The organism is Kluyvera fluvialis (assembly GCF_059725275.1).
Genome location: NZ_AP046142.1, coordinates 628,177 through 858,862 on the forward strand (window position 1 = coordinate 628,177; position 230,686 = coordinate 858,862).

217 protein-coding genes, 2 tRNA genes, 1 pseudogene and 1 riboswitch (2 of these 221 running past the window's edge) are annotated in these 230,686 nt (G+C 51.4%); of the genes and pseudogenes, 114 read left to right on the top strand and 106 right to left on the bottom strand.

The window, feature by feature from the left end; all coding sequences use genetic code 11:
- The 9 genes from tdcA to AC6I4B_RS03115 all read left to right on the top strand — a co-directional run.
- Positions 1-620, top strand: the 3' portion of a protein-coding gene (gene tdcA, locus AC6I4B_RS03075) for a transcriptional regulator TdcA (RefSeq protein ID WP_497769516.1). 304 nt of this gene lie to the left of the window's left edge; 620 of the gene's 924 nt are visible here — the last part of the coding sequence; the start codon falls outside the window, past its left edge; it ends in the stop codon at positions 618-620.
- A 112-nt stretch (positions 621-732) separates the two neighbouring features.
- Positions 733-1,722, top strand: coding sequence for a bifunctional threonine ammonia-lyase/L-serine ammonia-lyase TdcB (tdcB, locus tag AC6I4B_RS03080; RefSeq protein ID WP_497771911.1), 990 nt, complete (start codon positions 733-735; stop codon positions 1,720-1,722).
- Between the two features lie 93 nt (positions 1,723-1,815).
- On the top strand, positions 1,816-3,147 hold the full coding sequence (gene tdcC, locus AC6I4B_RS03085) for a threonine/serine transporter TdcC (RefSeq protein ID WP_497769517.1): 1,332 nt from the start codon (positions 1,816-1,818) through the stop codon (positions 3,145-3,147).
- 32 nt (positions 3,148-3,179) lie between these two features.
- Positions 3,180-4,388, top strand: a complete 1,209-nt coding sequence (tdcD, locus tag AC6I4B_RS03090; RefSeq protein WP_497769519.1) for a propionate kinase — start codon at positions 3,180-3,182, stop codon at positions 4,386-4,388.
- Between the two features lie 159 nt (positions 4,389-4,547).
- The gene (pflB, locus tag AC6I4B_RS03095; protein WP_497769520.1) at positions 4,548-6,845 is read left to right on the top strand and encodes a formate C-acetyltransferase; all 2,298 of its coding nucleotides are present in this window, start codon (positions 4,548-4,550) and stop codon (positions 6,843-6,845) included.
- 14 nt (positions 6,846-6,859) lie between these two features.
- Positions 6,860-7,255, top strand: coding sequence for an enamine/imine deaminase (locus tag AC6I4B_RS03100; protein ID WP_497769522.1), 396 nt, complete (start codon positions 6,860-6,862; stop codon positions 7,253-7,255).
- Between the two features lie 65 nt (positions 7,256-7,320).
- On the top strand, positions 7,321-8,685 hold the full coding sequence (gene tdcG / locus AC6I4B_RS03105; protein WP_497769524.1) for an L-serine ammonia-lyase: 1,365 nt from the start codon (positions 7,321-7,323) through the stop codon (positions 8,683-8,685).
- 587 nt (positions 8,686-9,272) lie between these two features.
- Positions 9,273-10,598, top strand: a complete 1,326-nt coding sequence (locus AC6I4B_RS03110) for an SLC5/6 family protein (protein ID WP_497769525.1) — start codon at positions 9,273-9,275, stop codon at positions 10,596-10,598.
- Between the two features lie 16 nt (positions 10,599-10,614).
- Positions 10,615-11,919 carry an L-cysteine desulfidase family protein gene (locus AC6I4B_RS03115; protein ID WP_497769526.1) on the top strand — a complete coding sequence of 435 codons (1,305 nt, stop codon included), beginning with the start codon at positions 10,615-10,617 and terminating at the stop codon, positions 11,917-11,919.
- A 35-nt stretch (positions 11,920-11,954) separates the two neighbouring features.
- Here the strand turns inward: AC6I4B_RS03115 and AC6I4B_RS03120 are convergent, their stop codons facing one another.
- Both AC6I4B_RS03120 and AC6I4B_RS03125 read right to left on the bottom strand, forming a co-directional pair.
- Positions 11,955-12,110: a protein YhaL gene (locus tag AC6I4B_RS03120; RefSeq protein ID WP_497769528.1), complete on the bottom strand. Its 156-nt coding sequence runs from the start codon at positions 12,108-12,110 to the stop codon at positions 11,955-11,957.
- Positions 12,111-12,134: 24 nt separating this feature from the next.
- Positions 12,135-12,836, bottom strand: a complete 702-nt coding sequence (locus tag AC6I4B_RS03125; protein WP_497769530.1) for a pirin family protein — start codon at positions 12,834-12,836, stop codon at positions 12,135-12,137.
- A gap of 104 nt (positions 12,837-12,940) precedes the next feature.
- On the opposite strand from AC6I4B_RS03125, the gene AC6I4B_RS03130 reads away from it, so the two are divergent.
- Complete coding sequence (locus AC6I4B_RS03130; protein WP_497769531.1) at positions 12,941-13,837, top strand: LysR family transcriptional regulator; 897 nt, start codon at positions 12,941-12,943, stop codon at positions 13,835-13,837.
- Positions 13,838-13,881: 44 nt separating this feature from the next.
- Here AC6I4B_RS03130 and AC6I4B_RS03135 read toward each other — a convergent pair whose 3' ends face one another.
- The 3 genes from AC6I4B_RS03135 to AC6I4B_RS03145 all read right to left on the bottom strand — a co-directional run bounded on the left by AC6I4B_RS03135 (position 13,882) and on the right by AC6I4B_RS03145 (position 15,821).
- A complete protein-coding gene (locus AC6I4B_RS03135; RefSeq protein ID WP_497769533.1) occupies positions 13,882-14,250 on the bottom strand; it encodes a DUF805 domain-containing protein in 369 nt (122 codons plus the stop codon).
- Between the two features lie 113 nt (positions 14,251-14,363).
- Complete coding sequence (locus AC6I4B_RS03140; protein ID WP_497771913.1) at positions 14,364-15,350, bottom strand: glutathione S-transferase family protein; 987 nt, start codon at positions 15,348-15,350, stop codon at positions 14,364-14,366.
- 78 nt (positions 15,351-15,428) lie between these two features.
- Complete coding sequence (locus AC6I4B_RS03145; protein ID WP_062774307.1) at positions 15,429-15,821, bottom strand: DoxX family protein; 393 nt, start codon at positions 15,819-15,821, stop codon at positions 15,429-15,431.
- Positions 15,822-16,094: 273 nt separating this feature from the next.
- Here AC6I4B_RS03145 and AC6I4B_RS03150 point away from each other — a divergent pair, with 273 nt between their 5' ends.
- Positions 16,095-17,012 carry an Rpn family recombination-promoting nuclease/putative transposase gene (locus tag AC6I4B_RS03150; RefSeq protein WP_497771915.1) on the top strand — a complete coding sequence of 306 codons (918 nt, stop codon included), beginning with the start codon at positions 16,095-16,097 and terminating at the stop codon, positions 17,010-17,012.
- A gap of 8 nt (positions 17,013-17,020) precedes the next feature.
- On the opposite strand, the gene AC6I4B_RS03155 is transcribed toward AC6I4B_RS03150, so the two are convergent.
- The 8 genes from AC6I4B_RS03155 to exuT form a co-directional block, all read right to left on the bottom strand.
- Positions 17,021-17,311: a YqjK-like family protein gene (locus AC6I4B_RS03155; RefSeq protein ID WP_497769535.1), complete on the bottom strand. Its 291-nt coding sequence runs from the start codon at positions 17,309-17,311 to the stop codon at positions 17,021-17,023.
- Positions 17,308-17,706, bottom strand: coding sequence for a phage holin family protein (locus AC6I4B_RS03160; RefSeq protein ID WP_497769537.1), 399 nt, complete (start codon positions 17,704-17,706; stop codon positions 17,308-17,310). The genes AC6I4B_RS03155 and AC6I4B_RS03160 overlap by 4 nt, the downstream gene beginning before the upstream one ends.
- A gap of 2 nt (positions 17,707-17,708) precedes the next feature.
- The gene (locus AC6I4B_RS03165) at positions 17,709-18,014 is read right to left on the bottom strand and encodes an ElaB/YgaM/YqjD family protein (protein WP_497769538.1); all 306 of its coding nucleotides are present in this window, start codon (positions 18,012-18,014) and stop codon (positions 17,709-17,711) included.
- Positions 18,015-18,040: 26 nt separating this feature from the next.
- Positions 18,041-18,409: a DUF1090 domain-containing protein gene (locus AC6I4B_RS03170; RefSeq protein WP_497769540.1), complete on the bottom strand. Its 369-nt coding sequence runs from the start codon at positions 18,407-18,409 to the stop codon at positions 18,041-18,043.
- A gap of 146 nt (positions 18,410-18,555) precedes the next feature.
- On the bottom strand, positions 18,556-18,936 hold the full coding sequence (gene mzrA, locus AC6I4B_RS03175) for an EnvZ/OmpR regulon moderator MzrA (protein ID WP_497769542.1): 381 nt from the start codon (positions 18,934-18,936) through the stop codon (positions 18,556-18,558).
- Positions 18,937-18,938: 2 nt separating this feature from the next.
- Complete coding sequence (gene yqjA / locus AC6I4B_RS03180; protein ID WP_497769543.1) at positions 18,939-19,601, bottom strand: DedA family general envelope maintenance protein YqjA; 663 nt, start codon at positions 19,599-19,601, stop codon at positions 18,939-18,941.
- Positions 19,602-19,911: 310 nt separating this feature from the next.
- Positions 19,912-20,688 (bottom strand): transcriptional regulator ExuR, encoded by a 777-nt coding sequence (gene exuR, locus AC6I4B_RS03185; RefSeq protein WP_497769545.1) that lies wholly within the window; start codon positions 20,686-20,688, stop codon positions 19,912-19,914.
- Positions 20,689-20,817: 129 nt separating this feature from the next.
- The gene (exuT, locus tag AC6I4B_RS03190; RefSeq protein WP_497769547.1) at positions 20,818-22,122 is read right to left on the bottom strand and encodes a hexuronate transporter ExuT; all 1,305 of its coding nucleotides are present in this window, start codon (positions 22,120-22,122) and stop codon (positions 20,818-20,820) included.
- A gap of 474 nt (positions 22,123-22,596) precedes the next feature.
- On the opposite strand from exuT, the gene uxaC reads away from it, so the two are divergent.
- From uxaC to AC6I4B_RS03205, 3 genes are all read left to right on the top strand, one after another.
- On the top strand, positions 22,597-24,009 hold the full coding sequence (uxaC, locus tag AC6I4B_RS03195) for a glucuronate isomerase (protein WP_497769549.1): 1,413 nt from the start codon (positions 22,597-22,599) through the stop codon (positions 24,007-24,009).
- Positions 24,010-24,023: 14 nt separating this feature from the next.
- Positions 24,024-25,511, top strand: coding sequence for a UxaA family hydrolase (locus AC6I4B_RS03200; RefSeq protein ID WP_497769550.1), 1,488 nt, complete (start codon positions 24,024-24,026; stop codon positions 25,509-25,511).
- An 82-nt stretch (positions 25,512-25,593) separates the two neighbouring features.
- Positions 25,594-26,145, top strand: a complete 552-nt coding sequence (locus tag AC6I4B_RS03205; RefSeq protein WP_497769552.1) for a YgjV family protein — start codon at positions 25,594-25,596, stop codon at positions 26,143-26,145.
- A 19-nt stretch (positions 26,146-26,164) separates the two neighbouring features.
- Here AC6I4B_RS03205 and sstT read toward each other — a convergent pair whose 3' ends face one another.
- From sstT to AC6I4B_RS03225, 4 genes are all read right to left on the bottom strand, one after another.
- Positions 26,165-27,409 (bottom strand): serine/threonine transporter SstT, encoded by a 1,245-nt coding sequence (sstT, locus tag AC6I4B_RS03210; RefSeq protein ID WP_497769553.1) that lies wholly within the window; start codon positions 27,407-27,409, stop codon positions 26,165-26,167.
- A gap of 214 nt (positions 27,410-27,623) precedes the next feature.
- On the bottom strand, positions 27,624-28,592 hold the full coding sequence (locus AC6I4B_RS03215; RefSeq protein ID WP_497769554.1) for a TerC family protein: 969 nt from the start codon (positions 28,590-28,592) through the stop codon (positions 27,624-27,626).
- Positions 28,593-28,866: 274 nt separating this feature from the next.
- Positions 28,867-29,853 (bottom strand): Gfo/Idh/MocA family protein, encoded by a 987-nt coding sequence (locus AC6I4B_RS03220; protein ID WP_497769556.1) that lies wholly within the window; start codon positions 29,851-29,853, stop codon positions 28,867-28,869.
- Between the two features lie 69 nt (positions 29,854-29,922).
- Positions 29,923-30,426, bottom strand: coding sequence for a M48 metallopeptidase family protein (locus AC6I4B_RS03225; RefSeq protein WP_497769558.1), 504 nt, complete (start codon positions 30,424-30,426; stop codon positions 29,923-29,925).
- Between the two features lie 84 nt (positions 30,427-30,510).
- Between AC6I4B_RS03225 and rlmG the strand changes: the two genes are divergently transcribed.
- From rlmG to AC6I4B_RS03240, 3 genes are all read left to right on the top strand, one after another.
- Positions 30,511-31,647 (top strand): 23S rRNA (guanine(1835)-N(2))-methyltransferase RlmG, encoded by a 1,137-nt coding sequence (gene rlmG / locus AC6I4B_RS03230; RefSeq protein ID WP_497769560.1) that lies wholly within the window; start codon positions 30,511-30,513, stop codon positions 31,645-31,647.
- Between the two features lie 236 nt (positions 31,648-31,883).
- Positions 31,884-32,201: a type II toxin-antitoxin system HigB family toxin gene (locus tag AC6I4B_RS03235; RefSeq protein WP_497769561.1), complete on the top strand. Its 318-nt coding sequence runs from the start codon at positions 31,884-31,886 to the stop codon at positions 32,199-32,201.
- The gene (locus AC6I4B_RS03240) at positions 32,198-32,611 is read left to right on the top strand and encodes a helix-turn-helix domain-containing protein (protein WP_497769563.1); all 414 of its coding nucleotides are present in this window, start codon (positions 32,198-32,200) and stop codon (positions 32,609-32,611) included. The genes AC6I4B_RS03235 and AC6I4B_RS03240 overlap by 4 nt, the downstream gene beginning before the upstream one ends.
- A 12-nt stretch (positions 32,612-32,623) precedes the next feature.
- Here AC6I4B_RS03240 and AC6I4B_RS03245 read toward each other — a convergent pair whose 3' ends face one another.
- The 4 genes from AC6I4B_RS03245 to AC6I4B_RS03260 form a co-directional block, all read right to left on the bottom strand.
- Entirely contained in the window at positions 32,624-34,642 is a 2,019-nt protein-coding gene (locus tag AC6I4B_RS03245; protein WP_497769564.1) for an oxidoreductase, read from the bottom strand.
- Positions 34,643-34,779: 137 nt separating this feature from the next.
- Positions 34,780-35,862, bottom strand: a complete 1,083-nt coding sequence (locus AC6I4B_RS03250) for an ABC transporter ATP-binding protein (RefSeq protein WP_497769566.1) — start codon at positions 35,860-35,862, stop codon at positions 34,780-34,782.
- Positions 35,859-37,247, bottom strand: coding sequence for a phosphohexomutase domain-containing protein (locus AC6I4B_RS03255; protein WP_497769568.1), 1,389 nt, complete (start codon positions 37,245-37,247; stop codon positions 35,859-35,861). Before AC6I4B_RS03255 ends, AC6I4B_RS03250 begins: the two co-directional genes overlap by 4 nt.
- A 29-nt stretch (positions 37,248-37,276) precedes the next feature.
- Positions 37,277-38,266 carry a LacI family DNA-binding transcriptional regulator gene (locus AC6I4B_RS03260; RefSeq protein WP_497769569.1) on the bottom strand — a complete coding sequence of 330 codons (990 nt, stop codon included), beginning with the start codon at positions 38,264-38,266 and terminating at the stop codon, positions 37,277-37,279.
- 266 nt (positions 38,267-38,532) lie between these two features.
- Here AC6I4B_RS03260 and AC6I4B_RS03265 point away from each other — a divergent pair, with 266 nt between their 5' ends.
- The 6 genes from AC6I4B_RS03265 to AC6I4B_RS03290 are packed head-to-tail and all read left to right on the top strand — an operon-like array spanning position 38,533 to position 45,083.
- Complete coding sequence (locus AC6I4B_RS03265) at positions 38,533-39,822, top strand: ABC transporter substrate-binding protein (protein WP_497769571.1); 1,290 nt, start codon at positions 38,533-38,535, stop codon at positions 39,820-39,822.
- 9 nt (positions 39,823-39,831) lie between these two features.
- Positions 39,832-40,698 (top strand): carbohydrate ABC transporter permease, encoded by an 867-nt coding sequence (locus AC6I4B_RS03270; RefSeq protein WP_497769573.1) that lies wholly within the window; start codon positions 39,832-39,834, stop codon positions 40,696-40,698.
- Positions 40,699-41,526, top strand: a complete 828-nt coding sequence (locus AC6I4B_RS03275; protein WP_497769574.1) for a carbohydrate ABC transporter permease — start codon at positions 40,699-40,701, stop codon at positions 41,524-41,526.
- 11 nt (positions 41,527-41,537) lie between these two features.
- Complete coding sequence (locus AC6I4B_RS03280; RefSeq protein WP_497769576.1) at positions 41,538-43,121, top strand: alpha-glucosidase; 1,584 nt, start codon at positions 41,538-41,540, stop codon at positions 43,119-43,121.
- The gene (locus AC6I4B_RS03285) at positions 43,105-44,163 is read left to right on the top strand and encodes a glycoside hydrolase family 130 protein (protein ID WP_497769578.1); all 1,059 of its coding nucleotides are present in this window, start codon (positions 43,105-43,107) and stop codon (positions 44,161-44,163) included. Before AC6I4B_RS03280 ends, AC6I4B_RS03285 begins: the two co-directional genes overlap by 17 nt.
- Positions 44,163-45,083: a DUF1861 family protein gene (locus AC6I4B_RS03290; protein ID WP_497769579.1), complete on the top strand. Its 921-nt coding sequence runs from the start codon at positions 44,163-44,165 to the stop codon at positions 45,081-45,083. Before AC6I4B_RS03285 ends, AC6I4B_RS03290 begins: the two co-directional genes overlap by 1 nt.
- Positions 45,084-45,117: 34 nt before the next feature.
- On the opposite strand, the gene ygjG is transcribed toward AC6I4B_RS03290, so the two are convergent.
- Complete coding sequence (gene ygjG, locus AC6I4B_RS03295) at positions 45,118-46,509, bottom strand: putrescine aminotransferase (RefSeq protein WP_497769581.1); 1,392 nt, start codon at positions 46,507-46,509, stop codon at positions 45,118-45,120.
- A 342-nt stretch (positions 46,510-46,851) separates the two neighbouring features.
- Here ygjG and AC6I4B_RS03300 point away from each other — a divergent pair, with 342 nt between their 5' ends.
- Positions 46,852-48,372 carry a methyl-accepting chemotaxis protein gene (locus AC6I4B_RS03300; RefSeq protein WP_497769583.1) on the top strand — a complete coding sequence of 507 codons (1,521 nt, stop codon included), beginning with the start codon at positions 46,852-46,854 and terminating at the stop codon, positions 48,370-48,372.
- Here the strand turns inward: AC6I4B_RS03300 and AC6I4B_RS03305 are convergent.
- Positions 48,369-48,929 (bottom strand): PadR family transcriptional regulator, encoded by a 561-nt coding sequence (locus tag AC6I4B_RS03305; protein ID WP_497769585.1) that lies wholly within the window; start codon positions 48,927-48,929, stop codon positions 48,369-48,371. The genes AC6I4B_RS03300 and AC6I4B_RS03305 overlap by 4 nt on opposite strands.
- A 233-nt stretch (positions 48,930-49,162) precedes the next feature.
- On the opposite strand from AC6I4B_RS03305, the gene AC6I4B_RS03310 reads away from it, so the two are divergent.
- The 3 genes from AC6I4B_RS03310 (at position 49,163) to AC6I4B_RS03320 (ending at position 52,495) form a co-directional block, all read left to right on the top strand.
- Positions 49,163-49,927: a siderophore-interacting protein gene (locus AC6I4B_RS03310; RefSeq protein WP_497769586.1), complete on the top strand. Its 765-nt coding sequence runs from the start codon at positions 49,163-49,165 to the stop codon at positions 49,925-49,927.
- A 419-nt stretch (positions 49,928-50,346) separates the two neighbouring features.
- A complete protein-coding gene (locus AC6I4B_RS03315) occupies positions 50,347-51,900 on the top strand; it encodes a peptide MFS transporter (protein ID WP_497769588.1) in 1,554 nt (517 codons plus the stop codon).
- A 295-nt stretch (positions 51,901-52,195) separates the two neighbouring features.
- Positions 52,196-52,495: a DUF1889 family protein gene (locus AC6I4B_RS03320; protein WP_497769590.1), complete on the top strand. Its 300-nt coding sequence runs from the start codon at positions 52,196-52,198 to the stop codon at positions 52,493-52,495.
- A gap of 83 nt (positions 52,496-52,578) precedes the next feature.
- On the opposite strand, the gene AC6I4B_RS03325 is transcribed toward AC6I4B_RS03320, so the two are convergent.
- Both AC6I4B_RS03325 and AC6I4B_RS03330 read right to left on the bottom strand, forming a co-directional pair.
- The gene (locus AC6I4B_RS03325) at positions 52,579-53,046 is read right to left on the bottom strand and encodes a hypothetical protein (RefSeq protein WP_497769591.1); all 468 of its coding nucleotides are present in this window, start codon (positions 53,044-53,046) and stop codon (positions 52,579-52,581) included.
- Between the two features lie 94 nt (positions 53,047-53,140).
- Positions 53,141-53,216 (bottom strand) — tRNA-Ile (locus AC6I4B_RS03330).
- Positions 53,217-53,342: 126 nt separating this feature from the next.
- On the opposite strand from AC6I4B_RS03330, the gene mug reads away from it, so the two are divergent.
- Positions 53,343-53,849, top strand: coding sequence for a G/U mismatch-specific DNA glycosylase (gene mug, locus AC6I4B_RS03335; protein ID WP_497769592.1), 507 nt, complete (start codon positions 53,343-53,345; stop codon positions 53,847-53,849).
- Between the two features lie 82 nt (positions 53,850-53,931).
- Here the strand turns inward: mug and rpoD are convergent, their stop codons facing one another.
- The 3 genes from rpoD to rpsU form a co-directional block, all read right to left on the bottom strand.
- Positions 53,932-55,776, bottom strand: a complete 1,845-nt coding sequence (rpoD, locus tag AC6I4B_RS03340; protein ID WP_497769593.1) for an RNA polymerase sigma factor RpoD — start codon at positions 55,774-55,776, stop codon at positions 53,932-53,934.
- A 154-nt stretch (positions 55,777-55,930) separates the two neighbouring features.
- The gene (gene dnaG, locus AC6I4B_RS03345; protein ID WP_497769595.1) at positions 55,931-57,676 is read right to left on the bottom strand and encodes a DNA primase; all 1,746 of its coding nucleotides are present in this window, start codon (positions 57,674-57,676) and stop codon (positions 55,931-55,933) included.
- Positions 57,677-57,828: 152 nt separating this feature from the next.
- On the bottom strand, positions 57,829-58,044 hold the full coding sequence (gene rpsU / locus AC6I4B_RS03350) for a 30S ribosomal protein S21 (RefSeq protein WP_001144069.1): 216 nt from the start codon (positions 58,042-58,044) through the stop codon (positions 57,829-57,831).
- A 236-nt stretch (positions 58,045-58,280) separates the two neighbouring features.
- Between rpsU and tsaD the strand changes: the two genes are divergently transcribed.
- Positions 58,281-59,294 (top strand): tRNA (adenosine(37)-N6)-threonylcarbamoyltransferase complex transferase subunit TsaD, encoded by a 1,014-nt coding sequence (gene tsaD, locus AC6I4B_RS03355; protein WP_497769596.1) that lies wholly within the window; start codon positions 58,281-58,283, stop codon positions 59,292-59,294.
- A gap of 92 nt (positions 59,295-59,386) precedes the next feature.
- Here tsaD and plsY read toward each other — a convergent pair whose 3' ends face one another.
- Positions 59,387-59,998, bottom strand: coding sequence for a glycerol-3-phosphate 1-O-acyltransferase PlsY (gene plsY / locus AC6I4B_RS03360; RefSeq protein ID WP_497769598.1), 612 nt, complete (start codon positions 59,996-59,998; stop codon positions 59,387-59,389).
- 107 nt (positions 59,999-60,105) lie between these two features.
- On the opposite strand from plsY, the gene folB reads away from it, so the two are divergent.
- Together folB and bacA are read left to right on the top strand one after the other, a co-directional pair.
- Positions 60,106-60,465 (top strand): bifunctional dihydroneopterin aldolase/7,8-dihydroneopterin epimerase, encoded by a 360-nt coding sequence (gene folB, locus AC6I4B_RS03365; RefSeq protein ID WP_497769599.1) that lies wholly within the window; start codon positions 60,106-60,108, stop codon positions 60,463-60,465.
- A 92-nt stretch (positions 60,466-60,557) separates the two neighbouring features.
- Positions 60,558-61,379: an undecaprenyl-diphosphate phosphatase gene (gene bacA / locus AC6I4B_RS03370; protein ID WP_497769601.1), complete on the top strand. Its 822-nt coding sequence runs from the start codon at positions 60,558-60,560 to the stop codon at positions 61,377-61,379.
- Positions 61,380-61,389: 10 nt separating this feature from the next.
- Here the strand turns inward: bacA and AC6I4B_RS03375 are convergent, their stop codons facing one another.
- Both AC6I4B_RS03375 and AC6I4B_RS03380 read right to left on the bottom strand, forming a co-directional pair.
- Positions 61,390-62,631, bottom strand: coding sequence for a multifunctional CCA addition/repair protein (locus tag AC6I4B_RS03375; protein WP_497769602.1), 1,242 nt, complete (start codon positions 62,629-62,631; stop codon positions 61,390-61,392).
- 66 nt (positions 62,632-62,697) lie between these two features.
- Entirely contained in the window at positions 62,698-63,318 is a 621-nt protein-coding gene (locus AC6I4B_RS03380) for a TIGR04211 family SH3 domain-containing protein (protein WP_497769604.1), read from the bottom strand.
- 234 nt (positions 63,319-63,552) lie between these two features.
- Here AC6I4B_RS03380 and AC6I4B_RS03385 point away from each other — a divergent pair, with 234 nt between their 5' ends.
- From AC6I4B_RS03385 to hldE, 3 genes are read left to right on the top strand one after another with little or no spacing between them, the layout of a single operon-like run.
- A complete protein-coding gene (locus AC6I4B_RS03385; protein ID WP_497769606.1) occupies positions 63,553-64,854 on the top strand; it encodes a CYTH domain-containing protein in 1,302 nt (433 codons plus the stop codon).
- A 21-nt stretch (positions 64,855-64,875) separates the two neighbouring features.
- Positions 64,876-67,716: a bifunctional [glutamate--ammonia ligase]-adenylyl-L-tyrosine phosphorylase/[glutamate--ammonia-ligase] adenylyltransferase gene (gene glnE / locus AC6I4B_RS03390; protein WP_497769607.1), complete on the top strand. Its 2,841-nt coding sequence runs from the start codon at positions 64,876-64,878 to the stop codon at positions 67,714-67,716.
- 47 nt (positions 67,717-67,763) lie between these two features.
- On the top strand, positions 67,764-69,197 hold the full coding sequence (hldE, locus tag AC6I4B_RS03395; RefSeq protein ID WP_497769608.1) for a bifunctional D-glycero-beta-D-manno-heptose-7-phosphate kinase/D-glycero-beta-D-manno-heptose 1-phosphate adenylyltransferase HldE: 1,434 nt from the start codon (positions 67,764-67,766) through the stop codon (positions 69,195-69,197).
- Positions 69,198-69,239: 42 nt separating this feature from the next.
- On the opposite strand, the gene ubiK is transcribed toward hldE, so the two are convergent.
- Positions 69,240-69,509: a ubiquinone biosynthesis accessory factor UbiK gene (ubiK, locus tag AC6I4B_RS03400; protein WP_497769610.1), complete on the bottom strand. Its 270-nt coding sequence runs from the start codon at positions 69,507-69,509 to the stop codon at positions 69,240-69,242.
- 121 nt (positions 69,510-69,630) lie between these two features.
- A riboswitch (FMN riboswitch) is annotated at positions 69,631-69,780 on the top strand.
- A gap of 105 nt (positions 69,781-69,885) precedes the next feature.
- Here ubiK and ribB point away from each other — a divergent pair.
- A complete protein-coding gene (gene ribB / locus AC6I4B_RS03405; protein ID WP_497769611.1) occupies positions 69,886-70,539 on the top strand; it encodes a 3,4-dihydroxy-2-butanone-4-phosphate synthase in 654 nt (217 codons plus the stop codon).
- 56 nt (positions 70,540-70,595) lie between these two features.
- Here ribB and zupT read toward each other — a convergent pair whose 3' ends face one another.
- On the bottom strand, positions 70,596-71,369 hold the full coding sequence (gene zupT / locus AC6I4B_RS03410; RefSeq protein WP_497769613.1) for a zinc transporter ZupT: 774 nt from the start codon (positions 71,367-71,369) through the stop codon (positions 70,596-70,598).
- 195 nt (positions 71,370-71,564) lie between these two features.
- On the opposite strand from zupT, the gene ygiD reads away from it, so the two are divergent.
- Positions 71,565-72,353 (top strand): 4,5-DOPA-extradiol-dioxygenase, encoded by a 789-nt coding sequence (ygiD, locus tag AC6I4B_RS03415; RefSeq protein WP_497769614.1) that lies wholly within the window; start codon positions 71,565-71,567, stop codon positions 72,351-72,353.
- Between the two features lie 3 nt (positions 72,354-72,356).
- On the opposite strand, the gene AC6I4B_RS03420 is transcribed toward ygiD, so the two are convergent.
- The 3 genes from AC6I4B_RS03420 to tolC form a co-directional block, all read right to left on the bottom strand.
- Positions 72,357-73,517, bottom strand: coding sequence for a glutathionylspermidine synthase family protein (locus tag AC6I4B_RS03420; RefSeq protein ID WP_497771916.1), 1,161 nt, complete (start codon positions 73,515-73,517; stop codon positions 72,357-72,359).
- 5 nt (positions 73,518-73,522) lie between these two features.
- A complete protein-coding gene (locus tag AC6I4B_RS03425; RefSeq protein WP_497769616.1) occupies positions 73,523-74,203 on the bottom strand; it encodes a DUF1190 family protein in 681 nt (226 codons plus the stop codon).
- Between the two features lie 177 nt (positions 74,204-74,380).
- The gene (gene tolC, locus AC6I4B_RS03430) at positions 74,381-75,805 is read right to left on the bottom strand and encodes an outer membrane channel protein TolC (protein WP_497771918.1); all 1,425 of its coding nucleotides are present in this window, start codon (positions 75,803-75,805) and stop codon (positions 74,381-74,383) included.
- A 210-nt stretch (positions 75,806-76,015) separates the two neighbouring features.
- On the opposite strand from tolC, the gene nudF reads away from it, so the two are divergent.
- The 5 genes from nudF to parE all read left to right on the top strand — a co-directional run bounded on the left by nudF (position 76,016) and on the right by parE (position 80,474).
- Positions 76,016-76,648, top strand: coding sequence for an ADP-ribose diphosphatase (gene nudF, locus AC6I4B_RS03435; RefSeq protein WP_497769618.1), 633 nt, complete (start codon positions 76,016-76,018; stop codon positions 76,646-76,648).
- On the top strand, positions 76,645-77,070 hold the full coding sequence (locus AC6I4B_RS03440; RefSeq protein WP_497769620.1) for a DUF1249 family protein: 426 nt from the start codon (positions 76,645-76,647) through the stop codon (positions 77,068-77,070). Before nudF ends, AC6I4B_RS03440 begins: the two co-directional genes overlap by 4 nt.
- Positions 77,071-77,148: 78 nt before the next feature.
- Entirely contained in the window at positions 77,149-77,976 is an 828-nt protein-coding gene (gene cpdA, locus AC6I4B_RS03445) for a 3',5'-cyclic-AMP phosphodiesterase (protein ID WP_497769621.1), read from the top strand.
- Entirely contained in the window at positions 77,976-78,551 is a 576-nt protein-coding gene (gene yqiA, locus AC6I4B_RS03450) for an esterase YqiA (protein ID WP_497769623.1), read from the top strand. The genes cpdA and yqiA overlap by 1 nt, the downstream gene beginning before the upstream one ends.
- Before the next feature lie 27 nt (positions 78,552-78,578).
- Positions 78,579-80,474, top strand: coding sequence for a DNA topoisomerase IV subunit B (parE, locus tag AC6I4B_RS03455; protein ID WP_497769624.1), 1,896 nt, complete (start codon positions 78,579-78,581; stop codon positions 80,472-80,474).
- A 30-nt stretch (positions 80,475-80,504) separates the two neighbouring features.
- On the opposite strand, the gene AC6I4B_RS03460 is transcribed toward parE, so the two are convergent.
- Complete coding sequence (locus AC6I4B_RS03460) at positions 80,505-81,380, bottom strand: helix-turn-helix transcriptional regulator (RefSeq protein ID WP_497769626.1); 876 nt, start codon at positions 81,378-81,380, stop codon at positions 80,505-80,507.
- 235 nt (positions 81,381-81,615) lie between these two features.
- On the opposite strand from AC6I4B_RS03460, the gene AC6I4B_RS03465 reads away from it, so the two are divergent.
- From AC6I4B_RS03465 to AC6I4B_RS03495, 7 genes are all read left to right on the top strand, one after another.
- The gene (locus AC6I4B_RS03465) at positions 81,616-83,370 is read left to right on the top strand and encodes a DUF2264 domain-containing protein (RefSeq protein ID WP_497771920.1); all 1,755 of its coding nucleotides are present in this window, start codon (positions 81,616-81,618) and stop codon (positions 83,368-83,370) included.
- 96 nt (positions 83,371-83,466) lie between these two features.
- The gene (locus AC6I4B_RS03470) at positions 83,467-84,735 is read left to right on the top strand and encodes an oligosaccharide MFS transporter (protein WP_497769628.1); all 1,269 of its coding nucleotides are present in this window, start codon (positions 83,467-83,469) and stop codon (positions 84,733-84,735) included.
- A 25-nt stretch (positions 84,736-84,760) separates the two neighbouring features.
- Positions 84,761-85,951, top strand: coding sequence for a glycoside hydrolase family 88 protein (locus AC6I4B_RS03475; protein WP_497769629.1), 1,191 nt, complete (start codon positions 84,761-84,763; stop codon positions 85,949-85,951).
- Positions 85,952-86,237: 286 nt separating this feature from the next.
- Positions 86,238-89,183 (top strand): Tc toxin subunit A, encoded by a 2,946-nt coding sequence (locus AC6I4B_RS03480; protein ID WP_497769631.1) that lies wholly within the window; start codon positions 86,238-86,240, stop codon positions 89,181-89,183.
- A 178-nt stretch (positions 89,184-89,361) separates the two neighbouring features.
- Positions 89,362-93,801: a Tc toxin subunit A-related protein gene (locus AC6I4B_RS03485; protein ID WP_497769632.1), complete on the top strand. Its 4,440-nt coding sequence runs from the start codon at positions 89,362-89,364 to the stop codon at positions 93,799-93,801.
- Positions 93,802-93,846: 45 nt separating this feature from the next.
- Complete coding sequence (locus AC6I4B_RS03490; protein ID WP_497769634.1) at positions 93,847-98,169, top strand: SpvB/TcaC N-terminal domain-containing protein; 4,323 nt, start codon at positions 93,847-93,849, stop codon at positions 98,167-98,169.
- A 75-nt stretch (positions 98,170-98,244) separates the two neighbouring features.
- Entirely contained in the window at positions 98,245-101,139 is a 2,895-nt protein-coding gene (locus AC6I4B_RS03495; RefSeq protein ID WP_497769635.1) for an RHS repeat-associated core domain-containing protein, read from the top strand.
- Between the two features lie 57 nt (positions 101,140-101,196).
- On the opposite strand, the gene AC6I4B_RS03500 is transcribed toward AC6I4B_RS03495, so the two are convergent.
- From AC6I4B_RS03500 to AC6I4B_RS03530, 7 genes are all read right to left on the bottom strand, one after another.
- Complete coding sequence (locus AC6I4B_RS03500; RefSeq protein ID WP_497769637.1) at positions 101,197-102,066, bottom strand: DUF2608 domain-containing protein; 870 nt, start codon at positions 102,064-102,066, stop codon at positions 101,197-101,199.
- A 15-nt stretch (positions 102,067-102,081) separates the two neighbouring features.
- Complete coding sequence (locus AC6I4B_RS03505; RefSeq protein WP_497769638.1) at positions 102,082-102,822, bottom strand: oligogalacturonate-specific porin KdgM family protein; 741 nt, start codon at positions 102,820-102,822, stop codon at positions 102,082-102,084.
- Positions 102,823-102,913: 91 nt separating this feature from the next.
- On the bottom strand, positions 102,914-104,032 hold the full coding sequence (locus tag AC6I4B_RS03510) for an esterase-like activity of phytase family protein (RefSeq protein ID WP_497769640.1): 1,119 nt from the start codon (positions 104,030-104,032) through the stop codon (positions 102,914-102,916).
- Between the two features lie 117 nt (positions 104,033-104,149).
- Positions 104,150-105,061 (bottom strand): carbohydrate kinase family protein, encoded by a 912-nt coding sequence (locus tag AC6I4B_RS03515; RefSeq protein WP_497769641.1) that lies wholly within the window; start codon positions 105,059-105,061, stop codon positions 104,150-104,152.
- Between the two features lie 11 nt (positions 105,062-105,072).
- On the bottom strand, positions 105,073-106,077 hold the full coding sequence (locus AC6I4B_RS03520; RefSeq protein WP_497769643.1) for an SIS domain-containing protein: 1,005 nt from the start codon (positions 106,075-106,077) through the stop codon (positions 105,073-105,075).
- A complete protein-coding gene (locus AC6I4B_RS03525) occupies positions 106,077-107,144 on the bottom strand; it encodes an ADP-ribosylglycohydrolase family protein (protein ID WP_497771921.1) in 1,068 nt (355 codons plus the stop codon). The genes AC6I4B_RS03520 and AC6I4B_RS03525 overlap by 1 nt, the downstream gene beginning before the upstream one ends.
- A gap of 24 nt (positions 107,145-107,168) precedes the next feature.
- On the bottom strand, positions 107,169-107,873 hold the full coding sequence (locus AC6I4B_RS03530) for a GntR family transcriptional regulator (protein WP_497771923.1): 705 nt from the start codon (positions 107,871-107,873) through the stop codon (positions 107,169-107,171).
- Between the two features lie 339 nt (positions 107,874-108,212).
- Between AC6I4B_RS03530 and AC6I4B_RS03535 the strand changes: the two genes are divergently transcribed.
- Entirely contained in the window at positions 108,213-109,538 is a 1,326-nt protein-coding gene (locus AC6I4B_RS03535; protein WP_497769644.1) for an MFS transporter, read from the top strand.
- A gap of 315 nt (positions 109,539-109,853) precedes the next feature.
- Here AC6I4B_RS03535 and AC6I4B_RS03540 read toward each other — a convergent pair whose 3' ends face one another.
- Positions 109,854-110,711 (bottom strand): LysR family transcriptional regulator, encoded by an 858-nt coding sequence (locus AC6I4B_RS03540; RefSeq protein WP_497769646.1) that lies wholly within the window; start codon positions 110,709-110,711, stop codon positions 109,854-109,856.
- Between the two features lie 244 nt (positions 110,712-110,955).
- Between AC6I4B_RS03540 and AC6I4B_RS03545 the strand changes: the two genes are divergently transcribed.
- Positions 110,956-111,351, top strand: coding sequence for a putative holin (locus AC6I4B_RS03545; RefSeq protein ID WP_497769648.1), 396 nt, complete (start codon positions 110,956-110,958; stop codon positions 111,349-111,351).
- Positions 111,352-111,578: 227 nt separating this feature from the next.
- The gene (locus tag AC6I4B_RS03550) at positions 111,579-111,965 is read left to right on the top strand and encodes a M15 family metallopeptidase (protein ID WP_497769649.1); all 387 of its coding nucleotides are present in this window, start codon (positions 111,579-111,581) and stop codon (positions 111,963-111,965) included.
- Positions 111,966-112,246: 281 nt separating this feature from the next.
- Here the strand turns inward: AC6I4B_RS03550 and AC6I4B_RS03555 are convergent, their stop codons facing one another.
- The 4 genes from AC6I4B_RS03555 to qseB all read right to left on the bottom strand — a co-directional run bounded on the left by AC6I4B_RS03555 (position 112,247) and on the right by qseB (position 115,285).
- Positions 112,247-112,561: a putative quinol monooxygenase gene (locus tag AC6I4B_RS03555; protein WP_497769651.1), complete on the bottom strand. Its 315-nt coding sequence runs from the start codon at positions 112,559-112,561 to the stop codon at positions 112,247-112,249.
- Positions 112,562-112,591: 30 nt separating this feature from the next.
- Complete coding sequence (locus tag AC6I4B_RS03560) at positions 112,592-113,173, bottom strand: NAD(P)H-dependent oxidoreductase (protein WP_497769652.1); 582 nt, start codon at positions 113,171-113,173, stop codon at positions 112,592-112,594.
- Positions 113,174-113,279: 106 nt separating this feature from the next.
- Positions 113,280-114,629 carry a quorum sensing histidine kinase QseC gene (gene qseC, locus AC6I4B_RS03565; protein ID WP_497769654.1) on the bottom strand — a complete coding sequence of 450 codons (1,350 nt, stop codon included), beginning with the start codon at positions 114,627-114,629 and terminating at the stop codon, positions 113,280-113,282.
- A complete protein-coding gene (gene qseB, locus AC6I4B_RS03570; protein WP_497769655.1) occupies positions 114,626-115,285 on the bottom strand; it encodes a quorum sensing response regulator transcription factor QseB in 660 nt (219 codons plus the stop codon). Before qseB ends, qseC begins: the two co-directional genes overlap by 4 nt.
- 149 nt (positions 115,286-115,434) lie before the next feature.
- Between qseB and AC6I4B_RS03575 the strand changes: the two genes are divergently transcribed.
- The 5 genes from AC6I4B_RS03575 (at position 115,435) to AC6I4B_RS03595 (ending at position 123,302) form a co-directional block, all read left to right on the top strand.
- A complete protein-coding gene (locus tag AC6I4B_RS03575) occupies positions 115,435-115,827 on the top strand; it encodes a YgiW/YdeI family stress tolerance OB fold protein (RefSeq protein ID WP_497769657.1) in 393 nt (130 codons plus the stop codon).
- A 233-nt stretch (positions 115,828-116,060) separates the two neighbouring features.
- A complete protein-coding gene (gene parC, locus AC6I4B_RS03580) occupies positions 116,061-118,319 on the top strand; it encodes a DNA topoisomerase IV subunit A (protein ID WP_497769658.1) in 2,259 nt (752 codons plus the stop codon).
- 302 nt (positions 118,320-118,621) lie between these two features.
- Positions 118,622-119,356 (top strand): 1-acylglycerol-3-phosphate O-acyltransferase, encoded by a 735-nt coding sequence (gene plsC, locus AC6I4B_RS03585; RefSeq protein WP_497769660.1) that lies wholly within the window; start codon positions 118,622-118,624, stop codon positions 119,354-119,356.
- A 103-nt stretch (positions 119,357-119,459) separates the two neighbouring features.
- Positions 119,460-120,872 carry a cell division protein FtsP gene (ftsP, locus tag AC6I4B_RS03590; RefSeq protein WP_497769661.1) on the top strand — a complete coding sequence of 471 codons (1,413 nt, stop codon included), beginning with the start codon at positions 119,460-119,462 and terminating at the stop codon, positions 120,870-120,872.
- Positions 120,873-121,037: 165 nt separating this feature from the next.
- Positions 121,038-123,302, top strand: coding sequence for a YgiQ family radical SAM protein (locus AC6I4B_RS03595; protein WP_497769663.1), 2,265 nt, complete (start codon positions 121,038-121,040; stop codon positions 123,300-123,302).
- Between the two features lie 136 nt (positions 123,303-123,438).
- Here AC6I4B_RS03595 and dkgA read toward each other — a convergent pair whose 3' ends face one another.
- Together dkgA and yqhD are read right to left on the bottom strand one after the other, a co-directional pair.
- Positions 123,439-124,266: a 2,5-didehydrogluconate reductase DkgA gene (gene dkgA, locus AC6I4B_RS03600; RefSeq protein WP_497769664.1), complete on the bottom strand. Its 828-nt coding sequence runs from the start codon at positions 124,264-124,266 to the stop codon at positions 123,439-123,441.
- A gap of 102 nt (positions 124,267-124,368) precedes the next feature.
- Positions 124,369-125,532: an alcohol dehydrogenase gene (gene yqhD / locus AC6I4B_RS03605; RefSeq protein ID WP_497769666.1), complete on the bottom strand. Its 1,164-nt coding sequence runs from the start codon at positions 125,530-125,532 to the stop codon at positions 124,369-124,371.
- Positions 125,533-125,729: 197 nt separating this feature from the next.
- On the opposite strand from yqhD, the gene AC6I4B_RS03610 reads away from it, so the two are divergent.
- Complete coding sequence (locus tag AC6I4B_RS03610) at positions 125,730-126,620, top strand: AraC family transcriptional regulator (RefSeq protein WP_497769668.1); 891 nt, start codon at positions 125,730-125,732, stop codon at positions 126,618-126,620.
- A 690-nt stretch (positions 126,621-127,310) separates the two neighbouring features.
- On the opposite strand, the gene yghB is transcribed toward AC6I4B_RS03610, so the two are convergent.
- Complete coding sequence (yghB, locus tag AC6I4B_RS03615) at positions 127,311-127,970, bottom strand: DedA family general envelope maintenance protein YghB (RefSeq protein WP_497769669.1); 660 nt, start codon at positions 127,968-127,970, stop codon at positions 127,311-127,313.
- A gap of 161 nt (positions 127,971-128,131) precedes the next feature.
- A complete protein-coding gene (gene metC / locus AC6I4B_RS03620; protein WP_497769671.1) occupies positions 128,132-129,319 on the bottom strand; it encodes a cystathionine beta-lyase in 1,188 nt (395 codons plus the stop codon).
- Positions 129,320-129,570: 251 nt separating this feature from the next.
- On the opposite strand from metC, the gene exbB reads away from it, so the two are divergent.
- Positions 129,571-130,302, top strand: a complete 732-nt coding sequence (exbB, locus tag AC6I4B_RS03625; RefSeq protein WP_497769673.1) for a tol-pal system-associated acyl-CoA thioesterase — start codon at positions 129,571-129,573, stop codon at positions 130,300-130,302.
- 6 nt (positions 130,303-130,308) lie between these two features.
- Complete coding sequence (exbD, locus tag AC6I4B_RS03630; RefSeq protein WP_497769674.1) at positions 130,309-130,734, top strand: TonB system transport protein ExbD; 426 nt, start codon at positions 130,309-130,311, stop codon at positions 130,732-130,734.
- Between the two features lie 101 nt (positions 130,735-130,835).
- Here exbD and AC6I4B_RS03635 read toward each other — a convergent pair whose 3' ends face one another.
- Together AC6I4B_RS03635 and AC6I4B_RS03640 are read right to left on the bottom strand one after the other, a co-directional pair.
- Complete coding sequence (locus AC6I4B_RS03635; RefSeq protein WP_497769676.1) at positions 130,836-131,285, bottom strand: cytoplasmic protein; 450 nt, start codon at positions 131,283-131,285, stop codon at positions 130,836-130,838.
- A 2-nt stretch (positions 131,286-131,287) separates the two neighbouring features.
- Positions 131,288-131,683, bottom strand: coding sequence for a hypothetical protein (locus tag AC6I4B_RS03640; protein WP_497769678.1), 396 nt, complete (start codon positions 131,681-131,683; stop codon positions 131,288-131,290).
- 103 nt (positions 131,684-131,786) lie between these two features.
- Between AC6I4B_RS03640 and AC6I4B_RS03645 the strand changes: the two genes are divergently transcribed.
- Positions 131,787-132,296: an ESA_00282 family adhesion-associated protein gene (locus AC6I4B_RS03645; RefSeq protein WP_497769679.1), complete on the top strand. Its 510-nt coding sequence runs from the start codon at positions 131,787-131,789 to the stop codon at positions 132,294-132,296.
- A 55-nt stretch (positions 132,297-132,351) separates the two neighbouring features.
- Here AC6I4B_RS03645 and AC6I4B_RS03650 read toward each other — a convergent pair whose 3' ends face one another.
- The 6 genes and pseudogenes from AC6I4B_RS03650 to AC6I4B_RS03675 all read right to left on the bottom strand — a co-directional run bounded on the left by AC6I4B_RS03650 (position 132,352) and on the right by AC6I4B_RS03675 (position 138,637).
- The gene (locus tag AC6I4B_RS03650; protein ID WP_497771925.1) at positions 132,352-132,891 is read right to left on the bottom strand and encodes a 4Fe-4S binding protein; all 540 of its coding nucleotides are present in this window, start codon (positions 132,889-132,891) and stop codon (positions 132,352-132,354) included.
- 129 nt (positions 132,892-133,020) lie between these two features.
- A pseudogene (locus tag AC6I4B_RS03655) lies at positions 133,021-133,230 on the bottom strand (4Fe-4S binding protein); the annotation flags it as partial.
- A complete protein-coding gene (locus tag AC6I4B_RS03660; protein WP_497769681.1) occupies positions 133,230-134,063 on the bottom strand; it encodes a dimethyl sulfoxide reductase anchor subunit family protein in 834 nt (277 codons plus the stop codon). The gene AC6I4B_RS03660 and the pseudogene AC6I4B_RS03655, both read right to left, overlap by 1 nt.
- Positions 134,056-134,688 (bottom strand): DMSO/selenate family reductase complex B subunit, encoded by a 633-nt coding sequence (locus AC6I4B_RS03665; RefSeq protein ID WP_497769683.1) that lies wholly within the window; start codon positions 134,686-134,688, stop codon positions 134,056-134,058. The genes AC6I4B_RS03660 and AC6I4B_RS03665 overlap by 8 nt, the downstream gene beginning before the upstream one ends.
- Positions 134,672-137,071, bottom strand: coding sequence for a DMSO/selenate family reductase complex A subunit (locus AC6I4B_RS03670; RefSeq protein WP_497769684.1), 2,400 nt, complete (start codon positions 137,069-137,071; stop codon positions 134,672-134,674). Before AC6I4B_RS03670 ends, AC6I4B_RS03665 begins: the two co-directional genes overlap by 17 nt.
- A gap of 525 nt (positions 137,072-137,596) precedes the next feature.
- Positions 137,597-138,637: an aldo/keto reductase gene (locus AC6I4B_RS03675; protein ID WP_497769686.1), complete on the bottom strand. Its 1,041-nt coding sequence runs from the start codon at positions 138,635-138,637 to the stop codon at positions 137,597-137,599.
- A gap of 214 nt (positions 138,638-138,851) precedes the next feature.
- On the opposite strand from AC6I4B_RS03675, the gene AC6I4B_RS03680 reads away from it, so the two are divergent.
- Positions 138,852-139,142, top strand: a complete 291-nt coding sequence (locus AC6I4B_RS03680; RefSeq protein ID WP_497769687.1) for a DUF2623 family protein — start codon at positions 138,852-138,854, stop codon at positions 139,140-139,142.
- A 237-nt stretch (positions 139,143-139,379) separates the two neighbouring features.
- Here AC6I4B_RS03680 and yghU read toward each other — a convergent pair whose 3' ends face one another.
- A complete protein-coding gene (gene yghU / locus AC6I4B_RS03685) occupies positions 139,380-140,246 on the bottom strand; it encodes a glutathione-dependent disulfide-bond oxidoreductase (protein WP_497769689.1) in 867 nt (288 codons plus the stop codon).
- 324 nt (positions 140,247-140,570) lie between these two features.
- Here yghU and gss point away from each other — a divergent pair, with 324 nt between their 5' ends.
- From gss to AC6I4B_RS03700, 3 genes are all read left to right on the top strand, one after another.
- On the top strand, positions 140,571-142,436 hold the full coding sequence (gss, locus tag AC6I4B_RS03690; protein WP_497769690.1) for a bifunctional glutathionylspermidine amidase/synthase: 1,866 nt from the start codon (positions 140,571-140,573) through the stop codon (positions 142,434-142,436).
- Between the two features lie 63 nt (positions 142,437-142,499).
- Positions 142,500-143,681 carry an aminotransferase-like domain-containing protein gene (locus tag AC6I4B_RS03695; RefSeq protein ID WP_497769692.1) on the top strand — a complete coding sequence of 394 codons (1,182 nt, stop codon included), beginning with the start codon at positions 142,500-142,502 and terminating at the stop codon, positions 143,679-143,681.
- 189 nt (positions 143,682-143,870) lie between these two features.
- Complete coding sequence (locus AC6I4B_RS03700) at positions 143,871-146,159, top strand: FdhF/YdeP family oxidoreductase (RefSeq protein WP_497769693.1); 2,289 nt, start codon at positions 143,871-143,873, stop codon at positions 146,157-146,159.
- On the opposite strand, the gene AC6I4B_RS03705 is transcribed toward AC6I4B_RS03700, so the two are convergent.
- From AC6I4B_RS03705 to murQ, 3 genes are read right to left on the bottom strand one after another with little or no spacing between them, the layout of a single operon-like run.
- The gene (locus AC6I4B_RS03705; RefSeq protein ID WP_497769695.1) at positions 146,156-147,019 is read right to left on the bottom strand and encodes a MurR/RpiR family transcriptional regulator; all 864 of its coding nucleotides are present in this window, start codon (positions 147,017-147,019) and stop codon (positions 146,156-146,158) included. The two genes, AC6I4B_RS03700 and AC6I4B_RS03705, sit on opposite strands and share 4 nt — an antisense overlap.
- Positions 147,020-147,074: 55 nt before the next feature.
- Entirely contained in the window at positions 147,075-148,436 is a 1,362-nt protein-coding gene (locus AC6I4B_RS03710; protein ID WP_497769697.1) for a PTS transporter subunit EIIC, read from the bottom strand.
- Positions 148,426-149,340 (bottom strand): N-acetylmuramic acid 6-phosphate etherase, encoded by a 915-nt coding sequence (gene murQ / locus AC6I4B_RS03715; protein ID WP_497769698.1) that lies wholly within the window; start codon positions 149,338-149,340, stop codon positions 148,426-148,428. Before murQ ends, AC6I4B_RS03710 begins: the two co-directional genes overlap by 11 nt.
- A gap of 192 nt (positions 149,341-149,532) precedes the next feature.
- Here murQ and AC6I4B_RS03720 point away from each other — a divergent pair, with 192 nt between their 5' ends.
- From AC6I4B_RS03720 to AC6I4B_RS03730, 3 genes are all read left to right on the top strand, one after another.
- Positions 149,533-149,874, top strand: coding sequence for a TehB family protein (locus tag AC6I4B_RS03720; RefSeq protein WP_497769700.1), 342 nt, complete (start codon positions 149,533-149,535; stop codon positions 149,872-149,874).
- Between the two features lie 62 nt (positions 149,875-149,936).
- On the top strand, positions 149,937-150,107 hold the full coding sequence (locus AC6I4B_RS03725; RefSeq protein WP_497769702.1) for a hypothetical protein: 171 nt from the start codon (positions 149,937-149,939) through the stop codon (positions 150,105-150,107).
- A gap of 12 nt (positions 150,108-150,119) precedes the next feature.
- A complete protein-coding gene (locus AC6I4B_RS03730) occupies positions 150,120-150,749 on the top strand; it encodes a deoxynucleoside kinase (protein ID WP_497769704.1) in 630 nt (209 codons plus the stop codon).
- A 464-nt stretch (positions 150,750-151,213) separates the two neighbouring features.
- On the opposite strand, the gene AC6I4B_RS03735 is transcribed toward AC6I4B_RS03730, so the two are convergent.
- The 4 genes from AC6I4B_RS03735 to AC6I4B_RS03750 form a co-directional block, all read right to left on the bottom strand.
- Positions 151,214-151,480, bottom strand: a complete 267-nt coding sequence (locus AC6I4B_RS03735) for a hypothetical protein (protein ID WP_497769705.1) — start codon at positions 151,478-151,480, stop codon at positions 151,214-151,216.
- A gap of 99 nt (positions 151,481-151,579) precedes the next feature.
- Entirely contained in the window at positions 151,580-151,708 is a 129-nt protein-coding gene (locus AC6I4B_RS03740; RefSeq protein ID WP_497769707.1) for a hypothetical protein, read from the bottom strand.
- 38 nt (positions 151,709-151,746) lie between these two features.
- The gene (locus AC6I4B_RS03745; protein WP_497769708.1) at positions 151,747-152,283 is read right to left on the bottom strand and encodes a redoxin domain-containing protein; all 537 of its coding nucleotides are present in this window, start codon (positions 152,281-152,283) and stop codon (positions 151,747-151,749) included.
- Between the two features lie 179 nt (positions 152,284-152,462).
- Positions 152,463-152,702 carry a thioredoxin domain-containing protein gene (locus AC6I4B_RS03750; RefSeq protein WP_497769710.1) on the bottom strand — a complete coding sequence of 80 codons (240 nt, stop codon included), beginning with the start codon at positions 152,700-152,702 and terminating at the stop codon, positions 152,463-152,465.
- 172 nt (positions 152,703-152,874) lie between these two features.
- Here AC6I4B_RS03750 and AC6I4B_RS03755 point away from each other — a divergent pair, with 172 nt between their 5' ends.
- Positions 152,875-153,435, top strand: coding sequence for a MarR family winged helix-turn-helix transcriptional regulator (locus AC6I4B_RS03755; protein WP_497769712.1), 561 nt, complete (start codon positions 152,875-152,877; stop codon positions 153,433-153,435).
- Between the two features lie 159 nt (positions 153,436-153,594).
- Here the strand turns inward: AC6I4B_RS03755 and AC6I4B_RS03760 are convergent, their stop codons facing one another.
- The 3 genes from AC6I4B_RS03760 to flgA form a co-directional block, all read right to left on the bottom strand.
- Positions 153,595-154,038 carry a flagella synthesis protein FlgN gene (locus AC6I4B_RS03760; protein ID WP_497769713.1) on the bottom strand — a complete coding sequence of 148 codons (444 nt, stop codon included), beginning with the start codon at positions 154,036-154,038 and terminating at the stop codon, positions 153,595-153,597.
- Positions 154,039-154,050: 12 nt separating this feature from the next.
- Positions 154,051-154,356: a flagellar biosynthesis anti-sigma factor FlgM gene (gene flgM, locus AC6I4B_RS03765; RefSeq protein ID WP_497769715.1), complete on the bottom strand. Its 306-nt coding sequence runs from the start codon at positions 154,354-154,356 to the stop codon at positions 154,051-154,053.
- Between the two features lie 72 nt (positions 154,357-154,428).
- The gene (gene flgA / locus AC6I4B_RS03770) at positions 154,429-155,076 is read right to left on the bottom strand and encodes a flagellar basal body P-ring formation chaperone FlgA (RefSeq protein WP_497769717.1); all 648 of its coding nucleotides are present in this window, start codon (positions 155,074-155,076) and stop codon (positions 154,429-154,431) included.
- Between the two features lie 313 nt (positions 155,077-155,389).
- Here flgA and flgB point away from each other — a divergent pair, with 313 nt between their 5' ends.
- From flgB to cheW, 18 genes are all read left to right on the top strand, one after another.
- Complete coding sequence (flgB, locus tag AC6I4B_RS03775) at positions 155,390-155,803, top strand: flagellar basal body rod protein FlgB (RefSeq protein WP_497769719.1); 414 nt, start codon at positions 155,390-155,392, stop codon at positions 155,801-155,803.
- A gap of 8 nt (positions 155,804-155,811) precedes the next feature.
- Positions 155,812-156,216 carry a flagellar basal body rod protein FlgC gene (gene flgC, locus AC6I4B_RS03780; protein WP_497769721.1) on the top strand — a complete coding sequence of 135 codons (405 nt, stop codon included), beginning with the start codon at positions 155,812-155,814 and terminating at the stop codon, positions 156,214-156,216.
- A gap of 10 nt (positions 156,217-156,226) precedes the next feature.
- Complete coding sequence (locus AC6I4B_RS03785; protein ID WP_497769722.1) at positions 156,227-156,907, top strand: flagellar hook assembly protein FlgD; 681 nt, start codon at positions 156,227-156,229, stop codon at positions 156,905-156,907.
- A gap of 41 nt (positions 156,908-156,948) precedes the next feature.
- Positions 156,949-158,175 (top strand): flagellar hook protein FlgE, encoded by a 1,227-nt coding sequence (gene flgE, locus AC6I4B_RS03790; protein ID WP_497769724.1) that lies wholly within the window; start codon positions 156,949-156,951, stop codon positions 158,173-158,175.
- 12 nt (positions 158,176-158,187) lie between these two features.
- A complete protein-coding gene (locus tag AC6I4B_RS03795) occupies positions 158,188-158,943 on the top strand; it encodes a flagellar basal body rod protein FlgF (RefSeq protein ID WP_497769725.1) in 756 nt (251 codons plus the stop codon).
- Positions 158,944-158,966: 23 nt separating this feature from the next.
- A complete protein-coding gene (gene flgG / locus AC6I4B_RS03800) occupies positions 158,967-159,749 on the top strand; it encodes a flagellar basal-body rod protein FlgG (RefSeq protein ID WP_497769727.1) in 783 nt (260 codons plus the stop codon).
- Between the two features lie 45 nt (positions 159,750-159,794).
- Positions 159,795-160,562, top strand: a complete 768-nt coding sequence (locus tag AC6I4B_RS03805) for a flagellar basal body L-ring protein FlgH (protein ID WP_497769728.1) — start codon at positions 159,795-159,797, stop codon at positions 160,560-160,562.
- A 64-nt stretch (positions 160,563-160,626) separates the two neighbouring features.
- Complete coding sequence (locus AC6I4B_RS03810) at positions 160,627-161,694, top strand: flagellar basal body P-ring protein FlgI (protein WP_497769730.1); 1,068 nt, start codon at positions 160,627-160,629, stop codon at positions 161,692-161,694.
- Positions 161,694-162,644: a flagellar assembly peptidoglycan hydrolase FlgJ gene (gene flgJ, locus AC6I4B_RS03815; protein WP_497769732.1), complete on the top strand. Its 951-nt coding sequence runs from the start codon at positions 161,694-161,696 to the stop codon at positions 162,642-162,644. The genes AC6I4B_RS03810 and flgJ overlap by 1 nt, the downstream gene beginning before the upstream one ends.
- A gap of 114 nt (positions 162,645-162,758) precedes the next feature.
- Complete coding sequence (gene flgK / locus AC6I4B_RS03820; protein ID WP_497769733.1) at positions 162,759-164,402, top strand: flagellar hook-associated protein FlgK; 1,644 nt, start codon at positions 162,759-162,761, stop codon at positions 164,400-164,402.
- Between the two features lie 61 nt (positions 164,403-164,463).
- Positions 164,464-165,399, top strand: a complete 936-nt coding sequence (flgL, locus tag AC6I4B_RS03825; protein WP_497771926.1) for a flagellar hook-associated protein FlgL — start codon at positions 164,464-164,466, stop codon at positions 165,397-165,399.
- Between the two features lie 246 nt (positions 165,400-165,645).
- Complete coding sequence (locus tag AC6I4B_RS03830; RefSeq protein WP_497769735.1) at positions 165,646-166,377, top strand: RNA polymerase sigma factor FliA; 732 nt, start codon at positions 165,646-165,648, stop codon at positions 166,375-166,377.
- A 328-nt stretch (positions 166,378-166,705) separates the two neighbouring features.
- Positions 166,706-167,032, top strand: a complete 327-nt coding sequence (flhD, locus tag AC6I4B_RS03835; protein ID WP_497769736.1) for a flagellar transcriptional regulator FlhD — start codon at positions 166,706-166,708, stop codon at positions 167,030-167,032.
- Between the two features lie 33 nt (positions 167,033-167,065).
- Positions 167,066-167,620 (top strand): flagellar transcriptional regulator FlhC, encoded by a 555-nt coding sequence (gene flhC / locus AC6I4B_RS03840; protein WP_497769738.1) that lies wholly within the window; start codon positions 167,066-167,068, stop codon positions 167,618-167,620.
- Between the two features lie 126 nt (positions 167,621-167,746).
- Entirely contained in the window at positions 167,747-168,634 is an 888-nt protein-coding gene (gene motA, locus AC6I4B_RS03845) for a flagellar motor stator protein MotA (protein ID WP_497769739.1), read from the top strand.
- Positions 168,634-169,611, top strand: coding sequence for a flagellar motor protein MotB (motB, locus tag AC6I4B_RS03850; RefSeq protein WP_497769741.1), 978 nt, complete (start codon positions 168,634-168,636; stop codon positions 169,609-169,611). The genes motA and motB overlap by 1 nt, the downstream gene beginning before the upstream one ends.
- Complete coding sequence (cheA, locus tag AC6I4B_RS03855) at positions 169,598-171,607, top strand: chemotaxis protein CheA (protein WP_497769743.1); 2,010 nt, start codon at positions 169,598-169,600, stop codon at positions 171,605-171,607. Before motB ends, cheA begins: the two co-directional genes overlap by 14 nt.
- A 21-nt stretch (positions 171,608-171,628) precedes the next feature.
- Positions 171,629-172,135 (top strand): chemotaxis protein CheW, encoded by a 507-nt coding sequence (cheW, locus tag AC6I4B_RS03860; protein ID WP_497769745.1) that lies wholly within the window; start codon positions 171,629-171,631, stop codon positions 172,133-172,135.
- Between the two features lie 472 nt (positions 172,136-172,607).
- Here cheW and AC6I4B_RS03865 read toward each other — a convergent pair whose 3' ends face one another.
- Positions 172,608-173,309: an EAL domain-containing protein gene (locus AC6I4B_RS03865; RefSeq protein ID WP_497769746.1), complete on the bottom strand. Its 702-nt coding sequence runs from the start codon at positions 173,307-173,309 to the stop codon at positions 172,608-172,610.
- Positions 173,310-173,619: 310 nt separating this feature from the next.
- On the bottom strand, positions 173,620-174,873 hold the full coding sequence (locus tag AC6I4B_RS03870) for a FliC/FljB family flagellin (protein ID WP_497769748.1): 1,254 nt from the start codon (positions 174,871-174,873) through the stop codon (positions 173,620-173,622).
- Between the two features lie 689 nt (positions 174,874-175,562).
- Here AC6I4B_RS03870 and fliD point away from each other — a divergent pair.
- The 3 genes from fliD (at position 175,563) to AC6I4B_RS03885 (ending at position 177,841) form a co-directional block, all read left to right on the top strand.
- Positions 175,563-177,035: a flagellar filament capping protein FliD gene (gene fliD, locus AC6I4B_RS03875; RefSeq protein ID WP_497769749.1), complete on the top strand. Its 1,473-nt coding sequence runs from the start codon at positions 175,563-175,565 to the stop codon at positions 177,033-177,035.
- Positions 177,036-177,101: 66 nt separating this feature from the next.
- Positions 177,102-177,488 carry a flagellar export chaperone FliS gene (fliS, locus tag AC6I4B_RS03880; protein WP_497769751.1) on the top strand — a complete coding sequence of 129 codons (387 nt, stop codon included), beginning with the start codon at positions 177,102-177,104 and terminating at the stop codon, positions 177,486-177,488.
- Between the two features lie 14 nt (positions 177,489-177,502).
- Positions 177,503-177,841: a flagellar protein FliT gene (locus AC6I4B_RS03885; RefSeq protein WP_497769752.1), complete on the top strand. Its 339-nt coding sequence runs from the start codon at positions 177,503-177,505 to the stop codon at positions 177,839-177,841.
- A gap of 66 nt (positions 177,842-177,907) precedes the next feature.
- Here AC6I4B_RS03885 and AC6I4B_RS03890 read toward each other — a convergent pair whose 3' ends face one another.
- From AC6I4B_RS03890 to fliE, 8 genes are all read right to left on the bottom strand, one after another.
- Positions 177,908-178,315 (bottom strand): flagellar protein FlhE, encoded by a 408-nt coding sequence (locus AC6I4B_RS03890; RefSeq protein ID WP_497769754.1) that lies wholly within the window; start codon positions 178,313-178,315, stop codon positions 177,908-177,910.
- Positions 178,315-180,420: a flagellar biosynthesis protein FlhA gene (gene flhA / locus AC6I4B_RS03895; protein WP_497769756.1), complete on the bottom strand. Its 2,106-nt coding sequence runs from the start codon at positions 180,418-180,420 to the stop codon at positions 178,315-178,317. The genes AC6I4B_RS03890 and flhA overlap by 1 nt, the downstream gene beginning before the upstream one ends.
- Complete coding sequence (gene flhB, locus AC6I4B_RS03900; RefSeq protein WP_497769757.1) at positions 180,420-181,565, bottom strand: flagellar biosynthesis protein FlhB; 1,146 nt, start codon at positions 181,563-181,565, stop codon at positions 180,420-180,422. Before flhB ends, flhA begins: the two co-directional genes overlap by 1 nt.
- 88 nt (positions 181,566-181,653) lie before the next feature.
- Complete coding sequence (cheZ, locus tag AC6I4B_RS03905; RefSeq protein WP_497769759.1) at positions 181,654-182,307, bottom strand: protein phosphatase CheZ; 654 nt, start codon at positions 182,305-182,307, stop codon at positions 181,654-181,656.
- Positions 182,308-182,697, bottom strand: coding sequence for a chemotaxis response regulator CheY (cheY, locus tag AC6I4B_RS03910; protein WP_497769760.1), 390 nt, complete (start codon positions 182,695-182,697; stop codon positions 182,308-182,310). It abuts the gene before it with no gap.
- A 62-nt stretch (positions 182,698-182,759) separates the two neighbouring features.
- Complete coding sequence (locus AC6I4B_RS03915) at positions 182,760-183,803, bottom strand: protein-glutamate methylesterase/protein-glutamine glutaminase (protein ID WP_497769762.1); 1,044 nt, start codon at positions 183,801-183,803, stop codon at positions 182,760-182,762.
- The gene (locus AC6I4B_RS03920) at positions 183,800-184,657 is read right to left on the bottom strand and encodes a CheR family methyltransferase (RefSeq protein WP_497771928.1); all 858 of its coding nucleotides are present in this window, start codon (positions 184,655-184,657) and stop codon (positions 183,800-183,802) included. Before AC6I4B_RS03920 ends, AC6I4B_RS03915 begins: the two co-directional genes overlap by 4 nt.
- 223 nt (positions 184,658-184,880) lie before the next feature.
- On the bottom strand, positions 184,881-185,207 hold the full coding sequence (gene fliE, locus AC6I4B_RS03925) for a flagellar hook-basal body complex protein FliE (protein WP_497769763.1): 327 nt from the start codon (positions 185,205-185,207) through the stop codon (positions 184,881-184,883).
- Positions 185,208-185,488: 281 nt separating this feature from the next.
- Here fliE and fliF point away from each other — a divergent pair, with 281 nt between their 5' ends.
- From fliF to AC6I4B_RS03995, 14 genes are all read left to right on the top strand, one after another.
- Complete coding sequence (gene fliF, locus AC6I4B_RS03930; protein ID WP_497769765.1) at positions 185,489-187,171, top strand: flagellar basal-body MS-ring/collar protein FliF; 1,683 nt, start codon at positions 185,489-185,491, stop codon at positions 187,169-187,171.
- Entirely contained in the window at positions 187,171-188,160 is a 990-nt protein-coding gene (fliG, locus tag AC6I4B_RS03935) for a flagellar motor switch protein FliG (RefSeq protein ID WP_497769766.1), read from the top strand. Before fliF ends, fliG begins: the two co-directional genes overlap by 1 nt.
- Positions 188,147-188,857: a flagellar assembly protein FliH gene (locus AC6I4B_RS03940; RefSeq protein ID WP_497769768.1), complete on the top strand. Its 711-nt coding sequence runs from the start codon at positions 188,147-188,149 to the stop codon at positions 188,855-188,857. Before fliG ends, AC6I4B_RS03940 begins: the two co-directional genes overlap by 14 nt.
- On the top strand, positions 188,854-190,239 hold the full coding sequence (fliI, locus tag AC6I4B_RS03945) for a flagellar protein export ATPase FliI (protein WP_497769769.1): 1,386 nt from the start codon (positions 188,854-188,856) through the stop codon (positions 190,237-190,239). Before AC6I4B_RS03940 ends, fliI begins: the two co-directional genes overlap by 4 nt.
- A 6-nt stretch (positions 190,240-190,245) precedes the next feature.
- On the top strand, positions 190,246-190,695 hold the full coding sequence (fliJ, locus tag AC6I4B_RS03950; protein WP_497769771.1) for a flagellar export protein FliJ: 450 nt from the start codon (positions 190,246-190,248) through the stop codon (positions 190,693-190,695).
- On the top strand, positions 190,692-191,981 hold the full coding sequence (locus AC6I4B_RS03955) for a flagellar hook-length control protein FliK (RefSeq protein ID WP_497769773.1): 1,290 nt from the start codon (positions 190,692-190,694) through the stop codon (positions 191,979-191,981). The genes fliJ and AC6I4B_RS03955 overlap by 4 nt, the downstream gene beginning before the upstream one ends.
- A 147-nt stretch (positions 191,982-192,128) precedes the next feature.
- Positions 192,129-192,623: a flagellar basal body-associated protein FliL gene (fliL, locus tag AC6I4B_RS03960; RefSeq protein WP_497769774.1), complete on the top strand. Its 495-nt coding sequence runs from the start codon at positions 192,129-192,131 to the stop codon at positions 192,621-192,623.
- Positions 192,624-192,628: 5 nt separating this feature from the next.
- Complete coding sequence (fliM, locus tag AC6I4B_RS03965) at positions 192,629-193,627, top strand: flagellar motor switch protein FliM (RefSeq protein ID WP_497769776.1); 999 nt, start codon at positions 192,629-192,631, stop codon at positions 193,625-193,627.
- A gap of 7 nt (positions 193,628-193,634) precedes the next feature.
- Positions 193,635-194,039, top strand: a complete 405-nt coding sequence (gene fliN, locus AC6I4B_RS03970) for a flagellar motor switch protein FliN (RefSeq protein WP_497769777.1) — start codon at positions 193,635-193,637, stop codon at positions 194,037-194,039.
- The gene (gene fliO / locus AC6I4B_RS03975) at positions 194,039-194,443 is read left to right on the top strand and encodes a flagellar biosynthetic protein FliO (RefSeq protein ID WP_497769779.1); all 405 of its coding nucleotides are present in this window, start codon (positions 194,039-194,041) and stop codon (positions 194,441-194,443) included. The genes fliN and fliO overlap by 1 nt, the downstream gene beginning before the upstream one ends.
- A gap of 113 nt (positions 194,444-194,556) precedes the next feature.
- Positions 194,557-195,213 (top strand): flagellar type III secretion system pore protein FliP, encoded by a 657-nt coding sequence (fliP, locus tag AC6I4B_RS03980; protein WP_497771929.1) that lies wholly within the window; start codon positions 194,557-194,559, stop codon positions 195,211-195,213.
- Positions 195,214-195,225: 12 nt separating this feature from the next.
- Positions 195,226-195,495, top strand: a complete 270-nt coding sequence (gene fliQ, locus AC6I4B_RS03985) for a flagellar biosynthesis protein FliQ (RefSeq protein WP_497769780.1) — start codon at positions 195,226-195,228, stop codon at positions 195,493-195,495.
- A 2-nt stretch (positions 195,496-195,497) separates the two neighbouring features.
- Complete coding sequence (gene fliR, locus AC6I4B_RS03990; RefSeq protein ID WP_497769782.1) at positions 195,498-196,274, top strand: flagellar biosynthetic protein FliR; 777 nt, start codon at positions 195,498-195,500, stop codon at positions 196,272-196,274.
- A gap of 213 nt (positions 196,275-196,487) precedes the next feature.
- Positions 196,488-198,149, top strand: a complete 1,662-nt coding sequence (locus AC6I4B_RS03995) for a methyl-accepting chemotaxis protein (protein WP_497769783.1) — start codon at positions 196,488-196,490, stop codon at positions 198,147-198,149.
- A 150-nt stretch (positions 198,150-198,299) separates the two neighbouring features.
- Here the strand turns inward: AC6I4B_RS03995 and AC6I4B_RS04000 are convergent, their stop codons facing one another.
- The 4 genes from AC6I4B_RS04000 to AC6I4B_RS04015 all read right to left on the bottom strand — a co-directional run bounded on the left by AC6I4B_RS04000 (position 198,300) and on the right by AC6I4B_RS04015 (position 203,784).
- Positions 198,300-199,025, bottom strand: a complete 726-nt coding sequence (locus tag AC6I4B_RS04000; RefSeq protein WP_497769785.1) for a virulence factor SrfC family protein — start codon at positions 199,023-199,025, stop codon at positions 198,300-198,302.
- On the bottom strand, positions 199,022-201,976 hold the full coding sequence (locus AC6I4B_RS04005) for a virulence factor SrfB (RefSeq protein ID WP_497769787.1): 2,955 nt from the start codon (positions 201,974-201,976) through the stop codon (positions 199,022-199,024). Before AC6I4B_RS04005 ends, AC6I4B_RS04000 begins: the two co-directional genes overlap by 4 nt.
- A gap of 4 nt (positions 201,977-201,980) precedes the next feature.
- Positions 201,981-203,303 (bottom strand): SrfA family protein, encoded by a 1,323-nt coding sequence (locus tag AC6I4B_RS04010; RefSeq protein WP_497769788.1) that lies wholly within the window; start codon positions 203,301-203,303, stop codon positions 201,981-201,983.
- Positions 203,304-203,708: 405 nt separating this feature from the next.
- Positions 203,709-203,784: transfer RNA gene (locus AC6I4B_RS04015), tRNA-Phe, on the bottom strand.
- 597 nt (positions 203,785-204,381) lie between these two features.
- Between AC6I4B_RS04015 and AC6I4B_RS04020 the strand changes: the two genes are divergently transcribed.
- Entirely contained in the window at positions 204,382-206,517 is a 2,136-nt protein-coding gene (locus tag AC6I4B_RS04020) for an ornithine decarboxylase (RefSeq protein ID WP_497769790.1), read from the top strand.
- 94 nt (positions 206,518-206,611) lie between these two features.
- Here AC6I4B_RS04020 and AC6I4B_RS04025 read toward each other — a convergent pair whose 3' ends face one another.
- From AC6I4B_RS04025 to mutY, 4 genes are all read right to left on the bottom strand, one after another.
- Positions 206,612-207,868, bottom strand: coding sequence for a nucleoside permease (locus tag AC6I4B_RS04025; RefSeq protein ID WP_497769791.1), 1,257 nt, complete (start codon positions 207,866-207,868; stop codon positions 206,612-206,614).
- Positions 207,869-208,084: 216 nt separating this feature from the next.
- On the bottom strand, positions 208,085-209,167 hold the full coding sequence (mltC, locus tag AC6I4B_RS04030) for a membrane-bound lytic murein transglycosylase MltC (protein WP_497771931.1): 1,083 nt from the start codon (positions 209,165-209,167) through the stop codon (positions 208,085-208,087).
- A gap of 49 nt (positions 209,168-209,216) precedes the next feature.
- A complete protein-coding gene (locus tag AC6I4B_RS04035) occupies positions 209,217-209,492 on the bottom strand; it encodes an oxidative damage protection protein (RefSeq protein WP_497769793.1) in 276 nt (91 codons plus the stop codon).
- A 26-nt stretch (positions 209,493-209,518) separates the two neighbouring features.
- Positions 209,519-210,571 (bottom strand): A/G-specific adenine glycosylase, encoded by a 1,053-nt coding sequence (gene mutY, locus AC6I4B_RS04040; protein WP_497769794.1) that lies wholly within the window; start codon positions 210,569-210,571, stop codon positions 209,519-209,521.
- Positions 210,572-210,727: 156 nt separating this feature from the next.
- Here mutY and trmB point away from each other — a divergent pair, with 156 nt between their 5' ends.
- The 4 genes from trmB (at position 210,728) to AC6I4B_RS04060 (ending at position 213,664) form a co-directional block, all read left to right on the top strand.
- Positions 210,728-211,447 (top strand): tRNA (guanosine(46)-N7)-methyltransferase TrmB, encoded by a 720-nt coding sequence (gene trmB, locus AC6I4B_RS04045; RefSeq protein ID WP_497769796.1) that lies wholly within the window; start codon positions 210,728-210,730, stop codon positions 211,445-211,447.
- Positions 211,448-211,774 carry a YggL family protein gene (locus AC6I4B_RS04050; RefSeq protein WP_497769797.1) on the top strand — a complete coding sequence of 109 codons (327 nt, stop codon included), beginning with the start codon at positions 211,448-211,450 and terminating at the stop codon, positions 211,772-211,774. It abuts the gene before it with no gap.
- 52 nt (positions 211,775-211,826) lie between these two features.
- Positions 211,827-212,546 carry a YggN family protein gene (locus AC6I4B_RS04055; protein WP_497769799.1) on the top strand — a complete coding sequence of 240 codons (720 nt, stop codon included), beginning with the start codon at positions 211,827-211,829 and terminating at the stop codon, positions 212,544-212,546.
- A gap of 125 nt (positions 212,547-212,671) precedes the next feature.
- Entirely contained in the window at positions 212,672-213,664 is a 993-nt protein-coding gene (locus AC6I4B_RS04060; RefSeq protein ID WP_497769801.1) for a DUF1202 family protein, read from the top strand.
- A 40-nt stretch (positions 213,665-213,704) separates the two neighbouring features.
- Here the strand turns inward: AC6I4B_RS04060 and AC6I4B_RS04065 are convergent, their stop codons facing one another.
- The 8 genes from AC6I4B_RS04065 to AC6I4B_RS04100 all read right to left on the bottom strand — a co-directional run bounded on the left by AC6I4B_RS04065 (position 213,705) and on the right by AC6I4B_RS04100 (position 220,138).
- Positions 213,705-215,006, bottom strand: a complete 1,302-nt coding sequence (locus AC6I4B_RS04065; RefSeq protein ID WP_497769802.1) for a TRAP transporter large permease — start codon at positions 215,004-215,006, stop codon at positions 213,705-213,707.
- Complete coding sequence (locus AC6I4B_RS04070; protein WP_497771932.1) at positions 215,006-215,506, bottom strand: TRAP transporter small permease; 501 nt, start codon at positions 215,504-215,506, stop codon at positions 215,006-215,008. The genes AC6I4B_RS04065 and AC6I4B_RS04070 overlap by 1 nt, the downstream gene beginning before the upstream one ends.
- Positions 215,507-215,557: 51 nt before the next feature.
- Complete coding sequence (locus tag AC6I4B_RS04075) at positions 215,558-216,544, bottom strand: TRAP transporter substrate-binding protein (protein ID WP_497769804.1); 987 nt, start codon at positions 216,542-216,544, stop codon at positions 215,558-215,560.
- A gap of 286 nt (positions 216,545-216,830) precedes the next feature.
- The gene (gene hemW, locus AC6I4B_RS04080) at positions 216,831-217,967 is read right to left on the bottom strand and encodes a radical SAM family heme chaperone HemW (RefSeq protein WP_497769805.1); all 1,137 of its coding nucleotides are present in this window, start codon (positions 217,965-217,967) and stop codon (positions 216,831-216,833) included.
- A complete protein-coding gene (locus tag AC6I4B_RS04085; protein WP_497769807.1) occupies positions 217,960-218,553 on the bottom strand; it encodes an XTP/dITP diphosphatase in 594 nt (197 codons plus the stop codon). The genes hemW and AC6I4B_RS04085 overlap by 8 nt, the downstream gene beginning before the upstream one ends.
- Before the next feature lie 8 nt (positions 218,554-218,561).
- Positions 218,562-218,852 (bottom strand): DUF167 family protein YggU, encoded by a 291-nt coding sequence (gene yggU, locus AC6I4B_RS04090; protein WP_497769808.1) that lies wholly within the window; start codon positions 218,850-218,852, stop codon positions 218,562-218,564.
- Positions 218,849-219,415, bottom strand: a complete 567-nt coding sequence (locus AC6I4B_RS04095; protein WP_497769810.1) for a YggT family protein — start codon at positions 219,413-219,415, stop codon at positions 218,849-218,851. Before AC6I4B_RS04095 ends, yggU begins: the two co-directional genes overlap by 4 nt.
- A gap of 18 nt (positions 219,416-219,433) precedes the next feature.
- A complete protein-coding gene (locus tag AC6I4B_RS04100) occupies positions 219,434-220,138 on the bottom strand; it encodes a YggS family pyridoxal phosphate-dependent enzyme (RefSeq protein ID WP_497769811.1) in 705 nt (234 codons plus the stop codon).
- Between the two features lie 16 nt (positions 220,139-220,154).
- Here AC6I4B_RS04100 and AC6I4B_RS04105 point away from each other — a divergent pair, with 16 nt between their 5' ends.
- Both AC6I4B_RS04105 and AC6I4B_RS04110 read left to right on the top strand, forming a co-directional pair.
- Positions 220,155-221,135, top strand: a complete 981-nt coding sequence (locus AC6I4B_RS04105; protein ID WP_497769813.1) for a type IV pilus twitching motility protein PilT — start codon at positions 220,155-220,157, stop codon at positions 221,133-221,135.
- 539 nt (positions 221,136-221,674) lie between these two features.
- Entirely contained in the window at positions 221,675-222,331 is a 657-nt protein-coding gene (locus AC6I4B_RS04110; RefSeq protein ID WP_497769814.1) for a LuxR C-terminal-related transcriptional regulator, read from the top strand.
- 90 nt (positions 222,332-222,421) lie between these two features.
- Here AC6I4B_RS04110 and ruvX read toward each other — a convergent pair whose 3' ends face one another.
- The 8 genes from ruvX to metK form a co-directional block, all read right to left on the bottom strand.
- Positions 222,422-222,838 carry a Holliday junction resolvase RuvX gene (gene ruvX, locus AC6I4B_RS04115; protein WP_497769816.1) on the bottom strand — a complete coding sequence of 139 codons (417 nt, stop codon included), beginning with the start codon at positions 222,836-222,838 and terminating at the stop codon, positions 222,422-222,424.
- Positions 222,838-223,401 carry a YqgE/AlgH family protein gene (locus AC6I4B_RS04120; RefSeq protein ID WP_497769817.1) on the bottom strand — a complete coding sequence of 188 codons (564 nt, stop codon included), beginning with the start codon at positions 223,399-223,401 and terminating at the stop codon, positions 222,838-222,840. The genes ruvX and AC6I4B_RS04120 overlap by 1 nt, the downstream gene beginning before the upstream one ends.
- 144 nt (positions 223,402-223,545) lie before the next feature.
- On the bottom strand, positions 223,546-224,493 hold the full coding sequence (gene gshB / locus AC6I4B_RS04125; RefSeq protein WP_497769818.1) for a glutathione synthase: 948 nt from the start codon (positions 224,491-224,493) through the stop codon (positions 223,546-223,548).
- 12 nt (positions 224,494-224,505) lie between these two features.
- A complete protein-coding gene (gene rsmE / locus AC6I4B_RS04130) occupies positions 224,506-225,237 on the bottom strand; it encodes a 16S rRNA (uracil(1498)-N(3))-methyltransferase (RefSeq protein ID WP_497769820.1) in 732 nt (243 codons plus the stop codon).
- An 87-nt stretch (positions 225,238-225,324) separates the two neighbouring features.
- Positions 225,325-226,032: a deoxyribonuclease I gene (endA, locus tag AC6I4B_RS04135; RefSeq protein WP_497769821.1), complete on the bottom strand. Its 708-nt coding sequence runs from the start codon at positions 226,030-226,032 to the stop codon at positions 225,325-225,327.
- Positions 226,033-226,126: 94 nt separating this feature from the next.
- Positions 226,127-226,627 carry a SprT family zinc-dependent metalloprotease gene (locus tag AC6I4B_RS04140; protein ID WP_497769823.1) on the bottom strand — a complete coding sequence of 167 codons (501 nt, stop codon included), beginning with the start codon at positions 226,625-226,627 and terminating at the stop codon, positions 226,127-226,129.
- Between the two features lie 76 nt (positions 226,628-226,703).
- Positions 226,704-228,098 carry a sugar porter family MFS transporter gene (locus AC6I4B_RS04145; protein WP_497769825.1) on the bottom strand — a complete coding sequence of 465 codons (1,395 nt, stop codon included), beginning with the start codon at positions 228,096-228,098 and terminating at the stop codon, positions 226,704-226,706.
- Between the two features lie 391 nt (positions 228,099-228,489).
- Positions 228,490-229,644, bottom strand: coding sequence for a methionine adenosyltransferase (gene metK / locus AC6I4B_RS04150; protein ID WP_497769826.1), 1,155 nt, complete (start codon positions 229,642-229,644; stop codon positions 228,490-228,492).
- Positions 229,645-229,783: 139 nt separating this feature from the next.
- Here metK and AC6I4B_RS04155 point away from each other — a divergent pair, with 139 nt between their 5' ends.
- The 4 genes from AC6I4B_RS04155 to speA form a co-directional block, all read left to right on the top strand.
- Positions 229,784-230,050, top strand: coding sequence for a hypothetical protein (locus AC6I4B_RS04155; protein ID WP_497769828.1), 267 nt, complete (start codon positions 229,784-229,786; stop codon positions 230,048-230,050).
- A 9-nt stretch (positions 230,051-230,059) separates the two neighbouring features.
- Entirely contained in the window at positions 230,060-230,197 is a 138-nt protein-coding gene (gene yqgG / locus AC6I4B_RS04160) for a small protein YqgG (protein ID WP_497769829.1), read from the top strand.
- A 96-nt stretch (positions 230,198-230,293) separates the two neighbouring features.
- Positions 230,294-230,425 (top strand): acid stress response protein YqgB, encoded by a 132-nt coding sequence (gene yqgB, locus AC6I4B_RS04165; protein WP_497769831.1) that lies wholly within the window; start codon positions 230,294-230,296, stop codon positions 230,423-230,425.
- 8 nt (positions 230,426-230,433) lie between these two features.
- A protein-coding gene (gene speA, locus AC6I4B_RS04170; protein WP_497769832.1) for a biosynthetic arginine decarboxylase crosses the window boundary here: on the top strand, positions 230,434-230,686 show its beginning. It continues 1,724 nt past the right edge of the window; only the first 253 of its 1,977 coding nucleotides appear in the window; the start codon lies at positions 230,434-230,436; its stop codon lies beyond the right edge, outside the window.

The following is a 230,686-nucleotide window of genomic DNA, read 5'->3' on the forward strand; positions in this document are numbered from 1 at the left end:
GCTACCCGTCGCTTATCGGCTTCACCTTCCTGCCTGAGATGATTAAAACCTTTAAAGAGGTATTTCCGGTTGCTGAAGTCACGATGTTCGAAGCCCAGCTCTCCTCGTTTTTACCCGCGCTGCGCGATGGGCGGTTAGATTTTGCGATCGGTACGTTAAGTGATGAAATGCAGCTTCAGGATTTGCAGGTAGAACCGCTCTTCGAGTCTGAATTTGTGGTGGTGGCATCCAGGTCACGAACGTGCAGCTCAACGGTCACGCTTGAGTCGCTCTCCAACGAGCAATGGGTCTTCCCGCAAACCGATATGGGCTACTACAAAGAACTCCTCTCCACCTTCCAGCTTCATCACATCAGCACTGAAAATATCGTCAAAACCGATTCCGTTGTCACTATCTACAACCTGGTATTAAATGCCGGTTTCCTGACCGTTATTCCCAGAGATATGATTGCTCCCTTCGGTTCTAACCAATTTATTACGTTACAGGTTGAGGATGTATTACCTGTTGCGCGCTATGCAGCTATTTGGTCAAAAAACTATCGAATTAAAAAATCGGCTTCTGTATTAGTCGAGTTGGCGAAGAAATATTCTTCCCGGCCCGAGAAAGCTGCGATGAATTAAACATGTGTTGATAACGGCACTGTCAATAAATTAAAAAGAACCCCAGAGCCATAAATGGCCCTGAACCCTAATATTGTCTACCGTCAGAGCGTTATTCTGATAAGAGGTTATGATGCACATTACTTACGATCTTCCGGTTACCCTTGATGACATTCAGACCGCGAAAAAAAGACTGGCCGGTAAAATTTATAAAACCGGGATGCCGCGTTCAAATTATCTGAGCGAACGTTGTAAAGGTGAAATTTTCCTCAAATTTGAAAACATGCAGCGTACGGGGTCATTTAAAATTCGCGGCGCGTTCAACAAGCTGAGTGCGTTAACCGAAGCAGAACGACGTAAAGGTGTGGTGGCTTGCTCGGCGGGCAACCATGCGCAAGGCGTGTCGCTCTCCTGCGCCATGCTGGGTATTGATGGTAAAGTCGTGATGCCAAAAGGGGCGCCAAAATCGAAAGTGGCGGCGACGCAAGATTACTCGGCAGAGGTGATCCTGCACGGCGATAACTTCAACGACACTATCGCCAAAGTGAGTGAAATTGTTGAAATGGAAGGGCGCATTTTCATTCCGCCGTACGATGACGCACTGGTTATCGCTGGGCAAGGCACTATCGGGCTGGAGATTCTGGAAGACTTATACGACGTCGATAACGTTATCGTGCCAATCGGTGGCGGCGGCCTGATTGCCGGGATTGCGACGGCGATTAAATCCATTAACCCAACGATTAAAATTATCGGCGTGCAGTCAGAAAACGTACACGGGATGGCGGCATCGTTCTATGCCCATGAGATTACCAGCCACCGTACCTGCACCACGCTGGCAGACGGCTGTGATGTGGCTCGCCCTGGCACGCTGACCTTCCAAATTGTTCGTGAATTGGTTGATGATATTGTCCTGGTGACCGAAGACGAAATTCGTGACAGCATGATTGCATTAATTCAACGTAATAAAGTGGTCACCGAAGGGGCGGGCGCGTTAGCCTCTGCTGCATTATTGAGCGGTAAACTAGACCATTATATTCAAGGCCGTAAAACGGTCAGCATTATTTCCGGTGGGAATATTGACCTTTCACGCGTTTCCCAAATTACTGGGTTTGTTGGCGCTTAATTCCTTTTCTTGATGATTTATATACAGACGGTGTTTATAAAAGTGGCCGCCTGTTATTAAAAAATGACGAAAACATTAATCCAAGGATAAATTATGAGTACGACAGAAAGTATTAATGTTAGCCAAAGTAAAGAGTCATCCTGGCGTAAATCGGATACCACATGGACGTTAGGTTTATTCGGTACAGCCATTGGTGCTGGGGTGCTATTTTTCCCGATTCGTGCCGGTTACGGTGGTCTGATTCCTATCTTATTGATGCTGGTGCTGGCGTATCCCATCGCCTTTTATTGCCACCGTGCGCTGGCGCGTTTATGCCTTTCTGGCTCTAATCCGTCGGGAAATATCACCGAAACAGTCGAAGAACATTTTGGTAAAACCGGCGGGGTGGTGATTACTTTCTTGTACTTCTTTGCGATTTGTCCGCTGCTGTGGATTTATGGCGTCACCATTACCAACACCTTTATGACTTTTTGGGAAAACCAGCTCCAAATGCCAGCGCTTAACCGTGGCCTGGTGGCGCTGCTTCTGCTGCTGTTGATGGCTTTCGTCATCTGGTTTGGTAAAGACCTGATGGTTAAAGTGATGAGCTTCCTGGTGTTCCCGTTCATCGCAAGCCTGGTGCTGATTTCCCTGTCGCTGATTCCCTACTGGAACTCTGCGGTTATCGATCAGGTAAACCTGAGTGATATCGCGCTGACCGGTCACGACGGCATTCTGGTCACCGTATGGCTGGGTATTTCCATCATGGTGTTCTCCTTTAACTTCTCGCCGATTGTCTCCTCTTTCGTGGTTTCTAAGCGTGAAGAGTATGAAGGTGAGTTTGGCCGTGATTTCACCGAGCGTAAATGTTCCAAAATTATCTCTCGCGCCAGCATGTTGATGGTGGCGGTGGTGATGTTCTTCGCCTTTAGCTGCCTGTTCACGCTCTCTCCGCAAAACATGGCGGAAGCGAAAGCGCAAAACATTCCGGTGCTTTCTTACCTCGCGAACCACTTCTCCTCAATGACGGGCGAGAAATCCACCTTCGCCACGACTCTGGAATACGGTGCATCTATTATCGCGCTGGTCGCTATCTTCAAATCCTTCTTCGGCCACTATCTGGGCACGCTGGAAGGCTTGAACGGCCTGGTGCTGAAGTTCGGCTACAAAGGCGATAAAACAAAAGTATCTACCGGCAAACTGAACACTATCAGTATGATCTTCATCATGGGTTCGACTTGGGTTGTGGCCTACGCCAACCCGAACATTCTGGACCTGATTGAAGCAATGGGCGCGCCGATTATCGCATCCCTGCTGTGTCTGCTGCCGATGTATGCCATCCGTAAAGCGCCATCACTGGCGAAATACCGTGGCAAACTGGATAACGTCTTCGTTACCGCTATCGGCCTGCTGACCATTCTAAATATCGTCTATAAGTTATTTTAACTAGCCATGCTCAGGATGAGCGGAGTCGTAATATGAATGAGTTCCCGGTTGTATTGGTTATTAATAGTGGTTCGTCGTCTATTAAATTCTCAGTACTGGATGTTGATACCTGTGATGTCTTACTGGCAGGTATTGCGGAGGGTATTAATACAGAGCAGGCGGGTTTATCCGTCAACGGCGGCGATGTTTCGCCGCTGTCCCAACCCACTTATGAAGCCGCTTTACAGGCCATTTCGAGTGAGCTGGAAAACCGTAATTTAATCGACAGTGTGGCCTTAATTGGCCACCGCATTGCCCACGGCGGCGATATTTTTACTCAGTCGGTACTGATTACCGATGCGGTCATTGAGAGCATCCGCAAGGTTTCGCCGCTGGCTCCGTTGCACAACTATGCCAACCTCAGCGGGATTGAGTCGGCTCGCCATCTTTTCCCAGGCGTGAAGCAGGTGGCGGTGTTTGATACCAGCTTCCACCAGACGTTACCGCCAGAGGCTTATCTCTACGGGCTGCCGTGGAAATACACCGAAGAACTCGGTGTGCGCCGCTACGGCTTCCACGGGACATCGCACCGTTACGTTGCGCAGCAGGCCTATGACTTACTGGGCTTGCAGGAGCAGGACTCTGGGTTAGTGATTGCTCACCTCGGTAATGGCGCATCTATCTGTGCTGTACGCGACGGACAGAGCGTTGATACGTCCATGGGGATGACGCCGCTGGAAGGGCTGATGATGGGCACTCGCAGCGGCGACGTTGATTTTGGCGCAATGGCGTGGATTGCCAGCCAGACTAACCAGACGGTGAGCGACCTTGAGCGCATCGTGAATAAAGAGTCTGGCCTGCTGGGTATTTCCGGCCTGTCTTCGGATCTCCGCACGCTGGAAAAAGCCTGGCATGAAGGGCATGAACGCGCGCAATTGGCGATTAAAACCTTTGTCCACCGCATTGCCCGCCATATTGCCGGACATGCGGCGTCGCTTGACCGGTTGGACGGTATTATTTTCACCGGCGGCATTGGTGAAAATTCGGTACTGATTCGCCGATTAGTGATGGAACATTTACGCGTATTCGGCGTCGTGCTGAATAGCGAAATGAATAGCCAGCCTAATTCCAACGGCGAGCGTATTATTTCTGACGTAAGTTCTAACGTCGTTTGCGCCGTTATTCCGACCAATGAAGAAAAAATGATTGCACTGGACGCTATCCGTTTAGGAAATAGTAATACGGTAGCGGAATACGCCTGAGTTAATCACTTTCATACACAAAATCATTCAAGTTGCCTTAAGGCGGCGAGCGAGAAAAACCCGATGAGCTTATTCAGGTAAGTGATTCGGGTGAACGAGCGTAGCCAATACTAAGGCTGCTTGAAGGAGGACGTGTATATTATTGAGAGAAGAGTTTTCATGAAGGTAAATATCGATATTAACGATATGCATTTTGCCGATGCATGGCGCGGTTTTAACGGTAGCGAATGGAAAGAAGAAATTAACGTTCGTGAATTTATTCAGCAGAACTATACGCCGTACGAGGGGGACGAATCTTTCCTCGCCCAAGCCACGTCTGCCACCACCGCGCTGTGGGAAAAAGTCATGGCGGGTATTCAAATTGAGAACGCGACCCACGCACCGGTCGATTTCGATACCAATATTGCGACGACGATTACCGCGCATGACGCGGGATATATTGAAAAAGAGCTGGAAAAAATCGTTGGCCTGCAAACCGAGAAACCGCTGAAGCGCGCGCTGCATCCGTTTGGCGGCATCAATATGATCAAAAGCTCGTTTGACGCCTACGGGCGTGAAATGGATGCTGATTTTGAATATCAGTTTACCGCGCTGCGTAAAACGCATAACCAGGGTGTATTTGATGCCTACTCGCCGGATATGCTGCGCTGCCGTAAGTCTGGCGTGCTGACCGGTTTGCCAGACGGCTATGGGCGTGGGCGTATCATCGGCGACTACCGCCGCGTCGCGCTGTATGGCATCCGCTATCTGGTGCGTGAACGCGAACTCCAGTTTGCCGACCTGCAAAATAAACTGGAGTGGGGCGAAAACCTGGAAGCCACTATCCGCCTGCGCGAGGAGCTTTCCGAGCACCGCCGTGCGCTGCTGCAAATGCAGGAAATGGCGGCGAAATATGGTTGTGATATTTCCCGTCCCGCGCTGAATGCGCAGGAAGCGGTGCAGTGGCTCTATTTTGCTTATCTGGCGGCGGTGAAATCGCAAAACGGCGGCGCAATGTCGCTGGGGCGTACCGCCACCTTCCTCGATATTTATATTGAGCGCGATATGAAAGCCGGGCTGCTGAGCGAAGAACAGGCGCAGGAGCTTATCGACCATTTCATTATGAAGATTCGCATGGTGCGCTTCCTGCGTACGCCTGAATTCGACACGCTGTTCTCCGGCGACCCTATCTGGGCGACGGAAGTGATTGGCGGCATGGGGCTGGATGGTCGCACGTTGGTCAGTAAGAACTCGTTCCGCTATCTGCACACGCTGCACACCATGGGGCCAGCGCCGGAGCCGAATTTGACCATTCTGTGGTCGGAAGCGCTGCCGCCAGCCTTTAAACGGTACGCCGCGCAGGTATCGATCGTGACCTCATCGTTGCAGTATGAAAACGACGACCTGATGCGCGCCGACTTCAACAGCGACGATTACGCCATTGCCTGCTGCGTTAGTCCAATGGTGATTGGCAAGCAGATGCAGTTCTTTGGCGCGCGCGCCAACCTTGCCAAAACGCTGCTGTACGCCATCAATGGCGGGGTGGATGAGAAGCTGAAAATCCAGGTGGGGCCGAAAGCCGCACCGCTGATGGATGACGTGCTGGACTACGACACGGTCATGCAGAGCCTTGACCACTTTATGGATTGGCTGGCGGTGCAGTACATCAGTGCGCTGAATGTCATCCACTACATGCATGATAAATACAGCTATGAAGCCTCGCTGATGGCGCTGCATGATCGCGATGTTTATCGCACCATGGCGTGCGGCATTGCTGGGCTGTCGGTGGCGGCAGACTCGTTATCCGCCATCAAACACGCTCGCGTGAAGCCGATTCGAGATGAAAACGGCCTGGCGGTCGATTTTGATATTGAGGGTGAGTATCCGCAGTACGGCAACAACGACGAGCGCGTTGACAGCATCGCCTGCGACCTGGTTGAGCGCTTTATGAAGAAAATCAAAGTGCTGCCGACCTACCGTAACGCCGTGCCAACCCAGTCGATTCTGACCATCACGTCTAACGTGGTATACGGCCAGAAAACTGGTAACACCCCGGATGGCCGCCGTGCGGGCACACCGTTTGCGCCTGGCGCTAACCCGATGCATGGCCGTGACCGCAAAGGGGCGGTGGCGTCGCTGACGTCGGTCGCGAAGCTGCCGTTCACCTACGCCAAAGACGGGATCTCCTACACCTTCTCGATTGTGCCCGCCGCGCTGGGCAAAGAGGATGCGGTACGTAAAACCAACCTTGTCGGCCTGCTGGACGGTTATTTCCACCATGAAGCGTCATCGGTAGAAGGCGGGCAGCACCTCAACGTGAACGTGATGAACCGCGACATGCTATTGGACGCGATTGCACACCCGGAAAACTACCCGAACTTAACGATTCGCGTCTCTGGTTATGCTGTGCGCTTTAACGCGCTCACGCGCGAGCAGCAACAGGACGTTATTTCACGCACCTTTACCCAGGCTCTTTGACTGGCGGAGAACGTATGAAAAAGATAATTGAAACCACGCGTGCGCCGGGGGCGATTGGCCCTTACGTACAGGGGATGGATCTTGGCAAGATGGTTTTTACATCCGGGCAGATCCCGGTTGATCCGCAAAGCGGTACGATCCCTGACGATGTGGCAAGCCAGGCGCGATTAAGCCTTGAGAACGTGAAAGCGATCGTCACTGCGGCAGGCCTTGAGGTGGGCAGCATCGTGAAGATGACGGTCTTTATCACCGATCTTAATGATTTTGCGATCATCAACCAGGTATACCAGCAGTTTTTCGATGAGCATCAGGCGACGTATCCAACGCGTAGCTGTGTGCAGGTGGCGCGCCTGCCGAAAGATGTGAAGCTGGAGATTGAAGCCATCGCCGTGCGGGGCGATAGCCTGTAACTGCACGTTGTCATATCGGGCTACCATCCGGTAGCCCGCTCTCAAGTCGTATCGAGGTCACAGATATGATTAGCACATTCGATATGTTCAAAATTGGCGTCGGGCCATCCAGCTCTCATACCGTTGGGCCGATGAACGCCGGGAAATCGTTTATCGACGAGCTGGTTGCCGGGGGCTATTTGCCGCAGGTCACCAGCCTGACGGTGGATCTTTATGGCTCGTTATCGCTGACCGGCAAAGGGCACGCTACCGATGTCGCGGTGATTATGGGGCTGGCAGGCAATCGCCCTGAAAGCGTGGATATCGACGCCATGCAGCCGTTTATGCGCGCAGTACAGCGCAGCGGGCGGTTGTCCGTTGCACAAGGCGCTGCGGTCATTCCTTTTTCCGTTACCGATGACGTGGTTTTCCACCACCATGCGCTAGCGCGCCACGAAAACGGTATGCGCTTCACCGCCCGACACGGCGACACCGTTTTGCTCAGCCAAACCTACTACTCCATTGGCGGCGGTTTTATCGTCGAGGAGTCGAAGTTTGGTCAGGAATTTGACGTTGAACAGCCCGTACCGTATCCGTTCCACTCTGCCAGCGAGCTGTTGCAGCAGTGCAAAGAGAGTGGGCTGTCTATCTCTGGCTTGATGATGCAAAACGAATTGGCGCTCAGGAGCCGGAGCGAAATTGACGCGGGTTTAACGCGAATCTGGCATGTGATGCGTACCGGTATCGAACGTGGGATGAATACCGAAGGCGCATTGCCCGGCCCGATGAACGTGCCCCGTCGTGCCGTCGCGTTGCGTCGGCAGCTTGTTTCCAGCGACAGCACCTCTAGCGACCCAATGAATGTTATCGACTGGATTAATATGTTCGCGCTGGCGGTCAGTGAAGAAAACGCCGCAGGTGGGCGGGTAGTGACTGCGCCAACCAACGGCGCCTGTGGCATTGTTCCGGCGGTGCTGGCCTATTACGACAAGTTTCGGCGCACGGTCAACGGCAACTCCGTCGCCCGTTTTTTACTGGCTGCGGGAGCCATTGGCGGGCTGTATAAGCGCAATGCGTCAATTTCCGGCGCGGAAGTGGGCTGCCAGGGGGAGGTGGGCGTTGCCGCCTCGATGGCGGCGGCCGGCCTTGCTGAACTCTTGGGCGGTAGCCCGCAGCAGGTGTGTATGGCGGCGGAAATCGCTATGGAGCACAATCTGGGGCTGACCTGCGACCCTGTCGGCGGGCAGGTACAAATTCCGTGTATCGAGCGTAATGCGATTAATGCCGTTAAAGCGGTTAACGCCGCGCGCATGGCGATTCAACGCACCAGCGAGGCGCGGGTTTCTCTCGATAAAATCATCGAGACGATGTACGAAACCGGTAAAGATATGAATGAGAAATACCGCGAAACATCGCGCGGAGGGCTGGCTATTAAAGTGCTGTGTAATTAGCGAGTTATGGTTTAAATCGCCTCTTTTTCGCGATGAGTGAAACGCCTCTGGTCAGTTTGCCAGGGGCGTTTTTTTTGCCATCAGTCAGCCGCTAATCAATGTAAAATCAGTAGTGTATTCTGCTGTCTGTTTACCGAATGTACACAATCATTAGTGTTATATTCTAAAGCGGGCTAATGCTGTGATAACCATCATTTTTTGTCATTCTTGGTGGTTACATTTCGTTAACGCACAGGCTTGCGCTAACTCACAGAATCTCCCGCGCCACGCTGCTGCGCAGAAAGTGGTGAAGAACATCAATCCTTTATAAAACAGTTTGTTAGGTTTTTTCCGGGGGGGCCGGGAATAAGCAAATCCTCTCTTTTTTTACAAAAGGAGAAATTAAAGGCCTAATATTGCGCTGATTGGGGCAATATTTTCTCCTGGCGAGGTTTCCCGCCGCTGGAGTGGCAACTTTTTTCTCCTTAGCCAGCGCTATCATCTGCTCACTATAAAAAGGCAGTTAATAAGACTGCGATGTAAAGATGTATGGAACATCATGCTTAATTAAAACAATAAACCCTACAAACGAAGAGTGAGAATTTTTCATGGAAACAATATCAGTTGTACCCGTGCATACCTCAACGGCGGCTACACGAGCAGGCATGTCGGAAAGTGAATGGCAGGCTGCGATAAAGTTCGACAGTACCGATGTTGGCTGGGTGATTATGAGCATCGGGATGGCGATTGGCGCAGGGATTGTGTTTTTACCCGTTCAGGTGGGATTAATGGGCCTGTGGGTGTTCCTGCTGTCGTCTATTGTCGGTTATCCGGCGATGTATCTGTTCCAGCGCCTGTTTATTAATACTCTTGCGGAGTCACCAGAGTGCAAAGACTACCCGAGCGTCATCAGCGGTTATCTCGGTAAAAACTGGGGGATATTATTAGGCGCGCTCTATTTCATCATGCTGGTTATTTGGATGTTCGTGTACTCCACGGCGATCACCAACGACAGCGCCTCTTATCTGCATACTTTTGGCGTCACCGACGGGCTGCTGTCCGAAAACCCGTTTTATGGCCTGGTACTGATTTGCGTGCTGGTGGCTATCTCCTCGCGGGGGGAAAAGTTGCTGTTTAAAGTGTCCAGCTTTATGGTGCTGACCAAGCTGCTGGTGGTGGCTGCGTTGGGCGTTTCGATGGTGGGCATGTGGCATTTATATCATGCCGGTACTCTGCCGCCGATGGGGCTGTTGATTAAAAATGCGATTATCACGCTGCCGTTTACGCTGACGTCGATTCTGTTTATTCAGACCCTCAGCCCTATGGTTATCTCCTATCGCTCAAAGGAAAAATCGCGGGAAGTGGCTCGTCATAAGGCGCTGCGCGCGATGAATATCGCCTTTGGTATTCTGTTCGTCACCGTCTTTTTCTATGCGGTTTCTTTCACCCTGGCGATGGGCCACGATGAAGCGGTAAAAGCCTACGAGCAGAATATCTCAGCGCTGGCGATTGCGGCGCAGTTTATCAACGGTAGCGCGGGGGCCTGGGTCACGGTCGTCAGCGTTATTCTGAATATTTTTGCGGTTATGACCGCGTTCTTCGGTGTCTATCTCGGCTTTCGCGAAGCCACTCAGGGGATTGTGATTAACCTGCTGCGTCGCAAAATACCGGAAGACAAAATCAACGAGAAATGGGTTCAGCGCGGCATCATGGTGTTCGCCATTTTGCTGGCCTGGAGCGCGATTGTGCTTAATGCTCCGGTGCTGAGTTTCACCTCAATCTGTAGCCCTATCTTTGGGATGGTGGGCTGTCTGATTCCGGCCTGGCTGGTCTATAAAGTGCCAGCGCTGCATAAATACAAAGGTGTCTCTCTGGTGATTATCATCATCACCGGCCTGCTGCTGTGCGTTTCTCCGTTCCTGGCATTCTCCTGATTGATTGGTGGTAAAAATGGTTGAAGTAACAATGAACCCGCTGTGGGATGCGCTGATTCAGGCGGTAAAACAGAACGTCAAACCGGCGATGGGCTGCACGGAGCCGGTATCACTGGCGTTGGCTAGCGCCATTGCCGCCTCGCATCTGGCGGGTCGTGTGAGCCATATTGACGCAAAGGTATCGCCTAACCTGATGAAAAACGGCATGGGCGTCACCGTACCGGGTACAGGGATGGTCGGCCTGCCGATTGCGGCTGCCATCGGGGCGCTGGGCGGCGACCCACAGGCTGGGCTGGAAGTGCTGAAAAGTGCGTCGGTCGAGGCTATCGCCGCCGGAAAACTGCTGCTGGCCAGCGGTAAAGTCTCAGTCACCATTCAGGAACCCTGCGACGAAGTGCTGTATGCCAGTGCGACCGTCTATAGCGTTGATGAATCCGCCACGGTGACCATTGCCGGAGGCCATACGCGGATTGTCCGTATCGTCAAAAATGGCGTTACGCTACTGGATGCCAGCGCCTGTACCGGCGCGGAGGAGGAACCGGCGGTATCGCTGGAGAACGTGACGCTGGCGCAGGTGGTGGAATTTGCCGAACAGGTAGCGTTTGAAAAAATCGGCTTTATCCTCGATGCAGCGCTGCTCAACAGTGCGCTCTCTCATGAAGGGCTGCGCGCACAGTATGGTTTGCACATTGGCGCGACGTTGCAGCGCCAGCGTGAGCGCGGGCTGCTGGCAAAAGATCTGCTGAGCGACATTATGATTCGCACCTCGGCGGCATCGGATGCGCGGATGGGCGGCGCCTGTCTGCCCGCGATGAGTAACTCAGGCTCTGGGAATCAGGGGATCACTGCCACCATGCCGGTAGTGGTGGTGGCCGAGCACCTGGGCTGCTCGCAGGAGAAACTGGCGCGCGGGCTGATTTTGTCGCACCTGACGGCGATTTATATTCACCATCAATTGCCGATGCTGTCGGCGCTGTGCGCTGCGACAACGGCGGCGATGGGCGCGGCGGCGGGGATCTGCTGGCTGATTGACGGCAGCTATCGCACCATTTCGATGGCTATCAGCAGCATGATTGGCGATGTCAGCGGGATTATCTGCGATGGCGCTTCTAACAGTTGTGCGATGAAAGTCTCGACCAGCGTTTCGTCGGCGTGGAAAGCGGTGCTGATGGCGTTGGATGAAACGGCGGTGACCGGCAATGAAGGGATTGTGGCGCACGATGTCGAGCAGTCCATCAGCAACTTGTGTGCGTTGGCCTGTCATTCAATGCAGCAAACCGATAAGCAAGTGATTGAAATTATGGCCAGTAAACTGGCGTAATCGAGTGCCCCGACGTCGGGTCGGGGCCGCTCTTTTTAGGCTGCTACGGTTTCTTCTGCCTGGCGGCTTTCAGCTTCTGCAACAATCGCTTCCAGCTCGCTAAGCATCTCTTCAACACCGAACTCTTTTGGCGCACTCACCGGCTGTACGGCTTTTACCGTCGGCTGTTTTTTATTGTTTCTCTTGCTCATTTTCTCGCTACCCTGAAGTGTGTACTACACCGGTAAATCTATCAGTAAAGCGCGCAGCGGGGTATCGGCCACGAGGGTGATATTGCTTTCGTCACGAATAAATGCGCCATCGCCACAGGTTAAGGCCTGTTTTTCCGCTTCGTGGGCGAGGGCATGAACCGTGCCGTGAATCGACTGCAAATAAGCACGTGGCCCATGAAGCTGTAGGCTCACCTGCTCGCCTTTCGCCAGCTCAATATGGTGCAGCCACACCTGTTGGCGCAGTTGCAGGCTATGCTGGCTGCCGTCTGGCGAGGCCAGCAGTTGATGTGTGGCATCGCGCAGCGCTATTTTCTGCACTGGGGCGTTTTCACGCTCCGGGCAGGCATCCAGCCAGATTTGGATCCGGGTTAATGACTTCTCTTTGCTGAGGTTATGCTCGCTATAGCTTACGCCTGGCTGAGTGGCTATCAGCAGCGCTTCACCGGCTTTCGCCTGAATATGGTGGCCTTCACTGTCGCGGTATTCGGCTTCCCCTTCCAGAATCAGGTTCAGGATATCCACCTTCGGATAGGTACGTGGCTGGAAGGCGGCCCCTGGCGCAAGCACTTCCTGATTCAGTACGCGCAAAGAGGCGTAGCCCAGCAATTTCGGATCAAAGTAGTGTCCAAAAGAGAAGGTGTAGCGTGCCTGTAGCCAACCGAAGTCCGCTTGTCCGCACTGTTTCGCTGTTCTTGTGGTAATCATCTTCTTGACCCTCCTTTACACTAAATCAATGGTAAAGGTATGGACGCTGCATTGTTAGCCAGATATTCTGCCCAGTATGTTCAAATTTCCTGAATGAGCACGCCATGGCTAAAGAAAGAGCACTGACGCTAGAAGCATTACGAGTAATGGACGCCATCGATAGGCGCGGTAGCTTTGCTGCGGCGGCTGATGAGCTGGGACGCGTACCTTCGGCATTAAGTTACACCATGCAAAAGCTGGAAGAAGAGCTGGATGTGGTGTTATTTGACCGTTCAGGTCATCGAACAAAATTCACCAATGTCGGGCGTATGCTGCTTGAGCGCGGGCGCGTGCTGCTGGAAGCGGCGGATAAGCTCACCACTGATGCCGAAGCGCTGGCGCGCGGCTGGGAAACTCACTTAACCATCGTGGCAGAAGCGCTGATCCCCACGCCGACGCTGTTCCCGCTGGTTGAAAAGCTGGCGTTGAAATCCAATACGCAGTTGTCGATTATCACCGAGGTGCTGGCCGGTGCCTGGGAGCGTCTGGAGCAAGGGCGCGCGGATATCGTGATTGCGCCGGACATGCATTTTCGCTCCTCTACCGAGATAAACTCTCGCAAGCTGTATTCGGTGATGAATGTGTATGTTGCCGCGCCGGATCATCCTATCCATCAGGAAGCCGAGCCGCTTTCCGAGGTGACGAGGGTGAAATATCGTGGGGTTGCGATTGCCGATACTGCCCGCGAGCGCCCGGTGCTAACGGTGCAGTTACTGGATAAACAGCCGCGTCTGACGGTGACGTCAATGGAAGAAAAACGTCAGGCTTTGCTGGCGGGGTTGGGCGTGGCGACCATGCCGTATCCGCTGGTGGAAGACGACATCGCACAGGGGCGTTTGCGTGTGGTCAGCCCGGAATATACCAGTGAGATTGATATCATTATGGCCTGGCGGCGAGATAGCATGGGCGAGGCCAAGTCGTGGTGTCTGCGTGAAATCCAAAAGCTGTTAGCCGTGAAATAGCCTGGGGTTACCCGGCGGCGCGATGCGTGCCGGGCAAATGCGGTTTATTGTGAGTTGCGTTTCGGGTCTGCGCCAAAGCGGTTGTCACCCGGCGTTCCTGCCTGGCAGTTGAAAATCAAAATCACCAGCCAGCCTACCAGCGGAATAATCAGCAGCAACAACCACCATGCCGAACGGTTGGTGTCGTGCAGGCGGCGGAATTGAACGGCTAATCCGGGTAAGAAAACCAGAATACCGTAAAGCGTGGTAAGGACACCTTCGCCACCCGCACGCTGCCAGCCGAGTATTTTATCCACCACGCCCAGCACCAGCGTCAAAATGACGTTCACCAGCACAAACATCCAATACTCTTTGCGACGCGCACGACCGCCAAAACCAATATAGTTACGTAATACGCTGAGATACCAATCCATTTTTTTGCCTCGGTTGACCATTAATCTCTGACTTTTAACACAATCAACATAATGATAGACGCGAATTGGCAATCTGAAGGCATCAGGGCATCGATTGTTGATGCCCCGTTTGCTTAGCGGAAACGAACGTCCCTGCCGTGCGGCTCATCCAGATCCTGCCAGGGGCCAATAGAGATAATCCCGGTGGGGTTAATGGTTTTGTGGCTGCGGAAATAGTGATGACGAATATGGTCGAAATTCACGGTTTCTGCGATGCCGGGCATCTGGTAGATATCGCGCAGGAAGCCGTACAGATTCGGATAGTCACTGATGCGATGCTTGTCGCATTTAAAGTGCGTGACGTACACCGGATCAAAACGCACCAGCGTCGTCCACAGGCGGATATCCGCTTCGGTAAGCTGGTTACCGGTGAGATAACGCTGGGTATCGAGAATGTTCTCCAGCCTATCCAGCGAACTAAAAAGTTTCTCTACCGCTTCGTCGTAGGCAGCCTGGCTGGTGGCAAAACCGGCCTTATAGACGCCGTTGTTGACGGTATCGTAGATCCAACCATTCAGCTCATCAATTTTCTCGCGTAACGCCTGCGGGTAGTAGTCACCCGCTTTTGCGCCGAGCGCATCAAAGGCGGTGTTAAACATGCGGATTATCTCCGCCGATTCATTGCTGACGATGGTTTGATTCTTTTTGTCCCACAGCACGGGAACGGTCACGCGCCCGGAATAGCTCGCGTCGGCGTGTTGATACAACTGATACAAGAACGAGTGCTGATAAAGCGTATCACCGGTGGCTGCCGGAAAATCGCCGTCAAACGTCCAGCCGTTCTCCAGCATCAATGGGTGAACGACAGAAACGGAGATGAACGGCTCCAGCCCTTTCAGTGTGCGAAGTATCAGCGTGCGGTGCGCCCAGGGGCAGGCGAGAGAAACGTACAGATGATAACGATCTTTCTCGGCGGCAAACCCCCCGTTACCCGTTGGGCCTGCTTCGCCGTCGGCGGTGAGCCAGTGACGAAAAGCGGAGACTGAACGCTGGAAACGCCCGCCGGTTGATTTGGTGTCATACCAGGTATCCTGCCAGATGCCGTCAATAAGTTGTCCCATCATGTTCTCCTTCTGATAGCAAAAGCGAGGAGATATCTCCTCGCTTTTTTCTTCATTCAGCCATTCAGTATAGGTGGCTTACCACTTTTTATTCAGTACACGGTCGATACTGAATGCGCCCGGACCAGTGATACCCAGCAGCAGGTAGCCGCCAGCGATGGTCAGGTTTTTCATAAACATCAGTGAGTTCATGCCTTCCGCAAAGTTGCTGTGGAAAAGGAATGCGGTCAGCAGCGTAAAGCCTGCGGTGAACAGCGCTGTGGTGCGAGTCAGGAAACCGAACAGAATCGCCAGGCCGCCGCCAAACTCAAGCAGGATGGTCAGCGGCAGCAGGAACCCCGGAACGCCCATCGCTTCCATGTATTGTTGTGTGCCCGCATACCCGGTGATTTTGCCCCAGCCTGCCGTGATAAACAGAATTGGCATCAGAATACGAGCAACCAGGAAACCAACATCTTCTAATTTTTTCATCTTTCTCTCCAGAGAGCCTTGCGGGAAATTGAACCATTTTATTGAGCATTTCCACACTGATAGCGTGTGTCTGCTCTCGATGGAGAGAAATATAACCGTGGCGAATAACAATTGTTAGCAAGGAAAACTGTTGAACATCTTCAAAGAATCTGAGCAATGATGTATGAGCGCAACCTTTTTTCCGAGTAGCTTCGCAGACCGAAAGTTAGCTGCTGGTATGCCTTTATGAAGTCAGCCGATACTCGCCGTGGGCTACTTGAGGGACAGGATGTCATGGTGAATCACAACGCTTTTACACCGCATGACGCGCTTTTTAAGACGTTTATGTCACACCCACCGACAGTCCGTGATTTTCTGGCAGTCCATCTACCTGCCAGACTGCTCGCCATTTGCGATCTTCAGACGCTGCATCTGGAGTCGGGGAGTTTTATCGATGAGGCATTGCGGGCAAGCCATTCTGATGTGCTGTGGTCGATACGCACACAGAATGGCACGGGCTACATTTATGCGCTGATTGAACATCAAAGTTCGGCAGATAAACATATGGCCTTTCGCTTAATGCGCTATGCCTTTGCGGCAATGCAGCGCCATCTTGAGGCTGGGCACGATAAGTTGCCGTTGGTTATTCCTGTTCTGTTCTACCATGGGGAACAAAGTCCGTATCCGTTCTCAATGAAATGGCTGGATGAGTTTGCCGAACCTGAGGTGGCGCGAGTACTCTACGAAGGAGCGCTGCCGCTGGTGGACATCACCGTGCTTTCAGATGATGTCATCATGGAGCATCGGCGCGTCGCCCTGCTGGAGTTTTTACAGAAAAATATCCGTCGGCGAGATTTGATGGCAATGACGGCTCATTTGGTCAAACTACTGCAAGCAGGGCACACCACGGACGCGCAGTTTAATACGTTAATAAACTATCTGGCTCAGGCCGGAAGAACCAACCATCCAGAGGGGTTCTTTCGGCAGTTGGCGAGCAAAATGCCACCGAGCAGGGAGAAACTGATGAAAATAACGCTGGTTGAATGGGCAGAGCTGCAGCATGAAAAAGGTAAGCAGGAAGGCCGCGAAGTAGGGGAGACGCTCGCCGCGCTGAAAATCGCACAGGCGATGATAAGCCACGGTATTGCGCTGACTACCGTGGCTGAAACAACGGGGCTATCGTTGGATAAACTCAATGAGATGAGCGCGTAACCGCGAGACTAGCTCACTTTACGCAGCAGATTTTTGGCCATCCGCCAGGTGCTCCAGACGCCGATACCGCGTCTGGCCCAGCGTACCAGGAAGCGAGGATGGCGCAGTGATACCACCGCCATCGCGCTGCTGGCGACCATCACCCACGAACGCAGGCTAACAAGGCGGCTCCAGCCGTTGTCGTAGACCTGTGTGACGTCCAGCCAGTCGCGACGGCTGGCGCTGAGATCCAGCCGTTGCTGCTGAATCTGGCGCAACAACGCGGCTTTGCGTTCCGCTCGCTCCTGTCGTGAACTCATGGCTCGTCGCTCTCCAGCAGGGTGCGATCGTTAGCTAGCTCATGGCGCGTATGACGCAGTAGCGTAGAACGCCGGGCTTTGCGCAATGTCCAGACGCCGCCGATTAACGCCAGCAGTAGCAGCGTGCCCGTGGTCGCAATCATAACCGGTAAACGGTATTGCGGATCGACGGCCCAGATTATCAGCACCAACAGGCTCATCAGGCCGAAAGCGGTAAACAGCAGGGTAAGCCCTGCCATTAACAGCAGTTGGAAGAGGTTTGCTTTCTCCTCTTCCAACTCCACGACCGCCAGGCGCAGACGTGTCTCAACCATCTGAACCAGCAGGGTGACAATACGCTGGCCGATGCCCAGTACGTTTTTACCCGGCCCTTGCGCGTGGTGAGAATCGCTCATGCTTAACGGCGAGTCAGCAGAACGCCCAGCACCAAACCGACAGCTGCACCGATTCCGACGCCAGTCCATGGGTTTTCGCGCACGTAGCCATCGGCTTTTGCCGCAGCTTCTCGCGTCTGTTTTGCCAGTGCATCGCTGGTTTCCCCCAGACGAGCACGGCTCTCTTTGAGCGCGCTTTCCGCTTTGCTACGCAGTTTGCCCAGCTCTTCTTTGGATTTATCGGTGGAAGTATTCAGCACTTCTTCCAGTGTATCTGACAGCGCTTTCAACTCTGCGCGTAGCTGTTCTGAGGTTGAATCTTTAGGCATTATCTCTCTCCTGTAAGGGTTTCCACTCAATACTCTCGGGATTCCAACGCGTTCAGTTCTTGCTGGGCTTCTTTCAGTTTACGCTCACGTTTGGCCACTTTGTCCGCATCGCCGGTCTGTTGGGCTTCTCTCAAGTCCTGCTCACGTTCGCGAATTTCGTCTTTCTGCTGCGTGATCTTTGCCTGGTGATCGGCACGCAGTTTGCTGTCAGTACAGTGTGCTTTCACTTCGCTCAACGCCTTTTTCAGGCCGTCGATACGGTGTTGATTGTTATGTTTTCCGGCATAGCCAATCTCACGTTGAATGTTCTGCTCTTTTTCCTGACATAACGATGTTGCTGCTGCGCTAGCGCTAAGAGAAGCGAGAGTGAGCGCAAGTACGATGCGGTATTTCATGTGTGAACCTTCCATTGTGCGTAGTACATCGGAATGTACTTTTCCCAGCGAGTGAGCATCTGTTGCGATGCCCACAACACTAAGCATAGTAAGTAAATTTAGAAATCACCAAAGTAAGTGAAATTATTCGGAATCCTGGAAGGTAGCTAGCCAAATCGATGCGAGGTATCACGAAGAAGAGACAGCCAACTTGTCGGATCGTTATTTTCATCCTGCAACGCAATAACGTAGACGTGTGGCAGGGTGCTATCCAGCACGCGTTTTGCCGCCGCGCTCTGTTCACTGGATTCAAAGGTAATGAGTAGCGCATTATCCTGTGGGGTAATGCTTTTAAATCGAATGCCATTGGCATCAAGATGATGCGAGATGGAGAAGCCATCAGGAATACTGGCCTGGTGGATTGGGCGAATCGCTAAAGTGGACTCTTCGCACTGTAGCGCGGTCCACAGCCAAAGCATCATGCACAATATCAATATGACGCTAAGGCTTAATGCAAACCGGCGGAACAGGATACGGTTTGACCCCATAATTACCCTCGATTACCGTATTTTTTCTTCCACACCACCACCAGCGAGCCAATCAGGCCAAATACCAGCAGCACGACTGGCAGCAGCATCAGGCATGACATCAGCGCGTCTTCATATTTCTGGAAGACAGGGGTTTTGCCAAGCAGATAGCCGATCGTGGTCAGAATAAGTACCCACAGCAGGCCGCTCATCCAGTTGAAGAACTGGAAACGCGCATTGTTCAAACCGGACAGGCCCGCAATAGTAGGCAGCAAAGTACGGACAAACGCGATAAAGCGACCAATCAGCAACGCGGAAAGACCATGTTTATGGAACAGGTGATGCGCGCGCTGATGGTAGTGGGCGGGAAGGTGTGATAGCCAGTTCTGGACGATACGCGTATTGCCCAGCCATTTACCCTGGATATAGCTTAGCCAGCAGCCGAGGCTGGCCGCGACTGTCAGTACGAAAACCGTCTGTGGGAAGCCCATTGCCCCTTTGGCAATCAGCACTCCGACCAGAACCAGCAGGCTATCACCTGGCAAGAAGGCGGCCGGAAGTAGACCATTCTCCAGGAACAGGATCATAAATAAGACAAAATAGAGCATACCAATCATGGAGGGATTCGCGAGTGTCTCGAAATCCTGATTCCACAGGGCATTTAACAGTTGGGTTAGTAGTTCCATTCACGATTCCTGGTACATCGATTAAGGTAATGCCTGAATGCGCTGCGATGTCTTCTCTGTTTCTATTTTAATAGCATCGCGGTAAATATACGCTGAACAGTCCATGTTTTGGCGAAATAATCTATTACTCATCTATCAAACGACAAAATGCATGCAATTGTAACAAACTGGCAAGTTTGCCGTCATAGAAATTGCAATTTGTTGCAGATTGATTTTGCGGCTTCGAGCAGGGAGAGGCTAGGGGATTTACAAACGCTTACCCACCTTGAAAGTCAGGCAAGCCGTTGCGGCCTGCCTGTTGCTACGTGGCTTATTTATCGCCGATAGAGACAGTATCGAGGTGTACGACGGGGTTTTCTGCGAACAGATAACGGTCGGCGTTGAACTCAAAATCATCGCTGGTTTCGTTGAACAGCATCAGCTTGGTGTTTTCAAGATGCTGCCACATGGCCAGTTTTGCCGCGTGTGGATCTTTGCGAATCAACGCCTTGAGGATTTGATCGTGGTCATCGCACCAGTTATCCACGGTACGAGAGTCGATATGGTCGTGGAGTTTTTTCCAGTACGGGTTATGCACGCGCTGAGTCCACATTTTCTCGACGATAGCCGCCAGCGCTGTATTCTGCGTAGCCAAAGCAACCTGCACGTGGAACTGGAGATCCCACTCGGAGTCACGGAAGCATTTCTCTTTGCGCGCCTTATCCTGAATCTCCATCAGCTTCATGATGTCCTGCTTGGTGACCTGGGTCGCCGCAAACTCTGCAATATTGCTTTCAATGAGCTGTCGTGCCTGGAGCAGTTCGAACGGGCCGTAGTTGGCGAACTCCATATTTTCATCTGGCGCTTGATGGTGCTTGGCTTGATTCGAAATAACATGGATGCCTGAGCCTTTGCGGACTTCAACATACCCTTCGACTTCCAGCATGATAATGGCTTCGCGAACCACCGTACGGCTGACGCTCTTTTCATCGGCAATAAAACGCTCAGCAGGCAGTTTATCGCCCACAAGGTAAACGCCTTGCTCAATGCGTTCTTTTAGCTCAGCGGCAAGTTGCTGATACAAGCGACGTGTGTCGGTGATTTCCATATGCTCTCCAGGCAGGGTACGGCAGATTAAATTTGTTATACCACTTTTACAAGCTACTCACCACAATCGGGCATGAAAAAAGCCGCCTGTATTAAGGCGGCTTGTGGAAAAACAAACGGTTGTCACCGATTAGTTTTGTGTCGCCTGCTGCGTTGAGGTGTTTGCTCCAGACTGGCCATCGTCAGCCGGTTTGTTTTGCAGAACCGTCCAGATAACCAGCGCACCTAACAGGTCGAAGACAGCCAGTACCGCAAACAGCGGGCTGAAGCCGATGGTGTCAGCCAGCGCGCCGACGACCAGGGCAAACAGGGTGCTCGCCAGCCAGGCAGACATGCCGGTCAGCCCGTTAGCTGTAGCCACTTCGTTACGACCGAAGACGTCAGAAGACAGGGTAATCAGCGCACCGGACAGCGCCTGGTGAGCAAAACCACCGATACACAGCAGGGCAATCGCGATATACGGGTTGGTAAACAGGCCAATCATCCCAGGGCCAATCATCAGTACCGCACCCAGCGTTACGACCATCTTACGGGAAACAATCAGGTTCACACCAAACCAGCGCTGGAACAGCGGCGGCAAGTAACCCCCCAGTACGCAACCAACGTCAGCGAACAGCATTGGCATCCACGCAAACATGGCGATTTCTTTCAGGTCAAAGCCATAGACTTTGAACATGAACAGCGGGATCCAGGCGTTGAATGTCCCCCACGCTGGCTCTGCCAGGAAGCGTGGCAGGGCGATACCCCAGAATTGGCGGTTACGCAGAATCTGACCAACGGACATTTTCTTCGCCGTACCGACCTGGTGCTGCGCTTCTTGACCATTAATGATGTAGTCGCGTTCTTCGTCAGTCAGTTTTTTCTGGTCACGCGGGTGTTTGTAGAAAATCAGCCACGCCATCGCCCATACGAAGCTCAGCACACCAGAGATAATGAACGCCATCTGCCAGCTGTGCATCACGATAGCCCATACCACCAGCGGTGGCGCGATCATCGCACCGATTGAGGAGCCAACGTTAAAGTAGCCTACCGCGATAGAACGTTCTTTCGCCGGGAACCACTCGGAGCTGGCTTTCAGGCCAGCAGGAATCATTGCGGCTTCTGCAGCACCCACCGCACCACGTGCGATGGCCAGCCCGCCCCAGCTTCCCGCCAGCGCTGTTGCGCCACAGAAAACGGCCCAGGCAACGGCGAAGAAGGCGTAACCAATTTTGGTACCCAGAATATCCAGAACGTAGCCCGCAACGGGCTGCATGACGGTATAAGCAGCGGAATAAGCCGCGATGATGTACGAATATTGCTGTGTGGAAATATGCAGCTCTGCCATCAGAGTCGGTGCAGCCGCTGCAACGGTATTACGTGTCAGGTATCCCAGCACGGTGCCCATCGTCACCAGTGCAATCATGTACCAACGTAATCCTTTAATTTTACGCATGTAAACCTCATCGTGTTGTTATCACTGCGAGTCCCGCAGCCATCTTCCTTTACCAGAGGAGGATGTCATTCTCGAAGGGCTTACCGGGGGGAGTGAATCCCGGTACGGCCCGAACTTACCATTAGCTGGTGTGTTGAATTCGGTATCCGTACCGCTTAATCAGGTGTTGTATGAACCACTGCTAATGCATTCCATCGTTCAATGTGTTTCGACGGAGTGGAAGATAACTTGTCATACAACTTTAAAAGGTGAATACCGTCACAAAAGAGGTATTTTCCATAGCGTTTAAGGGGTAGATAGAGTAGGCCAGTAATGGCGCGGCCTGCGGCGGTGTTTGGCCATTTTTAATGTCATTTTTTGTCAGTGTTTATTGATCTAACTCACGAAAAAATCTTCGGCTCAGCGAAATTGGTGTGATAACTTTGACGGCATTACAGATAAACATCTGACCCACTCGCTGAGAGGAAGACGATAATGACCCCGTTTATGACTGAAGATTTTCTGTTAGACACCGAATTTGCCCGCCGCCTGTACCACGACTACGCAAAAGACCAGCCGATTTTCGACTACCACTGCCATTTACCGCCGCAGCAGGTGGCTGAAGATTATCGTTTTAAAAACCTGTATGACATCTGGCTGAAAGGCGATCATTACAAATGGCGCGCTATGCGTACCAACGGTGTGGCAGAACGTCTGTGTACCGGCGATGCGTCTGACCGTGAGAAATTCGACGCGTGGGCTGCAACCGTACCGCACACCATCGGTAACCCGCTGTACCACTGGACTCACCTGGAGTTGCGCCGTCCGTTCGGGATCACCGGCAAACTGCTGTCTCCGTCTACTGCAGATGAAATCTGGAACCAGTGCAATGACCTGCTGGCGCAAGACAACTTCTCTGCGCGTGGCATCATGAAGCAGATGAACGTGAAAATGGTCGGGACGACTGATGACCCAATCGACTCGCTGGAACACCACGCCACTATCGCGAAAGACGGCTCTTTTGATGTGAAAGTGCTGCCAAGCTGGCGTCCAGATAAAGCGTTCAATATTGAACAGGCAACCTTTAACGACTACATGGCGAAGTTGGCAGAAGTCTCCGATACCGACATCCGTCGCTTCGCTGACCTGCAAACCGCGCTGACCAAACGCTTGGATCACTTCGCTGCTCACGGTTGTAAAGTGTCTGACCATGCGCTGGACGTGGTGATGTTTGCTGAGTCTAACGAAGCCGAACTGGACAGCATCCTGGCGCGTCGCCTGGCGGGTGAAACCCTGAGCGAGCACGAAGTCGCGCAGTTCAAAACCGCCGTGCTGGTGTTCCTCGGCGCGGAATATGCCCGTCGCGAATGGGTACAGCAGTATCACATTGGCGCGCTGCGCAATAACAACCAGCGTCAGTTCAAACTGCTGGGCGCGGATGTGGGCTTTGACTCCATCAACGACCGCCCAATGGCGGAAGAACTGTCTAAGCTGCTGAGCAAACAAAACGAACAGAATCTGCTGCCAAAAACCATTCTGTACTGCCTGAACCCGCGCGATAACGAAGTGCTGGGCACGATGATTGGTAACTTCCAGGGCGAAGGTATGCCGGGCAAAATGCAGTTCGGTTCCGGCTGGTGGTTCAATGATCAGAAAGACGGTATGGAACGTCAGATGACGCAACTGGCGCAACTGGGTCTGCTGAGCCGTTTCGTTGGTATGCTGACCGATAGCCGTAGCTTCCTGTCCTACACCCGTCATGAATACTTCCGCCGTATTCTGTGCCAGATGATTGGCCGCTGGGTGGCGGCGGGCGAAGCCCCTGCCGACATCCAATTGCTGGGTGAAATGGTGAAAAATATTTGCTTTAACAATGCGCGTGACTACTTCGCCATTGAACTGAACTAAGGTCTGGGGTTGGTATGCAATACATCAAGATCCATGCGCTGGATAATGTCGCAGTAGCGCTCGCTGATTTAGCTGAAGGCACCGAAGTGACGGTTGACGGGCAGGTGATAACCCTGCGCCAGCCGGTGAGTCGAGGCCATAAGTTTGCTTTATGCGACATCGCGAAGGGCGACAACGTCGTTAAATATGGCTTGCCTATTGGCCATACGCTGGCCGATGTTGCGGCGGGCGAGCATATTCATGCTCACAACACGCGTACGAATCTGAGCGACCTGGACACGTATCGCTACCAACCGGATTTCCAGGCAGAGGTTGCCCAGCCAGCCGATCGCGAGGTGCAGATTTATCGCCGCGCAAACGGGGATGTCGGGGTGCGTAACGAACTGTGGATTTTGCCCACCGTCGGCTGCGTTAACGCGATGGCACGTCAGATGCAGAATCGTTTTCTGAAAGAGACTCACGACGCCGAAGGTATCGACGGCGTCCATCTTTTCAGCCACACCTACGGCTGTTCACAGCTTGGCGATGACCACATCAACACCCGTACCATGCTGCAAAATATGGTACGCCACCCGAATGCGGGCGCGGTGTTGGTGGTTGGCCTCGGTTGTGAAAACAACCAGGTCGAGGCCTTCCGCGAAACGCTTGGCGAGTTCTCTCCTGAACGCGTTCACTTTATGGTCTGCCAACACCAGGAAGACGAAGTGGAAGCAGGGGTCGAACATCTCCACCAGTTGTACAACGTGATGCGCAACGACAAACGCGAGCCGGGTAAATTAAGCGAGCTGAAGTTTGGTCTGGAATGCGGCGGTTCTGATGGCTTGTCCGGTATCACCGCTAACCCGATGTTGGGCCGTTTCTCCGACTATGTGATTGCTAACGGCGGGACGACGGTGCTCACCGAAGTGCCGGAAATGTTCGGCGCCGAACAACTGTTGATGGATCACTGCCGCGATGAAGCCACGTTCGAGAAACTGGTGACCATGGTCAATGACTTTAAGCAGTACTTTATTGCCCATGACCAGCCGATTTACGAGAACCCATCACCGGGTAACAAAGCGGGTGGGATTACCACGCTGGAAGATAAATCGCTGGGCTGCACGCAGAAAGCTGGCTCCAGTAAAGTGGTCGATGTGCTGCGCTACGGCGAACGTCTGAAAACCCACGGCCTGAATCTGCTTAGCGCACCGGGTAACGATGCGGTGGCGACCAGTGCGCTGGCGGGCGCGGGCTGCCACATGGTGCTGTTCAGCACCGGTCGCGGTACGCCTTACGGCGGTTTTGTGCCGACGGTAAAAATTGCCACCAACAGCGAGCTGGCGGCGAAGAAAAAGCACTGGATCGACTTTGATGCCGGTCAGCTGATTCACGGTAAAGCGATGCCGCAGTTGCTGGAGGAGTTTGTTGACACCATCGTTGATTTCGCCAACGGCAAACCAACCTGCAACGAACGCAATGATTTCCGCGAACTGGCTATCTTTAAAAGCGGCGTCACATTGTAATAAAAATGTGATCTGATACGATAAAACGGCGTTTCAAATACTGAAGCGCCGTTTTTTTATGGTGTTTAACAAGGACTCTTTCATGACTGCGTATTGGCTAGCCCAGGGCGTAGGTGTTCTCGCATTTTTAATCGGCATCACCACCTTTATCAACCGCGACGAACGGCGCTTTAAGTTCCAGCTCTCTTTGTATAGCGCCACTATCGGCGTCCACTTCTTTTTGATGGGAGCCATTCCCGCCGGAATGAGCGCCGAGCTAAACGTTATTCGTACTATCGTGTCGGTTTACACGCGCCGCCTGTGGGTGATGTGTGTGTTTATCGCGCTAACGCTGATTCTCGGGCTGGGTAAATTACATCACCCGATGGAACTGCTGCCGATTATCGGCACGGTCGCCAGTACCTGGGCGCTGTTTCGCTGCAAAGGGCTTACGGTACGCTGTGTGATGTGGTGCTCGACTGCCTGCTGGGTTCTGCATAATTTTTGGCTAGGCTCGATTGGCGGCACGATGATTGAAGGCAGCTTCCTGGTCATGAACGGCCTCAACATTATCCGTTTCTGGCGGATGCAGCGTAAAGGCATTGACCCTTTTAAGGTCGAGAAGAAAGAGCAGGAAGAAAACCCCTCCGCCTGATGGCGAAGGGGCTGAAGGGCTAGCTGCGCAGGGCGTTTTTTGCCAGGCGAGCATCTTCCGCCTGACACACGGCGGCGGTGAACAGAACGTCGGTTGACGAGTTGATAGCCGTCTCGCAGGAGTCCTGCAACACGCCGATGATAAAGCCGACGGCGACCACCTGCATGGCGATTTCGTTCGGTATGCCGAACATATTACAAGCCAGAGGGATTAACAGCAGCGAGCCACCCGCCACACCCGACGCGCCGCAGGCACACAGTGACGCAACCACGCTTAACAGCAGCGCGGTAGGCAAATCGACCTGAATGCCTAAGGTGTGTACCGCCGCTAACGTCAGCACGGTGATGGTTATCGCCGCCCCGGCCATATTGACCGTCGCCCCCAGTGGAATCGACACCGAATAGGTATCTCTATCCAGGTTGAGCTTCTCGCACAGCGACATATTCACCGGAATATTCGCCGCTGAACTGCGGGTGAAGAAGGCGGTGACGCCGCTTTCGCGCAGGCAAGTGAGTACCAGCGGATACGGGTTACGGCGAATCTGCATAAATACCAGCAACGGGTTAATCACTAACGCGACTACCACCATACAGCCCAGGAGTGCCAGCAAGATTTGCGCGTAGTCCCACAGTGCGGAGAAACCCGTGGTCGCAAGGGTAGAAGACACCAGACCGAAGATACCGATAGGCGCAAAACGGATAACCACTTTTACAATAAAAGTGACGGCGTTTGACATATCGTTGACCAGGTTTTTGGTGGTTTCATTGCTATGACGCAGCGCAAAACCGAGGCCCACCGCCCACACCAGAATGCCAATATAGTTGGCGTTAATCAGCGCATGGATAGGGTTTGCCACAATGCTCATCAGCAGCCCATGCATCACCTGCACAATGCCGGTTGGCGGGGTGATATCCGTCGCGCCGGTTGAGAGTTGCAGTGTGGATGGGAACAGAAAACTGACCAGCACCGCCGTCAGCGCGGCGGAAAACGTGCCCAGCAGGTAGAGCCAGAGAATAGGGCGAATATTGGTTTTCTGCCCCTGTTGATGGTTGGCGATGGAGGCCATCACCAGCGTCAGTACCAGTACCGGAGCAACGGCTTTCAGCGCACCAACAAACAGCGTGCCCAGCAGGCCGGTCGCTTCCGCCGCCGGTTTCGACACCAGTGCAAGGGCGATACCCAGCACTAAACCTATCAGTATTTGTTGTACCAGACTTCCCTGCACCAGGCGGCGGAAAAGGCTGGAAGACGGAGATCTCGTCATGAATATATTCCTTCCAGTGATGTGATGTGCCATCCTGCGGACGTATTATTTGTTACGTTTATGTAAGGATGTAAATAAGTGTTTGCCTGGTTGAGTATAAGGAAAGTTGCCAACTGAGGAAGCGTAAAATGCTGTAATTTACGCCATGCGTCATATTTTTTAACTTTAAATTTACATAATTGCTGGGCGGCGCATTACCGCCCAGCGAGAACGCTTAGCGCTGCGTGTTCTTCTTATCGTGCTGATGGTTAACCCAGGCATTGAGTAGCAGGGTAACCGTCAAAATCCCGAAAACGACGCCCAGCGAGACGGCTATCGGGATGTGATAGAACTCGACTATCAGCATCTTGATACCGATAAACACCAGAATGACCGACAGCCCGTATTTGAGCATCGAGAAACGCTCCGCCACGCCAGCCAGCAGGAAGTACATCGCACGCAGGCCGAGAATCGCGAACAGGTTAGAGGTCAGGACAATAAACGGATCGGTAGTGACCGCAAAAATAGCCGGGATGCTATCGACCGCGAAAATCACGTCGCTTAGCTCAACCAGAATCAGCACCAGCAGCAAAGGCGTGGCAAACAGCACGCCATTCTTACGGGTAAAGAAGTGCTCGTTCTCGATTTTATCGGTCATGCGCAAATGGCTGCGCAGCCAACGAACTAACGGTTTATCGCCAATGCCGCCTTCGTCCTCTTTCGCCAGCGCCATCTTAATACCGGTGAACAGCAGGAACGCGCCAAAGACGTACAGCAACCACTCGAACTGCGAGATAAGCCAACTGCCCGCGAAGATCATAATCGTACGCAGTACAATCGCGCCCAGTACGCCATATACCAGCACGCGGCGCTGCAATGCCGCCGGTACGGAAAAGTAGCTGAACAGCATCAGCCAAACGAAGACGTTATCCACCGCCAGTGATTTTTCAATCAGATAGCCGGTGAGGAAAGCCAGCGCCTGAGGATCGGCCACCGCGCGGCCCTGGGTTTGAACCAGATACCACCAGAAAGCGGCGTTGAACAACAAAGAGAGGGTGACCCAAACCAGCGACCAGCTTGCTGCTTGCTTCATGGTCATGGTGTGCGCGCCACGACGGCCCTGCAACAGCAGGTCGATAGCGAGCATAATCACCACCACGACAGCGAATCCGCCCCACAGTAACGGTGTGCCGACAGTATTCATAACTCAATTCCTTACGCATAAAAAAAACGGCTAACGTCAGAAGACGATAGCCGTTGCTTTTCTACGCATAGACCTCGCCTTCCGGCAAGGTCTCACTTACAACAAGAAAGGAATACGTTGCCGCATTCCTTTTTCGTTGCCCGGCGACCGGATACGGTTTTGCACGTATCGTAATGACGATCCACCGACAAGGAAGTTACTCCCCTTTGCTCGTTACAAAATATGACAGGCCACTGATTTCGTCAATGGCCTGTAACATCTCTTTTACGTTGTTTTACGCAGTCGGCGCATCTGCCGGGAACACGACGCCGGTTTGGCGGCGAATTTCGGTCTGCACCTGGGCGGTAATGCGGCTCACCTCAAGGCTTGGGTGATTCACTTCATTGTTTTCAACCAACCGCGCAAACGCCTCTGCTTCATACAGCATGGTATTAATATGCTGCGGCTGGCTGAGATCTTGTGCTTTGCTGCCACGAGGAATAAAGCACAGCTTTTGGCACTCGGAGATTTTCTCAATCACCAGCGATCCCTCCTCGCCCTGAATCTCGCTTGGCAGGGTGGAATCACTCACTTTGGAATGCTGTAGCGTGACGCTGAAATCGCCGTAATCCAGCACGACGACGCCGTGGGCATCAACACCGCTGTCGAGCAGGCTGGCAGAGGCCTGCACCTGTTTCGGCTCGCCCCACAGCGCCACCGCCGATGCCAGGCAGTAAAAACCGATATCCATAATCGACCCATTTGAGAAGGCCGGATTAAAGGTATTTGGGTTTTCACCGTTGAGATAACGCGGGTAGCGGGAAGAATACTGGCAGTAGTTGATGAATGCTTTGCGGATCCGGCCAATCTTTGGCAACGACTGTTGCAGCAGTTGGAAGTTAGGCAGGCTGGCGGTTTTGAACGCTTCGAACAGCACCACCTGATTTTCACGGGCCAGCGCAATGGCTTGCTCTACCTCGTGCAGGTTCGACGCCAGCGGCTTCTCGCAGATAACATGCTTTTTATGGCGTAAAAACAGTGCCGTTTGCGGGAAATGCAGCGAGTTTGGGCTGGCGATATACACCGCGTCAATGGCATCACTTTGCGCCATCGCATCGAGCGAGGTAAACAGGTGCTCGACGGGATAATCATTGGCGAAGCTTTGCGCCTGTTCGAGGCTGCGGGAATAAACTGCGGTTAACTTATATTTGCCGCTCTCATGAGCGGCATCGACAAACTGGCGGGTTATCCAGTTTGTGCCAATAACAGCGAAACGTATCATAAACGCCTTCTGGCTCCATAAAGGGATTCTGAACTCAATGTAGCACGTCAGAATGACAAAACGATTGTCTTACTGCGCAGTTTCCTTTAGCGAAAGCTGCGTCAGCCACAGGCGAGTATCAAACTCCAGCTGGTGATACTGCGGTTCCATATGGCAGCACAGTTGATAGAACGCTTTGTTGTGATCTTTTTCTTTTAAGTGCGCCAACTCATGCACCACGATCATCTTGAGAAAGGCTTCTGGCGCGTGGCGGAAAACCGTAGCAACGCGAATTTCTGCCTTGGCTTTCAGTTTGCCCCCCTGCACACGTGAAACGGCGGTGTGCAGCCCCAGCGCATTTTTCAATACGTGGATCTTGTTGTCGTACATCACTTTATTGATTGGCGGCGCATTGCGCAGAAACTGGCTTTTGAGATCTTGCGTGTACTGCCACAGCGCTTTATCGGTGGCGAAATCGTGCGTCCCCGGATAGCGCTTCTCCAGCACGGTGCCAAGACGCTCCTCAGAGATGAGCGTACGCACCTGCGCCAGTAGATGTTCCGGGTAGCCCTGGAGGTAAGTTAGTTGTGTCATCGCAGCCCCAAATCGGATTAAAAAGTGTATACTCACGCACCCTTTTCAGGGATCACGCCGAAATTTTACCATTCAGGAGGGCCGATGAGCCACATAGACAACGGTTTCCGTTCGCTGTCACTAAAACGTTTCCCGGAAACGGACGACGTTAACCCGCTGCTGGCGTGGGAAGCGGCAGATGAATATCTGCTGCAACAGCTGGACGATACCGAAATTAGCGGCCCGGTGCTTATCCTGAATGACACTTTCGGCGCGCTGGCCTGCCCTCTGGCGGAGCACACGCCTTACAGCATTGGCGACTCGTATTTAAGCGAGCTGGCGACGCGTGAAAACCTGCGTCACAACGATATTGTGGAATCCAGCGTTAAATTTCTCGATAGCACCGCCGAATACCCGTCAGCGCCGGGCGTGGTGCTGATTAAGATTCCAAAAACTATGGCGTTGCTGGAGCAACAACTGCGCGCGCTGCGTGAAGTCGTTACCCCGCAAACGCGGATTATCGCTGGCGCGAAAGCGCGTGATATCCACACTTCAACTCTCGAACTGTTTGAAAAGGTGCTTGGCCCAACGACCACGACGCTTGCGTGGAAAAAAGCGCGCCTCATTAACTGCACATTCAGCAAGCCAGAACTGGCTGACACGTCGCTGACCCTGAGCTGGAAACTGGAAGGGACTGACTGGACTATCCATAACCACGCCAACGTCTTTTCCCGTACTGGGCTGGATATCGGCGCGCGTTTCTTTATGCAGCACTTGCCGGAAAACCTGGAAGGCGAGATTGTCGATCTGGGCTGCGGTAACGGGGTGATTGGCCTGACCCTGCTGGAGAAAAACCCGCAGGCGAGCGTGGTGTTTGTTGATGAATCGCCAATGGCTGTGGCTTCCAGCCGTTTGAACGTGGAAACCAACCTGCCTGACGCGCTGGATCGCTGCGAGTTTATGATTAACAACGCGCTATCGGGCGTTGAGCCGTTCCGCTTCAATGCGGTGCTGTGTAATCCGCCGTTCCATCAGAAGCACGCGCTAACCGATAACATCGCATGGGAAATGTTCCACCATGCCCGCCGCTGCCTGAAAATTAACGGCGAGCTGTATATCGTCGCGAACCGTCACCTGGATTATTTCCACAAACTGAAGAAGATCTTCGGTAACTGCGAAACCATCGCCACCAATAATAAATTTGTGGTGCTGAAGTCGGTGAAGTTAGGCCGTCGTCGCTAACTGACCGTAGGCCCGATGTGCGTCGCACCATCGGGCAACAAAGCCGCCGGATGCCTATCCGGCAAGGCTTTGGAACCATACTCGCAAACTCCACACTTTCCCCATCCTTAAACGCGATTCTCCGTTGTGCTGGATTATTTCTGGCGTAATGTCGGGCTGACTTACGCTGAACCTGCGTTGCCAAATTGGCAACCCGTGTTATGATATTGCCAATTTGTCAACGGACGTGATGAAGAATGCACCTGATTACACTGAAAACATTGAAGGATGCGGCTGAAAAATTTCCACAGCATAGAACGGAATTATTGGCTTTAGGGAATGTGATTTCAAAGGGCTACTTCAGAACACCTGACGTTTTGAAGGCGATATTTCCCTCTCTGGATAATTTTAAATACCTTGATAAGCACTATGTTATCGATATTGGACACCATGAGTTACGCGTCGTGGCATTGATCTTCTTTGAGGCGCAGAAGTGTTACATCCGGCACGTATTCACCCACAAGGAATACGATAGTTTTACCGCTGGTTACCGTACTAAGGGGAAAAAAGCATGATAATTTCCGATATCCTGGAGGCGGGCGAAAAGTTGACGGCAGCGGCTCCCTTTCTGGCTGGTATTCAAAATGAAGATCAGTACGCACAAGCGCTGACATTTATCGATCATCTACTGCTTAACGATCCTGATAACCCGTTATTGGATCTGGTGTGCGCCAAAATCAGTGCCTGGGAGCACTCTTCGCCAGAGTTTGCTGAATTTAATGCCCAACTTGAGGCAATGCCTGCGGGGGTATCCGTTATTCGTATTCTGATGAGCCAACACGGATTAACGCTGTCTGATTTGCCAGAAATTGGCAGCAAATCAATGGTATCGCGGGTATTAAGCGGGCAACGGAAACTGACGCTGGATCATGCCAAAAAGCTCGCTGCTCGATTTGGTATTTCACCAGCGCTATTTATTGATTGAATGAGATTCTGCTTAAATCCCCAGCGCCAGGCGAGTGCCTTGCGCAATCGCACGGCGGGCATCTAACTCCTGGGCGACATCGCAACCGCCAATCAAATGCACGGTTTTACCTGCCTGCTGTAGCGGCAGGGCGAGATCCCGCTTCGGATCTTGTCCGGCGCAGATGATCACGTTATCGACCGCCAGCGTTTGCGCTTCGCCGTTGATTTCTACATGCAGCCCTTCATCGTCAATGTAGCGATAGCTGACGGCAGGGATCATCTTCACACCGCGCGACAGCAGGGTGGTGCGGTGGATCCAGCCGGTGGTTTTCCCCAACCCTTCGCCGGGTTTGCTGGCTTTGCGCTGTAACATCACGATTTGCCGTGGACTACGCGGCAGGTGCGGGCCTTCCGGTCGCAGGCCGCCCGCCTGTTGCAGGCTGGTATCGATGCCCCACTCAATGCAGAACTCGGCGATATTCTGGCTGGTGGCGCTGCCTGGCTGGCTAAGATACATCGCGGTATCAAAGCCGATCCCGCCGCAGCCGATAATGGCGACCCGCTGGCCGACCGGCGCTTTATCGCGCAGGACATCAAGATAGGTCAATACTTTCGGATGATCGATACCGTCGATCGGCGGCTTACGCGGGGCAATACCGCTGGCGAGGAGCACCTCGTCAAACGCGAGCAGATCCTCCGCGTTAACCCACCGGTTAAGCTGCAAACCCACGCCAGTGACCTCTATCATGCGGCGATAGTAGCGCAAGGTTTCGTAAAACTCCTCTTTGCCGGGGATCTGTTTGGCGATATTAAACTGACCGCCTATCTCCGCATTCGCATCAAACAGCGTCACGCTGTGGCCGCGTGCAGCAGCATTAATGGCAAAAGCCAGCCCCGCCGGGCCTGCGCCCACCACGGCCAAATGTTTGCGCAGTACTGCTGGGGTGATAGGCATTTTGGTTTCATGGCACGCACGAGGGTTGACCAGACAAGAGGTCACTTTGCCTACGAAGATCTGATCCAAACAGGCCTGGTTGCAGCCAATGCAGGTGTTGATCTCATCCGATCGACCGGACTGCGCTTTCGATAGCAGCTCGGCGTCGGCGAGGAAGGGGCGCGCCATCGACACCATATCGGCATCGCCGCGCGCCAGAATGTCATCTGCCACCTGCGGCGAATTGATCCTATTGGTGGTGACGAGTGGGATAGTGACATGGCCCTTTAGCTTGCGCGTCACCCAGCTAAACGCCCCGCGCGGTACTGGCGTTGCGATGGTGGGAATGCGCGCCTCGTGCCAGCCGATGCCGGTGTTGATAATCGTCGCTCCCGCCGCTTCGATAGCCTGTGCGAGCTGGACGGTTTCATCAAATGTGCCGCCATTATCAACAAGATCGAGCATCGACAGGCGATAGATAATAATAAAATCGAGGCCGACACGTTGGCGTACCGCGCGAACCACTTCCACGGCGAAACGCATCCGGTTGGCGTATGAACCGCCCCACTGGTCGTCGCGCTGGTTGGTGCGAGCGGCGAGAAACTCGTTAATCAAATAGCCTTCCGACCCCATCACTTCCACACCGTCGTAGCCTGCTTCACGCGCGAGCTGTGCGCAGCGGGCGAAATCATCAATCAGCGTCAGAATTTCATCGTGCGACAGCGCATGTGGTGTAAAACGGTTGATGGGCGCCTGAATTGCCGACGGCGCCACCAGGTGCGGTTGGTAGCTATAGCGCCCAGTGTGCAGGATCTGGAGTGCGATTTTGCCGCCCTCCTGATGTACCGCATCGGTGATGGTGCGGTGGTGCGGCAGTTGGCTAACGTCATTTAATACCGCGCCGCCTTCCATTCCTACGCCGGACGGTGCTGGCGCGATACCGCCGCTGACGATAAGCGCCACGCCGTGGCGCGCCCTCTCGGCGTAGAACGCCGCCAGACGCTCCGCGCCATCGGGATACTCCTCCAGCCCAGTATGCATCGAACCCATCAGCACACGGTTTTTAAGCTCGGTAAAACCCAGATTGAGCGGGGCGAACAGCGACGGATAGCTCATAAGGATGTCCAGTATGTGAAATTATTGTTATGTGGTCGGATGAGTTACTAATTTAGCCGTCGGCGAGCAAAAGGGAAAAGGGGAATGCGATGATTGTGATGAGATTCAAATAACGCCCCCAGATACGGGGGCGATGGTTAGGCTACCTGGTCGGCGAATATCACGCGTTTACCCAAAGAATCAAAGAGATGAAGATAAGATTCTTGTAGGGTTATGGTCAATGGGCTTTGAGCGGCAAAACTGAGTTGCTGGAATGATTTCAGGCATACGGAGTGCCCGGCGACATCCAGCCAGACCAGCGTAGAATCGCCCTGAAGCTCGCACAGCCGGGTTCGCCCTTTCAGGCTAAAATCGCCCGGCTGCTGATATTGCACATGCTCCGGGCGAATGGCGACGAACATTTTGTCGCCTTCGCGAATGCCGGTGGGCTGGCGGGAAAGGGGAAACACGATGTTATCACTGATGTGCAGCGCGCCCTGACGCCAAACGGCAGGCAGAATATTGATTTTGGGTGTGCCAATAAATTCGGCGACAAACAGGTTGGCTGGCGTGTTGTACAGCTCAAGCGGCGTGCCCACTTGCTCAATTTTCCCTTTGTATAACACCACGATACGGTCAGCCAGCGTCATGGCTTCGACCTGATCGTGGGTGACATAAATCATGGTGTTTTTTAGGGTGTTGTGCAGTTGCTGAATTTCCTGGCGCATTTCAACACGTAGGGCGGCATCAAGGTTTGATAGCGGCTCATCAAACAGGAATAGTTCAGGTTTTTGCACAATCGAGCGGCCAATGGCGACGCGCTGGCGCTGCCCACCGGAGAGGTTTTGCGGCAGGCGGTCGAGCATTTCATCCAGTTTGAGCATGGCGGCGGCGTGGGCAATGCGTTGCTCAATATCGGCGGCAGGCGTGCGGATGTTACGCAGGCCGAAAGCGAGATTCTCCCGTACCGTCATATGCGGGTACAGCGCGTAGGACTGAAACACCATCGACAAACTGCGTTTCCCCGCCGCCAGATGAGTTACATCCTGAGCGCCCATCATGAGCGTGCCGTTATCCGGCATTTCCAGCCCGGCAATCATGCGCAGCAGCGTTGATTTTCCGCACCCCGATGGCCCCACCAGCACAATAAATTCGCCGGAGTTAATCTCCAGCGACAGGTTTTCAATAATAGTGGTCTTGTCATAGTTCTTATGAATATTTACCAGAGAAAGCGCGGTCATGAGTTCTCCTTAGCAGGCTGCTGTGCGGCAATCAGCGCGAGGACTTCGTCGGTTTTTTCACTGAGCAGGGCGCTGTTGCCCCGCGTTTCGACGTTCAGGCGTAATAAGGGTTCGGTATTTGAGGTGCGTAAATTGAAGCGCCAGTCAGGAAAGGCGAGGCTGATACCATCGCAGTCATCCCGGTGCGGCGCATCAGATTGGTAGCTATCGACAACGCTCTGTAACACGGAGACAGGATTATCCACGACCAAATTTATCTCGCCGGACACCGGAAAACGCGCCTGTGCCTCGGTGATAAAGTGCGACAGAGAATGGCTATCGCTGGCGATAATTTGCAGCATCAGTACCAGCGGTATCATGCCGCTGTCGCAATAGCCGAAATCACGGAAATAGTGGTGACCGCTCATTTCGCCGCCGTAAATGGCATCTTCCTGGCGCATACGGGCTTTAATAAAAGCGTGCCCCGTTTTGCTGACAATCGGCTTGCCGCCGCTGCGCGTGATAACGTCCAGGGTATTCCAGGTTAAGCGTGGGTCGAGAATAATCGTGCTGGCAGGAGAACGCTGCAAAAAGTAGTGGGCAAATAAGCCAACCAGATAATAACTTTCGATAAATTCGCCGCGCTCGTCAAAGAAAAAGCAGCGGTCAAAATCGCCATCCCAGGCAATCCCGAAATCGGCGCGGTGCGCAATCACGGCTTGTTGAGTCGCCAGCCGGTTATCTATCAGCATCGGGTTCGGTACACCGGCCGGAAAATGGCCGTCCGGCTGATGGTGCAGACGGATAAACTCTACCGCCACGCCGAGGCGCTGCAAGCCTTCATCCAGTGCATCCAGCGCCGGGCCAGCGGTTCCGTGTCCGGCATTGGTGACGATGCGCAGCGGGCGCATAACAGGGTGATCAATAAAATGCAGCAGGCAATTAACCCAGTCGGGGCGGTTGTTGTAAGACGTCAGGCTGCCGCGACGAAGGGCGGGCGCAAAGCGGTTGTGTTCCGCCAGCGCTTTTATCTCCAGCAAGCCGTTGTCATTGCTGATGGGGCGCGCTTCTTCACGCACCAGTTTCATGCCGTTGTAGTGCGCGGGATTATGGCTGGCAGTGACCTGAATCCCGCCATCAGCTCGCAGATGGCGGGTGGCGAAATAGATCTCTTCAGTGCCGGATTGGCCGATATCTATCACGTCTGCGCCGCTGGCGATTAGCCCTTCAATCAACGCCGCTTTCAACGACTCCGAGCTTAAGCGATTATCGGCTCCCACAACCACACGGCGCGGCTGCAACCATGTGGCATAAGCTCTGCCAATACGAAAGGCGATTTCTGTTGTGAGGTCGAGGCCAACTTCACCACGAATGTCATAGGCTTTAAAACAGGTCAGTTCATCCATAATCCACTCTTCTGTTAAGCAATGTGCACTCAGGCCGTTTCCCGCATGATGAGCTGATATTCCAGCGCATAGTGGGTGATGGGCCCGTTTTTCAGGAGTAATTCAACGGCTATCTCGCCTTTGCGTTCGGCATCCTGGGCGATGGTGGTCAGCCCGAGTCCGTTAACGACGGGCGTCATATTGTCGAAACCGGTAATGGCAACGCGCTGCGGAATGGCGAGGTTATTTCGCTGGCAATAATTCACCGCGCCGATAGCGAAACGGTCTGATAAGCAAATCAATGCCGTGATATCTGGATGAGCCGTTAACAGCGCCTCTGCGGCCTGTTCGCCATGCTGTTCATCGTGATGAGTCTCGTATAACCAACTGTCGGAAAGGGGTATTTCGTGCTGGCGAAAGACCTCGCGGCAGGCGTTTACACGCGTCAGCATTAAGGTGTTATCGCCGCTGATGGCTTGCGCCAGATGGCGCTCTCCGTACACCCCTGGGCTTGACGAGAACGCGATAATGCCAAACCGGCGATGCCCTTTTTGAATCAGATAGGTGGTGATATCGCGCATCGCGCTGGCGTTATCTATCGAGACACTGCTGTACTGCGGCAACTGGAAATCGAGCGTGACGACGGGCAGGTGGCGTGCCAGCGTCTGTTGGATGATCGCCGCATTATTATGAGTGGCGTTCAGAATGTAGCCATCAACCAGCGTCGTGAGCGATGGCGTTTTACTGGATGCCCCTTTCTGCAAAGGAATCAGCACCAGGTTGATATTTTGCTGTTCGCAGCGAACCGCAATCCCGCTCATCAGTTTGATGTCATGCGGGTCGATAAACACATAGCTCATCGAGTCGTTAAAAATCACGCCAATAGTGTCGGACTTGCCGGTACGCAGGGCTCTGGCGAGCTTATCCGGCCCCTGAAAGCCGACTTTTTCGGCATAGCGTAAAATCCGCTCGCGTAGTTCCACGGAAAGCTTTTCAGGGTTATTCCATACGTTTGAAATCGTAGTGTGGGAAATACCCATTTCTTTCGCCAATGATTTTATTGTAATTCTGCTCGTGCTTGGCTCTTTATATTCTTCAGGTTTTTTGTTTTCTTCTTTCATATTCACAGTATTTATATATTTGAGTTTTAATTTATTCGTGAGTGGCGGCTAAGTTTATCGTTAAACAAAAATTGTTTTGTGATTGGTTTAACGTTAAACATAAAAAATGAATGTTAGCTTACGCTCCATTCAAAGCAGGGTAGCGGTAAGCCAATAACACTTATTGAGAGTTAGGGAGATATATCGTGAAAGTTGCAGCGGTTGCTAAATTAACGGCGTCGATATTACTAAGTCTATGCATATCGGGCTGTGGTCCAGATGATAAAAAAGATGAGCAAGATAGCGCGAAAACACCGATAAAATTATGGGTCGCGCCGAATGAAAATGAAGAAGCATTCTGGAATAAAATGGTTACGGAATGGAATAAAGACCCATCCCACACTCCCGTTGAATTTACCACTATTCCTGCTGCCAATAGTTCCGAAGAAGCTATTATGAATGCGTTAGCTTCGGGGACGGAACCGGATATCTCCAGTAATATATTTATCGGTTTTGCCAGCCAGCTTGTCGATGTGGGGCAGATTGAAGATTTATCTAAAATGCCGGGCTTTGATGCGTTAATTCAAAATCGCCAAATGGCTTCGATTATTTCTGCCTGGAAATTAAACGGCCAGCAAAACGTACTGCCGATTTATATTAACCCAATCGTCTGGTGGTGGCGGGGGGATTTACTGAAGCAATACGGCTTTGACCATGTACCCTCTCGCTATGACGAATTATACCAACTGGCAGAGCGTCGGGCGGCGGATAATAACGGCTATGTCATGCAACTGACCGCCGGTAAAAACTGGTGGGAACGTTGGTTTGATTTCATCCCGCTGTACTCCGCGCAGAGCCAGGGAAAGCCTTATATTTCAGAGGGGAAGGCGCAGTTCAATAACCCGGATGGGCAAGCGGTGCTGACGTTTATGGGGAAAGTCTTTAGCAACAAGTGGAGCAGCTACGATTTCACTTCGGCTGACGACCCGCTGGCGGCCGGACAGGTGCTGGCATCCGCGCGTGGCCCGTGGGATCTTGCGCGTTACCGTAAACAGTATCCTGATGTGCTGAAAACCATTCAAATCGGCCCGATGCTGACAGAAAACGGCGCGGCACATCCCTATACGTTTGGCGATAGCAAAGGGATGGTGATGTTTCGCTCCAGCAAACATAAAACCCAGTCCTGGGCGTTTATACAATGGGTATTTAACGATGCGGAGCACGATCGCAGTTGGTTAGAGATAACCGGGATGCCGCCGGCTCGTGCGGATCTGATGAGCAACCCAGTGTTTACCCAGTACTTTGAGCAGAATCCGTTAGAGAAGGATATCGCCTCGTATGTGGATGTTGCGCTTCCTCCGGTGGCTACCACGCAGACCACAGAGGTGCAGCGCAGCATGACGCAGATGCTTGAACGGGTCATCTTTAACAATGAACCCCCAGCTAAAACGCTTGAACAATCCCAGCAAGAAATTAACACCCTGCTGGCGAAATAAGGGGGAAGAATGGCTGGATATGATTCCCGCACCGGAGGCCTATTGGCCTCCACGTGGATAGGCTACTCATTGCTGTTCTGGTTTTATCCACTGGCATGGCTGATGGTGCTTAGCGTGACACAGTGGCAATTTATTGGCACGCCCCGGTTTTCGGGGCTACAAAATCTAATTGGTGTTCTGAATGATAGGTTGTTCTGGACATCAATGTGGAATATCTGTCGCTTCCTGATGTGGTATATACCGATTGTATTTGCCGCCTCATTACTGTTTGCTGCGGGGCTACGGAAAATTAAATATGGCAAAAGTTTTATTGCCCTGAGTTTTCTGTTAGCGAATATCTCCTCAGGCGTGGCCTATTCCATCGTATTTTCAAAGTTGTTTAGTGAATATGGCCCGGTTAATCAATTCTTGCGCGATATGCTGGGTATTTCTGTTCCCTGGTTTACCAACCCTGACTGCGCTATGTTATCGATTGCCCTTATTGTTACCTGGAAATTTGTCGGTTATTACGGCCTGATTCTTTATTCGGGGATGCAGGCTATTCCTCATGATATTTATAGCGCGGCTATTTTGGATAAAACACCGCGCTTTAAACAAGGCTGGGCGATTACATTACCGATGATGAACCCGCAAATTGTGATGGTTATGGTACTGGCGATTACCGTGGCATTCAGTATTTTTACCGAACCCTATTTAATTACCGGCGGCGGTCCGCTGAACAGCACAACCAGCCCGATGGTGGTGATGTATGAAGCCGCTTTTCAGAATATGAAACCGACGTGGGCGGCAGCGATGTCGATTATTGTTGCCGGATGTAGTTTTCTGGTGATTTGGGTTTTCCGCAAACTGTTTGAAAAAAATATCGAGATTGTGTGAATGAAAAAACTCACGCTACCGGGCCTGTTAATACATGCGGTAATGTTTTTGCTGGCCCTCAGTTGGCTCTATCCGTTTATTTGGATGGTGATTTCGTCGTTTAAACCGACGGCACAAATCTACACCAGCAGCTTATTTTCTGGCCCGCTGACGCTGGAAAATTACACCTTCCTTTTTGATAACAGCAACCGTGCGGATAAACCGTTTCTGCGTACCTTACTTAACTCGCTGTTTGTCTCGATAACGATCACCGCCTGCGTGACCGTGACATCCATGCTGGTGGGGTATGCGCTGGCAAAAACAGAGTTTCGCGGGAAGAACGCGTTTCGCAATCTGTTGATTGTACAGATGGTTTTTCCTGTTTTTATGTTCATCATCCCGCAGTTTGTACTGATGCGAGAGCTGGGGCTGATTAACGGTTACAGCGCCATGATCCTGCCTTACGCCATGAGCGCATGGGGAATTTTCATGGTGTCACAGAGTTTTAAAGGCACGCCGAATGACTATCTGTACGCTGCACGCTTGGATCACGCCAACCTGTGGGGCATTTTGCGCCACGTCATGATGCCGCTGAACAAATCGATTTTGGCGATTGTCGCGCTGTTCACTTTTTCCAGCTCCTGGGACAACTTCCTCTGGCCGCTGATTGTGATGCGCGATATCGACAAAATGCCGTTTTCGGTGCTGTTGGCGACGTTCAGTAAATCGTATGGCGTTTATTTAGGCCCTGTCATGGCGGGCGCGGTGGTGCAGATGCTGCCGGTCGTCGCGCTATTCATTCTATTCCGGCGATATTTCCTTCAGGGCATGTCGTTATCACTGAAATAAGGAACGTAGCAGTGAGCAATCAATCCTGGTGGCAGACGAGCACCTGCTACCAAATTTATCTGCCCTCGTTTTGCGATGGCAACGGCGATGGGCTGGGGGATTTTCCCGGCCTGCTATCGAAGGTGGACTATTTACAGGCGCTGGGCATTGGCGCCATTTGGATAACGCCGTTTTACCCATCGCCGATGGTTGATAACGGCTATGACATCAGCGACTACTGTGCCGTCGATGCGCGTTTTGGCACTCTGGCTGACTTTCGTGCGGTGGTTGAACGCTGCCACGAATGCGGGATCCGCGTGATTATCGACCTGGTCGTGAACCATGTTTCGTCGCAGCATCCCTGGTTTCGCGATGCGTGGAATAATCCGGCAAGCCGCTACCGTGACTACTTCCTGTTTACCCAGCGGCCCAATAACTGGCAGTCGTTTTTTTCCGGCAGCGCCTGGAGCGCAGAGCCAGATACCGGTGAATATTATTATCACAAATTTGCCCCTCAACAGGTTGACCTGAACTGGGCGAACCCACAGGTCGAGCAGGAAATCTACCGGGTTATTGATTTCTGGAAGGCGCAGGGCGTGGATGGCTTTCGCTTTGACGTGATCAACTTTCTGAGTACTGACGGCATCGGCCCCGACAACCCGGAAGTCGACGGTGAACAGCACCATGAATTTGACGTCAACCAGCCGAGCCTGATGGCGACATTACAGCGGTTGTGTCACTACGTTCGCCAGTCTGGAGATGCCTTTCTGGTTGGTGAAATTGGCAGTGACGAGCTGGCCGTGCTGGCGCGTTATCAAAGCACCGAACTGATGGATGTGGTGTTTAACTTCAATATAGGCAGCCAAAAGAGTTTCGATATTTCGCGGCTGTGCGATGAGATTAATGCCACCCAGAGTCAGCAATCTGGCCTACCGACGCTGTTTTTTTCCAGCCACGACATGCCGCGCATGATCAGCCGTTTTGGCGAAGGGCCACGTGATACCGAGCGTGCGCTGGCAGTGTTAGCGCTGCAACTGACCGTACGCGGCGTGCCGTTTATCTTCCAGGGCGAGGAGCTGGGGATGACGAATTACCAGCCTAAAACTGTGGCGCAGATTTTCGATATCCAGGGGAGAACGCATTATCAAACCGCTTTGCAACAAGGCGCCGATGAACTTCAGGCGTTAACCCAGGCGATTGCGCATTCCCGCGATGCCTCGCGCGCGCCGCTGCTCTGGTGCAATGCGCCGTTTGCCGGTTTTTCTGCCGTCGCGCCCTGGATGCCCGTTAGTGAAGACTATCCGCAGCTCAACGCCGAACAGCAAATGCAGGCCGCTGGCTCACTGTGGCGACAGTATCAAACGCTGATTGCTTTGCGAGAGAAAACCGCCGCGCTACGCGAAGGTGACTCCGGCCTGTTGGCGCTGACGCAGTGGTGCGTGTGGTTTATGCGAGCGACCGCAAACGAGCGCGTCTGGGTCGCTATCAATTTTGGTTCACCCGTGCAGAACCCCTGGCGAGCGATTGTCGCTGATGTGCTGTACGGACAGGACAGTCAATGGCTTGGTAAAAATCAAATTCTGATCAAAAGGACAGTTCATGGACAGACACAGTAATAACCCGCTGATTACCCCGAAAGATGTTGTGCCTTCGCTGCCGGGGCGGAAAGTCGAATGCGTTTTTAATGCCGGTGTGACGGAGTACAACGGCGAGATAATCCTGCTGTTGCGTGTGGCGGAAAGCATGGCGAGCGACTCCGCTCAACATATTGTCGTGCCGCTGCTGGAGGAGCATGAAGGCTGCTGGCGACAGGCGACAAAAACGTTCGAGCGTAATGACCCGCGCTATGATTTTAGCGACCCTCGCACCATCGTCTTAAAAAGCGATCCTGCGCAAGTCTGGTTAACGTCTATGTCGCATCTGCGCCTGGCGCGCAGCCCGGACGGCGTTCATTTCACTATCGATACCCAGCCGTTCATCATTGCGGATAGCCGCTATGAAGAATTTGGCTGCGAAGATGCGCGTATCACGCAGATTGATGATTGCTGGTACATCAACTATTCCGCAGTCTCTTCTCTGGGCATTACCACGGCGTTGGCAACCACGCGCGACTTTATCAGCGTCGAGAAACAAGGGCTGATTCTTTGTCCCGATAATCGCGATGTTTGCTTCTTCCCGGAGAAAATTGGCGGGCGTTACATGGCCTTGACCCGCCCCGCACCGTGCCACTTCGGTCATCCCGAAATTTGGGTCTGCGAGTCTCCCGATATGCTGCACTGGGGGAATCACCGCCATTTGCTGGGGCGCTCAGGCGATGAGTGGGATTGTCGAAAATCCGGAGGCGGTGCGCCGCTGATTAAAACATCGCGTGGTTGGCTGGAGATTTACCACGGTGTGGATGCCGATCAGCGGTATTGCCTGGGGGCGCTGCTGCTGGATCTTAACGATCCGCTAAAAATTCTCGCCAAGTCGCCAGTGCCGCTGCTTGAGCCGACCGCCCCTTATGAAAAAGAAGGCTTTTTTGGCAATGTCGTCTTTACCTGCGGGGCGTTGGTCCGCAACGACACTCTGCATGTGTGGTATGGCGCAGCGGATGAGTGCACCGCACTGGCGACGTTGCCGTTAGAGGCACTGTGGCAGCATTTGGGGTTGGCATAATGCGCGATAGCGTCGAAGCGCTTTATCGGCGTTACCGGGCGCACTCCCGACCCGTTAGCCGGGGAAAGATCGTTTTTCACGGCGTGGAAGGGTTAGATGTTTATAACCCCAGCGCCCCTTTTCAAAACGAGGGGCGCTGGTGCATCGCCGCACGCGTAGAGGCGCGCGAAAGTGAGTTTTCAAAGGCGCGCTTTTTTGCCTGGGATGGCGGTAACAGCGCCACGTTACTTACGGAAATGCCTGGTTTTGACCTGCAAGACCCGTTTATTAGCCAGATAGACGGGCAACTGCTGTTTGGCGGGGTTGAAGTTGCCGCCACACCCGGAGGAGCGGCGTTATGCTGGCGAACGCAGTTTTTCGTTGGGCCGTCTATCGGTGCGTTGCAGCCACTGGCAACGGGGCCGTGGGGAATGAAAGATATCCGCCTGGTTCAACTGCCGGATAACCGCATTTTAGTGTTCACCCGCCCACAGGGAGAACCTGGAGGGCTTGGTACTATTGGTTGGACTATCATTTCGCGGTTAGAAGAACTGAACGAACAGACGATTGCGCGGGCAACGTTGATTTCGCATGTCGATCACACCTGCTGGTGCGGGGTTAACGAAGCGCATGTCTTGCCGTCGGGTGAGGTTGGCGTACTCGCGCATGTGGCTTGTTTTGATCAATACGGCTATCGCCATTACTACGCCGCGCGTTTCTGTTTTGATTACAGGCGTGGAACCAGCTCTGCGATGGAAGTGATCGCCTGTCGGGATGATTTTCTGATGGGCGAAAGCAAGCGTGTGGATTTACGCGATGTCGTCTTTCCGGCGGGGCTGTGGCGAGATGAACAGGGCCGCTATCGTTTGTTTTGTGGCACCAGTGATTGCGAGGTTCAGTGGCTGGAGATGGCATCACCATTTGCCGCCATTCAGCAATAAGAACGCCCCCCCACATGGCTGTAGGGGCGTGGATTTACTGCTCGATAGCCACTTGTTGCTGGCTAATGCGCAGGGCTGCCAGCGCTTTACGCGTCGCTTTCAGCACTTGTTCGCATTGTTCCATCGTTAGGGTTAACGGTGGTTCGATGCGAATGGTTTTGGCGTTGTTGAGCGTACCGGCCACCAATACGTGCTGGCGGAACATCTCGCTGGCAAAGTCGTAGCCGATTTCATTATCGACAAACTCAATGGCCATCAACATCCCTTTACCACGGGTTTCCCGTACAAGATCCGGGTATTCTCGCGCCAGACTGCGGAAGCCATCCAGCAAGATGTCACCTTTCTGCGCCGCCTGCGCGGGCAGATTCTCGGTTAGCAACACGTTGATGGTTGCCAGCGCGGCAGCGCAGGCTAACGGATTACCGCCGAAGGTGGTGGTGTGCAGGAATGGGTTATCAAACAGCACCGAGAATACTTCCTCGGTGGCGATAGTTGCGCCAATCGGCATCACCCCGCCGCCGAGCGCTTTGGCTAGGCATAGAATATCTGGCTGCACATTTTCATGCTCGCAGGCAAACATTCTACCGGTGCGCCCCATACCCGTTTGAACTTCATCAAAAATAAGCAACGCGCCAAACTCATCACACAGCTTACGTACGGCGGGCAAATAGCCTTGTGGCGGCAGAATAACGCCCCCTTCGCCCTGAATAGGCTCAAGGATCACGGCTGCAACGTCATCGCCGGTTTTCTGGCATTCGCTCAGCAGGGTTCGCATGGCGTCGATATTACCGAATGGCACATGACGGAACCCTGGCAGCAGCGGCATAAACGGTTTGCGGAACGTCGCTTTCGCCGTGGCCGATAATGCGCCGAGCGATTTCCCGTGGAACGCGCCGCTGGTGGCAACAAAGGTAAATTTGCCACGTGGTGACTGATACGCTTTGGCGAGCTTAATTGCCGCCTCGACGGATTCCGTACCGCTGTTGCTAAAGAAGCTGTATTTCAGCTTACCCGGCGTGAGAGCTGCCAGCGTTTTCGCTAACATTGCGCGTAACGGGTCGAGGAGTTCCTGGCTGTGAAGCGGTTGTTTTTTAAGTTGATTCTGTACGGCGGAAACCACCACTGGATTACGGTGCCCCACGTTGAAAATACCAAAGCCGCCCAGGCAATCCAGAAATTCCTGGCCCTGGGTGTCTACAAGCGTATTTAACCCTCCCGCCTGCCACTCTACGGCTCCGTAATCCCCACCGGCTGTTACAGATTTTCGATACTCTAAAAACCCCGGATTCACATGTTCTTTAAAGTATTCTCTGACCTCCTGGTTAAGTGCTTTCATCTCCTCATGGTCAAGCGTGCGCTTCTCAATGAGGTTTAGTGCATGTGCGCTACAGGCCAGAGCCGATGCGCTGGAAGGTAATCTGTTCAAAATATGCTCCTGGGCTGACGTATCACACGATACTGCTTTAAGTATTGCAGGGATTACGCCACTTCAGCATCGGCGGAGAAAATCGGGATAAACGGCTGGGGAACCGGCGTGTGTACAATATTTAATCGTCCAGCGAGGTACTGGGTTTGGCGGGTGACAACGCAGGGTGCTTCAGAAAAGGGCTGGATTGCATCATGGTTGTGCAGGCGGCGGCGCCTTGTGAAAAGTAGGCCTTTTATCAATTTTGCGATCTAACGCATATTTAACAATTAATGTTAATTAAATTCCATCCGATATAACAATTGAAAAGCATTTTCTTCCCGACTTGAAAAGGATGTCCGTATGTCTACTTCGTCCGACGAAAACCAGCAGGAGTCTTTGCTGGACGATCATACCACCCTCATGTCCACCACCGATCTCGATAGCTATATCACCCATGTCAATGACGACTTTGTGAAGATCAGTGGCTATAGCCGTGATGAAATGCTGGCTAAACCGCACAATATGGTGCGCCACTCTGATATGCCAAAAGCGGCATTCGCCGATATGTGGCACACGCTGAAACAGGGTGAGCCGTGGACCGGTATCGTGAAAAACCGCCCGAAAGGCGGCGGCTGTTACTGGGTACGCGCGAACGCTATCCCTCAGGTGCGTAATGGTAAAACTATCGGTTACATGTCTATTCGTACCAGGGCGACGGCAGAAGAGGTGGCGGCAGTAGAACCGCTGTATCAGGCGCTGCGGGAAGAGAGAAGCAGCAAGCGGCTGTATAAAGGGCGCGTGATTAGCAAACGCTGGTGGGGCCGGATGTCGGCGATGCCACTGCGCTGGCGAACCAGAGGCGTGATGCTGGGGATGTATCTGCTATTGGCGGCAACGCTGTTGGCCGCAAATGTTTCTGTTACCAGCGTGCTGGTTGCGGCGCTGCCATTGCTATTAGCGACGTGGATATTTGAATGGCAGATTGTCCGGCCGATAGAAAACGTGACGCGGCAGGCGCTCCGTGTGGCGACCGGTGAGCGCAATAGCGTTGATCATCTTGACCGTGGCGATGAACTGGGGCTGATGCTGCGGTCTGTCGGCCAGCTTGGATTGATGTGTCGCTGGCTTATCAACGATGTCTCCACGCAGGTTTCCAGCGTCAGTAGCGGCAGTGACGCGCTGGCGCGCGGCAATGAAGATTTGAACCAACGCACCCAGGAAACCGTCGATAACGTGCAGCAAACGGTGGCGACCATGAACCAAATGGCGGTGTCGGTGCAGAATAATTCACAAACGGCGGCGCAGGCCGATAAACTGTCTCTCGCCGCCAGCGGCGCGGCAGCGCAGGGCGGACAAGCGATGCATCGGGTGGTACAAACCATGGAAGACATTGCCGACAGCACGCAGCGCATTGGCTCGATTACCACTCTGATTAACGATATCGCTTTCCAGACCAATATTCTGGCACTGAATGCGGCGGTAGAAGCCGCGCGCGCAGGTGAGCAAGGGCGAGGTTTTGCCGTGGTCGCCGGTGAGGTGCGCCATTTAGCCAGCCGCAGCGCCACCGCTGCCAACGAAATTCGTCAGTTGATTGAGGCCAGCGCCAACAACGTGCAGTCGGGTTCTGAGCAAGTACACGCGGCAGGGCGCACGATGGATGACATTGTGTCGCAGGTGCAGAATGTCACCCAACTGATTGCGCAGATTAGCCTGTCAACCGCTGAGCAGGCCACCGGGCTGGCTGATTTAACGCGAGCCGTAACAACACTGGAGGAAATCACCCAGAAAAACGCCGGGCTGGTGGCGGAAAGCGCCAATGTTTCGGCGATGGTCAAACACCGTGCCAGTCTGCTTCAGGATGCGGTGACGGTGCTGCATTAATCCAGCTGAGAAATCTCCAGCGCCGCGCGGTCGATAACGCCGATAATCTGTTTAAGCTGCGCGTCGCTGAGAGCTTCCTGGTTAACCTTTAAGTCCAGCACTGCTTTAAAGTTATCTAATGCACGCTTCATCTGCGGGTTTTTCCGCAACTCATGTCCAACCATACGGGCTTTCAGCCTGGCCTGGATATGCGCCATGTGCTCCTGGTTTTCTTCCAGCGTCTGGCTGCCTTCGGCGGTAATTTCGATTTTCTTGCGCCCCCCGTCTTCTTCCTGAACGGTGATTAAGCCCTGGTCTTGCAGCAAGTCCAGCGTTGGATAGATAACGCCTGGGCTTGGGCTGTAGTTGCCCTGGGTTAAGGCTTCGATGGCTTTAATCAGCTCGTAACCGTGGCTGGCGTTGTCCTTCAGAATGTTGAGAATAACCAGGCGCAGCTCACCGTGGCCGAAAAAACGCTGACGACGACCGCCGCCGTGGCCTTCGCCACGGTGCTCACAACCGCCGCGCCCACCGCGATGACCATGACCGCAATGTTCTGGATCAGAGAACGATCTCATGATGTTGTCCTTATCGTTGTTTAGATATATCTAATCTATATCTAATGTTGTATCTTTAGCAATATCGAAAATCGTAATATTTTTATTATGTTGAAATATAAGTTTTTATTTTTTGGGTGAGTAGCTTCAATGCGGTGGTGTCGCTATATCGTAAAAAGATCTTGCATTCTTATCAATTAGCAATCATTATCATTTGCAATGATTTTAGATATATCTATTTGTGAGAGACGCAGATGAAAGATAACAAGTACCCACAGCGTGTGCGCAATGAACTCCGTTTTCGTGAACTGACCGTGCTGCGCGTGGAGCGCATTGGCGACGTTTTCCAGCGAGTGGTTTTGGGTGGCGATGCTCTGGACGGTTTTAGCTCGCGCGGCTTTGACGATCACACCAAACTCTTTTTCCCGCAGGACGGCGCTAAAATCACGCCGCCGACGGTGACGGATGAAGGCATCGTTTGGGGGGAGGGGGTTCGCCCTCAGTCGCGTGACTATACGCCGCTGTATAATGCTGAACGTCATGAACTGGCCTACGACTTTTTCATCCACGACGGCGGTGTGGCAAGCCGTTGGGCGATGGAGGCGAAAGCGGGTGATACGCTAATGATTGGCGGCCCACGTGGTTCGCTGGTTGTGCCGGAAGATTACGCCTGGCAGCTTTACGTTTGTGATGAAACCGGGATGCCCGCGTTACGTCGCCGTCTGGAGGCGTTGAATGCGCAGGCTCTGCGCCCGCAGGTGACGGCATTAGTGATGGTGCGAGATGATGCGGATAAAGCGTATCTGGCTGGGTTTGATGGCTTCAATATTGAATGGTTTACCCGCTATGATGCCGCCGCCGTTGCCGCGCGTTTGGCACAGCTTTCCGTGCCGCAGTCTGACTATTTCATTTGGCTAACCGGTGAGGGCAAGGTGGTAAAAACGCTCAGCGATGGTTTTATTACCGAGGCGTTTGATTCTCAACTGGTACGGACAAGCGCATACTGGCATACAAAGTAAGATACCGTACTAAACCCCAGCGATTCCCCCTATACGGCATTTATCGATGTTTCCTCGCATTAGTTATGTGAATGCCGTATTTTCCACACTTTTTATATCCCTATATTAGCGATTGTTTTGCGCTAACTCCGCACGTTTTGGTTTTGATAACTCATTGTTTTATAAAAATTAAATTATCATTCATCGTAATTATATGATGTCAATCACCTTTTCTTTTTTACCAATGCAAAATCTTTAAAAGTAGATGTTTGTCGAATTTTCGTCTAAAAAGGTCGGGTCAAGGGCTAGACACAACCAGAATCTGGTTATCAAATGGTTAAAAAATACCGCGTCAGATGTAAAACATCGACAAAATTAAAAAATGGTTAGCCCGCTTACACAACTTACATGCGTTTCGGCGCAGCTTTTCTGGAGAAACTATGCATTCCTCTGTTAATAAAAACGAAAGCCGAACCTTTTTCGGCCACCCTTATCCGCTGGGGTCGCTGTTCTTCACTGAAATGTGGGAGCGATTCTCGTTTTACGGCATCCGCCCTTTACTGATTCTGTTTATGGCGGCGACGGTTTATGACGGCGGCATGGGGCTGGCGCGTGAAAATGCTTCGGCGATTGTTGGCATCTTTGCTGGCACAATGTACCTGGCGGCGCTGCCGGGCGGTTGGCTGGCGGATAACTGGCTCGGCCAGCAAAAGGCCGTGTGGTATGGCTCGATACTGATAGCGCTGGGGCACTTGTCGATTGCGCTGTCTGCCTTTATGGGTGACACACTGTTCTTTATCGGCCTGATGTTTATCGTGCTGGGTTCGGGTTTGTTCAAAACCTGTATCTCGGTCATGGTCGGTACTCTGTATAAAAAAGGCGACGCGCGCCGTGACGGCGGTTTTTCGCTGTTTTATATGGGCATCAACATGGGCTCGTTTATCGCGCCGTTGATTTCCGGCTGGCTGATTAAATCGCACGGGTGGCACTGGGGCTTTGGTATCGGTGGGATTGGTATGCTGGTCGCGCTGATTATCTTCCGCTTCTTTGCTGTACCAGCGATGAAACGCTACGACAGCGAAGTAGGGCTGGATTCAACCTGGAATAGCCCTGTGGTGAAGAAAAACGGTGTAGGGGCATGGTTGCTGGCGCTGGCCGTCGGTGTGGCAGTGGTTGTTGTGCTGATTGCGCAGGGCATCATTGTGATTAACCCTGTCGCGGTAGCCAGTATGCTGGTGTACGTGATTGCTGCCTCGGTGGCGCTGTACTTTATCTATCTGTTCGCTTTTGCCGGGATGAACCGCAAAGAGCGCGCGCGTCTGCTGGTTTGCTTTATCCTGCTGGTTTCCGCCGCATTCTTCTGGTCGGCATTTGAGCAAAAACCAACCTCGTTTAACCTGTTCGCGAACGACTATACCCAGCGTATGATCGGTGATTTTGAGATTCCGGCAGTCTGGTTCCAGTCGATTAACGCCTTGTTTATCATTCTGTTGGCTCCTGTCTTTAGCTGGGCGTGGCCTGCGCTGGCGCGTAAAAACGTCCGCCTGAGTAGCATCACTAAATTCGTTATTGGTATCTTGTTTGCCGCTGCCGGTTTTGGCCTGATGATGCTGGCGGCTCAAAACGTGCTGAGCAACGGTGGCGCAGGCGTTTCGCCAATGTGGCTGGTGGGCAGCATCCTGATGCTGACGCTGGGTGAGCTGTGCCTTAGCCCGATTGGTCTGGCGACCATGACCCTGCTGGCACCAGAGAGAATGCGTGGCCAGATGATGGGGCTGTGGTTCTGCGCCAGTGCGCTGGGTAACCTGGCGGCAGGCTTGATTGGCGGCCACGTAAAGGCCGACCAGTTAGATATGCTGCCTGACCTGTTTGCTCGCTGCTCCATCGCATTGCTGATTTGCGCCGCTGTGCTGTGTGTGCTGATTGTGCCAATTCGCCGGATGCTGGAGAACAGCCAATCTAAACCTGAACAGAAGCCGACGGCTAACGCTTAACGCGTTCTACGTTTGAAAAGCCGGCGCATGATGCGCCGGTTTTTTTTGCCCATGAGAGAAGTGTGAACCGTGTCACGTGTCAGGCATTTTGCTGAGAAGGGATTAGCTATAATCAATCAGTCACGACACTATTTTGCTGCTTAGCGTTTGCCTTATTTCTTCATCAGAAAGGCCGTGGACTTTTGTATGACAGGTGCTTTTAGATGAGGAATTGTGACAATCTCTTTGATATTGAGAGCAATTTAATGTCATATATAGGCTTGATGATCGTATGGATAATTTTAAGGACGAGAATATGCCAGCAGTAATTGAGAAAGCACTAGACTTCATTGGCGGCATGAACACGTCAGCGTCAACGCCGCAATCTATGGACGAAAGCACGGCGAAGGGGATCTTCAAATATTTGAACGAATTGGGTGTGCCAGTGAGCGCCGAAGCTATCACTGCACGAGGCACTTCAGAGGGATGGAACCCTGAATTCACACAAAAAATGGTTGGCTGGGCGGAAAAAATGAGCTCCGGCGAACGCGTTGTTATCAAAGATCCAGAGTACTTTTCAGAGTACATGCGCGAAGAACTCAAAGCGCTAGTGTAGGTTAAACAATCACCACGCTAAATAAGACTAAGGGCCTATGTTTGTACATAAGCCCTTGATGTTTTTGGTGGGGCTGGTCAGGGTTACTTAATCAGCACACAGTTGGCGTTGTTATAGGCGCTGGATGCTTTCTCCGCGAGTTCTTGCGCAAAGGTTTTAGAAAAACTATCCATTCCATCGGCAAGCTGATTAAACGCTGCTGACGACAAAATCTGAAAGACGCGTCCGAGATAAAAATCATTGGAAATCTGTAGGCCATCGGTGTTGTGTAACACGACGGGCACATATTTGCGCATATCTTCCTTATCGATCTTCCCGCCTTTTGCCCCCTCGATAAAGAGATGACCATCTCTTAGAAAAGTCGACATCAGCTCGTCCATTCGGCCGGACTCTTGTGCTTTTTTCTCAGGGGGATAATTCTGCAAATCGGATAAGCACATTACTGCCGTGACAGCATTAACACCGGCCAGGGCATACTCTTTTGAAGTCGTTGCAAACGCAGCGGTAGACATTGAAAGTAAAAGAAGGGCACAAGCATATTTACTGAACATAGAAGAGATCGCTGTTTGATCGCCACTCAGGGCGTGAATGTAAAAAAGCCACCCGGTAAAGGATGGCTTAATTATATGACTTGAATCCAGAATTTGGTGGCCCCTGTTGGGTTTGAACCAACGACCAAGCGATTATGAGTCGCCTGCTCTAACCACTGAGCTAAGGGGCCAAGTAGGCGAGGATTATAAAGTAACAAGCGACGGCAATCCAGCAATTAGCGCGCACATGCTGTTTTTATAAACAATGTATTTTCAATTCGTTATAATCGTCAGACGATGTATAGGCCGAGGATATTATGGTTAAGGATATTATTGATACGGGGCTGAGGGTGTTGTTCTGCGGTATTAACCCCGGGCTGTCATCTTCATCTCTGGGCTATCCCTTTGCCCATCCGGCAAATCGATTCTGGAAAGTGCTGCACCTCGCTGGGTTTACCGACCATCAACTGAAGCCAGAAGACGCAGAGCAGATGCTCGATTTTCACTGTGGCGTGACCAAGCTGGTTGAACGCCCGACGGTGCAGGCCAGCGAGGTTAGCGTGCAGGAGCTGCGTAGCGGCGGCCTGGCGCTGATTGAGAAGGTTGAACGCTACAAACCGAAGGTTCTGGCCGTCTTAGGGAAGCAGGCTTATGAACGCGGTCTGGGGCAACGTGGCGCGGTGTGGGGAAAGCAGACGTTTATGATTGGCGACACTGAAGTTTGGGTGTTGCCCAACCCAAGTGGGCTAAGCCGCATTACCACCGATAAGCTGGTCGAGGCCTACCGGGAAGTGGACGAGGCGCTGAAAGCGCGTGGGTTGTAGGATTTAGCGTTTGATTTGAAGAGATAAATCGCAGGCATAAAAAAAGCTCCCGATGGGAGCTTTTTTACGTTTGCCGGGGCGATTAATCGTCCAGGAAGCTACGCAGTACTTCAGAGCGGCTTGGGTGGCGCAGTTTACGCAGTGCCTTCGCTTCAATCTGACGAATACGTTCACGGGTAACGTCGAACTGTTTACCCACTTCTTCCAGCGTGTGGTCGGTGTTCATATCGATACCGAAACGCATACGCAGAACTTTTGCTTCACGGGCGGTCAGGCCAGCCAGCACGTCGTGCGTTGCCGCACGCAGGCTCTCGGTGGTTGCAGAGTCCAGCGGCAGCTCGAGGGTGGTATCCTCGATGAAATCACCCAGATGCGAATCTTCATCGTCGCCGATAGGCGTTTCCATAGAGATTGGCTCTTTGGCGATTTTCAGCACCTTACGGATTTTATCTTCCGGCATCAGCATACGCTCAGCCAGTTCTTCCGGCGTCGGCTCACGGCCCATCTCTTGCAGCATCTGGCGGGAGATACGGTTGAGCTTGTTGATAGTCTCAATCATATGCACCGGAATACGGATGGTGCGCGCCTGATCTGCGATAGAGCGGGTGATTGCCTGACGGATCCACCAGGTGGCGTAAGTCGAGAACTTATAACCACGACGGTATTCAAACTTATCAACCGCCTTCATCAGGCCGATGTTACCTTCTTGGATCAGGTCAAGGAATTGCAGACCACGGTTGGTGTATTTCTTAGCGATAGAAATAACCAGACGTAAGTTTGCTTCAACCATCTCTTTTTTCGCACGGCGGGCTTTCGCTTCACCGATGGACATACGACGGTTGATATCTTTAACCTGCTCGATGGTCAGGCCGGTTTCTTCTTCAATCTGTTGCAGTTTTTGCAGGCTGCGCTGAACATCTTCTTTCACGTCGTGGAGCTTTTCAGACCACGGCTTGTTCATCGCGATAGCCGCGTTGAACCAGGTTTCGCTGGTTTCGTTGCCGGTGAACAGCGTGATGAAGTTCTTCTTCGGCATTTTGCACTGTTCAACGCACATCTTCATGATGAGACGTTCCTGGGTACGCACGCGATCCATCATGGTACGCATACTGCTAACCAGGTAGTCGAACTGTTTCGGCACCAGACGGAACTGTTTGAAGACTTCAGACAGTTTCAGGATCTCTTCCTGAGCGGCAGCGTGGCTACGACCTTTGGCTTTGATGGTGTCGCGGGTCACTTCATACTGCGTACGCAGCTCAGCGAATTTCTCGCGCGCCAGTTCTGGGTCGATGCTGTTGTCGTCGTCGCTGCTGTCGTCGCTGTCTTCGTCTTCATCATCGTCGTCATCGTCCAACTCTTCCTGAGACAGCTCAGAACCGACGTGTGTCGCGGTTGGAGCCATGTCTTCTTCGGCGTTTGGATCGACAAAACCAGTGATCAAGTCGGACAGACGAGCTTCTTCCGCTTCGACGCGGTCGTACTGTTCCAGCAGATAGGTAATGGCTTCCGGGTATTCAGCAACGGAGCACTGTACCTGGTTAATCCCGTCTTCAATACGCTTGGCGATGTCGATTTCGCCTTCGCGGGTCAGCAGTTCTACAGTACCCATTTCGCGCATGTACATGCGCACCGGGTCGGTTGTACGCCCGATTTCAGATTCCACGCTGGACAGAACCTGTGCAGCCGCTTCTTCTGCGTCTTCATCAGTGTTGTTGGAGGTTTCAGCCAGCAACAGATCATCGGCATCCGGCGCTTCTTCCATCACCTGAATGCCCATGTCGTTGATCATTTGGATGATGTCTTCGATTTGATCGGAATCGACGATATCTTCCGGCAGATGGTCATTGACCTCGGCATAGGTCAGATAGCCTTGCTCTTTACCACGTTGGACAAGAAGCTTGAGCTGTGACTGCGGGTTTTGCTCCATAAGACGGTATCCACACTTAATTCATTTGATTGGTGTCGGTCGGCGAACGAACCGCCGACATTTAAAGCGAGGGCGTACTTATATTCGTGCCGCTGCGCCTCGGTGCGGCTGTCGGGGTCTTCCCGATCGATATTCGGCAGTTAAGCCGTTAAATTCATTTTCTTGCCAGCTCCTGGTTCAGCGTCCAGAGTTCCCGGCGTTCTTCGCTGCTTAGACCGTGTGTGCGATCGCGAGCTATCAACTCTTCTTGTCGCAGGACAAGCAACGAATCAAACATATGGTTGAGCGAGTCGGTGAAGGTTTTTTCTGCAATTTCCTTATCTGCTATATCGTCCCACATCGACAGTTTTTCAAGGGTTGCAGCTTCATTCGTTCCGCGATATTGCTCTAAAAGTTGACCAGTGGTCAGACCGGGCTGGGACAAACAGCGATTCACCAGCTCCGTAAATAAGCCAAGTCCTGGCATTTTTTTCGCATCAAGCCCGGCCAGTGGTGGAACCAACGGCGCGAGATCGGGGTTTTGTACCAGTAACCCTATTAGTATACGCATGGTCGTGCGTTTTAGCTGTTGAGTTGGCCGTACGACCCCACTTTCTGCCTGTTTTGGCATTAAACGGTCTAGCGCGGCGTCGTCGAATATACCCAGCTTCAGGCCCAGCGTTTGGCGCAACTGAATGCGGTGCGCATCGCCAGGCACCTGGCTTATCAGCGGCAGCGCCAGTGCGGCGAGCTGGGTACTGCCATCAGGCGTACTCAGGTCAACCTGCGGCAACAGGCTGTTAAATAAGAAGACGGAGAGCGGTTGTGCGTGCTCCATCCGTGCTTCAAAAGCCTCTTTACCCTCTTTACGTACCAGCGTATCCGGGTCTTCACCGTCTGGCAGGAACATAAAGCGTAGCTGACGACCATCAGTCATGTAAGGCATTGCGGTTTCCAGCGCTCGCCATGCCGCATCGCGGCCTGCGCGGTCGCCGTCGTAACAGCAAATAACGTTGTTTGTCGCTCGGAATAACATATGGATGTGATCTGCCGTGGTCGATGTACCTAGCGAGGCAACGGCATAGTTAATCCCGTATTGCGCCAGGGCGACGACATCCATATATCCTTCGACAACCAGCAGTCGCGGTGGTTCAGCGTTGTGCTGCTGGGCTTCATAAAGGCCATACAACTGGCGGCCCTTATGGAAAATATCGGTTTCCGGTGAGTTCAGGTATTTCGGCGTATCATTACCCAGCACACGCCCACCAAACCCAATTACCCGGCCTCGTTTGTCGCGAATCGGGAACATCACGCGATTGCGGAAACGATCGTAGGTCCTACCCTGGTCGTTATTGACCAGCATTCCGGCATCGAGCAACAGCTTTCTGTTGTCAACATTTCCGCCGAAACGTTTTAATGCGTTATCCCAGCCCGGCGGTGCAAAGCCAATAGCAAAACGCTGGACAATCTCGGCACTTAGGCCGCGTTGCTCCAGGTACTGGCGTGCAGGCTCGGCAATAGGTTGAGCGAAGGATTGCTGATAAAAATCATTCAACCCCTCCATTAGCTGATAGAGATTTTGCCGTTGATGGCGTTCTATCTGGCTAAGGCCTGTTCCGGCTTCGTACGGCACTTCAAGATTGTGCATGGCCGCCAGTTCTTCAACGGTTTCAACGAACTCGAGCTTGTCGTAGTTCATTAAAAAGTCGATGGCATTGCCGTGCGCGCCGCAGCCGAAGCAGTGATAAAACTGCTTTTCACCGTTTACGGTAAAAGAGGGGGTTTTCTCGTTATGGAACGGACAGCACGCATGATAATTTTTGCCCTGTTTTTTTAGCTTCACTCGTGCATCGATGAGATCGATGATGTCGGTGCGAGCCAGCAGGTCATTGATAAATACGCGTGGGATTCGTCCAGCCATAAGCCCCGTTTATTTTGATGACTTGTATACGTGCGTTTTCTCTTAGAAGAATTCACAGCGTATAAACGAAAACAAGCCGCGCATTCCTTTCGGAAGCACGGCCTTGCAACTACTACTCGGTCTGACTGTTGAGAGCCTGTGCTCTCAACAGATTAGTACAGACGAGTACGGCGTGCGTTTTCGCGAGCCAGTTTCTTCGCGTGACGTTTCACTGCAGAAGCTTTAGCGCGCTTACGTTCGGTAGTCGGTTTTTCATAGAATTCACGACGACGAACTTCCGCCAGAACACCTGCTTTTTCGCAGGAACGCTTGAAGCGACGCAGAGCTACGTCGAACGGCTCGTTTTCACGTACTTTAATTACCGGCATGTGCCTCTCACCTTTGATTAAATCGGTTTGCTGCTGGCATCAGCGCCAGCTTATTTCAAAATGGTGCGGAATTTTACTGCAACTACTGCTGCTTTGTAAAGCACCGACGCTGTTTTTGAAATGGACTTTTTAAGGGTGAGGAGTATACACGAGGCTGGTTGCTGGGGCGAACAATGTTTTACAAGGCGGGTCAGAGACCCTACACTGCGCGGTATTGAAACGAGGTAAATCTAGCCATGCGTGTACTGGGAATTGAAACATCCTGCGATGAAACCGGCATCGCGATTTATGATGACGAAAAAGGTCTGTTAGCCAACCAACTGTATAGTCAGGTGAAATTACACGCTGACTACGGCGGTGTCGTGCCTGAACTGGCATCGCGCGACCACGTGCGTAAAACGGTTCCGCTGATTCAGGCGGCGTTAAAAGAGGCGAATCTGACCGCGAAAGATATTGATGCCGTTGCCTACACCGCAGGGCCAGGTCTGGTCGGTGCGCTGCTGGTTGGCGCTACGGTTGGTCGTTCGCTGGCGTTTGCGTGGGATGTCCCGGCGATCCCGGTGCATCACATGGAAGGGCATCTCCTGGCGCCAATGCTGGAAGATAACCCGCCAGAGTACCCGTTTGTGGCGCTGCTGGTTTCCGGTGGCCATACCCAGTTGATTAGCGTGACCGGAATCGGTCAGTACACGTTGCTTGGCGAGTCCATCGACGATGCCGCCGGTGAAGCGTTTGATAAAACCGCTAAGCTGCTGGGGCTGGATTATCCCGGCGGGCCGATGCTGTCGAAGCTGGCCTCACAGGGAACCGAAGGGCGCTTTGTTTTCCCACGCCCGATGACCGATCGTCCGGGGCTTGATTTCAGCTTCTCCGGCCTGAAAACCTTTGCCGCCAACACCATCCGTAATAACGGCAACGACGATCAGACTCGTGCTGATATCGCCCGTGCGTTTGAAGATGCCGTGGTGGATACATTGATGATCAAATGCAAACGCGCGTTGGATCAAACCGGTTTTAAACGTCTGGTGATGGCGGGTGGCGTGAGTGCAAACCGTACCTTGCGCGCGAAGCTGGCGGAAATGATGCAGAAACGTCGTGGCGAAGTGTTCTATGCGCGGCCGGAATTCTGCACCGATAACGGGGCGATGATTGCCTATGCGGGAATGGTGCGCTTTAAATCTGGGGTCAATGCTGACCTGGGAGTGACTGTGCGCCCACGTTGGCCGCTGGCGGAACTGCCTGCTGCGTGATGGCAACAGCCGGATGGTGGTTACGCCTTATCCGGCTGAAAAAATTGTGCTTACGTAGGCCGGATAAGCGTTAGCAATATCCGGCACACCGCTTACTTCTCTTCTTTTTTCTTCTTAAACCGCAGCCAAATCTTGGTTTCCTGACGTCGCCACAGGCGCTGAATATTGTCATGATGGCGCAGCAAAATCAGGCACGACAGCATGGAAACCGGGAATGTGTACTGGGGTTTGAACCACCACACATAAAACGGTGCGACCAGCGCGCTAACGATAGCGCCCAGTGATGAATAGCCGCTGAGTAAAATGGTCAGCAGCCAGGTGCCCGCCATTACGCCGGTAAGATCCAAACCAATAGGTGCAATAGCACCAAATGCCGTGGCAACCCCTTTGCCGCCGCGAAAACCAAAGAAAACCGGCCAGATATGGCCCAGGCAGGCGGCGATGGCGACCAGCCCCAGCCAGAATGGCGTAAGCCCAAGCGCATAAGCGCCCCAAACGGGCAACATCCCTTTCAGAATGTCGAAGATCAAGACGGCTACAGCAGCGCTTTTGCCGCCAATGCGTAGCACATTTGTGGCTCCTGGATTTCCAGAGCCAGTGTTGCGCGGGTCAGGTAACCCCGCAATGCGGCAGACCAGAATGGCGCTGGAGATTGAGCCGCAAAGGTAGGCAAGGAGGATCATTCCAGGCTCGATTGCACTCATAACGCTGTTCCATTTTGAAAATGTCGAAGTATTCTCTGCATCTGTGGATAATACGCATAATTCGCCGGAAGTGGTATCCGGTTTAGCCTAAAACCAAGCAGGTCGTGATGGATATTGTATTTATAGAGCAACTTTCGGTAATCACCACTATCGGTGTTTACGACTGGGAACAGACCATTGAGCAGAAGCTGGTGTTCGATATCGAATTAGGCTGGGACAACCGTAAAGCCGCTGCCAGTGACAATGTGGCGGATTGCCTGAGCTATGCTGATATCAGCGATGCGGTGGTGAAGCACGTTGAGGGCAGCCGTTTTGCGTTAGTTGAACGCGTAGCTGAAGAAATTGCCGACCTCTTGATGTCGCGTTTCCACTCTCCGTGGGTACGTATCAAGGTCAGTAAACCAGGGGCGGTAGCGCGGGCCGCTAACGTCGGTGTAATCATCGAGCGTGGCCATAATCCGAAATAAAATATTTAGCGGTCATATAACTTAAACCAAAATGATTTATACCGGTCTTAGAGCCGGGTTTATTTTGTTGTTTACTTTTAAGGGTTTATTTAATGAACGATATACACTCGCTGCTGGTGGCGGCAATTCTGGGTGTGGTCGAGGGATTGACGGAGTTTTTGCCCGTATCCAGTACCGGTCATATGATAATCGTCGGCCATTTACTGGGTTTTGAAGGCGATACGGCGAAAACGTTTGAAGTGGTTATCCAGCTAGGCTCGATTCCGGCGGTGGTGGTGATGTTCTGGCGTCGCCTGTTTGGCCTTATCGGAATCCACTTTGGTCGCCGTCCGGTACATGAAGGGCAAGGCAGCGGTCGCCTGTCGCTGATTCATATCCTGCTGGGGATGATTCCGGCAGTGGTGCTGGGGCTGGTTTTCCACGACGCGATTAAATCATTATTTACCCCAGTCAACGTGATGTATGCCCTGGTGGTCGGCGGTCTGTTGCTGATTGCGGCAGAGTGTTTTAAGCCGAAAACGCCGCGCGCGGTGGGCGTTGATGATATGACCTATCGTCAGGCGTTTATTATCGGCTGCTTCCAGTGCCTGGCGCTGTGGCCGGGCTTTTCTCGCTCCGGGGCGACGATTTCTGGCGGTATGCTGATGGGCGTGAGTCGTTATGCGGCATCGGAGTTTTCCTTCCTGCTGGCCGTGCCGATGATGATGGGCGCGACCGTGCTGGATCTCTATAAGAGCTGGCATTTCCTGAGCGTAGCGGACATCCCAATGTTTGCCGTTGGGTTTGTGATGGCCTTCCTGGTGGCGCTGGTTGCCATCAAAACCTTCCTGCAACTGATTAAACAGATTTCATTCATCCCGTTCGCTATCTACCGCTTTATTGTGGCGGCTGCGGTTTACGTGGTGTTCTTCTGATGTCCTGCCCTCAGTCTTTCGGCTGAGGGCAACGTTTTTCCTTCCACTTCGTGACCGCTGCAATACGGCGGCGTGTTAGCTCCTCACGAATCTGCGGCCCGTTAAATCCGGCGTCGATCACTTCTTTGTTCGTCACCGTTTTGGCTGCCTCCCAGGCTTCGCGCAGCAAACGCCCCTGCGGATAATCGCAGGCTTCAAAATGGGTACGTCCCCGAACGTCCGCTTCGCTGGTTAGCGCAATTTGCTCAACGCGCTGTGGTTTACGCCAGGCGTCGATGGAGTCGAACAGCTTGATGATGGTTTTGGGCTGGAGAATCGGCAAGGTGTGGATCAAATCGTGAAACTCGGCGACCAGTTTCGCCAGCTCGCGGATTTCATTCGGGACTTTCAACCGTTGGCACAGTTGCTCAACCAGCTTTACACCCGCCGGGCCGTGTCCGTGATGGTGAGGCCAAAACTCTTTCGGCGTCAGACCTTTGCCTAAATCATGACACAGTGTGGCAAAACGGATATCGATAGCCGGGCTGAGCATCGCCGCCATACTCAACGTCATCAGTGTATGCACGCCGGTATCAATTTCAGGGTGCCATTTCGCCGGAGCCGGTACGCCGTACAGCGTGTCAATTTCCGGGAATAACACGCTTAATGCACCGCAGTCGCGTAGCGTCTGGAAGAAAACCTGTGGGTTACGGGTCGATAACGCGTTTTCAGTCTCTTTCCATACACGCTCTGGCGTCAGATGCGCCAACTCGCCCGCCTCGGTCATTTCGCGCATGAGTGCCATCGTTTCATCAGCAATACGGAAGCTCAGGTGAGCGTAGCGGGCAGCGAAACGCGCGACGCGCAGAACGCGTAACGGATCTTCACCAAAAGCCGGGGAGACATGGCGCAAAATGCGCTGCTGGAGGTCGGCACGGCCACCGTACGGGTCGATAATCGTACCGTCGGCATCTTGTGCCAGGGCGTTGACGGTTAAGTCCCGTCGCAGTAAGTCTTGCTCGAGTGTGACGTCCGGCGCGGCGTAACAGGTGAAACCGGTATAACCGGAGCCGGATTTACGCTCAGTGCGCGCAAGGGCGTACTCTTCGTGGCTGTCAGGATGTAAAAACACGGGAAAATCGCGGCCTACCTGCTGGTAGCCCGCGTCGAGCATTTGCTGCGGCGTCGCACCGACAACCACCCAATCTTTATCTTTGACCGGTAAGCCTAATAACCCGTCCCGAACAGCCCCACCGACCAAATAACTCTTCACGCCACACTTCTCCCCATCACTGTTTAGATAAATGATACGAAAGAAGTGCAGACAACGCGAGAAGGCTTAGTTCATCCAGCGGTCTTTACGCTTACGGCTTGGGATGATGTGCGGCAGGACCAGACCAAGAATCAGGCCGATACCCAACACGCCACCGCCATACATAAACCACTGCATAATGATGGTGCGCTGCTTGTCATCCAGTTGCAGGTTAGCGGCGTTAACTTTCTTCTGCGCGATAATCAGCTCGTTTTTAAGCTTCTGGTTTTCACTTTTTAAACCATTAATCACGCTATCGCTCTCAGCGACCTTTTTCTGCATTTCTGCGGTACGCTGGTTCCAGGTGGTGTCGATATTGTTCAGCTTGTCGGTCAGCGTTTTGACTTGGTTTTCCAGCGCCGGAACACGAGTGCGCAGGCTAGGCGTCGCGGTCAACTCTTTCAGCGGGATCCACGCAGTACGGCCATTTTTGTCGCGCACTTGACCATATTGGGTACTTTCGTTGGTCTGCAACAGAGTGACTTCTTCACCAGCATTCATGGTACCTGCCAGACGGTAATTATCACTCGGGCCGCTACGTACCCATGTATTCAATTCATCAGAGACATAACGCTTTTCATCGGCGTGAGCGAAGGTCGAAGCGGTAAGTGTCAGTAAAGTAATGGCAATTAAGCGTAATTTTGGCATCAGATCATCGTTTTTGTCATAAAAGTGGGACGATAGTAGTGGCAACAGTCTGACGACGCAAAGCATTCTGCGGCAATCAGAATCCTCCAGGAGGAAAAATAGACATCAGCTGTCTGCCGGACAAATTGCGCATTGCATGGCAATTTGTCGCAAAATACTATCTACTGACAAAAAGAATACCTTTTAGTTCGCAACAAAGGTATTTCCGGGCAACGAAACCATAAGAATTTAGTCATGGCTCAAGAAATCGAATTAAAATTTATCGTCGATGGCGCTGGCGTTGAAACGCTGCGCAACCACCTCAATACCCTGAATGCAGAGCATACCCCTGCGGAACAATTGCTGAATATCTACTACGAAACTGCCGACAATTGGCTGCGTCGTCATGATATGGGGCTGCGTATTCGCGGTAATGATGGTCGTTATGAAATGACCCTGAAAATTGCTGGCCGTACCGTCGGTGGATTACATCAGCGTCCTGAATACAACATTGATATCAGCACGGCGGAATTGGCGCTCGACCAACTGCCTGCCGAAGTTTGGCCGAACGGCGCAATGCCTGAAGGGCTAGCGGAGCAGGTTAATCCGCTGTTCAGCACCGATTTTTATCGCGAAAAATGGGTTGTGAGTCAGGGTAAAAGCCAGATTGAGATCGCGTTGGATCAGGGCGAGATTAAAGCAGGCGAGCACCAGGAAGCCATTTGCGAACTGGAGCTTGAGCTGCTGAGCGGCGACACGGCCGACGTGCTGGCGCTGGCTCGCCAACTGGCGCAAACCGGTGTGCTGCGTCAGGGCAGCCTGAGTAAAGCGGCGTGCGGCTATCATTTGGCACAGGGCAACCTCCCACGTGAAATCAAACCGCTGACAATTTTAACGCTGCCGCCGAAATCGACGATTGGTCAGGCTATGGAAGTGGCGCTGGAAAACGCGCTGGCTCACTGGCAGTACCATGAGGAGTTGTGGCTGCGTGGCAATAAAAAGGCCAAAGTGGAAGTGATTAACGCCCTGGGGCTGGTGCGTCATATTCTGACGCTGTTCGGTGGTATTGTTCCGCGCAAGGCTAGCGCGGGTCTGCGCGACGGCCTGACCCAGCTCGACGCACTGATGAACAGCGATATGTCGGCACATGATGCGGTGTTCAACCTGACGACGGCGCAAGTGAAGTTAGAGTTCACCGAATGGCTGGTTACCCGCGCCTGGCTGGCGTTCCTCGACGCCAAGGCCGAGACGAAAATGGCGGATTCCTATAAACGCTTCGCTGATATTCAGCTCTCCCGTCAGGCCGCTGAGTTGCGCACAACTTTTGCGTATCCGCTGGGCGATGCCTATGGCGACCAACTGCCGCGTTTAACGCGTGATATCAACACCGTACAACTGCTGGCGGGTTACTACCCAGCCGAGCAAGCGCAGGCCTGGCTGGCGAACTGGCAGGGCTTACGTCATGCCATCGAAACGCGTCAGCACATTGAAATTGAACATTTCCGTAATGAGGCTTTGTCAGTTGAGCCATTCTGGTTGCACAGCGGAAAACGTTAATTAACTTCAGGAACCCCGTGTATGACGCCGCTTTCTTCGCAGTTACAGCTGCACTGGCAAACGCTGGTGGAGCGCTCCCCGGAGGATTTCCCGCTTGGGGCGTTGAGCGCTGAGGCGCAGGCTGTTTTCACCTTCAGTGATTTTGTGCAGCAAAACCTGACGGCGCACCCCGAGTGGCTGGCGTCGCTGGAAAGTGAACCGCCGCAGGCGGATGAGTGGCGGCAATACGCGGGCTGGCTTCAGGCGGAGCTGGCTGACGTTTATGATGAAACTGCGCTGATGCGCGCCCTGCGGCTGTTTCGCCGCCGGATAATGGTGCGCATTGCCTGGGCGCAGGCGCTGTCGCAGGTATCGGAGCAAGATACGTTGCAGCAGTTGAGCCACCTTGCCGAAACGCTGATTGTCAGCGCGCGTGACTGGCTGTACGCCGCCTGTTGCCGTGATTGGGGTACGCCGTGCAGCGCAGACGGCGCACCGCAGCCGTTGCTGATCCTCGGGATGGGCAAACTCGGCGGCGGTGAGCTGAATTTTTCTTCTGATATCGACCTTATCTTTGCCTGGCCGGAGCACGGCAGCACTCAGGGCGGGCGTCGCGAGCTGGACAACGCCCAGTTCTTTACTCGCCTGGGGCAGCGGCTGATTAAAGTGCTCGATCAACCCACTCAGGATGGCTTCGTCTATCGCGTCGATATGCGCTTACGCCCGTTTGGCGATAGCGGCCCGCTGGTGCTGAGTTTTGCGGCGCTGGAAGATTATTACCAGGAGCAGGGGCGCGATTGGGAGCGCTATGCGATGGTGAAAGCGCGGATTATGGGCGACAACGATGGCGTTTACGCCAGCGAGCTACGCGCGATGCTGCGACCGTTCGTTTTCCGTCGCTATATCGACTTTAGCGTGATTCAGTCCCTGCGAAATATGAAAGGGATGATTACCCGCGAAGTGCGCCGTCGTGGCCTGAAAGACAACATCAAGCTGGGCGCGGGCGGGATTCGTGAAATCGAATTTATCGTCCAGGTATTTCAGCTGATTCGCGGCGGGCGCGAACCCACGCTGCAAAGCCGCGCGCTGCTGCCAACGCTTGCCGCCATTGAAGCGCTGCATCTACTTTCTGAAGACGATGCACAAGCGCTACGCGAGGCATATCTGTTTTTACGTCGCCTCGAAAACCTGCTGCAAAGTATTAATGACGAGCAGACGCAAACGCTGCCCGGCGATTCTCTTAACCGCGCGCGTTTGGCGTGGGGAATGCACTTTGCTGATTGGGAAAGCCTGTGTGAACGCCTGGACGCGCTGATGGCGGGCGTGCGCCGGGTGTTTAACGAACTGATTGGCGATGACGAAGAGCCGTCGCAGGAAGAACAGTTATCCGAGTCCTGGCGCGAACTGTGGCAGGACACATTGCAGGAAGACGACGCACCGGCGGTGCTGGCGCATCTTAGCGAAGATGAACGACACCGAGTGCTGGCGCAAATTGCGGATTTCCGCAAAGAGCTGGATAAACGCACTATCGGCCCGCGTGGGCGTCAGGTGCTGGACTCGTTGATGCCGCATCTGCTGAGTGAAGTGTGTACGCGCGACGACGCCAACGTGTTGCTGACCCGCATCACGCCTTTGCTGAGCGGTATTGTGACCCGCACGACTTACCTCGAACTGCTGAGTGAATATCCGGGCACGTTAAAACACCTGATTCGCCTGTGCGCCGCCTCGCCGATGGTGGCAAGCCAGCTCGCGCGTTATCCGCTGCTGCTCGATGAACTGCTCGACCCGAGTACGTTGTACCAGCCAACGGCGACCGACGCTTATCGCGATGAACTACGCCAATATCTGTTGCGTGTGCCGGAAGAGGACGAAGAACAGCAACTGGAAGCTCTGCGCCAGTTTAAACAGGCGCAGTTGCTGCACATTGCGGCGGCGGATATCGCCGGTACGCTGCCAGTGATGAAAGTGAGTGACCACTTAACCTGGCTTGCCGAGGCGATGATTGACGCCGTTGTCCAGCAGGCGTGGGTGCAAATGGTGGCGCGTTACGGACAGCCAACGCATTTGCGGGAGCGCGAAGGCCGTGGCTTTGCGGTGATTGGCTACGGCAAACTGGGCGGCTGGGAGCTAGGTTATAGCTCGGATCTGGATTTAGTCTTTTTGCACGATTGTCCGATGGACGCCATGACCGACGGTGAGCGGGAAATTGACGGTCGCCAATTCTATCTGCGCCTCGCGCAGCGCATTATGCACCTGTTCAGCACCCGCACATCGTCCGGTATTTTGTATGAAGTGGATGCCCGTTTACGCCCATCTGGAGCGGCGGGAATGTTGGTGACAACCGCAGAAGCATTCGCGGATTATCAGCAAAATGAAGCGTGGACATGGGAGCATCAGGCGCTGGTTCGCGCGCGTGTGGTGTACGGTGATCCACAGCTTCAGCAGCAGTTTGACGCCATTCGTCGGCAAATTCTGACCACCGCTCGCGACAGCGCCACGCTGCAAACCGAGGTGCGTGAAATGCGCGAGAAAATGCGCGCACATCTGGGCGGCAAACAGCGCGACCGTTTCGATATCAAAACCGATGCAGGCGGCATTACCGACATTGAATTTATTACCCAGTATCTGGTGTTGCGCTACGCCCACGACAAGCCGAAGTTAACGCGCTGGTCGGATAACGTGCGCATCCTCGAACTGCTGGCGCAAAACGACATTATGGATGAGCATGAAGCGCAGGCGCTGACTCGTGCGTACACTACGTTACGTGATGCGTTGCATCATCTGGCGCTGCAAGAGTTGCCGGGAAATGTCGGGCTGGAGCGCTTCGCCGCTGAGCGCGAGCTGGTCAGTGCCAGTTGGCTGAAGTGGCTGGTTCAACCGTAAAATGTGCTATTATCGCGCGAAAATGTTGATTCTCTCAGGAGACACGAATGAAAGTAACGCTGCCGGAATTTGAACGCGCAGGTGTGATGGTGGTTGGCGATGTCATGCTGGATCGCTACTGGTATGGCCCAACCAGCCGTATTTCCCCCGAGGCTCCAGTGCCTGTGGTGAAAGTGGAAACTATCGAAGAACGCCCTGGCGGCGCGGCAAACGTGGCGATGAACATTGCTTCTCTGGGTGCGGGTTCTCGTCTCGTTGGTCTGACCGGTATTGACGATGCAGCGCGTGCGCTGAATAAAGCGCTGGCCGATGTGAACGTCAAATGCGATTTCGTTTCCGTGCCAACGCACCCGACGATTACTAAGCTGCGCGTGCTGTCGCGCAACCAGCAGCTAATCCGCCTCGATTTTGAAGAAGGGTTTGCTGGCGTTGACCCGCAGCCATTGCACGAGCGTATTCAAAGTGGCCTGCCAAACGTGGGGGCGCTGGTGCTTTCTGACTACGCCAAAGGCGCGCTGGAAAGCGTTCAGCAGATGATCAAACTGGCGCGTGAAGCCAACGTTCCGGTGCTGATCGACCCGAAAGGCACTGACTTTGAACGCTATCGCGGCGCAACGCTGCTGACCCCGAATCTGTCTGAATTTGAAGCGGTTGTGGGCAAATGTAAAAGCGAAGAAGAGCTGGTTGAACGCGGCATGAAGTTGATTGCTGATTTCGATCTTTCCGCGCTGCTGGTGACCCGTTCCGAACAGGGCATGACGTTGCTCCAGCCGGGAAAAGCACCGCTGCATCAGCCCACTCAGGCACAAGAAGTGTACGACGTGACCGGTGCGGGCGATACCGTTATTGGCGTGCTGGCAGCGACGTTGGCCTCCGGTAAAACGCTGGAAGAAGCGTGCTTCTTCGCTAACGCCGCAGCGGGCGTGGTGGTTGGCAAACTCGGGACGTCTACCGTTTCGCCAATCGAGCTGGAAAACGCGGTGCGTGGTCGCGCAGACACCGGTTTCGGTGTGATGAGTGAAGAAGAACTGAAACAGGCTGTCGCGGCGGCGCGTCGTCGCGGTGAGAAAGTGGTCATGACCAACGGCGTGTTCGACATTCTGCACGCAGGGCATGTGTCTTATCTGGCGAATGCGCGCAAGCTGGGCGACCGCCTGATCGTTGCCGTGAACAGCGATGCCTCTACTAAGCGTCTGAAAGGCGAATCTCGTCCGGTTAACCCACTGGAACAGCGCATGATTGTGCTGGGCGCGCTGGAGTCCGTTGACTGGGTCGTTTCGTTTGAAGAAGATACTCCGCAGCGCCTGATTGCTGGCATCCTGCCGGACCGCTTAGTAAAAGGCGGTGACTATAAACCAGAACAAATTGCCGGTAGCGAAGAAGTGTGGGCGAACGGGGGTGAAGTGCTGGTGCTGAACTTTGAAGATGGTTGTTCAACGACCAATATTATCAAGAAAATTCAGCAGGATAGCGAGAAGTAGTTTCTCGCTGTTTTCCCTCTCCCAAAGGGAGAGGGAAATCGCTTACTCTTTATCGCTCGCAGCAGGAGCCGCCGCACGGCTTTCCAGCTCGCTGACGCGTTGCTCTAACAGCGCCAGCTTCTCACGCGTACGCAGCAGAACCTGCGTTTGCACGTCGAACTCTTCGCGGCTAACCACATCCAGACGCGTCAACTGTGATTGAATCACCTGGCGAACTTTCTTCTCTATATCATCCCCAAATTCACGCAGGCCTTTTGGCATTGATTCGTGAACCTGGCGGGCGATTTGTTCAATTTTTTTCGGGTCAATCATCTCTGTTTCCCTGATCGTGTCGGCTTTAGCGCTATTGTAGTGTCTTCTCCTGGTACGATAAACCAGAATTGTTCGAACCTTATGCATTGCCGAAGATAATCAATAGCGTTATAGTGAGTACGCTTATTCTCAGGGCGGGGCGAAATTCCCCACCGGCGGTAAATCAGCTACGGCTGAAAGCCCGCGAGCGCTTCCTGTGAAAACGGGAAGGTCAGCAGATCCGGTGTAATTCCGGGGCCGACGGTTAGAGTCCGGATGGGAGAGAGTAACGATCCAGTCGGGTGAAAGCCCGCTCGCGTTATCTATTTGCCGTTTATCGGCACTCCTAAGACTGCCCTGATTCTGGTAACCATAATATTAATGAGGTTTTTTTACCATGAATCAGACGCTACTTTCCTCTTTTGGTACTCCGTTCGAACGCGTTGAAAACGCACTGATTGCTCTGCGCGAAGGCCGTGGCGCGATGGTGCTGGACGACGAAGATCGTGAAAACGAAGGCGACATGATCTTTGCCGCCGAAAACATGACTGTTGAACAAATGGCGCTGACTATCCGTCACGGTAGCGGCATCGTTTGTCTGTGCCTGACCGACGAACGTCGTAAACAGCTGGAACTGCCTATGATGGTAGAAAACAACACCAGCGCTTACGGCACCGGTTTCACGGTGACTATTGAAGCGGCTCACGGCGTGACGACTGGCGTTTCCGCCGCTGACCGCCTGACCACCGTGCGCGCGGCGATTGCCGACGGCGCAAAACCTTCCGACCTGAACCGTCCGGGCCACGTTTTCCCGCTGCGCGCGCAGCCGGGCGGCGTACTGACCCGTGGTGGCCACACTGAAGCAACCATCGACTTAGTAACTCTGGCAGGTTTCAAACCGGCTGGCGTACTGTGTGAACTGACCAATGATGATGGCACTATGGCGCGCGCGCCAGAGTGCATCAAGTTTGCTAAAGAACACAATATGGCGCTGGTGACTATCGAAGATCTGGTGGCTTACCGCCGCGAGCACGAGCGTAAAGCAAGCTAAGCGGACAACCCGATATTTGATAAAGCCCGGTCACGCACCGGGCTTTTTTATGGCGATTAGCCAATGCCCATTGATTGCAGCACCACTAAACTCATCCCCATCACCGACATTCCGCACAGTACGCCGTAGCTGGGGTTATTGTTCGGGTCTATCTCTTTGGCGAGTGGCATCAGCTCATCGACTGAGAGGGCGACCATAATTCCGGCGACCGCTGCCATTATTGATGCCATCACAATTGGCGACACCATACTGCCGAGAATTGCCCAGGCTAGCACCCCTCCAAGAATTTCTGCCATCCCGGAGATCCCAGCCCAGAATATCGCTTTGCGCTTTGAACCCGTGGCGGCATACACCGGCCCTGCAACCGCCAGCCCTTCAGGAATATTGTGCAGGGCAACCGCCAGCGCGATACCGAAGCCTAGCTCCAGATTATTACTGGCAGTGACGAAGGTGGCGATGCCTTCAGGGAAGTTGTGCAGGCTTATCCCCAACGTCAGCAAAATGGCGGTACGGCGAAGATTACGCGGCAACGGCGGGTTGCTTTCTTGCATGAGATCCTGTGGATGTGCGTGCGGCAGCGCGCGATCCAGCGCGAAGTAGCCGAGCAGGCCGACAACAAACATGCCATAGCCGAGAACAGGCGGCATGCCAGGGGCATCCAGTGCGGCGGGCAGCATCTCCATCAGCGAGATTAACAGCATGATCCCCGCAGCAAAACCGAGTGAGAAGGCTAAGACCCGATTTGATGGTTTTTGCCCGATAACGCCGAGAATAGCGCCGATAAACGTGGCAGCTCCTGCCAGTAATGTCAGAATGAGCGGAACCGACATTGCTTACTCCTTATGATAATGATTATCATTCATAGCATTGAAATTTGTCACTGCTGGCGAGAGGCTCAGGCGTTCTTTACCTCATTCTTACATTCAAATTTTCTGAAGATCATCATCACGCTTATCTGAGTTTCTCCTCACTAAAAACAGGTTAATGTGGTGTTATTCAATGATTCTCTTTGGAAGGATAACACCATGTCTCGTAGCCGAATGCCAGCACTGTTTTTAGGTCACGGTAGCCCGATGAACGTACTGGAAGATAACGTCTATACCCGTACCTGGCGGCAGCTTGGTGAAACGCTGCCGCGCCCGAAAGCTATCGTGGTGGTTTCTGCCCACTGGTTCACGCGGGGGACGGGCGTCACGGCAATGGAAACGCCAAAAACAATCCATGATTTTGGCGGTTTTCCGCAGGCATTGTATGACACCCATTATCCCGCTCCTGGCTGCCCGGAACTGGCTCAGAAGCTAGTTGAGCTGTTGGCTCCGGTTCCGGTCGCGTTAGATAAAGAAGCCTGGGGTTTTGACCACGGCTCGTGGGGCGTGTTGATCAAGATGTACCCGAACGCCGACATCCCGATGGTGCAATTAAGTATTGATAGCACCAAACCGGCGGCGTGGCATTTTGAGATGGGGCGTAAGCTCGCCAGCCTGCGCGACGAAGGTATTATGCTGGTAGCGAGTGGTAACGTGGTGCATAACCTGCGTACGGTTAAATGGCACGGGGAGTCTACGCCGTATCCGTGGGCCAGTGCGTTTGATGATTACGTCAAAGCTAATCTGCGCTGGAAAGGGCCGGTTGAGCAACATCCGCTGGTCAACTACCTTGATCATGATGGCGGCGCGTTATCAAACCCGACTGCAGATCATTTCCTGCCGCTGCTGTATGTGTTGGGCGCGTGGGATGGCGAAGAGCCCATCACCATCCCTGTTGAGGGGATCGAAATGGGCTCCCTGAGTATGCTGTCGGTGCTGGTAGGCTAACGGTTATTCGACGAAAATGTGGGGATAGAAGCGCGAAAGATCCTGAGTGATCAGCGCTCTGTCCTCACGAATACCTATCCCGGCGGGTTGATCGTTGATGAGCCAGCTACCAATCAGCATGTAGCTATCGCCAAATTTTGGTAGCGGGTGGAACTGCTGCACGATCATTCCTTCTTCACCGTACGGCCCTTCGACTTGCTCAATGGTTTTGCCATTTTCGACGATCGAAATGTTCGCACCTTCACGAGAGAAGATAGGCTTCACCACGTATTTTTCCAGCGGTGGGTGATCGTCCTCGGCAAAATAGGCTGGCAGCAGGTTAGGGTGATCCGGGAACATTTCCCATAGCATTGGCAGCAATGCTTTGTTGGAGATAATGCTCTTCCATGCCGGTTCCAGCCAGCGAACGCCAGCGTCTTCCAGCTTGGTCGAGAACATCTCACGCAGCATGTATTCCCACGGATAGAGTTTGAACAGATTACCGATAACCTGATCTTGCAGGTCGGTGAACTGACCTTTCTCGCCCAGACCGATATCGTCGATATACAAGAATTCGGTGGCAACGCCTGCTTCCGCCGCGCAGTCCTGCAAATATTGCACCGTACCGCGATCTTCAACGGTATCACGGCAGCAGGTCAGGTGTAGCAACTGAAAACCGTGCTGTTCGCGCAGTTCATTGAAGCGGTCGATAATCTTTTCTTGCAGGCTGTTGAACTGGTCGCTGCCTTCAGGCAAGTTGCCTGCATTGATCTGATCTTCCAGCCAAATCCATTGGAAAAATGCCGCTTCATACAGCGAAGTTGGCGTATCGGCGTTATTCTCCAGAAGCTTCGGCTCACCGGTACCATCCCAGGCCAGGTCGAGGCGTGAATAAAGCGACGGCTGGTGAGTCTGCCACGACTGGCGTACAAAACCCCAGGTGTGCTTTGGAATACGGAACTTCGCCATTAGCTCATCGCTGGCGATAACCCGCTCAACCACTTTCAGGCATAGCTGATGCAGTTCGGCGGTGACATCTTCCAGCTTTTCAACCTGTGCTAACGTCAGCTTGTAATAAGCCTCTTCACTCCAGTACGGCTCGCCGTACATGGTGTGGAAGTTAAAGCCGTATTCGGTGGCTTTTTCACGCCAGTCCGGGCGTTCAACGATACTGATTCTTTCCATGGTCATTAGCCGCCCATCGAACGGGAAGTGCTGCCCGTAGCGCTACGCTGCATGGTGGACTGCTTCGCCACCGACTCCCCAAAGCCGCCACGTGTTACGGTGTTGGTGGTTGCCGGTTTTGGTGCCATCGCTGTTTTCGGCACGTTCATTGAACGGCCTGGCTGTGCGGCGCCATAGTTTTTGCCGCCCGCATCAGTGTATTTACCGTAGGCTGGGCTGGCTGGGTTTTTCGAGGTGAACACCGGCTGTTGCTGGAAGCCCATGCCGCCGCCCATCATACGGCCCATCATGTAACCTGCCATTAATGGCATCCAGAAACTGCCGCTGCTCTGTGTTTGCGCTTGAGCCTGACCTTCGCCAGTTGGGGCAAGACCTGCTTGCGCCGGAGCCTGCTGGCACTGGCCTTCACCAAATTCGGCCACGCAGTCTTCACGGCTGGCGTATTTAGGCGCAGTGCGCTCGGCTTCTTTCAGTGCATTGTTGTAGGTTGCTGTACATTCTGCGCTTTTGCTTGGATTCGCGGCGGAGCAGTCGTCAGCGTTTTGGTACAGCGTGACGGTTTCATCGGTTTTCTCACAGCCCGCCAGCATGAACACGGCGGTAACGGCCAGAGCGACCGGCGTTAAATGGCGCGCGCTCCAGCTTTTACGAAAGGCAGCGTGCTGAATATTGTTTGTCCGTTTCATTTTAATCTTCCTGGACCCAGTAGAGTGGTATTGCAATAGCGCTCAGGATAGTGGATGAGTGGTTGAAAATGAAGCTAAGAAGGGAATAAAGCAGGGGATCTTTACGTTGCCTTACGTTGACAGCGCAGAATACAACAAGGCCCGCACAGTGCGGGCCTTGATAAACCAGCGTGAAACTTAACGCAAACGCGCTTTGCTGGTGGCTGGCGAGGTGTAACCATCTGCCGCCGCATCTTGCTGCGCATTTTGTGGCGCAACGCTATCGGTGGTGGTGGAGACCGGTTTACCCAACGTGTTGTTCAGTGCCAGCAGATCCTGCTCGTTCAGTGTGCCGAGCGCGGATTTAATATTCAGCTGGTTAATCAGGTAGTTGTAACGAGCGCTGGAGAGCTGTTGCTTCGCGTTGTACAGCGTAGTGGTCGCATCCAGAACGTCAACGATGGTACGAGTACCTACCGAATAACCGGCTTCCATCGCGTCCAAAGAACTTTGCGCAGAAACAACGGCCTGTTTGTAGGCGTTGATGCTGCTGATAGACGCGTTGATGTTATTAAAGGAAGAACGCACGGTCTGTACGACGGAGCGGTGCGCGCTTTCTAACTGCTCGCTCGCGCCGACAAAGTTGTACTGTGCCTGTTTCACCTGCGAGTTAACCATCCCGCCTTGATACAGTGGCAGCGAGAAGCTCAGGCCGATTTTGTTCTGACCCGCATCGTTGTCGCCGTACTGAGAACCGTTGGTTTTGGAGCCGCTGTAAGAGGTGTTAGAGACACTGCTAGAGGCGTTTAACTCCAGTGTTGGCAGATGGCCGTCCTGCGCCAGGCGGATTTGCTCACGCGCCAGGTCTTGGCTCAGGCGAGCCTGCAACAGCGCCAGGTTGCGGTTTTCTGCTTCTTTCAGCAGAGAGTTCACCGCCTGTGGCTTGTCGGTTTTAAAGCTGTCAACGTTCAGTGAAGCCAGCTCAGGATAGTAGTTACCGGTGACCTGACGCAGCGCTTCAACGGCGTTGTCGAGGTTGTTACGCGCGGTCACTTCGTTCGCCAGCACGGTATCGTACTGTGAGCGGGCGTTCTGCACATCGGTAATGGCGACGAGGCCCACGTTAAAGCGCTGAGTGGTTTGATCTAACTGACGGTAAATTGCCTGTTTCTGCGCTTCGGTATAGGACAGCGCATCAATCGCACTCAGGACGTTAAAGTACGCCGTGGCGGTATTCAGAATCAGGGCTTGCTGGTCAGTCTGGTAGGTCACATCCTGAATGCCTGCGGCTTTTTCTTGCAGGGTCAGGGCACGCCATTTCGACATATCAAACAGGGTTTGGGTTAACTGTAACGAACCGCTGGTTGCGTTAGAGTTGACACCGTTACTATCACGGAAGCCGTTGGTATAGGTATAATCGGCACCCAGACCTAACTGTGGTAACAGCGGGCTGCGCGCTTCGTTAATCTTTTCGAATGCGGCGTCACGGTCTGCGGCAGATTTACGGAGATCTGGGTTACTGGTGCGTGCTTGTTGATAGACCTGTAACAGATTCTCTGCCTGGCTCATTGCACTGAAACCCGTAAGGCTCAGACCAATAAGGATAGGGAGCAATTTCTTCATTTGCATTTGCATTCCTTGTTGTGAAGCTTAGCGCTGATCTAATTCACAGAAAAAATATTCGCCGATTGTACCAGAGTCTGCCACGTTAAAAAGTTGTCGTAATGTGCCATCTGGCGTTAATTGGCACCAATCTATCATAGAGCCAGTGACTCCTGGGGCAAACTGACTTTAAATCCACAATTTCAACATAATTACAGCGTAGGCCAGTCCATGACGAAAACAGCCGAGCACGTCTCGACCCTGTCGAAAAACGATGTAGAAATTATTGCACGAGAAACGCTTTATCGCGGATTTTTTTCTATTGATTTGTATCGCTTCCGCCATCGCTTGTTCAACGGCGGAATGAGCGGAGAAGTTCGCCGCGAAATTTTTGAGCGCGGTCACGCCGCAGTCTTGCTACCCTTTGACCCAGTGCGTGATGAAGTGGTGCTCATTGAGCAAATTCGCATTGCCGCCTACGACACCAGTGAGACACCCTATTTGCTGGAGATGGTTGCCGGAATGATTGAAGAAGGTGAAACCGTCGAAGATGTCGCCCGCCGCGAGGCGCAGGAAGAAGCCGGGCTGGACGTAGGGCGCATGAAAAAGTGCCTCAGCTATCTGGCAAGCCCTGGCGGCACCAGCGAGCGTCTGACCATTATGGTCGGCGAAGTGGACGCGACAACGGCCAAAGGCATTCATGGCCTGGCAGAAGAGCTCGAAGACATTCGGGTTCATGTGGTAAGCCGGGAATATGCTTATCAATGTGTAGAGGAAGGAAAAATTGACAACGCAGCGACTGTCATCGCTTTGCAATGGCTGCAACTGCATTATCAGGACTTACGAAAAGAGTGGATCAAATGAAGCGCTATACACCTGACTTCCCTGAAATGATGCGTCTGTGCGAAACCAACTTCGCACAATTACGCCGCTTACTGCCGCGCGTTGATGAAGCCGGTGAAACGGTGAACTATCAGGTGGCCAATGCGCAATATCGCTTAACGATTGTTGAATCAACTCGTTACACTACGCTGGTGGCGATTGAACAAACGCACCCAGCGGTGAGCTACTGGAGCCTGCCGTCGATGACGGTACGGCTTTATCATGACGCGATGGTCGCTGAAGTGTGTTCAAGCCAGCAGATCTTTCGCTTCAAAGCACGGTATGATTACCCAAATAAAAAGTTGCATCAACGCGACGAAAAGCATCAAATTAATCAGTTTTTGGCCGATTGGCTTAGATTCTGTTTAGCACATGGAGCGATGGCGATTCCGGTTTGTACATAACGCCTTTCAGGCAGCCTTTGAGGCGCTGCGGTGAAGGGATGATGTGTATGTTTGCATCGTGAAACCTAAGGACACCATTTGGAAAGCCTTTTAAACCTTCCTCTGGCTGGTGGGGCCAGTGTCAGGGTACTGCAAATTACTGATACTCACCTGTTTGCTGAAAAAGATGAAACGCTGTTAGGGGTGAATACCTGGGAAAGCTATCATGCCGTCTTGCAGGCCATTCATGCCTCGGCGCGTGAGATTGACCTGGTGGTCGCCACGGGCGATTTAGCACAGGATCACTCATCCGCGGCCTACCAGCATTTCGCTGACGGCATCGCGAGTTTTTCTGCACCCTGCGTTTGGCTACCGGGTAATCATGACTTCCAGCCAGCGATGTACAGCACCTTGCAAGAGGCGGGTATTTCCCCTGCAAAACGCGTACTGCTCGGCGAACACTGGCAAATTTTGTTGCTGGATAGCCAGGTTTTCGGCGTACCTCACGGTGAGTTGAGCGAATTCCAGCTCGAATGGCTGGAACAACGCCTGGCAGAAGCGCCAGAGCGCCATACGCTGCTGTTGTTGCATCATCATCCGCTTCCGGCGGGCTGTAGCTGGTTGGATCAGCACAGTCTACGCAACGCGGCGTCGCTGGACAGTGTGCTGGCGCGCTATCCTCGCGTGGGGAATCTGCTTTGCGGTCATATCCATCAGGAACTGGACGTTGACTGGAATGGTCGTCGCATGATGGCGACGCCATCAACTTGCGTGCAGTTTAAACCGCACTGCGCCAACTTCACTCTGGATACCGTTTCGCCCGGATGGCGTTGGCTGGAACTGCACGCCGATGGTTCATTAACCACCGAGGTGTGCCGTCTTGCTGGGGTTAAATTCCATCCCGACACTGCATCGGAAGGCTATTGATGTCAACGCTTCTCTACCTGCACGGATTCAACAGCTCCCCACGCTCGGCAAAAGCCACGGCGCTAAAGCAGTGGCTGGCGGAACACCATCCTGATGTGCACATGCTAATTCCGCAATTGCCGGCCTATCCGGCAGAGGCCGCCGAACAGCTTGAAGCCCTGGTGCTCAAGCATGGCGGGGAACAGTTGGGTATCGTTGGGTCGTCGCTCGGCGGCTATTACGCCACCTGGCTATCGCAATGTTTCATGCTCCCTGCGGTGGTTGTCAATCCGGCGATGAGGCCATTTGAGCTGCTAACGAATTTCCTTGGCCCGAACGAGAATCCCTACACTGGGCAGCAATATGTGCTAGAGTCACGCCATATTTACGATCTTAAAGTGATGCAAATTGATCCACTTGAAGCCCCGGATCTTATCTGGCTGCTTCAGCAAACCGGCGATGAAGTGCTTGACTACCGCCAGGCCGTGGACTATTTCGCCTCCTGCCGACAAACGGTCGAGGAGGGCGGTAATCACGCCTTTACCGGCTTTGAAGATCACTTCACTCAGATTATCGATTTCCTGGGGTTGCATTAAGCAGCGCCAACTACCTACGAATAGATCATGACGCAATCTTCTTACAACGCTGATGCCATTGAGGTACTCACTGGGCTTGAGCCAGTTCGCCGCCGCCCTGGGATGTACACAGATACCACACGCCCGAACCATCTCGGTCAAGAAGTTATTGATAACAGTGTGGATGAAGCGCTGGCCGGGCACGCGAAACGTGTCGAGGTCATTCTTCATGCCGATCAGTCACTGGAAGTTATCGATGATGGTCGCGGTATGCCCGTGGACATTCACCCGGAGGAAGGGGTTCCTGCCGTTGAGCTGATCCTCTGCCGGTTACATGCGGGCGGTAAATTTTCTAACAAAAACTACCAGTTCTCCGGCGGCCTGCACGGCGTAGGGATTTCGGTAGTGAACGCCCTGTCAAAACGCGTGGAAGTGAACGTCCGCCGCGATGCGCAGGTTTACAGTATTGCGTTTGAAAACGGGGAAAAGGTTGAAGACCTGCATGTTTCCGGTACTTGCGGTAAGCGCAATACGGGGACGAGCGTGCATTTTTGGCCTGATGAGAGCTTCTTCGACAGCCCGCGTTTTTCCGTTTCACGCCTTACCCATGTATTGAAAGCGAAAGCGGTACTGTGTCCGGGCGTTGAAATCGTCTTTAAAGACAAAGTGAACAACACCGAGCAGACCTGGCGCTATGAAGATGGTCTGACGGACTACCTGAAAGAAGCGGTTAACGGCCTGCCAACGCTGCCGGAACAACCGTTTGTCGGTACGTTCTCCGGTGAAACGGAAGCTGTCGATTGGGCGCTGCTGTGGCTGCCGGAAGGCGGCGACCTGCTGGCTGAAAGCTACGTTAACCTGATCCCGACCATGCAAGGCGGCACGCACGTTAACGGCCTACGTCAGGGCCTGCTGGACGCGATGCGCGAATTCTGCGAATACCGTAATATTCTGCCGCGTGGCGTTAAGCTGTCGGCGGAAGATATCTGGGAACGCTGCGCCTACGTCCTGTCGGTGAAAATGCAGGATCCGCAGTTTGCGGGGCAGACCAAAGAACGTCTGTCGTCACGCCAGTGTGCTGCGTTTGTCTCTGGTGTGGTGAAAGACGCCTTCAGCCTGTGGCTGAACCAGAACGTTCAGGCAGCAGAATTGCTGGCTGAAATGGCGATTTCCAGCGCTCAGCGCCGTTTGCGCGCGGCGAAAAAAGTGGTGCGAAAAAAGCTCACCAGCGGCCCGGCGCTGCCTGGTAAGCTGGCAGACTGCACCGCGCAAGATCTCAACCGCACCGAGCTATTCCTGGTGGAAGGTGACTCCGCAGGCGGTTCTGCGAAACAGGCGCGAGATCGTGAATATCAGGCGATCATGCCGCTTAAAGGTAAGATCCTCAACACCTGGGAAGTCTCTTCTGACGAGGTGCTGGCGTCGCAGGAAGTGCACGATATTTCTGTCGCTATCGGTATTGATCCAGACAGTTCGGATCTCAGCCAGTTGCGCTACGGCAAGATCTGTATCCTGGCGGATGCGGACTCGGATGGTTTACACATCGCCACGCTACTGTGCGCGTTGTTTGTAAAACACTTCCGTGCACTGGTGAAAGAAGGGCACGTTTACGTGGCGCTGCCGCCGCTATACCGAATCGATCTGGGCAAAGAAGTTTATTACGCGCTGACCGAGGAAGAAAAAGCGGGCGTGCTGGAACAGCTCAAGCGCAAGAAAGGCAAGCCGAACGTGCAGCGCTTTAAAGGTTTGGGTGAAATGAACCCAATGCAGCTTCGTGAAACCACGCTTGATCCGAACACGCGCCGCCTGGTGCAACTGTTCATCAACGATGAAGACGAACAGCAAACCGATGCCATGATGGACATGCTGTTAGCCAAGAAGCGTTCTGAAGATCGCCGCAATTGGCTGCAAGAAAAAGGCGATATGGCGGATATCGAAGCCTAATTGCCTGATTATCGCCGGGTGGCGTTCTGCTTATGGTTTTCCGCTAACTTCGCGCTGAGGTTGGTGATTTTTTCGGTATTGCAAGGGGGTCTCGCCAATCCCCTTTTTAAACGAACTAATAAAATAGGTCACCTCGGCAAACCCTACCTGCCCGGCAATCTCACTGACTGGCAGTGCGCTGTGCAACAGCAGTTCACAGGCGCGGCGCAGTCGAATCGTGTTGAGATAGTTATGAATATTCTCTCCCGTTTCGGCATGAAAGCGCCGCGACAAATAGCTGCGTGATTTCCCTAATTCCTGCGCCATCGCATCCAGGCTGAACTTCCGCCGATAGTTTTCATCAATCCAGAACATCACCGGGCTGGCTATGCCACGCGCGGCTTCTGCCATTTTCTCTTGCGCGGGCGGCAACATGCTGAGCAGCGTAATCAGCATACTGGCGATTTGTTCGGTACTTAATCCAGAACTCGATGCGGAGCGAGCATACAGGCTAAACAGGTGATTGATATGTGGGTGAATATCCGCTAAATCGGCCACAAAGGCCGGGCGGCCTCGTGCAGAAAGCGCCTGTAAACGGCGGTTATTTTCCGGGAAATGGCGGAGATATTTAGCGATCGCGTGTTGATCAACATGAATGATGGTGCGGCGGTAGCTGTCCTGCACGCGCTCATCGACCATGATTTTATGCAGGTTGAACGGCGGAAAGAAAAAAATCCGCCCGGGGCGCATAGTGTATTGGCGATTATCGACAATCACGATGCCAAAACCTTCTTCGACGTAGAGAATCTCCAGGCACTGATGCCAGTGGTGATAACGCACGGAGTTCGCGTAAAGGCGGCTAAAAGAAGCGACGGTATCTTTCAGCGTGATCGGCTCCAGATGCTCAACATTTAATGGCTGCGTCATGTGCAATAGATTTAAATTTTTCCAGAGTTAATTCACTTACTAAACCACTGTTTTAAATTTTATCAAGCGGCGGTTCAGATAATACTATCAGTTGTGATCGGGTTAACATTTCTACGCTGCCTGGATTCCCTATCCTTTAGCCACTTTTGAGGACGATTAAATAAGGGTCAGGACAGTGGCGGAAAGATCAAAAACATTGTCATCACGGGAAGACGTTACGGCAGCGCTGACAACGATGCTGAGCGCGCTCGACAAACAATTTCCCGCAGGCGTAGCGCAGTTTTCACTGGGTAATACCTGTGCGCACTACAGCACAGATATTGCTGAAATGGAGGGCTTATCGCGAGTGCTGTGGGGCCTGTTCCCGCTGTTGGCTGGTGGCGCAGATGTGCCGTTTAGTAACAAATACATCACCGCGATTAAGCTCGGCACTGACCCACAAAGCCCCTCTTACTGGGGGGAAACGGCTCCCTATGACCAGCGGCTGGTTGAAATGGCGGCGTATGGCCTCGGTTTGGCATTGTTACAGGACAAATTAACCGACCACTTCAACGAGCGTGAACTGACGAATTTGCACCGTTGGCTCAACCAAATCAGCGATGCCCAGATGCCGGACAGCAACTGGAACTATTTTGCCATCATCGTCCAGCTAGGCTTCAAACGCGCTGGGCTGCCTTATGACCAGTCGGCTATCGAACGCCGCTTTGACATGATGGAGGCCTACTATCTTGGCGGCGGCTGGTATTCCGATGGCCCTGGCCGGCCAAAAGATTATTACATCTCAATGGCTTTCCATTTTTACGGCCTGATTTACGCCACGCTGAATGCCAATGACGACCCCGCGCGAGCGGCGACGTTGCGTGAGCGCGCGAGCCTGTTTGCGAAAGATTTTATCTATTTGTCCGCCGCCGATGGCGCATCTGTTCCGTTTGGTCGTAGCCTGACTTACCGTTTCGCAATGGTCGCATTCTGGAGCGGCTTCGCCTTTGCTGAACTGGATGTTTTCTCTCCGGGCGTGGTGAAAGGCATTATCTTGCGCCACCTACGTTGGTGGCTGGAACAGCCGATTTTTGACCGCGACGGTATTTTAACGCTGGGCTTTGCCTACCCGAACCTCGCGATGTGCGAAGACTACAACGCGCCAGGCTCACCGTATTGGGCGCTGAAAGTGTTCCTGATTCTGGCTCTGCCAGCGAGTCACCCCTTCTGGCAGGCTGAAGAGTTACCGCTGCCCGCACTGGAACCGGTACATGCGATTGCACCCGCCCAGCAGATTTTGCAGCACAGCGAAAACTCGCAGCACGTGGTGATGCTGACTTCCGGGCAACTGGAGCTGAATAATTACGTGAATACCGAGGCGAAATACACCAAGTTTGCCTATTCAACCCGCTTTGGCTTCACCATTGAGCGTGGGCGCTATGGCCTTAAACATGCGGCCTGTGACTCGATGCTGCTGCTGTCGGATAACGACAACTACTGGCGTGGACGTCGCGAGTGTGAACGCGTTGAAATGCAGGATGGCGCTATCTATTCTCGCTGGTTGCCGTGGCACGACGTTACCGTCGATACCTGGCTGATTCCGTGCGGGCAATGGCATGTACGCGTTCATCGGGTCAATACCGCGCGTCGCTTGCAAACGGTTGAAGGGGGTTTTGCGGTGATGAAAGCCGATGCCGATGCGGGAACTGGGCAGAGTTGTGTGTGCGCAACCAACGGCGTAAGCCGAATTGCCGACATCTCACTGCACGCTACGCGGCAGGGCGATTGCGTCATTACGCCACCAAACAGCAGCATCATGTTTGCACAGTGCGCGGCCATTCCAACCTTAACGGGCGAAATCGCACCGGGTGAACATTGGTTATGCTGCGCGGTCACTGCCAGTGGCCATCCTGCGGCCAGTTCGCCAGCCCTACCAACATTAACGATGCAAAATAATACGCTGTGCATCACCAATAACGTCAGCGGAGAAATAACTACTCTGCACGTATAGCATCATCGATAACAACAAAACTCTAAATAACCTCAGGCATACTCGGGATAATAAATATCCCGAGTATGCCCCCTACAAAGTTTGCTCGAGGACTGTATGGAAAAAGTATCGTCTCAAAACAGGCTAGAATATTATAAAATAAGTACCTTTATCTTTTTGTACTTTTTTACCTGGTCAGCCAGTATTGGTTTATTAGCTATTTGGTTAGGGCAGAAAGCGGATCTTAGTGGCGCGGTTATTGGTACTGTATTTGCCGTTAACGGAATATTCTCTGTTATTCTCAAACCGATTTATGGCTATATTCTCGATAAAATCGGCATGAGCAAATATCTGCTGTATTTTGTGGTCGTGATGTCCGCCCTGATGGCGCCATTCTTTATTTATGTCTACCAGCCATTATTGCTTTCGCACACTATGCTCGGGATTATTGTCGGTGCTATTTATCTGAGCTTCGCATGGTATGCCGGGGTGGCGGCCTGTGAATCTTATGCTGACCGTTATAGCCGCCTGAATAGCATGGAGTTTGGTCAGATCCGCATGTGGGGTTCACTGGGCTGGGCGGTTGCGTCGTCGTTCTCTGGTCTGCTGTTCAATCTCTCTCCAGCCTATAACTTTATTCTCGGTAGCGTGGCATCACTGATTATGCTGGCGGTACTGCTGAGCCTGAAAGTGGACACTCAAACCGGCAACGCCAGCGCGGTATTGTCGAAAGATAAAATTGTGCTGAAAGATGTGTTCGATCTGCTGAAAAGCCGTAAATTCTGGGCCTTCTGTCTGTACGTTGCCGGTATCGCATGGATGATGTTCGTCGCCGAGCAGCAGTTCTCCCGCTACTTTGTCACCTTCTTTAGTGACGTGCATGAGGGCAATACGGTATTTGGCCTGTTGGGTACGGTACAGTCCGGCACCGAATTTGTGATGTATATCTTTATGCCGATGTTTGTTAACTATATTGGTGCGAAGCGCGGCATGTTGATTGTTGGCGCATTAGTCGGTGCGCGGTTGATTATCTCTGGCCTGTGTGATTCACACCTGCTTATTTCGGTGATTAAACCGCTGTATGGTCTGGAAATCTGCCTGCTGTTGGTTTCGGTATTTAAATATATCGCTGAGCATTTCGATAAACGTGTCAATGCCACCATGTATTTACTGGGTTATCAGGCCATGCTGTATATCGGTAATGTGGTGGTGTCTTCCCCGGCGGGGTTATTGTACGACCGTATCGGTTTTGAAAAAACTTATATGATTATGGGAGCTATTGCGCTGTTCTTCACGCTGGTTTCCGCTTTCACTTTATCTGCCTGTAAACGTCAAAATCACCGCCAGCTTGCGCTTGATGTGGCCGAAAATGGTATTTCTAAATAAGCTCTACTGAATTAAGGAAGCGAAAATGGTAAACCCAATTATTGAGGAAGCTCTGCGCGAATTTCCGGGAGAGGCGATTAATCCTCAGATATTTAATGATGAGATGCTTTCAGCACGTAGCCATGTCCTTAAGCTGATTAGCCGTCATATAACAGACTTCGGTGATAAATTTCCCGGCGAGGCCTGCGTTAACGGTTATTACCCATTAACCGAAAATGTCGAATGGACGACCAGTTTCTGGACTGGACAACTGTGGCTGGCGTGGGAAATGACCGGTGATGAGCAATATCGCGCGCTGGCAGAACAGCACGTGCGCTCGTTTGGCCTGCGCATTGCCGGGCGTCACGACACCAACACCCACGATTTGGGTTTTCTGTACACGCTTTCCTGTGTCTCGGCCTGGCGTCTCACCGGTAGCCGCGATGCGCGTGGTTTTTCGCTGCAAGCGGCAGAAGCTCTGCTGGAGCGCTTCCACCGTAAGGCGGAAATCATTCAGGCGTGGGGTGTTTTAACTGACCCGGAACAGGCGGGGCGGATGATTATTGACTGCACCATGAACCTGCCGCTGCTGTACTGGGCGACTGAGCAGACCGGCGACCCGCGCTTTGCCGATGCCGCTCGCGCGCATGTGCGCCAGTCGGCGAAATATCTGGTGCGTGAAGATGCTTCGACCTATCACACCTACTATATGGATGTGCAGACCGGCGAGCCACGTTTCGGTAAAACGCAGCAGGGCTATGCCGATGATTCTTGCTGGTCACGCGGGCAAGCGTGGGGCATTTACGGCTTTATGCTTAGCTTCATCTACACTGGTGATAAGACACTGATTAGTCTGTCGAAAAAACTGGCTAACTACTTCCTTAACCGCCTGCCGGAAGATCACATCTGCCATTGGGATCTGGCGCTGGTGGGTACGGACGCGCTGCGCGACTCGTCGTCAGCGGCGATTGCGGTCTGTGGCCTGTTAGAGTTAGTGAAATATCTGCCGACCACCGATCCTGACCGTGAGCGCTATCAGCAGTGGGCGATGGCGATGATGTCATCGTTATCGAAACATTACCTGATGGGGTTGGATGAGCCAGGAACGGGCATACTGAAACACTCGGTTTACCACTTCGCCAGCGATAAAGGTGTCGATGAATGCTGTAGCTGGGGGGATTATTTCTATGTAGAAGCGTTGGTGCGTATGACGCAGAGCTGGAAATTGTACTGGTAAGCTCGTTAGCATAATCGAGTCGCCCGGCTGGGCGACTTTTTGCCCATTTTCCGTGCCGGAGGCTCTTAACCGTTCAGGCAAAAAGACCGTTACAATCCCCGCCCATTTTCTTTCTGCTTTTCTTGCGGATCTCGTCGTATGTGCGCTTTTAAGTGGATTAATCACTAAAAAATGAATCACCACAGTGAAATATCTACGCAAGAATCATCTTAGCCATTTTTATCATTACGCGGCTAAGCTACCTGGCGTTTTATCGCCTCGGTATGATTCATTAAAGGGATTCATTATGAGCACATATGAAAAACTATCGTCATTATTTAGCGATGACCTTGATTTACCTTCAACGCTAAAACAGAAAGGCTATCAATCTGTTTTTGATATCGTCCGCCAGCCCAAAAAAATATTTATCGAGTCGTTATCTGGCGAGCGTATTAATCGCCAAATGGCCGGTGCAGTTTATGATACCTCTGCCGGGTTGGCGACTCAGCTCTATCGCCAATTTTTATCGACAAAACATCAGGTAATGGATTCGCCGATGAGCGTCGGTGGGTTAATGAAAAATGGCCCGACCTGGCAAAACCTTTTTCTGGAAGACTGGAGCAGCTATTGCCTGAATAACGCACCGGAAGCGAATGACTCACCGGTTTCATACCTGGCCTGGCTGTATAACCAAGCGTTAGATTTTGAAGCGCAGATGGGTAATGCAAGTATTATCAGCCTGACAGAGCGACGCCCCGATCTGCCACAGTTAGTGATTGATGATGCGGCAATTAATCAGGTTATTCCATCGCTACAACTCGTTAATGAGGTACTGGAAAGCAGCATTGAGCCTTATATTCAGGAGGCCACTAACAAAACGGTCAATGAAACGTTATCGGTTACGCGTTATCCGAAAAATTTACCTTATCACTACCCGCACCAGCAGACATTGCTGTCTTTAAAAAACGCCGCGCTGTCTTTACATGAAGTGATAAAGAAAACGGACATCACCTGGCCGTGGTTTACGGCCACCGATCCCGCCCTTGCCGTGTCTGGTATGTCGCTGGTGCTGGGAAATAACCTGGCCCCTGAGCAGCAAACGATTCTGACAGAACCCGATAACGCTTCTGCTGACGACCTTACCGCTTTTTATACCGCTAATTACGGTACGGTTACTGCGGACTATTCGATCTTTAACGACGTGACCTTTTTTACCGAACAGACCAAAACAACCATGCCGCAACTGGAAAATATGCTGGCGGTTAACGAAGGGGGAATGACGGTTATCGGCTCACCGAATGTGCCATTTTCCACGGCGGTTTCTCCGGTGCAATACGGTGCGGTATTTATTAATGCCCCAGATGCCAGTGAACTGGGGTATGTCAGTATTACGACAATAATTTCGCAAACCGAGGCTGAGAATAGAACAGTGGAGAGCTCTCAACCTCCCGCCTATTCTGCATCACAGGATACAACGGGTGAGCCGACATTAACGTTCACTGGGCTGTCAGATGAAAGAATGGATCGTATTAACCGTATTATCCGTTTACAACGTTGGTTGGCATTGCCTTTTGACCGCATTGACTCGCTTCTTACCTGCATTACGGATACCAGCGATAATGCGTTGAAGGGCCTGTTACGCTTGCTGGGGGCCTATCGTTATTATGCGGACACATACCATGTCTCTCCTGAGCAATTTACGGCTATCATCGGGAATATGGCATCCTGTGCTATCACCCCTGACGTTCCGTTTTTTGACAAAATCTTTAATAGCCCCTCTCTGTTTGAAACGCCATTTAGTATCACTAATACTGATTTTAGCTATGCGATGGAGAATGAAACCGATGCGCGGATCGTAAAACAGATCTGTGCCGGATTAGGCATTAATACGCAACAGTTCCAAATCGTTGCCGATAAGGTCGCAGAATATCAGGGCGATAAAACAGCCCGTACTCTGAGCTGTTCTTTAGCCGTTGTTTCCGCGTTGTATCGGCTGGTGATGTTGCCTCGCTGGCTGGGATATGGTTTTTATGACGGTATGGCGCTCCTGTCGATTCAAACCCAGGCGATTCCACAGCTTGCCAGCGTACCGGTGTTTAATCCTGTTGATAATAACGGGCTGCCCGCTAGCGGAGACATTCTCGATACGCTGGTTTCACTGGCCGATCTGGCGCAGTGGCTCAAAGATAACACCTTGACTCCTGGCACTATTCTGACGTTACTTCAGCAACCCAACCGCGTTTTCCCAGCAACGACGGCAGAGCTTAATTTCGTGCAGGGGATTAATCAGCAATTACCGGCTACCTTGCTGAGTGAAACAGATTTTACTGCATCAGGAATAGGACAGCCGGTTTCGACGGGAGAAACACCCTTCGTCTCGTGGATGGAGACGTTAAAGTCGGTGGTGGATAACAGTAATGGTCTGGTGATGACTGTTACCGCTGGCGCTAAAACGCCTTATGAAACGCTATCTGACTCGGTTTCTGCGGCGATTGCCGGTTATACCTTTACCGATATGAGTAATGACGATGCAACTCGGATCCTGACGAATATTATCTGGCAGGCTCGCCTGGAACAAAATGGCATTGCTGATAGCGCGATTGCTAACACGCTGCAATTAAACGTTTCCCTTTCAACGCTGTTATTACAATGGTGCGGAAACTCAGAATATGATTTTTTATGTGACACTTTGGCGCTCAGCGATGCCAGTGTGCCAGAAGATATTTCTGATGCGTATTTGCAGGAGCTGTATCAGTTGGGACGCAGAGCCGCATGGTGTCATCTTTTCGATTTAACCCCCGCCTGTTTAACCGTATATCTAACCCACCCGCTGTGGTTTGGCCTGGCTGATACCATGATAACCCTGAAAATGGCGTATTTGTTTAGCCAATATAGTCGCTGGCTGGCTCTGGCAGGGAATGAAGATCGCGTACTGGCCTACTTAAGCTGGGTTAATTCGTTTACCGGCGATATTACGCCAGACAATGTTGAGCAGGCGGCGCAGATGTTAGCGGGGCTGATTTTCTGGGATTCTGATGAGGTCAAACTGGCAGCAGCGCATGCCAACAGCACGGGGATTGCCGCATCCCTGGCTGATGTCGATATTGTTATGCGGGTAAAAACATTAGCGGAACGTTCCGCTAGCTCAGCCCAGACAATGATTTCTACTGGAGCATTAAATACAACATCAACATGGGATGACTGGCAGAACGTTGGCGAAGCGCTTATTGCTACACAGACGGCGACTTTATAAACCAAACAATAAACTTCAAGTTGCCGCTTAGTGTTTTGTAGGCCTGATAAGGCGTGAGCCGCCATCAGGCAGGGTACGCAACCATTTCGCTTATTCGGCCTGAAGTATGACGCGTATATAACATCAATTATGCGAGTGCAGGCGCAGCTTTACGGCCGCCTGCGCCAGGAGAACTATTATGTCTGTAAACGTCACTGGATTATTAAATCAGGGATATCGCGATGCTTTATTATCTTATTATATTGGTAATTATGTCCCGGCCAAAGATCTCGATTCTTTAATTAGCACCCCCGAAGATGTTTATGAATATCTGCTCATCGACCCGCTAGTCAACAACGATGTGCAAACCTCTCGTGTTGCCCAGGCAATGTCCAGTATTCAGCAGTATATCAACAGCATTACTCTGAACATGGAGCCTGGGTATAACACACAGGTTCTTGATGCTAACGAGATTACTGAATGGAATACCGGTGCCAACCAATATTCTATATGGGGTGGCGGCGTGGAGCTGGATACCTACCCAGAAAACTATCTCGATCCTGGTTTGCGTAACGGTAAATCCAGTAGTTTCATCGAACTAGAATCGATGCTCAATCAAAGTTCACTCACCGACTCGGCGGAACAGAGTTATGTTCTGGGCTATCTTTCTGAATTTGAAAATATTGCTAATCTGGATATTGTCTCCGGCTATCTGGATGGAATTTCGATCCCGCAGAGTATTTATTATTTTATAGGTAAAACACGCACCGCACCGTATCAATACTATTTCCGTACCCTTGATATGCGTAATCGCGTTGATGGTGTGATTCCATTTAGCGCATGGTCTGAGTGGATTGAGATAGCGGTATCTTTCAATGCAGACGCCGTTGTCGGTACTATCAGACCCATTTTATTTAATAATCGACTGTATGTGATTTGGTATGAAAAAACGATAACCGGGCAGCAGGAGGATGGCAGCGATATCGTTACCCTTAAAGCCTATTCTTCCTGCTATAACTTTGATAAGACATGGAGTGCGCCGAATGTTCTGGTGAGCGTCGATAGTCAACAGGAGAATGATCCCTACAAAAATTTATTTGATTGTGAAGATCCGAGTCAGTTTTACACCATTGCGGTTCATGTGATCCCTGCCGATACCTCGGTTGCTGAGAGTTTAGCCGTCTGCCTGTATACCGACTATAACCAGACTGATGGCTACACCGATCTCAGTATCAAAATTGATTACTGGTTTAATCAGCCAACGATTACGCCAAATTTCTTTAGCGATTTTTATGATGATTATAAAGGTGACGGCGGGCAGAAAAAAATCCAGTATATCTGGAGTATGACCTCGTTTTCGGTCACGGTAACGGAGGATGAATCCTTTGATAGCTTCACTGAATCTGACATTGTTAATAATTTATCATTAACAGCTGATGATATTACTATTACTGATTCCAGTGCGATAATTAAGTCTTCATTTGCCGCATCGTCACTGAACTATGATATCAGCCATCTGGATGCCACCGGAACCGCCAACGTCAGTGGTGGTGTACCGCTCAGGTTCCAGATGACCTTCGACTTCCAGCATCCATCAATCCATGTTGATGGGACTATTGTCGCGACGTCCGGTAATTTCTATACCCAAGAGAAAATTATCTCTATCCAGGTGGATAACCTCACCAGTGGTATTAACGGTAGTGAGCATGATATTTCCGGGAATAGTTCACAGCAAAGTGATACCCAGATAACGATTAGCGGAGCCGTATTCCAGGCACCAGAAATCGATTTTAATTATGATGATAATTATAAAATTACTTTCCGCTCGAAGAATTCTTGTTCGTCAGCGATGCACAATACTTACATCGTGAATTCATTCAAGTTCCCACGCCCGGCCTATTATTGGAGCCTCCAGGCTTATAAAGATAGCTGGGGCAGCGGTGAGGTGCTTGCTGAGTATTCTGATTATGGTCTGGCAGAGAATCAGACTATTCAAACCGATGAGATTGAAAACCTGTCAGAACTGACCACCATGATTTATTACTATGGTGTCAAACGTGAATCGTCGCCAGAAGCCGAAGCCTACAAGAAATTTACGATTAATTTCTCACCGGCTACCGGCAAGATGAATGCCGGTGAAATTCTGTCAACCAATGAAACCGCGCAGGGGCAGGCTAAATATCTCAGTCTGCCGGACAACTCCAGCGTCCGGCTCAACACGCTGTTTGCCAGGGAACTGATTAACAAGGCCAGTATCAGTATCGATGAGCTATTAACCTGGGATACGCAGCTGACGGTGGAACCTTCGCTGGAGGAGGGGGGCACTCCTGTGCCGATGGACTTCAATGGCGCTAATGGTCTTTATTTCTGGGAACTATTTTTCCACATGCCGTGGCTGGTAGCGCATCGCTTGTATCAGGAAGGTCAATATAATGATGCCCAGAGCTGGTTGAACTATATTTTCGATCCTTCTGCGCGAGGTAGAGTCAGTAGTAACCCCGCTTACCCGGAACCAGACTACTGGAACGTTCGTCCGCTCGTTGAAGCGCCAACAGGCGAAACGCAAAGCAGCATGGTGATGGACCCTCTCGACCCTGATGCCATTGCGGTTGCCGACCCTGTCCATTATCAAAAAGCCATTTTTATGGCCTATATCAGTAACCTTATTGCTGCAGCGGATGCGGACTACCGTCTGCTGACCAACGATGGGCTAAGCCAGGCGAAGCTGCGCTATTGCCAGGTTCTGGATCTGCTTGGGGCGCGTCCTGATATCCAGTTAATGAATAAATGGCAGCCCGATACGCTAGCGAATATAGCCAGCGCCAGCGATACGACATTATCGGCATTTGCGACAACCAGCACGATGGATTTGCTGTCGATGGCCGGTGAGACTGGCGTCGGAATGGCGGTCATTGATAATGCGAATTTCAGTGAGCCATTGAATACTTATCTGCTGAATTTCTGGAATACCGTCGATTCTCGCTTATTTAACTTGCGCCACAATTTGTCGATTGACGGACAGCCGCTGAATATTCCGCTGTACGCCCCGCTAGCCAATCCAACGCTGTTGATGCAGCAGTATGCGCAGGGCGGCTCGCTGTCCAACGCGGCGGCGACGCTGGCGATGACGATTCCGCCGTACCGCTTTAGCACCATGCTGCAAAGCGCGAAATCGGCGGTGGGTACGTTGTCGCAACTGGGGCAAACCCTGCTGAATTATTACGACCAGGGCGATGCGAAAGGGCTACAGGAGCTTCAGCAGCAACAGGCACTGGACATTTCCGCTTTTACGCTTCAGCTACAACAACAATCTCTGGAGGCGCTGAATGCAGATGCCACTGCGCTTCAAGCCAGCAGAGCTATTGCACAGCAGCGCTATGATCACTACTACCGACTGTACGACGAGGGCGTTTCGGATAGCGAGCAGCAGGTGATGAATATGCAAACCACCTCGGGTTCGATGATGACGGCGGCTGGCTCGTTGTTTAGCGCCGGTGCGGCGATGAATATGGTACCGAATATTTTTGGTCTGGCAGATGGGGGCAGCGTCTGGGGCGCCGCAGTGACGGCAGCGGGCAGCGTATTACAAACCAGTGCGGAAGCCACCAATGTTGCCGCGCAACGTATCGCCATCTCGGAAGAGTATCGTCGGCGCAGCGAAGAGTGGCAAATTCAGTATCAGCAGGCGCAGTCTGAGATGACTGCTATTGATAAGCAACTGGATGCATTGAGTATTCGCCAGCAGGCGGCGCAAACGTCGCTACAGCAGGCGCAGCAGCAGCAGGCGGATCTCCAGGCGACAATGAGCTACCTGACCACCCGTTTTACCCAGTCTTCTCTGTACAACTGGCTGTGTGGGCAGCTCTCCGCACTCTATTGCCAGGCCTATGACGCCGTGCTGTCGCTGTGCCTGAGCGCACAGTCCTGCTGGCAGTATGAAATGGGCGATATGGCGACAACCTTCATCCAGACCGGTGCATGGAACGACAGTTATCACGGGCTGCTGGTAGGCGAAACGCTGACGCTGAACCTGCAACAGATGGAATCGGCGTGGCTGTCACGTCATCAACGCCGCCTGGAGCTGACGAGAACCGTCTCGCTGAAACAGCTGTTGGGCGATGACTTTGCTGACCTCATCAACAAAGGCCTGGTGAGTTTCACGCTGAACGAATCGCTGTTTGATAATGACTATCCCGGCCATTACCTGCGCCAGATAAAATATATCACCCTGTCGCTACCGACGCTGGTCGGCCCCTACCAGGACATTCGCGCCACGCTGACCCAGACCAGTAGCAGCACGCTGCTGAAAGCGGATATCAACGGTGTGAAGTATCTCAACGGCGATACCTCGAGCGGCAACGCGACAAATATTGTCACCAATCTGCGCGCCAGCCAGCAAATCGCCATCTCCTCTGGCATGAATGACAGCGGTCTGTTCATGCTCAGCTTTGGCGATGAGCGTTATTTACCCTTCGAAGGTACGGGTGCGATTTCCTCCTGGCAACTGGCGTTCCCACGCTATATGAGCGATGAACAGCAAACCATTCTCGCGGCTCTGAATGATGCGATTGTGCAGGTGCATTACACGGCTATCTATGGCGGCAGCGCGTTTGAACAGGCTGTTGAAGCGGGTCTTTAAACATCTCAAGGAGCTGCCGCAGAATTCTGCGGCAGAACAATGCCTATGTCTGAAAAAACATTACTGCCGGTTAACGCACTTTCCCTGCCGCAGGGGGGCGCAACCCAGCAAGGAATGGGGGAATCGCTGACGCTGGCGGGGCCAGATGGCGCATGCCAGCTCTCTTTACCCTTACCGGCGAGCGCGGGGCGCGGCTATGCGCCATCGTTACAGTTGGCTTATAGCAGCCTGCAAGGCAACGGCGCGTTTGGTATGGGATGGTCGCTCGGCCTGATGTCCATCGCCCGACGAACCAGTACAGGCGTGCCCGCTTATGACGATAGTGATACGTTTATCGGCCCCGATGGCGAAACGTTGGTGGCGGAGCGTGATGAGGCGGGTAACGTGGTGAGCCGCAGTGTATCGAGTTTTGGCGGCGTGATATTTGCCGAACCCTGGCAGGTCGTGCGCTACTTCCCGCGAATTGAAAACGCCTTTTCGCGAATCGAACAGTGGCGCAACGCCAGCGGTCATTTCTGGTTGATTCATGGTGCCGATGGTCAACTGCACTGCCTGGGTAAAAGCCAGCAGGCGCAACTGTATGATAGTGAGGATCCGCAGCGAATCGCCTGTTGGTTTATAGAAGAGTCCGTTGCGCCGGATGGTGATCATATCTATTACCAGTACCGTCATGAGGATGGCGCAGGGATCGCAGATTCGATCGCCGAGCAGCATAACCAGCTCTATCTGATGCAGGTTAACTACGCCATTGCTCAACCCAGCGCCGACCTTCTGTTATGGACTGACAGCGCCAGTAGCGCCGACTGGCACTGCATGCTGGTGCTGGATTACGGCGAACGCAGTCTGGACAGCACGCTGCCGCCGCCGTATTCCGCCACCGGCGAATGGCTACTGCGCCGCGATCCGTTCTCCCGTTTTGCCTGCGGTTTTGAGGTACGCAGCTGGCGCTTATGCCGACAGATCTTGCTTTATCACTCTTTTACCGATTTCCCCCTCGCGCTGGTGGGGCGGCTGATTATCGATTATCAGCAGAACGCGCAGATGAGTCTGCTGTGCGGCGCACAGCAGATGGGCTATGACGAGGAGGGGCTGCGTGCGTTGCCGCCTTTGGACCTGCGCTATAGCGAGTTTTCGCCGGTACTGGACGCCTCCGCCTGGACGCCATGGGCGGCATTCAACGGCCTGGATAATGCCATGCCGTACCAAATCGTCGACTTATACGGTGAAGGGCTACCGGGGATCCTCAGCCGCGATCCGCAGGGCTGGCATTACCGCGCGCCATGTCGCTCGGCAAACGGTGGCGATGCTATCGACTATGCCGAGTGGCTGCCATTGCCGGAAATTCCCTCGGCCTTTAATGCGGCAGGGCGGCTGATGGATATCGACAGCGACGGCAGGCTGGACTGGCTTGTCGCCATGCCGGGAATGGCGGGCTATTTCACCTGCCAGCCGGATGGCACCTGGTCCACTTTTTGCCCCCTTAGCGCATTACCCAACGAAATATTTCATCCGCAGGCGCAGTGGATCGATCTGATGGGCGGTGGTCTGAGCGATCTGGCGCTGATGGGGCCGGACAGCTTACGCCTCTACCCCAACCAGCGACAGGGATTCGGCGCGGCACTGGAGGTCGCGCAGCCTTCGCCTCTGCCAGTGATGGGGCGCGATGCCCGCGAGCTGGTCGCGTTCGCCGATGTGCTGGGCAGCGGGCAGCCGCATCTGGTATGCGTTCGCCATAATGAAATCGTGGTGTGGGCCAATCTGGGACGTGGACGCTTTGCTGCGCCGCGCACGCTGGCGACGCTAGATTTTGATGCGGTGAGCTTTAACCCGCAACAGCTATGGCTGGTTGATGTGAATAGCGATGGCGTGGCCGACATGCTGTACGTTGAAAGCGATTGTATCCGCATCTGGCTGAATCAGGCCGGGAATGGTTTTGATGCCCCGTTGACGCTGCCGCTACCTGCGGGCGTCCGTTATGACAACCTCTGTCAATTAAGCTGCGCAGATGTTGACGGGCAGGGAATGCTGAGCCTGATCCTGACCGTGCCGTATCCACAGGTCACGCACTGGCGATTCGATTTTTGTACTATGAAACCGTGGCTGCTGAACGGTATGAACAACAATATGGGCTGCGATACGGCCCTGGCATATCGCAGCTCCGCACAAATGTGGCTGGATGAGAAGCAGCAGACATCCGGCGTAGCCAGCGGCTTGCCGATGACGCTGCCGTTGTTGCAGCAAATTCAGCAGCAGGACGAGATAGGCGGGAATCTCCGCACACAGCAGTTCCGCTACGCCAACGGTTTTTATGACGGCCAGGAGCGCGAGTATCGTGGGTTCGGCTATGTTGAAACGCTCGACAGCGCGCAGGACAGCGGTGCGGATTTCTCGCCAGCGCTGCGCACATGTAGCTGGTATCACACTGGACGAGAAGAAGATGAAACCCAGCTTTATGGTTCGCTTTATCAGGATCATGCGGCGTTTAGCCAGGCGGCGACGCGGCTGACGAGTTTTGATAAATCCACGCAAATGGATGTGCTGTTGGAAAATGTCAGCAGCCGACAGCGCTGGTGGCTGTATCGCGCGCTGAAAGGCAGCCCGTTGCGCACGGAGGTGTATGGCCAGGATGCGCCGGATATCCCGTATAGCGTTTCCGTCTATCGCCATCAGGCGCGATTGATACAGGATGCCGCGACGGACGACCCGGTTATTTTCCCTACCCAACTGGAACAAACTGACTATCACTACGAGCGCATTGCGGTCGATCCCCTGATCGGCCAGCAGGTGGCGCTGCAACAGGATGAATACGGCACGACGCTGTGGCAGGTGACGCTGAACTACCCTCGGCGAGAAAAACCGGCGGTATCTCCGTACCCCGACTCGCTGCCGTCCAGCGCCTGGGCCTCTTCATATGACGAACAGCAGCAGTTGTTGCGCATTCAGGAACAGCGCGTCGGCGTCTGGCACCTGACCGATCCACAGGCCTGGCGTCTGGCGCTACCAGACGCGCAGCGGCAAAACTGCCTCAGCCAGCCGGATAATGCCTGGCCACAGGGACTGCATTATGAAGATCTCATTCAGGCGGATGGCGTGCTGGGCGATGCGCAACCGCGCACGTTCGCCGGGCAACAGCAGGTGATTTACCTCAATGGTTCCCCCGATTTTCAGGCGCGAGTCGATCATCTGGAAACGGCGGAGCTGGACGATGTCGCGCTGCATGCTTGGGACGAGGTGTTGAATGTCGATCAACGCGATGCCCTGCTACGCGCGTCCGGCTATCTGCAGGTGGATACCCTGCTCAGGACACAAGGCGAGACGCCGCAGTCCGTATGGGTTATTCCACATACCTACACGACCTGGTTTGATATCAGTCATTTTTATCACCCCGCATCGGTGCAGGCCAACCAGGCGCTTTCACCCGTCACGCTGGCATGGGACGTGGATAATTGTTGCCAGAACGGCCAAACCGATGCGCTGGGAAATACCACTAAGTCGGCCATTGACTACCGCTTTTTACAACCTTGGCAGGTGACGGATCTCAACGATAACCAACGGCAGGTGCAGCGCGATGGTCTGGGGTTTGTGGTGGCAAGCGCTATCCTGGGCACAGAGCAGAGCGGCGCGGTCGGCTTTGATTCGCTGGCGGATAACCCGGTTTCTTGCGCAACCACGGTCAGTGAACTGATCGCCAGCCGTGGAACGTTGCTGCGCCAGCAGAGCCGTAGCGCACGTGATGTATTCAGTTGGATGCCGCAGGTTACGCTGGATGAACCCACACAAACGACATGGCTGGCGCGCGGCTGGGTGATGGCGGACGGTCATTTACGCAGCCACGCGCTGCGCCATATTCGCAGCGGCGAGGTTGACGCTCAGTTATGTGAGTTGATTGACTCAGCCCCACGGCTTCCGGTGCAGTCGGCCACGCTGGTGGCGGATAACTTCCCGCAAAACGGTGCGCAGCAGGTGCGCGCCAGCGTGACCTATACCGATGGCTTTGGTCGTGCGCTGCAAAACCTGGCGCAGGTTCCGCCCGGGGATGCCTGGCAGCGCACCGATGAGGGGGAACTGGCGATAGACGGCAACGACGCGCTGGTGGTGGCGTATGCCGATACGCGCTGGGCGGTGTCGGGTCGCGTGGAGTATGACAACAAGGGGCTGCCGGTGCGTCAGTACCAGCCCTATTTCATCAACAGTTGGCAGTATGTCGTCGACAGCGCTATGCGTGCTTACGGCCATGCTGATAGCCACTACTACGATGCCCAGGGACGTGAGGTTCAGGTTGATACCGCCAGCGGTTATCAGCGCCGCATGGGCTACTACCCCTGGTTTACCGTCACGGAGGATGAAAACGATACGCAGACAGCGTGAAGCACTCGCGCGACGCAGCAGGCTGCGCGGCAATCATCGCGCAGCGTTTTCATCACCATTTCGGGAGAATAAACGATGACTTTTTTATGCAGCGGCACGCCAGAAATTAGCGTGCGTGATAATCGCGGACAAGCGGTCCGGCAGTTGCGCTACAACCGGCGCGATATTAGCCAGCCGGTGGAAGAGCTGATTGAACGACATGAGCTGGCGTTAACCGGTCAGCCTCTCAGCCTGACCGACGCACGTTTCTTTGCAGCGAATAACGGGCTGGCGAATTTTCGCTATGTGACGTCGCTTTCTGGGCGGGTTTTACAACAGGTGAGTCTGGACGCTGGAGAGAACTGGGGGCTGTTTAATGCGGCAGGCGGTTCGGTGTGGGCCTGCGATGCTGACGGTACGCAGTCGCGTATGGAATATGACGTACTGGGGCGTCCCGGTACGGCTTATCAGCAGCGTGCCGACGAGAGCGTGGAAAGGGTGACCGACCGCTTTATCTATGGTGAAACCGTCAACGATGCCAAAAACCGCAATCTGCGCGGACAATGCGTGGAACATTATGATGCGGGCGGGCGTGTGGAAATTTCAGCGGTGGCGCTTAGCGGACAGATCCAGCAGCAAACTCGCTGGCTGCTTGCGTCGGCGGGGCAGGAGGCGGACTGGCAGGGGGATGATCAGAGCGCGTGGCAGCAGCAACTGGATGCGACCGCCTATGTCTCCTTGCAGACGTTTAACGCCTGTGGACAGCGGACTTCACTGACAGACGCGAAGGGAAATCAGCAGACGCAAAGCTACAATATCGCCGGTCAGGCGGGCAGCAGCAGCCTGCAAAAAACGGGCGCGACGGCAAACGTCATTATTAGCGACATCACCTACAGCGCGGCTGGACAGGTTTTACAGGTATCTGCCAGCGGCGGCGTTTCCCGGGCTTTCGGCTACGAGGAGACGACGCAACGGCTGTTGACCGTCGTCTCCCAGCGCCCCGCAGCCAGCGGGGGAACGGAAACCCTGGAGGATATTCTGTACGGCTACGATCCGCTGGGCAATGTCACCAGCATGACGGACCGCAGGCAGGCGACGCGCTGGTATGCCCAACAGGCGGTCAACGGTAGCCAGAGTTGGGGATACGACGCGCTGTATCAGCTTATCAGCGCAACCGGCCGTGAAAATGCCAGTGCTGGCGTACAAAGTCCGTCGCTGCCTGCGACGACCACGGATGCCAGCCAGTTGGTCAACTATCAGCGCACTTACAGCTACGATAATAGCTTCAATTTATTGCGTATCGCCCACAGTGGCGCCCAGCAGTACAGCCAGAACATGGTGGTGTCCAGCGCCAGTAACCGTGCCGTCAGCGAGACGTTAGCTACGGGGATTACCCCCGAACAGGTCGATAGCTATTTTGATGCCGTAGGACACGCGCTGTGGTTGCAAAGCGGGCAGACGCTGGACTGGAGCAGCGTTAACCGTCTGGCGCAGGTCACGCTGGTGGACCGGGGGGAAGAGGAAAGCGACCGGGAAATTTACGACTATGACAGCCAGGGCAACCGCCTGCGCAAGCAGACGATCACCCTGACCGGTAACGCCCGTCAGACGCAGCAGGTGGTTTACCTGCCGGGGCTGGAGCTGCGCGTGACGTCGACGGATAACGGCGGCAGCGTGACGGTAAATGACGCGCTGGTCATTAATATACTGAGTGGCGGCCCGGGCATTTCGGGCCGCTATCTGTACCGTGAACAGGGGAAGGAAGACGCTATCACCGCCGAAGGCCAGCTACGGTTGAGCCTGGGTAATCTGATTGATTCGGTCATGCTGGAGCTGGACGGCGACGGCGCAATATTAAGCCGCGAAGAATATTTCCCATTTGGTGGTACGGCGGTGCTGGCGGGGGACAGCGGCGAGCTGAAATACAAATATGTTCGCTATTCAGGTAAAGAGCGCGACGCTTCCGGTCTGTACTACTACGGCCAGCGCTATTATATGCCGTGGCTGGGACGATGGGCCAGCAGCGACCCGGCGGGCACGCTGGACGGGATGAATTTGTATTGTTTCGTGAATAACTCACCGGTTAGTCATGGTGATGTGGCAGGGTTAATTAATGAGGCCAATTTATCCAGTGACTTACTTTCCTTAATTAAAGAGAGCAGCAATATCAGATATGGCGGTCATTTAAATACGCTGTATAAATGGGGAATGGCTGTTCCTGCTATGGATGTCAGCGTAATGGGAGGGAGAGTTGATGTTATTGGCACAAAACCCACCGAGGACAGGAGTATTAATCCTTTTGCCAACGAGATAAATGTGGTCGCTGCCGAGAAGCATTCTGAATTAGTGGCAAGCTCCCGTCGTGCCGGATTGACTAATAATCTGGGAGAAGGGGAGCGGCAGATTATTAACCTCTATAGCCAGGAATCGGGGCCATTTCATAATATGATGCTCGGTTGGACGTTGCCTGATGGCTACGCGCCTGCTCAGGCCCGGGCGCTGCATGATGCCCTGGATAAGATGCCTTCGCACAGTGGGAATACCTATCGTGGTGCGATGTTAGGTGCAGATACAATGTATAACGAAAATGATGGCGGATATTTTCCAAAACGGAAAACAAATTTATCGTCCGGTTCATTGGTTAGCACTACCACGTTCTTCTCAACCAGTGCGGAGGTAAAAGTGGCGAGTGAATTTGTAATGCGTCAGCGATTTAGTAATGCATTTTCTTTCGATTCAGTGGTTTTCGATATCGATCAGACGAGCGGTAAAAACATCACCGAATTAACACATTTACAGCAGGCGGAAATATTACTTCAACCGGGGGCGATTTTTGAAGTGTCGGATGTCTATAAAGATGATTTTGGTTTAACTATCGGATTAAAAGAGCGATCTTCATCTCTTTGGGAAGATGATGATGTTCTTGCCAGAGGGGTGTTTGACTATCGGTTTGGGAGCCGTTTTACAAATCGACCAACATATCCTAATTAATGTAAGTAAACAGAGTGATTGCCTGGCGATGCCGGGCAATCACTCAAGATATCAATGCTATTTAACTGGGCAGAGAATACTTCTGTCTGGATATATTGTGGTTAATGCTTTTGCAAGCGACTGCCATTCTTTTGTCAGATTCTGAACTTGCTGTTTGTTGAGCACAGAACCTTGTTTTTTAATTAAGTCAGCTTCCACTTTGGTATAGTGGATTATTGATGAGTTTATCTGTGCATACTTATCGGAAGCTAACATTTTCTTCATCGCTTCTATATTCGAGATACTATCGTCAACAAAAATAATAGCATCGTATTGCTGGCCGGTCTTGTTCAGAAGAAAGTCTAGAATTTGCCCTTTATCCTGCCCGGAGGAGAAAAATACCCCGTTGGTATATCGCCAGGAACGTTTGAGTTTTCCTCTTTCATCAAGGGGCATCTTCTCTCCTTTTACCGTAAGCGATGAAGTGGAAAAATTAATTCCATTACGGTTAAGTTCACGCAGTGTGGCGTATTCGGTATCCGGCGCACGCGAGGTTAAGGCAAATGTAGTATGCTTCTGTTGCCACTGCGCCATTAATTTTGGAAGCTGCGGCTCTGTGAGTTGCATTGGACTCAATTCATACAACATCGTTATTGCATTTTCATAGAGGCAGGGGACTTTTTCTTCGGCGGAGGGTTTGATGGCAAGTTTACCCGTTTGCCATTGATACCAGATATCGCCGCCTAAGAGAGTGCCACTGGTGAGCAACGTGTTATCGATATCGAAAACTAATAAAGTTTTTTCAGCGGAATAACGTTTATCATTTTGCAATATGATATTAGTTACTTCCTTATAGTTATCGGTTTCCACCGTTTGTACATTACCAAAACTAGGGGCGGAAAGAATAGCAAACCCTACGCTGAATAGCGCTTTTATATAATTGTTCATGAACAGATCTCTTTATTAGAATGTATAGGATATCCCGGTACGCCAGCGTAACTGGCGATTGCTCGATGTTTTATCTACACCTTTATAATCTGCGACACTCACATAAGGTACCCATGAGCCGAATTTATAACCTACTTTAAAGGATGCAGTGTAATTATAATGATCGTTATTCCATGTTAGATAACCATTGTTATAATATACTAAGTTTAACTGATACTGGAAATTCGACGTATCAGGTCGATAGTCAACCCAAAGATCATAACGCCGATTGTTACGGTCATCATTACCATAATCGAGGGATTTTTGTGTAGCTTTATCCATATCATAACGAAAACGACCAGATACCTTCCATTCCTTACTGAAATCATAGCCAGCCGTTAAACCGTATTCGTAAGTAGACCAGTAGGCGGTTGTATCCAACCAAAACATGGGTTCTAACCAGAATTTTTTATCGCTTAAGGGCTTAAAGCGATAAACGACAGAAAAACCTGCTCCATTCGTTCCAAATTGAGAAGGATCGAATGTATCTTTTGCGCCTTCATCGGAGTTGTATCGTATTTCACCCATTAGCCCGATGCCATTGCTAAAAAACGTACCAAATTCCACACGATCGGCATGTGTTCTGGAATCATCCAAATATTCATGCCGGTAGTCTATAAAGCCGTGTGGTTGTTCTGCCATCGCAGCTTGGGATGAAAAGAACGCAGTTAAAATTATTAATGTAGAAACTGGATATGCTGGTATTTTCTTTTGCATAATAAGAATCTTTTTTAGGTTTAAGAGGAATTGAGCTAATAAATAGCTAATAATAGATGGGAATATTTTATGTTATATTTATATGGTTTATTTAGTCCAGCAAGCCTCCTTTATCAATAAATAGATAGAATTTTGTATTCTGATGTTTTTGAAAGTTATTGTCAGTAACAAAAATTAATGATTTTTTCCCATTAATCAGCGGCCCAAAAGTGACACCTTCAATACAGTCAGGTTGGGTTGTGTATTCTGTAAAATCAATAATCATTTTTTTAGTGATGGTTTGAATTGTGGCTGTGTTTTTATAGCTAGATAGCGAATCTATTTTTCTGATATCAGTGGCTTTCGATATATCTGCCAGGTAAACCCGGACATTAAAATCCCAGTCATTGAAGCCTTCACTAATGTTTCTTCCCGAACGTTCGATGACTAACATTTTTTTATCATTAATTGCCAAAATTTCGGAAACACCGTTGTCGTTAACACCGAACTGGCTCACCTGGGGTACAGGGTCGGTCATGTAAAGATATTCAGCATTAGGTATTAAATTATTCCCTGTGGCATCGCTGGAAAATTGTAGAATGCGCGATGAACCTGAATTTAGCGGACTGGCCAGCGGTCCGTCTTGCCTGAGGCTACCTTCCAGAGCAAGATAAACATTTTTCCCATCAGGGGTGAATGAGAGTCCTTCCCAGGAATTCGCGTTATGTACGCCTGTTACAGCATCCTTTCCCCCGGCAATATTAAACTTAGGTGCAAAAAGGGCTGAATAATCTTTAAGTAATTCGCCGTCTTTGTTGCTCAGGCGTAACGGTGAACCGAGCTCAGAACTCCACAGCAACGATTCACCATCAGGGGTTAATGCTAACCCCTCGGCATCAATAGTCGATGTTTCAAAGTCTCGCTTATCTTTTCCCGTCATATGATTCGCATTAAGCAATTCTACGCGGAATGGTGATGATTTATCGGGTAGATGTACTTTAAATTTATATAAGCTGGAAAAGCCTTCTTTTGTATTGTTTCTACTATCATTAATCGCGTAAAGAATAGAGTTTTTATTATCCCATGCCAGTGCAGACAGGCCTCCGACTTTCTCATTGTTGTATTGTGTGTCAGGTGCGAGGGTGAATTCTCCTGAATACGTTAGCGTGGTGCTGGCTAATGTTGCTGTTGAATACAAAAAAGCAAATAAGGAAAGCTTTAATAGTCTCATAAAAACCTCGGTTTTCTTGTTTTTTATATAAATGATTTATTATTTATGCACGTGTAATATATCTATGGGAATGACTGCTACTTCAGTTAAAACACATAATATATTGAGGTTGTTTATCTAATTGTTACGCATGAAATAGGCTACTTCCTCTGCTGTGGCTAAATTACCTCTAGCACCTAATGCAGTGATATTAATAGCAGCGGTTGCCGATGAAAATTCAAGTGCATCAGCGAGAGAATAGTTATGAATTAAGGAGTAGACAAATGCACCATTAAATACATCGCCCGCTCCGGTCGTATCAATGACACTAATTTTATAACTTTCTCTACGAGCCCGTTCTTCTCCTTTTACGGCAATAACACCTTTCTCATCCAATGTAACAACAACGGCCTCCAGTTGATAATGCTCCTGTACTTGAGTAAGTGAACTAAAGTCTGGTTCAATCCCATGGCCAGTGACAAAACCGTCATAGTTAAAAATAGCAATATCAGTGAGTGTTAGAATTGCGTTCAGCCGTTCTGGAGTGCTGGCAATATGTGGCTCAATATCAACAACAACTTTAGTACCAACACTATGGGCGTATTCAGCGAGCTTAGTAAATTTCTCTATATCGTGAGGCATGGTATACAGATATTGACTTTGTTCAATGGCATGCCGGGCTTTTAGATCATCCCACTCGCGCGAACCACCTGGCGCGTAAATAAGTGATTTCTCGCCTGATTCATCGACAAAGATCACCGCCAGGTTTGCCATTAGCCCTGGAATTTCACAAACGAATTCACAATCAACATTAAATTTTTGGAAATCGTTATAAATTGCCTGACCGTTATAATCGTTGCCGACACAGGAAACTGAGGCGACTCGCAAGCCAAGACGTCCCATGGCACATGCGCTGTTCGCAACGGTTCCACCGACCATTTCAGCCAGACGTTTACCGACTATCTTCCCACCTCGGGAAGGGAGTGCCGGTACACCTAATATGACATCAATATTTCCACTACCGATAGCTGCGACATCAAATCTTTTCATTTTCTATTTCCTTAACACGTTACGCGCTGGCCGCCTCGTTTAATAAAATCACATGCGAGATTCCATGACATTTCATATAGCCATTGCATCCTCAAAAATATATGTAGTGGATTCTCAGAGTTATCCAGATAGTCGACAATTTCTGCTGTTGCGCCTTTTTTAAGTAGAGATTGGTAAGTCGCGTGATAAAAATTTGCATCCGCAAGGGTTGCTGGTAATAGTATAAAATGGTGTCCTTCACTCACCTGGTTCAGCCGTAGTGAATGATAAAATTCCTCAATCAAAAATGCGTCTGCATGAATTTGCGGGCCACAGGACAGTAGATTCATACCTGATAACGCCATTCCCCAGGAAAGGTTACTACCCAGAAAAATAAGTTTATTCTTGCGATAAAAATCCAGGTCTTTGGACTGCCAGTCTTTTTTTATCGTACTGAATTGTGATTCTGGCTGTGTCGTGAGCCACGTTACAGAATCGCTATTCGTGCCAAGGGCATCTGCCAGGCGTAATAATAAATAGAGCGTTGCACTGGTGCTTTGTGTCGGAAATCCTTTCTTTTGTGCCTGGGTGAACAGCATATTTGGCGTTGTTTTGCTAAAAGGACTGCCGGGACCATTTGTTATGCCAATGACCTGGGCTGATGATGTTAATGCATAGTTTATGGCGTCCAGCACTGGCGAAGGCCGACCGCTAGCGCTAATCATCACGATCAATGTTTCCTGCCCATAACGGTGAAGATTGCTTTGCAGGAAATCATATGTTTGCAGGACACGACAACGTAATGTTGTGCGCTGTTCCAGATAAACTGCAGCCGTTAATGCTGCAGTCCATGAGTCCCCTGAACCTACCAGTATGAGGTCACTGAGCGCCTGGGTGTTGATAATGGTCGCAGCAAAGAGAGCGTTCCAGGAGGACTCCAGAGAGAAAAGTCTTTCAGCTGTTTCGTCTATTTCGCACCTTGTTACCTGTAATGGCATGATGGAATTGGCGTCAGCACCATATACTGGCAGGTTCATTAGGCCTCCATCGCTTGTTGTGCTAAATGGGAAAGGCCTTGCGCGATAGTTTCTAGATCGAAATCTTTGCTGTTAACCGAGCGGAAAAAAGCATACTTATCAGCGGGAAGCGCATCGAATCCTTTCCATGCCCCGGCGATCGCGCCAGCCATGGTGGCGATGCTGTCCGTGTCGTTACCCACATTGGTGCAGGCGTGGATCGTTTCCCATGGTTCTCCTTTGCTATAAGCCAACAGACCAATTGCTGTCGGAATAGATTCATGTGCAGCCACGGAATTACCGATTAAACCTTCCATTTCTCTCAAGCATTGTTCCAGATTGCTAGCACGTCCGGCGATGTCCAGCGCCAGTTGAATCCGCATTGATACTGATGGCCCAGCGACACAGCGAGCATGTTTTTTAGCAAGAGTCTCACCATAATCGGCACCCCACAGGGCGGCCTGGCAAATTTCATTCAGAGAGCTATCCGGTTTCATGGCTTGCGCTGTTGCCGCTGCAATTGCACAGGCGCTGGCGATAGCGATATTCGTATCATGAGAAGGAAGACAGGTAATCAATGCCAGCTCGCAGGCTTTCTTTAGATTCCCAGGCCACACCAGGCCGGCTGGAGCTACGCGCATTCCTGCGCCATTGGTTGTGCCAATATTTGGCGCCTGGCGTTCTGAAGTGCCGATGCGACCAATGGTATTGGTTGGGCGGCCTTCTTTTAGTGCTTTAACAATTTGCTCTGTTGTCGGTCCTTTATAGTTAGCGTAAGGCTGCATATCCGCCCAGCGTAACAGGCAAGCGAGCCAGTCATCATTTGTGAATTGGTCAAACCCTGCTTTAATTAAACCTTCGGAAAAAACATACATTTGACTTGAGTCATCAGTAATTAACCCAGCTACACCATTAAGCGAACCTGCAAATGTGTCTTTTGGCGGAACAACAAAATCGTTCAGCCATCCTCCCCATTTTTGTTTAATTTCGTCGATACTATAAAGCTCTGTGGACGCACCCAGCGCATCTCCCATTCCGGCACAGGCCAGTGAACCTAAAATCTTATTGTAAATGACGGTATTATTCATAATTTCCATGTTTATCTCTCTTGTTCAAATACTAAAGCTGTCTTTTGTAATTCTTGTTTTGTACGAATAGCGACTTGCTGCATAAATCATTTCGACGTATTCCATTGGCTTGCGCTCGACTGAGAGAGTAATACGAGCACAGCTTAAGACGACGTCTTCTGAAGTGAGCTCAAGTAACGTTCGTTCCGATGGTGATGGTAAGCGTGCCGAGATTGTTTCAGTTGCTTCAAGTAACTTTATGGAAAACTTATCTTCCAGCAGCGTATAAAGGGAGCCTTTGCCTAAAAGTTCTTCCTCTGTCAGTATTTGATCCTTTTTCAGTGCGAGCCATGAAGACTGGATCCCTAACGGGATTGTGCCTGAATAACGAACTCGACGGATAAAAAATACGCTGCTGGTATATATATCTAAAGCAAGGTTTTTCCGAATCACTTCGCTTACGGGGACATACCCTATTTCCAGTATTTTTTGTGCAGGATATCCACCTTTAGCTTTAATATCATCGGTAAAGCTATGAAGTAGATGGTTCTCTCTGCTCCGATAAGGGAGTACAAATGTTCCCTGACCATGAACACTGTGCAAATAACCTCTTTGTTTCAAACTTTCAATTGCTTTTCTTATTGTCGTTCTGCTGGAAGAATAGTAATCAGCAAGCTCCCTTTCTGTGGGGATGGCACAATTCTCCGACCATTCACCAATATCAATTTTTTGTTTGATTTCATCAAATATCTCCCGATGTTTAAGTTGAGATTAGTTTATTCATCTCGGACATCTCTGTTGATGTGGTTGATACCAACTGTACCGTTTTAATCATTTTTCATGGAAAACTATTGGGCAGTTTTTGTGATACATTACACAAAAAACCATATTTATATATTTATTTCATGTGGTTAGGTGAAAATTGGTTTTTGTGTGACAATGCTCAATAACTGCTCAATGGTTTGTTGTGGTATCTACCAATATTTTAAATGATCGGTACCGAGTTGAACTTCCTATAAAACGAACAGGAAGTATTCTGCTTGTGCTTTCCCTTTGGTTACACCTTATGGATACAACAGGTGCCACAATATGAAAATATCAGTAAGTGAAAAGATAGGCTTTGGTGCAGGTGATATGGCTATTGCCATAGTTATGATGTCTTTGGCAATGATTATCACCTATTTTTATACCGACGTGTATGGATTGGACCCAATAGATTTAGGTATTTTATTGTTCTCAGTAAGAATATTTGATGCGATTATAGATCCACTTATTGGTTCCCTGACCGATAAGACGCTAACACGTTGGGGAAGATACCGTCCGTTCTTGTTATTTATGGCTATTCCTTTTGGGATCAGTATCTGGTTAATGTTTATAACACCCGATGTGAACTATTCCATGAAGTTGCTTTGGGCTTATGCAACATACATTTTACTGACGATCACATATACTTTAATAGCAATTCCATATGTTTCATTAATTGGTGTGATTACAGATGATCCAAAAGAGCGACTAAGCGCTAACGGATACCGTTTTGTCATGACAAAAATCGCGATGTTCGCGGTGACTATTGTGGTTCCAATGTCTGCAATGTATTTAGGTAAAAATAATATGCAGGCAGGGTATCAAATCGCAATGGGGTCGATGGGGATATTGGCAACGTTGCTGTGCTTGTACTGCTTTATCAGTGTAATAGAGAGGATCCAGCATCCTAAACCAACATTAAGTTTTAAAGCACAATTCAGGTTGTTGATCAAGAACGATCAGTGGATAGTTTTAGGTATTGCTATTGCCATTATTATGTTTGGCGGCATTATCAGAAACTCCGTTGCTGCTTATTACGCGAAGTACTATTTAGATGGTGGTGATGCTTTAATATCTCCCTTCCTGACTGCTGGGGTAGTCGCTTCGGTTTTGTCCATGGTTGCGTGTACTTACATCACTCGTATTTACGATAAAATAAAAATGTTTCGCTATACGCAATTACTGGCGTTTGTCGTGGGTGTTGCAATGTACTTTTGCGTTAAACAAGAAAGTATCTATCTGGCTTTTGTTTTCTACTGCATTGTTACCTTTCTTACAGATATCCAACTCCCTGTGTATTGGGCATCCATTGCTGAAGCTGTAGATTATGGCGAGGTGAAAACGGGCAAGCGAGTCTCTGGTTTAGCATTTGGTGGTATCTTGTTTTTCCAGAAATTTGGTATGGGGTTAGCCGGCGGCTTTGTCGGTATTGTATTAGGTTACTTTAATTATAAACCAGGCGTGGAACAATCATCAGAAGCATTGTTGGGCATTTGCTTAATGATGACCATCATCCCTGCCGTACTGAATCTGATAACAGGTTTGTTGATGAAAAAGTATATTATTAATGATGAATATTGTGTAGAAATGAAAAAAGCATTGAGTCGCTAGATTTTTGGTGTTTTATTTAATGGTGAAGGTACTGAGTCAAGGCAGTCGTGGAAAAAAGGATGTCGCCCTTAATCAGACGACATCCTTTTTCTATTTTTTTATGCTGTGTTATAGCTGATTGCCAGTGAATAAAAACTGTCAGTACAGCACTTAGTGCGTTAGATAATTTGTCGGTTTCATAACTATTTTTGCGATAGTTTTGCTTGTTTTAGACAATACACTCTCAGCGTGCTAATTATTGGGGCTGTTAAATTAAATGGATAATCTACTCGGGGTGGTTGCTGAAAATACTATGTTTTTTCAATGATCAGTTATCTACGTTACAGCGTTCATCATCACTTTTATCCGATTAACTAATGAAGAGGAAGTGGTGGCGTGATGATATATATGGAGATAGGGCATGTAATTGTCTATCTTGATACCACAAATCCCATCAATCTTAAATGATTGAAGGAATTTGAACGGCTGTAGAGCACAACCTTTACCATTTTTAATAAGATGCAGAAGATTAGACAGATCCATGTTGTGTTCAATGAAATGAATTTCATAAAAATGTTTATTAAGTATACTCTTAACGCTGTTTTTAATGCAGGCTGAGTATTTGTCTTTCCATATGTAAATTGGTAAGGATATTCTCCTGCCATTATCACTCATGCTTTTGGGTAAGATAATAGAAAGCCCCTCACTGCGCCATTTTGACGGTGTTATATTGAATGTAAAAGGTAACTCTCGCAATGATATTATAATTAGGTTTTTTTCATGGTTAAGGCGCTCAGTATCTTCAATAGTAATGGCCTTTCTTATTACATATAGTCCAGGGAACTCCGTTTCTAATATTGCCTGAATATGTTTGATTACTAACATGGAAACACTAATGTCGAAAATCAAGGTTGTTATTTTTCTGGAGTTTCTGTGTACAATGTCATTGTCAATTATTTTGAGTTCTTCATAGAGAGTCTTGCATTTTCTATAGTATTCAATAGCAAGCGGTGTTGGTAATAGTTCATTACGCGTTTTTTGGAACAGTCTCGCGTCTAGTATTTTTTCTAAATCATTGATCTTTTTGGTGAGCGGAGATCGGGTAATGCAGAGTGCCTCCGCTGCTTTAGACACATTTTTTTCTTCAACCATAACCATAAAATATTTCAATTGCTTAGACAAAAAAATATCCATGTAAATCCTCTAAAAGTCGATGTTTTAACTGTTAAAAGTCATTTTCGAAATTTGTTGATTTTTGTTCTATGGTGATAGCGATAATTCTTACTGATTAAACAGTATTGTTGATTGTGGCTTTATTATAAAACCCAAAAGTGCACGCGGTTTATTCAAAAAATAAACACCTTATGTTTATTTTTTGAATAAAAGTTTCTCGTGAGATAGATATGATAATGAGTATAGTCTTAGCGAGGAAATTGAAATGCAAGATCTTATCGTTCATATATATTCATCTTCAATAAAGTTGGCACTGTTTTTTGGTGCATTCACTGTTAATGCTGAACATGATATGTGGATTATTGTTGGGGCATTTTCTGGTAGCATTGTTTTTATTGTTTCCGCCATTGATTTTTCACCTGTTTCTCGGTGCGCATTATTTACTGCCTCATTATGCATCGGTATTGCTGCGGCTGGTTTTACGGCTTCAACTGGTACGTATATTATTCAGCGTGTGGTGGGCGTCACAATTCATATGCCTGTAGCGGTCGGCGCGGTAATTTCATCGGCGCTGGCGGTTCGTTTGCTTGTGTTTTTGTGTGCTAAACCTAAAAGTAATATATCTATTTTTGATTTTCTTAAGCCGAATAAAAGAAAATAGATGCTCTGGTTGCATCGTGAATGAATGGAAGCGAATGGCCTGGTTGTGCTTTTTGAACGCTAGCATTATTGTTCCCGCTGAGTGTTGTAAAACAAAGGCGGCATTATTGATATATCGGGACTAAATATCAATTAGCTAAATGGCTGATGGCGTTTAGTTTAGAGGTATTATATTTAGCGCGCCAGAACTTATAGGAATGTATCCGAAATGATGAAAAGGAGAGAGCAATGGCATTCAAATTCAGCCCTCGCAGCGAAAGTAATTTAGTCGGCGTGCATGTAGATTTAGTCAGCCTTGCCCGACGTGCATTGCAGGTTACGCGAATTGATTTTGTCGTGACGGAGGGTTTACGCACACAGGAAAAGCAGGCGCAAATGTACCAGGATGGGAAATCGCAAACGCTACGGAGCCGGCATTTAACCGGCCACGCTATTGATATTTTTGCACTACCATCGCCGGAAGGCTCATGGCGGATGGCGGACTATCAGATAATAGCGGATGCGTTTAAACAATCCTCGGCTGAGTTGGGTATTCCTGTTGAATGGGGGGGCGATTGGTGCACGTTGAAAGATGGGCCACATTTTCAACTGCCATGGCGAGAATATCCGGCTTAAATTGCGGAGGATTCGTCATTCTTGCGTTGGAATTAAAGTATATGTTTTGTCTGGACTTATATATTCCAGCAAATATTAAGTAATAACTTAAATCGCGTTAGGTTCGGTGTTGTGGTCGATCGTGTTGGTGCGTATGACGCAGAGCTGGAAATTGTACTGGTAACGCGATACAGCCCGATGGCGCTTGCGCTTATCGGGCCTACGTGGGTATTCGAGTTCATGTTTTGTAGGCCGGGTAAGCGCAAGCGCCACCCGGCAAAACACGGCTCAATACCTGGCGGTTAGACGCCTTGCTCCAGGATACGAATCGTTGTATCCAGCACGTCTGCTTTCACCGCTTCGCCCCAGGCTTTCATGTGCGGGGTTTGCAGGTGCGCTTCAAGGTGTGCAACGCTTTCCCATACTTCTACCATCACGATAGAGTCAGGTGCTGTGGTCTGGAAAGCAACGCCAGCGGCGTGGTCAACCATCGGCGCATAACCGTGGCAGCCGTCTTCTTTTAAAACGGTTGGGATAATTTTTGCAAACTGATCCAGCACCGCCTGGCGGTGGTGCTGACCTGGACGAGTGCGAATTTCAGCAATAACTGTCAACATGATTAACTCCTTCTCATTTCAGCCTAACAGTTAAGCAAAAATCGTCCCAAGATGCTTGCGATATTCTGCTACATAATGTGGAACATCTGGCATTTTGATAACGTCGTTGGCGATAAAGGTAGGCAGCGCTTCCATTCCCAGGAACTGGTTCGCTTTGTGGAATGGCAGATAAACACCGTCAACGCCCACGCCGTGGAAGAACTGATCTTTATCGGTAAAGGCTTCCATTGGTGCGTTCCAGGTCAGGGACAGCATATAGGTTTTGCCCTGAATCAGGCCGCCGGAACCGTATTTTTTGCTGGCGTCAGAACGGGTACGACCATCGCTGGCGTACAGAGAACCGTGGCCTTCGGTGAATACATCATCAATATATTTTTTGACTGTCCACGGTGCGCCCATCCACCAACCCGGCATCTGCCAGATAACAGAGTCAGCCCACAGGAAGTTTTGTACTTCCGCTTTTACGTCGTAATCGCTGTCAGCGCGAACCACTTTAACATCATGTCCGAGGTCGCGCAGATAGGTCTCCGCGACTTCAGTCAGGGTGTCATTCAGTTGGCCGTTAGAGTGGCCGAATTTTTTTCCGCCGTTAATAATCAGAATGTTGCTCATTTTTTATCCTCGAAAGTAAGCGTTTGTCCGTCATGATACTCGGCTCACCATTGCGGTTAAATGTGCAAAATGTGCAAAGTCTTTTGCTGAAATAGCAATAATCAGCTTACCAACGAATATCAACGATAAAACCACCGTCCGGCGCATTCGCGAAGTGAACCGACATCTGATGCAGCGCGGCAATGCGCTGAACGATAGACAGCCCCAAACCACTGCCGGTTTGATCCTGCCCCGGCGGGCGGTAGAAACGCTCGCCGATACGCGCCAGCGCCTCGGCTGCGATCCCTGGCCCGTTGTCACGAATGCTAAAACTGCGCGCTTCCAGCGTCACATTCACCACACTGCCCGCCGGGCTGTAGCGCACGGCGTTATCCAGCAGGTTACGCACCAACAGACTGAGTAATAGCGGTTGCGCGGTGCGAGTGATCTGCTGTGCATTCAGTTGCAGGCGAATCTCAATACCGGCTTTCTGCGCCGAATGGTAAATATCCATCACTGCGGATTCCAGCAGGCTATCGAGACTCACCGTCTGTACGTCAGCCAGTTGCTCCAGCGAGTCCAGGCGCGAAAGCGTGAGCAGTTGTTCCACCAGACGCGTCGCGCGGTCAATGCCCTGATGCAGTTGCATCAAGGCTTTACTCTGGCTCTCAGGGTCATCCTGCGACATTTGCGCCACTTCCGCCTGCACTCGCAGCGCGGTCAGTGGGCTACGCAGTTCGTGCGCAGCGTCGGAGGTAAAGCGGCGCTCGCGAGTCATCATATCGTGAGTGCGGCGGAACAGTTGATTCAGCGCGTCCAGCAGCGGGCGCACCTCGCTGGGCACGCCTTCGGTGCTCAGTGGGTCACCCGAGTCTGGGTCGCGTTGGCGCAAGGTGCGGGTCAGTTTTTTCAGCGGTGCTAGCTCGCGGCTCAGCAACAAAATCAGCAGTAAAAACATTAATGGCAAGGCGATAAGCCACGGCGTTAGCTGGCTGGTGATGATGTCCAGCGCCATCTCTTTGCGGTAGTCCCACTCCTGGCCGACCACGATGCGATATTTTTTATCGGCGGTGGTCAGCCATAAAAAACGCCAGCTATCGTCGTCATTACTGAGATGCCCGTCGTCAAAGCCTTCACGGCGATAATGGTACGGAATGTACGGCCCGTTCTCGCCGTCGTGCAGCACCATTTCTCCGTCGCTGGTGTAGATAGCGAAGGCCAGTGCGTCATCATCCAAATGCCCATGCTTGATCTTTTTCGGCGCGCGCACCCACTGGCGCGAAGTAGGCAGGTCGGCAAAATCCATTGCGCTGATACGTTTGGCGAACAGCATCTGCTGGGTATCGAACAGTTTATCCAGCTTATCGGTAGTGTGTTGCCAGGCGATGGCGCTGGCGAAACACCAGGCCACCGCAGAGAGCAGCATAAACAGCAGCGTCAGGCGAAAGCGAAGGCTAAGACGGCGGAGCAGATTCATTGGTCACCCAGGGTGTAGCCGATACCGTGTACGGTACGGATAAAGTGGCTGCCGAGCTTACGGCGCAGGTGGTGGACGTGAACTTCGATGGCGTTGCTGGTGACCTCTTCATCCCAGCTATACAGTTTTTCTTCGATCAGTTTGCGCGGCAGCACACGCCCGGCGTTGCGTAATAACAGTTCCAGCAGGGCAAACTCTTTCGGCTTGAGCGCCAGCGGTTCGCCATTCATCGTCGCGACCAGTTTACTCGGATCAAGCTCAACAGCGCCGTGGCGCAGTACGCTGCTGGTTTGCCCGTGCGCCCGGCGGATTAACGCTTCCAGCCGCGCGGCGACTTCAATCAGCGCGAACGGTTTACATAAATAGTCGTCGGCGCCGAGGCGCAGCCCTTCAACTCGCTGATTGAGTGCGTCGCGGGCGGTCAGAATAAGCACTGGTTCGCGGTGAGATTTCTCGCGCCATTCGCGCAGAATATCCAGCCCATCAATACCGGGCAGCGTGAGATCGAGGATCACCGCATCGTAAGGGGCGCTATACAGCGCGATTTTTCCCTCTTCGCCACGGGTAAACCAGTCCACGCTGAAACCCATTTTCCCCAGCCCGGTTTTGATACCGTCGCCAATCAGCTTGTCATCTTCGACTAATAAAATGCGCATCGTCCATTCCTTGCTTGCCGCTCTGATAGCAAGTAAACCGCGTCTTCGCCGCCGCTGTACAGCAAAAATAATTCTTTTTTCTGCTTAAGAAGTTGTTAAGAATTAGCCTGTGTAATAGGCCACAGACACAGTAAAAGGGAGAGCAAACAATGAAAAAAATTGCAACGATAGCGGCCATTCTGGCACTGGCATCCGCACCGGTATTTGCCGCAGATCAAGGGGGCTTTTCTGGCCCTTCCAGCACCGTAGCACAAGGCGGCGGTTTTGTTGGGCCTAACGGCACGGCCACGACCACGGCAAACGCCAAATCCATGCGTGATGATACCTGGGTTACCCTGCGCGGTAATATTATCGAGCGCGTTTCCGATGACCTGTACATTTTTAAAGACGCCAGCGGCACGGTGAATGTGGATATCGACCACAAGCGCTGGAACGGCCTGGTCGTCACGCCGCAGGATCTCGTCGAAATCAACGGCGAAGTGGATAAAGACTGGAATTCAGTCGAAATTGACGTGAAACAGATCCGCAAAGTGAACCCATAATCGCCGCAAACTGCGCAGGATAGGCCAGGATTGCGCCTGTCTGCGTCGTCATTATGCGTCATCTGGATGAGCCTCTCTCGCTTGAGGTGCTAAGCCAGATGGCGCATCACCTGCCATTTCATTTTCATCGGCAAACCGCCGAACTTCTGTGACTCAACGCGTCAGATAAGGTAGTATCTGCGGCAATATTGCCCCTTCGATGGCTGGCGAAATAAGTTGAGGAATCACGATTAATGAGCGATATGGCAGAGCGCCTTGCGCTACATGAATTTACGGAAAACGCCTACTTAAACTACTCCATGTACGTCATCATGGACAGGGCGTTACCGTTTATTGGCGATGGTCTAAAACCGGTGCAGCGCCGCATCGTCTATGCGATGTCTGAACTGGGGCTGAATGCCAGCGCCAAATTTAAAAAATCCGCCCGTACCGTCGGTGACGTACTGGGTAAATATCATCCACACGGCGACAGCGCTTGCTATGAAGCGATGGTGCTGATGGCACAGCCGTTCTCCTATCGTTATCCGCTGGTTGATGGCCAGGGGAACTGGGGTGCGCCGGATGATCCGAAGTCCTTCGCGGCGATGCGTTATACCGAATCTCGCCTGTCGAAATATTCCGAGCTGCTGCTGAGTGAGCTGGGCCAGGGAACGGCAGACTGGGTGCCAAACTTTGACGGCACTATGCAGGAGCCGAAAATGCTGCCTGCGCGCCTGCCGAACATTCTGCTTAACGGCACGACCGGTATTGCGGTCGGGATGGCGACGGACATTCCGCCGCACAACCTGCGCGAAGTGGCAAAAGCGGCAATTACACTTATCGATAGCCCGAAAACCACGCTGGATGAGCTGCTGGATATCGTCCACGGGCCGGATTACCCAACCGAGGCGGAGATCATCACGCCGCGCGCCGAAATCCGCAAAATTTATCAGAATGGCCGTGGCTCCGTGCGGATGCGCGCGGTGTGGACGAAAGAAGACGGCGCGGTGGTGATTACCGCGCTGCCGCACCAGGTTTCCGGTGCCAAAGTGCTGGAGCAGATTGCGGCGCAGATGCGCAACAAAAAGCTGCCGATGGTAGATGACCTGCGTGATGAGTCTGACCACGAAAACCCGACGCGTCTGGTGATTGTGCCGCGTTCCAATCGTGTGGATATGGAGCCGGTGATGCATCACCTGTTTGCCACCACCGACCTGGAAAAAAGCTATCGCATCAACCTGAATATGATTGGTCTGGATGGCCGTCCGGCGGTGAAAAACCTGCTGGAAATCCTGACCGAATGGCTGGCGTTCCGTCGCGATACCGTAACGCGCCGCCTGAACTATCGTCTGGAGAAAGTGCTGAAACGCCTGCATATCCTCGAAGGTTTGCTGGTCGCGTTTCTCAATATTGACGAAGTTATCCATATCATCCGTAGCGAAGACGAGCCGAAGCCGGTACTGATGTCGCGTTTTGGCATCAGCGAAACGCAGGCGGAAGCCATCCTTGAGCTGAAACTGCGCCATCTTGCCAAACTGGAAGAAGTGAAGATTCGCGGTGAGCAGGATGAATTAGCGAAAGAGCGTGACCGCCTGCAAGCGGTTCTCGCCTCCGAACGCAAAATGAGCAGCCTGCTGAAGAAAGAGTTGCAGGCTGATGCCGATGCCTTTGGCGATGACCGCCGTTCGCCGCTGCGTGAACGCGAAGAAGCCAAAGCGATGAGCGAGCACGACATGCTGCCGTCTGAGCCGGTGACCATTGTGCTGTCGCAGATGGGCTGGGTGCGTAGCGCCAAAGGCCATGATATTGACGCGCAAGGGCTGAGCTATAAATCTGGCGATAGCTGGAAAGCGTCGGTGAAAGGCAAGAGCAACCAGCCGGTGGTGTTTGTGGACACTACTGGTCGAAGCTACGCCATTGACCCGATTACGCTGCCGTCGGCGCGCGGGCAGGGTGAACCCCTGACCGGCAAACTAACGCTGCCGCCAGGCGCGACCGTCGAGCATATGCTGATGGAAGGCGATGACCAGAAACTGCTGATGGCCTCGGACGCTGGTTACGGTTTCCTGTGTACCTTCAACGATTTGGTGGCGCGTAACCGTGCGGGTAAAGCGCTGATTACGCTGCCAGAAAATGCGCAGGTGCTGCCGCCGCTGGTGGTGGAAGATGAGTCGGATATGCTGCTGGCGATTACTGCCGCAGGCCGGATGCTGATGTTCCCGCTGAGTGATTTGCCGCAGTTGTCGAAAGGTAAGGGCAATAAGATTATCAACATTCCTTCCGCAGAAGCGGCGAGCGGTGTCGATAGCCTGGCGCACCTGTACATCCTGCCGCCGCACAGCACGCTGACCTTCCACGTCGGCAAACGCAAGATCAAACTGCGCCCGGAAGAGTTGCAAAAAGTGACGGGCGAACGCGGACGCCGTGGGACGCTGATGCGCGGCCTGCAAAAAATCGACCGTGTAGAGATTGATTCCCCGAAACGCCCGAGCGTGGGTGATAGCGAGGAGTAATCCTCTCACCCTAAGCCTCTCTCGTTGAGAGAGGCTCGCTCTGATGCTTTTTTCTCCCGCTGAAGGAACCAGAAGGAGAGGGCAAAAAGTACAAATATTGCTATAAAGCGTTGTTTATTACGCCATTGCGATTAAGAATAGCCCTTACAAGGGTTTGCGAGTCACAACTCCTGAGCGATATATATGCGCAAAATCATTCGAGCCGCTTTATGGAACGCGTTAGCGTTTTGAACAGCCCTTGCGCGGCAGCTTGAAATATGGCGGGTATATAACGCGAAGAGGCTCAGGATTCAGAGGTAGCCATGCTATTTATTTTACGTGTCATTATTGTTGTCATTTATTGCATCCTGGTATGCATTTTTGGCTGTATCTATTGCCTGTTCAGCCCGCGAAACCCAAAACACGTTGCCACCTTCGGCCATCTGTTTGGTCGTCTGGCGCCGGTTTTTGGTCTGAAAGTTGAAACCCGTATGCCAGCCGATGTCGGAAGCTACGGTAACGCGATTTACATTGCGAACCACCAGAATAACTACGATATGGTGACGGCGGCGAATATCGTCCAGCCGCCAACCGTGACCGTTGGCAAAAAGAGCCTGGTGTGGATCCCGTTCTTTGGTCAGCTTTACTGGCTGACGGGTAATCTGCTGATTGATCGTAATAATCGGGCTAAAGCGCACGGCACTATTGCCGAAGTCGTGAACTCGTTTAAGAAACGCAAAGTCTCTTTCTGGATGTTCCCGGAAGGTACGCGTAGCCGTGGTCGTGGCCTGCTGCCGTTTAAAACCGGTGCATTCCACGCAGCTATTGCGGCGGGCGTCCCGATTATTCCCGTGTGCGTCTCAAATACATCGAACAAGATTAAACTCAACCGCTGGAATAATGGTCTGGTGATTGTGGAAATGCTGCCACCGATTGATACCAGTGCATGGGGTAAAGATCAGGTGCGTGAGCTGGCGAAACACTGCCGTGAAGTGATGAAGGCAAAAATAGATGAGCTGGACCAGGAAGTGGCTCAACGCGAGTCTGCCGGTAAATAGTATTATGCCTGCCAGCAGCGCGGAGAATCACCGCGCCGCACATTGTTTTGCTGTTGGGAAAATGAGTTCCCCTTTTTGATTTGTCAGTATTGATGGAGTTTATATGTCACTCAGTCGGCGTCAGTTTATTCAGGCTTCGGGCGTTGCGCTCTGTGCTGGCGCAGTGCCGTTGAGAGCACAGGCGGCAGGTAAACAGCCGGTCTTGCCCGTGCCTCCGCTGCTGGAATCACGCCGTGGACAACCTCTTTTCTTAACGCTGCAACGCGCGCACTGGTCGTTTACCCAGGGCACACGCGCGCCGGTGTGGGGCATCAATGGTCGTTATCTTGGGCCGACGATTCGCGTCTGGCGTGGCGATGACGTTAAGCTCATCTACAGCAACCGCCTGGCAGAAAACGTCGCCATGACCGTTCGCGGCCTACAGGTTCCTGGCCCGTTGATTGGCGGTGCGGCGCGCATGATGTCACCTAACGCCGATTGGGCTCCCGTGCTGCCGATTCGCCAGAGCGCATCGACATTATGGTATCAAGCCAACACGCCTAACCACATGGCGCAGCAGGTCTATAACGGCCTGGCGGGGATGTGGCTGATAGAGGATGAAGTGAGTAAGTCCTTACCCATCCCGAACCATTACGGCGTGGATGATTTCCCGGTCATTATTCAGGACAAGCGGCTGGATAACTTTGGCGCGCCGGTATACGACGAACCTGGCAGCGGTGGCTTTATCGGCGATACGCTGCTGGTTAACGGCGTACAAGGGCCTTACGTTGAAGTCTCGCGCGGTTGGGTACGGCTGCGCCTGCTGAATGCGTCTAACTCTCGCCGCTACTCATTGCGTATGAGCGATGGACGCGCGCTGCACGTGATTTCAAGCGATCAGGGATTCCTGCCGGCGCCGGTTTCGGCCACTCAGATTTCGCTTGCTCCGGGTGAGCGTCGGGAAGTCCTCGTTGATATGACCAACGGCGACGAAGTGTCGATGACCTGCGGTGAATCCGCCAGCATTATGGATCGCATCCGTGGTTTCTTCGAACCGTCGAGCATTCTTATCTCAACGCTGGTACTGACTTTGCGTCCTACCGGCCTACTGCCGTTAGTGACCGATAGCTTACCGATGCGCCTGCTGCCGACGGAAATTCTCGGCGGTGCGCCGACCCGCAGCCGCGACATTGTGCTGGGCGATGACCCAGGCATTAACGGCCAATTGTGGGACCCGCAGCGTATTGATATTACTGCACAGCAAGGTAGCTGGGAGCGCTGGACAGTGCGCGCCGACTCTCCGCAGTCGTTCCATATTGAAGGGGTGATGTTCCAGATTCGCAACGTCAATGGCGCAATGCCGCTGCCGGAAGATCGTGGCTGGAAAGACACCGTATGGATTGATGGTCAGGTTGAGCTGCTGGTGTACTACGGGCAGCCGTCGTGGCCGCATTTCCCATTCCAGTATTCCAGCCAAACGCTGGAACTGGCTGACCGTGGCTCCATTGGTCAGATTCTGGTAAACCCCGCACCATAATGATTACGTTATCCGGCCTGCTGAAATGTTCACAGGCCGGATAAACGCCGCGTCATCCGGCGCTTCGGTCGCCCCAGCGATAATCCCCTTCATTTCGTGTATCAATAAAGCGTATAATCCCCGGCCTTTGATTATTTTTTTACCACTTTTCTTTTTGGAAGCAACATGAGCGCTATCTCCCTGATCCAACCGGATCGCGACCTTTTCTCCTGGCCGCAGTACTGGGCTGCCTGTTTCGGGCCAGCACCGTTTTTGCCGATGTCACGAGAAGAGATGGATCAACTTGGCTGGGATAGCTGCGACATCATTCTGGTTACTGGCGACGCCTACGTTGACCACCCGAGCTTCGGGATGGCGATTTGTGGCCGTATGCTGGAAGCGCAGGGCTTCCGCGTGGGGATCATCGCCCAGCCGGATTGGAACAGCAAAGACGATTTTATGCGTCTGGGCAAACCGAACCTGTTCTTTGGCGTCACTGCCGGCAACATGGACTCGATGATCAACCGCTACACCGCAGACCGTAAGCTGCGTCATGACGATGCCTACACCCCGGATAACGTCGCCGGGAAGCGCCCGGACAGAGCCACGCTGGTGTATACCCAGCGCTGTAAAGAGGCGTGGAAAGATGTGCCGGTGATCCTCGGCGGTATCGAAGCCAGCCTGCGCCGTACCGCGCACTACGATTACTGGTCTGATACCGTTCGCCGTTCGGTGCTGATTGACGCCAAAGCCGACATGCTGATGTTCGGTAACGGTGAACGCCCGCTGGTGGAAGTGGCGCATCGTCTGTCGATGGGCGAGCCTATCAGTGAGATTCGCGACGTGCGTAACACGGCGATTATCGTGAAAGAAGCGCTGCCTGGCTGGTCTGGCGTGGATTCAACGCGTATTGACACCCCAGGGAAAATCGACCCTATTCCACATCCGTATGGCGAAGATTTGCCGTGCGCTGATAACAAACCGGTAGAGCCGAAAAAGCAGGAAGCCAGGGCGATTACCGTGCAGCCTCCGCGCCCAAAACCGTGGGAAAAAACCTACGTGTTGCTGCCGTCGTTTGAAAAAGTGAAGAATGACAAAGTGCTGTATGCTCACGCCTCGCGCATTCTGCACCACGAAACCAACCCCGGTAGCGCCCGTGCGCTGATGCAAAAGCAGGGCGATCGCTATATCTGGATTAACCCACCGGCGATTCCGCTCTCGACCGAAGAGATGGACAGCGTATTTGCGCTGCCGTACCAACGTATTCCACACCCGTCATATGGCAAAAGCCGTATTCCAGCGTATGAGATGATTCGTTTTTCTATCAACATCATGCGCGGCTGCTTTGGCGGTTGCTCGTTCTGTTCTATTACCGAGCACGAAGGGCGTATTATCCAGAGCCGTTCTGAAGATTCGATTATTAATGAAATTGAAGCCATTCGTGACACCGTTCCTGGGTTTACCGGCATTATCTCGGATCTTGGTGGCCCAACGGCCAACATGTATATGCTGCGCTGTAAATCGCCGCGCGCCGAGCAAACCTGCCGCCGCTTGTCCTGCGTTTACCCGGAAATCTGCCCGCATATGGATACCGACCATACGCCGACGATTAACCTGTACCGCCGCGCTCGCGATCTGAAAGGCATCAAAAAGATCCTGATTGCTTCCGGCGTGCGTTACGATCTGGCAGTGGAAGACCCGCGTTATATCAAAGAGCTGGCGACGCATCACGTTGGTGGTTACCTGAAGATTGCGCCAGAACACACCGAAGAGGGACCGTTGTCGAAGATGATGAAGCCGGGGATGGGTAGCTATCACCGCTTTAAAGAGCTGTTCGACACCTACTCGAAGCAGGCCGGTAAAGAGCAGTATTTGATTCCGTACTTTATCTCTGCGCACCCAGGTACGCGTGATGAAGACATGGTGAACCTGGCGCTGTGGCTGAAACAGCATCGTTTCCGCCTTGATCAGGTGCAGAACTTCTATCCGTCGCCACTGGCGAATTCGACCACCATGTATTACACCGGCAAGAACCCGCTGGGTAAAATTGGCTATAAGAGTGAAGATGTGGTTGTGCCGAAAGGCGACAAACAGCGCCGTTTGCACAAAGCGCTGCTGCGCTACCATGATCCCGCTAACTGGCCGTTAATCCGCCAGGCGCTGGAAACTATGGGCAAAAAGCATCTGATCGGTAGCCGTCGTGATTGTCTGGTGCCTGCGCCAACGCTTGAGGAGATGCGCGAAGCTCGCCGCCAGAACCGCAATACGCGCCCGGCATTAACCAAGCACACGCCAGTGGCGCATCAGCGCCAGACGCCAGCAGGAGCGAAAAAAGCGCCATCCGCCCAGCCGCGTAAACCGGCAGAAGCGGCCAAGAAAGCGCCATCCACACCACCGCGCCAAGCCAATAGCGGTGCGAAAAAACGCCCTAAACCGGCGGTTGGGCGTTAAAACCGATGCCCGGTGGCGCTGCGCTTACCGGGCCTACAAATCTAATGTCCGGTGACGCTATGCTTACCGGGCCTACAAATCTGGTAGGCCGGATAAGGCGTAGCCGCCATCCGGCTTCTATCGCACAGGTGGTCGCTTAACCGCCAAACTGGTCGGGATCTGGCCCCAAACGCTTACCTTGATCCAGCGCGGCGATTTCAGTGAGTTCGTCTTTATCCAGACGGAAATCCCACACGTCAAAGTTTTCCGCAATGCGCGACGGCGTGACCGATTTCGGGATAACCACCAGGCCGCTATCGAGATGCCAGCGAATAACAACCTGCGCCGGTGTTTTGCCATATTTATCCGCCAGGGCGCGGATAACTTTCTGATCAAACACCCCTTCGCCACCCTGTGCCAGCGGGCTCCAGGATTCGGTCTGGATTTTGTGCGTCGCATTCCACGAGTGCAGTTGGCGCTGTTGCATCAACGGGTGCAGCTCGATTTGGTTAATAACCGGTGCAACGCCGGTTTCATCAATCAACCGTTGCAGGTGAGGAATCTGGAAATTGCAGACACCAATGCTCTTAACCAGCCCCTGTTTTTGCAATTCAATCAGCTCTTTCCAGGCACTAACGTAGTGGTCGGCAGCCGGAACCGGCCAGTGAATCAAATACAGATCGAGATAGTCTAGCTGCAACTGTTCAAGGCTTTCCTGCAACGCATCGGCAGGGCGCTGATGCGCATCATTCCAAAGTTTGGTGGTAATAAACAGCTCATCGCGGGGCACGCCTGCGCTGTGAATGGCCTTGCCCACGCCGGACTCATTTTTGTAGGCCGTAGCGGTATCAATAGAGCGATAGCCCACCTCCAGCGCCTTATGAATCGCGGTGACCACGTCCTCATTACTTGCCTGCCAAACGCCCAGGCCTAGCTGCGGCATTACATTGCCATCGTGCAGTTTAATCACGGTTGGATGTGTCATGCATTTCTCCTTTTCGCGAGCTTATCGGGGCGATGCCCCGATAAGGTTGTAGGATTAAGTCTGGTAGAAATATGCAAAAACGAAAGGTAAAACGGTAAAGGCTTAGCGTGCAGCTTCGTAGATACGGCGGCTAACTTCCAGGGTAATATCCTGATTTTCACCGAGTTTTGTCATGCCATGTTCTTCCAGTTTTTTCAGCAGCGCAGGGATAGAACTGCCGTCCAGACCGTAGTCGGACAGGCGAGTTGGCACGCCCATTTGCTCGAAGAAGCGACGTGTTGCGGCAATCGCTGCATCAATACGCGCATCGTCAGAGCCTTCGGTAATGTTCCATACGCGTTCTGCGTATTGCAGCAGTTTCGCGCGCTTAGTATCACGTTTTTCGTTCCACAGTGCCGGCAGAACGATAGCCAGAGTCTGGGCGTGATCAAGGCCATGCATTGCCGTCAGTTCATGCCCCAGCATATGGGTAGCCCAGTCCTGCGGTACGCCTGCGCCAATCAGGCCATTCAGCGCTTGAGTCGCGGCCCACATGACGTTCGCACGCACATCATAGTCTTCTGGGTTTTCCAGCGCTTTCGGGCCATCTTCAACCAGCGTCAGCAGGATACCTTCAGCGAAACGATCCTGGATTTTGCCGTTTACCGGATAGGTAACATATTGCTCAACGGTATGAACAAAGGCATCGACTACGCCGTTAGCGACCTGACGCGGCGGCAGAGTGTAGGTGTAAACCGGGTCAAGAATTGCGAATACCGGCTGGACGTGAGAAGACATAAATGCCTGTTTGTCACCGGTGGTTTTGCGCGAGATAACCGCGCCTTTGTTAGACTCAGAACCGGTGGCTGGCAGCGTTAATACAGAACCCATTGGGATGGCGCTGGTCACGTTACTACCGCGTGTTTCGAGGATTTCCCACGGGTCGATGCTTGCATCGTAGTGCGCAGCAGCAGCGATAAATTTCGTGCCATCCAGCACGGAACCGCCGCCGACGGCCAGCAGGAACGTCACTTTCTGCTCACGGGCGATTTTCACCGCATTCATCAGCGTTTCATAAGATGGGTTAGGTTCGATACCGCCAAATTCCAGCACGTCCAGGCCTTTCAGCGCGGCGAGTACCTGGTCCAGTACGCCGGTTTTTTTGACGCTACCGCCGCCGTAGGTGATCAGCACGCGAGCATCAGCCGGGATTTGCGCGCGCAGGTTTTCGATGGCGCCTTTACCGAACAGAATGCGAGTAGGGGTGTGAAGATCAAAATTAAACATGGCTCGTTCCCTTCTTAGTGGGTGGAAAAAGAGGGCGGTGATGGGTTACCGCCGAATGTCATCATTGTGGTCCTGGTTGTCATCCCTCTCAATGCACATTTCTGCGATTGTCTTGCCCATTTCTCCATAAGGCTGGAGAAATGCGTTAATCGTAGTCACAATGGCATCGTCGGAAAAGGTATCGGGAGTACCCATTGATGAACCGCGAAGATATTTGTGCTCTGCTGACAGAAAAAGTTAAGCATCTGAAAAATAATGAACAAAACCTGAGGGCACTGCTGCCGGATATCCAATTGCTGTATGGTAATCAGCCCTGTGGGCGTACACCGGTGATGTATCGCCCCGGCATCGTGTTTCTCTTTTCCGGCTATAAAATTGGTTACATTAATGAGCGCACCTTTCGCTATGATGCAAACGAGTATTTGCTGCTTACCGTACCTTTACCCTTCGAATGTGAAACTTTTGCGACCGAAGACGCGCCGCTTGCTGGGCTACGGTTAGATGTGGATATTTTACAGCTACAAGAGCTGCTGATGGACATTGGCGAGGACGCGCTATTTCACCCGTCGATGGCGGAAAGCGGCATTAACTCTGCCACACTGTCCGAGGAGATTCTCTGCGCTGCCGAACGCCTGCTGGATGTGATGGAACGCCCGCTGGACGCGCGGATTCTTGGGAAGCAGATTATCCGCGAAATGTTGTACCACGTGCTGATCGGGCCACGCGGCGGGGCGCTGATGGCGTTGGTGAGCCGACAAACGCACTTCAGTCAGATTAGCCGAGTGCTGAAACGCATTGAAAGCCAGTACACCGAAAGCCTGAGCGTTGATCAACTGGCCGCCGAGGCCAATATGAGCCTGTCTGCGTTTCATCATAATTTTAAATCAGTGACCAGCACTTCGCCGCTGCAATACCTGAAAGCCTACCGTTTGCATAAAGCGCGGATGATGATGGTACACGATGGCGTGAAAGCCAGCGCGGCGGCGATGCAAGTGGGGTATGAAAGCGCCTCACAGTTCAGCCGCGAGTTTAAACGCTATTTCGGCCTGACGCCGGGAGAAGATGCCGCGCGTCTGCGCGGTATTTAAATATAAAAAAACCGGCGGTTGCCGTAACGCTTGTCAGTTAAGCGCCACATTCCGTTCACCTGATGTTTTGTAGAACATGAAGCCTCTGTTCCTGTGAACGGGTCAAGGGGGACTGCCGAGTCCCCCTTGACAATCCCTGCGGCCCCGCAGGGAAATCGGTGCTTCGCACTGCGCTCGCCTGCGAACTCCAGCCTGCGGCACGGCGAAACTCGACTTCCTGTCTCGGTTCGCCTCAGCCCGCCATCCCTGGCGGTCTGACCTTGTCTTCCTTTCTCCGGCTCGCCGATTTCCATCGGGGACTCATCGGTTTCAGTAACTCTGGTTCTGGATGTTCATTCAAAGACCGCACTGACGTGGGTGGCGTCTAAATCGCCGAAGCGTTCTCTGGAGGCCGGGGCAGCCCACAGGGATGTGGGCTGAGGGCGCGGCTTTACAGGGATGTTGCCTCGCGCCCGACCCGAAAGCCGCAAGAGATAAGCTGAGGGAATCGCGAAGCGACGATTTTGCCGCCGGAGACCGGGGGTGCAGGGGGCGGCGGCGACTGGCCGCCCCTTGCGCGCTCTTTGCGCCCGAGCATGTTTAGGGCATGGCGTAAAAAAGAGCGCAACTGGCGGCGATACTAAAAGTAGAAATCCCCTTAACTGACAAGCATCAGGCAGTTGCCGGGCTTTTCAAACGCGTAAATGAGTATTACGCGTCGCAGTATTTCTTCTTGATGACCACAATCACCGTGCCAAGCAGGCCAGCAACCAGCAGGAAAATCGGCAGGATCAGCAAAAATGTCATCACCTGATCTTCGTGACGTTTCACGAAAGGGATCATGCTGATGGCATAACCGAAGCTGGTGACTACGCCAACCCACAGCAGCGCGCTCAACCAGTTGAACACCTGGAAGCGGCGGTTAGGTAAGCCAGAAATTCCGGCCATCGTAGGCAACAATGTGCGCACAAATGCCAGAAAACGGCCAGCCAGCAGCGCCAGCAGACCGTGTCGGTCAAACATGCAGGTTGCGCGCTGGTGGTATTTATCCGGTAGCTGCGACAACCAACCTTTCACCACTCGTGTGTTACCCAACCAACGCCCCTGAACATAGCTCAGCCAGCAGCCGAGGCTGGCGGCGGTGGTTAAAATCGCAATCGTAGGGATGTAGCCCATTACGCCCTTGGCGATGAGCGCACCCGCCAATAGCAACAGGCTATCACCGGGTAAGAATGAAGCGGGAAGCAGGCCATTTTCCAGAAACAGTGTGGCAAACATGACCAGATAAACGACCCCCACGACGCGCGGATTCGCCAGAGCAGCAAAATCGTGCTGCCACAGCGCGGCGACAATATCTTGAATAACGACCATGAAAATTCCCGTGGAACAGCGTTTTCGCTCATTGTACGCCCAAAAGATTAAAAACACCTTGATCTCGGGCGCAACAAATACAGCGGCGTTGTTCTGATTTGCTGACAACGGGGCTGAATTTGTTTACGCCCGACAAAGGATGATGTCGGGCATGGGCTATGTTACACGATGCGGGCGAATCCTGCCGCTAAATCCGCAATGAGATCGTCAAGGTTTTCTAAACCGATGTGGACACGAATTAACGTGCCGCTGAAATCAATCTCACCGCCCGGGCGAATGGTAGCAAGCTCCTCCGGCTGGTTTGCCAGAATCAAAGATTCGAACCCGCCCCAGGAATAGGCCATGCTAAACAGCGAGAAGTGGTCGAGATAGTTCGCCAGTTCGTCGTCATTCAGGCGCTTATTGAGTACAAAAGAGAACAGCCCGCTGCTGCCGGTGAAGTCGCGCTTCCAGAACTCATGCCCTTTACTACCCGGCAGCGCAGGGTGGTTAACTCGTGCGACTTGAGGCTGTTGTACCAGCCATTCGGCAATTTTCAGGCTGCTCTCGTGATGCTGGCGCAAACGGACACCCAGAGTACGCAGGCCACGGCTGGTCATATACGCGGTGTCGGCGTCGAGCATTTGGCCCATCAGATACGCGTTTTCGCGCAACTGCGGCCAGCAACGTTCATTAGACACCGCCGTGCCTACCATCGCATCGGAGTGACCAATCAGGTATTTCGTCCCGGCCTGAATCGAAATATCAACGCCAAACTCCAGCGCCTTAAACAGCACGCCCGCCGCCCAGGTGTTATCTACTATGATAATGGCTTCTGGCGCGACGCGACGCACAGCGGCAACTATCGCCGGGACGTCGTGTACTTCCATCGTGATGGAGCCAGGTGATTCCAGAAACACCACTTTGGTATTGGGTTGAATTAGGTTCGCTATCTCTGCGCCAATCAGCGGGTCAAACCAGCCGGTGGTCACACCCAGCTTGCCGAGAATTTTGGTACAGAAATCCTGGCTTGGTTCGTAGGCGGTGTTGGTCATCAGTACGTGGTCGCCCTGTTCGACAAACGCCAGAATCGTATTTGCCACTGCGGCTGCCCCGCAAGGGAAAAGGGCGCAGCCCGCGCCGCCTTCCAGCTCACACATTGCCTCCTGGAGAGAGAAGTGCGTTAGCGTGCCGCGACGCCCATAGAATAGTTCTCCGTTGGCGCGGTTATGCGTGGCATGTTTTTTGGCGGCGACGCTTTCAAAAACCAGCGATGACGCGCGCTGAATCACGCTGTTTACCGATCCCTGTGTGTATTTTTTACTGCGCCCGGCGTTGACCAGCGCGGTGTCGAGGTGCTTGTTTGCCATTTCTGCTGTACCTGTTTTTATACGTCTGGACGTCTAAACTATCACGATTGGCGGCAGGGTATAGCGTTTCGTACGCATACAGCAGAAAATTTTGCCAAAAAGAAAGCTGAAAACTTTTTTACTGCGTAAGCGCAAGGAAACTAAGTGTGATTTAAGTCAATATGTAAATACTAATGAGAACTACTATCAATTCGACGTTGTTTTGATATTATTGTGCTCAGGTTTTGTGATTTAAGTCCTGGAGATACACAGTGGGTAATAATTTGATGCAGGCGGATCTCTCCGTTTGGGGTATGTATCATCATGCCGACATCGTGGTTAAAGTAGTCATGATCGGCTTGATACTGGCATCCGTCGTCACCTGGGCTCTTTTCTTCAGCAAGGGCGCTGAACTGCTTTCCCATAAACGCCGCCTCAAGCGTGAGCAGAAACTGTTAGGGGATGCGCGCTCTCTCAACCAGGCGCACGAAATTGCCGCCTCATTCGATGCCCAAAGCCTGAGCAGCCAATTAATTAACGAAGCGCAGAACGAGCTTGAGCTGTCTGCCGGTTCGGAAGATAACGAAGGGATTAAAGAGCGTACCGGTTTCCGTCTTGAGCGTCGCGTCGCGGCGGTTGGGCGTCACATGGGGCGTGGGAATGGCTTCCTGGCGACCATCGGTGCTATCTCGCCATTTATCGGCCTGTTTGGTACGGTATGGGGCATTATGAACAGCTTCATCGGTATTGCTCAAACGCAAACCACGAACCTGGCCGTTGTCGCACCGGGGATTGCTGAAGCCCTGTTGGCCACCGCGATTGGCCTGTTCGCCGCTATCCCTGCGGTGGTTATCTATAACATCTTCGCGCGCCTGATTGGCGGCTTTAAAGCCAACCTGAGCGATGTCGCCGCACAGGTACTGCTGTTGCAGAGCCGTGACCTGGATCTTAGCGCCAGCGGCGTGCATCCGGTACGTACCGCACAGAAATTACGAGTAGGTTAATGCCCCATGGCAATGCGTCTTAATGAAAATCTGGACGATACCGGCGAAATGCATGAAATCAACGTGACGCCGTTTATCGATGTCATGTTGGTTCTGCTGATTATCTTCATGGTTGCCGCGCCGCTGGCGACCGTGGATGTTAAAGTCAACCTGCCAGCCTCCTCCAGCCAACCGCAGCCACGACCGGAAAAACCGGTGTATCTGTCGGTAAAAGCGGATAAATCGATGTTCCTCGGTAACGATCCTGTCACCGAAGACAATATGGTTACGGCGCTTAACGCGTTGACGGAAGGTAAGAAAGACACGACCGTGTTCTTCCGCGCCGATAAAACGGTGGACTACGAAACGATGATGAAGGTCATGGATACGCTGCATCAGGCAGGGTATCTCAAGATTGGCCTGGTCGGTGAAGAGACCGTCGCGAAAAAGTAAAATACCCCGAATGGCGCACTCTGCGCCATTCGCTATTATTCCCCTCAGATGCACCCTTCCTGTGAAATTAATACGCTGATTTAAATAATATTAAGCGGTGTTCAGACTGGCTTAGGTGTAGGCGCAGCGACGATAACCGGCTTTTTCTCGCTGTCTCTGTCCGGCTTCAGGATGACGTTAGCGGTGCGATAGTCGCCATCGGCAAGGCCACGGCTTATCTCAAGGGTTGCGGTTTCGCGGTGCAGGACATGCTGATAGCAGGCTTCGGTGTGCGCCAGAATTTTATCGCGCAGGTGTGGATAACGTTCCATGATTTCGCACAGCGCAGCGCCAAAGATCTCTTCTTTTACCTGATAGGCGTAAATTTCGCGGCGATTCTGCCATTTCATTTTGACCAACGCTGCGGGAATTGGTACCGATGCGTTAGAAATACGGCGGCCTTCGGCGCTTTTTTCATCACGTAATGCCTGAAGGTTGCGCTGAAGAAGTGTTTCATCACTTATCTGCGGGCTTAATGTTAAATTAGCCTCGCTAACATCGACAAGTTTCATGCTTACTTTTCCGTCAGGTTATAAAACAGTGGCGTGACTTTTTCCTGAGTCATTAAATTAAGCCAAATTTTATTACCGTCTTCATTTATTTCTTGGGTTTTTAACTCAATAATTTGGCTTAACTCCAGTGGAGATATCTCCCCCTGTACGACCAAATTATTTAGCATAAGGGCAAATGCTTCAATTTTAGCGACGCGATATAATCTATCTTTAATATGACGATCGCGCTCTTCCAGCAATGGGTTACGCGACTGGCCGCCGCTAATCAATATCTCATTCTGCCAGCGAGATAACGAAGCCTTCTCCGGCTCTGGGTGCTGCTTGTCCTTGATATCCTGGCTCTCAGCGTCGATCGCTGAGATACAAAAACGGGCTGGGATAAGGGTTTCAGCTATCATATACGTGTCGTCTTTCGAAGGGCTGGCGGGTGTTTTTTATTATAGTGAGCTTCGTTGACATTATCATGGTGCACTTTTAAAATCAAAAAAAGTGGAGAAAACCATGAGCGGTATTATTTATTTTGTGATGGTGTTGCTGTTGCTCACCGCCGTTATTTTAATTTTTATGTATGGTCAAAATAACGAAACAGCGGATATCGAAAATGAAACTGCAACCGCCAGTACCACCACACCGCTGAACAAAGATGAAGGCGAAAGTCATTTTGCTGGATTGATGAGCAGTATCACGCCTTCGTGGTATTGGCGAATTAATCATGAATATATCGATTTTCTGCAATCAACGATAAAGCGTCTGTCTAGCGACGAATTAAAGGAAACGCCTGGTCTTTTTGATGCCCAGGAACGTTGTCGGAATCTCAACGGCGCAGTCTACGAATATTACGATGAGATTAAGCGTCGTTGCCTTAAAGGTGAACAGGTTAGTGCCAGCGATCCGGTGGTGTTAAGCCTACAGCAGTGTTTCGGTGAATTCGCCCAGGAGGCATATCCTGAGCTGGTGGCGCTGGTGTGGCCAGACTATCAGCGGCCTTTTGTAAGACCCCACGATGTGTAATTTTATCTGTTGATGTCATGCGGCATCGTTGCGATGTTTAGTCGCGTAATCTCTATTACGCTTCGCGCATATTGTGGCTGTGACGCTGGCAAATGTGGCAATGTTGCTGTTCAGCATTCATGGTAAAGAATGGATGCTGGCAACAGGTACACCTCTTTCGTATAAAGGTAAATTTTTGGGTATAGCTTAGCTGAATTTGTGGCTGAACCATGATCGCACGGTGGAAACAGACGGCCATACAGCTATGGCAGCCAGTGCATAACGTAGACGACCATTCCAGCTTGCCGTCGTTGAAACGTAGCGCTTGTTCACGACAGGCTCTGGCGCAGGCCCCGCACGCTACGCAGCGCGATAACGTCAATGAGAGTTCAAATTCACTGTATGGGTGGAAGAACTGCCGACGTTTCTGACGGTCAGCGCTTGCCCGCCCTGATTGAATACCTTCATCCACCACGTGTATCAAATGACGGCGAGAGAGATTAACGGATTTTGTTTCCGGGGGAACTATCTGCCAGACCGGTTCGTTGAATTTCCGCAACCAGATGTTCAGTGCCGCAATGGCCAGCGCCCAGCCAGGATGCTCGTCAATATTCATGGCCACACGCCTGATGCCATACTCATAGTGCCATATCAGCAGCTCGTCCGTACTGGGCGACAGTGCCGAAAATGGGGCGACAAGAGCCTCATTTTTGTACCATCGGGTAGCGGGTTGTAAGTGTTGTAATGCTCCCGTGGGGCAAACAAAAAGACAATGGCCACAGTGGATGCAAGCCATTTCATCGAGAGACGCCGCGTCATCGGAAAGCGAAATCGCATTCGCCGGGCACACTGTTACACAGGCCTGACAGGTGTGCCCGGCGTATGTTTTACGCAAGCAAGAAGCCCCCACGTCAGGAGACGTGGAAGGCTCAGGCGTGAAGCGAAATAAAGCCATTAGTGGATGCTGAAGAAAACGAAGCGGAACAGGACTTCTGACACCAGTAACAGCAAAGAGCCGATAATGAGGCCGCACCGGCGGTTACGCCATCCACTGATAGCAAACAATGCCGTGCCCATCACCGATATGACCCAGGATAAAAGTCGTAGCCCACTGAGTTCTGCAAAGGCTTGCACAGGCTGGTGAGGCAGGGTGACGACGTTGTTCAATGAGGCACTGGACAGATAGTGTAGGTAGGCAGGTTGTGCCAACAGACGTATTACGGTCACCATCATCACCGTCACTACCGTCAGGCGTATGAGTGGCTGGTAAGCCGACACGGCCTGAGATGCTTTCAGCAATGGCAGCCCAGTGAAAGCAATGGCGCCCAGTATGCCCACCGAGCCATAGAACATCAGCCAGGTATTGAAGTGCATCCAGGTGATAACGGAACTGTGTGCATAAATCGCGCTCATACACCAGACGTCAATCAGCCCCAGCACTGCCGCTACAGGCAGCAAGATACCGAACCGTTGTTTTTTTATCAGCATCATCAGCGTACAAAATCCCAGTACCGCGAGATAAACGCTGGCGAACACAATTTCACGGCTTAGCCAGGAGCTGGCAATATGCCGTAATGCGTTGAACGCGTTCAGCGGGTAGCCTAAGTGCAACGTCGAGGCGATTAAGCCTAGTCCTCCGGCTATGCAGGCGAACAGCATCGCGGGTAGCCGCTGTTTTTGGGCTTCAGGAACGTCTTTTGCCGTGCACGCAGCCAGTGCCAGAAACAAGGTCAGACCCACAGAGCCCTGAACCAACAGGGTAAAAATGAGTAACGGCAACTCATGCATGAGATTGTTCCTCTTTTTCTGCGCCCTGGTGCGGTTTGATAACCAGATTTGGGTGGGTAATCGATGAATCTGGTAATCCCTGCACATCGCAGACGCTGCCATATTTGGCGCGTAATTCGTCAATCGGGCCAAATTTGATTGCCCCTAGTGGGCAGGTCGCCACGCAGATTGGTTGTTCCCCTTTCGCCTGTAAGTCTAAGCAAAAGTCGCATTTTGACATTTGGCCTGCTTCTTCATTCATCTGTGGTGCGCCGTAAGGGCACGACCAGGCACAGTAACCACAACCCACACATTTGGTTGTGTCTACGCGGACAATTCCATCCTCTGGGCGCTTATGCATTGCTGTCGTGGGGCAGTTTTTGGTGCAAATCGGATCTGCACAGTGATTGCAGGAGATAGACAGCGTGTAGGCGTACACGTTATGCGTAACGCCGCCCTGGCCTGTGGGGATAAATCCACCGCCTTTCACCTCATAAACTCGGCGGAACCGACGCCCTACCTCTAGATTATTTTTATCTTTACAGGCCACCTGGCAGGCTTTACAACCAGAGCAACGCGATGAATCAATGAAAAATCCCAGCTGTTTATCACTGACAGGAGGGTACTCTTTATACTGCTGACTCATACTTTGCTACCTCCACAAGCATGGTTTGATGGGAATTACCTTTGGCGAGCGGAGTGATGCGCGCAGAGCTAAGGACATTCGGACAGCCACCGTGATCAACACCGTTGGCATCTGGTTGCCACCAGGCACCGGCCTGCATGGCGACGACGCCGGGCATAATGCGCACGGTGACTTCTGCGGGAACCTGGCAAATCCCCCGATGGTTGTTAATTCGGACGGTATCTCCCTGGCGTATCCCGCGCTTTTGCGCATCCAGTGGGTTAATCCATAGTTTCTGAGCCTGCACCTCCTGTAGCCAGGGGTTGGCATATTGCGTTGAGTTGGCGCGGTTTTTTCCTTTCCAGGTGATTAACTGTAGCGGGAACTGTTTTGCCAGCTCATCCTCTGGCCCTTCATGTGCAGGAACATAGTGAGAGAGCGCTGGGATCTCAGGATGGTTCATGTCGTACAGGCGTTTAGAGAATATTTCAATTTTCCCTGACGGCGTCGGGAACGGGTGATTCAGCGGATCGCGGATATTTTCCTCAAAGGCGACATACGGCTTACTTTTAAACAGGTGCTGACGTTTTTTCAGTAGCTCATCGAAAGTGGGCAGATGTTCATCCGGCATCGACAGGCGGGTCTGCTCCCAGATATGTTCGATCCACTGCTTCTCGGTGCGGCCTTCGCTGAACTGCGCTTCGACTCCCATTTTTGCCGCTACGTCACGCTGCCAGTCGTAATCCGAGCGGCGCTCAAAACCCGGTTCGATGAGTTTTTCCGACAGGATCAGGTAGCTGGCTGTTCCCCAGGTTTCACCGATATTCCAGCGCTCCATGAAGCTGGTTTCCGGCAGTAGAATGTCGGCATAACGGGCGCTGGGGGTCATATATAAATCGCTAACCACGATGAACTCAATTTTGGATTCATCTTCCAGAACTTTTACCGCCTGGTTCAGATCTGGGTTCTGGTTGGCCAGATAATTACCGGCCAGCGAAAACAGCATACGAATATTGCTCTTTAGCTTATCCGCGCCAGTCAGGCCATCCTCTGGGGTGACTTTACTGGCGTCATCAGCAGCCTGTACCCAGTTCATGATAGAGATTTTTTCTTTGACCGGATTCTCTGGCATGTCCGGGCCAACGGTGAATTTACGGTTGGCGCAACCGCCATATCCGGCGGCCCAACCGCCTTTCACGCCGACGTTGCCGGTGAGGGTTGCCAACAGCGTGGAACCCCGCGCGGTTCGTTCGCCACAGTTATGCCGCTGCGGCCCCCATCCCTGAATCAGTGCTGCCGGTTTCGTGGTGGCATAATCTCGGGCTAACTGGCGAATGGTCTGCGCCGGAACATGAGTTATCTTTTCTGCCCATTCCGGGGTTTTGGCGATGCCATCTTTCTGGCCCATCAGATACGCCATCAGTGACTCATTTTCCCGAACACCATCCGGCATCGAGGCCTCATCGAACCCCAGGGTATAACGCGCAATAAATGATTTATCGTGCAGATTTTCGCTGACGATGACATACATCATCGCGTCCATTAAGGCATTATCGGTTGATGGCAGTAGTGGGATCCATTCATCAGCCAGTGAAGCCACGGTATCGGAATAACGGGGATCGACGACAATAAAACGCGTTCCGTTTTGCTTCATCTGCTGAAAATAGTGGTTTGTATGCCCAAAAATAGTTTCGGTTGGGTTATGCCCCCACAAGATAACCAGACGAGTGTCCGTGAGCGTATCCAGTGAATTCCCGCTGGCTACCATGCCATAGGTGTAAGGCGTAGCGGCGGCGGTGTTTCCCATACTGACGGAATGGTAGTACTCAAGATAACCACCGGTCTGGTTAAACAGGCGGCGCATCATCTTATCGCCGGAAAAAGTTCCCCCACTGACGGCGGTATTGTTGTGGATGAAGCGGGATTCAGGGCCATACTTGGCGGTAATATTTTTAATATTTTCTGCAATGAGCTTTGTGGCTTCATCCCAGGAAATACGTTCGAATTTACCTTCACCCCGTTTGCCGACACGTTTCATCGGGTATTTCAGGCGGTCAGGATGATAGACAAATTTGCGGTAGCTGCGGCCACGGACACAGGCGCGCATCACCGGCATATCGGGGTCCAGGTCTGCATCCGGGCGCGTGGTGATTTGCGTCACCACGCCATCAGAAACATGGGCGCGGATATCACACTTCCCGCCGCAGTCAAAGGTGCTACAGGTTTGAACAACGCGCGTTGTGGCCTCGGCGGATTCTGTTTCGCCACTGGCACTCATTTCTGACGCTCTGGCGCCAGAACCGGCCAGAAATGGCAGCGCCACTATGGCTGAGCTTGCCTTAAGGAAGTTGCGGCGCGTCACCCTCGATGGGGGAGTGCCTTCATTATTTTCAGGTACAGACATTGCATTATCCTCTGCTAAAGAGCGCGCATTCTGCCTTATAGCCATTAAGGAGTATTTGATGTTTGTCATTGTGGGTAATAACTGTTTAGCAGGCTGAGGGGCGGGGTGTTTTTGCGATTGGGAAAATGATAATGGAAATCAAGATGATGGTTTTTGGGCCATCATCTTTAACAAGAGTCCACTTGCGTACTATGACCAGAAAGCCTGGCTATGAGGGCTAATGCTTGTCAGTTAAGCGCCACATTCCGTTCACCTGATGTTTTGTAGAACATGAAGCCTCTGTTCCTGTGAACGGGTCAAGGGGGACTGCCGAGTCCCCCTTAACAATCCCTGCGGCCCCGCAGGGAAATCGGTGCTTCGCACTACGCTCGCCTGCGAACTCCAGCCTGCGGCACGGCGATTTCCATCGGGGACTCATCGGTTTCAGCCACTCTGGTTCTGGCTGTTCATTCAAAGGCCGCACTGACGGCGATACTAAAAGTAGAAAACCCTTAACCAACAAGTATTAGGCCCTGAGGGCTTATTTTATTTATCTGACGATGCCTGCCACAGATTCAACTGCCCATCTGCCACATGCTTATCAATCTGCGCTAACTCTTCGGCGGAGAAGTGCAGGTTATTCAACGCTTTCACGTTTTCTTCGATTTGCTCCGGGCGGCTTGCGCCAATCAGCACGGAAGTGACGCGGCTATCTTTCAACAACCAACTTAACGCCATTTGTGCCATCGACTGACCGCGCTGCTGCGCCATATCATTGAGTAACCGCAGGCTACTGAGATTACTTTCACTGAGCATGTTTTCCGTCAGGCCGCGTGCGCGTTTGCCTTCCACCTGCATCCGCGAACCTTCAGGAATGCCGTGCAGATATTTTCCGGTCAGCAACCCCTGCGCCAGAGGTGTAAAAGCAATACAGCCCACGCCGTTTTGCTCAAGGGTATTCAGCAGGCCACTCTTATCCACCCAGCGGTTCAGCAGGTTATAAGAAGGCTGGTGAATCAACAGTGGGATTTTCCACTCGCGCAGCAGTTCAACCATGGCCTGAGTACGCTCGGTAGAATAGGACGAAATGCCAATGTATAGCGCTTTGCCGCTCTGCACCGCCTGAGCCAGCGCGGCGGCGGTTTCTTCCATCGGAGTCTTTTCATCAACCCGATGGGAATAGAAAATATCGACGTACTCCAACCCCATACGCTTCAGGCTTTGGTCAAGGCTTGCCAGCATATATTTGCGCGACCCGCCGGAACCGTAAGGCCCTGGCCACATGTCATAGCCCGCTTTTGTGGAGATAATCAGCTCATCGCGGTATTGCGCAAAATCTTCTCGCAGCAGGCGGCCAAAATTTTCCTCGGCGCTGCCCGGCGGTGGGCCGTAGTTATTGGCAAGATCAAAATGTGTAATGCCACAGTCAAAGGCTTTACGCAGTAGCGCGCGTTGGCTATCGAGCGCCTGAATGTGACCAAAACTATGCCAAAGCCCAAGTGATAGCGCCGGGAGCTGTAAACCACTGCGACCACAGTAGCGATACTGCATCTGTTCATAACGGGCTGGGTTTGCTTGCCAGGCCATATTCTCTCCTTTTCATTTTTTTGAAACGCTGTTCCCAGAATACGATTTTTTACTTCAGATGCCCGTTGGTTCGATCACACTGTCGCGGATTGGCGGTGAAAAATAGACCGGCGTTTTCTCCGCGCATTCCCCTTTATAGGTAGCGTGGAAATAGCGCTAGCCACCGCTCAAAAAATCGCTATATAATTTTATATATAACGATTGAGGGCGAACGATGAACAACCATTTTGGAAAAGGGTTAATTGCGGGGCTGAAAGCGCCTTACGCCGACAGCGCGCAAAAAGTAATGGATTTTTGTGCCGACTATAAACGCGGCTTTGTGCTGGGCTTTTCTCATCGCATGTTCGAGAAAACGGGCGATCGTCAGCTCAGCGCCTGGGAAGCGGGCATTCTGACACGCCGCTATGGCCTTGATAAAGAGATGGTGATGGACTTCTTCAAAGAGCACGACTCCAGCACCACCGTCCGCTTTTTTATGGCAGGTTATCGGCTCGAAGGGCAATAAAATCGGGGGTTGCGCCAGAATGCTTGTCAGTTAAGCGCCACATTCCGTTCACTTTATGTTTTGCAGAAAATGAAATCTATGCACCGGTGAACGGGTCAAGGGGGACTGCCGAGTCCCCCTTAACAATCCCTCCGGCTCGCCGATTTCCATCGGGGACTCATCGGTTTCAGAAACTCAGGTTGCCGCTATTCATTCAAAGGCCGCACTGACGTGGGCTGCGCCCCCGTTTATCGCACATTACTGTTGGCGCTTATCTTCGGTATGGGTGTCAAAATCGCTGGCGTCGTGGCGCTCGTGCAGTTGCTCATTCAACGGGCCACTGGTGCGGTTAACCATACGGCCACGCTGCACGCCCGGACGGCTGGCGATATCCTGCGCCCAGCGCATTACGTTTTTGTAGCTTTCCGCATCGAGGAATTCCGCCGCGCCGTAAACATTGCCCAGCACCACGTTGCCATACCACGGCCAAATGGCGATATCGGCGATGGTGTACGTTTCGCCTGCCACATAGCGCCCGCGCGCCAGTTGTTTATCCAGCACGTCTAGCTGACGCTTCGCTTCCATCGTGAAGCGATTGATGGCGTACTCAATTTTCACCGGCGCATAGCTATAGAAGTGACCAAATCCGCCGCCGAGGAACGGGGCAGAACCTTGCAGCCAGAACAGCCAGTTCAGGGTTTCGGTGCGCCCGGCCAGGTCTTTGGGCAGGAAGTGACCAAATTTCTCCGCCAGATACAGCAAAATATTGCCTGACTCAAAGACGCGGGTTGGCGGCGTGGTGGAGTGGTCGCTCAGCGCCGGAATTTTCGAGTTCGGATTGACTTCGACAAAGCCGCTGGAGAACTGGTCGCCTTCACCAATACGGATTAACCATGCATCGTACTCCGTCTCGCTAATGCCCAGCGCCAGCAGCTCCTCCAGCATAATGGTCACTTTCTGGCCGTTGGGCGTGCCCAGAGAATAAAGCTGTAACGGATGCTGGCCTACCGGCAGCTCACGCTCATGAGTGGCTCCAGAAATCGGGCGGTTGATATTGGCAAATGCGCCGCCGTTGCTTTGCGTCCACTGCCAAACTTTCGGTGGTTGATAGAGGTTCTCTGACATAGTTGCTCGCCTTCTTGGATGATGGGTATTTAGCGTATAGGTAGTGAGTGTAGCAGCCTCTGGGATGAATATTTTTCCCCTTGATAAGCCATCCTCGCACACTCGGGTGTATGATTAATTTACTTTTGTTGGATTAAGAGCCTATCCCATTAGGCTATTTTACTTGCCATTTTGGCCCTGGGCAGTGCTCAAAATCCTCACGTACTCTATGTACGTTCTGGTTTTTCTGCGCTGTCGGTGTCCAGACTGGCACGCTTACTGGGATAAGCTCTCATTTCAACGTGCAGGGCGATAAAAATCGCACGGCACGTTTGAGGACGGTTCATGAGCACGGGAAGTACCAATAGTGACGCCCCATTTGGCACGTTGTTGGGGTATGCGCCGGGTGGCGTAGCGATTTACTCTTCAAATTACAGCAGCTTAAAACCGGGCGACATGCCTGACGACGCTTCGTTTCGCAGCTACATCGACAACGAATACATGGGCCACAAGTGGCAGTGCGTCGAGTTTGCCCGCCGTTTCCTGTTCATCACCTACGGATTTGTCTTCACCGACGTGGGCATGGCCTACGAGATTTTCTCGCTGCGTTATCTGCGCCAGGTGGTCAACGACGCCATTCTTCCCCTCCAGGCTTTCGCTAACGGCTCCCGTCGCGCGCCAGCGGTCGGCGCGTTGCTGATTTGGCAAAAAGGCGGTGAGTTTAACGAAACCGGCCACGTCGCGGTGATTACCCAATTGCTGGGCAACAAAGTGCGCATCGCGGAGCAAAATGTCCTGCACTCGCCGCTGCCAGCAGGCCAACAGTGGACGCGCGAGCTGACGCTGGAAGTCAACGACGGGCATTACATTCTGCATGACACCTTTGACGACACCACTATTCTGGGCTGGATGATTCAGACCGATGATGCGCGTTATAGTCTGCCGCAACCGGCCATTGCCGGAGAAGCGCTGAATCTCGGCGCGGCGCGCTTGGACAATCACGGTCAGTTCGACGGTAACTGGCTGGACGAAAAAGACTCACTGCAAAAAGCCTACGTTGCGGCGAATGGTCATGTGATTAACCAGGATCCGTACCAGTATTTCACCATGACCGAAAGCGCGGAACAGGAGCTGATTAAAGCGACTAACGAGATGCATCTGATGTATCTGCACGCTACCGATAAAGTCATGCGTGATGACAACCTGCTGGCGCTGTTTGATATCCCGAAAATCCTCTGGCCACGCCTGCGCCTGTCGTGGCAGCGTCGCCGCCACGACATGATCACCGGTCGCATGGATTTCTGCATGGATGAGCGTGGGTTGAAGGTTTACGAATACAATGCCGACTCCGCCTCTTGCCATACCGAAGGGGGATTAATCCTCGAACAGTGGCTGAAAACCGGCTATCGCGGCGAAGGGCATAACCCGGCAGATGACTTGCTAAATGAGCTGGTAGGCGCGTGGAAACACAGCCTCGCAAGGCCGTTCGTGCACATCATGCAAGACAAAGATCTGGAAGAAGATTACCACGCACAGTTTATGCAGCGCGCCATCACTCAGGCAGGGTTTGAGTGCAAAATTCTGCATGGCCTTGACGAACTCCGCTGGGATGCCGCTGGGCAGTTGATTGACGGCGACGGTCGGCTGGTGAACTGCGTCTGGAAAACCTGGGCGTGGGAAACCGCCATTGAACAGGTGCGCGAAGTCAGCGAGGACGAATATGCGGCAGTGCCCATTCGCACCGGTCATCCGAATAACGAAGTGCGCCTGATAGATGTCCTGCTGCGCCCGGAAGTGATGGTCTTTGAGCCGCTGTGGACGGTGATTCCCGGCAACAAAGCGATTCTGCCTGTGCTGTGGTCGCTGTTCCCGAACCACCCGTATCTGCTGGATACCGACTTTGAAATCAACGACGCGCTGGCGAAAACCGGTTATGCCGTTAAGCCTATTTCAGGGCGCTGCGGCAGCAATATCGACCTGGTTAGCCACCATGATGGTCTGCTGGATCAAACCAGCGGTAAGTTTGTCGATCGCAAAAATATTTACCAACAGTTGTGGTGTTTGCCGAACGTCGCCGGGAAATATATCCAGGTCTGCACCTTCACCGTTGGCGGTAACTATGGCGGTACTTGCCTGCGCGGAGATGATTCTCTGGTGATTAAAAAAGAGAGCGATATCGAGCCGCTGATCGTGATTAAAGATAAGCGTTAAGTCATAACGGCGGAGTGCTCCCGCCAGTAACACCTAAAAACTAGACCGAAAAAGGAACATAACATGCACGATCGGCGACTCGCCGTGCGCGCGGGTGAACTTAAACCTTCTGCCGTCCGCGAACTCCTCAAGCACAGTAAACTCCCCGGTGTTATCTCTCTTGGCGGCGGTATTCCTGCGCCAGAGCTGTTTGATACCGAAGGGCTGGCGCTGGCGGTACAGAAAACGATGAGCACCCGTTTTAACGACGCGTTCCAGTATGGGCTGACCGAAGGCCACCCGCCGCTGCGTCAGGCCGTGAGCGAACTGTGTCAGGCGCGTGGTGTAGCCTGCCTGGCAAGCCAGGTGTACATCACCTCGGGTTCACAGCAGTCGCTGGATATTGTTGCGCGCACGCTGCTCGATCCGGGCGATACCATCGTGGTTGAACGTCCGACCTATCTGGCGGCATTGCAGATTTTCCAACTGGCGCAGGCCAATATCCTCAGCGTTGATACCGACGATGACGGGATGCTGGTGGAGCAGTTAGCCGAGCGGCTGGCGACGACGCGTGTCAAAGCGGTATATATCGTTCCTACTTTCGGTAACCCTGGCGGTAAAACGCTGAGCGACTCCCGCCGCCGTCGGCTGGTTGAACTGGCAAAACAGCATGATTTCGTCATTATTGAAGACGACCCGTACGGTGAAATCAGCTTTACCGACGACGTGCGCCGCCCGCTGTATCAACATGCGATGGCGTTAGGCTGTGAAGATCAGGTGGTCTACACCTCGACCTTCTCGAAAATACTCGCGCCGGGGATGCGCATTGGCTGGATAGTGATGCCGGAATGGCTGGCGCAGCAGTCGGTTATCGTGAAACAGGCCACCGACCTGCACACCAATATGCTGTCGCAGGTGATAACCGCTGAATATCTGGCGATGAACCGCCTGGAAAGCCAGATTGCGCTTATCCGCGAAGATTACCGTAAGAAGTGCGATGCGCTGGCTGACGCGCTGGAAAGCCGCCTCGGTGAGCATCTGGAGTTCAGCCGTCCGCAGGGCGGGATGTTCCTGTGGGCGCGCTTCCGCTACCCGTTCGATACCCTGCAGTGGCTGCAAAAAACGCTGGAAAACGGCGTGGTGTACGTGCCGGGTGAAGCGTTTTATAACGACAACCCAGACCGCCGCACTCTGCGTTTATCCTACTCCACGGTATCGCAAGACGGGCTGGTTACCGCCGTCGAGCGGCTGGCAAAATCGCTGTAACTCTCCTTCTTGCTCCGCGTCAGCCCTGGCGCGGAGCCTATCCCTCCCGCACACCGCTATGCTCCTTGCAGGCGCGATTGTCTAATCCGTTGAGTGTAGGCCGCCTGTACTTCGTCAAGGGGAAATCAATAGCGCAGCGAAATTGCTACCGTATCGGCATGAAAATTTTGTACTGAATAAGCGGTTGAGATGCGTAAGAGTGTTCCGGGAATTGGCGACTATCAAGGGCCAGCAGGGGGATGGGGCGCAGTAAAAGCGGTTGCCGCATCGGTATTTTCACAAAAAGCCGTCGCGCGCGACATTATCGCCATGTTCAGGATGAACCAGACTCAAGGCTTTGACTGCCCCGGCTGTGCGTGGCCTGATCCTGAGCACCGTTCCTCGATGGAGCTGTGCGAGAACGGTGTCAAAGCGGTTTCCTGGGAAACCACCAGCAAAAAAGCCTCACCGGCGTTTTTCCGCCAGCACACGGTAGCCGAGCTGTGGCAATACAGCGACTACGAACTGGAAAACAGCGGGCGTCTGACGCATCCATTGAAATATGACGCTGCCAGCGACACCTGGCAGCCGGTGGAGTGGCAGGTGGCATTCGCAGAAATCGGCGCGCGTCTGCGCAGCTACGATTCCCCGGAACGGGTAGAGTTTTATACCTCCGGTCGTACCTCTAATGAAGCGGCGTTTCTCTACCAGCTATTTGCCCGCGAGTACGGCAGCAACAACTTCCCTGACTGCTCGAATATGTGTCACGGGCCAACCAGTGTAGGGCTAACGCGCTCGATTGGTCTTGGCAAAGGCACGGTCACGCTGGCGGATTTCGAACGCTGCGAACTGGTGATTTGCATCGGTCACAACCCCGGAACCAACCACCCTCGAATGCTGACCACTCTGCGGGAAGTCGCGCAGCGCGGTGCGCGTATTATTTCCATTAACCCGCTGGCCGAGCGGGGGCTGGAGCGTTTTAGTTTCCCACAAAGCCCGACAGATATGCTCAAGGGGCACTCGACGGCGCTGAGCCATGACTATTACCAACTAAAAATGGGCGGCGACGCCGCGCTGCTGAAAGGGGTCATGAAAGCGCTGATTGAGATGGACGAAGCGCGGATTTTGCTAGGCCAGGAACCGTGCCTCGACCGCGCATTTTTGGCGGAACACACCGACGGTTATCAGGCGCTGTATGACGATTTGCACCAGTGTCACTGGGCGGATTTAGAGCAAGATAGCGGCCTGATGCGCATCCAGATGGAAGATTTAGCCTACCGTTATGATAAATCACAGGCCACCATCATCTGTTATGGCCTGGGGATAACCCAGCACAAAAACGGCACTGAGAACGTCCAGCAACTGATTAACTTGCTGTTGCTAAAGGGCAATATCGGCAAGCCCGGCGCAGGGATTTGCCCACTGCGCGGTCATTCGAACGTGCAGGGCGATCGCTCTGTTGGTATCAATGAGGCGGCGAGTGAAGAATTTCTCCAGCGGCTGGAGGCGCGGTTTGCGATTCGCGTTTCACGTAAGCACGGGCGCTCTGGCGTTGAAAGTATCCGCGCGATTGAACGCGGCGAGGCGCAGGCGTTGATTTGTATGGGCGGCAACCTGGCGGTGGCGATGCCACAGCCGCAGCGCACCTTTGAGGCGATGAAAAAGCTAGACCTCCAGGTGCATGTCGCCACCAAACTAAACCGCTCGCATCTCCTGCTGGCGAAGCATAACTACCTGCTGCCTGCGTTAGGCAGAACCGAACGCGACAGACAGGCGAGCGGGGTGCAGTCCGTCACCGTTGAAGATGCGATGTCGATGGTACATGCCTCTACCGGCGCGCTGAAACCGGCATCGCCGTGGCTGAAATCGGAGCCTGCGATTGTTGCTGAAATGGCGCGTGCCACGCTGCCGCACTCGCCGGTGAACTGGGAAGCGCTGGCGGGAAATTATGCTTTGATTCGTGAGGCCATTGCCGATGTGATCCCGGCGTTTGCCGACTATAACTCGCGTGTGGCGCAGGCGGGAGGCTTTCGGATGGACACGCCCGCCTCGCGTCGGGAGTGGCATACCCAAAGCGGCAAGGCGAACTTTATTGTGGGCCGCCAGCGTGCTATTGAGCGGCAAAACCAGCCAACCGATGCGTTGGTGCTCGCTACGCTGCGTAGCCACGATCAGTACAACACCACGATCTATGGCTTCAATGACCGCTACCGAGGCATTACCGGTCGTCGCGATGTCGCATTCTTAAGCCCGACGGAAGCCCGTGCGCGCGGGTTAGCGGCAGGGGATATCATCAACATTCAGGCGCTGGATGACCATGGGCAACCGTGCGCTGACCGCGCGATGTACGGATTAACGGTGGTGGTGTACAGCATGGCGTCGGGTTCAATCGGCGCTTATCTGCCCGAAGCGAACGTGCTGCTCTCGCTGGATGCGGTGGACCACGAGAGCCTGACACCGGCCTATAAAAGTGTGCCGGTGATTATCAGCAAGGCTTAGCGCGATGTGTCACCTTTGTGCTGGCGCTTATCAATGGTGCGCAGCGCGGTTGACATGCTTTCCGGCGAAACCATGCTGTTGATGCGGAAAAATAGAATGTCGAAGGCAATCATTTGCAGGATTTGCGGCGTGACCATGCCCAATTTTTCATGCGCTTCGGTGTAGCTGTAGGGGATGACATAGTCGGCGAGCTGGCTGACTTTGTTTTTCCCGTAGCGAGTAATGGCGATGGTTTTTGCCCCACGCTCGCGGGCAAGGCTTAGCGCTTCGACTATCTCTGCCGTTTCGCCACGCGCAGAGACCGCCAGCAGTACATCGCCGGGTTGCAGCAACGACGCCTGCACAATTTGTGTGTGGTAGTCGTAGTTGAACTGCACGTTCAGCCCGCTGCGAATCAGCTTATGGTTTATATCCAGCGCAATCAGCGCTGAAGTCCCAATGCCGACCAGCACAATTTTGCGCCCGTCGATAAGCAACCTGGCGCAGGTGTCGATGATTTGCGGGTCGAGCAAATCTAGCGATTGATCAATCTTACTGGCGAACAGGCGGCGCGCTTTATCCACTATCTGGCTGGTGGTGTCGCTGGCCTCGATCCCCTCATAAATCTCCTGTCGGGCGCTCTCTTTGGATGGGCGATTTGCCGCCGCCAGCCACAGCTTAAATTCAGGGAACCCGCTACAGCCGAGCGTTTTGGCATAGCGAATGACTGAGGAATCGCTGATGCCCAACTCTTGCCCCATGCGGGTGGCGCTGAGGTCGGAAATATCAAAATTACGCTCAATCAGAAACGCGGAGATCCGGCGATCGCCGCTGTTTTTAGCTTCTGCAAGTGCCTGAATTTTGCTGATGATCGTTTCCATTTCGCCCCTTATTGCGAGTGAAGGCACAGGGCGGTGCGCGCCCTTTGCCTGATAATTACTGTTCTACGGGATCGGTAAAGCCCATGATCATCGCGGCGATAAACCCGACAACCCAGGCGCAGACTACCGCCAGCAGGAAGGGGAGAATTTGCCCAGGCCCCACTAACGGGAGCAGCGACAGCCCCGCCGTGCCGAAGGGGATAATAATCCCGACTTTACACGCCGCCATCACCGCACCACCGGCTGCGCCGCCAATACAACCCGCGATAAACGGCTTGCCGAGCGGCAACGAGACACCGAACAGCAGTGGCTCACCAACGCCGATAATCCCCACCGGCAACGCGCCGGAAATGGTCTTTTTCAGCCGTGGGTTTTTCGTTTTCAAATAGACATAGGCCGCCGCGCCAACTTGCCCCATACCGCCCATTGCCAGAATCGGGAACAGATAGTTCAGGCCAAAAGTATCAAGGATTTGCGCGTGAATGGGAATAAGCCCCTGATGTAAACCGGTCAACAGCAGGAACAGGAAGCCGCCGCCGAGCAGTGCGCCCACGACCACGGAACCCGCCGCATTGCCCAGCAGCGACAGCGCCACCAGATGCCCAAGCCAAAGATTCACGGCGTGTGCCAGCGGTTGTAGGATTAACAATGCTGCCAGCGATGACACCAGAATCGTGACCATCGGGGTGAGGATCAGATCCAAACTCTCTTTGCAGTAACGGCGAAACCACAGCTCGAATTTTGCCGCAAAAGCGCAGACTAACAGCACCGCAAAGATACCTCCGCCGCCTGGCGTTAGCTGAGTACCGAACAGGCTGATATTCGCCAGATCCGGGGCGGTTAATACCGCCGCCATCACCGCGCCAATCGCTGGAGAGGCCTGCAATTCTTTTGCCGTATTCATCCCAATCATCACCGCTAACACGGTAAACACCGCCTTGCCGATGACCGTTAACAGCGTAAAGATGTCCTGATGGTTGGTGACAAATTCAGGCCAAATCAGGCGACACACGTTGACCAACCCGAGAATCAGCCCGCAGCCGATAAGCGCCGGGATCGTCGGGACAAAAATAGCTGCCAGTGTATTCAGGCTGCGGCGAATCGAAAACGGCTTACGCACGTTATCTTGCGCCGGGTCGGGGGCCACGCCGGAATGGTTCATCCGTTTGGTTAAGATGCCGCACACCTTCGACGCCGTACCCGCTCCGACGATGACCTGAAACTGTTCGCCAGCATCGACTATCCCTTTTACGCCTTCCACTTTGCGCAAGGCTTCAGCGTTAAACTGGCTGCGATCCTTTAGCACCACGCGCACGCGAGTCATGCAGTTGGTGAGCGTAGCCACGTTGTTGAAGCCACCGATGTGTTTCTCGATGGCGTCAGCGATAAGCTCCAGATGTTCTATTTTATTGGCCATAAGAGGCTCCTGACAGTAGCTGATCCTTCAGCGCGACAAAGGGTTGGGCGGCAAGCTTTAGCGCGGCGTCGGGGGTGAGGTTTAGCATTTTTGCCAGCACCGCAGCACGCACGTTGTAGCCGACCTGTTCTAACTGCGCCTGAGCGGCAGCTTCATCGATTTCACAAATCTGCGCCACCATATGCTCTGCGCGGCGGTAGAGTTTTTCGTTCGAGGCTTTTACATCAACCATCAGATTACCGTGCACGCGACCTAGCTGAATCATGGTGGCGGTGCTTATCATGCCTAGCAGCATCTTCTGCGCCGAGCCGCTTTTCATGCGGGTGGAACCGGCTAACGCTTCCGCGCCAACATCTGGCGCGATGGCGACGTCAGCATGTTGCGAGATAAGCCCCGGGCCACGGGTGGTGAGGGCAATGGTTTTGGCTCCCAACTCACGGGCATAGTCGAGCGCCGCCATAACAAACGGTGTGCGCCCGCTGGCGGCAATGCCCAGCACCACATCTTGCGCCGTCAGGCCGCGTGCGCGCAGTTCTGCCACGGCAGCCGCGCCGTCATCTTCTACATTTTCAACCGCTCGCAGCATCGCATCCAGGCCACCGGCAATCACCGACTGCACCAATTGCGGCTCAGTACCAAAGGTTGGCGGGCATTCTGCGGAGTCGAGCACACCCAGGCGCCCGCTGGTTCCCGCACCGACATAAAACAGCCGTCCGCCGTTTTTCATCTGCGCGACAATCAGCGTAACCGCGCGTTCAACCTGTGGGAGCACCGCCTGAATGGCCTGTGGCACACGGGCGTCGTGTTGGTTTAACAGCGCCAGCATTTCCGCTAACGGCAGGTCTGCCAGGTGACAAGTATCGGCATTCTGTTCTTGCGAGATGGTGAGAGCGAGCGGGTTCATGCATTACCTCTGTTGTATTTCGACATTTTAAATATAAACAAATGTCGATATTCGACAATCAAAGATGTGAAGAAGTGTGATGTCGGTGAAGATCTGAGTGGTTTAAATGGTAATGAGATTTATTATCAAAAACCATTTACAGCGCAACCTTAAAGATGTATTTTAAATGCATGTTTATAGCAGGAGGTCATTATGAGCCATCGCAGAATCCCAAAAGACTGGACTATCAAACGTTCCACACCGTTTTTCACCAAAGATAACGTCCCCGCCGCGCTGCTGAGCCACCACAACACCGCCGCCGGTATTTTTGGCCAGCTGTGTGTGATGGAAGGGACGGTAACCTACTACGGTTTTGCCGATGAACAGGCGACCGAGCCTGAAGTTAAGGTGGTGATTAACGCCGGTTGTTTCGCCACCAGCCCACCGCAGTATTGGCATCGTATTGAGATGACCGATGACGCACAGTTCAACATTAATTTCTGGGCCGACCCGTCGTTTACCGGCGATAAAGTTTACAGCAGTAAATCATCATAAGTTTCGCGCTCCCTTATTCTCCCATAGGGGAGCATTCCACCTGATGAGGTGAAAAGAGAATCATGGCTTTCTTTCGACAATGTTCAACGCAGGTTGATTATGGTGAACAAGAGCTGGGCACGGAACAACTCTTGTTAGGCGGTGCGGAGTATCAGGAATATCTTTTTGATGAAGCCCGATCTTATCCGGCGATCGGCGACGATCGACTAAACGATATTGAGTCATTTCTGTAAAAGGGTATTGGCATGAAGATCGTGTCTATTGAAGCGAATATCGCTGCCGGTAAAACAACGCTGCTGGAACCGTTAGCCGAGGCGTTATCGCAGAAAACCGGCGCAACCTGGCATGTATTAAAAGAACCGGTGGATGAAGATCCGGTCTTTCTTGAGCTGCTGCGCGTGTTTGTTGATAACCCCCACGACGCGGATGCCAGAGTGGCATTCCAGTTGTATATCACTCACAGCCGACAAAATATTTTAAAAAATATTCCAGATGGGAATTACATTATCGAACGGTCGCTATTCAGCGATATCGTTTTTTGTCACGTCAACTTCCTGATGACCGAACAGCCGTCGGCAAAGTATATGTCCTATTTCTATCATATTAAGGACTACCTCAAGAGCTATCCGAAGATTGATCTGGTGGTGTATATCGACCGCGACGCGGAGTCGTGTTTTGAGGCCTGCCAGCGGCGCGGACGGCCAGGCGAAAGCGGTTATACCCAGGCTTATTTTGACGATATCAAAGCGTTTCATGACGCCTGCTTACCGCAAATCACCCGCCAGTACGGCTCTACGTTGCTGACTTATCCGGTGTCATCGGATTATGCCAACCCGGATGAACTGGCCAATTCGGTGGTGAGGTATTTGGGGTAAACCCTGAAAACTAAAAAAACAGTCATTGGATTAATGTTTGTCAGTTAAGCGCCACATTCCGTTCACCTGATGTTTTGTAGAACATGAAGCCTCTGTTCCTGTGAACGGGTCAAGGGGGACTGCCGAGTCCCCCTTAACAATCCCCGCGGCCCCGCAGGGAAATCGGTGCTTCGCACTGCGCTCGCCTGCGAACTCCAGCCTGCGGCACGGCGAAACTCGACTTCCTGTCTCGGTTCGCCTCATCCCGCCATCCCTGGCGGGCTGACCTTGTCTTCCTTTCTCCGGCTCGCCGATTTCCATCGGGGACTCATCGGTTTCAGTAACTCTGGTTCTGGCTAATCATTCAAAGACCGCACTGATGTGGCAGCGATACTAAAAGTAGAAATCCGCTTAACTAACAAGCATTTAGCCATTGGCTGGGTTTTTCCCATCACCATCTCTGGCTTATGCCGCCGTCAGCCGTATTAATATTTAATATCGCGGGCTTCCTGGCGTCCGTCCTGCTTATCCTGACGCTTGTCCTGACGACAATCCTGATTGCTCTTATCGTTACTCACCACGCATTTACGCTTATCCTGACGAGCATCCCGGCGGGCATCTTGTCGCGTATCACGGGCTTCACGGCGCTGATGCCCCTGTTCCGTAGCCTGCGCAATCTGTGCAGTGCTACCCAAGACAAGCAGAGCGGCAACCAGTGAACCTGCCAGCATTTTAGTATTATACCGAGTCATCTTTTTTATCCGTTTAAGAAATATGCGTAAAAAAACTGCGGATATTTTAACCTAGGCGAAGGAGCAGAAAAAAACAACAACGTAAGAGGATATGTGTATTTATAACAGGGACAGAGCGCCGCTGTTGAGCTGAGTTACGCCGGTATTGCGTGCGTTATCCGGCAGCCAGCCACTGTGGGCCATGCTGCCAGCGCAACCTGCCAGAGAGAACTGGACATCAGGTGTCATATCTTGATATCAGAAAATACTGTAATACCTTCCGATTCTTACAGCGCGCACTGACCATCGCTACAGCCGGATGCGACAGACTCTTTCTGAGGCGCTGACAGTGATTCCGCCAACAATGCGCCTATTTCCGCGCCCAGCGCCAGATCGTCTACCTGACCAAAATATTGCTGGCGTATGTAACCCTGCTGGTCAATTAGCGTCAGCGTCGGCGTGCCGCGCATCGCGTAGGCCTGCATGGTCAGAGGAATATCACTGTCCGGTGACGCCATGTCCACGCCGACGGGGAACGGGATTCTGTATTCTGACAAAAAGGTTTCCAGCGCCCGCTCGGTCATAACATCGTGATGCTCGAACACCGTGTGCAGCCCGATAACGGCCACTTTATCCTGTGGAAACAGGGCGTAAACGCGTGAAACCTGCGGTAGCCCGTGGGAAACACAGCCAGGGCACAGCATCTGAAATGACTCCATCACCACGACCTTGCCGCGCAGTGATTCCAGGGTTATCGGCTGTGGGGTATTAAACCAGCGTTCAATGGCCAGAGCAGGTGCTCGCGGGTGGCGAATCTTATTCATGTTAACTCCAGAACCCGCACCTGAGTGCGGGTTATTATCAGCGGCGGGTTCATTTGGTCCGGCAGCGTTAGCATGTCGGCTTTAGTTTTGGCCGCCCTGGTGGGATTTATTACCATGAGCGCTCGCCGTTGTGGTGAAAGCCATAGCTAATACCATAGCAAGACGCTTCATTTTTATCCTTACAGCAGGTCTTCGATAGACGCACCAAAATTGATGTGCAACGGAATGCCGCCGTCCAGTACCAGCGCCGGAACGGATTTCACGCCAGCCTTGACCGCTTCAGCCACACGCGCTTTATCGTCGCCAAGATGCACAATTTCAACCGTGTACTGGGCCGGATCGAGTGCCAGCGCGATTTGTTGTTCTGCATCTACGCATACCGGGCAACCTGCATGAAAGAAAACGGCTTTTTTACTCATGGTAACTCTCCTTGTGAACTATGATTGTGTCGATTCGACACAATCAATCTACTCTTGAGTCGAAAGAGTTGTCAACATTGTTTTGAATCGATACCATCTAAAAATACACACCATCGCACGAGGTCGGGAAAATGTTGATCTGGCACGTCCCGGCAAGTAAGGGCAGGTTACTGTGACACTCTTTGATATTCTTGAACGATTGGTGAGCCTGCAAATGGGCAGCCTTTATCGTCATCCACAGTTGAAAGGGCTGCCGACAACCTGGGTGCAAATTCTGTGCTATCTCAGGCAATGCAATGGGTATTCCAATACACCAGCGGCGACCACGGAATACCTGGGGCTGACCAAAGGCACGGTATCGCAATCGCTGAATAAACTGGAAAGCGAAGGCTGGATAAAGAAAGAAAATGACGGCAGGGACAAGCGGGTTATTCATCTGCTTCTGACGGACAAAGCGAGCAACGTCATGCAGAATGCCATACAGGAAACCCAGTCGGCACAATGGGACTTGTTACCGTTCTCGCAAGAACAACTGAAAAGCGTTTTTCTGGCGCATCTTCGGACTATGCAGAAAAACCAAGGGGCCAGGCTGTTCGGCGAGTGTCGCTTTTGTCGCTTTCATCAGCAGCAGAATGGGCATCCCTGGTGTGGCCTGACTCAGGAGCCAATCCCGACCGAGAGCGTTAGGTTAATTTGCCGTGAGTTTGAAGACGGGGAGCCACTTGGGCAGTGACGTATGTAGTCGGAACGACCGGAAATTGATTTCAGATTACGCTTGTCACGCCCACCCCTTTATATCCGCATTTCGGTAGTAAAGGGGTGGACGTGAGGCATCTTTATTGCCTCACCGAACTGATGCATCCGCCCTGGCAGCCTTACGCATCAGGGAATGTCAGATGCTGATATTGTAAACTTTCCCCGCTGTATGATTATCTGAATGACCGGATGAACCATAAAGTGAGGTATTCACACCTGTTTTATTGACCAGCTCTTTTATATTACTCATTTTCTGCATATGAATATCTAACAAGCTATACACGCTTTGGTTCAAATAGTTAGACTGTTTAATCTGTGTAACTATTTGCCCCCATAAGAGCTTGAATTCGGTATGTACAGCGTAAGGTGCTGCAATACCTAATTCGGCCTCTTGCTCTTTACGCAAGTTGTCATAATGTTCAATAGCTGCCAATAACTTACTTTTTGTGTCTGAGATAATCTGCAACGATATCGGGTTAATCTGTGGGCCGCTAAGTTGCTTAACCTCCTCTTTTAGCAATACTTCAAGCTCAACCATCGAATTAAAAATTTTATCTAAAGTAAAGAGAAGATATTTCATAGTAAGAGTTAATTAGTAATCAGATTGTAAGATGTTTTGCACCAGTGCATGGGCAATTTTGTCGTAATCAAACTCCAGCGTTCCTGCATCCATTTGCGCTTTGATTTTAGCTACGCGATCGGTATCAATATCCTGGGAGTCATCCGCCAGAATTTTTTGCGCTAATGAGCCGATCTGTACTTTCGTACCCACGTTCGCATTGTCGGTTGCAGTGGTGGTATCAGCGACTCGACTTTTGGCACTCATTCTTAAATCTTGTTGAGTTTGGCTGGTAGCAATAATAGCTGACGTCGGTTCTGTACGGTTAATACTCATCATAATCCTCAACAATAAAAGCGATTTTATCTATACCCATATCTATAGAATCGGTTCGTTGCAGAATAACTAAAGCTAGCGGCTCATATTTATCACTATCTGACCCGCACTGGTTGCCGTTCCGGTCAAAATTTGTCCAGTAGCGGTTTGTACCCGCAGTTTGTCATGCTCCGTCGCATTGGTCATCGCTTTACCACTGGTATGTATCTGAAAGCCCGCCCCTTTGGCGATAACGTCCACTTTCTGTCCTGAGACGATAATCCAATTTTTACGGAGTTGGTTTTTGGTCAGCGGTTTGCCCGGAATAATCAGGCGGGTAGGAACGTGGCCAATGATTTCCTGCGGGCTGAGTACCACGTCTGCCGGGAGCCTGTCCAGGGAGCCAGTGTGGGGGCGAATATCATCGTGCTGAATCATGTTACCGGGTTTAATGGCCCGCGCAGCCGACCACCAGGTTCCTTCCGCCTGGATAGCTATCTGGATGAATGTCCTTTTTGTGCCGCATTGCGCGATAACGCTGCGCTTCCCCGTCAGCCGTTGGTCATTTCCGCTCAGCGTGATGACGGGGTTTGGGCATAGCTCACTCAGTTTTTGTTCAGCGGTAAGGATGTCAACCGTTTGCTTAATCGGATAATCAGCGCTCTGTTTGAGATTTGAGGTAACGGCGCTGGTTATCTGTGAGAGGAGATCGGGGGCGGCTTGTAATATGGGCGACCATGCCATGATGGCGAAACAAAGCCATATTTTTCGGGGTGCATGAAAACGTGGACGCATGAGCAAATCACCTTAATTATTTATTCTGCCACACAAAAAAAAGAAATGAGATTTTAGTGAAATTGTATATCAGGATGCATCTTTGCTAAGCGTCTAAATGGTGTCATATGTGTCGCTATTTGTGGCGGTTAATTTGAGATTCTTTTACATATTAAATACAGCTCTTAAATTAGGGCGAATTTTGTCTCGTTTTTAAAGTATAGATTTTACGCTATTGCTCTTAGAATAATCTCAATAAAATTTCTACTTCAAGGGGGGCGCGGTGATCGATAAGCTTGATGGCGAACTACGTTTTCAGCAACAGGCGTTAAGTTTGCTAAATAAACGGCAGAGTATTCTTGCTTCCAATATAGCAAATGCTGATACACCCGGCTATCTGGCAAGAGATATTGATTTTTCAACACAGTTGAAAAAAGCCGTTAATCAGGAAAAGAGCAACCACGGTGGGTTAAGTTTAGCTCTCACGTCAGGTAAGCATATTCCAGCCCACGCTGCGGCAATAGGGAATGGGGAGTTGTTATATCGCGTCCCAGACCAGCCGAGTGCGGATGGTAATACGGTGGATATGGATCGTGAGCGAGTTAACTTTGCTGATAATAATGTGAAGTATCAGTCAAGTCTGGCAATTCTTAACTCTCAAATTAAAGGCATGATGAGTGTCATTGGTCAGGGTTAATAGGTGATATGTCCTTATTCAGTATTTTCGATATTTCAGGCTCAGCAATGGCCGCCCAATCAAAACGTCTTAACGTTAGCGCCAGCAATATGGCAAATGCCGACAGTATTGCTGGGCCAGATGGTCAGCCTTATCGCGCTCGACAGGTTGTCTTCAAGGTAAACAACGCGCCAGGGCAGGAAATTGGCGGCGTCAAAGTTAGCGATGTCGTTGAAAGCGCAAGCCCGGATCGTTTGGTTTATGAACCGTCGAATCCACTGGCGGATGAGAAAGGCTACGTACACATGCCTAACGTTGATGTGGTGAGCGAAATGGTCAATACCATCTCCGCTTCCCGCAGCTATCAGGCAAACGTTGAAGTGATGAACACCGCCAAATCATTGATGTTAAAGACACTTACTCTGGGTCAATAAGGTACGAGATATGTCTGTTTCTCCCGTTACACAAAATAATTCGACAAGGGATGCGTCTACCTCCAGAACCACGGGGACAAGCTCAGAAGATTTGTATAACAACTTCATGACGTTGCTGGTTGCGCAGATGCAGAACCAGGATCCCACCAACCCGATGGACAACAACCAGCTGACCACACAGTTGGCACAGTTCAACACCGCTTCTGGTGTACAGCAGCTTAACACCACGCTGAACAGCGTCGGCACGCTGGTTTCCAGTATGCAGCAGATGAATGCGGCTGACTGGGTTGGACACCATGTGCTGGTTGAAGGTACGCCAACGGTTTCTAACGCAGAGGGTGGCAATAAGAGTTTCGGATTCTCGGTTAACAACGATACCGACAAAATGACGGTCACGTTCACCGATGATGCGGGTAACGCCTACACCGGCGAGTTGAAAAATGTCAAAGCCGGCGTCCACCAGTACACGATGGACGATCTGACAAACTTCCAGCCTTCAGACCCTACCCAAATCGCAGACGGCAAATTCAAAGTTTCCTTCACCGCTACGAATGAAAGCGGCAATGCGCCGGAAGTGGTTGCACTCAAGAAAGTCAAAGTGGACAGCGTTTCGTTTAGTCAACAGGGCGCGGTACTGCAGTTTGGTATCGATGGCAGCGCCTCGTTGGGTGAAATTTATCTGATTGAATAATCAGGTTTTATTTTATTTCTTAGTTTACGAGAAAATTAAATATGAGTTTTTCACAAGGTCTAAGCGGATTAAACGCCGCATCACAAGCTCTTGATGTTGTCGGAAACAACATCGCGAACTCCCAGACCGTTGGCTTTAAGTCTGGCTCAGTTGCTTTTGCCGATGTATTCGCTGGCTCCCAGGTCGGTATGGGGGTACAGGTTGCAGGCGTTAACCAGAACTTTAGCGACGGTGTTTTAGGGGCTGGGGCTGGCAAGCTGGATATGGGGATTCAGGGTAATGGATTCTTCCGTCTGGTGAGTGAAGCCGGTAGTGTTTTTTATAGCCGTAATGGTCAGTTCGATACCGATCAAAATGGCTACATCATCAATAACCAGGGGATGCACTTAACCGGTTATCAGGCAACGGGGACTCCGCCAGCTATCCAGCCGGGCGCGACACCAGGGCCGATTCAGATCCCTACCGGGCAGATGGGGGCTCGCGCTTCCGACAGCGGTACGACGAAGGGGAATCTGAACTCCGGTGACAAAGTGCCTACCGGGACGTTTAATGCCAAGGATCCAACAACCTATAACTCGGTCACTACCGTTGATGCCTATGACAGCCTGGGCAACAAGCACTCCATCAGCCTTTATTATGTGAAAACGGCAGATAACAAGTGGACGGTTTACTCCTCAGATTCCACTTCTCCTGAGCTTGATGCAAGCGGCGATCCTAGCTTTCAGCAAACTGCACTAGAGTTCGACTCTTCTGGCCAACTGATTCCTGGCGCTACGGGTATGCCAAAAATACACGTACAGGGCGAGTCTTATAACGGCGGTACTGCGCTGAACTTCGATCTTGATGTGACTGGCTTAACGCAGCAGGCATCTGAGACTGCGTTTGATAGCCCGACGACGACAGGTTATCCGCCGGGAATGATGACCGGTTATGTGGTAGGCGATAACGGTAAAATCGTCGCCTCCTACAGCAACGGCGAGTCGCAGCTACTGGGTCAGGTTGTTCTGTCCAACTTTACTAACCCAAGCGGCCTTTCTCCTCAGGGGAATAACTGCTGGGTAGAAACGCCGGAATCCGGCCAGCCGGTCACGGGGATTGCGAATACCGGGAACCTTGGCTCGCTGTACGGCGGCAAACTGGAAGCGTCTAACGTCGATCTCAGCCAGGAAATGGTCAATATGATCGTCTATCAGCGTAACTACCAGTCTAACTCCCAGACTATCAAAACCCAGTCTGAAATCCTTCAGACCCTGGTTAACCTGGGTTAATGGCGGGCTGATATGGATCATGCCATTTACACTGCCATGGGGGCCGCCAATGCGGCCCTCAACCGTCAAGCTGTGACCACGAATAACCTGGCAAATGCGACAACCACAGGCTTTCGTGCACAGCTTGCTGCTTATCGGGCCGTGCCTGTTACCGGCCCTTCGGTGGAAACCCGTACGTTAGTCACGGAGTCCACGCCTTATCACGACGACACGATGGGGGCGGTTAATCAAACAGGCCGGAGCTTGGATGTTGCATTACCTCAGGACGGCTGGCTGGCCGTTTCTTTGCCAGACGGCGGCGAAGGCTATACCCGTAACGGCAATATTGAAGTGGATAACGAAGGGCAGCTCAGCGTGCGCGGAATGCCACTCATGGGTGATGGCGGGCCAATTAGCGTTCCTCCACAGTCTCAGATAACCATTGCCCCGGATGGCACGATAACGGCGCTGGGCGCGGGCGATGAGCCAAAAGCCTTAGCTCAGGTAGGACGTTTGAAAATGGTCAACGCCAATATTCAAACGCTCCGTCATGGCGATGATGGGCTGTTCCACGTCAATGAGGAAACGGCTGCCGCCGGACAACAAACGCTACCCGCAGATTTGAACCTACAGCTTATTCCCGGAGCGCTGGAAAGCAGCAACGTCAGCCCGGTGAAATCGATGGTCGATATGATTGCCACCGCGCGTAGTTTCGATATGCAAATGAAAGTTATCAGCTCCGTTGATGACAACGAAAAGAATGCTAACCAATTACTGAGCATGAGTTAAGGCCCGGTAAGGAGAGATGAGCAATGATCCGTTCTTTATGGATTGCAAAAACAGGTCTGGAAGCACAGCAAACCAATATGGATGTGATTTCTAACAACCTGGCAAACGTTAGTACGAACGGCTTTAAACGTCAGCGCGCAGTATTTGAAGACTTACTTTATCAAACGCTTCGCCAGCCTGGTGCACAGTCTTCAGAGCAGACCACTATCCCTTCAGGGCTGCAACTAGGTACAGGGGTACGCCCGGTTGCGACCGAGCGGATTCATAGCCAGGGAAGCCTGACTCAGACCAACAACAGTAAAGACGTCGCGATTGAGGGGCAGGGTTTTATCCAGGTTCAGCTCGCTGATGGCACAACGGCCTATACCCGCGATGGATCGTTCCAGTTTGATCAGAATGGTCAGTTGGTGACGTCAAGCGGTTACCCAGTGCAGCCAGCGATTACTATCCCGCAGGATGCGGGGACGCTGACGATTGGTAATGACGGTATCGTTAGCGTCACGGTTGCCGGACAGACCGCGCCGCAGCAGGTTGGTCAGCTCACGTTGAGTACGTTTATTAACGATTCCGGCCTGGAAAGTATTGGTGAAAACTTGTACCGGGAAACCCAGGCATCCGGTGCGCCAAACGAATCAACGCCGGGACTGAACGGTAGCGGAACGTTGAAACAAGGCTTTGTCGAAACGTCAAACGTCAATGTGGCTGAAGAATTGGTCAATATGATTCAGACGCAGCGTGCCTATGAAATTAACAGTAAGGCCGTTTCCACCTCCGATCAGATGCTCCAGCGCCTGGTACAAATTTGATCCAACCCTAAGACAGCTCTGCCCGAAGGGCGGAGCTGAATTGAGATGGATTTAACCGTCGTGAATGAAATACAAAATGGGTCGTATGCCGTGGTTCCTGTAAATAATAATGTCTCTGGTTCTTTGCTATCCAGGAGAGTATTCATACCGTTAGGACTAACGTTGCTGCTCACTGGTTGTGCTTATATCCCCCATAAGCCGTTGGTTGAAGGAGAAACGACAGCCAGCCCGATGCCTGGTGCGCCAATTGATGTGAATGGTTCTGTTTTTCAGCAAGGCCAGGCGATGAATTACGGTTATCAACCCATGTTCGAAGACCGACGTCCGCGCAATATTGGTGACACGCTCACTATCGTTCTCCAGGAAAATGTCAGCGCCAGCAAAAGCTCATCCTCCAACGCGACTCGCGATGGCTCAACCGGCCTGAGTCTGGACACGCTACCGAGTATGCTGGCCGGCGCCCTGGGCGGTGACAAAGCCAATACATCTATTAGTGGTAAGAATGATTTCTCCGGCAAGGGCGGCGCGGCGGCTAAAAATACCTTCAGCGGCACGATTACCGTAACCGTTAAACAAGTACTGCAAAACGGCAATTTACGCGTTGTGGGGGAAAAACAGATAGCCATTAACCAGGGCACGGAGTTTATTCGCTTTTCTGGGGTAGTTAACCCACGCACGATAAGCGGTAGCAACACCGTGATTTCTACACAGGTTGCAGATGCGCGTATTGAATATGTTGGTAATGGTTATATCAACGAAGCCCAGCAGATGGGTTGGTTACAGCGCCTGTTCCTTAACCTTTCTCCTTTTTAATTCTCCGATAATGAAAAAATCATTCCTTATATATTACCTGAGCTTCATTGTTATGGGAGCCAGTATGTTCTTGTCTACTGGCGTACATGCGGAACGAATCCGCGACTTGACGACAGTGCAAGGGGTGCGGAGTAACTCCTTAATGGGCTACGGTCTGGTCGTCGGTCTGGATGGTACGGGTGACCAAACCATGCAGACGCCGTTCACCACACAGAGTCTGAATAACATGTTGTCCCAGCTAGGTATTACCGTTCCCGCTGGTACCAATATGCAGTTAAAAAACGTGGCGGCCGTGATGGTCACTGCTGAGCTTCCGCCGTTTGCGAAACCTGGGGAAAAAATTGACGTGGTGGTGTCGTCAATGGGGAACGCAAAAAGCCTGCGTGGTGGCACATTGCTGATTACGCCCTTAAAAGGGGTTGATAACCAAATATACGCCTTGGCGCAGGGGAATTTGCTGGTATCTGGTGCCGGTGCGCAGGGTGGCGGCAGCCGGGTTCAGGTCAATCAACTGAACGGCGCTCGAATTAGCGGTGGGGCATCGGTGGAGCGCGAAATCCCGATGAATTTCGTCAATGAAAACGTCCTCCGTCTGCAACTTAATGAGGATGATTTTGGTCGTGCGCAGCAGATTAGCGATGCGATTAACCGTCGTTTTGGCAGCGCGACCGCCGTTGCGGAAGACTCCAGGATTATCAAACTTTATGCGCCGGCCAACAGTTCGGCGAAGGTTAGATTCTTGGCTGATGTGCAGAATATTCAGGTAAAAGCCGGACCGATAGACGCCAAAATTATCGTAAACTCTCGCACTGGATCTGTCGTTATGAACCGTCACGTTACGCTTGATTCCTGTGCTGTAGCGCAGGGCGATTTAACGGTCGAAGTGACCCGAAATAATCAGGTCAGCCAGCCGACGACGCCACTGGCGGGCGGTCAGACGGTGGTGGCACCACAAACGCAAATCTCGGTGCGTGAGCAAAGCGGTTCCTTACAACATGTTAATACCAGCGCCGATCTGAATAGCGTTATCAGAGCACTGAACAGTTTAGGGGCGACGCCAAACGATTTGATGTCCATCCTTCAATCGATGAAAAGCGCAGGCTGCTTGCATGCAAAACTGGAGATCAACTAATGAACAGTGCTTCATTTACGCAAGGCGCCGCTTTTGATCTGCATTCGTTGGATTCGTTAAAACTGTCGGCAAAGAATAATTCCCAGGATGGAATAAAAGCCGTGGCCAAACAGATGGAAGGTCTGTTTGTGCAGATGATGTTGAAAAGTATGCGCTCAGCCTCATTCAAAGACGGATTATTCAACAGTCAGCAAACTGAAATGTTTACTTCTATGTACGATCAGCAGATAGCCCAGAATATTGCCGAACGAGGGAATATGGGAGTGGCTGATATGATGGTCAAACAGTTGGGAGGGCAGGCGGAAACGCCTGCCAGTGTATCAGGTGGCTCGCCACGACCACTCACGCTGAGTAATGGGGTTGTCTTACCGTATCAGCGTGGTACGGGGATATTTCCGCGTAGCGATAACCCATATCCACAACGCGCTGAGATGTCACCGGGAGGGGGGCAAAATAATAGTTTCATTAGTCGGCTTATGGCCCCTGCGTTAGAAGCAGCCAGAAATACGGGTATTCCCCATCAGCTCATTATTGCCCAGGCTGCGCTGGAGTCAGGATGGGGGAATAAGGAAATACTTACCCAGAGTGGCAAGCCGAGCCACAACTTGTTTGGCATAAAAGCCACACCTGATTGGGGAGGGGAGACGACAGAGATCACAACTACTGAATATATCGACGGAGTAGCTCACAAAATTAAATCAGCATTCCGTGTATATCAATCTTATTCGGAAGCCTTATCCGACTATACAGCATTATTAACTCGTAACCCTCGGTATCAAAATATTACAAAATCTCGCAGTCCTGAAACAGCCGCACATGCATTACAGGCGGGAGGATATGCTACCGACCCTAACTATGCGAAGAAAGTTATCAGTATAATTCAGCAGGTAAGGAATAATGTAAATCAAGCGATTGATAGCTATAAAACCGACCTCTCGCAAATATTTTAAGATAATTATTTTAGTTAATTAAGGAAGTTCCGATAGTTTAAGTATCGATGTTGATTTGCGAACGTTAAACGTTCGGATATCTGTTTTATAACATAGCGAACATGGCGGTAATTTATGAACCTTATGAACCTGGCCCAGAGCGGCCTGAGTTCAGCGCAGGCTGCGCTGAATGTTGTCGGTAACAACCTGAATAACGCCGTAACGCCAGGCTATTCTCGCCAGAATATTATTTTAGGCGAGGCCGGAGGTAAAACCACTGGTTATGGTTTCTTCGGTTATGGTGTTCAGGTTAATGGTGTCCAGCGTTCATATGATAGTTTTATCAATAATCAGGTACGTGGTGCCAGCACTCAGTTTTCAGCATTAAGTAGTCGTTATGAGCAGCTCTCTCAAGTTGATAATATGCTGGCTGATGATGTTAGTAATATTTCGCAGTCACTTAATAATATTTTTGCGGCGCTGGATAAAGTGAGTAGCGATCCCGCTAGCCCTTCGGCACGACAAGAATCGCTGTCACAGTTTAAGTCTATTGCTTATCAGTATAATAATAATAGCAGTACCTTGAACGGCCTGGAAAAAAGCACCAATAAGCAGATTGCTCAAACCGTTAACGATATCAATTCGCTTTCTAAACAGATTGCGAACCTGAATAAAGAAATTGAGAAGATTCATGGTCAGAGCGGTGATCTTCCTGCTGACCTGCTAGACCAGCGTGATATGGCATTGGGTCAGTTGAATGACCTGGTGGGAATTAAAGTTAATGAAAATACCGCTAACGGTCGCGTGGATGTCTCTTTTGCCAGCGGTTTGCCGCTCGTCAATGGCGATCAGTCCTATCAGGTAGAATCTAGCGTCTCGGCAGCTGATCCAAATAAGACGGTTGTCTCCTACGTCGATGCGGCGGGTAATTCCATCCCGCTCGATGAAAGCAAAATGACAACCGGCAAGCTGGGTGGTCTGTTCAAATTCCGTAATGAGGATTTGGTTGATGCACGTAACCAGCTAAACCAGCTGGCCTTGCAGATGGCGAATAAGTTTAATGAGGTCAATGGCGCAGGTTACGATCTGACGGGGACCAAAGGGGGCGATATTTTCAATATCTCTAACCCTGAAGCTATCGTTAATCGAAATAACACTGGCGATGCGACACTGAACGTAAGCTACACGGATATTTCAGCGGTCCATGCGGATGACTACTCTATTACGTATACCGGCCCGGGCGCAACCGACTGGGAAATCAAGAGCAGCAATGGCACCGTTATTACGCCGACCGTTGGTCCAAATGGTGAAATCCAGTTTGATGGCGTTTCCTTTATGCCAGCAGGGACTCCACAGGCAGGGGATAGCTTTAAATTAAATCCGGTAGGTGGCGCGGCAGATAAACTCAGCGTTGCGATTACCGATGGCGATCAAATCGCGGCATCGAGCTCTAGCGACCCGAGCGATGTTAGTAACAATGAGAATGCCAAAGCGCTTATTGATATTAAAAACCAAACCCTGATAGGGAAAGCGACGCTGACTGAAGCGTATGCCTCGCTGGTGAGTTCTGTCGGTTCTTCAATGGCAGGGTTAAAAGCTGATATTTCAACCAGCGGTAATGCGACGAATGTTTTATTAGCCCAGCAGCAATCAATTTCTGGTGTTGATATGAACGCAGAGTACATAAATCTGCAGATGTTCACTCAATATTACCAGGCTAATGCTCAGGTTCTGCAGACCGCCACTACGTTGTTTGATTCTATTTTGAGTATTCGATAATAGCCTTGAGTTTAGATAGTTACGCTTAACCACCGGCAGGAACGGAAAGAAGGAAACAATGATGCGCCTTAGCACCCTCTACATGTATCAAAATAGCATTAATAGCATGACCAAAGCTGTTGGTAACAACAGTGATATTTATGCCCGCCTATCGGCTGGACGTACATTGCTAAAACCTTCTGATGATCCTGCCGGTGCTTCTCAATCGATTACGCAACAAAGTGCCTTTGATAATATGACCCGTTTTGATACGGCGCGTATGTTTGCTAAGGATTCTCTGGGCCAGGAAGATACTGCATTAAACTCGATTAGCGGCCTGCTCACTAAAAATCTGACTCAAAAGATTGTTTCTGGTGGTGATGGTGCTTATTCGGATGCTGATCGTGCAGCGTTGGCGAAGGAACTTCAGGGGATCCGCGACAATCTGATCGATTTAGGCAACAGCAAAAATAGCAGCGGGCGTTATATGTTTGCTGGCTATAAAACGGATACTCCGCCGTTTAATAAAACGACGGGGGTCTATGTTGGTGGCGATACCGCAATGACCCAGATTATTGCTGACAGCACCGAAATGCAGGTTGGTCATACGGGTAAAGATGTATTTATGAGTGGCTCTCCTGACGATATATTCGTTGCACTTGATAAAGCCATCACCGCTCTTAATCAACCGATTAACGGAAGCAGCGACCCAGATGCCGCGCGAGAAGCGTTAAAAAACACACTGGATGCCGTCAATGTCACCATCAATAAAGGCATTGATAACCTCGGTAAGGTTCAGGCTGAAGTCGGAACTAACTTACAGCAAATTGAGACCCTGGGTTTTGCCTCAGATGCGCAGAAACTGAATTTGACCACTCAATGGCAAAGAACGGTGGGTGCTGATGAGCAGTCAACATATTCATTGATCAGTTCTGCGAAGATGTCTGACTTTGCGATTAACTCTTCGATGCTGGTTTTCCAGGCTATGCAGAAGATGTCAATTTTTAATATGCTCTAGTTGCTATGTTGCATCTACTACTTCATGATGCATTAGTAAGATATTGAGTTATTAGATTTACTATTTAAAGTACGACCTAAGGGTTATTTCAATGTTGCGGAAGAGTTACTTCTTATATAAGGAAGTAGTTTTTCCAACTCTTTTTAAATGATCGAATTACGTGTTTTTATGAGCGCTTTTGGGACTATTTGAATTACGCGTATTCGATGATAATTACGGCGTGTGATTTAAGCAGGATACATCATTGTGAATGGTCTTTATAACGCTGGTGGAGTCGTTGATAAAAGCGAACTTTGGAATAAATATGGATATCTTGTTCGCCATGAAGCTCTAAAATTGCAGGTGCGTTTACCTGCAAGTGTCGATCTGGATGATTTGATTCAGGCTGGTGTTGTAGGGCTTCTTTCTGCGATTGATGATTTTGACCCTAAAAAAGGCGGGCCTCTTGGCGGCTATATTGTGCAGCGAGTTCGCTGGGCCTTGATTGATGAACTACGTGAGCGCGATTGGGTTCCAAGACGTATTCGTAGTAATGCCCGTGAAGTTACTAAGGTTATTAAACGATTAGAGCAAGAAAAGGGTGGTGTCGTCACTGAAGCGGAAGTGGCTGCGGAGATGGGGATATCGATTCGGGAGTATCAGACGATTCTGGCTGAAACCAACGTGAGTCAAATTTATTCTTTAGATGAGTTGAGAGAAGAATTTCAAGAGAGTGTCGAACAGCTTGACAGCGATCACGAAAAACTCAATCCACTAAACGAGTTGATGCTAACGAGTCTGACCAAAAAGGTCCGCCAGGAAATTATGTTATTGCCAGAGAGGGAGCAACTTTTGTTGAACCTCTATTATCAACAAAATCTTAACATGAAAGAAGTGTCGGTACTATTAGGGATTACTGAAGCGAGAGTAAGCCAATTGCATAGCCAGGCAATTAAATTTTTACGTGCTCGCCTGGACATGAATGATATTCACTCTTGATGTTATTATTAGTCCTTGTCCCTGCTTAATATTTTGAAACAAAATTATATGATTGATATTTGATCATTAAAAAATGAACAACTATTTTCGTAATTATTTGTATTTAAAAGGCTAAAACCTTAAAAATCAGATTATTACCTGTTTTTTATTACTCCGGAAATAATCAAGTTGTGTAGGCGATTATTTGCTTTGGTAATGATTGCTTGGAGCAATTCTAATGCTTAGTGGTTTTTTTTCTAGACTTACTGATGGTATTTAATCAGCATTTGTTTAACAATGTAACCAAATATAGCTATAGGGAAATTTCAAGTATATTATGCGAGATTCAATGAATACCTCAAATTATGATGAACTGCTTCAGAACATCCATGACATCAATTTGTCTTACTTGCTGCTGGCGCAACGATTGATTCGTGAAGACAAATTCTCGGCTGGTTTTCGTTTAGGTTTAACTGAGGAAACTATCGATGTCATCAAAGATCTCTCATTGCCTCAACTGTTCAAGCTATCAACTACCAATCAACTGATTTGTCGCTTACGCATCGATAATGAAGCGGTCATCGACTTTCTGACTATGGGTTCGCGTATTGAAGCTTTGCAACAGATTCATACGGGGATCATCTTATCCACCGAGCTTCTGAATTCTCTTACATAGCTAAGCTTTTCAATTTCTAAGGAGGGTGAGACGATGAGTGATAAAAGCATTCTGGAAGAATATAAAGAAGTACAGATTGCGATTGAATTGATTTCCTTCGGCGCACGTATGCAGATTTTGGAAAGCGAAACAAGCCTGAGTCGCAGAAGATTACTGAAATTGTATAAAGAATTACGTGGCTGCCCACCGCCGAGGGGGATGCTGCCATTTTCTGATGACTGGTTTATGACCTGGGAACAGAACATCCATTCATCGATGTTTTATAATATATTCCTTTATCTGTCCAAGACCGAAAACCCACGCCCCATTGAGGCAATGGTGAAAGCATACCGCTTATATCTGGAACAGTGCCCTACTACGGTAGGGGAAAAACCGGTACTGGGCCTGACGCGCGCCTGGACCTTGCTGCGTTTTATTGATTGCGGGATGATCGTCCAGACCGAATGCTGCAATTGCGGTGGGAGTTTTATTGTTACTGCCGAGCATGCGAAAAAACCTTTCAACTGTAGTTTGTGCAGCCCGCCGTCCAGGGCTAATAAAAAGACTGTACTTTATAACCCATTGGGAGAGCATGCCAGCGTTCTGTAGTTTAATTAATTACTGAGTGATTTCCACAGCGTCATAACATATTACCGCAAGGTAATTTGGTATTTTTGTGCATCTCTCGAACGCAGGTTAAGTTAATAAATAGGATTACTATTTTTAGGAGTTCAAGTGCTGGTTATTCTGGGTTACCTGGTTGTATTCGCGACCGTATTCGGCGGTTTTAGTCTATCTGGTGGGGAAATTGGTGCCCTATACCAGCCGACTGAACTTTTAATTATTGGTGGTGCGGGGATTGGTGCATTTATCGTTGGTAATAATGGTAAAGCGATTAAAAGCACGCTTAAAGCAATTCCTCATTTGATGCGAGGCTCTCGTTATACCAAAGCACTTTATATGGATTTAATGGGAATGATGTTTCTTATCCTGACTAAGAGTCGCCAGTCAGGTTTGATGACCCTTGAGAATGATATTGAAGATCCGAAAAACAGCCAAATATTCTCTGCTTATCCCCGCCTATTAGCCGATAGTGAATTGATGAACTTTGTTATCGATTACCTTCGGTTGATGATTAGCGGCAATATGAATGCATTCGAGCTAGAAGCATTGATGGACGAAGAGATAGAGACATGTGAGCACGAGCATGAAGTTCCTGCACAAAGCCTTAACAGCGTTGGTGACGGATTACCCGCATTCGGGATTGTCGCTGCGGTTATGGGGGTTGTTCATGCGCTTGCTTCCGCCGATCGTCCTGCCGCAGAACTCGGCGCCCTGATTGCCCACGCGATGGTGGGGACTTTCCTCGGTATTCTACTCGCCTATGGTTTTATTCTGCCGCTGGCATCACTGTTGCGACAGAAAAGCAGTGAACAAATAAAGATGTACCAGTGTATTAAAGTTACTCTGCTTTCAAGTCTTAATGGTTATGCTCCACAAATTGCCATTGAATTTGGCCGCAAGACATTATTTTCACATGAACGCCCGACGTTTAATGAACTGGAAGAACATGTTCACAAGGTTAAATCCTCGGCGAACAACTCCTCTCCGGAAAGTGAATAATGAGTAAAAAAAACCAAACTGTTATTGTTGTCCGCAGAAATAAAAAGCATAAGCACGCACACCATGGGGGATCATGGAAAATTGCGTATGCGGACTTTATGACTGCCATGATGGCGTTCTTTCTGGTCATGTGGTTGCTCTCTAATTCAACGCCTCAGCAATTGGAGCAAATAGCTGAATATTTCAAAATGCCATTAAAGGTGGCGCTATCAGGAGGGAATAAAAGTAGCCTCAGTGAAAGCATTATCCCTGGTGGAGGTGATGACGTTATCAAGCAGGACGGCGAAGTGTTCAAGAAAACACTGAAAGAACTTGATAAGAAAAAGAATGAAACTAATTTAAAAAATACACGAGAAAAAATTCAATCATTGATAGAAAGCGACCCTCGGTTAAGTGACTTTAAATCTAACCTGTTAATATCATTGACTGATGATGGTTTGCTTATTCAAATCGTTGATAGCCAGGAACGGCCGATGTTTAAAGTCGGTAGTAAAGTTCTTGAACCCTATATGCGTGATATTTTGCAGGCGTTAGCGCCGGTGTTGAATGGATTACCAAACCGCATCAGTCTGACGGGGCACACCGACTCACTGCCTTACGCCGGTGGGGATCAAGGGTATGGTAACTGGGAGTTGTCTTCCGACCGCGCGAATGCTTCCCGCTCTGCATTGGTGAGCAGCGGTTTGGCCAGTAATAAGGTCCTGCGCGTTATCGGTACTGCTGATGCCATGAGTATGGCGAATTCTAAGGCTGATGATCCCATCAACCGTAGGATAAGTATTCTGGTGCTTAGCAAACAGAAAGAAAAAGAAATCCTGAAAGAGAATACTATATTACAGAACATTTCTACCACGCAGGGTGGTGGAGAACAGAGACTTAATTTAGAAATTACCCCCACTTCTAACTATCCTGTTGATGAACCTGTCGACTCGGTGAATACTATTAAGGAGAAGGTTGAGCAAAATGGACGTAAGTGATTTTTATCAGACTTTTTTTGCTGAGGCTGATGAATTACTAGCGGATATGGAGAGTAATCTCCTTGCCCTGGATTTCGCCAACCCCGATAAAGAAACACTCAATGCCATTTTTCGTGCAGCCCATTCAATTAAAGGTGGCGCGGGAACATTTGGTTTTTCTGTTTTACAAGAAACCACTCACATACTGGAGAACTTACTGGATGATGCCCGCGGCGGAACACTCCAATTAAATAGTGATATTGTAAACCTGTTTTTGGAGAGTAAAGATATTATGCAAGATCAGCTGGATGCATATAAGTCCTCACAAGATCCTGACCAGGCGAGTTTCCAGTATATTTGTGAAGCGCTGCGTCAAATTGCTCTCGCGGATAAACAAGCACCAGCGGCGGCTGAAGCTGAACCTGCTGCTGCGGTAGAACAGGCCGCTGAAACCAATGGCGAATCGGGTCCTACGCTGCTGCAAGTGGTGTTGAGTAAAGTTAAAGAGGCAGAACAAAAGCTGCTGATCGATGAACTTGCTAATTTTGGCGAACTTCTTGAACAACAGCAGGAAGGGGATACCCTGCGGGTGTCACTGAAAACGAGCGACGACCCCGACGATATCTTAGCTGTGCTGTGCTTCTTGCTTGAACCGGATCAAATCACCATTACCCCTCAACAGGCGGTCTCTGGTGATAATACCGATGATCATGCCGCCAGTTCGGGTGACGTCGCACCGAGTGAAATACCCGAGGCTTCAGTGAAACCGTCGTCTGCTGCACCGCCTGCGCGCAGTAAACCGGCAGCGCGCTCCCAGGGCGTGGAATCAAGCAGTATCCGTGTTGCGGTGGAAAAGGTTGACCAAATTATTAACCAGGTCGGTGAGTTGATTATCACTCAGGCGATGCTCTCGCAGCTCTCTAACTCGCTTGACCCTTCACAGTACGACACGCTGATCAACAGTATTGGCCAGATGGAGCGTAATGCCCGGGATTTGCAGGAATCGGTGATGTCGATCCGAATGATGCCGATGGAATATGTTTTCAGCCGCTTCCCACGTCTGGTGCATGACCTGGCCGGTAAGCTGGATAAAGACGTTGAATTAACTCTGGTGGGTGGTTCGGCGGAACTCGATAAGAGCCTGATTGAGCGTATTATCGATCCGTTAACGCACCTGGTACGTAATAGCCTCGATCACGGTATTGAGCCTGTTGAAGATCGCCGCGCGAAAGGTAAACCTGATAAGGGGAATTTACTGCTTTCGGCGGAACACCACGGCGGCAATATTGTTATTGAAGTTACCGACGATGGTGCGGGATTGAATCGTGAAAAAATCCTTGCTCGCGCAGTCTCACAAGGAATGTCCATCAGTGAGAATATTAGCGATGAAGAGGTCTGGATGCTTATCTTTGCCGCCGGCTTCTCTACGGCAGAAAAGGTGACGGATGTATCCGGTCGCGGAGTTGGGATGGATGTCGTACGACGAAATATTCAGGCAATGGGCGGCCACGTAGAAATCCAGTCTGAAACCAATAAAGGGTCAACCATTCGAATTATTTTGCCGCTGACTTTGGCTATTCTGGACGGTATGTCGGTACGTGTGGGGGATGAAATTTACGTACTGCCGTTGAGTGCGGTGATGGAGTCGCTACAGCCATCGGAAAATGCTCTCTATCGTATGGCTGGCGGCGAGCTAATGCTGCAAGTCAGGGATGAATATATTCCGCTAGTTGAAATGCAGCAAATTTTTAATATCAAGGGCGATGCTACAAAGGCCAGTGAAGGGATCTGTGTGATTCTGCAAACGGCGGGGCTGCGTTATGCCTTACTGGTTGATCAGTTAATTGGACAGCACCAGGTAGTCGTTAAAAACCTGGAGTTTAACTATCGCAAAGTCGTTGGGATTTCTGCTGCAACTATTCTTGGCGATGGCAGCGTAGCATTTATTCTTGATGTTGCCGCTCTCCCTAAGCTTTGCAAAGAACAAAGACTGATGGATAAAAGTATTGCTCTCTAATTGTCCCGAAAAGGTAAGATTATGAATTTTTCTGCTTCAGAGAAAAAGAAAGATGATAAAAATATTGATCAGGAATATCTGGTTTTTGCGCTTGGTAAAGAAGAGTACGGTATAGAAATTCTGAAAGTGCAAGAAATTCGCGGCTATGACCGTGTTACGCGAATTGCCAATACCCCTGATTTTATTACCGGTGTAGCTAACCTGCGTGGTGTTATTGTACCCATCGTGGATCTGCGCGTGAAATTCCAGCTTAGCTCAGCGGAATTTAATGAACATACGGTTATTATCATCCTGAACCTCAAGGAACGCGTTGTCGGGATTGTCGTTGATGGCGTCTCTGATGTCCTGTCGTTGAATCCTGAGCAAATTAAACCGGCACCGGATTTTTCTGTCACTCTGTCAACCGAATATCTGCTTGGCTTGGGGGCGATGGACGAGCGTATGTTAATCCTGGTTGATATCGAGAAATTGCTGAATAGCGATGAGATGGAGCTGGTTGAACGTACTGCTGAAGGTATGTATGACTAAATCATTTTAGTGTTAGCGCCTTAGCCTGTTCTTATTGTTATCAAGAGCAGGCTTTTTTATTATCTATTCCTCCCTGAATCCCCCTGACAGACTCCCGACTTGATTACCCTCAATTCTTCACCAGCGCTACACTGCATGGCCCAAAATGGTGCGTGACTCGTCGGCAGAACCCTGCGAAATGATGGGGAAAGAGTGAAAACAGCATTGAGTGGGGGAGTAAGAAAGAAGGTGAAAACGTCTGTGGAATTATCGCCGGCGAACTCTGGCCCTAAAACACAAAACGCCTGATGATAGACATAGGCGTTTTATATGCAGAAAATAGTCAATCTCTATCAGGGCCAGTCATTACCCTGCCTCGTTTCACGATTACTTGCCATTGTTATTACCCCTTGATATTTCTTCATGCAGGCGTTTAATCCGTTGAGTGCGTACTTATCTCATGGATGGTCACATGGCCGCAGTATGGGAGCGATTAAAAATATTCTTTAATAAAGTGAGGAACTGAGAGCGGCATGGAGTAATGGTATCCTTGCAGTAGTTCTGCTCCTGCCTCGGTGAGTAAAGTGACCTGCTCTTGAGTTTCAACCCCTTCGGCTATCAGGGACATATTTAATTTCCGGGCTAGCTCTACCAGGGCGCATACCGTATTTTTGTAAATCAGTTTCCCCTGATGGGCTCTGGTCAAATCACGGTCTATTTTTAAGAAGCTGAAGTTCATGATTTCCAGATACTTTAAGCTGGTATGCCCGGCACCAAAATCATCAATCGCAAACTGTATGCCTTCATTGCTCATCTCTTCAACCGCAACCTGGATATCATCATCTATCTCTAATACTGAGCGTTCGATAATTTCCAGCACCATATTAAAATTATCGCTAAATTTCAATGCCGCTTCTCTGAGCGGGTCGTTGGCAAGCTGTGAGCTGCAAATATTAAAGGTGAAGAAGAAGTCGTTTGGCAGGTTGCTGGCTATCGGGAGGAAGTGCTGATGAATATTATTGATTAAATCAACCGTTAGTTTATTGATATGACGGCTATTTTCTAGCTCCTCAATAACCGTACCAGGAGCATAGCAGCTGCCGTCTTTGTCAATAAAACGTAACAAAATTTCGGCACCAATGACTTCTCCTGTTATTGCCGAGACTATCGGTTGTAAATAAGGATAGGAGTTCATTTCCAAAAAACATTCTAAAGAAGATTTATGGACTGGGCGTGGTTTAAAAAGTCTGAATAGGTCGAGTTTCTTATAACGATATAGCGAATTCCAATGGGCTGATAGGTTCATATTTAATTACCTTAAATTAAAACTGGGCAGCATTTCACAAGACGATATATGAGGGTTGACGATAATGAATTGTACCTTTGTTTGTATGATTTCTAAGCCGTAAATAGCGGACAGAAATGAAAAAACTGAATAAAAAAAGCCCTGCACCTGATACGGTGCAGGGCTTTGAGACACCCAAATAAGTCGAGTCTTGCTCGTATTAACGCAGCAGAGACAGTACGTTCTGTGGAACCTGGTTAGCCTGTGCCAGTACAGTGGTACCAGCAGACTGCAGGATGTTAGAACGGCTCATTTCAGATACTTCGGAAGCGAAGTCCGCATCCAGAATACGTGAACGAGATTCAGACAGGTTGTTTACAGTGCTGTTCAGGTTGTTGATAACAGAATCGAAACGGTTCTGTACCGCACCCAGACCGGAACGCAGTTCATCAACCTGAGCCAGGGCTTTATCGATAACAGCCAGTGGGTCAGTAGTTGCAGCACCGGTTGCTACTTTAGTACCGCTATCGGTGACAACGCCAGAGGCATCGATTTTTGCTTTGGTCAGGGCGCCAGTAGTAGCATCCTGAACATAGTAGTTACCTTTGCCGTCGCCCATTAATTTATTGCTACCCAGTGCGGTCACGTCTGCAGCAACAGATTTAGTAGCTGCTTTACCATTGACGGATGAACCACCCTGAGCCGCAGTTAAATCACCAGCGGTTGCTTTAGTCGCAGAATCGTACTCGAATGTACCGTTGTTGTCAGTTACTGCATAATAATCAGTACCATCAGTTACATACAGCTTGTCATCGGTACCTTTAACCATGTCGGTCAGGGCTACAGAACCAGCGCTGCTGTCAGTTGCTTTCGAGAAGTCGTACTTATAGCCAGCATCAACATCAACGTTGGTTGCAGCGGTCAGGGTAGAAGTATCAACACCATCCGCAACGGCGAAACCGGTCATGCCCAGCTTATCAGAATCCATTTTGTTCAGTTTAATATCGATGTACTGGCCATCGTTGCTACCAACCTGAATAGACAGAGTTTGATCTTCGCTCAGTACTTTCACGCCGTTGAATTCGGTCTGTTCAGAGATACGGTTGATTTCATCCAGACGCTGGTTGATTTCATCCTGAATAGACTGACGGTCAGAATCAGAGTTAGTACCGTTTTTAGCCTGTACTGCCAGACGACGGATGTTCTGCAGGTTAGCGTTGACTTCGTTCAGCGCGCCTTCAGTGGTCTGAGCGATGGAGATACCATCGTTGGCGTTACGTGATGCCTGAGACAGGCCAGTGATGTTTGCGGTGAAACGGTTGCTGATTGCTTGACCAGCGGCGTCATCTTTTGCGCTATTAATACGCAGACCGGAAGACAAACGCTGAATAGCAGTACCCAGAGTAGACTGAGATTTATTCAGGTTATTCTGCGCCATCAGACTCAGTGCGTTGGTATTAATTACCTGTGCCATACTATTTCCTCAATAATTAAATGATACCGTTGCATATGTCATGCAATATAGATATGCGGTGTTTCGCTCGCATACTAGAAATATCGGGTGTCTGAGGGAAAACTAAAAAAAAAAATGAAAAAAAATCATTGTCACTTTTCTTTTATGCCTGTTGGACTTGTGGGGTTAGTTAAAATGTTTTTCGAGTTTTCAGCGTTAGTAGATGTACCTATCTACTGGTCGTTGGGGCGTTTGTGAAAGTTTAGTCTATGAGGAGAAGAGAGGAGACGAGAGGAGAAAGCAGTAGATGAAAAGGACGTATATAAGATGCACGCAGAGCGCTGATGTGTCGATTCCGATGATGCGGTTTTCCTTTGCTTAAAATAATGTAATAAATGCACGCATTTTAAAAGATTGATCAGGATTTAAACAGGCTATCAGTACATATGAGCCAAATTTTGGACGCATATGTAAATTTAATAAAATATAGCGTATGAAAATTGTAGTCCAGGATATCTTATCCCGGCGGGGTATTGCCTATGTCGTTATAAAAATAACGATGGGCTATCCGTTGAAAAGAGGGGAATTGTGTTCATAACCTTGCTGAGTGTTGCTGGTATAGGGCTAAAAAAATTAAACTAAAACCTATAAAGTCCGATGTAAATTAGTGAATTTAATAGACGCTAACCGCTATCATCAAGGAAAATACTATGGGTATCTCGTCATTAGGTGTTGGAACGGGTGGCATTGACACTGCATCAATGCTGGAGAAGCTGAAAGCCGCTGAACAAACTCGTTTGAATCCCTTTACTAATCGGCAAAAGAGCTTTAACGCAAAAGTTTCTACCTGGGGGGGAATCTCCAGCGCACTTTCTTCCTTACAGACTGTCGTCAAAAAACTGAGTAGTGAAGCATTTAATACCTTAAACATTAGCGAAAACAAAAACTTTACGGCGACGGCCAGTACCGGTGCGCTTGCCGATGTCCACTCCGTTACGGTTGAGCAGCTAGCTACCGCTCACAAGCTGAAAACGGGTTTAGAAAGTGATGCCGATACCGATCTGGGCTCGACAACCGGTGGCAAACGTACGCTGACTATCACTCAGAATCTGAAAGATAGTGACGGTAATAATAAGAAGTTAACCGTGGAGCTTGATGACGATCAAACGTCGCTGAATGACATTGCGAAAGCAATTAATAAGCAAAACAGTACGGTTAGTGCATCGGTACAGCGTACAGATGGTGGCTACCAGCTGGTACTTAGTTCAAAAGTTACCGGCTCGGATGGCGAAATGACGGTTAAGGTTGATGGGGATAGCCAGCTTGCTAATGTGCTGGATACCAACCAGGGGGGCGACCCAAGTAAAGGGGACAATATGACATCCGTCTCCGCAGCCCAGAACTCAATTGTTAAAGTCGATGGCGATACTTATACGCGTTCTTCTAACAATATCAGCGATATCATCACGGGTGTGACGCTGAAACTGACGTCGGTAACGCCAAAAGATAGCGCTGGTGTGCAGGAAAGTGAGCAGCTTACGCTTACGCCAGACACATCGGCGATTAAAACAACGCTGCAGGATTTTGTTAAGCAATATAATGAATTGCTGAGTAAAACGACGGCAGCGAGCAAGTACGTCCCGAACGACACCTCTAAACTTAAAGATGAAGATGTGGCGACACAAAGCTCTGATAGTGGCGCGTTAATGGGCGATGCGATGCTGCGCGGTATGATGAGCGAGATAGGCAGCGTCGTGAACGGGGTATATGGCGATTCGGGGGCTGATTATGGCTCGCTTGCCGATCTCGGTATCAAAATTGATGCGAGCACTGGGCAAATGACGCTGGATACAGACAAGTTGGACGCCGCCATCGCCGATAACCCGGATGAGATCGCTAACATGTTCATGGCACACGGTGACTCCCCAGGATTAGCGAGCGGCCTTAATGACATCATTACCGAATATGCGGGTGAGAAAAACTCCAAAGATGGCGGTTTGATTAAATCGACGACGGATGCTCTTAGCGAGCAGGTGAAACAGGTAGGAACGCAAATCGAAAGAACGCAAAAACTCATTGATGCGCAGGTCGAAAGATATCGTGTTCAATTCCAGAATCTCGATACGGCAATGTCAAAAATGAATAACATGAGTTCACAACTGCTTTCATTATTATCTAAGTGATTTTTAAATATTTTCAAGTTGAACCGGCAGATATTTATCTGCCGGTTGTTTATCACGGAGACAACTATGTACTCAAATCGCGGCCCAGAAAGCTATGCGCAGATTCACCTTCAGAGCCAACTAAAAGGCGCATCACCGCACCAACTTATTTCTATGCTGTTTGATGGCGCATACAGCTCTATATTGAAAGCGAAAATCTTCTTTGATAACGGTAATGTAGCAAAACGCGGTGAAATGATCTCTAAGGCTATCAATATTATCGATAACGGTTTGCGAGCCTCGCTGGATTATGAGAAAGGTAAAGAGATCGCATTGCAGTTGGATCAGCAATATGAATACATGTCCCGTACACTATTGCAGGCTAACCTGAAGGGGAATCCAGAAGCGCTATCACACGTAGCTGAACTATTATTAAACCTTTCCACAACCTGGAAAGAAATTGAACCACAGTAGATACAGGTGCATATATGACTAATATCTTATCAGAGAGATGTGAAGAGGTTTATAAACTAAATATTGAATTGCTTGATATGGTTAAGGAAGGGCGGTGGGATGAATTTTATGAGTCTGCCCAGCGCTATATTGTGGCACTCCGTGGGATTATTGATAACCAGGTTGATGGATTAACGGCCGACGAAAAGGAGCATTTTGCTTTATTCCTGAATAGTCTTATTAAGAATGAAAACGAAATAACTAGAATATTAAAGATACGATTGAATGTATTAAGCAAGGATATTGCGATGCTGCAACACGGGAAAAAAAGTAGCCAGGCGTACTCCTCTCAATCCTCTACGGGTTTCCACTGATACGATACTAAATCTGTGGCGTTAAGCCTATCCCCATACCGCAGGGATAGGTTTTCCCTTCTCTACTTACCGGCGATAATTTACCGTTAATTCATTACTTATCACATTCAATGTCGGGGAGAGCTGCCCCGGATGATTGACGACATAAATAAACCTAAAGTGATCTGCGGCAGAAAAGGGGATCTTAACGTTCATCTGCCCGCTCAGCGTGGGTATATTCAGACATTTTGTGGCATTGCAGAGTTTAATTTTCAGCTCTGGTGGCGGAGGCGTCAGTAACACAATCCGCCATGAAATGCTGCTCACCTTTGCCGAGGAGGGGATATCGGGGGCGAGCAGCGCTCGCCCACTGAGAATTTGCCCACCTACGCTTATTACACCGCCGCTGGTTTTCTGGCTCCATGCGTTAATATTTGCGTGCGCTGAGCACGTAAGCAATGAAGCCAGAAGAGTACACACAGCACGCTGAATCATTATTTGCCTCCAATCACGTATGACATGCGTACATTACGGTTATTACTGATCTCAAGGTTAGACAGTACCGTCAGCTGTGGGTAGACCCGACGCAGGAAGCGAGAAAGCATCGTGCGGATAGAGTGATTAACCAGCAGCACCAGCGGTGCGCCCATCGCGCTCTGCTGTTGTATGGCGTTTTCCGTCTGCACGAGAATATTTTCTGCAATGCCGGGTTCAATCGCGCTGCCGCTCTGGGTCGCCTGGATAAGCAGTCTTTCCAGATTGAGGTCCATACCAATAACCTGAATGTCATCATTGCCAGGGAACCACTGCTGCGTAATTGCGCGTCCAAGATGAATACGCACCTGGGCGGTCAGTTCATCCGGGTCGGTCAATGCCGGTGAAAACTCGGCCAGCGTGTCAATTATCGTGCGCATGTCGCGGATCGAGATACGTTCTGCCAGCAGATTTTGCAGCACCTTATGGAAGGTGGTGAGGCTAATGACATCTGGGATTAAATCTTCCACTAACTTCGGCATCTCTTTGGTGATGCGTTCCAGCAGAAGCTGGGTTTCCTGGCGGCTGAACAGCTCGTCGGTATGGTTGCCGATAATTTGGTTCAGGTGCGTGGCAATAACCGAACTTGGATCGACGACCGTATAGTTCTGCGTTTGAGCCTGCTCTTTTAGCACTTCATCGATCCAAATTGCTGGCAGACCAAACGCCGGATCCTGACAAGGAATACCGGGAAGATCGCCTTCTGCACAGCCTGGATCAATGGCCATCCAGCGTTCAGGCTGCACCTCACCCTGGCCGATAACGACACCTTTTAAGAGGATACGGTAATCGGTTGGCGACAGATCGAGGTTATCCCGAATATGAATCGGTGGAGGTAGAAAGCCCATCTCCTGTGCAAATTTTTTGCGGATCCCTCGGATACGAGTGAGTAACTGCCCACTTTGCCCTTCATCAACCATCGGGATCAAGCGGTAGCCCACTTCCAGCCCCAGAACATCCTCAAGATGGACATCGGACCAGGAGGCTTCGGCGGACTGTCCGGCTTCGCTTTCCGCTTTGGCTAACGCTTTTTCCTCTCTGGTCATCGTGTGCTTGCCACTGCGCAGATTTTCAAGCTCACGGCCACGAAGCCACCAGGCAACACCCAGTAATGTCACGGTAAATAGCAGGAAGACGAAGTTAGGCATTCCGGGGATCATCCCCAGCAGGCCAATAACGGCTGCCGCCAGTACCATAACGCGAGGGTTATTGAATAGCTGGCTGACCATCTGTTCACCGACATCCTGCTCGGTGGAGACTCGGGTGACGATGACACCTGCGGCGGTGGAAATAATCAGTGCAGGAATTTGCGCCACCAGACCATCACCGATAGTCAGCAGGGTGTAGGTTTCACCGGCTTCAGCAAACGACATATCATGTTGCATGATACCAATCATCAGGCCGCCGATGACGTTGATGGCCATAATCAGCAGGCCCGCAATGGCATCGCCGCGAACAAACTTACTGGCCCCGTCCATCGAGCCATAAAAATCAGACTCTTGGGTGACATCGCTACGGCGGCGCTTCGCTTCATCTTCGCCAATCAGACCCGCATTCAGGTCGGCGTCAATCGCCATCTGCTTACCCGGCATCCCGTCGAGTACGAAACGCGCGCCCACTTCGGCGATACGCCCCGCACCTTTGGTGATAACCATAAAGTTGATGATGATAAGAATGGCGAAGACCACAATACCGATGGCGAAGTTACCGCCGACAAGGAAATGACCGAAGGCTTCGACGACGTGACCCGCCGCACTAGCCCCGGTATGTCCATCCATCAGGATAATACGCGTTGAGGCGATATTGAGCGCGAGTCGCAGCAGCGTTGAAAACAGCAACACGGTCGGAAATGCCGAGAACTCGAGGGTTTTTTGCGTAAACATCGCAACCATCAATATCATCAGTGAAAGGACGATATTGAAGGTAAAAAGCACATCCAGAACAAAAGCGGGCAGAGGCAGGACCATCATGGCCAGAATCATCATGATGAGAACCGGGCCTGCCAGTATCTGCCACTGTGTCTCTTTAAGGTTTGGAATATGTAATTTGGTGGCTAAATTTGCCATCAGTCATGACTCTCTTGTGTAAAATCAAGTGCCTCAGGCACCGTAATATGTGCAGGTTTTTTCGGCCTTATGCCGCCGTTATGACGCCAGCGACGTAGCCCGTAAACCCAGGTAAGAACCTCGGCAACTGCGCTGTATAACTCTGTAGGAATCTGTTCGCCGATGTCGCAATGCCGAAACAACGCTCGCGCCAGCGGAGGGGCGGTAAGCATCGGGATCCGGTGTATTTCCGCCTGCTCGCGGATGCGTAGTGCCACTTCCCCCGCGCCTTTCGCCAGAACGACAGGTGCTTTCATGTTCCCCTCTTTGTAGCTCAGAGCCACAGAGTAATGGGTGGGGTTATTGACAATAACGTCGGCTTTTGGGATATCCGCCATCATGCGTTGCTGGGCGGCGGCGCGCTGCATCTGCTTGATTCGCCCTTTAACGTGTGGATCCCCTTCCTGCTGTTTGAATTCATCGCGTATCTCCTGACGGCTCATACGTAACTTCTTCGTATGGCTCATTAACTGGTAGAAAACGTCATAGCCAACCATAGGAATCAGAGAAAGAATCACTATCAACAGACAGCGAGAAATTAACGTCTGTGCGTCATAAAGTGCGTCAGGAAGCGGCTCGTTAATAAGCCGAATGAGATGCGCTTTATTGCCGTACAGAAAAAGGGCACATGCACAACTGACCAGCGTGACTTTCAGCAGACTTTTCAATAACTCTGAAATCACCTGAGCTGAAAACATGCGCCCCAAACCGGATATTGGTGATATGCGCTTGAGATCAACTTTCAATGATTTACTGCTAAAATGAAGCCCACCAATCAATGTCGAAGCTGCAATAGCGCATATGAACAGCCCTAACAGCAGCGGAAGCACCGACATGGCCGCCATCCCAAAATGTTCGGTGAGTTGCCGAAGCATCAGTTGAGGATCGACAGCAGCAGCACGATCGAACGAGAGCGCATGGTGTAGCACTTGTGCCAGCTTTCGCGCTGCGCCATCTCCCCCCACCAGGATCAGTAACCACCCACTGAGTAACATTAACAAGGAAGTCAGCTCCTTAGAGCGGGGAATTTGCCCTTCCTCACGAGCTTTCTCGCGTCGATGGGGTGTGGGGTCTTCTGTTTTTTCTACGTCACTTTCTTCAGACATGGTTTTTATTCAAAAGTATTAAAAAAGCAGGCCGAAGGACGTCACAACCGGTTTGGCTATGTCGGGAACCATACGGAAAAAGAACGCATCAGAAACCCAGGCTTTCAAGGAGATCATCAACCTGATCCTGTGAGGCAACGACTCCAGCCTTGGAGTGGTCGATCTGCGGCCCATTTTTCAGATTGTCCAGATCGTCAGGATCCTCCGTACGTACCACCTGAGTTTCTGGCATGTTTTCCACCAGAACCTGAATCAGCTCGTTCTCGATACTTTCAATCAACCGCATCATGCGCTGGATAACCTGGCCAGTAAGGTCCTGGAAATCCTGCGCCATCATGATATCCATCAGCTGTTCATTGGTTTTATTCACGACCATCGGCGTTTCTTTCAGAAAATGGCGTGTATCAATCACCAACTCTCGTGCTTCCGGTAACTCAATCGGCGATTCAAACCACTCATCCCAACGGCGCGTCAGCGCCTGTGCTTCTTCACTCAATGTATCCTGGAGCGGGCGGGCGATTTCGACGCAGGTGAGGGCACGATCCGCTGCCTGAGAGGTTTTTCCCACCACGTAGCTGAGCCGATCGCGGGCATCCGGGATGGCCTCCGCAGCATCCATGATGGCCTTATCCAGGCCAAAGCTCGCCATACTGTCACGCAATAAACGAGTCAGATGGCCGATACGCGAGAAGAGATCCTTATAATTATTCTCTGAATGTTCATCCTGTTCGCTAACCATCATTTACCACCCGAGTTTTTCGAAAATCTTATTGAGTTTTTCCTCAAGAATGGCTGCCGTAAATGGTTTAACGACATAACCACTGGCTCCGGCCTGAGCGGCAGCAACAATATTTTCTTTTTTGGCTTCGGCTGTAACCATCAATACGGGAAGGCTGCTGAAATTAGGATCTTTACGAATCTCTGAAAGCAATTGCAGGCCGTCGAGATTTGGCATGTTCCAATCGGTGATAACAAAATCGAAGCGAGATTCACGTAATTTCGTTAACGCATCCTGGCCATCTTCGGCGTCATCAACGTTATTGAAACCAAGATCCTTAAGCAGGTTGCGGACAATGCGGCGCATGGTTGCAAAATCATCAACCACGAGAAAGCGTATATTCTTGTCTACCATTTGATTGTTCCAATAAAATAATGCCCATTTGGGGCTGTTGAAAAATAAGAGAACCAAAAATGTTAATTTTTGCGTAGTTGCCCAGTGATACTGCTAAGCATGCGCTGGCTGATATCTTCAAGATCAACCACTTCGCAGGCGCCATCAAGCGCAATAGCTTCGCGCGGCATACCAAACACGACGCACGTTTTTTCACTTTGTGCCAGTGTCCAGGCACCTGACTGGCGCATACCCAGTAGCCCGCGAGCGCCGTCGTTGCCCATCCCGGTTAAAATGACGCCGACCGCGTTTTTACCTGCTGATTTGATGATGGAGTTAAACATCATATCGACCGATGGCCGGTGGCGATTCATCGGTGGATGCTGATTCAGTCTGATGGTGTAGCCTGTTGAGCTACGCACCAGCTCCATATGGAAGTCGCCCGGTGCGATGTACGCATTGCCTGGCAGGACGCTATCGCCGTCTTCTGCCTCTTTCACCGAAATCTGGCACAGCTTATTCAGGCGTTCAGCGAAAGAGCGGGTAAAGCCTGGCGGCATATGCTGCGTAATCACAATGCCAGGGCTTGTTGCTGGCATGGGGATCAATATCTGGCGAAGCGCTTCTGTGCCTCCCGTAGAGGAACCGATAGCAATAATTTTCTCGTTGCCGACTCGTGGGCCGATAACCTGGGTAAGCGCAGAGGTTTGTGCTCTGCGACCCACTTTCGCCGTCGCCGCAATTCGCAGTTTTTCGGCAATCAGTTTGCTGTACTGCTCCATGCCGTCTTTCAGCCCGATTTGCGGTTTGGTGATGAAATCAACCGCTCCCAAATCCAGCGCGCTGAGCGTAATTTCTGAACCTTTGCTGGTGAGCGAGGAAACCATCACCACGGGCATGGGCCGTAGACGCATCAGACGCTCAAGAAAATCCAGACCGTCCATGCGGGGCATTTCGACATCCAGCGTCAGGACATCTGGATTAAACTGTTTGATCAGATCGCGAGCGATAATGGGGTCGGGGGCGGTTGCTACCATTTCCATATCGGGTTGCTGATTGACGATATCGCTCATAATGCTGCGAATAAGCGCCGAATCATCAACACAAAGTACTTTAATTTTTTTCATTGCGTATCCTGAGCCAGGGCATAAACGGACTGGCCACGTAAACGGAATGGAATAGTCATATTTCCGAAATGCTCAGAATGCCCGGCAAACAGCAATCCACCAGGTTTAAGCATCTTTGCAAATCGTTTCATCAACTGTACTTGGGTCTTTTGATCGAAATAAATCATTACGTTGCGGCAAAATATTGCGTCAAATGGCCCTGGAAGGTTCCAGATTGGATCCAATAAATTGAGCTGCTGATAATGAATACTGGTCAGTAGCTCGTGCTTTATTTTCACCATGTTTTGTTGCGTGCCGGTGCCACGGAGAAACCATTTTTTTTTTTGTTCGGCGGTCATGTTATCCAGATCGGATAGACGGTAAATTCCGCTGGCGGCCGTCTTCAACACACTGGTATTAATATCGGTCGCCCAAATTCGCGGCCCAAGGCTATTGCCTAACGTTTCATTGAGCGTCATGGCAATAGAGCAGGGCTCTTCTCCGGTTGATGCTGCCGCACACCACACGCTATAGCCACCCGCGCGCGCGCGGCTAGCTGCATGTTTAGCTAAGATAGGGAACTGGTACGCTTCACGGAAAAATGAGGTCAGATTGGTGGTTAACGCATTAATAAAGTTCTGACACTCTTCACCGTTTTGGTTCTGTTCCATATAGTCAATGTATTCAGAAAAGCTGCCAAACTTCAGGTCGTTCAACCGCCGAGAAAGACGGTTATAGACCATGTCACGCTTCTGATCGGTGAGGACAATCCCTGCCCATTGATAAATCAACTTACTGATTTTCTGCAATTCAGCATCAGAAAGGGATTTACTGGCATAGATATTTGACTTATCCCGCTGATTAGCTCCTGCCATGATTTTACTCATCTATGGCGTCCTCGCTCTTGAGAACTCTCGAAATCCTGTTCATTTTTTTTTGCCCTATATCGTGGTGAGAATCAAACGTCGAATTTATTCTCTGGGCACTTTCGACAAGAGAGATAAATAAGGAAAAAATTGTATTTATTACAATCGAATAGGAATTCGCTCTAGTGGTTTTGAGACCATGCGATATATTGCCTGGAGCCTGAATGGCTGATTAAACGGCCATGCTCATAATATCCTGATAAGCACTCACCATCTTGTTACGTACCTGAACGCCCAGATTTAAAGCCAGAGACGATTTTTGCAGAGAAACCATGACATCGTTAAGGCCAATGTCTGAAGTACCAGCAACATAACTCTGGGCCTGGCTTTTCGCAGTGCCTTGTAACTGATTAATCTCGTTAATATTGTTAAATAAAATGTCGGAAAATTGTTGCGATTTTTCTGGGGCACCTACAGATCTGAACTTTCCTGTCGATGCAGCCTGCTGAGACTGGAACTGAATTTGCTCCAGAATATTACCCATTGATTGAATAGACATGCTTTTCTCCTCGATTTCTCTTAATAAGAACAATGTCTGGTATTACAGAGTCTTCCTCTTTTTCTGGTGGTGCAGTCTATCACCAGCCAATAAGTAGAAAAAAACCCGATAAGCTGACAGAGATCTCGACTTATCGCCGATTAAAATAATGCGATTAGCGGCTACTATATGTTTCGGGATTTTGTCAGTGTAAATGCCTCATTGATTTCAGTTGGCGGAGTGCTGATTCGTAATATTGCGTCCACATTGCTTAATTTATATTTTTTCAACAAGGCTAAGGCATGAGTGTCACGACAGACGGTAACAAGAATTACGCTTCAGTTAATTTTGCAGCCGTATTAGAGAAATTACGTTCCAATCCGAAAATTGTCCTTATATTTTCTGTAGCGGCAGCAATTTCAATTGTTGCCGGGTTGTTGTTCTGGGCAAAAGCACCGGATTATCGCGTCCTGTATGGCAGTATCAGCGATCAGGATGGCGGAGAAATTGTTACTCAGCTGGCACAAATGAATGTGCCTTATCGTTTTGAACATGGCGGCTCCATTATGGTGCCAGAGGACAAGGTCTATGACGTTCGTCTGAAGCTGGCTCAATTGGGATTGCCTAAAGGCGGAGCTGTAGGGTTTGAACTTTTAGATAAAGAAAAATTTGGTATTAGCCAATTTAGTGAGCAGGTGAATTACCAACGCGGACTTGAAGGCGAATTATCCCGAACCATTGAAACGCTTGGGCCAGTGCGCAGTGTGCGAGTGCATTTAGCTATTCCCAAGCCGTCAATGTTTATTCGTGAACAAAAGCAGCCTTCTGCTTCTGTCACGGTAAATATTAACAATGGTCGTACGCTGGACGCGAGCCAGATCAACGCGATTAGTTATCTTATTTCAAGCGCGGTTTCAGGCCTGAATCCAGATAACGTCACTATCGTCGATCAGAATGGCCATCTACTCACCCAAAACGGCGGGCAAGCGCTGCAAACGTCACAGCGGAAATACACCAGTGACGTAGAAGCGGATTATCAACATCGAATTCAGGCGATCCTGGCTCCGATTGTTGGCAGTAAAAATGTCCGTGCTCAGGTGACGGCGCAAATCGATTTTACGCTTAATGAGCAAACGGCAGAGCAGTATCGGCCAAATACCGACCTCAATAAGATGGCTATTCGTAGCCGCCAAACGAGTGCTTCTGAACAGGGCAATAAAAATGGCGTTGGCGGAGTGCCGGGCGCTCTTAGCAATCAGCCGCCAGTACCTGCGACTGCTCCGCTGACGCAGCCGATAACGTCTGGAAAGAGTGCCGGAGATGCCGCAAAGGCTGCCGGGGATGCCGCGACAACATCAACGACGTCGTTGCAGCCATATAACTCACAAAAGGATGAAACCACTAATTACGAACTGGATCGCACGCTGACGCACATTAAGCGTAATTCAGGGCAGCTTGAGCGTCTTTCCGTTGCGGTGGTGGTGAATTATCAGCTCTCGAAAGAGGGGAAGCCAGAAGCGTTAAGTAAAGCGCAGATGGATCAAATCAATGCGTTAGTGAAAGAGGCGATGGGTTATTCCGCTGAACGCGGCGATACGTTGAATATCGTTAACTCAGCGTTTAGCCAGGCGGATGAAGAACCAGCGATACCACTGTGGAAGCAACCGGAATTTATCAACTTCCTGGTGATTGCTGCACGCTATCTTTTCATCGCGATTATCGCGTGGATCCTGTGGCGTAAGGTTGTTCAGCCAGCATGGGCAAAACAGCAAGAGACGACGATAAAACGTCTGGAGCTGGAAAAAGAGGCCCGTGAGGCAGAAGAGAATGCGAAGGCTAAGATGGGTGAACTAAATGCCCAGGCTCAGGCTCAGCAGCGCGTTGAAACAGAATTGAATGCTCAACACCTACGAACCCTGGCAGAACAAGAGCCGCAGCTTATCGCGCTTGTCCTTCGTCAGTGGATGAATAAGGAAAAACAATAATGAACGCAGCTGAAAAATGTGCGGTTGTTATGTTAACGCTCGGTGATGAGCGGGCCGCAGAGGTCTTTAAATTCCTCAATACTCACGAAGTGACTCAGGTCAGTAGTGCAATGGTGGGGATGGGGAGTGGTTTTACCCACGCGCAGCTGGCGCAAGTGCTGAAAGAGTTCCAGCGTGATTCTGGAGAGTATGCGGCTCTCAACATGAATACCAGCGAATATCTACGCAGTGTGTTGGTGAAAGCGCTGGGCGAGGAACGCGCCACCAGCCTGCTGGAAGATCTGCTGGATACGCAGAGCGGCAGCAATGGTATTGAAACGCTGAACTTTATGGAACCGCAGTCGGTATACGATCTGATTCGTGATGAACATCCGCAGATCATTGCCACTATCCTGGTTCACGTTAAGCGTGCGCAAGCGGCGGAAGTGCTGGCGAAATTCGAAGATCGCGAACGTAACGACATTATGCTGCGTATCGCGACCTTCGGTGGTGTACAGCCAGCCGCGCTCCAGGAACTGACCGAAGTGCTCAACAACTTGTTGCATGGTCAAAACCTCAAACGCAGCAAAATGGGTGGTGTTCGTCCTGCTGCTGAAATTCTCAACTTGATGAAAACTCAGCAGGAAGAAGCCGCGATTGAGGCGGTGCGTGAGTTTGACCATGAACTGGCACAGAAAATTATCGATGAGATGTTCCTGTTCGAGAATCTGGTGTCGGTCGAAGACATCAGCATCCAGCGTATTCTGCAGGAAGTAGAGAACGACTCGCTTCTTATTGCGCTTAAAGGTGCTGATCAGCCGCTGCGCGATAAGTTCTTCCGCAATATGTCACGTCGTCAGGCAGATATCATGATTGATGATCTGAACTCGCGCGGGCCGGTGCGTATGTCCCAGGTGGAAGCCGAGCAGAAGAATATTCTGTTGATTGTTCGCCGTCTGGCAGAAACGGGCGAAGTGGTTATTGGTGGGGGTGAGGATGTCTACGTCTGATCCAGATGTAAAAGGGTGGCAGCGTTGGCAGCCGTCAGATCTCCTTTGTGAATATGTGCCAACCCGGATAGAGCCTGCCGAAGTGGGCGATGACCCGCAGTCGGATGAAATCGTTCAGGCCGAGTTGGCGCACCTCCGCCAGCAGGCTGAGAATAATGGTTTCAAGCAAGGGCAGGCGCGTGGCGTGGATGCCGGGCAAAAACAGGGCTATCAGGACGGCTTCGCTCAGGGACTAGAAGAAGGCATTGCGCAAGGCGTTGCGGAGTCGAAAGAGCAGCAGAAGGCGATTGTGGAACGTTTCTCGCAACTGCTTAAAGAGTTTACGACGTCGCTCAGCAGCCTGGATAGTGTGATTCCATCGCGCCTGGTACAGCTTTCGCTGACCGCCGCGCGATCGGTGATTGGCGAGAACATTGCTTACGATCATACCGTCATGCTGAAGAAGATCCGCCACTTGCTACAACAGGAAACGCTGCTGAAAGGCCACGCGCAACTGCGTGTTAGCTCGGAAGATTTTCTGATGGTGCAGGAAAATCTGGGCGAGGAGCTGAATGCCTTGAACTGGGTGCTGCGTCAGGATGATCAGCTGCTACCGGGCGGCTGCCGTATTACTTCGGAAGAGGGCGAGTTTGACGCCAGTATCTCAACGCGCTGGGAAGAGTTATGTCGCCTCAGCCGGGAGGATTATACATCGTGACGCTTCGCCTTAAAAACTGGCTGGATTTTGTTGATAAAAAGGAACAGGCCATCAGCACGCTGCCCTCTTTCCGTCAGTATGGAAAACTGACACGGGCAACCGGGCTGGTCATGGAAGCCATTGGTCTGAAGCTCCCTATCGGGACGCTTTGCATTGTTGAGCGTAACGATGCCAAAGGCACGGCACGAGTCGAAAGTGAAGTGGTTGGATTTAATGGCCGAAGCCTCTATCTGATGCCGCTCGAGAACGTGGAAGGGATCCTGCCTGGCGCTCGGGTTTACGCACTGGAAAGTGCTTCCGGCATGATTCGTGGCAAGCAACTGCCGCTTGGCCCGGAACTGCTCGGCCGCGTGCTTGACGCCAGCGCCCGTCCTCTGGACGGGTTGCCAGCGCCATCAGGGCAAGAGAGAGGCTCGCTGTTTACGCCGCACGTTAACCCACTGCAACGCGACCCGATTAAACATGTTCTGGACGTAGGCGTCAGAGCGATTAACGGCCTGTTAACCGTGGGACGTGGTCAGCGTATGGGGTTGTTTGCGGGGTCGGGCGTCGGCAAAAGCGTTCTGCTCGGGATGATGGCGCGCTATACCAAGGCCGACGTTATTGTTGTCGGTTTGATTGGCGAGCGTGGTCGAGAGGTGAAGGACTTTATCGAGAACATCCTCGGTAAAGAAGGGATCCGCCGTTCCGTGGTGATCGCCGCACCTGCCGATGTTTCGCCGATTTTGCGTATGCAGGGGGCTGTTTACGCGACGCGCATCGCCGAGGATTTCCGCGATCGCGGGATGGATGTGTTGTTGATTATGGACTCGCTGACCCGCTATGCCATGGCTCAGCGTGAGATTGCGCTGGCGATTGGCGAACCGCCTGCGACCAAAGGATATCCGCCTTCGGTATTTGCGAAGTTGCCCGCGCTGGTTGAGCGCGCGGGTAACGGGGTAAAAGGCGGGGGATCGATAACGGCCTTTTATACGGTGTTGACCGAAGGGGACGATCAGCAAGATCCCATCGCCGATTCTGCGCGCGCGATTCTTGACGGTCACGTGGTGCTGTCACGGCGATTGGCCGAGTCCGGGCACTATCCGGCGATTGATATTGAAGCCTCAATCAGCCGAGCGATGACAGAGCTTATTGATGAGCCGCATTATAAAAAAGTTCAGAATTTCAAACAGTTGTTATCTTCATGGCAGCGAAACCGCGACTTGATTAGCGTTGGCGCATATACCGCGGGCAGCGACCCGATGCTGGATAATGCCATTAAGCTGTACCCCCAACTGGAGGCGTTTTTACAGCAGGGGATTACTGAAAAGAGCAGCTATGAGGCCTCTTATCAGCAGCTTTCCGACATTTTCCCTAATCCCATTCAATCCGTAAGCGAGTAGTGAAACATGGCACATAATGGTCCGATGGATGTTCTGCGCGATCTTGCTGAACAGACCCTGAATAACACCACCAGTCAGCTAGGGAAGGTGCAGCAAACCTACCGTAAAGCAATGAACCAGCTTCAGGAGCTGGAGAACTACGAGCTGGAATACCAGCAGCAGTTCCAGGGCAGTATGGCGGATAAAGGCATGTCGGTTACAACGCTGATTGTCCACCAATCGTTTATTAGTTCCCTCAGAACGGTGGTGAAGCAGCACAATGAACATGTCAAAACCTGTCAGAACTCGGTGAACCAGACGATGCAGTTATGGCGTCAGGATAAGCGACGTCTCAACTCTTTTGAAACGTTGCAAAGCCGCGCCGAGTCAGCTCGGTTGCTGAAAGAGAACCGTCTGGAACAAAAAATGATGGATGAATTTGCCCAGCGAGCCGGCCTCAGGAGTGAGATGTTATGAAAGTCGTTAACTTACCTGTTATCGCGGATGTGCCGACCAGGGCAGAGCCTAAAAAGGATGACACCGCAAGTGCTGACTTCTCGTCAGAACTGGATAATAAAATGGCTTCCGCCCAGCGCAAGAGTGATACCACCGACAGCAAGCGCGATAAGCCTGATGATAGTGACGTAAAAATAAAAACGGACCGTTTAGATATTGCCAGCCAGCTTCCCTCTGTCAGTCATGATGGGCGGGATAAAACGGATAAAAGCAGTGACGATCCTACTCTGGCGGTTATCGACCCTCGTATGGAACAGTTACAGTTGTTGCTGGTGCAGGCAATGCAGCAGCAGCAGACCGATCCACTGATGGCGAACGCCCTGCCGGCTAATCTGGACAGCGCCGGGATGCCGGGAGTCGTACAGGCTAATCTGGATAGCGCCGGGGCGTTAGCGGCGTTGCCAGGCGATATCGACAGTTTTGCTTCACTGGGGGAGGGAGCCTCACCGGAGAAGCTGGCAACGTTAATGGCGTTGGCAGAAAAAGGGGCAACGGATTCTAAAACCGCCGCTGAATTAACGACGACATCAGCTAACAAAGCGCTATTTACCCTCGCCGCAGGACAGCAGAAAACGGTGTCGGACGATCCGGTAAAACAACCCGATTTGTTGCCAATAGCGGGTAACACCGGCGACAGCAAGACCAGCGAGAACCTGTTAACGACCGCACTCGCCGCAACGCCTGTAACGTCACAAGTTAAAATGAGTGCAGAGGGCGCACATCAGGAGGTTCTGCCGTTGGCTGAACATGCGCCTATGGCGCACTTTAGAACCGCGTCAGTCGATACCGTTGTGAAGTCTACCGCTGTGTTGAATCAGGAATTAGGCACTCCGGCATGGCAGAACTCGCTTGGCCAGAATATTTCGTTGTTTACGCGTAATGGGATCCAGAACGCGGAATTACGCCTGCATCCGCAAGAGCTGGGGGCTATACAAATTAACCTGCGGCTGAATCACGATCAGGTACAACTGCACTTTGTCACGGATAACCATCAGGTACGTGCAGCAATAGAAGCGGCAATGCCGCATCTGAGAACAACGCTTGCAGACTCAGGGCTAAATCTTGAACAAAGTAGCGTGGGAGCAGATGCCTCATCTTCGGGTGGATTCTTCTCGCAACCGGGGCATGAAGGCGGCAAGGCAGCATATGATGGGGAAATTAGCGATGCCGCTTTATTGCCGGAAGAGGAAGCAGAAATTCCCGTTAGAATAGTGCGTTATGCAAGCGGTATTAATACCTTTGCCTAATTAACGGATTTATCTCTCTCTTTACGCACATTAATTTTAGATATTCATTGAATTGTTCGGACGCCCGACTGTAATAGAATACATAGCGCATTTGGGTGTCTCTACATGCTCGTTTTAGAGTTATTTCATAACAAGGTTTTTCTTACCATGTCAAAAACGAAACTGAAAAATGCAGGGGGCGGGAAAAAAGGCTCTCTGATTATGGTCATATTGATTGCCATCGTTGCCTGCGGGCTGGCGGGTTATGCTGTATATGAAATGAAAAATATGCAGTCCCAAATGGCAAATTTAAATGATCCGAAAAAGACCCCACCACCAGTTGCGGTTCCTATGTATGTACCACTGGAAACCTTCACTGTTAGTCTTAAACCGACTGAAGCTGAAAATGACCGGGTCTTGTATATCGGTGTGACACTGCGTGTCAAAGATGAACAATCAAAACAGGTGATTGAGAAATTTATGCCGGAAGTTCGCAGCCGCCTGCTTTTTCTCTTTGCGCAAAAAACGGCTGAAGATTTGTCAAGTATTGAGGGTAGAAGCGTATTAATTCATGACATCATGACAGATCTTGGCGTTCAGTTTGCTCCTGGCCAACATGCTACGATTGCTGATGTATTATTTAATGCCTTTATTTTACGGTAATTTTTATGTCAGATAACATATTATCTCAGGCTGAAATTGACCGTCTACTTGGCGGTGGTAGCGACTCTGATAGTGAGTCGGCTATTGATGATGGGACGCAGGATAATGGTATTAAGCCTTACGATCCCAATACTCAGAGGCGAGTCGTTCGTGAACGCTTACATTCACTAGAGATTATTAATGAACGATTCGCACGACAGTTTCGTATAGGCCTGTTTAACCTGCTACGACGTAGTCCTGATATTACGGCGGGTAACGTAAAGATACAGCCTTATCATGAGTTTGCCAGAAACTTACCGGTACCGACGAACCTGAACCTGGTGCATATGAACCCATTGCGAGGAACGGCATTATTTGTCTTTTCTCCAAGCCTGGTGTTTATGGCAGTCGATAACCTGTTCGGTGGTGATGGGCGTTTTCAGACTAAAGCTGATGGCCGAGAGTTTACGCCCACCGAACAGCGAATTATTAAACGTATGCTGTCGATGGCATTGGAAGCCTATGATTCCGCCTGGAGCACTATCTTTAAACTGAAGACTGAATATGTTCGCGCAGAGATACAGGTTAAGTTTACCAATATTACCTCATCGCCGAATGATATTGTGGTTACAACACCGTTTTATGTTGAGATTGGTCCGCATAGCGGTGAATTTGAAATATGTATTCCGTTCAATATCATTGAACCATTACGTGAGCTACTAACTAATCTGCCCCTGGAAAACTCCAGGCAAGAAGATGACTCATGGCGCAACACCCTTACCGCTCAGGTGAAAGAGACTGAGCTGGAGTTGGTTACCAATTTCGCGGAAATTCCAACGAGATTATCTAAAATTATGAGTCTGAAATCAGGGGATATTATTCCTGTGGATAAACCAGATTCAGTTCAGGCCTTGGTCGATGGCGTCCCTGTCCTTTCTGGAAAATATGGCTGCGTTAACAATCAATATGCGCTGAAAGTCGAACGTTTAATGAACACTGCTTTATCATCTTTTAAGAAGGAGTAATTTCCCCATGAGTGACATGACACCGTCTTCCGATGCTGACAAACAATCTATCGATAGTCTTTGGGGAGATGCGATGAGTGAGCAGCAAATGAGTGAAAGTAGTAGCCAGGCTTCCCCCGAAACTAAAGATAATGTGGTCGCAAACTTCTCGGAGGATATTGATCTGATCCTTGATATCCCGGTGAAGATGACTGTAGAACTGGGTCGCACAAAAATGACGATCAAAGAGTTACTGCGGTTAAGCCAGGGGTCGGTGGTTTCTTTAGAAGGATTGGCGGGTGAACCTCTGGATATTCTGATTAATGGTTATCTTATTGCGCAAGGTGAGGTAGTCGTTATTTCTGATAAGTTCGGTATTCGTATTACCGATATTATTACTCCTTCAGAGCGTATGAGTCGTCTGGGCCGATAATGAATCAAGAACAATATATACAGACGCTATCTACTGCAACACCAGATACTAGCACGGCATCATTGCTGACGAATGCTGGTGGTGCACTGGCGTTGGTTTTATTGCTTATTATAGCGGTTGCATGGGTGGCTCGCCGTGCGGGTTTGACGTCAGGCTTAGTGAAAAGTGGCAAACACCTATCCATAGTTGAAAGCCGTTCACTCGGTCAGCGCGAACGGGCTGTCATTATTGAGGTTGAAAACAAATGGCTAGTGCTTGGCGTCACCAGTTCGCAGGTTAGTTGCCTGGCTACGCTGGATAAACCTTTAAGGGATGAAGGTGAGAGTGATTTGGAGAAGAAAGACGAGTTTCAAACAACCCTAATGAAAATACTTAAAAAAAATAAGGTGGAGTCCGTAAAGTAATGGCCAGTCACCTTATTCGTTCTCGCTTTGTATTACCGCTTGGCTGTATTGTTCTGCTGTTTGTCAGCTTGTTGCTGCCTATTCATGCAGCCCATGCGGCAAATAGCGATATTATGCTGACGCGCGGCGGTAATGGCGAAAGTTGGTCGTTACCGCTGCAAACGCTGGTATTGCTTACCTCTCTGACCTTTTTGCCTGCGGCACTGCTAATGATGACGGGGTTTACCCGAATTATTATCGTGCTTGGCCTGCTGCGCAACGCGCTGGGGACGCCTTCTACGCCGCCAAACCAGGTGCTATTAGGCCTGGCGTTATTTCTGACGTTTTATGTTATGTCCCCGGTGTTTAACCAAATTTATGATCAGGCTTGGCAGCCGCTCTCTCAGGATAAAATTTCGATGGAAAATGCACTGGATAAAGCGGTGCAACCGATGCGTACTTTTATGCTGGCGCAAACTCGCGAGACAGATTTAGCGTTGTATACGCGGATGGCGAAAGAGGACAATTTTGCGTCGAGAGATGATGTGCCAATGCGCATTTTACTGCCTGCGTTTGTGACCAGTGAGATAAAAACCGGTTTCCAGATTGGTTTTACGGTCTTTATTCCGTTTTTGATTATCGACCTGGTTATTGCCAGCGTATTGATGGCGCTGGGGATGATGATGGTACCACCGGCGACAATTTCTCTGCCATTTAAGCTGATGCTATTTGTTCTGGTTGATGGCTGGCAGTTAATTATGGGCTCATTAGCTCAAAGTTTCTTTAGCTAAGCGGAATACATAATGACACCAGAAAGTGTAATGGCGATGGGTTTTCAGGCGATTAAAATTGGCCTGATGATGGCCGCACCTTTGTTGCTGGCGGCGCTGTTCACCGGGTTGCTGATAAGCATTCTGCAGGCATCAACACAGCTCAATGAAATGACGCTGTCATTTATACCGAAAGTGCTGTCGATAGTGGTGGTGGTGATTACCATTGGCCCCTGGATGCTTAATTTAATCCTCGATTATATGAGAACATTATTCACTAACTTACCGAATGTTATCGGATAGTCATGCTGAGCTTATCGATTGTCAGTCTTTATGAACAGATTGGACACTATTTTTGGCCTACACTACGAATTCTGGCACTGTTTAGTACTGCGCCGATATTCAGTGAGAAGAATATAGGAAAAAAAGTAAAAATAGGTCTTTCACTCTTTATTGCATTTTTAATTGGCCAGAACCTACCCAGCGTAAATGTGGAAATCTTTTCCTATGATGGGATATGGCTGTGCGCCCGGCAAATCATCATCGGTAGTGCCATGGGGCTTACTCTACAGCTCATTTTTGTGGCAGTGCGTACCGCAGGCGAAGTGATTGGTTTACAGATGGGGCTATCTTTTGCGACATTCTTTGATCCCAGTGGCGGCGAGAATATGCCGGTAATCGCTCGCATTTTGAATTTGTTAGTCACCTTATTGTTCCTGACATTCAATGGGCATCTGTGGTTGCTTGAAACCCTGATGAATAGTTTTACGGTCTTACCTATTAATACGCTGCCGTTTCAGGCGAATGGTTTCTGGTCTATCCTGCAAAATGCCAACATTATTTTCTACTGCGGTCTGATGCTTGGTTTACCTATTGTGACTTTGCTATTAGCGATTAACTTTACCCTGGGACTGCTGAATCGTCTGACACCGCAACTGTCTATTTTTGTTATCGGCTTCCCTCTTACGTTAACCGTCGGAATGTTCGCGTTGTCACTTATCATGTATACGCTGGCCCCCTTCTTTGAACGAATGATGAGAACAAGTTTTGAAAATTTATCATACATCTTGATGCAGCTATAGGGTCAGGAGTAATCGATACTAATATTAGGCGTTATAATTGTCGGCTATTGGAGGAATTGACTTGGTGGAAAAGGTTTGTTTTTAACTATGCTAAACTAGATAATATTATCAACACTACTTCGCTTGTTATTTCATAACGGGCACAACAATCTGTCTGCTATTTTATCAGATGGCGGATGGCCACATTTGAATGTTCAGATTATAGAGAGCATAATGAAAACGTTTAATATATCAACACTGATTAAGGTGATTCTAGCAGTTCTTTGTTGTTCGATAATTATAATTTTCGCCTATTCTGTTGTCTCAATGCGCGCCGCAAGTAATGCCTTTGATGAATCAGCGAAAGTCACTGTCAACGTGCGTGAACTGTCCACGCTATCCGAGACTTTAGGGCAAATACGTGGGCAAATTAACTATTTAGCTAATAACTCCACCGCTACTCATGCAATAATTGATGAAAGTGTTAATGTCTTAGAGGACGCGTTGGCTGAAGCTAAAGAGTCTCTCGGTCACTTTCGTGACTATCCCGATGCCAATCCACAGGGACGTGAACTTGCCGCTGTCATAGAGCAGAAATTTAATGCGCTATATGACACATATAATGGCAATATTAAATCTCTGCGCTCCTATATTGTTACCGGATTCGATAATGAAGCATATGAATCCGCAGTACAAAAGGCTATTAACGCTTACACCGTTTACAGTAGTAATCTGGACAAGACCCTGGGGGACGGTTTTACTAGTAAACAGAATGTCTACTTTGTCATATCCACCATTCTCCTGCTTATTGCCGTTGCCATTTCTTTCGCATCTTACCTCATAATTAAACGAAGCGTATTTGACCGCCTGGAATATACTTCCGATGCGCTGCATAAAATTGGGAACGGTGAGCTTTATCATGAGATTGATATCGGCGCGCGTAATGAAATTGGCCTGATGCTTGAGTCCTTGAAAGAAATGCAGCAGTCGTTGTTGCAGATGATTCGCTCGGTCAGAACGACCTCTGAAGAGATCAAACTGAACGCTTCTGAAATCGATTCCGCTAACATTAACCTTGCTTCGCGCACAGAAGAGCAGGCCAGTGCTCTGCAACAAACGGCTGCCAGCATGGAAGAAATTAAAACGACGGTTTCTAACAACACGGAAAACGCTCGTCAGGCGAACGATCTTGCCTATAAAGCCAGATCAACGGCGGAAAGCGGATCTAGCGTTATGGGTGATGTGGTCATCACAATGGATAAGATCTCTCAGAGTGCGAGAAAAATATCCGAGATCAACAGCGTTATCGACGGTATTGCTAACCAAACGAATATCCTGGCATTAAACGCAGCGGTTGAAGCCGCAAGAGCGGGTGAGCAGGGGCGTGGTTTCTCCGTGGTGGCGACCGAAGTGCGTAACCTGGCAAAACGTAGTGCTGATGCGGCGAAAGAAATTAGCGTGCTGATTAATCAGTCGGTTGAAAACGTGGACGATGGCGCCAAGCTGATTGAAAACGCCGGTAGCACCATGCAAGAGATTGTGGCGTCGGTGACTCAGGTTAGTGACATTATGCAGGAAATTACCCAGGCCTCTGAGGAGCAGAGCAGCGGCGTAGGCCAGATTTCTACGGCTGTTAACGAGATGGATTATGCCACTCAGCAGAATGCTACGATGGTCGAAGAATCTTCAACCATCGCGCGTAATATGAATGATAATGCGAAAGGGCTTTACGATATTGTCTCTGTGTTCCGTCTGCATTCCGGCGATGTTTCTCGTAACGATATTGCGCCGCGAGAGCTGAATTTAAGCCGTAAATCAATGTCGGGTAAAGTGGATAAAGATCATGGCCATAAGAAAGACTCCGCAGATGCTGAGGGTGCCTGGAGTGAGTTTTAAGTTGTGATCTAACGGTTTTGGCAAGATTCCATTGTTGTCAGATAAAATAAAAGGCCAGTTCTGGAAACAGACTGGCCTTTTTGTTGTTTAGCGTTATTGGGTTAATGACATCATGATATGGCGAGAGTTAACCCGCCATACCTCTCGACATTATTGATGGTCTACGCCGGTGAGAAGCTCTTCATCCGGCATCGATAGCGCCTGTACGCGGGTATATAAGGCCACGATCCAGTCGCCAATATAGGGGAAATTACTGTAGGTTGGCTCATCGGCAAGACGGCTCAGCGAAGTGAGCTGGTCTTTCTCTGGATCGCGGGAAAAGATGACCAGACCTTGTTGCACCCGGCTGTTGGGCCTTAGCTCCTGTGGCACGTCTTTATATCCCAACCAACTGACAAATTCGTTTAGCTCCGAGCACACGCAGGAGATGCTGGCCTCCGCATTATGCTGATAAGGCGCAAGCGCCGCTTTTAGGCGCTCCTGTAGATCGAGTTGGTTTGCGAATTCAATGAGCCACTGACAAATCTTTTGCCGACAGCTTCTTTCCGGTTCGTGGTTGACCGTAATGAGTGCACAGCGCTCAAGGTGATCAATCCAGCACTGATAGGCCTTTAGCGCAAAATGCACTTCGTTTTCCTCTGCGGATGGCTGAGGTGACTCATTGAACAGATTTAGCCTAAAACGAGCGCGCTCATTTTCCTCCAGCTGAGATTGCTGATGCTGCTGCCAGCACTGGCGTAAGTCATCTGGTGCGATTAATAACGCATCGATTAACTCGCCGTGGCGGTTAGCGTGTTCCTGTAGTACATGGACGACATCATCAATATCAACACCTAACGGCGTCCCGGCGGAGGCCGAGAATGGGGCGGATTTCATTTGCTAAATATACTCCCGGTATCAATCCAGTACTGGCTGTGGGTCGCCGTGGTTAATGTCAGGCTGAGCCACTCTGTAGGTATCTTCTTGCCGCTTTGCATCCTGGCTCCAGAGATAGAGAACCCGATGTTATTACGATTTTGTTTTAGCTGGACATACACCACACCGTCGCCGGCAATTTCTTTCATTAGCTCAGGCGAGGTAATTCTCAACGTGTAGAGTGGGGTGGCAGGCCAGCGGGGATTCGCCAACTGTCGGAAACCAAGACGGATATCGCCCCGTAACGGGAAATGAGGAGTGACCGACCGATCGCCGTTACCTGAAGGCGTGAGCGAATGGTGATACCAGACGTTTTCGTCCGGCAGCCGGTTGTTGGCATCCATCGCCCCCAGATAGCGCAGCGTAGAACGTACCTGGATATCGGCCGATTTAAAATTGAACCCCGGTAAACGCAGCCCGCTCGCGAGGTGGAAAATCATCGCGCCGGTGGAGGCGGTGGATTTCATATTGCTGGTATTGCCGTGCTGATTGTGCGGGAAATTCGCCTCGATAGCGTAGCGGTGCATCCATACCATCCGGCTAACCGGTACGGGCTGATGACGGCGAATCAGCATCTGAACCCCGGGCAGACTGCCAGGACGACCAGAAACCAGCAGCACATCGCAGCAGTAATGTTCCACCGCTTCGCATAGCGCCATTAAAGGGGCAGAAACAGAGAACTGCTCTGTCAGCATGGCGCTATTGAGCGCGGAAAAATCGATGGTAATCGGGGTATCAAGAATATTGAAATTACGCACGCCGCCAGCATTGGCGCGCACTGCCCTGGTAATATAATCGAGAGTATTGGCCGCCGGAATTTCGCTGAGCAACTCACCAAAACGCGTCACCAGAACATGGTAATGGTCGTACGGCTCCTGTTTTTCCCACCGTTTCATAATGGCCAGCCCCAATGGGATAAACAGCTGTAGCGTCGCCTGTTGGCGCTGCGTATTACGGTCGTTAGAACCGCGCGCCTGGCCAAATAGCTGTCGCATCACGCCATCGGCATCATCAACGCCGCAGTGTTTCATATAAGCCTGTAACGCGGGCAGGACATATTGCTGAATAATATCCAGCAGAATATCGTCCCCTGCGCTTTTAAACCCTTCCAGAAACAGCAGTTGAGGGCTGATTTTTACGTTACTGCCAATGCCTTCGTCGAGGGTATATTGCGTAATCGCCAAATCCATTGTCCCCCCGCCGATATCAATGAGGGCAACTCGTAATGACTCTTTTGGCTGAGGGCTGTCTGCCACAACCCTTTCCGGGCGTCTTAACGAACGAAAGAACAGCGCGGCTTCTCCGGCATATTTCGTGTGTATTTCGTGGTAAAGCCAAACTAATTGCCCGCAGGAGGCTTCATCCCAGTCCATTGCGATAGTCGGCGCGGGGACAACACATTTGGCGGTATCGGCCTCGGTGGTGAAATCATCATCTCGCGGATGCCAGCCAAGCACTTTCCAGACCAGCGCAATCGCCTCCTGCATACGCTGATGAAAACGCTCGCGTTCCGGTGCGGGCATTGCGGAAGGGAGAGTCAGAATCAGTTGACGTAGCTGACGGGGCGCGTTACTGCGGCCCATTGCCTGACGAGAGGCAACGCTATTGATCTGCATTAATGCCTGGGCGAGCAGTTCGCTAAGCATCATGGTCATGAGCGAGCCAGGGCTGTAGTAAGGGGTAAATACGGGCAGCCTCTCGTGGAGCGGCAGCGGGTACAGCGGTTCACCGTTATCGTTTAGCAGACTCATCAGCGGTAATGAGATGGCGGGCGGTTCATCACTGTTGTTTTGTGTATGTTGGCTAAAGCGCCATTCCTGATTGGTTGGCGCGTTATCCCACAAATAGCGGCGTGGGCTGGATAGCCCGCTAGCCCCTTCGCTGCCGGTGCGCAGGAGGGCCATTTTATGCGCTTCCTCACCAATGCGAACCATCGACGGCCAGACAAAAGCGCGCTCGCGCCCACTTTCAGTCGAGAACGTCGGGTTGCCAAAACTGGCTTCATTAAACTCGACGCGGCTGCTGAACAGGGGGTTATTGACATAACACGGTTCGCTCAGTGAGCGAATTTGTAGCTCCATGCACTGATCCAGCCCACGATTATCTGGCCCATGATCTTCAATCAGAATACCGCAGGTATGGGTGCTGCCGACGTCCAGAATCAGGTCCACCGGGATCGCAGGCGACTGAATATTTTCGCCGCTGAGCGTAATCGTTGGGATGGTGAGCTGGGTACCGAGTAGCTCCAGGACATTCAGATAATGAGCCTGATACTCGAAGGTTTTAAGGGCATTGTTGATCTCTTTTTCGCTACGCGCTTCCTGCTCGGTGGCATAGTGAGTAAACGTTTCGCGAAGCCAGCCGTCAACCCAGGTCTGGTCAAGAAAATCAATCAGTTCCTCGTTGCGCCAGGCTAATCCGAAAGACGTAGCGTTGCGCACATCGTCGTGTGTTGGCATCAGTTTGGCCATTGTGCTGTCGCTCTCATGAATTTGAGTATCGAAAGCCAGGCTGATGCGTAACGTATTATTGGCGCGATCGGGGGTGTCCAACCGATGGATGTGAAAACGTACCCAGTTATCCGGCCCAGCACCGTAGCGGGTGGAGGTATTGAGGCGCAGAAAAGGCAACGGCAGCCATGTGTTATTCAGGACATCCAGTGAATGAGATAGCGTGAAGGTACTTTCCGGTCTGACGATTTCCGGTTGACCGCCCAACTCATCAGGCAGCGTAAATTTGCCGGGAATAATGTCGTAATCAAGTCTCAGCAGCGGCCCATTGGTTGACTGGCGAACAAAATGACCGCTATTTGCTGAATCATCGGTGAACGATAAACCAAAATCCAGGAACTGGATGCCGCTGTTATTGATAAGCGTGGCATCTTGTTTGTCGTTGGGAAGATTGATTAACATAAAATTACCCTTTTACCTTCCTGAAATTGAGTGGCATATCGGCTTTATCTGCGATGAGTCCGCTGCATTCAGCAGGGCCGCTGAGGCCCTGACGGCAGATAATTTCAGGGAGAGAAATTCGGGAACCGTCATTACATTTGGCTCGGCTCTGATATTTAATCGACAAATTGCCGGAAGGCATCAGACCCAGTTTGAGCGTCGCCGTGCATGTGTTTTTGTGATAAACGGCGGTGGCTTTGCCTTTATCGTTGTGGATGGCGTAGTTCAGGATGGGGAAATCCTCGGCTGCCGGAGCGTGCGCGGCAGGTTTTACGCGCCAGCTACCGTTAAGAAATCGGATGGAACCCGCTCTGACGGAGTTTTCAGGCAGTACCAGCATATCTTTCTCAACCGTCACGGCAACCGGCGTTACGGGGGCGGGAGGCTTGACAACCTGCGCGCGCTGAAGAGGAAGCGTTTCTACAAAGGGCGGAGTCACGGCGGCTTTTTTCACGACGGTTTTTTTAACGACCACCGGGGCATCTGGGGCATTTGGCACCAGAGCAGACTGTGTGGCGTTGAAAATGTACGGGCTGGCAACAATGGCGGCACAAACGAATGCCATCGCAAATAACATATAGCGCCGACGAGAACCCGATGCTGGAGCAACCTCGGGTTTTTCTGCCACTTCAACCGTGGTTTGCACTGGTTGAGGCTCCTCCTGCACAGGCGGCGGAGTTGGGATGTGGATAGGCTCCTCAGGTTGAGGGATTGGCTCTGGCGTTGGTTCTACCTGTACCTCTGGCTCTTGTTTTATCTCTTCTATTTCTATTACGGCGGCGGGCTGCTCAGTCCGTAATGTGGTGTGCAGTTGTTCCAGTATTTCCGCTTCGTGGATATCTTCCGGGCGCGTAAAACCCCAGAAAGTAATAACCGGCAGGTTATTAACCAGATAAATATGGTTAGGGCTGGGAAAATGCAGAATCTGCGACAGTAATGCCGTAAATAATTGTGCCGCTTTATTCGAAGATTCCTGGCTTTTTCGATTTAATATCGCCAGTTCTTTCTGGCAATTTTCCAGCTGGCGTAGCGCGCCTTGCTGTTGTTCTTCGCTTGCGGCAGACCATGATACGACCTCGCCATGTTCAGGTGCGTACCAGTCTATGCGCTTATTGGTGGTATTGACCTGAGGGATCGCCAGATGCCGAAGAATCGTTTGCTGCTGTCGTAAGCGTAAGGTTTCGATAATTTGTAGCGCTGAGTCAAATACTTTTCTTCCACTGTCACCCCGAGCAAGGTAATCATCGCGATACCCGCTACGCAATAATGGCTTTATCAATGTATCCATCCTGCTTTTAAATTTAGTTTAAACGCTATTTTACTGATTTTTAGTATCAATATGTGGCGGGTTATTTAGCGAATAGTTGACGTTTATGGCGGGGTATTGGGGTATGGCTATAAATAATTCTGGGGATGTAATGGTAAATTTAATGAAGTGTATTTATTGTTTTTATTTGGTATGAAGAATTATTAATAATACGAAGGGAATTTAAGGAGTTAGCTGCGTATTTAGCATTACTTCACTTCCCGCCACAGGTGTCTGATCGAGAACCGGCAAACATCATGTCGCGAAAGAGAAATACTCAGACTGGATGGTAAAGACAGGGCGGTGATATCTATGCTCAGAACGAGCGGAAATCTACCGAACCCAGAAAGCAAAAAACCAGCCCGTAGGCTGGTTTCTTTAAATTAGTGGTGCCCGGACTCGGAATCGAACCAAGGACACGGGGATTTTCAATCCCCTGCTCTACCGACTGAGCTATCCGGGCAACGGGGCGCATTAAACCGTAATCGCCTCGCTTCGTCAACGAAATTTATAAAATTTGCTGCGAGTTGAACAATCTATCACCACTTTGCCTGTTTTGCACGCCGCTCCAGGCGAAAATCACCGTGGTGTGGGGGGAACAGCATCGCCATGCCGCCAGATGGCCTGCATAAAACAGCCGCTTGTCATTGTATGTTCTACTATCTATCCATAAAAATTGCATGATTATGATTAATTGGCCGGTTTAAAGGCGATTGCCCCGTTTTTTATGCATTATGCATTCGTCTTGCACCCTCTGGCGAAAACTGCCATGATTGCGCGAATTTTCTCCTTTCTGATAGGGCAGCCTGCAATGACAACATTGCCATTACATCGCCAATGCCGCTTCGCCCGCTGGCGAAAGTCTGCCAATTCCTCCTCGCCCGCCATGCGGTGAAGGCAACGCCCGCTCACTGTAGGACAACAGTAAGATTAGACCGTGTCTGCTTTTACTGATGTCTGGCAATCGGAGCTGTAACCCTGTTGCACCCAGACGCTTTATGGGGTAAAGCCAGGCGCTTTGCCCAGGGCTTTTACTCTCCCTTTGCGGGTCGCTGCGCTTATGAAATCACTGAACATTGCTGCCAGTCGTGAACTGGTTTCTTGTCTTTCCAGCCATCGCCGTGTCGTGGCGCTGGACAGCACCGACTTTACCGATGTAGCGGCAGTTGTCATTACGGTGGCCGACAGCCATAGCGGCATTCTGGCGCTGCTTAAACGCACCGGTTTTAACCTGCCGGTGTTTGTGCTGGCAACGGACGACATTGACGTGCCGGAAGGCGTAGAGGCGGTGATTGGCGGCAAAGAGCAGGAGTGGCTGGAGCTGGAAGCCGCCGCCTGTAACTATGAAGAAACCCTGCTGCCGCCGTTTTTTAACACCCTCAGCCAGTATGTCGAGATGGGCCACAGCACCTTTGCGTGTCCCGGACATCAGCACGGCGCTTTCTTTAAAAAGCACCCAGCGGGCCGCCAGTTTTATGATTTCTTTGGCGAGAACGTTTTTCGCGCCGACATGTGTAATGCCGACGTCAAATTGGGCGATTTATTGATTCACGAAGGCTCTGCCAAACACGCCCAGAAATTTGCCGCAAAGGTGTTCAACGCCGATAAAACCTATTTTGTGCTCAACGGCACTTCGGCGGCGAACAAAGTCGTTACCAATGCGCTGCTGACGCGCGGCGACCTGGTATTGTTCGACCGTAATAACCATAAATCGAACCATCACGGTGCGCTGATTCAGGCAGGGGCGACGCCGGTGTATCTGGAGGCGGCGCGCAACCCATTTGGCTTTATCGGCGGCATTGATGAGCACTGTTTTGATGAGCGCTACCTGCGCGATGCGATTCGCGAGGTCGCGCCACAGAAAGCCGATGCAGCGCGCCCGTTCCGTCTGGCGGTGATCCAGCTTGGGACTTATGACGGCACGATTTATAACGCACGCCAGGTGGTGGATAAAATCGGCCATCTGTGTGACTACATCCTGTTTGACTCGGCGTGGGTAGGCTATGAACAGTTTATCGACATGATGGCCGACACTTCGCCGCTGCTGCTACATCTTAACGAAAACGATCCGGGCATTTTTGTCACTCAGTCGGTTCACAAACAGCAGGCCGGATTCTCGCAGACTTCGCAGATCCACAAAAAAGATAACCATATTCGCGGCCAGGCGCGTTTTTGCCCGCACAAACGGCTGAATAATGCGTTTATGCTGCACGCCTCTACCAGCCCGTTTTACCCGCTATTTGCCGCGCTGGATATCAACGCCAAAATCCACGAAGGGGAGAGCGGGCGTCGCCTGTGGGCTGAATGCGTCGAGCTGGGAATCGAAGCGCGTAAGGCGATTCTGGCGAACTGCCATATGATCCAACCGTTTATTCCGCCGATCGTCGATGGTCGCCCGTGGCAGGCTCATGCCAGCAAAACCATCGCCAGCGAGCGCCGCTTCTTTAGCTTTGAACCGGGCGCGCGTTGGCACGGCTTTGACGGCTACGCTCAGGATCAATATTTTGTCGATCCGTGCAAATTACTGCTGACGACGCCTGGGATCGATGCCGAAACCGGAAAGTACAGCGAGTTTGGTATTCCGGCGACGATTCTGGCGCATTATCTACGTGAGAACGGGATCGTGCCGGAAAAATGCGATCTCAACTCGATCCTGTTTTTGCTCACTCCGGCAGAGAATGCGCAAAAAATGGCGCAACTGGTGGCGATGCTGGCGCAGTTTGAGCAGCACATTGAGGACGACACGCCGCTCGCCGATGTGCTGCCGACGGTGTACCAAAAATATCCGGTGCGCTACCGTGATTACACCTTGCGCGAGCTATGCCAGGAAATGCACGACCTGTACGTCAGTTTTGCCGTCAAAGACCTGCAAAAAGCGATGTTCCGTAAAGAGAGCCTGCCGCCGGTGGTGATGAACCCGCAAGACGCCAACCGCGAATTTATCCGTGGCAACGTGGAGCTGGTGCGCATTAGCGAAGCCGAAGGGCGAATTGCCGCAGAAGGTGCGTTGCCGTACCCGCCGGGCGTGCTGTGCGTTGTTCCGGGTGAAGTGTGGGGCGGCGCGGTGCTGCGCTATTTCCTCGCGCTGGAAGAGGGCGTTAATCTGTTACCGGGCTTCTCACCGGAATTACAGGGCGTGTACAGCGAAACTGATGCCGATGGCATCGCGCGTTTATTTGGCTATGTGTTGAAATAATCGGTAATGCTGAGGGCGCTAGCCTACCCGTTGAATGGGTAGGCGAGGTAAGCGTTAACGCCATCCGGCTTCAAATGAAGCCGGATGGGATCGATCAGTGTGCAACAGCTTGTGCGGTGTTTTCGCTACGCACATGTTTATACTTAAACAGCGCCACGAAAGCGACCGCCAGCAGCAGTGAGTAGGCGGCGAAAATCAGCCACACATTCTGCCAGTTGGTAATGCCGTCAACGGTGTACATCTCAACCACTTTCCCGCTCGCCATCCCGCCAAGAATGCAGCCGAAACCGTTAGTCATCATCAGGAACATGCCCTGCGCGCTGGCACGAATCGCCGGGTTAACTTCTTTTTCCACAAACACCGAACCGGAGATGTTAAAGAAGTCGAAGGCGCAGCCGTAGACAATCATCGACAGCACCAGCAGTACGGTGCCAAACGGCGTTGGGTCGCCATAGGCAAACAGACCAAAGCGCAGCATCCAGGCGAAGATACTAATCAGCATCACATTTTTGATGCCATAGCGGCTTAAGAAGAACGGAATCGTCAGGATGAATAGCGTTTCAGAGATTTGTGAAATCGACATCATCACCGAGGCGTGTTGCACAATAAAGCTGGTGGCAAACAGCGGGTCTTTATCGAAGCTGTGCAGGAAGGTGTTGCCGAACATATTGGTAATTTGCAGTTCTGCGCCGAGCATCATCGAGAAGATAAAGAAGATAGCCATGCGTTTGTTTTTAAACAGCGCGAACGCATCCAGCCCCAGCATACTGCTCCAGCTCTGCTTTTGCTGCTGGTTAGACACCGGAATATGCGGCAGCGTCAGGGTGAACAGCACCAGCACGATAGACAGCGCGGCGCCAATATAGAGCTGCATATGGCTCAGTTCGAAGCCGGAGAAACTCACGGCCCACATCGCCAGAATAAAGCCGATAGTGCCCCAAATACGAATCGGTGGGAAATCGGTCACGATGTCCATTCCCGCCGATTTTATGCGGTAGTAGGAGATGGTGTTAATCAGCCCAAGCGTTGGCATATAGGCCAGCGAGTTCAGAAGAATCACCATAAACATCGCCCCTGGCGTGCTGACCTGGGCGGCCATAAATAGCGTCCCCGCGCCGACCAGATGGCAGAAGGCGTAAACCCATTTAGCGCTGATCCATTTATCCGCCACGATACCGAGCAACGTCGGCATAAAGACCGCTGCGATGCCTAATGAGCTATAAACTGCGCCAATGGATGCCCCGTCAAATTTGAGGGTAACAAACATATACGAGCCTAGCGTTGTCAGCCAGCTCCCCCACAAACAGAACTGCAGAAAAGAGAGTATTTTCAGTTGCAGTTTAAGGTTCATGTTAATTTCCTCACAAAAATGACGGATTGGTGTTTTTATCGGAACATTTTTGGCTCCAATTTGAGGCGATTCTATCAGCCGTAGTGATGGGTTTTTGTTAACTGCGACATAAATCTGCAATCATTATGTAATTGCAATCGCAAAGGGTGATACGTGTAACGTTTTTATCAAAAGCGGGGAAGCCGCCCCTCAGAAGAAGGGCGGCGAAATGTGAAATTATTTACGACGGTAGCTTTTTTGCGCGGTGTTAACTTTATACAGATAACGACGAGATTCCGCCGATGGATGGCGAGTGGTCAGCGCGGTATAAACATCACCCGGAGCCATGCTATTGATGATATTGGCGGCCTGAACTTTGTCGTTGGAGAACACGCGCAGCACGCTACCCGCGCCACCGTTATAGGCGGTAATCACCGCATAACGACGCGACGTTGGGTTGTCGATGCCCCCCAGATACACGTTGCTCAGCATCGCCAGATAAGCCGTGCCGGTATCAATGTTATTGGCGGGGTCGAACAGGAAGCTGCGGCTCGGTGTACCGGATTTACCCTGCGAGCGGAACACATCTTTTCCGGCGCTGTGCTGCACCACCTGCATCAGCCCCAGTGCGTCGGAACGGCTAACTGCATACGGGTTAAAGGACGATTCGGTTTGCATAATCGCCAGAATCAGCGACTCGTCAACGCCATATTTCCGCGAGGCCTGGCGCACCATGCCCAGGTATTTATGCGCACGTTTATCAAGGTGGTTCGGCACCAGATTAATGGTCACGCTGTAAATCACGTGGATACCGCTGCTGCGTTTTTTCATCCGCGTTTGCAGCAGGTAGTCGGCAAAGCGCGCGGCGCGCCACTGCCAGCGAATGGCTTCACCGTGGTTATCGACCACCTGGCCGTACAGGAACGGCTCTTTGGAAATCTGGATATCATCGACGTCGGAATAGAGGTCAACCGAGCCGGGATCGTCACCCATTAATAGCGTGGTGATGATGGCCTGGCGCAGGCGTGGGGCGGGGTCAGTACCAGCGATGGTTTCAACGGTGATAGTACCGTCGTCGAAGTTAATGTGGCTGCGGGTTTGATAGCCGTCGGTGTACTTAACGTAATCCTTCGGGCCGGCAATCAGCACTTCGTTAAAGCCCCAGATATTTTCGATGTTATGGGCAAATTGCCCCATCAAAATATCAAAACCGTTGGTGTCTTTTTCCCAGGCTTCGTTATAGGCAACGCCTTTTTTGTTCGAGCCAGAGCAGGAGACAAGCAAGGGCGCAATCAGCGCCAGAGCAAATAATTTTTTCATCATTCCGGGAGCGCGTGTTGTTTTGTTGTCTTAAAGGGCCGCGAAGCCCTTACTGTTTTTCAGGCGGAGTGTAGCCTTCAATGTGCACATCTTTGCCTTCAAACAGGAAATTGACCATTTCCTCTTCCAGAAGTTTGCGGTGTTCTGGGTTCATCATATTGAGTTTCTTTTCATTGATGAGCATGGTCTGCTTGTGCTGCCACTGCTTCCAGGCCTCTTTTGAGATCTCGTTATAAATGCGTTTACCCAGTTCACCGGGATAAAGCTGGAAATCCTGCCCTTCGGCGTCTTGTTGCAGGAAAGTACAAAAAATCGTTCTGCTCATAATCAATCCTCTTATTTCGCCGCTCGTTAAACGAGTGAATCGGCGCGTAACTGCTGCAACAGGCGCTCAACCGGTGCGGCCAACCCCACGGAGGGCGGCTGGGCTAAGTTATACCAGAGAGCGCTGCCTTCATCCATGCATGACGTGAATGAGGACACAGTAAGCCACATTGGCACAATGTCCAGATGGAAATGGCTGAAAGTGTGGCGAAACGCGGTAAGTTGGCTCAGCGTATCAGCAGGGATTTGGCGCGCCGCCAGCCACTCACGCAGCTCCTGTTCCGTGCTGAACTGCGGGAAACAGTATAGACCGCCCCACAGGCCGCTTGGCGGACGCTGCTGTAAAAACACCTCGCGGTCATGCTGCATCAGCAGAAAATAACCGGTACGTTCTGGGATAGTCTGCTTCGGCTTTTTACCCGGATACTGCGCCCAACTGCCGTCGGCGGTGGCCAGACAGCCATTTTCCAGCGGGCACAGCGAGCACTTAGGTTTAGAGCGGGTGCAGACCATCGCGCCTAAATCCATCATCGCCTGGTTAAAGCGCGAAACGCCGAGGGCGGGCGTGACTTGCTCGCTCAATTCCCACAGCCGTTTTTCGACCTCTTTTTTCCCCGGCCAACCGCCTACCGCGTAGCAACGCGCCAGCACACGCTTCACGTTACCGTCGAGGATCGGAAAATGCTTGCCGAGCGATAATGACAAAATCGCGCCTGCGGTCGAGCGGCCCACGCCGGGCATCGCCGCCACTTCTTCGAAGGTTTCCGGGAAACGCCCGTGATGCAGTGTGGCTACCTGTTGCGCTGCTTTGTGCAGGTTACGCGCACGGGCGTAGTAACCGAGGCCCGTCCACAGATGTAGCACGTCATCAAGCGGGGCGTTGGCTAAATCGGTCACCGTCGGAAAGCGTGACATAAACCGCTCAAAATAAGGGATAACTGTGGCAACCTGCGTTTGTTGCAACATCACCTCAGACAGCCATACTTTGTAAGGCGTCTTTTCAATTTGCCAGGGCAGTGTTTTGCGCCCGTATTTGTCGTACCACTCCAGCACCTGGGCTGAAAATTGAGAGGCTTGCATGGTCAAGGCAGGGATTCCGCTATCGTGCTATTTGGGGCACAAATTGCAGCACAGCGACACTATGCTGTAAACAGGAACTTTCCGGTGCTTGCATCCGGCAACTAACTTTGGATAATGCCCGTTTCCCGAACACTCTCACAAGCAGACTTAATTTTTATGAAAAACGACGTCATTTCACCGGAATTTGATGAAAACGGCCGCCCGCTGCGCCGCATTCGTAGCTTTGTTCGTCGCCAGGGGCGGCTGACTAAAGGGCAGGAACACGCGCTGGAAAACTACTGGCCGGTGATGGGCGTTGAGTTCAGCGAAGAACCTGTCGATTTTGGCGACCTGTTTGGTCGCGACGCACCGGTTACGCTGGAAATCGGTTTTGGGATGGGCGCTTCGCTGGTGGCGATGGCAAAAGCCCGTCCGGAGCAAAACTTCCTCGGCATTGAAGTGCACTCACCGGGCGTCGGCGCGTGCCTGGCATCGGCGCATGAAGAGGGCGTCGATAACCTGCGCGTGATGTGCCACGATGCGGTAGAAGTGCTGCACAAGATGATCCCCGACAACTCCCTGAACATGGTGCAGCTCTTTTTCCCTGACCCGTGGCACAAAGCGCGTCATAATAAACGCCGTATCGTTCAGGTACCGTTTGCCGAGCTGGTGAAAAGCAAGCTGAAGCTGGGCGGCGTGTTCCACATGGCAACCGACTGGGAAGCCTATGCCGAACACATGCTGGAAGTGATGTCTTCCATTGACGGGTATCAGAACCTGTCTGAGAGTAAAGATTACGTACCGCGCCCAGAATCGCGCCCGGTAACCAAATTTGAACAGCGTGGTCATCGTCTTGGCCACGGCGTATGGGACTTAATGTTCGAGAGGGTGAAATAAATGGCAAAGAATCGTAGCCGTCGTTTGCGTAAAAAAATGCACATCGATGAGTTTCAGGAAATCGGCTTCTCCGTTGCGTGGCGTTTCCCTGAAGGTACTAGTGCAGAGCAGGTAGATAGCCTGGTCGATCAGTTTATCGACGAAGTGATCGAGCCGAACAAACTGGCCTTCGACGGCAGTGGCTATCTGGCATGGGAAGGGCTGATTTGCACCCAGGAAATTGGTAAGTGCACTGAGGAACATCAGGCTCTGGTACGTAAATGGCTTGAAGACCGCAAATTCGAAGAAGTCCGCACCAGCGAACTTTTCGACGTTTGGTGGGACTAATTAAGCATCCGGGGCCAGCATTTGCTGGCCCGATTTGTCTTGAGGGAAAGTTATGATGCGTAAAACGCTGCTGGCGGCAGCTCTCACATTCACGGCGATGGCCGCCCATGCAGATTACCAGTGCAGCGTTACGCCGCGCGATGACGTGGTACTTAACCCGCAAACCGTGCAGGTGAAAGGCGAAAACGGCAATCTCATTATCACCCCCAATGGCGATGTCACTTTTAACGGTAAAGCCTACACGCTCACCGCCGCGCAGCGCGAGCAGGCTAAAGATTACCAGGCTGAACTGCGTAGCGCGTTGCCGTGGATTGACCAGGGCGCACTGAGCCGCGTCGAGAAAGGCCGCGTCGCGTTAGATAAAATCATTGCCAAAGAGGTGGGTGAAAACAGCAATATGCGCGGTCGCCTGACCAAGCTTGATGCCCAGCTCAAAACGCAGATGAACCGCATTATTGAGCATCGTAGCGATGGCCTGACTTTCCACTATAAAGCTATCGACCAGGTTCGCGCCGACGGCCAGCAGTTGGTCAACCAGGCGATGGGCGGCATTCTCCAGGACAGCATTAATGAAATGGGGGCGAAAGCGGTGCTGAAAGGCGGCGGCAACCCATTGCAGGGTGTGCTGGGCAGTTTGGGTGGCCTGCAAACGGCTATCCAGAACGAGTGGAAAAACCAGGAGGCTGATTTCCAGGCCTTTGGGAAAGATGTCTGTAACCGCGTAGTGTCGCTGGAAGACAGCCGCAAAGCGCTGGTCAGCACACTGAAATAATTTGTTTTGCCCGGTCGCTATTTCGCTACCGGGCTCGCTTTCTGTAAGAATTCAGATTCTGTTTAGCCGGGTTTACGCACGTTGTTCCGTATGATGGTTTTTTACTCATTAAACGGAATTGATTGATGAAACTCGCCGCACTCCTCCTTTTATGCTGCTCGCTGCCAGCCCTTGCCGATAGTAATACGCCCACTGATGAGGTCATAAAACAACAGTTTGCTGAGCAATCTGACGGCATTCTACGACTCAATAATCTCTCCTTACGCCAGCTTAGCTCCGTTGGTAATCAGGCGACGTATTCGATAGAAGGTGACGTAGCCTCGACGGATAACCTCTATTCGATGGTCGGAATGGCGGCTGATTACCTGTTCTATGAGCGAACCTGGTTTAAAGGGCAGCCGGTAAAATTCTCCGCCATGATGACCGCCGTGGGAACGCAGGGTTCTGGCTGGCGAACGGAGTTTTTCTCCATGCAGATGGCGGCGAAAAATACCGGGCGTCCCTTTAGCGAGCGGGAAGATTTGAGCAAAATTTTGGTTATCAACGACAGCCGTTTTATGTCTCAATTCGCGGCGTTGGATAAACGCTTTGCTGAAGGCGCCGCCACGCTACAAAAGCAGCAAGCGCAGCAAGAAACGCTGGAGAAAGAGCTGGCGAAGCTTGATAAGCAGCTTAATGGCGCCTGGAGTACCGATGCCAACGGCAAGCCGAGCGATCGCAGCACGGTGCAGCAAGAGATGCTGGAAAAAATGTACGCCGTTGACCGGCAAAATGACCCGCTGAAATTTGAAAATCACTACAACCAAACCGTCTATGAGCCAGCGCTTGCGGAGTGCCAGAAAAAACCAGACTGTGATTCCGCGCGGCTGCGCACTGCACGAGATGCGGCGCTGGCAAAACAGAAGGATGACTATTATCGCCAGCACAAAATGATGAGCGACAACATCAAACAGGCGATGGAGAAGGGGGATAAAAATAATGAGCCGCTGCGTAAAAAGCAGGGCGAGTTGCGAAGCCAACTGGTGGCGCTGGATAACAGCAGCAGCGAGCTGGCACGGGAAAGTAAGCGTTGGAGAGAGGGCGTTGACGACATGCGCCGCAAGGGCATTATTCACTAAACCCCATATACAGGGGAGGCGCGCCTCCCCTGTGATAGCTTTACATCAGCCCCAATAATTGCGGGACAAACAGTGAGATTTGCGGAATATAGGCAATCATCATCAGCGCCACCAGCAGTGCCGCATAGAACGGCAGCAGCGGCTTAATTAACTGCTGGATCTTCACCCCGGAAATTGAGCAGCCCACAAACAGCGCGCTCCCGACCGGCGGCGTCAGCAAACCAATGCACAGGTTTGCGACCATCATGATACCGAAATGCACTGGATTCATGCCCAGCTCCTCTGCGATAGGCAGGAAGATAGGGGTGAAGATCAGCACCGCCGGTGTCATATCCATAAAGATCCCGACAATCAACAGCACGATATTGATAAGCAGCAGGATAACCATTGGGTTTTCTGAGATGCCCATCAGCGTGTCGCTTATCATGTAAGGGATATCGGCATTGGTCATGGCCCACGACATGCCGACGGAAAAACCGATGAGCAGCAGGACGATAGACGTAGTCACCACTGATTCCAGAATCAGTTTGGGCAAGTCACGCCACTTCACTTCGCGATAGATAATGACCGACAGAATAAAGGTATATACCACCGCAATGGCGGAAGCCTCCGTCGCGGTGAAAATCCCGCCCAGAATACCGCCCATCACGATAATCACCAGCAGCAGGCTTGGCAGCGCATCTAAAAATGCCTTTGCCGCTTGCGCGCAGGTTGGGCGCTCAGACACCGGATAACCCCGGCGTTTGGCGATAATGGCGCATACCACCATAATCGACAGCCCCATCAGAATGCCGGGCAGGTAACCCGCCATGAACAGCGATGCTACCGAAACACCGCCCGCCGTGAGGGAAAAGACAATCAGCACGTTAGACGGCGGGATCAGCAGACCAGTAATGCACGACGAGACGTTAACCGCCGTGGAGAACGCCGGATCGTAGCCTTTCTTGGTCTGAATCGGATGCAGCGTGCCGCCAACGGCCGCCGCCGCTGCAACGGCGGAGCCAGAGATTGAACCAAACATCATGTTCGCGAGCACGTTAACGTGACCGAGTGAACCGGGTACGCGCCCGACCATCACCTGTGCCAGGTTTATCAGCCGTATCGCAATCCCGCCACTGTTCATCAGCGTACCGGCAAAGATAAAGAATGGGATCGCCAGCAGGGCGAAGTTGTCGAGGCCATTTGCCAGACGCTGGGAAACGGTGATAACGGCGATATCCCACGGGAAAATCAGCAGCATAGAAGCGACGGTGGCGATACCGATAGAAAACGAGATGGGCACGCCGATAAACACCAGCACAAAGAACGAACCAAAAAGCGTTAATGCAATATACCCTTCCATCAGCAAGCTCCCTCTGGCTGTTTCAGGCTGCGTAAGCCGTTGGTAATAAACCATAATGCGTAAAACATCATGATGACGCCGGTCAGCGGCAGGATCAGATAGACATAACCCATCGGGATTTGCATCGCGGCAGACACTTGCGAGGTGGCCAGCGTTTTAGCAATCAGCTTCAGGCCACCGGTCACAATCACTCCGCCGGCAAAGGCGAAAATCAGTAGATTAATCACCACGCTGAGTATCAGTTGTTTGCGCGGGTTAATTGACATTGCCAGCAGATCGATCGCCAGATGCCGCTGTACACCGACGGTATAAGCCGCACCCAGCAGACCGACCCAAATCATGAGAAAACGCGCTAATTCATCAGTCAGCGTGCTGGGCTGATTTAAAACATAACGGCTAAAGACTTGCCAGACGACGCAGATGACCAGCGCCACCATGACCGCAATGGAGAATGCGGCGATCGTGCGGTCCACCGCTTGTTTAATGCGGATAAAAATGATCATTGGGTATCATCCTGCTAAAAGCGGGCCAGAGGCTGGCCCGAGTGTGATTTACTGGGCAGCAGCTTCAAATTTGGCCAGCAGTGCGGCCTGTTTTGGATCTTTGCTGAAATCATCAAATAGCGGTTGGACAGCAGCGCGGAACGGGGCTTTATCCACCTTGATAATTTCTCCACCCATCGCTTTGGCCTGGGCGCGAGTGTCTGCGTCAACTTTGTCCCATAGCGTTTGCTGATACGTTTCTGACGCTTTTGCCGCTTTCACCAAAATCTGTTGCTGTTCTGGCGTGAGCTTGTCCCAGGTTTTTGTTGAGATAACCAGGAAGTCAGGGATAGAGGCGTGTTCATCTTCAGAGAACACTTTGGCAATTTCGATATGGCGCGTTTGTACCCAGGATGGCACGTTATTTTCTGCGCCATCCACCACGCCTTGCTGCATGGCGGTATACACTTCACCAAATGAAATAGGCGTTGGTGAACCGCCCATTAACTCAATCATTTTAATGGTGGTCGGGCTTGCCTGAACGCGAATTTTTAAACCTTTTAAATCTTCCGGTTTAGTAATGGGTTTTTTGGCATAAAAACTACGCGTGCCCGCAACATAGGCTGAAAGCGCAAAGAAACCTTTATCTTTGGTCGATTCCATTATCTCTTTACCGACGTCACCAAAAACGACTTTATTAAAATGCGCCTGGTCTTTAAATAAGAACGGTAAATTATAAATAGCATAAATATTGTCAAATGATTCCAGATCGCTGGCGGAACCTTTCGTCATATCCAGCGCCCCGTTTTGCAATAACTCCATCGCTTCACGCGCGCTTCCCATCTGGCTACTTGGGTAAATGCGAATCGTCATTTTGCCGCCAGAAAGCTGCTTAACGTCCTTTGCCAGCGCCTCAAACGCCTGATGCACCACATGGCTGCGCTCAAGATTGTGTGCGAGTTTCAACGTCACTTTCTCGGCCGCCGAAGCGCTGGAAGAAAGTAAGGCCAAAAGAGAGGCGCAGACCAACGTTTTAGTAAAAGAGAGAGGTTTCATTAATAGGCTCCATGCGCATTAAATAGAATGGTATATATCTATAGAGATAATTTGACTTCCTGTGTGACACATTACCTTAGTTGTACGACAACTTTACAGTGCGAGCCTCACACTTTTTAATGGTCTACGTATTTAATGCGATATTTGTGCGCTGGGTTTTATTTATTTAGGTTGGATTTATTTGTTTTTTATATAATTAAGGAAATACTTTCTCGATGGCTCGGTAAAGCCGAGTAATAAGCCCGCTATTAATTATTAATAAATAATGGCGGGCTTATTATTTAATTTATTCGCTCAGAAACAGTTCCAATAGCGAGTTCAAAAACAGCTTCCCGTGCTCGGTAATCTGCCAGAACTGCGCGCACTCGGTCAGGTAACCTTCTGCCAGCGCTTTATCAATCTGCGGGCGAATCACGCTTTCGTCGAGGCCTGTATAGGCACTGAACTCAGCGCGTGGCGCAGGCTCCAGCAAACGGAAGCGGTTCATAAAGAACTCGAACGGTTTATCGCTGTTTTCCACATCGTGCTGGCGCTCCAGATAACGCCCTTCCATATAACCGCGCGGATGGCGCGTTTTGGCCGTGCGCAGAATACGCCCGTCCGGGAAGGTCACTTTACCATGCGCACCACAGCCAATGCCGAGGTAGTCGCCAAAGCGCCAGTAGTTGAGGTTGTGCTGGCACTGATAGCCTGGCTTGGCGTAGGCCGACGTTTCGTACTGCTGGTAGCCTGCGGCGGTCAGCAGTTTATGGCCCTGCTCGAAGATATCCCACAGGTCATCGTCGTCCGGTAGCACCGGCGGGCGCGAACCAAACAGGGTGTTGGGCTCAATGGTCAACTGATACCACGACAAATGCGGAGGAGACAGTTCGATGGCCTGGCGCAGGTCGCTTAGCGCCTCTGCCAGAGATTGATCTGGCAGGCCGTGCATCAGGTCGAGGTTGAAACTACGCAGCCCCAGGCCGGTTGCCAGCCGCGCCGCGCGTTTAGCCTCCTCTGGCCCGTGGATACGCCCAAGACGCTTCAGCTTACTTTCGCTAAAGCTCTGCACCCCGATAGAAATACGGTTAACGCCCGCGCGTTGATACTCAACGAAACGGTCGGCCTCTACCGTTCCCGGGTTGGCTTCCATGGTAATTTCTGCATCAGCGGCCAGATTCAGACGTGAACGCACGCCGTCGAGCAGGGTTTGCATCGCCGGGCCAGACAGCAGGCTCGGCGTACCGCCACCGATAAAAATGGTCTTTACTTCACGTCCCTGTGCGTAGGCGACATCGGCGTCTAAATCGCTCAGCAGATGCTGCACGTAGTCGTCGTGAGGAACTTCGCCCTTCAGCGCATGCGAGTTGAAATCGCAGTACGGGCATTTCTGCACGCACCACGGGATATGAATGTAGAGACTCAGCGGCGGCAAATTAACCATTACGTAGCGCTTCCAGTAACAGCTTCAGCGCTTGCCCACGGTGAGAAATCGCGATTTTCTCTGCACGCGTTAGTTCTGCTGCCGTTTTGCCTTCAGACGGCACGTAGAAGATAGGATCGTAACCAAAGCCGCCTTCACCCGCCGGAGCGCGAGTAATCACACCAGGCCAGCAACCGTGGCATACCAGTGGCGTCGGGTCTTCTGCGTGGCGCAGATACACCAGCACGCAGTGGAACTGCGCCTGACGTTTTTCGTCCGGCACGTCTTTCAGCGTTTCCAGCAGTTTTTGCAGGTTGCGCTCGTCGGTTGCGCCTTCGCCGGAATAGCGAGCGGAGTAAATCCCCGGTGCGCCACCGAGCACATCAACGGCCAGCCCTGAATCGTCGGCGATAGCCGGTAAGCCGGTAATCTGGGCGGCATGGTGCGCTTTAAGAATGGCGTTTTCGATAAACGTCAGTCCGGTTTCCTCGGCGGATTCTACGCCAAGCTCGGTTTGGGCGACGATATCAAGACCAAAATCGCCGAGCAGCGAGGCCAGCTCGCGCACTTTACCGGCGTTGCCGGTAGCGAGGACAACTTTTTGCATGGGATATCCTAATTTTTCAGGGCATCGACGCCCGGTGGGATGTGTTGCGGATGAATAATTTTAACCTGTTTATGCCGCCCCAGTTCACCTTTCTCGATGATGACCTGGCTTTTGGCGACCTTAAACTGTTTGGCGAGATACTTCACCAAATGGGCATTGGCTTGCCCATCAACGGGAGGGGCGGTAATGGCGACTTTTAACTCGTCGCCATGTAAACCCACAATGCTGTCACGGCTGGCCTTTGGCTGAATGTACAGCCGCAGAACCAGCCCGTCATCACAGGAGGTAACGGCACTCATAGCGCCATCCACAGCCCCGGTAGCAGCATATTGCCGGTTGCCTGTAGTACTTCGGCGATCCCCATGTTGCATACATACAGCAGCAGCACCAGAACCATTGGCGAGAAATCAATTCCCCCCATTGATGGCAGCAGGCGGCGAATGGGGCGCAGCAGCGGGTCGGCTAATTGCATCAGCACAAACTCAACCGGGCTACGGCCCTGGCTGACCCAGCTCATGATAGCCATTAACAGCAGCACCCAGAAAATCAGCAGACCGATGGTTTTCAGCAAGATAAGCACCGCTGAAATCCAGATAATCGGCTGGAAGGTGACAACCATAAACAGCACGATAGCTTTCAGCACGCACAGCACGAAGGCCACCAGCAGCGATGAGCTGTCGAGCGGCCCCATTGCTGGAATAATACGACGCAGCGGCCCGACAATCGGCTGAGTAATTCTCACCACAAACTGAGAGAACGGGTTGTAAAAGTCGCAGCGCGCCCACTGCATCCAAACGCGCAGTAGCAGTACCATTGTGTACAGTTCAATGACTGTAGAAAGCAGGAAGGTCAACGTCTTCATGGCGTTCCTTGAGGTTCCTTATTTTTTTGTGTAATCACGCGCACCAAAAATCGCGGTGCCGATACGTACCATTGTACTACCTGCCGCAATGGCAGCTTCCATGTCATCTGACATGCCCAATGAGAGCGTGTCTACGGTTGGGTAGTTTGCCTTGAGCCGCGCAAATGCTACTGCCATTTGGCTGGCGACGGCAAACTGCCGCGCGTATTCGTGTTCCGGCGCGGGAATTGCCATCAGGCCGCGCAGGCAGACGTTTGGCAGCACGGAAATGTCAGCCGCCAACGCATCCATAGCGTCGAGCGTAATGCCAGACTTGCTCTGCTCATCGCTAATGTTGATCTGAATCAGGACGTTGAGCGGCGGCAAATCTTGCGGGCGCTGCTCACTCAGGCGTACTGCAATTTTCAGTCGATCGACGGTATGACACCAATCGAAATGCTCGGCAACAAGGCGACTTTTGTTGGACTGCAACGGGCCAATAAAGTGCCATTGCAGCGAGGTCATGCCCTTTTCACGAAAGTGGCGGATTTTTTCCACCCCTTCCTGGACATAGTTTTCGCCGAATGCCCGTTGGCCTGCCTCGACGGCTTCTTCGACGGCGCTCGCAGGTTTGGTTTTACTGACTGCAAGCAGCGTAACTTCTTCTGAAGAACGGCCGCAACGCTCTGCTGCCGCTGTGATTTTTTCCCTGACCTGTGCCAGGTTATGCGCAATATCGTTCATATGTGCTGGTGGGTCTATGGATATACAAGAAATCGTGGCACTTAGTGTAAAGCATAATGTCTCGGATCTACACCTGTGTAGCAGCAGAGCTGCGCGCTGGCGTCGAGCCGGTAAACTTGAAATTGCGCCATTTCCCGCGCCAGAGCCGGATGCTCTGCTGGCGAGTTGGCTTAATCAAACACAGCAACAAGAGTGGCAGCAGCGCCGACAACTGGATTTTTCACTATCGCTGGAAGGCTGCCCGCGTCTTCGTGCCAGCGCTTTTGCCCATAGCGAGGGCGTTTCGCTGGTACTTCGCCTGTTACCGACACGCTGCCCGACACTTGAAGAGCTGCATACGCCTGTGGCACTGGCGGAATTGCTGCATGAAGAGAGCGGGCTGATTCTGGTTAGCGGGGCGACCGGTAGCGGCAAATCAACGACGCTTGCCGCAATGGTGGGCTACCTTAACCACCATCTGGCGGGGCATATCCTCACGCTGGAAGATCCGGTGGAATTTTTACATACCAGCGCGGGTTGCCTGATTCAGCAGCGGGAAATGGGCCTACATGCGCCGTCGTTTGCCCAGGCGCTGAGAGTAGCGTTACGCCAGGACCCGGACGTTATCTTGCTGGGCGAGTTGCGCGACAGTGAAACTATTCGTCTGGCGCTGACGGCGGCAGAAACCGGGCATCTGGTATTGGCGACGCTGCACACGCGAGGGGCGGCGCAGGCAATTGAACGGTTGGTAGATGTCTTTCCGGCGCAGGAAAAAGATCCGGTTCGCCATCAGCTTGCCAGCAGCCTGTGCGCGGTGCTGGCGCAAAAGCTCCAGCCGGACGGTAAAGGAGGGCGCGTGGCGTTGTTTGAAATGCTGGTTAACACCGCAGCGGTAGGCAACCTGATTCGTGAAGGGAAAACGCATCAGCTTGCGGGCGTGATGCAGACAGGGCTACAAGCGGGGATGCAGACTTTCAGCCAAAGCTACCAACAGCGTCTAAAGGCGGGGCTACTGTAAATAATACATAAACAACATCAATGTATGATTTCTGCACGGAATGATCCTCTGGTACGCTATTTTTATTGCAATGCGGAAACATTTTCACCCCTAGCATATTATTTAAGATAATACTGTGATGAGCATTATCTTTTGATGTGAATAATATATTCAACCGATGAATAATAAAGGTTTTTGTAAATCTAATTATTTATTGCTGTTGCGTAGGTGTGTATTTTTGTAATTAAGGCGTGATTTTTATTGAGGCGGAAGAAAAACTTCCTACGAAATTAATTCTAATATAATAATTGCTTCTACGCTATAAGGATGGGTTTATTGTAATGCTGTGATTACATTATGTTGCGTAGACTTACAAATAAATTTTGATATTCTTTTGACACCTCCAAGCTCTTCGTTCTATCCTGTTTCCGTAATTAGGACTAATCCTATTATATGTTATTTTGGATATCAGTCAGTTCTCATTACTAATGGTATTAGGTTGCCTTTGCTTTGACTGATTAACACCATGATGGTGGATATAGACTATGGAGAGTTTCAAAATGTTTGAAGTAACAGAGAGTGTATCTAATTCCCGCAAGATTATTTTAATCACCCACCCGTCGGTGCAGGCAAATACGTTTGCTAACTACCTTGCTGAATTACTGTCAGTTTCTGTCGATGTACATAACATCAACAAACCTCTGATGCAGCGTTTGAACAAAGGCACGGTGGCGCTGTTCGACATTGCTGTCTCTAACAAGAAGCTGAATGGTATCTGGCGTGACATTATTCGTACACACTTTGAGTCCCCGCGTCTGCTTATTATCAACAGTGCACAGAAGTATGAATTATACGAAATGGCACAATGGCCAGCACTGTACGGCGTATTCCGTCATGACGACGAAGAATCCCGTTTAATTGAAGGCGTTAAAGCGGTCTTAAACGGTGAGCAGACGGCAGAATTGAGCGTTATGCACCCAGCAATGTATGCTGCTGTGGAACATGCTGCTGAAACTCAAGATAGCGTGCCTCTGACCGAGCGTGAGTGTGAAATTCTGAATGAACTCCGCCACGGCGCAACTAATATGGATATTGCGCGAGCGCTGTTTATTAGTGAAAACACCGTGCGTACCCACCTGTATAATGTTTTCCGCAAACTGAGCGTGAAAAACAGAACTCAGGCAGTGAGCTGGGCGAATGAAAACCTGCGCCACTAATTGCCGCTGGCTCATGCCTATGATTACCTGCTGAAGGTTTTCGCGGATTCAGATAAGCGCCCAGGACAAACGTACCTGGGCGTTGTACATCTAGAAACCCTGATCAAAATAACTTTCCAGAATCACGACCGCAGACGCCGAGTCTACGCTGCCTTTATCCAGCGCGCGGAAGCCACCGTGCTCGAACAGCCCTGCACGCGCTTCTACCGTACTCAAACGCTCATCATGCAGCGTAATCGCCACACCAAAGCGCCCATGAATTTTATTGGCAAAGTTACGCGCACGCGCGGTTAACGGCTGTTCAGTGCCGTCCATATTCAACGGCAGGCCGACTATCACGGTATCGGGCTGCCACTCTTTCAGCAGGCGACCAACCGCATTCCAGTCCGGCGTACCATCCTGCGCTTTCAATGCCGCCAGCGGGCGCGCCGTTCCGGTTATCCGTTGACCAATCGCCACACCGATGCTGCGCGTACCAAAATCAAATGCCAGCAGTGTTCCACTCATTATGCGTGCCCCGCAGCGCCAGACATGGTCAGAATATTGATACCAATAAGTTTAGCCGCTTCTTTCCAGCGCTCGCTAATCGGCGTTTTAAACAAGATATTTAAATCTGCAGGTGCGGTAAGCCAAGCGTTATCGAGGATCTCTTGCTCCAGCTGGCCTTTTTCCCAGGAGGCGTAACCCAGTGCGACCAGCACATCTGCAGGTTGGCGCTCTGTGCCGAGTGTCTCCAGCACATCGCGGGAGGTCGTCACAATTGTATTATCCGAGATCCGAATACTGGAGGAAAACGCCGCTGGTGGCGTATGCAAAATAAAACCGCGATCTTCCGCTAGCGGGCCACCCAGCATCACCGGTTTGTCCAGGCGAATCGCGGGATCGCGCGGTTCCGGCTCGATCTTCAGTTTTTCGAGGATGCCTTCAACTTGCAGATTTTCTAGCGGTTTATTAATGATGATGCCCATCGCACCGTCGTCGTTGTATTCGCAGATGTAAACCACGGAACGGCGGAAGATAGGATCCTGAAGGGTTGGCATAGCAATAAGAAAATGATGCTGTAAATTCATTAGCAGAAGTTCTTGTCCTGTTTCAAAAAGCAGCAGTGCCCAGTATGAGGGGAAAGCGCACGGCTGTCACCAGGCTTGCCCATTTGAGCGGGTGGACAAACCTGGATGGCGGCGGGTTCCCTCCCACCGTATTTATTCAACCTATTATTTTTCCAGACGTTTTTCAATTGCGTCCATCAGCATACCGGTGATAGAAATCGGATATTCCGCTTCAATTTCACGCACACAGGTCGGGCTGGTGACGTTAATTTCCGTCAGACGATCGCCAATGATATCGAGGCCAACAAAGATCAACCCTTTCGCTTTCAGCGTCGGGCCGACTTTACGGGCGATAGCCCAGTCGCTCTCGCTTAATGGGCGTGGCTCACCACGACCACCGGCCGCCAGATTACCGCGCGTTTCGCCGCCCTGCGGGATACGCGCCAGGCAGTAAGGCACTGGCTCGCCGTCGATAACCAGCACGCGCTTGTCACCGTCTTTAATCGCGGGCAGGTAGTTCTGCGCCATGCAGTAACGGCTGCCAAGCTCGGTCAGGGTTTCTGCGATAACGCCAATATTTGGATCGCCTTCTTTCACGCGGAAAATAGACGCGCCGCCCATGCCGTCCAGCGGCTTCATAATGATGTCGCCGTGCTTTTGCCAGAACGCTTTAAGCTGTGCTTTATTCCGCGTCACCAGCGTTTCCGGCGTCAGGTCAGAGAACCATGCCGTGAACAGCTTCTCGTTGCAATCGCGTAGGCTCTGCGGTTTGTTAACGATCAGCGTACCTTGTTCTTCCGCACGCTCAAGAATATAAGTGGCATAAATAAATTCGGTATCGAACGGCGGATCTTTACGCATCAGGATAACGTCGAGATCGGCGAGTTTGATCTCTTGCTCGCTGCCAAACTCGTACCATTTATCGTAGTTCTGCTCAACGCTGACCAGGCGGGTACGGGCATAAGATACGCCGTTTTCCAGGTACAGATCGTTCATCTCCATATAATGGAGTTCATAACCGCGACGTTGTGCTTCCAGCAGCATAGCGAAGCTGGTGTCTTTCTTGATGTTAATGTTTGCGATGGGATCCATCACGATGCCGAGCTTGATCATTCTTATTCTCCTTTAACCCAAATCGCCAAAACGCACCTGAAGCGCGGTGATAGCGGTGAGTGCAGTAGTCTCTGTGCGCAAAACGCGAGGCCCCAACAGGATATCAGTAAACTGGTAGCGTGCGGTCATGGCGATTTCATCCGCCGACAGGCCGCCTTCCGGGCCAATCAGCAAACGCACGCGCTCAACCGGTAACGGCAGAGTGTTGATACTGGCGCTGGCGCGCGGATGCAGGTTCAGCTTCAGCGCGTCATCCTGCTCGGCACACCACTCTTCGACATCCATCGCCGGGCGAATTTCCGGAACCTGGTTACGCCCACACTGTTCACAGGCGGCAATGGCGATTTTTTGCCACTGTTGGCGCTTCTTGTTCAGACGCTCAGCATCCAGTTTAACGCCGCAGCGCTCAGAAAAAAGTGGCGTAATGAGGCTTACACCCAGTTCAATCGATTTCTGGATGGTGAATTCCATTTTATCGCCGCGCGACATCACCTGGCCCAGATGAATATGGATCGGCGATTCGCGGTTGTCGAGCGTGCCGCGCTCAATCTCGACGATGACATTTTTCTTGTCAGCCTGTGTGATGACGGCGTCGAAAACCTGATTGCTACCATCAAATAGCTGAATGGCCTGGCCTTTGCCCATGCGCAGGACACGGCCAACGTGGTTGGCGGCATCGTCGCTCAGCGGGATTTGCGTACCGACGGTGATAGCTTGTGGATGATAAATGCGAGGGATGCGCATAGTCTGAATTCCATAGGTTGCGCAGCGAAATTCCCCCTTCCGCGAAGAAGGGGGCTGCGGAGAATTAACGATTGCCGCTAGTGTAGGTTAGCTCTTTTGCGCCTGGCAAGCCTGCAACACATAAGGATTATGGTTGCCCTGAATTTTGGCGATACGCTGGTCGCGTTCGCACTCCCAACTGCTGACTGGATACATTTTGTTCCAGGCGTTGAATAGCTGGGTTTGCTGGCGGGAAAGGGTCAGATGATATTGGTCGCGCATATAGAAGTAGATGCGGGCAATCGCCCCGCGTGAACGCTCCGGCGGCTCGGCCACTTTGCCCTTAAAGTCAACCTTCATGGCGCACTGGCCGTACTGGCCTTCGCCGCCGTTCCACTGGCTGTACATGAAGTTGCCACGGTCGCCGTTCACCTCGCCAACGGCGGGTTGCAGGTTATGCATATCGCTTTCAATCTTGCGGTATTCCGGGTCTTTGGCGCAGTTCTTTCTGCCGCCATCCTGCCAGCACTGGCGCTGGTGGCCGAACTGCCATGCCGGAACCACGTGCTCCCATTCAACGCGGCTGGCGCGGTTTTCGTTTTTACGCACTTTATAGCCGCATGACTCCAGATCGATAACGCCTTTTTTGCCCTGCCAGTTGATTTTACAGCCGCAGTAGAAATCGCCGGGAACGTCGCTGTTAACCTTTACACCCGCTGTTTTTGCCTGAGAAAAACTGTTGATGCCTTCAGCCAGCGCCGAGCCAGAAAGCGCCGCCGCGAGGAAAGCGGCGGCAAAAGATAATTTACGGTACATCACGAACTCCATCTCAAAACAGGTTCGCAACGTAACGAATGTGGTTGTCAGATGCAATCAGTTAGATCGTAAAACTTCCTGTTATTTCCGATGGTTACATTTCTGCAACTAATGGCTCACCGCAGCGTACACAGCGGTATGTTGCTTCACCGCGAACGACGCGATTATGGCGGCGCACGGTAAGCTGATGCTGCTGGCAACGGCAACGATAGGGGAAGGTGTTGGTGCGCACGGAAGCAAGCTCAAACTGATGCGTGCGGCGTGCGGGCACGCCGAGCACGCTCTCCATCATCCATTTCCACTCTTTGCCGTGTGGCGCTTTGCGCCCAAAGTGTTTCCATACCAGCAGGTGCGCCAGCTCATGCGGCACAACTTCATCAATAAAGGCCTGCTGGTTTTCCTGTAACAGCACTGGATTCAGGCGAATTTCATACTGTTGAAGCCACGCCGTACCCGCCGAAGTGCCGCGCTGCTGATAAACCAGCTTCGGTTCTGGGTAGTTGCGGCCCAGCGCCTGGTTTGCCTGGGCGAGTTTTTCCCGCAGGCAGCGCATGACATTCTGTTGGAGGGCGATAGGAATTCGAGGGCTTTTCATAGCGGCTGAGAATAAAGCGAGAAACGAGGTGGTGCAAGAGGAAGCGTCCTCCCGGGCGGGAGGACGCGTTGCCAGGTTAGTCGCGGGCGCCAATTTCGCGCAGCGGACGGCCCTGCATCAGGTTACGTTCAATGTGCTCCAGAGAGACATTTTTGGTTTCAGGAATCAGCCACAGAGTCAGGATGATGAACAGCACGTTCAGGCCGCCGTAAACCCAGAAGGTGTTGGCGCTGCCGAGCGAGTTGAGCATGGTCAGGAAGGTGGCGCCAACAATCATGTTCGCAATCCAGTTGGTGGCAGTCGAGCAGGTGATACCGAAATCGCGGCCTTTCAGCGGCTGAATTTCAGAGCACAGTACCCAAATCAGCGGGCCGGCGCTCATCGCAAAACCGACGATGAACATCAACAGCATCAATACTGCAATGTACTGTGCGGCGGCGGAGTGAATGCCGACATGCATCATCGAACCCAGCACGCCCATGCCTACCGCCATCACGATAAAGCCGAGGACAAGCGTTGGTTTACGGCCCCAGCGGTCAACCAGGCCGATGGCGATAAAGGTCGCCAGCACGTTGGTCAGGCCGACAATAACCGTGCCCCACATCTGTTCGGTGGTGTTGGTGTAGCCCGCCAGTTCAAAGATTTTTGGCGCGTAATACATGATGACGTTCATACCGGTGAATTGCTGCATGATTTGCAGCAGCACGCCGAGGAACACCGCGCGACGGAAGTTGCTGTTCTCTTTAAACAGCGCCCAGCCGCTCTGTTTTACCTTCAGGCTTTCGCGAATTTCATCCAGCTCACGTTTGGCTTCGGCGCTGGTATCACGCAGACGCATCAGTACACGTTCGGCATCGTTGAAGCGGCGTTTCGCGGCAAACCAGCGTGGGCTGTCTGGCAGGAAGATAACGCCAATCAGCAGCAGTACCGCAGGGATGATGATAACGCCCAGCATCCAGCGCCATGCGCCGCTGTAGCTAAAGGCGGTGTCAGACAAATAAGCGCCGAGAATACCAATGGTAATCATCAACTGATACATAGAAATCATACTGCCGCGAATTTTCTCCGGCGCGATTTCAGACAGGTACAGCGGCGCGGTGTAGGAGGCAACGCCCACCGCCAGGCCCAGCAGCACGCGAGAAACTAACAGCACTTCGACGTTTGGCGCGGCGGCGGAGAACAGAGAACCGGCGACGAATAGCACCGCGCCAATCATCAGGCTTTTCTTACGGCCCAGGCGGAAGGAGAGCCAGCCGCTGCCGACAGCACCAACGGCAGCACCAAACATCATGGAACTGACCACCCATTCCTGAGTGTGTGGGCTGAGCTGGAAGTCATTAGTAATAAACGGTAGTGCACCAGCAATCACGCCGATATCAAGGCCAAACAGCAGTCCAGCAAGAGCGGCTAAGAAGCAGACAAAGAAGGTCATTGTCTTGTTCGAGCGGCCCGGTTTTTTAGCGTTAGGCATGATGCCCTCCGGTTGAATTATTGATTCTGTCGATAATTAGGGTAGGAGAGTGAGCCGTAAAAAAACGTGACGCTAATCACGGCTGTGTAATCGGTTACACTGAGGGGTGATTAACGGTTTTATTTAATGCATTTAAAATCATGTAGATACGTTTTAATTTTTGATAAATAAAAAATAATAATGAGATTTTCCTGAAACATTTGCGAAGCATGGCGCAATAAGATGAAACGCTGTTTCATTGGTGTCTGGCGGCGCTGATGGCGTCAGGAAGGCAGAAATGTAATCGCTTACATCAAAATGTGAAGAACTGTAAAATAGCTGTAGGAAGGGCAAAATAGCAGGCATAAAAAAGCCAGCCGCAAGGCTGGCTTCTTATCGACAATAGCAGGGCTTATTTCAGACCAGCAGCTTCGCGCAGTTGAGCGGCTTTGTCGGTTTTTTCCCACGGGAAGTTTTCGCGACCGAAGTGACCGTATGCCGCCGTCTCTTTGTAGATTGGGTGCAGCAGATCCAGCATCTGAATCAGGCCGTATGGACGCAGGTCGAAGAACTCACGCACCAGCAGGATCAGTTGCTCAGCAGGGACTTTTTCAGTACCGAAGGTTTCCACCATGATAGAGGTTGGCTCCGCCACGCCGATAGCGTAGGAAACCTGAATCTCACAGCGGTCAGCAAGGCCTGCGGCAACGATGTTTTTCGCGACATAACGTGCAGCGTATGCCGCAGAGCGGTCAACTTTAGACGGATCTTTACCAGAGAATGCACCGCCGCCGTGACGCGCCATGCCGCCGTAAGTATCAACGATGATTTTACGACCGGTCAGGCCACAGTCACCCATTGGGCCACCGATAACGAAACGGCCCGTTGGGTTGATAAAGAATTTGGTCGATGCGTTCAGCCATTCGGTAGGCAGAACCGGCTTGATGATCTCTTCCATCACCGCTTCTTGCAGTGATTTCTGGTCGATGCTTTCAGCGTGCTGAGTAGACAGAACCACCGCATCAATACCGACAACTTTGCCATTGTCGTACTGGAAAGTTACCTGGCTTTTCGCATCCGGGCGCAGCCACGGCAGCGTGCCGTTTTTACGCACTTCAGCCTGACGCTGCACCAGACGGTGTGCGTAGGTGATAGGCGCTGGCATCAGCACGTCGGTTTCGTTGGTCGCATAGCCGAACATCAGGCCCTGGTCGCCCGCGCCCTGTTCCAGCGGATCGGCACGGTCAACGCCCTGGTTGATATCTGGGGATTGTTTGCCGATAGCGCTCAGGACGGCGCAAGAGTTGGCATCAAAGCCCATATCAGAATGCACATAGCCAATTTCGCGAACGGTCTTACGGGTGATCTCTTCGATATCAACCCATGCGCTAGTGGTGATTTCGCCACCGACCAGCACCATACCGGTTTTGACGTAAGTTTCGCACGCTACGCGGGCTTTCGGATCTTGTTCGAGGATCGCGTCCAGCACGGCGTCAGAAATTTGGTCCGCAATTTTGTCAGGATGCCCTTCAGATACAGACTCGGACGTAAAAAGGTGTTTTGCCATATTTAATTTCACCCAATAAGAATTTGGTTAGCTCAAACTGTTGTACTGAATAGCCTAGGTGGAAGATTCTACCATGGACTTATAGGTTGATGTCACTGGCAGTCTGAGTGTTAATCGGTATAGATGGATTAACATCTGGATGGCTATTTTAGGTCAGTTGTTCACTTCATTTCCAGTGTTTTTTGAGATCGAACACATTCACCTGATCTATATGATGGAAATTTTTCCTGACACTGTCGGCAATCTGCACATTTATATTTTGCATTTTTGCTGGGTTATCGGTATAAAACGCCGCGCGCGGCTCATACCTAAAAAGCACACGGTTTTCTCCGTGTCGCCACTTCCAGCCGGGCTAAAACTTTTGCTTTGGCTTTTGGTTCGTCTTACGGGGCGGCCGTGGAGGTGATACGAGATAATGAACCGTTGTATTCTGCCAATTTTGTCGTGCCGTTCTGGCGCGAACATGTTCCTCGCAACTCCCATTTCTGCTTTGCATACCAGCCGATGTTATACCCATTTCGGCGCTTCTCAGGACTCCAGAGCCGGTCGGTAACTGAAGACTGAACAAGGGCGCTCTTGTGATGACAAGAGTTTTCTCGTGGTTTCGCTGAACCGTCATTTCGGCTTCAGGTGCGTGTTTTACAATGATATGAATAAGAAACCGGTCGCACAGTCGGTGCGTCAGCATGTTCTGCTGCCTTATCAGACTGTTTATGGGTTGTTATCGCAACGTTACGCTGCGATAGTAGTTAACTGTTTTACACTTGTTATAAATAATTGAGGTTCGCTATGTCTGACGACATTTCATTGGATTCGCTTTCGTCAGCAGGCGAACGCGGTGTACTACGTTCCATGCAGGAGGTTGCGATGAGCTCCCAGGAAGCCAGCAAAATGCTACGCACATACAACATTGCCTGGTGGGGCAATAACTACTACGACGTCAACGAGCTGGGGCACATTAGCGTCTGCCCAGACCCGGATGTACCGGAAGCGCGCGTTGATCTCGCTCAGTTGGTAAAAGCCCGCGAAGCGCAAGGGCAGC

What these genes read in the sequence shown, in the direction of transcription:
- tdcB (WP_497771911.1), top strand. Translation starts at nt 733, where the DNA reads ATGCACATTACTTACGATCTTCCGGTTACCCTTGATGACATTCAGACC.
- tdcC (WP_497769517.1), top strand. Translation starts at nt 1,816, where the DNA reads ATGAGTACGACAGAAAGTATTAATGTTAGCCAAAGTAAAGAGTCATCC.
- tdcD (WP_497769519.1), top strand. Translation starts at nt 3,180, where the DNA reads ATGAATGAGTTCCCGGTTGTATTGGTTATTAATAGTGGTTCGTCGTCT.
- pflB (WP_497769520.1), top strand. Translation starts at nt 4,548, where the DNA reads ATGAAGGTAAATATCGATATTAACGATATGCATTTTGCCGATGCATGG.
- AC6I4B_RS03100 (WP_497769522.1), top strand. Translation starts at nt 6,860, where the DNA reads ATGAAAAAGATAATTGAAACCACGCGTGCGCCGGGGGCGATTGGCCCT.
- tdcG (WP_497769524.1), top strand. Translation starts at nt 7,321, where the DNA reads ATGATTAGCACATTCGATATGTTCAAAATTGGCGTCGGGCCATCCAGC.
- AC6I4B_RS03110 (WP_497769525.1), top strand. Translation starts at nt 9,273, where the DNA reads ATGGAAACAATATCAGTTGTACCCGTGCATACCTCAACGGCGGCTACA.
- AC6I4B_RS03115 (WP_497769526.1), top strand. Translation starts at nt 10,615, where the DNA reads ATGGTTGAAGTAACAATGAACCCGCTGTGGGATGCGCTGATTCAGGCG.
- AC6I4B_RS03120 (WP_497769528.1), bottom strand. Translation starts at nt 12,110, where the DNA reads ATGAGCAAGAGAAACAATAAAAAACAGCCGACGGTAAAAGCCGTACAG.
- AC6I4B_RS03125 (WP_497769530.1), bottom strand. Translation starts at nt 12,836, where the DNA reads ATGATTACCACAAGAACAGCGAAACAGTGCGGACAAGCGGACTTCGGT.
- AC6I4B_RS03130 (WP_497769531.1), top strand. Translation starts at nt 12,941, where the DNA reads ATGGCTAAAGAAAGAGCACTGACGCTAGAAGCATTACGAGTAATGGAC.
- AC6I4B_RS03135 (WP_497769533.1), bottom strand. Translation starts at nt 14,250, where the DNA reads ATGGATTGGTATCTCAGCGTATTACGTAACTATATTGGTTTTGGCGGT.
- AC6I4B_RS03140 (WP_497771913.1), bottom strand. Translation starts at nt 15,350, where the DNA reads ATGGGACAACTTATTGACGGCATCTGGCAGGATACCTGGTATGACACC.
- AC6I4B_RS03145 (WP_062774307.1), bottom strand. Translation starts at nt 15,821, where the DNA reads ATGAAAAAATTAGAAGATGTTGGTTTCCTGGTTGCTCGTATTCTGATG.
- AC6I4B_RS03150 (WP_497771915.1), top strand. Translation starts at nt 16,095, where the DNA reads ATGGTGAATCACAACGCTTTTACACCGCATGACGCGCTTTTTAAGACG.
- AC6I4B_RS03155 (WP_497769535.1), bottom strand. Translation starts at nt 17,311, where the DNA reads ATGAGTTCACGACAGGAGCGAGCGGAACGCAAAGCCGCGTTGTTGCGC.
- AC6I4B_RS03160 (WP_497769537.1), bottom strand. Translation starts at nt 17,706, where the DNA reads ATGAGCGATTCTCACCACGCGCAAGGGCCGGGTAAAAACGTACTGGGC.
- AC6I4B_RS03165 (WP_497769538.1), bottom strand. Translation starts at nt 18,014, where the DNA reads ATGCCTAAAGATTCAACCTCAGAACAGCTACGCGCAGAGTTGAAAGCG.
- AC6I4B_RS03170 (WP_497769540.1), bottom strand. Translation starts at nt 18,409, where the DNA reads ATGAAATACCGCATCGTACTTGCGCTCACTCTCGCTTCTCTTAGCGCT.
- mzrA (WP_497769542.1), bottom strand. Translation starts at nt 18,936, where the DNA reads ATGGGGTCAAACCGTATCCTGTTCCGCCGGTTTGCATTAAGCCTTAGC.
- yqjA (WP_497769543.1), bottom strand. Translation starts at nt 19,601, where the DNA reads ATGGAACTACTAACCCAACTGTTAAATGCCCTGTGGAATCAGGATTTC.
- exuR (WP_497769545.1), bottom strand. Translation starts at nt 20,688, where the DNA reads ATGGAAATCACCGACACACGTCGCTTGTATCAGCAACTTGCCGCTGAG.
- exuT (WP_497769547.1), bottom strand. Translation starts at nt 22,122, where the DNA reads ATGCGTAAAATTAAAGGATTACGTTGGTACATGATTGCACTGGTGACG.
- uxaC (WP_497769549.1), top strand. Translation starts at nt 22,597, where the DNA reads ATGACCCCGTTTATGACTGAAGATTTTCTGTTAGACACCGAATTTGCC.
- AC6I4B_RS03200 (WP_497769550.1), top strand. Translation starts at nt 24,024, where the DNA reads ATGCAATACATCAAGATCCATGCGCTGGATAATGTCGCAGTAGCGCTC.
- AC6I4B_RS03205 (WP_497769552.1), top strand. Translation starts at nt 25,594, where the DNA reads ATGACTGCGTATTGGCTAGCCCAGGGCGTAGGTGTTCTCGCATTTTTA.
- sstT (WP_497769553.1), bottom strand. Translation starts at nt 27,409, where the DNA reads ATGACGAGATCTCCGTCTTCCAGCCTTTTCCGCCGCCTGGTGCAGGGA.
- AC6I4B_RS03215 (WP_497769554.1), bottom strand. Translation starts at nt 28,592, where the DNA reads ATGAATACTGTCGGCACACCGTTACTGTGGGGCGGATTCGCTGTCGTG.
- AC6I4B_RS03220 (WP_497769556.1), bottom strand. Translation starts at nt 29,853, where the DNA reads ATGATACGTTTCGCTGTTATTGGCACAAACTGGATAACCCGCCAGTTT.
- AC6I4B_RS03225 (WP_497769558.1), bottom strand. Translation starts at nt 30,426, where the DNA reads ATGACACAACTAACTTACCTCCAGGGCTACCCGGAACATCTACTGGCG.
- rlmG (WP_497769560.1), top strand. Translation starts at nt 30,511, where the DNA reads ATGAGCCACATAGACAACGGTTTCCGTTCGCTGTCACTAAAACGTTTC.
- AC6I4B_RS03235 (WP_497769561.1), top strand. Translation starts at nt 31,884, where the DNA reads ATGCACCTGATTACACTGAAAACATTGAAGGATGCGGCTGAAAAATTT.
- AC6I4B_RS03240 (WP_497769563.1), top strand. Translation starts at nt 32,198, where the DNA reads ATGATAATTTCCGATATCCTGGAGGCGGGCGAAAAGTTGACGGCAGCG.
- AC6I4B_RS03245 (WP_497769564.1), bottom strand. Translation starts at nt 34,642, where the DNA reads ATGAGCTATCCGTCGCTGTTCGCCCCGCTCAATCTGGGTTTTACCGAG.
- AC6I4B_RS03250 (WP_497769566.1), bottom strand. Translation starts at nt 35,862, where the DNA reads ATGACCGCGCTTTCTCTGGTAAATATTCATAAGAACTATGACAAGACC.
- AC6I4B_RS03255 (WP_497769568.1), bottom strand. Translation starts at nt 37,247, where the DNA reads ATGGATGAACTGACCTGTTTTAAAGCCTATGACATTCGTGGTGAAGTT.
- AC6I4B_RS03260 (WP_497769569.1), bottom strand. Translation starts at nt 38,266, where the DNA reads ATGGGTATTTCCCACACTACGATTTCAAACGTATGGAATAACCCTGAA.
- AC6I4B_RS03270 (WP_497769573.1), top strand. Translation starts at nt 39,832, where the DNA reads ATGGCTGGATATGATTCCCGCACCGGAGGCCTATTGGCCTCCACGTGG.
- AC6I4B_RS03275 (WP_497769574.1), top strand. Translation starts at nt 40,699, where the DNA reads ATGAAAAAACTCACGCTACCGGGCCTGTTAATACATGCGGTAATGTTT.
- AC6I4B_RS03285 (WP_497769578.1), top strand. Translation starts at nt 43,105, where the DNA reads ATGGACAGACACAGTAATAACCCGCTGATTACCCCGAAAGATGTTGTG.
- AC6I4B_RS03290 (WP_497769579.1), top strand. Translation starts at nt 44,163, where the DNA reads ATGCGCGATAGCGTCGAAGCGCTTTATCGGCGTTACCGGGCGCACTCC.
- AC6I4B_RS03300 (WP_497769583.1), top strand. Translation starts at nt 46,852, where the DNA reads ATGTCTACTTCGTCCGACGAAAACCAGCAGGAGTCTTTGCTGGACGAT.
- AC6I4B_RS03305 (WP_497769585.1), bottom strand. Translation starts at nt 48,929, where the DNA reads ATGAGATCGTTCTCTGATCCAGAACATTGCGGTCATGGTCATCGCGGT.
- AC6I4B_RS03310 (WP_497769586.1), top strand. Translation starts at nt 49,163, where the DNA reads ATGAAAGATAACAAGTACCCACAGCGTGTGCGCAATGAACTCCGTTTT.
- AC6I4B_RS03315 (WP_497769588.1), top strand. Translation starts at nt 50,347, where the DNA reads ATGCATTCCTCTGTTAATAAAAACGAAAGCCGAACCTTTTTCGGCCAC.
- AC6I4B_RS03320 (WP_497769590.1), top strand. Translation starts at nt 52,196, where the DNA reads ATGCCAGCAGTAATTGAGAAAGCACTAGACTTCATTGGCGGCATGAAC.
- AC6I4B_RS03325 (WP_497769591.1), bottom strand. Translation starts at nt 53,046, where the DNA reads ATGTTCAGTAAATATGCTTGTGCCCTTCTTTTACTTTCAATGTCTACC.
- mug (WP_497769592.1), top strand. Translation starts at nt 53,343, where the DNA reads ATGGTTAAGGATATTATTGATACGGGGCTGAGGGTGTTGTTCTGCGGT.
- rpoD (WP_497769593.1), bottom strand. Translation starts at nt 55,776, where the DNA reads ATGGAGCAAAACCCGCAGTCACAGCTCAAGCTTCTTGTCCAACGTGGT.
- dnaG (WP_497769595.1), bottom strand. Translation starts at nt 57,676, where the DNA reads ATGGCTGGACGAATCCCACGCGTATTTATCAATGACCTGCTGGCTCGC.
- rpsU (WP_001144069.1), bottom strand. Translation starts at nt 58,044, where the DNA reads ATGCCGGTAATTAAAGTACGTGAAAACGAGCCGTTCGACGTAGCTCTG.
- tsaD (WP_497769596.1), top strand. Translation starts at nt 58,281, where the DNA reads ATGCGTGTACTGGGAATTGAAACATCCTGCGATGAAACCGGCATCGCG.
- plsY (WP_497769598.1), bottom strand. Translation starts at nt 59,998, where the DNA reads ATGAGTGCAATCGAGCCTGGAATGATCCTCCTTGCCTACCTTTGCGGC.
- folB (WP_497769599.1), top strand. Translation starts at nt 60,106, where the DNA reads ATGGATATTGTATTTATAGAGCAACTTTCGGTAATCACCACTATCGGT.
- bacA (WP_497769601.1), top strand. Translation starts at nt 60,558, where the DNA reads ATGAACGATATACACTCGCTGCTGGTGGCGGCAATTCTGGGTGTGGTC.
- AC6I4B_RS03380 (WP_497769604.1), bottom strand. Translation starts at nt 63,318, where the DNA reads ATGCCAAAATTACGCTTAATTGCCATTACTTTACTGACACTTACCGCT.
- AC6I4B_RS03385 (WP_497769606.1), top strand. Translation starts at nt 63,553, where the DNA reads ATGGCTCAAGAAATCGAATTAAAATTTATCGTCGATGGCGCTGGCGTT.
- glnE (WP_497769607.1), top strand. Translation starts at nt 64,876, where the DNA reads ATGACGCCGCTTTCTTCGCAGTTACAGCTGCACTGGCAAACGCTGGTG.
- hldE (WP_497769608.1), top strand. Translation starts at nt 67,764, where the DNA reads ATGAAAGTAACGCTGCCGGAATTTGAACGCGCAGGTGTGATGGTGGTT.
- ubiK (WP_497769610.1), bottom strand. Translation starts at nt 69,509, where the DNA reads ATGATTGACCCGAAAAAAATTGAACAAATCGCCCGCCAGGTTCACGAA.
- ribB (WP_497769611.1), top strand. Translation starts at nt 69,886, where the DNA reads ATGAATCAGACGCTACTTTCCTCTTTTGGTACTCCGTTCGAACGCGTT.
- zupT (WP_497769613.1), bottom strand. Translation starts at nt 71,369, where the DNA reads ATGTCGGTTCCGCTCATTCTGACATTACTGGCAGGAGCTGCCACGTTT.
- ygiD (WP_497769614.1), top strand. Translation starts at nt 71,565, where the DNA reads ATGTCTCGTAGCCGAATGCCAGCACTGTTTTTAGGTCACGGTAGCCCG.
- AC6I4B_RS03420 (WP_497771916.1), bottom strand. Translation starts at nt 73,517, where the DNA reads ATGGAAAGAATCAGTATCGTTGAACGCCCGGACTGGCGTGAAAAAGCC.
- AC6I4B_RS03425 (WP_497769616.1), bottom strand. Translation starts at nt 74,203, where the DNA reads ATGAAACGGACAAACAATATTCAGCACGCTGCCTTTCGTAAAAGCTGG.
- tolC (WP_497771918.1), bottom strand. Translation starts at nt 75,805, where the DNA reads ATGAAGAAATTGCTCCCTATCCTTATTGGTCTGAGCCTTACGGGTTTC.
- nudF (WP_497769618.1), top strand. Translation starts at nt 76,016, where the DNA reads ATGACGAAAACAGCCGAGCACGTCTCGACCCTGTCGAAAAACGATGTA.
- AC6I4B_RS03440 (WP_497769620.1), top strand. Translation starts at nt 76,645, where the DNA reads ATGAAGCGCTATACACCTGACTTCCCTGAAATGATGCGTCTGTGCGAA.
- yqiA (WP_497769623.1), top strand. Translation starts at nt 77,976, where the DNA reads ATGTCAACGCTTCTCTACCTGCACGGATTCAACAGCTCCCCACGCTCG.
- parE (WP_497769624.1), top strand. Translation starts at nt 78,579, where the DNA reads ATGACGCAATCTTCTTACAACGCTGATGCCATTGAGGTACTCACTGGG.
- AC6I4B_RS03460 (WP_497769626.1), bottom strand. Translation starts at nt 81,380, where the DNA reads ATGACGCAGCCATTAAATGTTGAGCATCTGGAGCCGATCACGCTGAAA.
- AC6I4B_RS03465 (WP_497771920.1), top strand. Translation starts at nt 81,616, where the DNA reads ATGCTGAGCGCGCTCGACAAACAATTTCCCGCAGGCGTAGCGCAGTTT.
- AC6I4B_RS03470 (WP_497769628.1), top strand. Translation starts at nt 83,467, where the DNA reads ATGGAAAAAGTATCGTCTCAAAACAGGCTAGAATATTATAAAATAAGT.
- AC6I4B_RS03475 (WP_497769629.1), top strand. Translation starts at nt 84,761, where the DNA reads ATGGTAAACCCAATTATTGAGGAAGCTCTGCGCGAATTTCCGGGAGAG.
- AC6I4B_RS03480 (WP_497769631.1), top strand. Translation starts at nt 86,238, where the DNA reads ATGAGCACATATGAAAAACTATCGTCATTATTTAGCGATGACCTTGAT.
- AC6I4B_RS03485 (WP_497769632.1), top strand. Translation starts at nt 89,362, where the DNA reads ATGTCTGTAAACGTCACTGGATTATTAAATCAGGGATATCGCGATGCT.
- AC6I4B_RS03490 (WP_497769634.1), top strand. Translation starts at nt 93,847, where the DNA reads ATGTCTGAAAAAACATTACTGCCGGTTAACGCACTTTCCCTGCCGCAG.
- AC6I4B_RS03495 (WP_497769635.1), top strand. Translation starts at nt 98,245, where the DNA reads ATGACTTTTTTATGCAGCGGCACGCCAGAAATTAGCGTGCGTGATAAT.
- AC6I4B_RS03500 (WP_497769637.1), bottom strand. Translation starts at nt 102,066, where the DNA reads ATGAACAATTATATAAAAGCGCTATTCAGCGTAGGGTTTGCTATTCTT.
- AC6I4B_RS03505 (WP_497769638.1), bottom strand. Translation starts at nt 102,822, where the DNA reads ATGCAAAAGAAAATACCAGCATATCCAGTTTCTACATTAATAATTTTA.
- AC6I4B_RS03510 (WP_497769640.1), bottom strand. Translation starts at nt 104,032, where the DNA reads ATGAGACTATTAAAGCTTTCCTTATTTGCTTTTTTGTATTCAACAGCA.
- AC6I4B_RS03515 (WP_497769641.1), bottom strand. Translation starts at nt 105,061, where the DNA reads ATGAAAAGATTTGATGTCGCAGCTATCGGTAGTGGAAATATTGATGTC.
- AC6I4B_RS03520 (WP_497769643.1), bottom strand. Translation starts at nt 106,077, where the DNA reads ATGAACCTGCCAGTATATGGTGCTGACGCCAATTCCATCATGCCATTA.
- AC6I4B_RS03525 (WP_497771921.1), bottom strand. Translation starts at nt 107,144, where the DNA reads ATGAATAATACCGTCATTTACAATAAGATTTTAGGTTCACTGGCCTGT.
- AC6I4B_RS03535 (WP_497769644.1), top strand. Translation starts at nt 108,213, where the DNA reads ATGAAAATATCAGTAAGTGAAAAGATAGGCTTTGGTGCAGGTGATATG.
- AC6I4B_RS03540 (WP_497769646.1), bottom strand. Translation starts at nt 110,711, where the DNA reads ATGGATATTTTTTTGTCTAAGCAATTGAAATATTTTATGGTTATGGTT.
- AC6I4B_RS03545 (WP_497769648.1), top strand. Translation starts at nt 110,956, where the DNA reads ATGCAAGATCTTATCGTTCATATATATTCATCTTCAATAAAGTTGGCA.
- AC6I4B_RS03550 (WP_497769649.1), top strand. Translation starts at nt 111,579, where the DNA reads ATGGCATTCAAATTCAGCCCTCGCAGCGAAAGTAATTTAGTCGGCGTG.
- AC6I4B_RS03555 (WP_497769651.1), bottom strand. Translation starts at nt 112,561, where the DNA reads ATGTTGACAGTTATTGCTGAAATTCGCACTCGTCCAGGTCAGCACCAC.
- AC6I4B_RS03560 (WP_497769652.1), bottom strand. Translation starts at nt 113,173, where the DNA reads ATGAGCAACATTCTGATTATTAACGGCGGAAAAAAATTCGGCCACTCT.
- qseC (WP_497769654.1), bottom strand. Translation starts at nt 114,629, where the DNA reads ATGAATCTGCTCCGCCGTCTTAGCCTTCGCTTTCGCCTGACGCTGCTG.
- qseB (WP_497769655.1), bottom strand. Translation starts at nt 115,285, where the DNA reads ATGCGCATTTTATTAGTCGAAGATGACAAGCTGATTGGCGACGGTATC.
- AC6I4B_RS03575 (WP_497769657.1), top strand. Translation starts at nt 115,435, where the DNA reads ATGAAAAAAATTGCAACGATAGCGGCCATTCTGGCACTGGCATCCGCA.
- parC (WP_497769658.1), top strand. Translation starts at nt 116,061, where the DNA reads ATGAGCGATATGGCAGAGCGCCTTGCGCTACATGAATTTACGGAAAAC.
- plsC (WP_497769660.1), top strand. Translation starts at nt 118,622, where the DNA reads ATGCTATTTATTTTACGTGTCATTATTGTTGTCATTTATTGCATCCTG.
- ftsP (WP_497769661.1), top strand. Translation starts at nt 119,460, where the DNA reads ATGTCACTCAGTCGGCGTCAGTTTATTCAGGCTTCGGGCGTTGCGCTC.
- AC6I4B_RS03595 (WP_497769663.1), top strand. Translation starts at nt 121,038, where the DNA reads ATGAGCGCTATCTCCCTGATCCAACCGGATCGCGACCTTTTCTCCTGG.
- dkgA (WP_497769664.1), bottom strand. Translation starts at nt 124,266, where the DNA reads ATGACACATCCAACCGTGATTAAACTGCACGATGGCAATGTAATGCCG.
- yqhD (WP_497769666.1), bottom strand. Translation starts at nt 125,532, where the DNA reads ATGTTTAATTTTGATCTTCACACCCCTACTCGCATTCTGTTCGGTAAA.
- AC6I4B_RS03610 (WP_497769668.1), top strand. Translation starts at nt 125,730, where the DNA reads ATGAACCGCGAAGATATTTGTGCTCTGCTGACAGAAAAAGTTAAGCAT.
- yghB (WP_497769669.1), bottom strand. Translation starts at nt 127,970, where the DNA reads ATGGTCGTTATTCAAGATATTGTCGCCGCGCTGTGGCAGCACGATTTT.
- metC (WP_497769671.1), bottom strand. Translation starts at nt 129,319, where the DNA reads ATGGCAAACAAGCACCTCGACACCGCGCTGGTCAACGCCGGGCGCAGT.
- exbD (WP_497769674.1), top strand. Translation starts at nt 130,309, where the DNA reads ATGGCAATGCGTCTTAATGAAAATCTGGACGATACCGGCGAAATGCAT.
- AC6I4B_RS03635 (WP_497769676.1), bottom strand. Translation starts at nt 131,285, where the DNA reads ATGAAACTTGTCGATGTTAGCGAGGCTAATTTAACATTAAGCCCGCAG.
- AC6I4B_RS03640 (WP_497769678.1), bottom strand. Translation starts at nt 131,683, where the DNA reads ATGATAGCTGAAACCCTTATCCCAGCCCGTTTTTGTATCTCAGCGATC.
- AC6I4B_RS03645 (WP_497769679.1), top strand. Translation starts at nt 131,787, where the DNA reads ATGAGCGGTATTATTTATTTTGTGATGGTGTTGCTGTTGCTCACCGCC.
- AC6I4B_RS03650 (WP_497771925.1), bottom strand. Translation starts at nt 132,891, where the DNA reads ATGAATATTGACGAGCATCCTGGCTGGGCGCTGGCCATTGCGGCACTG.
- AC6I4B_RS03660 (WP_497769681.1), bottom strand. Translation starts at nt 134,063, where the DNA reads ATGCATGAGTTGCCGTTACTCATTTTTACCCTGTTGGTTCAGGGCTCT.
- AC6I4B_RS03665 (WP_497769683.1), bottom strand. Translation starts at nt 134,688, where the DNA reads ATGAGTCAGCAGTATAAAGAGTACCCTCCTGTCAGTGATAAACAGCTG.
- AC6I4B_RS03670 (WP_497769684.1), bottom strand. Translation starts at nt 137,071, where the DNA reads ATGTCTGTACCTGAAAATAATGAAGGCACTCCCCCATCGAGGGTGACG.
- AC6I4B_RS03675 (WP_497769686.1), bottom strand. Translation starts at nt 138,637, where the DNA reads ATGGCCTGGCAAGCAAACCCAGCCCGTTATGAACAGATGCAGTATCGC.
- AC6I4B_RS03680 (WP_497769687.1), top strand. Translation starts at nt 138,852, where the DNA reads ATGAACAACCATTTTGGAAAAGGGTTAATTGCGGGGCTGAAAGCGCCT.
- yghU (WP_497769689.1), bottom strand. Translation starts at nt 140,246, where the DNA reads ATGTCAGAGAACCTCTATCAACCACCGAAAGTTTGGCAGTGGACGCAA.
- gss (WP_497769690.1), top strand. Translation starts at nt 140,571, where the DNA reads ATGAGCACGGGAAGTACCAATAGTGACGCCCCATTTGGCACGTTGTTG.
- AC6I4B_RS03695 (WP_497769692.1), top strand. Translation starts at nt 142,500, where the DNA reads ATGCACGATCGGCGACTCGCCGTGCGCGCGGGTGAACTTAAACCTTCT.
- AC6I4B_RS03700 (WP_497769693.1), top strand. Translation starts at nt 143,871, where the DNA reads ATGCGTAAGAGTGTTCCGGGAATTGGCGACTATCAAGGGCCAGCAGGG.
- AC6I4B_RS03705 (WP_497769695.1), bottom strand. Translation starts at nt 147,019, where the DNA reads ATGGAAACGATCATCAGCAAAATTCAGGCACTTGCAGAAGCTAAAAAC.
- AC6I4B_RS03710 (WP_497769697.1), bottom strand. Translation starts at nt 148,436, where the DNA reads ATGGCCAATAAAATAGAACATCTGGAGCTTATCGCTGACGCCATCGAG.
- murQ (WP_497769698.1), bottom strand. Translation starts at nt 149,340, where the DNA reads ATGAACCCGCTCGCTCTCACCATCTCGCAAGAACAGAATGCCGATACT.
- AC6I4B_RS03720 (WP_497769700.1), top strand. Translation starts at nt 149,533, where the DNA reads ATGAGCCATCGCAGAATCCCAAAAGACTGGACTATCAAACGTTCCACA.
- AC6I4B_RS03725 (WP_497769702.1), top strand. Translation starts at nt 149,937, where the DNA reads ATGGCTTTCTTTCGACAATGTTCAACGCAGGTTGATTATGGTGAACAA.
- AC6I4B_RS03730 (WP_497769704.1), top strand. Translation starts at nt 150,120, where the DNA reads ATGAAGATCGTGTCTATTGAAGCGAATATCGCTGCCGGTAAAACAACG.
- AC6I4B_RS03735 (WP_497769705.1), bottom strand. Translation starts at nt 151,480, where the DNA reads ATGACTCGGTATAATACTAAAATGCTGGCAGGTTCACTGGTTGCCGCT.
- AC6I4B_RS03740 (WP_497769707.1), bottom strand. Translation starts at nt 151,708, where the DNA reads ATGACACCTGATGTCCAGTTCTCTCTGGCAGGTTGCGCTGGCAGCATG.
- AC6I4B_RS03745 (WP_497769708.1), bottom strand. Translation starts at nt 152,283, where the DNA reads ATGAATAAGATTCGCCACCCGCGAGCACCTGCTCTGGCCATTGAACGC.
- AC6I4B_RS03750 (WP_497769710.1), bottom strand. Translation starts at nt 152,702, where the DNA reads ATGAGTAAAAAAGCCGTTTTCTTTCATGCAGGTTGCCCGGTATGCGTA.
- AC6I4B_RS03760 (WP_497769713.1), bottom strand. Translation starts at nt 154,038, where the DNA reads ATGAAATATCTTCTCTTTACTTTAGATAAAATTTTTAATTCGATGGTT.
- flgM (WP_497769715.1), bottom strand. Translation starts at nt 154,356, where the DNA reads ATGATGAGTATTAACCGTACAGAACCGACGTCAGCTATTATTGCTACC.
- flgA (WP_497769717.1), bottom strand. Translation starts at nt 155,076, where the DNA reads ATGGCATGGTCGCCCATATTACAAGCCGCCCCCGATCTCCTCTCACAG.
- flgC (WP_497769721.1), top strand. Translation starts at nt 155,812, where the DNA reads ATGTCCTTATTCAGTATTTTCGATATTTCAGGCTCAGCAATGGCCGCC.
- AC6I4B_RS03785 (WP_497769722.1), top strand. Translation starts at nt 156,227, where the DNA reads ATGTCTGTTTCTCCCGTTACACAAAATAATTCGACAAGGGATGCGTCT.
- flgE (WP_497769724.1), top strand. Translation starts at nt 156,949, where the DNA reads ATGAGTTTTTCACAAGGTCTAAGCGGATTAAACGCCGCATCACAAGCT.
- AC6I4B_RS03795 (WP_497769725.1), top strand. Translation starts at nt 158,188, where the DNA reads ATGGATCATGCCATTTACACTGCCATGGGGGCCGCCAATGCGGCCCTC.
- flgG (WP_497769727.1), top strand. Translation starts at nt 158,967, where the DNA reads ATGATCCGTTCTTTATGGATTGCAAAAACAGGTCTGGAAGCACAGCAA.
- AC6I4B_RS03805 (WP_497769728.1), top strand. Translation starts at nt 159,795, where the DNA reads ATGGATTTAACCGTCGTGAATGAAATACAAAATGGGTCGTATGCCGTG.
- AC6I4B_RS03810 (WP_497769730.1), top strand. Translation starts at nt 160,627, where the DNA reads ATGTTCTTGTCTACTGGCGTACATGCGGAACGAATCCGCGACTTGACG.
- flgJ (WP_497769732.1), top strand. Translation starts at nt 161,694, where the DNA reads ATGAACAGTGCTTCATTTACGCAAGGCGCCGCTTTTGATCTGCATTCG.
- flgK (WP_497769733.1), top strand. Translation starts at nt 162,759, where the DNA reads ATGAACCTTATGAACCTGGCCCAGAGCGGCCTGAGTTCAGCGCAGGCT.
- flgL (WP_497771926.1), top strand. Translation starts at nt 164,464, where the DNA reads ATGCGCCTTAGCACCCTCTACATGTATCAAAATAGCATTAATAGCATG.
- flhD (WP_497769736.1), top strand. Translation starts at nt 166,706, where the DNA reads ATGAATACCTCAAATTATGATGAACTGCTTCAGAACATCCATGACATC.
- flhC (WP_497769738.1), top strand. Translation starts at nt 167,066, where the DNA reads ATGAGTGATAAAAGCATTCTGGAAGAATATAAAGAAGTACAGATTGCG.
- motB (WP_497769741.1), top strand. Translation starts at nt 168,634, where the DNA reads ATGAGTAAAAAAAACCAAACTGTTATTGTTGTCCGCAGAAATAAAAAG.
- cheA (WP_497769743.1), top strand. Translation starts at nt 169,598, where the DNA reads ATGGACGTAAGTGATTTTTATCAGACTTTTTTTGCTGAGGCTGATGAA.
- cheW (WP_497769745.1), top strand. Translation starts at nt 171,629, where the DNA reads ATGAATTTTTCTGCTTCAGAGAAAAAGAAAGATGATAAAAATATTGAT.
- AC6I4B_RS03865 (WP_497769746.1), bottom strand. Translation starts at nt 173,309, where the DNA reads ATGAACTCCTATCCTTATTTACAACCGATAGTCTCGGCAATAACAGGA.
- AC6I4B_RS03870 (WP_497769748.1), bottom strand. Translation starts at nt 174,873, where the DNA reads ATGGCACAGGTAATTAATACCAACGCACTGAGTCTGATGGCGCAGAAT.
- fliD (WP_497769749.1), top strand. Translation starts at nt 175,563, where the DNA reads ATGGGTATCTCGTCATTAGGTGTTGGAACGGGTGGCATTGACACTGCA.
- fliS (WP_497769751.1), top strand. Translation starts at nt 177,102, where the DNA reads ATGTACTCAAATCGCGGCCCAGAAAGCTATGCGCAGATTCACCTTCAG.
- AC6I4B_RS03885 (WP_497769752.1), top strand. Translation starts at nt 177,503, where the DNA reads ATGACTAATATCTTATCAGAGAGATGTGAAGAGGTTTATAAACTAAAT.
- AC6I4B_RS03890 (WP_497769754.1), bottom strand. Translation starts at nt 178,315, where the DNA reads ATGATTCAGCGTGCTGTGTGTACTCTTCTGGCTTCATTGCTTACGTGC.
- flhA (WP_497769756.1), bottom strand. Translation starts at nt 180,420, where the DNA reads ATGGCAAATTTAGCCACCAAATTACATATTCCAAACCTTAAAGAGACA.
- flhB (WP_497769757.1), bottom strand. Translation starts at nt 181,565, where the DNA reads ATGTCTGAAGAAAGTGACGTAGAAAAAACAGAAGACCCCACACCCCAT.
- cheZ (WP_497769759.1), bottom strand. Translation starts at nt 182,307, where the DNA reads ATGATGGTTAGCGAACAGGATGAACATTCAGAGAATAATTATAAGGAT.
- cheY (WP_497769760.1), bottom strand. Translation starts at nt 182,697, where the DNA reads ATGGTAGACAAGAATATACGCTTTCTCGTGGTTGATGATTTTGCAACC.
- AC6I4B_RS03915 (WP_497769762.1), bottom strand. Translation starts at nt 183,803, where the DNA reads ATGAAAAAAATTAAAGTACTTTGTGTTGATGATTCGGCGCTTATTCGC.
- AC6I4B_RS03920 (WP_497771928.1), bottom strand. Translation starts at nt 184,657, where the DNA reads ATGGCAGGAGCTAATCAGCGGGATAAGTCAAATATCTATGCCAGTAAA.
- fliE (WP_497769763.1), bottom strand. Translation starts at nt 185,207, where the DNA reads ATGTCTATTCAATCAATGGGTAATATTCTGGAGCAAATTCAGTTCCAG.
- fliF (WP_497769765.1), top strand. Translation starts at nt 185,489, where the DNA reads ATGAGTGTCACGACAGACGGTAACAAGAATTACGCTTCAGTTAATTTT.
- fliG (WP_497769766.1), top strand. Translation starts at nt 187,171, where the DNA reads ATGAACGCAGCTGAAAAATGTGCGGTTGTTATGTTAACGCTCGGTGAT.
- AC6I4B_RS03940 (WP_497769768.1), top strand. Translation starts at nt 188,147, where the DNA reads ATGTCTACGTCTGATCCAGATGTAAAAGGGTGGCAGCGTTGGCAGCCG.
- fliJ (WP_497769771.1), top strand. Translation starts at nt 190,246, where the DNA reads ATGGCACATAATGGTCCGATGGATGTTCTGCGCGATCTTGCTGAACAG.
- AC6I4B_RS03955 (WP_497769773.1), top strand. Translation starts at nt 190,692, where the DNA reads ATGAAAGTCGTTAACTTACCTGTTATCGCGGATGTGCCGACCAGGGCA.
- fliL (WP_497769774.1), top strand. Translation starts at nt 192,129, where the DNA reads ATGTCAAAAACGAAACTGAAAAATGCAGGGGGCGGGAAAAAAGGCTCT.
- fliM (WP_497769776.1), top strand. Translation starts at nt 192,629, where the DNA reads ATGTCAGATAACATATTATCTCAGGCTGAAATTGACCGTCTACTTGGC.
- fliN (WP_497769777.1), top strand. Translation starts at nt 193,635, where the DNA reads ATGAGTGACATGACACCGTCTTCCGATGCTGACAAACAATCTATCGAT.
- fliO (WP_497769779.1), top strand. Translation starts at nt 194,039, where the DNA reads ATGAATCAAGAACAATATATACAGACGCTATCTACTGCAACACCAGAT.
- fliP (WP_497771929.1), top strand. Translation starts at nt 194,557, where the DNA reads ATGCTGACGCGCGGCGGTAATGGCGAAAGTTGGTCGTTACCGCTGCAA.
- fliQ (WP_497769780.1), top strand. Translation starts at nt 195,226, where the DNA reads ATGACACCAGAAAGTGTAATGGCGATGGGTTTTCAGGCGATTAAAATT.
- fliR (WP_497769782.1), top strand. Translation starts at nt 195,498, where the DNA reads ATGCTGAGCTTATCGATTGTCAGTCTTTATGAACAGATTGGACACTAT.
- AC6I4B_RS03995 (WP_497769783.1), top strand. Translation starts at nt 196,488, where the DNA reads ATGAAAACGTTTAATATATCAACACTGATTAAGGTGATTCTAGCAGTT.
- AC6I4B_RS04000 (WP_497769785.1), bottom strand. Translation starts at nt 199,025, where the DNA reads ATGAAATCCGCCCCATTCTCGGCCTCCGCCGGGACGCCGTTAGGTGTT.
- AC6I4B_RS04005 (WP_497769787.1), bottom strand. Translation starts at nt 201,976, where the DNA reads ATGTTAATCAATCTTCCCAACGACAAACAAGATGCCACGCTTATCAAT.
- AC6I4B_RS04010 (WP_497769788.1), bottom strand. Translation starts at nt 203,303, where the DNA reads ATGGATACATTGATAAAGCCATTATTGCGTAGCGGGTATCGCGATGAT.
- AC6I4B_RS04020 (WP_497769790.1), top strand. Translation starts at nt 204,382, where the DNA reads ATGAAATCACTGAACATTGCTGCCAGTCGTGAACTGGTTTCTTGTCTT.
- AC6I4B_RS04025 (WP_497769791.1), bottom strand. Translation starts at nt 207,868, where the DNA reads ATGAACCTTAAACTGCAACTGAAAATACTCTCTTTTCTGCAGTTCTGT.
- mltC (WP_497771931.1), bottom strand. Translation starts at nt 209,167, where the DNA reads ATGAAAAAATTATTTGCTCTGGCGCTGATTGCGCCCTTGCTTGTCTCC.
- AC6I4B_RS04035 (WP_497769793.1), bottom strand. Translation starts at nt 209,492, where the DNA reads ATGAGCAGAACGATTTTTTGTACTTTCCTGCAACAAGACGCCGAAGGG.
- mutY (WP_497769794.1), bottom strand. Translation starts at nt 210,571, where the DNA reads ATGCAAGCCTCTCAATTTTCAGCCCAGGTGCTGGAGTGGTACGACAAA.
- trmB (WP_497769796.1), top strand. Translation starts at nt 210,728, where the DNA reads ATGAAAAACGACGTCATTTCACCGGAATTTGATGAAAACGGCCGCCCG.
- AC6I4B_RS04050 (WP_497769797.1), top strand. Translation starts at nt 211,448, where the DNA reads ATGGCAAAGAATCGTAGCCGTCGTTTGCGTAAAAAAATGCACATCGAT.
- AC6I4B_RS04055 (WP_497769799.1), top strand. Translation starts at nt 211,827, where the DNA reads ATGATGCGTAAAACGCTGCTGGCGGCAGCTCTCACATTCACGGCGATG.
- AC6I4B_RS04060 (WP_497769801.1), top strand. Translation starts at nt 212,672, where the DNA reads ATGAAACTCGCCGCACTCCTCCTTTTATGCTGCTCGCTGCCAGCCCTT.
- AC6I4B_RS04065 (WP_497769802.1), bottom strand. Translation starts at nt 215,006, where the DNA reads ATGGAAGGGTATATTGCATTAACGCTTTTTGGTTCGTTCTTTGTGCTG.
- AC6I4B_RS04075 (WP_497769804.1), bottom strand. Translation starts at nt 216,544, where the DNA reads ATGAAACCTCTCTCTTTTACTAAAACGTTGGTCTGCGCCTCTCTTTTG.
- hemW (WP_497769805.1), bottom strand. Translation starts at nt 217,967, where the DNA reads ATGGTTAATTTGCCGCCGCTGAGTCTCTACATTCATATCCCGTGGTGC.
- AC6I4B_RS04085 (WP_497769807.1), bottom strand. Translation starts at nt 218,553, where the DNA reads ATGCAAAAAGTTGTCCTCGCTACCGGCAACGCCGGTAAAGTGCGCGAG.
- yggU (WP_497769808.1), bottom strand. Translation starts at nt 218,852, where the DNA reads ATGAGTGCCGTTACCTCCTGTGATGACGGGCTGGTTCTGCGGCTGTAC.
- AC6I4B_RS04095 (WP_497769810.1), bottom strand. Translation starts at nt 219,415, where the DNA reads ATGAAGACGTTGACCTTCCTGCTTTCTACAGTCATTGAACTGTACACA.
- AC6I4B_RS04100 (WP_497769811.1), bottom strand. Translation starts at nt 220,138, where the DNA reads ATGAACGATATTGCGCATAACCTGGCACAGGTCAGGGAAAAAATCACA.
- AC6I4B_RS04105 (WP_497769813.1), top strand. Translation starts at nt 220,155, where the DNA reads ATGGATATACAAGAAATCGTGGCACTTAGTGTAAAGCATAATGTCTCG.
- AC6I4B_RS04110 (WP_497769814.1), top strand. Translation starts at nt 221,675, where the DNA reads ATGTTTGAAGTAACAGAGAGTGTATCTAATTCCCGCAAGATTATTTTA.
- ruvX (WP_497769816.1), bottom strand. Translation starts at nt 222,838, where the DNA reads ATGAGTGGAACACTGCTGGCATTTGATTTTGGTACGCGCAGCATCGGT.
- AC6I4B_RS04120 (WP_497769817.1), bottom strand. Translation starts at nt 223,401, where the DNA reads ATGAATTTACAGCATCATTTTCTTATTGCTATGCCAACCCTTCAGGAT.
- gshB (WP_497769818.1), bottom strand. Translation starts at nt 224,493, where the DNA reads ATGATCAAGCTCGGCATCGTGATGGATCCCATCGCAAACATTAACATC.
- rsmE (WP_497769820.1), bottom strand. Translation starts at nt 225,237, where the DNA reads ATGCGCATCCCTCGCATTTATCATCCACAAGCTATCACCGTCGGTACG.
- endA (WP_497769821.1), bottom strand. Translation starts at nt 226,032, where the DNA reads ATGTACCGTAAATTATCTTTTGCCGCCGCTTTCCTCGCGGCGGCGCTT.
- AC6I4B_RS04140 (WP_497769823.1), bottom strand. Translation starts at nt 226,627, where the DNA reads ATGAAAAGCCCTCGAATTCCTATCGCCCTCCAACAGAATGTCATGCGC.
- AC6I4B_RS04145 (WP_497769825.1), bottom strand. Translation starts at nt 228,098, where the DNA reads ATGCCTAACGCTAAAAAACCGGGCCGCTCGAACAAGACAATGACCTTC.
- metK (WP_497769826.1), bottom strand. Translation starts at nt 229,644, where the DNA reads ATGGCAAAACACCTTTTTACGTCCGAGTCTGTATCTGAAGGGCATCCT.
- AC6I4B_RS04155 (WP_497769828.1), top strand. Translation starts at nt 229,784, where the DNA reads ATGGCTATTTTAGGTCAGTTGTTCACTTCATTTCCAGTGTTTTTTGAG.
- yqgG (WP_497769829.1), top strand. Translation starts at nt 230,060, where the DNA reads ATGAACCGTTGTATTCTGCCAATTTTGTCGTGCCGTTCTGGCGCGAAC.
- yqgB (WP_497769831.1), top strand. Translation starts at nt 230,294, where the DNA reads ATGAATAAGAAACCGGTCGCACAGTCGGTGCGTCAGCATGTTCTGCTG.